Below are 230686 nucleotides of genomic sequence, written 5' to 3'. Positions count from 1 at the left end.
TGGTGGTGTTCAAGGTAGGGGTGAGCCGCGAACAGGCCATCGTCGATCTCAACAACCAGCTCGACTCCAATCGCGACTGGTTGCCGCAGGGACTGGGGGTCGGTCAGCCACTGGTAAAACCCCGGGGGATCGACGATGTCCCCATCGTCAGTCTGACCTTATGGAGCAAAGATTGGAGCAAAGAGGGGAGCAAGCAACTGGGCTCTGCCGAGCTGACCCGGGTTGCCCATGAGCTGGAGACCGAGCTCAAACGACTGCCCGGCACCCGCGATATCTACAGCTTGGGAAGCCAGCGTGCCGTGCTACGGGTGATGCCGGATCCGGCTGCTCTCAGCGCCCATGGCATCAGCTGGAGCGAGCTGAACCAGCGGCTTGCCGCCGCCAATCAGGTAGGAACGACACAGGCCATCGAGCAGGACAACAGTGAGATTAAGGTGCAGGTGGGGCAGTTCCTGCAAAGTGAGCAGGAGGCCCGCGAGCTGGTGGTGGGGTTGCAGGGCGGCAAGCCGGTTTACCTCGGTGATGTGGCTAGCGTGTCGCTCGGGGAGGAGACCCCGGTGCAGCGCAGCTGGATGGGGCAAGGGGATCGCAGCTATCCGGCGGTGACGCTGGCCATCGGCAAGCAGCCGGGCCAGAACGCGGTCGAGGTGGCCAAGCGGGTGGAAGCGCGGGTCGAGAGCCTCAAGAATCGACTCATCCCGGCCGGCGTCGAGGTGACGGTGACCCGTGACTACGGCGTCACCGCCGAGACCAAATCCAATACCCTCATCGGCAAGCTGATTTTTGCCACCACGGCGGTGGTGCTGCTGGTGCTGGTGAGCATGGGCTGGCGCGAGGCGCTGGTGGTGGGTGTGGCCATCGTCATCACCCTGGCGCTGACCCTGTTTGCCAGCTGGGCCTGGGGCTTTACCCTCAACCGGGTGTCGCTGTTTGCGCTGATCTTCTCCATCGGCATTCTGGTGGATGACGCCATCGTGGTGGTGGAGAACATCCACCGCCATCGCGGTTTGGGCAAGGGGGTGCTAAAGGATCTCATTCCGGGGGCGGTGGACGAGGTGGGGGGGCCGACCATACTGGCGACCCTGACCGTGATCGCGGCCCTGCTGCCGATGGCCTTTGTCAGCGGTCTGATGGGCCCCTACATGAGCCCCATCCCCATCAATGCCAGCATGGGGATGCTGATCTCCCTGCTGGTGGCCTTTATCTTCTCACCCTGGCTGGCGAGCCATTTGCTCAAGGATGAGGTGCACGGTACCCACGGTGAGGCCAAGGCCGGCCTCTTCCAGCGGCTGATGACCCCTTTTCTGATTGGCGCTGGCGCTAGGAGGGCCAGGAGCAAGCTCTGGCTGGCCATCCTGCTGCTGGTAGCGGGTGCCGCCGCCATGCCTATGGTGCAGTGGGTAGTGCTCAAAATGCTCCCCTTCGACAACAAGTCGGAATTCCAGCTGGTGCTCGACATGCCGGAGGGGGCGACGCTGGAACAGACCGAGCGCACCCTGCTGGCGGTCGGGCGGGAGCTTGCCAAGGTGCCCGAGGTGAAGGATTACCAGATCTACGCCGGCATCGCCGCCCCCATCAACTTCAACGGGCTGGTGCGCCACTACTTCATTCGCAGCGGTGCCAACGTGGGGGATATTCAGGTCAATCTGGTGGACAAGCATGAACGGGATCGCAGTAGTCACCAGATTGCCCAGTCGGTGCGGGCACCGCTGCAGGCCATTGCCAGTGCGGTGGGTGGCAACCTGAAAGTTGTTGAGGTGCCGCCCGGCCCACCGGTCTGGTCACCCATCGTCGCTGAAATCTATGGCCCGACTCAGGCCACCCGCGAAGCGGCCGCGCGCGCCGTACAGGCCCGCTTTGTGGCCACGGCGGATCTGGTGGATGTCGACATCTATCTGACCGACCCGCAGCCCAAGTGGCGGCTGGTGGTGGATCGCAGCAAGGCGGCCCTGCTCGGGGTCGATCTCGACGATCTGGTGAACACCCTCAATGGCGGGGTGGGTTATCAGGATGCCAGCTGGCTGCAGGGGCATGGCGCCAAGTATCCGGTGCCGATCCGCATCGAACTGGCTCCCGGTGACAAACGGGATCTGGCGGGCGTACTGGCCCTCAAGGTGCGCAGCCAGAGCGGCCAGCTGGTGCGGGTCTCCGAGCTGGTGAGTCGCCGTGATGAGGTGGCCCCCAGCTATATCATGCACAAGAACATGCAACCCATGGTGATGGTGGTGGCCGATATGGGTGGCCATACCGACAGCCCGCTCTACGGCATGTTTGCCGCCGGTGCCGACATCGAGCTGCCCCAGTATTACGTACAGCAGCCCGACAAGCTGGGAGAGGTGGCGCTGTTGTGGGACGGGGAGTGGAAGATTACCTACGAGACCTTCCGCGACATGGGGCTAGCCTACGGGGTGGGGATGATCCTCATCTATCTGCTGGTGGTGGCCCAGTTTCGCTCCTATCTGGTGCCGCTCATCATCATGGCGCCCATTCCGCTCACCCTTATCGGGGTGATGCCGGGCCACGCCCTGCTGGGGGCCCAGTTTACCGCCACCTCGATGATCGGGATGATCGCGCTGGCCGGGATCATAGTGCGCAACAGCATCCTGCTGGTGGACTTTATCGAACAGCAGCGCAGCGCCGGGATGGCGTTCGAGCAGGCGGTGATCGAAGCGGCGCAGGTACGGGCCAAACCCATCCTGCTGACGGCGCTGGCGGCGATGATCGGGGCCCTGTTCATCCTCGATGATCCCATCTTCAACGGGCTGGCCATCAGCCTGATTTTCGGGATCCTGGTCTCCACCCTGCTCACCCTGGTGGTGATCCCGCTGCTCTACTACAGCCTGATGTCGCGCCCTGGGGGCGCGATTGCGGCAGACCAGTCGGGCGCACAATGACAGAAGGGCCACTTCGGTGGCCCTTCTCGCTTCACACGTTCAGGTGGCTGGGGCGCTGGGTCAGCGTCCTTTCATCAGCGGGAAGTAGCGCCGGTCGGCCTGGCTCATGTGGCCGACGACCAGCTCCTGAATGATGAAGTTGAGCAACTCGTCGTTGCCCAGGGTGCCCGCCCTGGCGGCGGTCATCAGCTGGCTGGCTTTTTGCAGCAACAGCTGGTGGTCTTGCTGGTGGCCGGCCAGCTCCGGATAGCCGAGTTCGGCCAGCATCTGCTCTTCAAAGGCGAAGTGGTGGCGGGCCACGTCGAACAGGCTCTCCATGCACTCCAGGAACAGGGCCGGGTGCTCCTGGTGATCCTTCATGTGTTCCAGCAGCCGGTTGGTCAGTACGAACAGCTGACGATGCTCGGCATCGATGCGGGGATGGCCGCATTCGTGGCTGCTCTGCCACACCAGCGAGCCCTGCTCCGGATCCAGCCCGGCGGTGAACAGACAGACTCGGCCCCGCCCTCTGCCCTTGGCCTGGTACATGGCCTGATCGGCGTGGTGCATCAGGGTCTTGGGGTCGGTGCCGTGCTCCGGATAGAGCGCCACCCCTATGCTGCTGGAGATGCGCAGCTCCTGCTCCTCGTCGATGCGAAACGGATGGCGCAGGCTCTGGTGCAGATGGTCGGCCACCGCCAGCGCCTCGTCCCCGGTGTCGGGCAGCAGGATCACGAATTCGTCCCCTCCCAGCCGTGCCACCAGATCCCGCTCCCGCACGCAGTGGCGCATCCGTTCCGCCACCATGTTGAGCAGTACGTCGCCGGTCTCGTGGCCGAAGGTGTCGTTGATCGGCTTGAAGTGATCGAGATCGATGAACAGCAGGGCCAGCTGCGCTTCGCTCTCCATGGCCTCCTTCAACCGTTGCTGCAGCAGTCGGCGGTTGGGCAGGTTGGTGAGGGGATCGTAGAAGGCGAGCCGGCGCATCATCTCCTCGCGGGCGGCCCGCTCCGTGATGTCACGGGTCACCCCCAGAATCGCCTCCGGCTCCCCCTGCTCGTTGCCGTGCAGGGTAGTGATGGTTTCGGTGGCCACCAGATGTCCCTCTTTGTGACGCAGCTGGGTACGAATGACGCAGCGGGTCTGCTCGTGGTCGCCGCGTTGCCAGGCGGCGAGGGAACCGCTCAGCTCGGCGCGCAGCTGCTTTCTGGATGTCTCCGGAATAAGCTGCCTGATGGGGAGGGTCAGCACGTCGATCGCCTCGTAACCGCTGAGGGGCAGGATGGCCGGGCTGACGTAGCGAAAGCGCAGGGTGGCGGTGTCCATGGTCCAGATAACGTCGGCGCTGTTCTCCGCCACGAAGCGGTAGTGCTGCTCGCTCTGGGCCAGCTCGCGGGTGAGTCGCTGGCGGTAGCGCGCCTCCTGGCGCAGGCGCAGGTAGAGGTAGCAGAAGATGCCGAGCAGGGTCAGCAGGGAGAAGGTCACCAGCATGGCCACCGCCACGCTCTTGTCGAGCAGTTGGCGCTGCTGGCGGATCCGCTCCCGATCCGGGTTGTAGAGGAAGTGCTCGAGGTCTGGCAGGGCCGAGAGCAGGCCGGCCTCGAGGTAGCTTCTGGCGATCTGCTGCCAGCGCTCCGGCTGCATGTAGCCGGGCTCGACCAGATCTGGCTGCATCAGCTCCCGGGTGGCACTGGCTTCGAACTCCAGTTGCTCGCGGCCATAACCGCTCGGGTACTGCTCCATGATCCAGTTGATCATCTCGGCCGGGTTTTCCATGGCATAGCGCCACCCCTTGAGGCTCGCCTGCTGGAAGGCGTAGACCCGCTCCGGCCGGTTGTTCAGCTCGCGCTCCGAGGTGAACAGGTTGTCACCGTAGAAATCGAAGTCGATGCTGCGGGGGGAGAACACCCGATAGGGGATCCCCATCCGGGCCAGATAGAAGGGCTCGGTGGTGCTGTAGGCACTGATGGCGTCTACCTGGCCGGCGAGCAGCGCCTTCAGCCCCTGTTCATAAGGCAGCTTGCTCCAGCTGCCCGGCGGGGCATGACGATTGAGGTAGATCTGCAGCTCCTGGGAGCCGGGCTCCAGCATCAGCCGTTTGCCCGCCAGATCCGCCGGTTGACGAATGTCGGGCCGCTCCAGGGTGAGCAGCACCAGCGGGGAATGCTGCAGCATGGAGGCCAGCACCACGACCTGCTGGCCATTGGCACGCGCCAGCAGCAGATCGCTGCCGCTGACCCCGTACTGGGCATTGCCCGACATCACCTCGTTGACCACATTGGTGCCGGTGACGGCGGGTCGCAAGGTGACATCCAGCCCGGCATCTCGATAGAAGCCTCTGGCCTGGGCCGCGTAATAACCGGCAAACTGGAACTGATGTTGCCAGGGCAGTTGCACCACTATCTTGTCCACCGCCTTGGATGGCAGGGAGAAAAGGGTGCAAAACATCGCTGAACCAAGCATGGGCAGATACCGGAGCAGGCGATGAAGGGAGGAATTTACGACACTCATACTCATTCCTCTCGGGAGACGGGGGTCAGTCCTAGAGTCAAACAATTCCTTGTTGCCCGCAAGGGGGCGAAAGGGCGCTGGAATGGGGGATGCGTAACAGAAAAAAAGATTTCTGTGTCACTCATCACATTTGGCTTTCATGCTCGGTATTTTTGGCAATTATGCGAATAATTACGGAGCCATATGACCAATAAAAACGGTCGCATTTTAATCGTATTTGCCAGCCATTTACCTCAATATCAGTGAGTGATTACTTAATTTTCAGCGCAATGCGTCAGCCTGTGTCGCCGTATCAACGGATACATTTATGTTGCTGTCAGATTGTGTCGATCTTTCATTTGTTGCGTTATCAGTCAGTAACGAGCCGAAACAGGCAGAAGGGGGCCGGATCCTGTCGACCCCGGTGTTATGATAGCGACTCTTCCATCCCGATGAGGCCTTCTCATGTCCCGATTGCGTCTGTTGCTGTCCGACTCTCACGACCCCCTGTTCAACCTGGCGGTGGAGGAGTGCATCTTCCGTCAGATGGATCCGAACCAGCGGGTGCTGTTCCTGTGGCGCAACGCCAATACCGTGGTGATCGGCCGGGCCCAGAATCCCTGGAAGGAGTGCAATACCCGCCGCATGGAGGAGGACGGGGTGACGCTGGCCAGGCGCAGCAGCGGCGGCGGCGCCGTGTTTCACGACCTTGGCAACAGCTGCTTCACCTTCATGGCGGGCAAGCCGGAGTATGACAAGAGCGTCTCCACCGCCATCGTGCTGGACGCGCTCACGCGGCTCGGGGTCGAGGCCTTCGCCTCCGGACGCAACGATCTGCTGGTGGCGACCCCGGACGGGGAGCGCAAGGTGTCGGGCTCGGCCTATCGGGAGACCCATGATCGCGGCTTTCACCACGGCACCCTGCTGCTGGACGCCGACCTCGGCCGGCTCGCCAACTACCTCAATCCCGACCCCAAGAAGCTGGCGGCCAAGGGCATCAGCTCGGTGCGCAGCCGGGTGGCCAATCTCTGCGAGCTGCTGCCGGGCATCGATCACCCACAGGTGAGCGAGGCGCTGCAGGAGGCCTTCTTCAGCCACTACGGCGAGCGGGTGCAGCCCGAGCATATCTCCCCTGAGCAGATGCCCGACTTGCCCGGCTTTGCCGAGACCTTCGCCCGCCAGCGCAGCTGGGAGTGGAACTTCGGCCATGCGCCTGCCTTCAGCCATCAGCTGGACGAGCGCTTCGGCTGGGGCGGGGTGGAGCTGCACTTCGACGTGGAGAAGGGGGTGATCGGGCGGGCGCAGATCTTCAGCGACAGCCTGGATCCGGCGCCGCTCGATGCGCTGGCCGCGCGGCTGCCCGGCACGGCCTACCGCGCCGATGCCCTCTACGACCTGCTGCGCCAGTGGCGCAGCGAGTTTGCGGCCCGCGAGGCTGAGCTGGAGGAGCTCTCTCGCTGGTTGCTGGCGGCGCTGCGCTGACGTTTTTCTCGCCGATGGGGCGGGTGGATCACAAAATCAAAAGAGGCGCCCGAAAGGCGCCTTTTTGCCAGCCGCCGTCCGCCCTCATGCATGACAAAAAGTAGGGGAGGCCATTAGATATTGTCGCTGTTTCAAACGGCGACCCGGGGGTATAAGGACTGCACATTTGCTGTACTAATGGTATAAAAATGAGTGACTTGGTCTATTTGAAAGATGAAGGCGTCAACGCCATCCACCCCGAATTCGAACGTCGTTTTGCCACAGTCAAAGCCAACTTCTTCTCGCGCAACCCCGATCTCTGGCCGGTCTTTCGTGAACCCGGTTTTGCCACCCTCAACGAGTTCCGCGCCCGTGGCCTGGCCCCGGCGGCGCGGCTCAATGCCTGGCCCGATGGTCGCGCCCGCCTCGCCGACTTGTGCGAGACCATGCCGGTGCCGGCCACCATGCGCACCCCGGGCGAGCCCATGGCCGAGCTGCTGTTTGCCGGCGCCCTGTCCAAAGACTGGGAGAACCCCTCCAGCGTCGAGAACGTCATCACCATGTCGGCGGATCCCGCCATCTACGGCGCCCAGATGGGGATCCTCGCCAACCCCAACCTGGTCTACTCCGAGTATGCCGGGGTGGCCGAGGAGCTGGAGAAGAAGGTGGTGCGCCAGATAGCGCTGCTGGCGGGTTACGACCCGGCTCGCGCCACCGGCATCTTCACCCAGGGGGGGACGTTTTGTAACCTCTATGGCTACCTGCTCGGCATCCGCAAGAGCCTGCCGGAGGCCAAGCACAAGGGGCTCGGTCACTATCAGGACTACCGCATCATCAACTCCCAGGGCGGCCACTACTCCAACATCACCAACCTCTCCCTGCTCGGGGTCGACATCGAGAACAAGACCATCCGCATCCAGGTCGGCGAGAACAACGACATCGATCTCGACCACCTGGAGCGTACCCTGACCGCCTGTTTCGCTCTGAAACACGTGGTACCCACCATCATGCTCACCATGGGCACCACCGATACCTTCGGGGTGGACCAGGTGAAACCCGTGGTCGAGCTGCGGGATCGGCTCTGCGAGCGGTTCGAGGTGGCAGTCAAGCCGCACATCCACGTGGATGCCGCCATCGGCTGGTCGATGATCTTCTTCCTGGATTACGACTTTGCCGCCAACCCGCTCGCCATCAACAGCGCTACCCTGGCGGGGATCGAGCGCAACGTGAGTCGCTTCGCCGAGCTCAAATACGCCGACTCCTTCACCGTCGACTTCCAGAAGTGGGGCTATGTGCCCTACACCTCCAGCTTGGTGATGATCAAGGAGCAGGATGACCTCAAGGCGATGGAGAACGACCCAGAGAACTTCTCCTACTTTGAGCGGGACATTCAGGGTCAGACCCACCTGCAGTCCACCATCGAGTGCTCTCGCGGGGCGAGCGGCCTGTTCGGTGCCTATGCGGCGCTCAACTACCTGGGGGTGGAGGGTTATCGCACCGTGCTGGCCCACTGCCTGCAAAACGCCAACTACTTTCGCTTCCGGTTAAGCCAGCTCGGCAACGTCAAGCTGGTGGCCCAAGAGAACCAGGGGCCGAGCGTGGGCTTCAAGATCTACAACCCCGAGTGGGTGCAGGACCCCGACGCCGAGTTCGCCTTCGAGCTGGCGCGCAGCCCGGATGCGGCCTACAAGGCGCGCTTGCAGCGCAACACCGACTACCACCGCAGCCTGTTTACCGGGCGCGGCAAGGTGGGGCTCTACACCAACTGGGTGGAGGCCATCGCTCACTCCGACTATGACGCCCGCGGCAAGTACTCCTACATCGCCGGGGAGAAGGCGGTCTTCATGAACCCGGCCTGCGGCCGTGAACAGATCGACGCCTTTATCGACCATATCCGCGGCTGATGGTGCGGCAGTGACAGGGCGCAGGCGGGTTTCCTCCTGCGCCCTGCTCTTTTATACGCCAAGCAATTGAATCAAAAGGGCTTGCTTGCGAATTGCCCGGGAAGTGTGAGGCGCTGCACGTTCCTCCCCTCTGCCTCCCTTTCTGACTTTTATCCCCCTGTTTTTTCCGTACGGTATGGACTCCAACGGGTTGATTTTCAGCCGTGGACATCAACAAAGGAGTCGTAATGGACAAGCACAGACGCAGAGTCACCCTGGGGCTGTTGAGTACCCCCCTGGTCGCCACCCTCGCCGGCTGCAACAGCAGCAATGACAGCCAGGGGAGTGCGGCGGATTTTCGCACCACCCTGACCGACCGGCTGAGCGCCGAGCTGCACGACGAGCAGACGGCCCGCCAGCTGGCCCCCTTCATCGAGGAGGCCTGCTTCAACATGACCCCGTCCCGGGTCGCCATCGACCAGGCCCACTGCGTCATCGCCTTTGCCTTCGGCAATCGTCCCAATGCCTCTGGCAACCCGGATGAACTGGCCGAGCCCGGCCCCATGAACGAGGCGCTGGCCGCCTGCTGCGCGGCCGTCTATCGGCAAAAGCCGGTGCCCATGTACGTGCAGTGGGAGATCGCCCGCTTCCTCGACTCGGCCCGCTATCCCGATATCCCGGCCCGTGATGTCATCTCCATCGAGCCTTACTGGGATGATGAGGGCAAGCTGGTCTACCTCAGCACGGACGGGGTGGTGGAGGCCATCGTCAGGGATTATGCCGGTGGAGAGGCCGCCTCCCTCGGCACGGCGGCCGTCATCGGTCACCGCGACCACGTCAAACGCTGCATCATCACCTGCCGTGCCCGCAAGGTGACGAGCCATGCCCCGGAGGGGATCGAACTGCCCGTCTGGTATGACGAGCAATCCGATCAACCCTGGACCCGTCGCCGCGACCTCTATGTATTGCAGGACATGTCTGTTCAGTTGCTCGGGATAGCTCAGGCGAATATCGCTCAGGCTTATCCGAACGGCTGAGGAGGCCGCTCGGCGGATGGTGCAGCAGTAGCGGATGGTGCAGTAGATAGCGCAGTAAAAGAAAACGGCGGGATGATCCCGCCGTCTTTTATTGAAATGACTCCGCTTACTGTTTCTGGATGGCGGTCACGGTGAGCTTGCCGGCCGGGTTCTCGGCGTGAAAGCGCACCGCATCTCCCACTTTCAGATCTTTGAGCAGGGCCGGGTCGGCCACCCGAAAGACCATGGTCATGGCGGGCATCTTGAGGTTGTCGATCGCCTCGTGCTTGATGCCGACCTTGCCGTTGGCCGCGTCGATGCGGCTGATGACCCCCTGGGTCATCGCCATCTCGCCCATCTCGTTCATGCCTTCCATCTGGCTCATCTGGCCCATGTCGTGGCCGGCATGGTTCATCATCTCCTCGGCCTGCAGGCCGGTGTGGGTGGCAAGGCCAAGCAGCAGGGTCAGGGTCAGCGTCTTGTAGTTCATGGTGTTTCCTCGTCGTTGATTCAGATTCTTGGTTGTCAAAAAGGGCGCTGCCACCGGGTTAGCCGGCGGGCTGGTGCTCGGTCGCGCCCAGGTGCCGGCTGCGCCACAGGTAGTAGGCGGCGGGCAGCACCAGCAGGGTCAGCACCAGCGCGCTCACCATGCCGCCAATCATGGGGGCGGCGATGCGCTGCATCACCTCGGAGCCGGTGCCGTGGCTCCACATGATGGGCAAGAGACCCGCGATGATGGTCACCACCGTCATCATCTTGGGGCGCAGGCGCAGGGCGGCGCCGTGGATCACCGCCCGGTGCAGGCCCGCCTTGTCCGGCTTGCCGCTGGCCACGAGGTCATCCCAGGCGTGGTTGAGGTAGACCAGCATCAAGACGCCGGTCTCCACCGCCACCCCGGCCAGGGCGATAAAGCCCACCCCGACCGCCACCGAGAGGTTGAAGTCGAGCAGCCAGAGGGTCCAAATCCCGCCCACCACCGCCAGCGGCAAGGTGGTGAGAATGAGCAGCACCTCCTGGAAGCGGCGAAACGCCAGATAGAGCAGCAGCACTATGATGGCGACCGTGAGCGGCACCACGTAGGCGAGGCGCGCCTTGGCCCGCTCCATGTATTCGAACTGACCGGACCAGGTGAGGGCGTAGCCCGCCGGCAGCACCAGTTGCTTGTCTACCTCGGCCTTGGCCTGTGCCACGAAAGAGCCGATGTCACGGCCACGAATGTCGACGTAGACCCAGCCGTTGAGGCGCGCGTTTTCACTGCGCAGCATGGGCGCCTCGTCGCTGATGTAGACCCGCGCCACATCCGCCAGCGCGATGCGGGCACCGCTCGGGGTCACCAGCGGCAGCAGCTCGAGGCTCGCCACCGAATCGCGATAGCTCTGGGGATAGCGCAGGTTGATGGGGTAACGCTCGCGCCCCTCGATGGTCTGGCCCACCTCCATGCCGCCCACCGCGGTGGCGAGCACCGCCTGCACGTCGGCGATGTTGAGGCCGTAACGGGCCGCTTTCAGCCGGTCGATATCCACCTTGACGTAACGGCCACCGGCCACCCGCTCGGCGTAGACCGATGACGCGCCCTCCACCTTGCCGACAATCTGTTCCAGCTGTTGGCCGAGCTGCTGGATCACCTTGAGATCGGGTCCCGCAATCTTGATGCCGACCGGGGTCTTGATGCCGGTGGCCAGCATGTCGATGCGGGTCTTGATGGGGGGCACCCAGGCGTTGGTGAGACCGGGGAAGCGGATGAGGGAGTCGAGCTCCTCCTTGAGCTTCTCCGGGGTCATGCCGGGGCGCCATTGATCCCGGGGCTTGAGCTGGATGCTGGTCTCCATCATCACCAGATCCGCAGGGTCGGTGGCCGATTCGGCGCGCCCCGCCTTGCCGAACACGTTCTGCACCTCGGGCACGGTACGAATCAGCTTGTCGGTCTGCTGCAAAATCTCCCGCGCCTTGCCCACCGAGATATTGGCCGCAGTGGTGGGCATGTACATGATGTCCCCCTCATCCAGCGGCGGAATAAACTCGGAGCCCAGGTACTTGAGCGGCCAGAAGCCCGCCACCGTCACCACGGCGGCGATGGCCAGGGTGGTGTTCGGACGGGCCAGCACGGCCTTGAGCAGCGGCACATAGCCCTGGCTCAGCCAGCGGTTGAGCGGGTTGGCCTGCTCCGCCAGCACCTTGCCACGGATGAAGTAACCCATGATCACCGGCACCAGCGTGATGGCGAGCCCGGCTGCCGCCGCCATGGCGTAGGTCTTGGTGTAGGCGAGGGGGTGGAACATCCGCCCCTCCTGCGCCTCCAGCGCGAACACCGGCAGGAAGCTGATGGTGATGATCAGCAGGGAGAAGAAGATGGCGGGGCCCACTTCTATGCTCGCCTCGGTGATGATGCGCCAGCGGTTCTTGTCGGTGAGCGCCTCCCGCTCCATGTGCTTGTGGACGTTCTCGATCATCACGATGGCGCCGTCCACCATTGCGCCGATGGCGATGGCGATGCCGCCCAGCGACATGATGTTGGCGTTGATCCCCTGCAGGTGCATCACGATAAAGGCGGTCAAAATCGCAATAGGGAGGGAGATGACCACCACCAGGGATGAGCGCAGGTGGAACAGGAAGGCGAGGCAGACCAGCACCACCACCGCGAACTCCTCCACCAGCTTGCCGGAGAGGTTGTCGATGGCGCGCTGGATAAGGTCGGAACGATCGTAGACGGTGACGACCTGGACCCCCTCCGGCAGGCTGCTTTTCAGCTGGGCGAGCCGCGCCTTGACCCCGTCGATGGTGTGCTGGGCATTCTCGCCATAGCGCATGACGATGATGCCGCCCACCACTTCTCCCTCGCCGTTGAGCTCGGCCAGGCCGCGCCGGCTCTGGGGCCCGGTGACGACATCCGCCACGTCACCCAGCAGTAGCGGGGCGCCGCGCACAGTGGTACCGAGCGGGATCTGCTTAAGATCCTCGACGCTTTTCAGATAGCCGTTGGAGCGCACCATGTACTCCGCTTCCGCCATCTCGATGACGGAGGCGCCGGTCTCCTGATTGCCCTGCTTGATGGCGGTTTCGATAAGCGAAAGCGGGATGCCGTAGGCGCGCAGCTTGTCCGGGTCGACCCGCACCTGATACTGGCGCACCATGCCGCCGACGGTGGCGACTTCGGAGACCCCCTCCACCGTCTGCAACTCGTACTTGAGGAACCAGTTCTGCAGCGAGGTGAGTTCGCTCAGGTCATGCTTGCCAGTTCTGTCCACCAGCGCGTACTGGTAGACCCAGCCCACCCCGGTAGCATCGGGGCCGAGCTGGGGGCGGGCGGAGGCAGGCAGGTTGGGTGCGACCTGGCTTAGGTACTCCAGCACCCGGGCGCGGGCCCAGTAGAGGTCGGTGTTGTCGTCAAACAGCACATAGACGAAGGAGTCGCCGAAGAAGGAGTAGCCGCGCACCGTGGTGGCCCCCGGCACTGCCAGCATGGCGGTGGTGAGCGGGTAGGTGACCTGATCCTCCACCACCTGCGGTGCCTGGCCCGGATAGGCCGTCTTGATGATCACCTGCACGTCGGAGAGATCCGGCAGGGCGTCCACCGGGGTCTGTTTGACCGACCAGAGCCCCCAGGCGGTGAGCATGACAGTGAGCAGCAGCACCAAAAAGCGGTTGCCCACTGACCAGCGAATAATCGACGGGATCATGATTGGGCTCCTTGCTCATTGGGTGCAGAGAGCTGAGCCTGTTTGTCGACAAGGTAGCGAATGATGGAAGGGATCATGATTTGGCTCCCATATCGTGCTGGCTATGGTCCATGCCTTCCATCTTGCCCATCTCATCCGTTGCGGGCTTGGTGGTATCGCCGTTTGCCGGCGCTTGCTCCTGATGGATGGTGGTGATGCGGTACTCATCCCCCTCCTGCATCACCTGCAGATGAAGGGTCTGTCCTGCGGCCAGCTTGCTGATGTCGACCCCGTCCGCCACGGTGAACTCCATCTCCATGGCGGGCCACTGCCACTCGGGGATGGGCTGGTGGGAGACCATCAGGGTGCGGTTGGCCAGATCGACGCTTTCAACCTCGCCCTGGGTCCACACCTGGGCGGGGCGCACTGCCGTCATGCGCTGGAAGTCCGAATCGATGGCCGATTCGGAGTCGAGCAGAAACTGGGCCGAGCTGACGATGCTGTCCCCTGCTTCGACCCCTGCCTTGATGGCGACCTTGTCGCCAAACTGGGGGCCCAGGGTGACGGCGACCGACTTGAAGCTGCCATCCCCCAGTGCCAGCACCAGCCTGTCCTGGCTGCCGGTGCGGATCACCGCTCCGCTCGGTACCACCAGCCGGGGTTCGCCCTGTCCGGTGCGAATGCTCACCTTGGCGAACATGTTGGGTTTCAGGAACTCGTCCGGGTTGGCGAAGCGCAGCCGCACCTTGAGGGTGCGGGTGGCGGCATCCAGGGTCGGGTAGAGGTAATCGACCCTGCCCTGCCAGCTGCGGCCGGGGGCGTAATCCAGGGTCATGGTGACCGGGTCGCCCACCTTCAGCTGGGCGGCCTGGCGCTCGAACACCTCGGCGCTCACCCACACCTGCTTGAGGGTGCTGATGTTAAAGAGCGCCGCGGCGGGCTCCACATACTGGCCCTCGCGCACCTTCAGCTCGGAGACATAACCGCTGCTGGGGGCATAGATGCGCACCGTCTCCTGTACCTGACGGCTGCGCTTGAGGGCCGCAATCTGATCTGCCGGTACCTGCAGGGACTTGAGCTTGCCCTCGGCGGCGCGCAGCAGCAGGGGGTTGGCGGTGTTGAGAGCGAGCAGATACTCGTGCTGGGCGTTGACCAGATCCGGGGCGTAGAGCTCGTAGATAAGGCTCCCCTTGCTCACCTGCTGCCCCTCGCTCTTGATGGCAAGGGTGCGGATCCAGCCTGCCATGCGGGCGTTGACCGCCTCCAGCCGGTCCTCGTCATAGCCGACGTAGCCCACCGTCTCGATCTGCTGGTGGATGGGCAGCTTCTCCACCTTGGCGAGCCGCACCCCCAGGTTCTGCTGGATCTCGGGGTTGATGGTGACTGTGCCGGGTGAGCCGCCCTGTTTTTCCTCATAGACAGGGATGAAGTCCATCCCCATGTTGTCCTTGGCGGGGGCATCGCGCTTGTCGCGCGGATCCATGGGGTTGACCCAGTAGAGGGGCGTCTTCTCCTTGGCAGTGGGGCCTGCACTGGTCTGTTTGGCAGCCCAGTAGCCGCCACCGGCGCCGAGGGCCAGCAGCAGGGCGGACATCAACAGTGTCTTGTTCATGACAAGCCTCCGGTGCGCGGGAGGCGAAGGGACGGCTGGCGCGGCCGCGCGCAGGCAGACCGGGTAACGGGGGTGGATGACATGGTATCTCTTCTCTTCTGTCAGGCCGCCGGTGTGGTGGTGTGCGCGGGCAGGGCATCACCACGAGGCGGCAAACGGGGCGCAGCTGTGTCAGCGCGCACGGCTCCCTGCGAGCGGGCCGGTTTGGCCAGGGCGCAGGGTCAGGCAAGGCGGCAGAAAACGGGCAAGCCGAGGCTTGCTGTTGCCGCGAGAGAAGATCTTTCTAGTGGCGCAGCACCGACAACATCAGGTGTCGGCGCGGCCAGGAGGGAGGGTGGGTGCCGCGGGATCGCAGGAAGGGATCCCGCAACCAGTTGTCCAGCACGCTGTTCGCCGTCCCGAGGGGCAGCAGCAACAGCGGCAGCGCGAGCAAGGTCAGCAGGGCGGCCAGCAGCGGCAGGCCGGGAGTGCCGGTCGAGGTGAGCCCGCCGTGCATCTGGCACTCCTGGCTGGCGGCATCTTGCGCTCCCACATCCGGGCTTGCCCCGTGGCAGGAGAGCCCCTGCATGGCGCTGTCGCTCATGGCCTGATTGCCGTGAGTCATGGCGGCATTGAGGGCATCCACCCCGTGCCAGCCGATGCAGAGGGTGAGATTGCAGACGAGCATCAGCCCCAGCAACAGCCGGGCAATGCGTTCGATGGGCAATCTCGCTACGAGCATGGGGAAAATCCTGACAATGACTGGGGGCACTGTAAACCTTACCTTGAGAGCAAGGTCAAGGTATGTGGGCAACGGGATGGCGGCCGCGTGATCCCGCTCGCGGCTCGGGCCCGGCTGCGGGGTATTGTCTCTCCTGGCGGATAAAAAAAGCCCCCGCATGGCGGGGGCTGTGACTTACGACTTGGGTTGCGCCGTCTTGCCGCCAGCGCGTTCCGAGCGCCGCATGATGAGGCGGAAGAACAGCGGGATGAAGAAGATGGCGATGAAGGTCGCCGCCAGCATGCCGCCGATGACCGGCCAGCCGAGGGCGTGACGGCTCGCCGCACCGGCGCCGCTGGAGGTGACCAGCGGCACACAGCCGAGGATGAAGGCGAGCGAGGTCATGACGATGGGGCGAAAACGCAGCCGTGCCGCCTCCAGCGCCGACTCGATGAGGCTCATGCCCTCTTCGTGCTTCATCACCGCGAACTCCACGATCAGGATGGCGTTCTTGGCCGCCAGACCCACCAGGGTCACCAACCCTATCTGGAAGTAGACGTTGTTGGTCAGACCCACCAGCCAGGTGGCAAGCAGGGCGCCGAACAGGGCGAACGGGACGGCGGTGATCACCGCAAACGGCAGGCTCCAGCGTTCGTACTGGGCCGCCAGGATGAGGAAGATCATCACTATGCCGAAGCCGAACGCGGTGCCCGCACTGCCGGCGGCCGCTTTCTCCTGATAGGCGGAGCCGGTCCACTCCAGCTTGGCGTCGTTGCCGAGGGACTCGTCGGCCACGGCTTCCAGCGCGGCGATGGCCTGGCCGGAGCTGTAGCCGGGTGCTGGCTGGGCCATGATCTTGGCCGCCTGGAAGATGTTGAAGCGCTCCACCAGTTCGGGGCCGGTGGCATCACGCACCGTCACCAGGCTGCTGAGCGGGATCATCTCCCCCTTGTCGGAGCGCACATAGACGTTGCGGATGTCGCTCTTCTTGGCGCGGTAGTCCGCCTCGGACTGCAACTGCACCCGGTAGGTACGGCCGAACTGGTTGAAGTCGTTGACATAGACCTGGCCGAAGGTGGCCTGCATGGTGTCGAACACGGCGTTGATGGGCAGCCCCAGCGCCTTGGCCTTCTCGCGATCCAGATCGAGATAGACCTGGGGCACGTTGGCGCGGTAGGTGCTGGTCACGCTGGCGAACTCGGGGCGCTGCTTGGCCGCCTCGAGGAAGCGCTGCACCTCGGCCGAGAAGGCCTGGGCATTGCCGGTGCTGCGGTTCTGCAGGTAGGCCTCCAGCCCGCCGGTGGTGGACATGCCGGTGATGGGAGGCGGGTTGAAGGAGGCGACGAAGCCGTCCGCCAGCCCCATCAGGCTCATGCCCTGGAAGGTCTTGGCCAGGGAGAAGGAGTCCTGCCCGGCACCTTGCCGCTCGCTCCAGTCCTTGAGGGTGATGAAGCTGATGCCGCTGTTGCTGATGATGGCGTTGGAGAGGATGTCAAAGCCCGAGAAGGTGATGACGTCCTTCACGTTGGGGTTGGCCATCGCCATCTGGTCGAAGTCGTTCGCCACCGCCTGGGTGCGGGTGAGGGAGGCCGCATCCGGCAGCATGACGGCGGAGAGCAGGTAGCCCTGATCTTCGTTCGGTACCAGCTCGCCTGGCACCTTCATCAGCAGGCCGTAGATGGAGACCAGGATGAAGGCGATGATGGTGAACGCCACCCCGACCCGGCGGTTGAGGAAGGCCACCCCGCGCACGTAACGGCGGGTGAGGCCGTCGAAGGCGTTGTTGAACCAGACAAAGAAGCGGGCCGGCTTGTGGTGGCCCTCTTTGAGCAACACGGCACAGAGGGCCGGCGACAGGGTCAGCGCCACCAGACCTGAGATGGCCACCGACACCGCCACCGTGATGGCGAACTGCTTGTACATCACCCCGGTCATGCCGCCCATGAAGGCGACCGGCAGGAACACGGCGCACAGCACCAGCACGATGGCGACCACCGGGCCGGAGACCTCCTGCATGGCGAGGATGGCCGCCTCTTTGGGCGAGCACTTCTTCTCCTGCATGATCCGCTCGACGTTCTCCAGCACCACGATGGCGTCATCCACCACGATACCGATGGCGAGCACCATGCCGAACAGGGTCAGCAGGTTGATGGAGAAGCCCAGCACCAGCATGCCGGCGAAGGTGCCGATGAGCGACACCGGCACCGCGATACAGGGGATCAGGGTGGCGCGGAAGTTCTGCAGGAACAGGTAGACCACCACGAACACCAGCACGATCGCCTCGAACAGGGTGTGTACCACCTCCTCGATGGAGATCTTCACGAACTCGGTGGTGTCGTAGGGGATCTGGTACTCGATGTCCTGCGGGAAGCGCTCCTTGAGGCGCAGCATGGTGGCGTGCACCTGATCGGCTACCGCCACGGCGTTGGCGCCCGGTTGCAGATAGGTGGCGATACCGATGGCCGGCTTGCCGTTGGCCTTGGCCAGCAGGTCGTAGTCCTTGCCGCCGAGCTCGACCCTGGCCACGTCCTTGACCCGGATCTTCGAGCCGTCCGGCATGGAGCGGATGATGATGTTCTGGAACTCGCGCACATCCTCCAGCCGTCCCTTGGTCTGCACCGTGTAGGTGAAGTCGATGGGGGCCGTGGTAGGCTGGGCGCCGATCTTGCCGGCCGCAAACTGGGTGTTCTGCTCGCGGATGGCACCGATCACGTCGCTCGGGGTGAGTTCGAGCTGGGCCAGTCGATCCGGCCTGAGCCAGATGCGCATGGCGTAGTCGGTGCCGCCGAACAGGGTGGTGTCACCGACCCCGGGAATCCGCTTGAGCTCGTCGATGATGTTGAGCAAGGCGTAGTTCGACAGGTAGGTGGTATCGAAGGTGCCGTCAGGCGATTGCAGGGTGACCACCTGCAGGATCGAGGTCGATTTCTTCTTGACCGTCACCCCCTGCTTCTTCACCTCTTCCGGCAGCTGGGCCATGGCGGCCGAGACCCGGTTGTTGACGTTGATGGTGGCCTGATCCGGATCGGTGCCGATCTCGAAGTAGACGTTGAGGTTCATCTGGCCGTTGGAGGCCGAACCCGACTGCATGTAGAGCATCCGCTCCACGCCGTTGATCTGCTGTTCGAGCGGTGCAGCCACCGTCTGGGAGATCACCTCGGGGGTGGCGCCCGGATAGAAGGCGGTGACCGACACCACCGGCGGGGTGATCTGCGGGTACTGCTCGATGGGCAGCGATCGCATCGCCGCCAACCCGCCCAGCACTATGATGATCGAAATCACGCTGGCGAAGATGGGGCGTTCGATGAAGAACTTGGAAAACATACGAACTCCTTACTTGGCCGCGTTCTGGCCGACCATCTTGGTGGTGATCGCCTTCATCTCTTCGGCAGAGACGGGCTTGACCACGGCGCCGGGACGGGCCTTCATCAGCCCCTCGACGATATAGCGCTCACCGGGCTCGAGGCCGCTGTCGATCAGCACGCCGCTGTCGACCACGGAACCCAGCTTGACCGGGCGGGGCACCACCTTGTTCTCTTTGTCCACCACCATCACCATGCGGTCGGCCTGGGACTGGACGATGGCGCGCGGCGGCACCAGGATGGCATTTTTGCGGGTGCCCAGATCGATGGTCATGCGCACGAACTGGCCTGGCAGCAGCACGCCGTCCTTGTTGTCGAAGATGGCGCGGGCCCGGATGGTGCCGGTCTGCGGGTCGACCCGGCTGTCGGAGAAGTTGAGCTTGCCTGCCTCGGGGTAGACGGAGCCGTCCGCCAGCCGGATGTGGGTGCGCCAGTTGGTGGCATCTTTGGCCTCAATCAATCCCTTTTTCACCGAGTTCTCGAAGTTGAGGCGATCCTGCTCCGAGTAGGAGAAGTTGACGTAGAGGGGATCGAACTGGGTGATGGTGGTGAGCAGGCCGTTTTCGCCGCTGGTGGAGATGAGGCTGCCCTCGGACTGGGAGCTCTTGCTCGCCATGCCGTTGATGGGGGCGGTGACCTGGGTGTAGCTGAGGTTGAGTTCGGCCTCTTTCACCTTGGCCTGGGCGGCCTGATGGCTGGCGATGGCCGCCTCGTAGTTGGCGATGGTGTCGTCATAGTCCTTGCGGCTCACCACCTGGCGCTTGAACAGCGGGATGATGCGATCCCGGTCGGCGCGGGCCTTGTTGAGGCGGGCCTGCTCCTGGGCCAGGGTGCCCTTGGCCTGCTCCAGCGCCACCTTGTAGGGCTCGGGATCGATCAGGAACAGCGCCTGACCGGCGGTGACCGGCTGCCCCTCGATGTAGGTGCGCTTGAGCAGGATGCCGCTCACCCGGGAACGCACGTCAATTTCGCGAAAACCGGCGGTCTCGCCCACCATTTCGGTGGTCATCGGCACGTCGGTCAGCTTGACCTCGGCCACCACCACGGGGACCGGCGGCAGAGCCTGGGCCCCGGTGGCCGGTTCATCACCACAGGCGGTCAGTGCGCTGGCCAGTGCCAGGGCGATACAGCCGCGCTTGAACATCTCTTCCCTGACGTATTGCACCTTCATCATCACACTCCTGTGGGATGGTGCGCGATTGCCGCGCCCAGCCTTTTTCTTCATGAACATGGTTAACTGCATGGTTACAAATTTAACTCATTGGATTACTGACAGTTTTCTAATGATAGAGCACGAATATTGAACCCAGGCTGCTCGACACTGAAAGTTGTCGGTGTCGATCGCGCCGTGGCGGAGGGGGCTGCGACAATTTGTGTCAGTCTGGCAGACCCTGCATCGTGACCTTGCTGGGGAGCAGGAGACCCGGAGGGAATTATAAGAAGGAAAAAGCGGGGGAAGTGGGGGCTTGGTCACAGAGGGGGCTTCAAATGCCCCCTCTGTTGTCGTTATCAGGCGAAGCAGGCCCAGATGGGGGCGTGATCCGAAGGCTTGTCGATGCCGCGCAGCTCGTAGTCGATGCCGGTCTCGGTCACGGTGTCCTTGAGGGCGTCGGAGGCCATGATGAGGTCGATGCGCAGGCCCCGGTTCTCGTCAAAGCCCCTGGAGCGGTAGTCAAACCAGGAGAAGCGCTCGCACTCGGTGGGGTTGGCGGCGCGGAAGGTGTCGGTCAGGCCGAACCCTTTCAGCCGCTCCATCCATTCGCGCTCGATGGGCAGGAAGGAGCACTTGCCATCCCGCAGCCAGCGCTTGCGGTTCGCTTCGCCGATGCCGATGTCGAGATCGGTGGGGGAAATATTCATATCCCCGATCAGCACTAGCTGATCGCTCGGGGTGTGGTGGGTCTCCAGATAGCGCTGCAGATCCTCGTAGAACTTCTGCTTGGCCGGGAACTTGGTCTCGTGATCCTGGCTTTCACCCTGCGGGAAGTAGCCGTTCATCACCTTGATGAGGGAGCCGTCTTCGCGCTCGAAGGTGGCCATGATCATCCGGCGCTGGGCCTCTTCATCGTCGGTGGGGAAGCCTTTCTCCACCTTGACCGGCTTCTGCTTGCTCATGATGGCCACCCCGTAGTGGGCCTTCTGGCCGTGAAACTCTACGTGATAGCCCATGGCCTCCACGTCGGCCAGCGGGAAGGCCTCGTCGTGTACCTTGATCTCCTGCAGGCCGATCACATCCGGCTGATGCTTGTCGATGATGGCTTTCAGCTGGTGCAGGCGGGCGCGCAGGCCATTGATATTGAAAGAGATGATCTTCATGTCCGGGATGCTCATGTCATTTTTATAAGTGGCTATTGGACTAGGAATCCGCCGTGGATGCAAGTGAAGGCGAGGGGCCACATCCGGGACGGGCCGCCCGCCATAGCGGGCTCAACGGGTCATCTTCTTGACGAACACCACCACAAACAGCGCCAGCGTGAAGCTGCCGGTGAAGGCCTCGAAGGCGGCGAAGAGGCGCGAGAGGCCGATGGGGGTGAAGTCGCCATAACCCAGGGTGGTGAAGGTCACCACGCTGTAGTAGAGGCACTCCAGCAGGAAGATGGCGTTCTGCTCAACAGGAGCGCCGGGCCGGTAGATGAGGTGGTTGCCGTTGAAGCTCAGGCCAAAGAAGAAGTAGAAGATGCTGCAGATGAAGATGAGCAGCAGGGAGAAGAGCACCACCCGCATGGGGGCCTCGCCGTAACCGCAGAACAGATCGACGATCCAGGAGGTGAAGCGCTGGGTCGACCAGAACGGCAGCTGCAGCCGGCGCATGGTCAGCTCCTGCTGGATGTAGCGGCCGGACATGGTGAAGATACCTTGCGCCTCCGAGGCCTTGCGCAGATCGCGATAGGTCTCTTCGGCCTCTTTGAGCCAGATGCGGGCCTGCACCGGGTCGCGCTCCTTGCGGCCGCGTCGCTCCTGCATCAGCCGTTTGCCGGTATCCAGGTTGTCGAGACGGGTATTGTGCCAGCGAATGCCGAGCAGGTTGACGTCGTCGAGGGTGGCGCAGTGCAGGTTGGCTTCGCTGAGATCCGCCTTCATCAGGCTGCCACCCTTGATGCGAATGCCGTAGAGATGAGCCCCCTGCAGGTTGGCGCGGTAGAGGTTGCACTGTTCCAGCAGGAACCCCTGCGGGGCCCCCTTTTTCACCAGGTTGAGGCCCGACAGATTGGCGCGGGCCAGTTGCAGGCCGTGGCACAGCCCGCCCTGCTGGATGTAGTGCTCCAGCTCGCGGGCGGTGTGGGGATCCTGATGATTGGCGTGGGGATCGTGCCAGCGGCACAGATCATGGTCTCCCGCCTCTTCGCTGCAGTGGCGACCGTCCGCCACCAGATATCGACACATGGCCATCGCCACTCTCCTCCCTTTGCCGAGTCAGTATCAGCATAGGCGAGCGGGCCCTGGTCAGCTGAGCTGGGTAAACTCCTGACGCAGCTTGCGAAAACGATCCTGCTGGGCCGGATTGAGGGGGATGCCGTCCAGCACCTCCAGGGTCTCCTTGCACTCGGCGCCAAACTCCGGGCTCTTGCGGTTTTTCTGCATCAGCTGCAGCAGCACCTGGATCTTGTTGAGGGCGGCGCCGGTATTGGCCGGGGCCCGGCGCAGCGCTTCGCGAAAGTGGCCGAGCGCCTGCTCCAGCTCGCCGCTCTGATAAGCTTTGATGCCCAGCTCGTTGAGCTGCTGGTAGCGCTGGCGACGCTCGAGCACTGTCTTGTCGTCGCGGGTGGCCTGGATGCAGGTGGTGAGCAGCCGATCCTCGTCTTCGGCCAGCAGCGCCTGCAGGCTCTCGGCATATTCGAACTCGCCGAGCTGATAGAGGGCGAGGATGGTCTCGCCCAGCAGGCTGGGGGGCATGGTGGCAGGCTGATCGAGCCAGTTCTGGTTGGCGCGGTAGAGCATCTTCTTGCCCTTGAGCAGCTCGCCGAGGGCGATCTGCACCCGGGCCTGGCAGATCTGCTCGAACACCGGGTAGTTGAACTCCGACATCATCAGCGAATCGCGGATGCGCGACAGGGCCGAGTTGACCTGCTTTTGCAGGTTGGCGATGTGGTAGATGTCGTTGCTGTTGAGGGCGTAGAGGGTCAGCGACTGGATATAGGCCCCCAGGTAGTGGGGGGTGCGATGAATGGAGTTGCGCGACAGGTCGATCAGCGACAGCAACACGTCCTTGGCCTGGGCGTAGTCGTGGCGCAGCAGGCACACCTCCGCCAGCCGGCGGGAGAGCTGCACCGACTGAGGCGAGATGTCGACCGCCCGCTTGAGCTCCTGCTGGGCCTGTTCGTCGTTGCCGAGCGCGAGCTGGGACTCTGCCAGCCAGAGGTGGGCCTCCACCATCAGCGGGGTGTTCTTGAGGGTGGCCTGCAGGTGGCTCACCGCCTCTTCGTTCAGCCCCAGGGTGTGGCACGCCTTGCCTAGCGTCAGGCGGGCCCAGCTGTTCTCCTGGCCGGCCAGCAGCTGGCGCATCAGGCTGCGGGCCTCCTTGGCCTGGCCCAGCTTGAGCTGGGTGTCGGCCTGCAGGCAGCGGCAGAAGTTGGCAAAGCGAGGCACCGCATCGGCCCGCTCGGCGCAGGCGGCGAGCAGGGTGGGCAGATCCTCTTTGGCAAGGGCGCTGAACACGCTCTCCAGCGCCTGACGGCGGGCGAGGGCGCGTTTGAGACGAAACGAAAACTGCTCCTGGGAGAAGGGCTTCATCAGGTATTCGTCGGGCTCGGCTTCCAGCGCGCTCAGCACCATGGCGCGGGAGCTGTCGCCGCTCACCATGATCACCACGCTCTGGGGCGGAATGAGCTTCTGATCCCGCAGGCTCTCCAGCAGCTGGCGGCCGTTCTCGCCGACCCCCAGCTCGTAATCGAGCAGATAGATGTCAAAGGTCTCTTTCTGGCAGCGTCGTCTCGCCTCTTCGGCCGAGTTGGCATAGGTGATGCGGCTGATGCCGATGTTGATCAGCATCGCCTTCATCATCACCTGAAAGGAGCGCTGTTCATTGACCAGCAGGATGCGCTTCGGTTTGGGTGGGGCTTTTTTCTCTGGCTCGGATTCCGGTATCTGCATCTGTCTGGTCAGGGCGCTACGGGCGGATAACAGAAGTGTGCCACCAAAGCGCGCAGACAGGCAATTGAACATGGGGCGCAGCCATGGTTTTTCCGCCAAGCCCCGCCATTCATGGCTTCTGCCGGACCAAATAAGGGGGGGAACTGGGGGAGGGTAGGTGGCGAACGCCTGCCTGACCTGAACGATGAAGCCGCCCACCGACCGGTGCTGAGTTCGCCCCCTCGGGCGGTTTTTTTCGGGCTGGGGATTGTGCGCTCAGGTGTCTTTTGATACCACTGAACGCTTTCCCCTGCGGATCAGCTGCCATTGCGCGACAAGGAGTTCCCATGCGCCTGCCCCCCTTTCCTCCGCTGGTCTGGATCGTGATCCTGGGTACCTTCATGGTGCGCACCAGTTTCTTCATGGTCTGGCCCTTTCTCTCGATCCTGCTCTACCGGGAGTATGATCTCTCGGCGTCCGGCATCGGGATGCTGCTGGGCGGCGCGGCCGTGCTCTCCTGCCTCATCGGCTTCTACGTTGGCTGGCTCTCCGACCGGCTCGGCCGGCGCACCATACTGCTGCTCGGTTGCGCCCTGTCGTGCGGTGCCTACCTGCTGCTCGGGTTCGGCCACTCCCTCTGGCTCATCGCCCTCGGGGTGTTTGGCTCGGGTCTCTCCTACGCCTTCATCGACACGCCGGGCAAGGCGCTGATGGGGGATCTGCTGCCCGAGAAGGCGCAGCGGGAGCTGGCTCAGCACCTGCGCTACTTCCTGCTCAACGTGGGGGCGGGGGTGGGGCCCCTCATCGGCGTCATGGTGGGGCTCGGTGCACGCCAGGAGACCTTCGTGGTGACGGCCGCCAGCTATGGCCTGCTCGGCATCGCCTTCCTGCTCGGTTTTCGCCGCGAGTGCGCTGGCCGGCCGGATGTGGGTCTCACCCTGGGGGCCATGCTCAGGGTGGTGGGGCGGGATCGGGCCTTCATGCTGTTCATCCTCGCCAACTTGCTGATGATGCTGGTCTACGCCCAGGTGGAGTCGCCGCTGATCCAGTACCTGACCCGCGCCGGCGCCCCCGAGGTGGAAACCCTGGTGGCCCTGCTGGTGGCCACCAATGCGCTGACCATCATCACCCTGCAGTTTCCGCTGCTGCACCTGACCCGGCGCTGGCGGGTGAGCCTGCGGCTGCAGTTCTCCATCCTGCTGATGGCGTCCGCCCAGGTGCTGTTCGCCCTGTCGAGTCCGGCCCTGCTGTGGCCCTGGCTGGTGGCGGTGTTCTTGCTGAGCGTGGGGGAAGCGGTGCTGTTCCCGCTCTTCAATGTGCTGATCGACGAGATGGCGCCGGCCCACCTCAAGGGGAGCTACTTCGGGGCCAGCGCGCTGGCCGGGCTTGGCTGGGCGCTCTCGCCCCTGGTGGGGGGCTGGCTGTTGCAGGTGTGGGGCGGCCCGGCCCTGTTCGCCGTGATGACCGCGATTTGCGTGCTGGTGTTTCTCCTCTACGGGGCGGGCAACCGGGTGGCGCGTCCGTCAGCCGACTCGGCCGGCTGCGGGGAGTAGCCTGAACGCAGCCGATCGGTGGTCACTGACCTGATGCCAAGCTGCCGGTGGCTCCGGCGCCTTGGCGTACTCCCATCGACTAGTACAGACGTGAAGACAAGGAGGCTGATTTATGGCTGTTTGGTCACCAGATAGGGGGCGAACTGGGGGGTATGGCTGGCGGCGAAGCCCTGCTCGGTCTTGACGATGAGATAGACCGCGAGACCGTGCGCCTTGGCAAAGGCCATCGCCTGCTCCGGCCCCATCACCATGAGGGCGGTGTCGAGGGCGTCGGCCTCGAGCGCGGTCGGGGTGATGACGCTGGCGGAGACCAGCTTGTGGGTAATGGGCTGGCCGGTGGCGGGGTCGATGATGTGGGAGTAGCGCTTGCCGTCGAGCTCATAGTAGTTGCGATAGCTGCCGGCGGTGCTGAGGGCCATGCCGTTGGGGATCACCACGTCAGAGAAGGCGCCGGGCTGGTCGGACGGCTCGACGATGGCCACCCGCCAGGGCTTGCCCTTGGCGTTGTTGCCCTTGCTGCGCACGGCGCCGGCCACCTCGATGAGGTAGTTGTGCACCCCTTTTTGCTCCAGCAGGCCGGCAATCTCGTCAGAGGCCGCTCCTTCGCCCAGGGTGGAGAGATCGAGGTAGAGGTCAGGGATGCGCTTGCCGAGCAGGAAGTGATCCCCCTCGGGTGCCAATGTCAGCCGGTCGATGCCCACCTTGTGGCGGGCGCTGGCAATTTGCTCGGCGCTGGGCCGTTTGACGGGCCGCTTGTCCGGCCCGAATCCCCACAGGTTGACCAGCGGGCCCACGGTGACGTCGAGCTTGCCTGCGGTGAGATGGCCGGCGTCGATTCCCTGCTGCACGATGTTGGCCATGGTGGCGGGAATGGCCATGGGGGGCTGGCCGCTGCCCTGATTGAAGCGGGAGATGAGGGAGTTCGGGTCGTAGGTGGAGATCTCGTGATTCATGCGCACCAGCAGGGCATCGACCTCTTGCTGCAGCGCCGGCTCGCCGCCCGGGAAGGGGTCGCTCAGGGTCACCGCGTAAAAGGTACCCATGGTCTTGCCCTGAATGCGGGTCGGGGCCGGCTGACAGGCGGTCAGCATCAGCAGCAGGGTCAACAACAGGCCACGGTGGGCCGGGTGAGCAAGAAGCGACATGCGGGATCTCTTTGGCTGAAACGGATGGCACGGAAGACAAGCGTGCCGGGGTCGCCAGCTTAGCCAAGGGGGCGGCGGCGGGCGAGTCGCGGCTGGACAAAAGTGCGGGGGATAATTAAACAAAGAGTGGTTAGTGGGTGGCGCGGCCGGTGCGTCCAGACAAAAAATGGGGGCAATCTGGTGACCTGACCCGCAGCTTTGCGCTAAAGACATAGCCGAATGACGACAGTTGAGTAGAATAAGGTCGATTTTGACAGCATGTTTGCCAGCCATGGTGCGAGCCCGCAGGCAATTGTGTTGCCATCTATTGCCAATCAAAGGAGAGGATGATGAAAAAGGCGATTACCCTGCTGTTTCTGAGCACCCTGGCGGCCCCGGCTCTGGCCGATGAGTGCGCGTTGGTCATCGAAGGCAATGATGCCATGCAGTACAACCTCAAGGAGATGAGCGTCCCGGCCACCTGCAAAGAGGTAACCGTGACCCTGAACCATACCGGCAAGATGCCGGTGACCGCCATGGGCCACAACTGGGCGCTGGCCACCACCGCCGACTATCAGGCAGTGGCCACTGCTGGCATGAGCGCCGGTGCCGACAACAACTACCTGCCCAAGGATGACCCGCGCGTGCTGGCCCACACCAAACTGGTGGGCGGCGGCGAGAGCACCAGCGTCACCTTCAAGACTGACGGCCTGGCCGGCAAAGATCTCACCTTCTTCTGCTCCTTCCCCGGCCACTTCGCCATGATGAAGGGCACCTTCAAGGTCGGTTAAACAGAGCTTGTCGACCCAGAAGCCGGGCACTGCCCGGCTTTTTTGTGCCTGCTTGCGGCGTGAGTTGGATTCCTGTGATGGTGCTATCGCACGCCGTTTTATGATCCGGCGCCAGGTGAGCGGGGGAGTGAGAGGGTAAAATAGGCGCCTTTCGGGCCTGCTGGGCCCGCTCGAGAGGAACCAAGGTCGTCATGAAAGCCATGAAATGGGTGATCAGCGGTTGCCTGCTGCTGGTGTGCGCCATCGCGCTGGCAGCGGAGCCGCCGGTCAAGAAGAGCAGAAACGGCATCTGCCATCCCCAGGGCGGCACCTATTACAGCCGCACCAAGCACTACACTCCCTACGACTCCATGCAGGCCTGCCTAGATAGCGGCGGACGGGCGCCCAAACGCTGACCGGTGTCAGGCCTGCTCCTGCCGCCTACTTGGGCTGCAGGGTAAAGAAGGCGATGGCGCTCTTCTTCTGGCAGTCGAAGTGGATGCTCTGCTCGCCGCTGATCAGCAGAGTTTCGTTGACCGCCATGGGGTGGCCCGCCGCCGTGAGCTGGCCGCTCAACAGGTAACAGAGATAGGTCTTGTCCGCTTCCAGGGTGAGGGTGAGCGGGAAGGGCAGGTTGAGCACCCGGATGTTGGCGCTGAGGCGGGCCGGATCATAGATGAGCCCCAGATCCGTCACCTCTTTTTTCAGCAGTTCGCAGTGGGTGTCGTCATCTCCGCTGAAGTGGGCCGCCTCGAAGGTGGCGTAGGGGTGGCCGTTGAGCACGAAGCCGGCCCCGCTGATGGGCAGCAGGATGCGCTGATAGCCGGGGAATTTCGAGAAGGGGCCGGCCCCCTTGATGGGCGCCGAGCTCAGCCGGTAGGCAAAATCGAGCCTGTCGAGGCTGGTGCCGGCAGGGGAGATGAGGATCTGGGCTGTGGTGCCCTGCTTGTTCTTCCAGGGCATCTTCAGCTGGTCGGACTCTTTTATCAGGGTGATCAATGGCGCCTCGGCAGGTGGTGAGCGGGGTGAATCGTGTGGCCCAGTGATACCACCCCGCCCGCCGCTCCACAAGGCTGCGGCACTCACCGGCCATTCGCTTGCCCACTATTTCGCCGGTGCCACCCGCTTCGCCCCTCTTTGCCTCCTGCCGCGTCGCCATCCCTGTATGAAATGCCGCCACTTGGACAAGGCGGGCAAGGGCAAAGCCTCAGGCTGTGATCCCGGCGCTGTTAAAGCGGCGGCGGCTCGCTACACTGGCTGCTCTGTTGCCCAAGGAGGCCCCATGACTCACAAGATCATTCTGGATACCGATCCCGGTATCGATGACGCCATGGCAATTCTGTTTGCCGAAGCCCACCCCGCCATCGAGCTGCTCGCCATCACCACCGTATTTGGCAACGCCACCATCGAGAACGGTACCCACAACGCCCTCTGGCTCAAGCAGCAATACGGCATGAAGGCGGACGTGGCACAAGGGGCAGCCGCCCCGCTGCGGCGCGAGCCGGTGGGCCCGACCACCGTGGTGCACGGGCCGAGCGGGTTTGGAGACGTGACGGCGGGGGAAGTGACCCTGGCGCTGGATCCCAGGCCGGCCTGGCAGTATATCGTCGAGGCGGTGAAGGCCGCGCCCGGCGAGATCACCCTGGTCACCATAGGTCCGCTCACCAACCTGGCGCTGGCGCTGCAAGAGGCCCCCGAGATCACCGGCCTGGTGAAGCAGGTGGTGGTGATGGGGGGCGCCTTTGGCGTCAACGGTCATCGCGGCAACGTGACTCCCTATGCCGAGGCCAACATCCACGACGATCCGGATGCCGCCGACCGGGTGTTCACCGCCGACTGGCCGGTGGTGATCATCGGGCTGGACGTGACCCAGCAGAGCTTCTTCAGCAGCGCCTATCTGGATGCGCTGCGTGACGACGCGGGTGAGCCGGGGCGCTTCCTGTGGGATGTCAGCCGCTTCTATCTGCGCTTCTACTCGGAGCGGATCGGGCTCGACGGCTGCCACGTGCACGACCCGTCCGCCATTGCCTACGTGATCGATCCGACCCTGTTCACCCTGCGCGAGGGGCCGGTGCGGGTCATCAACGAGGGGCCCGCCATCGGTCACACCCTGCAGAAATTTGACGGCATGTCCCACCCCCACGACGGCTGGGCCGATTATCGCGCCCAGCAGGTCGGGGTGGCGGTGCGGGATCAGGCGCTGCTGGCGCTCTATCGGGAGACGCTGGTGGCCTGGGGCCGCAGCCGCTAGGGGGCTCGGCGAGCAGGGTGGCCTGCGGCCGGGCTTGAGGCGCGGCTGTGATCCGCGCCAAACAATCGGGGGCCAGTTGCGGCTTATACTGTCCGCAACCGTGTGAAGAAGGAGAAACAGGATGGCCTGGTTGTCGTTGCTGGTGGCGATCGCCCTCATCTGGTGGTTGATGAAGCTGGGGCGTGGCGCCCTGTTCGAGATCCGGCTTGCGCCCGGCAAGGTGCAGGTCAAGCGGGGCAAGGTGTCGCCGGCGTTCATCGAACAGGCCAGGCAGATCCTGCGTCACGAGACGGTGCGTGGGCGCATCCTGGGTCAGCGCGATGGCGATGGGGTCAAGCTGGTCTTCTCCCGCTCCATTCCCGAGCCGGTGGCTCAGCGCTTTCGCAATATCTTCCCCTATGGTGACTACCGGTTGGGGGCGGTGCCGCTCTCCGGCTCCAAACCGCGCAAGGGGTGAGTCGTCACTCACATAGCAAACGGGCCTCCACTGGAGGCCCGTTTCGTTATGGTCGGCGCGAGTTATTGGTGCAGGGCGCGCTGGGCCTTGACCGTCTCCGGTTTGATGGCCACCCCTTCATTGCCCCAGGAGGCGCGCAAGGTGTTGACCAGCTCGGCGATCTGCTGATCGTTGAGGGTCCAGCCATAGCCCGGCATGTGGTAGCCGATGTTGCCTTGGGTGACCGGGGTCTCGGCACCGTGCAGCAGCACGTTGAGCAGGCTGCTCGGATCCTCGGCCAGCACGGTCTGGTTGCCCACCAGCGAGGGGATGACGTGGTCATTGCCCTGGCCATTGACCCCGTGGCAGGTGGAACAGTACATGGCGTAGTCCGCCTTGCCACCGGCGCTGGCGTAGGCCCGGTTGCCCTTGCTGGCCGCCGCGTCGTCGCCGAGTTCGGTCAGGTAGGTGGCGATGCTGGCCAGATCGGCGTCACTGAAGTACTGGCTGCTGTGCGTGATCACTTCCGCCATGGGGCCGCTGACGGCCTGATGCTGGCTGCGGCCGGTTTTCAGCAGGTCGATCAGCGCCTGCTTGTCGTAGCGGGTGCCGCGAATGTTGGGGGCATACCAGCCATCCAGGGTGGCGCCGCTCAGATAGAGGGGCTCTGCCTCGGTCAGGGCCTTTTCCTGCATGCCGAGCCCGCGCGGGGTGTGGCAGCTGCCGCAGTGGCCCGCCCCCTGCACCAGATAGGCGCCGCGATTCCACTCCTCGCTCTTGCCGGCCACCGGGGTAAAGCGACTGTCATCGTGATAGACCCAGTTCCAGCCGTTGAGCGGCCAGCGCATGTTGAGCGGCCAGGGGATGTCGCTCTCCTTGTTGGCAACAGCCTGCGGCTGCACATCCTGCATCAGGTAGTGGTAGAGGGCGGTGAGATCCTCGTCGCTCATCTTGGCGTAGGCGGTGTAGGGCATGGCTGGGTAGAGGGGATCGCCGCTGCGGGTGACCCCTTCGCGCATCACCTTGATGAACTCGGGCAGGCTGTAGTTGCCGATGCCGTGGGTCTTGTCGGGGGTGATGTTGGTGGCATAGACGGTGCCGATGGGGGTGGGGAAGCCCTTGCCGCCGGCCAGCGGCTTGCTCGCCTCGCTGGTATGGCAGGCGGCGCAGTCCCCCAGCTTGGCCACGTATTCGCCGGCCGACATGGCAGGCGCAGCTTGCAGGGTGAAGGCGGGCAGGGCCAGCAGCACGGCGCTGGCTGTCAGGGTCAGGGAACGGATCATTTGGCACCTCCCTTGTGCATGGCAACCAGCTCGTTGACGGCGCGCCAGGCCTGATCGATGGCGGAGTGGGCGTAGGGGCTCCAGTCCGAGTCGGAGTTGGCGATGGTGATGTTGCCGACCGGCTGGCGGCCCAGCTCGATCCACTTGTCGCACTGCGCCTCGTCATCGAACAGGGTGTTGGTGATGTAGGAGTAGCCGTGGGACCAGCGGTTGACCGTGATGGCGAGGATATCCTGCTCGTGGTTGAAACCTGCGCCGCCCAGCATCCCCTGCAACTGTTCGCGGATCATCTGCTCGTGCTGCTCGAACGGCATGCCGAGGATCATGGCGCGCCCCTTGCGGGACTGCTCGCGGGCCGAGAGGCCGCTGCCAGGCAAGGTCGGCACGTAGACCATGTGCAGGCACATGGGCTGATCCGGGTTCTTGGGATGCTCGTAGCCGCCGAGGTTGACCGGGTAGTCGAGCTTGACCCGGCTGTAGGGGGCGGCGGGGGAGTAGACCTCGTGCACCCCCAGCTTGACGAAGGATTGCCAGTTCTTGATCACCACCTTGGTGTAGACCAGCGGTGCCTTGACGTTCTGGCGCAGCGCCTCCTTCTGGGGCTCTGCCATCTCGGGCACCATGTAGGGGATCATCATGTTGTAGCCGGCCATGATGGACTGCTTGGCCCGCACCCGGTGCAGTTTCCCCTCCTTGATGTAGGTGACGTCCACTCCCTGTTTGCCGTCTTTGAGCGGCACGTTTTTGGCCTGCAGCGCCGTGCTGCCAAGGCGCAGCTGTACCTTGTGCTCGGGCAGGTCGAGCTTGCTGTAGTCAAACTTGGCCAGCACCACGTCCTGCATGGTATGACCGGGCGCCACCTGCGGGATGAGCTTGCGCACCATCAAGCGGGTCAGGCCGGCGTTGCCGTCCGGGAAGTGGAAGATATAGGGATCGTCCAGCTCCGCCTGCTCTTCGGCATCGAGCGGGGTCAGGTTCATGCCGCCGAAACCGGGCAGGGCGCACAGGCGTGCATCGGCGCAGGCTGTGGCGTCGATGCCGACCGCCTGGAAGTCGTTGGTACGTTGCTGGAAGTAGGTGATGGCCCGCTCGCTCAGGCCCACCTTGTCGCGCAGGAAGGTGGTGTAGCTGTTGCGGGTCATCCAGAGGTCTTTTTCCGCCTGGGTCATGCCGCTCAGGTAGTCGGTCTTCTCCTCGTGCAGCGCCAGCAGGGCAGCCTTGTCGGCATCATCGAGCGGGAAGTCACCGATAAACTCTGCCAGCGGCCGGCCGTTCAGGCGATCGCGCGGGATGTCGTCGGCCACGTTGTGGCCCGGGTCACCGCTCACCACCTTGTTGACGCCAAAGTGCTTCTCGTCGAAGTAGACGCCGCGGCTCAGGCCCAGATCCGGGTAGAAGGTCTGCTGGAAGCCTTTGGCCAGCTCGTCGATGTTGACCTCGAGCGCCTTGAGCAGCCCCAGCGCCACCGGGCTGTAGACAGAGCGCGGCGATTGCAGGGATTCGCTGCCGCCGTAACCCAGCCGCAGGCCGTCCGGGGTGGTGAACTCGTTGCGCTTGGCATGGCCGCCGAAGTCGTCGTGGTTGTCGAGCAGCAGGATCTTTTTGTCCGCGCCAAGCAGTTGCTGATAGAAGCAGGCCGCCGCCAGACCGCTGATGCCGGCGCCGACGATCACCAGATCGTATTCGCCCTCGAGGGGAATGTTGGCGAAGTCATACTGTTTGCCGTCGCGGGCGATGCTGTGGGCCGGTTCGAAGGAGCCCGGGTGGTTGCCGCGCAGCCCGGTGAGGGCGGGCGGGTAGACCAGCGTTTTTTCAGCCAGCGCCGTGCCGCCTTCGGCCGCTTGCAGCAGCTTGATGGGGGCAACCCCGGCCGCAATGGTAATGGCGACGCCGTTGAGAAAGTCTCTGCGTGTGATGCTCATGGCAATCCCTGTGTATGAAGAGTCGAGTGAGAAATGGGATAAGGTTGAATTCGTGACTGGCGAGTAACGAAGGGGCGCAACCTACCGCCATATCCGGATGGAGTCCATGGGTTTGATAATAACTTATTAAACAAAATGATGGACCCTGTGATCGGCGAGACCTCATGAGATGCATGTGGCGTGCATGTTTGCGGGTAAAGCCGCACCAACCTCATGGAATTAATTGAAATTTAATTTGATTAATTATGGTTAATTTCGAGTCCTGTTATTGTTCAGCCCTGAGCGGCCAAATGTGCACGGATTTCAGCCCGTAATTTCGCCGGCTAGCCACAAAGGGGTGTTATTTGCCCTTGTTAAGTAAAGGGTTAAATCGCGGGGTGTCTGTTTAATAAACAGATACAGGGTGAAATGGCACCAGCTGGCGATGAAAGGGGGTCGAGGTGGTTTTGATAATTTTCATGACGTCAAGGCATTAACATGCAACACACAGAAATCGCAATCCACACACAAGTGAAAGATTAATTTTTCATGTTGTTCACATCCCCCCCGGGTGAAATAGAATGCTGCGTTTTTCTTACAACTTTAGCCCTGCGAAGATGAGGACATTGCATGAGACCTTTTGATGTAAAGAGGGGCTTGGGCGCTTTGCTGTTGCTCGCGACTGCCGGCTTGCTGAGCGGCTGCGACATGGCTCTGATGAGCCCCAAGGGACAAGTTGGTCTGGAGCAGAAGTCACTGATACTGACCGCACTCGGCTTGATGCTGATTGTGGTGGTGCCGGTGATTGTGATGGCGGTGGCGTTCGCTTACAAATACCGAGCGTCCAACACCAAGGCCACCTATGCACCGGACTGGGCCCACTCCAACAAGATTGAAGCGGTCGTCTGGACCGTGCCCGTCATCATTATCGCCATCCTGGCGGTGATCACCTGGAAAACCTCCCATTCTCTGGATCCCTACAAACCGTTGGAATCCGAGGTGAAACCGATCCAGGTCGATGTCATCTCCCTTGACTGGAAATGGTTGTTTGTCTATCCGGAACTGGGCATTGCCTCGGTCAACGAGCTGGCATTCCCGGTCAACACCCCGGTCAATTTCCGGGTGACGTCTGACACCGTGATGAACTCCTTCTTCATTCCCCAGCTGGGTGGCCAGATCTACGCCATGGCGGGCATGCAGACCAAGCTGCACCTGATCGCCAACGAGGCAGGCCAGTACAAGGGCATCTCGGGCGGCTACAGCGGCGCCGGGTTCTCAGGCATGAAGTTCAACGCCATCGCGACCCAGGATCAAGCCGGTTTCGACGCCTGGGTTGCCAAGGTGAAGGCCTCCTCCAAGGCGCTCAACACCATGGATGAGTTCAATGCCCTGGCCAAGAAGAGCGAAAACCACCCGGTGGAGTATTTCGCCAGCGCCGATCCCAAGCTGTTCGTCAACATCATCAACAAGTTCATGGGTGACATGAAGCACGGCGAGCACGCCGCCATGCAACACGGCGAAAAGCAGGCCGCGATGTCCCATGACGAGTCCATGAGCCACGAGGGGATGGAGCATGATGCTTCCATGAACCACGCAGACATGGAGCACGGCGACGCCATGCACCATGAGGCCCAGGGCGAGCAGATGGACCACGCCGGCCACATGCCGGCCGACAAGACTGTGAAAGCGGGTACTAACTGATGTTTGGAAAATTAACACTCGACGCTATTCCGTACCATGAACCCATCATCATGGTCACGATAGCCGGTATCATTCTGGGGGGCCTGGCCGTCGCCGGGCTCATCACCTATTTCGGCAAGTGGCAATATCTGTGGAAAGAGTGGCTCACCTCGGTGGACCACAAGCGCCTCGGTATCATGTATCTCATCCTCGGCATGGTGATGCTGCTGCGCGGCTTTGCCGATGCGGTCATGATGCGTGGTCAGCAGGTCATGGCCTCGGCTGGTAGCGAAGGCTACCTGAACGCGCACCACTACGACCAGATCTTCACCGCCCACGGCGTCATCATGATCTTCTTCGTGGCCATGCCGCTGGTGATCGGTCTGATGAACATAGTAGTGCCGCTGCAGATCGGTGCCCGTGACGTCGCCTTCCCCTTCTTGAACAACCTGAGCTTCTGGTTTACCGCCGCGGCCGTGGTGCTGATCAACGTCTCCCTCGGGGTCGGTGAATTCGCCCAGACCGGCTGGCTGGCCTATCCGCCCTTGTCGGGGCTGGAGTTCAGTCCCGGGGTCGGGGTCGATTACTGGATCTGGAGTCTGCAGATCTCGGGTCTGGGAACCCTGCTGACCGGCGTGAACTTCTTCGCCACCATCATCAAGATGCGCGCGCCTGGCATGACCATGATGCGCCTGCCGGTGTTCACCTGGACCGCCCTGTGCGCCAACGTGCTGATCATCGCCTCCTTCCCGATCCTGACCGTCACCATCGCCCTGCTCACCGCAGACCGCTACCTGGGTACCCATTTCTTTACCAATGACATGGGTGGCAACATGATGATGTACATCAACCTGATCTGGGCCTGGGGTCACCCCGAGGTGTACATCCTGGTACTGCCGGTCTTCGGGATCTTCTCCGAAGTGGTGGCGACCTTCTGCAAGAAGAAGCTGTTCGGTTACACCTCGCTGGTGTGGGCGACCATCGCCATTACCGTGCTCTCCTTCATTGTCTGGCTGCACCACTTCTTCACCATGGGGTCGGGCGCCAACGTGAATGCCTTCTTCGGCATCACCACCATGATCATCTCCATCCCGACCGGGGTGAAGATCTTCAACTGGCTGTTCACCATGTACCGCGGTCGCATCGAGTTCACCTCACCCATGCTGTGGACCGTCGGTTTCATCATCACCTTCACCGTGGGTGGTATGACCGGGGTACTGCTCTCCGTGCCGGCCGCCAACTTCGTGCTGCACAACAGCCTGTTCCTGATCGCCCACTTCCACAACGTCATCATCGGCGGCGTGGTGTTCGGTTGCTTCGCCGGTATCACCTACTGGTTCCCGAAAGCGTTCGGCTTCAAGCTGGATGACACCTGGGGCAAGCGTGCCTTCTGGTGCTGGATCACCGGCTTCTTCGTGGCCTTCATGCCGCTCTACGTACTGGGCTTCATGGGCATGACCCGTCGCGTCAGCCAGAACATCGATCCCGAGTTCCACGGCTGGCTGGTGGTGGCTGCCTGCGGCGCCGGGCTGATTGCGCTGGGCGTACTGTGCCAGGTGATCCAGATCGTGGTCAGCATCCGCGACCGCGAGAAGAACCGCGACCTGACCGGCGATCCCTGGGGCGGGCGTACCCTGGAGTGGTCCACTTCCTCGCCGCCCCCCTTCTACAACTTCGCCATCGAGCCGAAGATCAAGGGGCTGGATGCGTTCTGGGAAGCCAAGCAGGACGGTTCCGCTTATCAGCAGCCCAAGCACTATGACCCGATCCACATGCCGAAAAACTCCGGTGCCGGCGTCATCATCGCCGCCTTCAGCGTGGTGTTCGGCTTTGCCATGATCTGGCACATCTGGTGGATGGCCATCGCCGGCTTCGTCGGCATGATCGCCACCTGGATCATCCACAGCTTCAATGACGACGTGGACTACTACGTGCAGGTTGACGAGATCGAGCGGATCGAGCGCCAGCATTTTGAAAATATCAACAAGGTGGCTTAATTCCATGGCGACTGACGTTCTACATCACACCCAGGGTGCCCATGAGGATGGGCACCACGATGCCGGTGCCAACAAGGTATTCGGCTTCTGGATCTACCTGATGAGTGACTGCATCCTGTTCGCGACCCTGTTCGCGACCTATGCGGTCCTGGTCAACGGCACTGCCGGCGGCCCGAGCGGCAAGGACATCTTCGAACTGCCGTTCGTGTTTGCCGAAACCATGCTGCTGCTGCTGAGTTCCATCACCTTCGGCTTCGGCATGCTGGCCATGAACAAGAACAAGGTCGCGGCGGTCAACACCTGGCTGTTCATCACCTTCCTGTTCGGCGCCGGCTTCATCGCGATGGAGATCTATGAATTCCATCACCTGATTGCCGAGGGCTACGGTCCGGATCGCAGTGGCTTCCTCTCTGCCTTCTTCACCCTGGTGGGCACCCACGGTATCCACGTGACCAGCGGCCTTATCTGGATCATCGTGATGATGGTGCTGGTCGCCAAGAAGGGGCTGACCGATCGCAACCGTACCCGTCTGATGTGCCTGAGCCTGTTCTGGCACTTCCTCGACGTGGTGTGGATCTGCGTCTTCACCGTGGTCTATCTGATGGGGGTCATGTAAATGAGCAATCATACCGTTGACAATCACGGCGCCAGCCATGGCAGCGCCAAGAGCTACCTGATCGGCTTCGTGCTGTCCCTGATCCTGACCGCGGTGCCGTTCTGGATGGTGATGGACGGCTCCGCCTCCCACACCACCGTGCTGGCCACCGTGGTCGGCATGGCGGTGGTGCAGATCTTCGTGCATCTGGTCTACTTCCTGCACATGAACACCTCGTCCGAGGAGCGCTGGAACCTGGTGGCACTGATCTTTACCGTGCTCATCATCGCCATCGTGGTCGTGGGTTCCCTGTGGATCATGTACAACCTCAACATCAACATGATGGTTCACTGAGCAGGTTGGCAATGATGATGAAGCAATACCTGCAAGTGACCAAGCCGGGCATCATCTTCGGTAACCTCATCTCGGTTATCGGAGGGTTCCTGCTGGCCTCCAAGGGGAGCCTGGATGTGCCCCTGTTCATTCTGACCATGGCTGGTGTATCACTGGTGGTCGCCTCCGGTTGCGTGTTCAACAACTACATCGACCGGGACATCGACTGCATCATGGAGCGCACCAAGAACCGTGCTCTGGTGAAGGGTCTGATCGCCCCCGGCGTATCGCTCTGGTACGCCACCGCGCTCGGCATTGCGGGCATTGCACTGCTCTACTTTGCGGCCAATCCGTTGGCCGCCTTGCTGGCGGTGCTGGGCTTCATTGTCTATGTGGGGGTCTACAGCCTCTACATGAAGCGTCATTCGGTCTACGGCACTCTGGTCGGCAGCCTCTCCGGCGCCGCGCCGCCGGTCATCGGCTACTGCGCGGTGAGCGGTCAGTTCGACTCTGGCGCCTTGATCCTGCTGGCGATCTTCAGCCTGTGGCAGATGCCGCACTCCTATGCGATCGCCATTTTCCGCTTCAAGGATTACCAGGCGGCCAACATCCCGGTACTGCCGGTGGTGAAGGGGATCCCGGTGGCCAAGCTGCACATCACCCTCTACATCCTGGCCTTCATGGTGCCGACCCTGATGCTGTTCCTCGGCGGTTATGCCGGTTACAAGTATCTGGTGGTGGCCACCGCGGTCAGCGTCTGGTGGCTGGGGATGGCGCTGTCTGGCTACAAGGCGGCGGTGGATGACTCCCTCTGGGCGCGCAAGCTGTTCATGTTCTCCATCGTCACCATCACTTGTCTCAGCGTGATGATGTCGGTGGACTTCCAGCCGGAGGCCGAGCCTGCGGTGCTGGTGAGCATGCTGCCCTAAGGTGCATACCTGTCATGCTCCGTGTTGTGATGCGACGCGGGAAAATCAATAGAATCCAGAGCCGGGAACCTTCCCGGCTCTGTTATTATGGGGCCGCCCCTTCGGGCACTTTTCCCCTCTGTCGGGTGTGGCATGGCGCGTGTCGGCCACCCCTTGAGTCTTCCTTTTCCCTGACCTATCGAGGCCATCATGAATGATTTCACCATGACGAGGGGCGAGCGCCGTGCCACCTGGGCGCTCGGCTCCGTTTTCTCGCTGCGCATGCTCGGCATGTTTATGGTGCTGCCGGTGCTGACCACCTACGGCATGTCTCTCGCGGGGGCCTCCGAGGCGCTGATTGGCCTGGCCATCGGCATCTACGGCATGACCCAGGCGCTGTTCCAGATCCCGTTCGGCCTGCTCTCCGACAAGGTGGGCCGCAAGCCCCTCATCGTCGGCGGTCTGCTGATGTTTGCCCTCGGCAGCGTGATCGCGGCACTGACCCACTCCATCTGGGGCGTGATCCTCGGTCGCGCTCTGCAGGGCAGCGGCGCCATCTCGGCCGCCGTGATGGCGCTCTTGTCGGATCTCACCCGCGAGCAGAACCGCACCAAGGCGATGGCCTTCATCGGGGTGAGCTTTGGCATCACCTTCGCCATCGCCATGGTGACCGGCCCCCTCATCACCCATGCGCTGGGGCTCTCCGGCCTGTTCTGGCTGATCGCCCTGCTGGCGCTGGGGGGCATCGCCGTCACCCTCTGGCTGGTGCCGACCCCGAGCGGCCACCTGCTCAATCGCGAGTCCGGCATGGTGAAGGGGGGGATGCGCACCGTGCTGACCAACCCGCGCCTGCTCAAGCTCAACTTCGGCATCCTCTGCGTGCACACCCTGCTGATGTCGAGCTTCGTGGCGCTGCCACTGCTGCTGGAGAGCGCGGGCTTGCCCCGCGACAGCCAGTGGCAGGCTTATCTGGTCACCATGCTGATCGCCTTCGTCAGCGTGGTGCCGTTCATCATCTATGCCGAGAAGCGCAGAAAGATGAAGCGGGTGTTCCAGATCTGCGTGCTGGTGATGCTCGTTGCCGAGCTGGTGCTCTGGCAAAGCGGCCTGCAGCTGTGGGGCCTGCTCGCCGGCCTGCAGATCTTCTTCATCGGTTTCAACGTGATGGAGGCGCTGCTGCCCTCTCTTATCAGCAAGGAGTCGCCCCCCGGCTACAAGGGCACCGCCATGGGGATCTACTCCACCAGCCAGTTCATCGGGGTGGCCATCGGCGGCAGCCTCGGCGGCCTGCTCTACAGCCTGGGCGGTGGCACTTTGGTGTTTGGCGGCTGCGCCGCGCTGGCGCTGGTCTGGCTCGGGGTCAGCCTGACCATGGCCGAGCCCCCCTATGTGAGCAGCCTGCGCATCGTGTTGCCGAAAGGGGTGGCGGCCGACGCGGCGCTCGAGCAGAAGATCCGTGCCTGCGAGGGGGTGAGCGACGTGCTGCTGGCCGCTGCGGAGCGCTCCGTCTATGTGAAGGTGGACAGCAAGCGCCTGAGCCGGCGCGATCTGGAGTCGCTGGTCGCCGCCTGAAGACGCCTGCCTGCATGAGAAAGCCCGCCAATTCGGCGGGCTTTTTGTTGGGCAGTATTCAGCCGGACTGTGCTCAGTAGGACTGGGCTCAGTCGGCCAGGCAACGCTGCTCGGCGGGCAGGCTCGCGGCATCCCCCAACAGCAGGGTGCTGAGGGCCGCCTGGGCGCAGCGGGAGCTGTTCAACTGGCCATGCTGGTTACTCTGTTCTACCTGCACCAGGCGGGCGGCGCTGCCAAAGGCGGCCTGCATCTGGCGGGCACCGGCGAAGGGGGTATTGGGATCGTACTCGGCGCCGAGCACCAGGGCCCTGGCATCATCCGGCAGCTTTATCTCGCCGGCGCCATAGCTGGCGATGGGCTGGCGCGGATAAGGCCAGTCGGCGCAGGTGTTGAAGCTCTTGGCCAGCAGCAGGGCGCCGGCCCCCTGGAAGGCGGCATCTTCCGGGTCCAGCGTTTGCCAGCCATAGGGCTCGCTGTTGTCGGTGCAGTGGATGGCGCTGAAGAAGGGCATCTCCTGCAGCGTTGAATAGGGGTTTTCGTCGGCCTGCTCCTTGGCTAGGCGGGTCAGCAAGGGGCCGGCATCGTCCTGCTGCCAGAAAGCGAGCTGATCGTCGCGCTGGCTGCCACTGATGGCATCGCTCATCACCGCTTCCCAGCGGTCGCGGTCGAGCACATTGCCCTGGTTGTCCACATAGCGGCCGTCATCGCGAACCTGGCGGGTCACCGCCATGCTGCGCTGCAGCGCCTGATCCCCGAAGCGCCAGGCCAGGATGCGATTGGCATTCTCGGCGTCGCCGCGGAAGATGGCCGGATAGCGGCTCTCGGCGGGGGACATCGGCGAGTCGACCACCAGATTGGCCACGTGGCTCGGGTAGCGGGCGGCATAGAGGGCGGCCAGGCGAGTGCCGTAGGAGAAGGTGATGGGGGTGATCCGCTCGCGCCTCAGGTGCTGGCGCAGGCGCTCCATGTCCTCGACCACGGCCCACGAGCCCAGGTGTGGCGCATGCAGCCGCAGCGGCTCGTCACAGCGCTCCAGCAGGGCCGTGCTGAAGGCCTTGCCCTGATCCGCCCCGCTCTGGAGCGCCGGCAGGGCGCCCTTGTCCCGGCTGGCGAACAGTTGGGCGAGCTGCGCCGGGCTCATGTCCGGCCGAACGCCTTGCTTGTCGGTCAGCAGGCAGCTGCGCAGTTCGTGGCCGAGGGCGCTGTAACCGGCCCCGCGGGGATCCAGGGTGACGATGTCGTAGTGCTCAAGGATGGCGGGGTTGGCGCTGCGCAGCATGTCGAGCAGGAGGCCAAGATCCGGGGTGGCCGAGGTGGGGCCGCCCGGGTTGTAGAACAGGGTGCCGCGATAGTCGCCAGTGGCGCGATAGTGCAGATAGAAGATATCCAGGGTGTCGCCCTTGACCGTGCGGGTCTCCTGTTTGACATGGGGGCGGACGGGTTTGTCCGACCAGGAGGAGAAGCGGGGGCTGTTGTCGGCGAAGAGGGAGCTGTCGGCGCGTGCAGCGGAGTGCTTTTCCCACTTGGTCTCCTTGATCTGGACCCACTCCTTGTCGTAATCGAGCGGCACCGTCAGGTAGTGGCAACTGACCTGACTGGCGGGAATGGCGATGCCGTCCTCCTGCCAGCCCTGGCGCAGCTGTTGGCAGACCTGGCCGGCGTCATAGCCGGTGCGAATATGGCGAGCCTGGAAGGGCTCTTCTTTCTTTTCCAGATTGCAGCCTGCCAGCAATGCCGGTGCCAGCAGGGTCATGAGCAGCGTGTATTTCATTGTCTATTTCCATTTATCTAGCCTGAACCCCGAAATAGTACGGGGAGGGGCCGACCGGATGGCAGCCGGAAGTTGTATGGAAATATTGCAAGGTGTGTCGATTTACATATTTCTGGTGATATTTGGTGGCCTCGTTGATCTATTTGAAAATAATGACCGGCAACGCGCACCGTTATTTTATGCGGGATCAATAACGGCGGCGCAACCGGTAGGTGCAAGGGCTGGTCCTGGCGTTACGCGGGCGCGCGCCAGAACGGCTTGTCCCCCAGCACGGTGGCCCTGTGCATCACTCGCCGGGCCGGCAGATAGTCAGCGTTGGCATAATGCTGGGTGACCCGGTTGTCCCAGATGGCGATGTCGTGCTCCCGCCAGCGCCAGCGCACCTGATACTCGGGCTTGGTGACATGGCGAAACAGGAAGGTGAGCAGCGCCTCGCTCTCTTGCGCCGGCAAATCGGGCAGGCGGGTGGTGAAGCCTTCATTGACGAACAGCGCCTGCCGGCCGCTCAAGGGGTGGGTACGGATGACAGGGTGGCGCAGCGGCGGGTGACGGGCCGCGGCCTCCTGCCAGCGCTGGTATTCGGCCGGGCTGGCATTGTGGCGATGGGCCGGGAACGATTTGGTGAAGTCGTGCTCGGCTTCCAGCCCCGTCAGCAACTGCTGCAGACGGGGGGAGAGTCCCTCGAAGGCGGCGATGCCGCTGGCCCACAGGGTATCGCCCCCCACCGGCGGCAGCTGCTTGGCGGCCAGAATGGCCAGCGCTGGCGGCGTCTCGATGAAGGTGACGTCGGTGTGCCAGTTGTCGTTGTCCGGCGGGTTGTCGTCGTGGGTATCGAGCACGATGATCTCCTCGGCCTCCGGCGCGTGGGGATAGACAGGGTGAATGTGCAGATCGCCGAAGCGGTTGGCCAGCGCCCGCTGCTGGCGGGGGGTGATGGGCTGATCCCGAAAGAACAGCACCTGATGGGTCAGCAGGGCCTGCTGCAACTGCGCGAACTGGCCCTCATCGAGTGGCCCGGCCAGGCTGATGCCGCTGATCTCGGCGCCGATGTGGGGGCCGAGGGGGGTGATATGCAGGGAATTGCTCATAGTCCTTCTCCATGCCACGGCGTCAGGCGACGCTGCAGCGCACGTAAACCAAGTTCCAGAGTGAAGGCGATCAGGGCGATCACCAGAATGCCCGCCAGCACCACGTCGGTGGCGAGAAACTCGCCGGCGGCTTGTACCATGAAGCCCACGCCGCGGGTGGCGGCGATGAGCTCGGCCGCCACCAGGGTGGACCAGCCGACCCCGAGCCCGATGCGCAGCCCGGTGAGCATGTCCGGCAGGGCGCCGGGCACGATGACGTACCACAGCACCTGCCAGCGGTTGGCGCCGAGCGCCCGGGCGGCTCGCAGCCGCACCTGCTTGGCGCCCTGCACCCCGGCCAGGGTGGCCATGGCGACCGGCGCGAAGATGGCCAGATAGATGAGCAGCACCTTCGATGTCTCGCCGATGCCAAACCAGATCACCATGAGCGGCAGGTAGGCAAGGGGCGGCACCGGCCGGTACAGCTCGATCAGCGGGTCGAGCATGCCGCGCAGGGTGGGGCTGAGCCCCATGGCGAGGCCCACCGTCACGCCGCACAGGGTGGCGGCCGCGAGGGCGATGAGGATGCGCTGCAAACTGGCGGCGAGGTGCTGCCAGAGGGTGGCATCCATGAAGCCCTGCGGCCCGGCGAGGGTGGCAAACTGCTGCAGCACCTGGGCAGGGGGCGGCAGGAACAGCGGGCTTATCAGCCCGAGCCTGGCCACCAGCCACCAAAGTGCGAGGAGGGCACCCAGGGTCAGCAGGCTCACCCCAAGCCGGCGTGGCAGCGGCCAGCGCAGGCGTATCCGGCGGGCAGGGTCGAGCGGGCGGGAGAGGGTGAGGCTCATGCAAACACCTCCCGCTCGGCAAAGACCCGCTCCAGCACGTACTCGCGCCGCGCGATGAAGGCGGGATCCGACTTGATGCTGCGGCAGGGCTCGCCGGCGGCGAAGCGGCGGCCGAAGTCCAGGGTCAGCCGCTCCATGACTCGCCCCGGCGCCGGGGAGATCAGCACCAGCTCGGTGGCCATGAACACCGCCTCCTCGATGTCGTGGGTGATGAGCAGAACCTGCCGGCGCTGCTCGTGCCACAGACGCAGCAGCAGGGTCTGCATCTGCTCGCGGGTAAAGGCGTCGAGGGCGCCGAAGGGCTCGTCGAGCAGCAGCAGTTGCGGCTGGGTGGCCAGCGCCCGGGCGATGCCGACCCGCTGGCGTTGACCGCCGGAGAGCTGCCAGACCGGCTTGGCGTGGGCCTCCTCCAGCCCCACCTTGCGCAGCATGGCCAGCGCGCTGGCCTCGCGTTCGCGGCGCGGCACGCCGGCCAGTTGCAGCCCGAAGGCAACGTTGTCCAGCACGTTGCGCCAGGGCAGCAGGCCATCGTGCTGAAAAACCACCCCCCGCTCGGCGCCTGGGTCGCTTACCGGCCGCCCCTGCAGAGTGATGGTGCCCTGCTGGGCGGTCTGAAAACCGGCGATGAGGTTGAGCAAGGTGGTCTTGCCGCAGCCGGAGGGGCCGAGCACCACCATCAGCTCGCCTGCATCCAGGGTCAGGTTGATGTTGTCGAGGACTCTGCGCCCGGCGTAATCGGCACAAAGGTGAGTGAGCTGCAGCATGCATGCCTCCTTGTGATGCAGGGTCAGCGGGCGTGAGCCTTGACGAAGCGGTCGGTCACGTAGTCGCGATAATCGCTGCCGGCGCTCTGCACCTTGCCTTGCTCCTTGAGAAAGCGGCTGGTGTCCACCAGGGTCTGGTTCACCAGCTCCCCCAGCTCGGCGCCCTGCTGGCTGGCGCTCAGGTAGGTGTTGCCCCTGACCAGCGCGGGCACGTCGCTGGCCGGCACGCCGCTCAGTTTGGCCAGCTTGGCGAGGTTGTCCGGCTTGGTCAGCCAGCCGTCGGGGTTGGCCAGGTAGTCGCGCTGGGCCGCCAGGGTGCTGTCGACGAAGGCCTGCACCAGCTCGGGATGGGCCTTGGCGAACTCCTTGCGCACCACCCAGACATCCAGGGTGGGGGCTCCCCACTCGCCCACCTGGGCCGAGTCGGTCAGTACCTTGCCACCCTTGGTCAGCTCGTTGAGGGCCGGCGCCCAGACATAGGCGCCATCGATGTCACCCCGCTGCCAGGCGGCGATGATGGCTGGCGGTTGCAGGTTGACGATCTGCAGGCTGGCCGGATCCACTCCCCAGTGCCGCAGCGCGGCCAGCAGGCTGTAGTGGGTGGTGGAGGTAAAGGGCACGGCGATGCGCTTGCCGCTGAGCGCTGTGGCGGAGGTGAGTTCGGGCTTGACCACCAGCGCTTCCGAGTTGCCGAGCTTGGAGGCGAGCAGGAACACCTCGATGGGCACTTGCTGGTTGGCGGCCACCGCCAGCGGGCTGGAACCGATGTTGCCGATCTGCACGTCGCCGGAGGCGAGCGCCCGCACCACGCTGGCACCGCTGTCGAACTTGAGCCACTTCACCGTGGCGCCGCTGGTGCGGGCAAAGGTGTCGTCGGCCTGGGCCACTTTGGCCGGTTCGGCAGAGGTCTGGTAGGCCACCGTGACTTCCACGGCCTTGGCTTGCAGGCTGAGCAGGGCGAGCGCCGCCAGCCAGAGGGAATGTCCTTTTCCTGTCATGATATTGCTCCATCGGGGGAATGAAGCGGCAGTTTTCCCATTTATCGGGGCACAGAGGAAAGACCGAAAATATATGGCTGATGATATATGGTTCTTAGAAAAAGAACGGCAACCCAATCCGTTTATTCATATATCTCAATATGGCAAGTCGATATTTTAAAGTTGGCAATAGGTGCCGAAAAACGGCTTGAAATATCGGCAAGCCTGTTCGGATATGGCAATGCTTGCCCAGTTATTGAATATCGAATCGGTTTGGCTTATTGGGCGGATAAAATAAAACCCGCCGGTTGGGCGGGTTGGTTAGGGGCTGGTGACGCCAGTGCTGCAAGGAGCGCGCTGGCAACGGGCCGGGTGAGAGTTGCTGACCCGGAATCAGCGCTCCAGCAGGGGGGCGGAGCGGTAGCTCCAGAGCCCATAGGTGCGCAGGGCGTCGCGGTAGATGCCGAGAAGCTCGCTGTCGCTCACCTTGGCAAGCTCGGAGAGCGGCTTGTCGGGATAGCTGACGCTGTCTATCCGGATCCCGGCCGGCCCGCTCTGCCAGCTGGCGATCTCCAGCAGGGTCTGGCCCCGGCGCACATGGCTGGCGGAGCTCACCAGGGTGGCGTACTCGATCTGGTGGCGGGCGAGGGCATAGCCGCTGTAGAGGGCGTTCTCCACCGTGCTGGTGGCGTAGTTCTCCTCGATGATGCGGGAGCGGTCGATCCCCTTTTTCACCAGCCAGTCGGCCATCAGCTTGCCCTCGGTCTGACGGTTCTGGGGCACGCCGCCGGTCAGGATGATGAGGGCCGCCGGGTTGGCCTTGGCCAGCGCCCGGGTGGTTTCCAGCCGGCCCAGCAGGATGTCGTGCATGGAGCCGTCGGGATTGAGGGCATAGCCCAGGGTGACGATGGCCCGGTTGCCCGGCTTGGGTGAGCGCTCCCCCTGCTCCTTGAGCGGGGTGGCGATGACGCGCTCGACCGTGTCGAAGATGCGCTGCAGATCGGCAGCCCTGCCGGGATTGAGGGTCGCCAGCTTGCTCTGATACCCCTTGGCGGCGGCCTCGTTGTGCTTGAAGGTCTGCCAGGTGGCGAGGTAGCTCAGCAGGTCGATGTCATCGGGCGCGGTGCTGAGGGCCTGCTCGAACAGGCCGATGGCCTTGTCCACGTTGCCGTTGTAGATCTGGGCGTTGGCCGCCGAGATGAGCAGGTCGGTGCGATAGGGCTCGAGCTGGTAGGCCTGCAGCAGCAGCTCGGTTACCTGCTCCATGTTGCTCGGCATCTTGGCGGTGAAGCCGGCGGTGGAGATGCGGGCGGGGGATTTGAAGATCTGCCAGGCGTCCGCCAGCAGCTGATCCACCACCTGGCGCTTGCTGATGTACTGGTCGTAATTCTGCTCCTTTTGCAGGGAGCGTACCGGGGCAGCCCAGGCATTGCTGGAGACACACACTGGCAGCGCCAACAGGCTGGCCAGCGTCAGGGCAATCGCGGTTCTTTTCATCATGATGGCGTTCCACCGAAGGTTGATGGCACCAGGCCATTCCGGGACCATGGGGCTTTTTCAATAAAAACATAAACTTGGTGATTGGTCAGTGTACCGCGTCGCGGCGTGAAAAAACGTGAACCGCTTCGGTTATCCGGGGAAGGGGGTAGTGCCTGCCCTATTCGGGGGGAGTGAGACCTGGTTTCCCTGTGGGTTTGCTCAGTTGTGGCGCAATCCTGCCGCGTTTTGGGTAACGCTCAGCGCTGCCGTGAAAAAGTTGGCGGGGCCAATCGTTTTACCGCTTTTTCTGTGACGGCGATCACTGTACCATCGCCGCCCGACCTGCCACCCGGCCGCAGCTCCCCCTGCGACGGCGCTGGCGTCACCCGATACTCGCCGTCACCCGGAACGTGAATGACCCCAGGATGGGACCCGCCACTAACCTGTAGGTTTGTGGTCTGCGTGTCGCGGGGTCGGCACCTCTCCCGCCCGCTCCCTGCGATGCCTGTCTGCAGACTTGCCGTATGAAACTTCTCTCTTCATAGGTGCAAGATGACGCTGTTATTGAGTCTGGTCGGTATGCTGGCCCTGATGTTTATCGCCTGGCTGGCCAGTGAAAACCGCCGTGCCATCCGCTGGCGGACCGTGCTGGGGGCCCTCGCCCTGCAAACCGGCTTTGCCGCCCTGGTGCTCTACTTCCCTCCCGGTCAAATCATGCTCGGTGCCATGAGCAACGGCGTCTCCGCCCTGCTCGGCTTTGCCGACAGCGGCATCCGCTTCGTGTTTGGCGATCTGGCCAGCAACGGCTTCATCTTCGCCGTGCGGGTACTGCCGCTGGTGATCTTCATCAGCGCGCTGATCGCCGTGCTCTATCACTTCGGCATCATGCAGTGGGTGATCCGGGTGCTGGGAGGCGGCATTCACCGCCTGCTCGGCACCAGCCGCGCCGAATCCCTGGTGGCCACCGGCAACATTTTCCTCTCTCAAGGGGAGTCGCCGCTGCTGATCCGCCCCTTCCTGGCGGGCATGACCCGCTCCGAGCTCTTTGCGGTGATGACTTGCGGCATGGCCTCGGTGGCAGGCTCCGTGCTGGGTGGTTACGCCGGGCTGGGTGTGGATCTGAAATACCTGATCGCCGCCTCCTTTATGGCGGCGCCGGGGGGCCTCTTGATGGCCAAACTCTTGGTGCCGGAGCAGCAGCAGGTGTGTGAACAGGCCGAGATCACCCTCGACAAGAGCGACTACAGCAACGCCATCGACGCCCTGGCGGGCGGCGCCATGAGCGGCATGAAGATCGCGGTGGCCATCGGCACTATCCTGCTGGCCTTTGTCAGCGTGATCACCATGATCAATGCCGGTCTCACCACGGTGGGCGAGTGGTTCGGCTGGGCCGATCTCTCCCTGCAGCAGCTGCTGGGTTACCTGTTTGCCCCGGTGGCCTGGCTCATCGGCGTGCCGGCCAGCGAGATGATGGCGGCAGGATCCTTGATCGGCCAGAAGGTGATCATGAACGAGTTCGTCGCCTACCTGGATTTTGCCAACATCAAGCAGGATCTCAGCGCCCATACCCAGATCATTATCACCTTCGCCCTCTGTGGTTTTGCCAACCTGGGCTCCATTGCGGTGCAGCTTGGTTCCATCGGCACCATGGCGCCGGAGCGCCGCCACGACGTGGCGAGCCTCGGCTTCAAGGCGGTGCTGGCGGCAACCCTGGCCAACCTGATGAGCGCCACCCTGGCGGGGCTGTTCGCCTCCCTCGGCTAAGCGACCCTTGCCCCCATGTACACCCCGTCTCGCCACTGGCGCGGCGGGGTGTCGTCCATCTGGCGCCAGCCATTGACGCCTCGGCACGGCGTGGGCTCGACAGGGGCGGGCACAGGCGGTAGCGTGATGGCGCGCGGCCAGCCCGCGCCCGTTCAGGCATTCATATAACAAGGAATCACACCATGACCCGTCTCTCTCGCGCATTGGCGCTCTCCCTGCTGCTGGTCGGCGCCGCGCCGGCGTTTGCCGCCGCCACTTATACCTCGGATCTGCTGCTGTCGGCGGACTTCAAGGCCCCCTGGGCCAAGGCGACTCAGGGCATCAAGAACCTGCCCAAGTGGGTGCGCAGCGGCAACGGCACCAGCTCCCCGCTCGAAGCCGTGGCCGGCACCCCCTATCAGAGCGGCTCGGTCTGCAAACCTCACGACTGCGCCAGCCACTACATGCAGCTGCTGGAGGATGGCAAGGCCAAGCGGGTATGGGGCGTGCTCATCGATCTGCCGGATAGCGACGCCGCTCGCGAAACCCCGTCCAAATTCGCCCGCTACACCTGGCTCGGCCAGCCGGACAAGGGGATGCAGGCCGCCCTGATGAAGCAGGTTGAGGCCGACCCCAACTGGCAGTAAGCATCGAAAAGCAAAAACCTCTGCCTGGGCAGAGGTTTTTTTATGGCGAAGAGGTGATGTGGCAGGGCGCTAGCGGCTGAGGATCCGCACCGAGCGGATGCGATTGTTGAAGTCGGTCGCTTCCTGCTCGCCACCCTTGCGGGTGTAGTAGCCACCGCGAAAGTCGGTCTCCTCAAAAAAGCGCACCACCCAGCCAGCCGGCACGGTGAAGGAGGAGATGCGGTTGGCAAAGCCGTAGCGGCCGAGATCCGCAATATCCCGGTCGATGCGCAGGGACTCACCGTTCTGGTGGGCGCCGTCGAACACCAGCAGGGTGCTGGCGTCGTCCCCTTCGTCCAATCGGGTTGTCAGGCAGCTCGCCTTGGCCGGTTCGCAAAACAGGCTGTTGCTGCCCTGGCCCTGCTGGCAGCGGCGGCTCACCTTCTGGCGCGCCAGCCACTCGCTGCGCCCCGCATCGGCATAGACGCTGTTGAAGGGGGTCAGGGTACAGATGTGGATGCGCCCGCCACCCTGGCTCTGGCCGTTCACCACGATCTGGGGATTGATAAGGATATCGGCGCGGACCGCTGTGCTCAGGGTCAACAGCGCCAGCAGGACAAACAGCTTGTTCATGGATGAGATCTTGCCAGTTCAAGGGGCGGCAAGGATTGCCGAGACGCAGGCCCGATGCAAGTGGGGGCTGTGCCCGCTGCGACATTCCTTGCCCGCCACAGGCGTCAAGATGAAAGGCCCAAAGCAGAACACCGGCGCAAGGCCGGTGGTCTGAACAGCATGGCGGCGGGCCCGGCGGGGCGCGCGGTCAGGGCGGCTTAGGCGTAGAAGGCCTCGACGGTGCCCTTGACGGTGATCAGCATGGGGTTGCCGTAGCGATCCTTGGCCTTGGGGGAGGGGATCTTCACCCAACCTTCGCTGATGCAGTACTCCTCGACATTGGTGCGCTCCTTGCCGTTCACGCGAATGCCGATCTCGTGCTGGAAGCACTCCGCCACATGGTGCGGGCTGCGCGGGTTGGCCGCCAGACGGTCGGGCAGGGCAGGTTTGTTGTCGCTCATTTTATTTACCTGAGTGTGATAAAAAGTGGGTAATTGTAGGCAATGCCCGTCATGGGCTCAAGGCTGGTGGCACGCAACTTCACCTTCACTTCACCGAGCGGGGATAAGGTAGGCTCACGTTTTCAGTTGGAGCTTCACCCTATGCCCACCATAATCACTCACGCCGCCGTGCCCCTCTGCCTTGGGCTCGGGCTTGGCAGCCGGATCATCCCGCCGCGCCTGCTGTTGGCGGGGGTCGCCATCGCCATGCTGCCCGATGCCGATGTGCTCGCCTTTAAACTGGGGGTTGCCTACGGCCATGTCTTTGGCCACCGCGGCGTTACCCATTCCCTGCTGTTCGCCTTTGCCCTGCCCACGCTGGCCATGCTGTTTCACCGCCAATTTCGGGCCAGCACCGCCACCGTCTGGTCATTTTTGCTGATCTCGCTGCTCTCCCACAGTTTGCTTGACTCGCTCACCAGCGGTGGCAAGGGGGTTGGCTGGCTATGGCCGTGGCGTGACGAGCGTTTCTTCGCCCCCTGGCAGGTGAAGCGCGTAGCGGAGGGGGCTACACGCACTTGCTGGGTCGCATACTTATCTGTTTACGCCAAATGTAGTTACATCCAAAGGTGCAACAGTGAATACCTCCACGCTGTAAACCCTGTCAATATATGTTTGGAAAAACCAGAAACTCATTGCCAGAATTGCAAGCCCTATTACAGAGCTATTGATTTCAAAGCTGCCAGCGCCAATTTTAAAACTGAATGAAGATTTTCCACCTTGTTTTACGTCTTGTCTAAATTGCAGGAAGCTTAGGAAGAGGCCCATTGAAACCATAATAAATACCATTATAGCAATAGCATTCGTCTGCCACTGTTGCTGCTTTAGTTTGTGTTCCATATCACGCATTACTTCGGCTTGGTGTTGCGTAATTCGTTGCAAGTATTCTTGCTGAATATCATAAGTTTTCGTACGGTATTCAGCATACGGGTTTGGTTCTTCAGAACGTGCTGAATTTGCAGCAACTATGCTGAACAAAACAATGGTAATAACAAGCTTGGTAAGTTTCATTGCTGCCCCCCGCTTTCGGTAATTATACTGTCATACAGTGCGGCCTTCTTTATGAGTCCATCGTATTCAATTTTGGTGATTGTAACTGTAGGAATAAGTCCACCTTTGTTTCCTCCCCTAATTGGAAACAGTGGAGTGTCAGTTCCACCAGTGTTCCCACCGACAATAGTTCCACTGCCAATTGTTACTCCTGTAGAACATGTTGGACATGTCTGCTTGAGCTCGGATAATAATGACAAAATTTTTGTTCGGTCGTCCTCGGTGTATTGGCTAGGCACTTTTAGGTCCAGGTTTGAAATATCCGCCTGAAAATTCTGCAGCTTAAATATTTGGTTTGTTCCACCAAGATCTAATTGTTTAAACTCCTGCATTCGTATCTGAGGTGGTTGATTTTCGAGATTTTTAGCACTAGCTAAAGTTGTTAATGCAAGCGCCGCAATCATTAGCTTGTATTTCGACATCGAATTTACCTATAAGGTTTGATTAGATGCTAAAAATTGGGGCTCACCGGAGAGCTTTAGCCTATCCGGTTGAGCACCTTGCTATATTTTTGATGTTATTTTGCCATGCTGATCAATAGGTCAGCAATTTCGTCTAATTGCTTGTCAAACACTTCTGAATTTCTTATTCCGGCATCCCTCAATTTCTCAAGGTTCTCTCTTGTTGCATTATCAAGCGCCGGATCAGCTCCATACAGTTCTGGTTGAATTCTAAAATATTTAGAATTTGGCACAGTTGATGCAATTTGCTTCAAATAATATTCTGTCATTTGTGGGCCGCCCTCAAGTGTAATGTCAATTACTGGCTTTGCCCAACCAAGCGGCCCCCAGTCTTTTACATCTGAATATGAATAGTTTTTTAATTTCTTCCCTGTGCCAATAGACACAATAATCATATCTTTAATCCCGCTGACGCCCATGCTGACGGCTTCTGAATAGGCGCATAGAGCTGGGTCGTTTGCTACCACGCCACCATCGACTAAAACAAATTTTTGTTTTAACGGAGATGTGGAATATATGCGCGCCGCCTCGAAGTATGTTGGCGCAGCAGTGCTGCCTCGTAATAACTCTCTTACTAAGAAATCTTTTTGGTTTTTTATGGCGGTGTGTTGTTTGAAAATTCTAGGTTCTCGTCTGTCAACGTCATAGGAAACAAAACAAGTTGGTTTTAATAACTCACTAAGCTTTGTTTCTCCAAATGCCTCCATCAACACTCTCTCAAGCTCTTTTGCAGAGTATTTCTCGTCGCTTGTACCTCCTAATGTACCAATGGAACGCCAGAATTTAACATCGAATATTTCGTCGCCATCTTCAAGGTAAAAATTTACTGCCTCTTTGGCAGAATACTTTGGTCGTCCTTCTTCATTGGGACAAACATATGCTGCACTCAGAATTGCACCTGTGCTTGTCCCTGCAACCAAATCAAAATAGTCTGCAATTCGTGCACTTGTGTTATGTGATTTGCTTTTTAATTTTTCCTCAAGCGATACCAGTATTTGACCTGGTAGTATCCCTCTGATTCCCCCCCCATCAATAGACAGTATTCTGAATGCCATTTTCTAGTCTCCTTTGTGATGTAAAAAACATAACGTTTGGTTAAGACCTTGAACCAGTAGGTATGTTTCACTTGTACTGTGCTTTTTTGAAAAAAACATGATAACAAGATAGATAATAGGCCAGATAAATACAAAGATGGCAGTGATTATGATGTAGGGAGCCACGGCACTAACTGGCTTGTTGTGCGACTGCACCGCAGACTGCTGGATGAACAATTCCACATCAAAGGGAGAACGACCTGGTATGAGTCGGTAGAGCAGATGCAGACAGATCTGGACAGCTACCTAGAGCACTACAACAACCAGCGACCACATCAGGGCAGGATGATGGAGGGACAGACCCCTACAGCATGTTCAAGAAGGGTCTGAAATTGATACCGAAGGAAGTGAATGCGTAGATGCCTTCACCCCAGCCCTCTCCCAGGGGGAGAGGGAGCATATCTGCTGTTAAACGGGGCCGTGGGTTGGCACGGTATTGATCCCCCTCTTATTCGCTGAGGCGAGTCCTCTTGTTCAGGCCGTGAGGCAGGACGCCGAGCGAGCGGCGCTGGGCCATGGGCAAAATCGGGAAAGGGCGAGCACAGCTCGACCCAATTTGGCGCGAGAACACGGATGTTCGAAGCGGGCTTTGGGCGAAGCCATGGATGGCGGAGACCAAAGGCCCATCGGCGCGTGCCGTTGGACAAGAGGGTGAGCCGAAGGTACCCGACGTCAGTCGGGCGAATAAGCGGGGGTGGCCTTTCTTTTGGTGACTTTTCTTTGGCCGCGCAAAGAAAAGTCACTCGCCCCGGCCCGAAGGGCGGGCGAAACCCTGTCGAGGGCGGAGCCCTCGTGTTCCATGCGGCGAAGCCGCATCAAACGCCTCACCGCTGGCTCTGGAGCTCGGAGTAACTCCGCCCGGATCGCGAACGTCCGAATACGCTGCGCTATTCGAACCTACGATTCGATAACGCCGGGGGATTATGGGTTCCCTCACCCTGACCCTCTCCCAAGGGGAGAGGGGACAAAGACGCTGGGAGCGGCAACAAGCAAAAAATAGAAAGGGAGCCTATCAGGCTCCCTTTTTGCAGACATGGTCAATGGCATGTGACCCATGCCGCCCCTTATCGATTGGTCGCCGCCTTCATCCCTTCCACAAACTCTTTCAGACGGTTCAGCATATGCTCCGGATTCTGGTGGTGGGTCTCGATGATCTTCACCACGGCGGAGCCGGAGATGGCACCGGCGGCGCCAGCGGCAATCGCTTCACGTACCTGAGTCGGCTCGCTGATACCAAAGCCGAGCAGGGCGGGGGGGGCATTGAACTCGCGCAGGGTATTGATGAGGCCCTCCACCGGCATGCCGGCCTTGGTCTCGGCACCGGTCACACCGGCGCGGCTCACCAGATAGGTGTAACCATTGCCGAGCTCCGCCACCTGTTTCAGGGTTTCGGCATCGCCATTGGGCGGGGCGATAAAGATGCTGTCGATACCGAACTTGTCGGCGGCCGCCTTGTAGGGGGCGCACATCTGCACCGGCACGTCGGCCACCAGCACCGAATCCACGCCGGCCTGCTGGCACTTCTCGTAAAAGCCGTCAATTTTGCGCACATAGACCAGGTTGGCGTAGACCAAGAGGCCAATGGGCAGCTGCGGGTACTTGGCGCGGATGCGGCCAAGCAGCTCGAAGCAGTCGTCCGGGGTGGTGTGGCTCTCAAAGGCGCGCAGGGCGGCGCCCTGAATGGTGGGGCCGTCCGCCACTGGATCCGAGAAGGGAATGCCGAGCTCGAGGGCATCGGCGCCCCCTGCGACCAGCGCATCGACGATGGCCAGCGACAATTCGGGGGTGGGGTCACCCAGCATCACGAACGGCACAAAGGCGCCCTGATTGGCTTCGTCCAGACGGGAGAAGAGTTGTGCGTAACGGTTCATGACAAGGTTCCTTCTTTCTCAAAAATGTCAGCCACGGTGAAGATATCTTTGTCGCCACGGCCGGAGAGGTTGACGATGAGCACCTGCTCTTTTTCCGGTTCACTGCGGGCCATCTTGAGGGCGTGGGCCAGCGCGTGGGAGGACTCCAGCGCCGGTATGATGCCTTCGGATTTGGCCAGCTCCTGGAAGGCGTCCAGCGCCTCCTTGTCGGTCACCGAGGGATACTCGGCGCGGCCGATGGCGGCCAAGTGGGCGTGCTGCGGGCCGACGGAGGGGAAGTCCAGCCCCGCCGAGACGGAGTAGGACTCCTGAATTTGACCCTGAGTGTCCTGCATCAGGTAGGAGTGCATGCCAAAGAAGACCCCCTTGCTGCCGTGACCGAGCGGCGCGCCGTGCTCGCCACTCTCGATACCGTGACCACCCGGCTCGACACCGATGAGGCGCACCGACGGCTCATCGATAAAGTCGGCAAACATGCCGATGGCGTTCGACCCGCCGCCGACGCAGGCGATCACCGCATCGGGCAGCCGCTCTTCCTTCTCGAAGCACTGGGCCTTGGCCTCTTCGCCGATCATCTTCTGGAACTCCCGCACAATAGTGGGGAAGGGGTGCGGGCCGGCGGCGGTCCCGAGCAGATAGTGGGCCGACTCGTAGTTGGCAGCCCAGTCGCGCAGCGCCTCGTTGCAGGCATCTTTCAGGGTGCTGGAGCCGGAGTGCACCGGGATGACGGTGGCGCCCATCAGCTTCATGCGAAAGACGTTCGGTTTCTGGCGTTCGCAATCCTTGGCGCCCATGTAGACCCGGCACTTGAGGCCGAGCAGGGCGCAAGCCAGCGCAGTGGCCACGCCGTGTTGACCGGCGCCGGTCTCGGCGATGATCTCGCTCTTGCCCATCCGCTTGGCCAGCAGCGCCTGACCCAGTACCTGGTTGGTCTTGTGGGCGCCGCCGTGCAGCAGATCTTCACGCTTCAGATAGAGGCGGGTCTTGGTGCCCTTGGTCAGGTTGCGGGTCAGGGTGAGCGGGGTCGGGCGACCGGCATACTCGGTCAGCAGGGTCTGAAATTCGGCGATAAAGGCCGGATCATCCTTGGCATCGACAAAGGCCTTCTCCAGCTGGAGCAGGGCGGGGATGAGGATCTGGGGCACGTACATGCCGCCAAATTCACCAAAAAACGGGTTGAGCAGGGTCATGGTTTCTTCCTTATACCTTGAGTCGAAAACGGAACATCAATTACGAAACGGTGATTCAGTGGCGGCCTCACAGGGCGTGCTTACAGTTGGCGCAGGGCGGCAAACGCGGCCGCCAGCTTGTGGGCATCCTTTTGGCCCGGGGCACTCTCCACCCCGGAGTTGAAATCAAGGCCGAGGCAGCCCACTTGCGCGGCTTGCAGGGCGTTGTCGGGATTAAGGCCGCCCGCCAGCATCAGCTTGGCTTTATCGAGCGTGGCCAGCAGGGCCCAGTCGAATGCCTGACCGGTGCCGCCGCTCTGGCTGCCTACTTTGGTATCCAGCAGCAGGCGATCGGCCGGGTAGTCGAGGGCGGGCAGCGGCTCGCCGCTTGTGACGCCAACTGCCTTCCAGATCTGGCAGCCAGTCGGCAGCAGTGCTCGCAGTCCCTCGATATAGGCGGCGTCTTCATCCCCGTGCAGTTGCACCGCGGCGAGCCCGAGCGCCTCCACCGTCTTGACGAGGGTGGCGGGCTGGGCGTTGCGAAATACCCCGACGTAAGAGAGCGGCGCGCCCGCCATCACGGCGCGGGCGGCGGGAATGTCCACATAGCGCGGGCTTTTGGCCACAAAGATAAGACCCCCGAATACCGCGCCTGCCTGATGGGCCGCAGCGGCGTCTTCGGCGCGGGTCAGGCCGCACACCTTGTTCTGGCCCAGAGTGAGCTTGCGCACCGCCGCCTCCAGATCCGGCTCGGCCATCAGGGACGAGCCCACTAGGAAGCCCTTGGCATGGTGGCGCAGATCCGCCACCTGGGCGCGGTGGTTGATGCCGGATTCGCTGATCACCACCCGATCGCTCGGAATATCTTTAGCCAGCTGTTTGGTGCGGTTGAGGTCGACGCTCAAGTCGCGCAGGTCCCGGTTGTTGATACCGATCACCGGCGCCCCCAGCGCGATGGCGCGGGTCAGCTCCTCCTCGTTGCTCACCTCGGTGAGCACGCCAAGGCCCAGCTCCTTGGCCACCGCGAACAGGGCGCGATAGCCCTCGTCGGTGAGCACCGAGAGCATCAGGAGGATGGCGTCCGCCTGATAGTGGCGGGCCAGATAGACCTGATAGGGGTCAATCATGAAATCCTTGCAGAGCACCGGCTGCTGAACACGGCTGCGCACCCGCGGCAGGAAGGCGAAATCCCCCTGAAAGAACTTCTCGTCGGTCAGCACCGAGATGGCGGTGGCGTATTTGCCATAGATGTCGGCGATCGCCTCCGGGCTGAAGTCGTCGCGGATCAAGCCCTTGGAGGGAGAGGCCTTCTTGCACTCCAGAATAAAGCGGGTGGAACCGGCCTTGAGCACCCCGACGAAATCCCGATCGCTGGGGATCAGCGCGCTCTGGAAGCTCGCCAGCGGCTGGGCCAGCTTGCGGGCGGCAACCCACTCCTGCTTGGCCGCCACGATCTTGCCGAGGATGGTCTGGCTGATGGAGGCCATGTTCAGAAAAGCATGGGGGGCAATAAGGTCTGACATCTCGTTATCCTTGCGAAGCTGGTTATTGCCGGTTGGGCGTTCTGAATGACTGCTGTGCAGAGTCGTGGCTGACATCATGCCTCCTGATGGCTCGCTTCCTGATGGCTCAAAGTGGCGAGGCGAGCGGCGAGCTCCGCCGTCTTGCCGCTGGCCAGCACCGCCAGCACCTCGGCCGCCGCGCTCTTGAGATCCTTCGCCTTGCCCGCCATCAGCAGCAGGGGGGCCACGTTGGCGGCGATGGCTGCGTTGTGGGCCGGGGTGCCACGCCCTTCCAGAATGGCGGCGGTGATGGCGCGGTTCTCTTCCGGCTCCCCCCCCTGAATGGCGCTGACCGGGTAGGTCTCCAGGCCAAAGTCAGCCGGGGTTAACAGAAACTCGCGGATCTCGCCGTCACGGATCTGGGCTACCTGGGTCGGGCCGTGGATGGCAATCTCGTCAAGGCCGGCGCCGTGCACCACCATACCGGTTTTCAGCCCCAGTGCCAGCAGGGTTTCGGCGATGGGGCGCACCAGCTCGGGGGCATAGACCCCCATCAGCTGGTAGGTGGGGCGAGCCGGGTTGATGAGCGGCCCCAGCACATTGAACAGGGTGCGGGTCTTGAGGGCCTGACGCACTGGCATGGCATGACGCACGCCAGCGTGGTACTGGGGGGCGAACAGGAAGCAGATGCCGAGCTCATCCAGGCAGCGGCGCGCCTGCGCCGGGCTCATGTCGAGCTTGATGCCCATTTTGTCGAGCAGATCGCTTGAACCCGACTTGCTCGAGACCGAGCGGTTGCCGTGCTTGGCTACTTTCAGGCCGCAGGCGGCGGCGACCAGTGCCGAGGTGGTGGAGACGTTGATGGTGTTGAGGCCATCGCCCCCGGTGCCGACGATGTCGCAAAATTCATAGTCCGGACGCGGGAAGTCGCGCGCTTCTGCCAGCAGGGCCTCGGCGGCGCCGGCGATCTCCTCCGGGGTCTCCCCCTTGATCTTGAGGGCGGTCAGCAGGCTTGCGAGCACGATGGGATCCACTTCGCCACGTACCACCTGGCCGAAGGCGTCGCGGGTACTTTCACGGCTCAGAGACTGACCCTGATAGAGGGTGTTGAGATGATGATGCATGTTGGTCTCCTTACCGCACACTGCTTTCTGGACGGGTGATGTGAGCGAGCGCCTGGGTCAGCAGGCGGGCCCCTTCCGAGGTCATGATGGATTCCGGGTGGAACTGGAAGCCCAGCACCCGCTCATCCTGCTGCTCGATGGCCATGGGCATGCCCTGATAGTGGGCAATCACCGTCAGCTCTTCCGGTACATAGGTGGCCACCAGGGAGTGGTAGCGGGCCACCGGCAACGGGCTTGGCAGACCGGCGAAGGCGCCGTGGCCGTTGTGCTCAATCAGGGAGCGCTTGCCATGGACGATCTCGCCCGCCGCGCCGACGGTGCCACCGTAGGCTTCGCACAGGGCCTGATGGCCGAGACAGATACCGAGGATGGGCACCTGACCACGGGCCAGCTTGATAAGGTCGATGAGGCAACCCGCCTCATGGGGGGCGCCCGGCCCCGGCGAGAGCACCAGCACGGCATCCCCTTCGCAGGCGGCAATCTCGCTTATGATGCGGCTCGCCGGCAGGCTGTTGCGGTAGATCCGTACCGGATAGCCGAGGGAGCGGAACTGATCGACGAGGTTGTAGGTAAAGGAGTCGAAGTTGTCGAGCAGGAAGATGTTAGTCATGGCTCACGTCCTTATGTTGCTCCTGCTGGGCGCTCAGGGCTTGCAGGGAGGTGCCATGGCTGGCTGCGATGGCGGCCAGTACGGCCGCCGCCTTGGCGCGGGTTTCGTCCGCTTCGGCCTGGGGTTTGGAGTCATAGACCACCCCGGCGCCGGCCTGCACATGGGCCACGCCCGCTTTGACGAACGCGGAGCGAATGACGATGCAGGTATCCATCTCGCCAGCGCCGTTGATATAGCCGACCGCACCGCCGTAGCTGCCGCGGCGCTTGCCTTCCACCATGCGAATCAGCTCGCTGGCGCGGATCTTGGGCGCGCCGGTGAGAGTGCCCATGTTCATGCAGGCCTGATAGGCGTGCAGGGCGTCAAGATCGGCGCGCAAGGTGCCGACCACCTTGGAGACCAGGTGCATCACGTGGCTGTAGCGATCCACTTTCAGCAGCTCCTTGACGTAGCGGGTACCCGGCTCGGAGATGCGGGCGATGTCGTTGCGGCCCAGATCCACCAGCATCAGGTGCTCGGCCACCTCTTTCTCGTCCTGACGCAGTTCCAGCTCGATGCGGCCGTCGAGATCCCGGTTGATGCTGCCATCCGGGTTGAAGCCGCGGCGGCGGGTACCGGCGATGGGGTACATCTCCACGTCGCGGCTGGTGGCGCAGAATTTCACCGCGCTCTCGGGGGAGGCGCCAAACAGGGTGAAGCCCTCATCCTGCACATAGAACATGTAGGGGCTGGGGTTGGTCTGCTTGAGGCGGCGATAGGCGGCGACGGGGCTGGGGCAGGGCAGGGAGAAGCAGCGTGACGGCACCACCTGGAAGATGTCACCGCGGCGAATGAAGCCCTTGAGCTTCTCCACCTCGGCGCAGAACTGCTTGTCGCTCTTGTCCACGCTCATGCCGCCGGCGAGGGCCGGGGTGGCCGGGGCCTGCGCAGGGGCTTGCTGGCAGGCGTGCTTGAACTGGGCGAGGCGCTCGCTCAGGCGGTGGTATCTGTCTTCCACCCGGCTTTCGTCACTGTCACCGCCGAAGATGCAGGCGAGCAGCGCAGTGGAGCGCGCGATGTGGTCGATGGTGATCAGGGTCTCGGCCACGTAGAAGCAGTAGTCGGGGCAGTCGTTGCTCCCCTGTGGCACGTCGGGCAGATCTTCAAAGGAGGCGATGAGGTCGTAGGCGAAGCTGCCGGCCATAAACAGCGCCTCTTTGCCGAGCTGGCAATCGAGCTCTCGCTGCAGGGTGCGCAGCACGTCCAGCACGCTGATCCCCTTGAGGCGGCTGTCTTCGTCCTGTTCCCGATCGGGGGCCGGGAAGTCGAGCTGCAACTCGCCGGCCACCAGGCTCTGGGCAACGGCGGCAGGCAGGCGCTCGGCCAGCAGGCTCTGCAGCTGGGCGCCGTTGTCGTTCAGGCTGCGCACCCGCACGGTGCGGCCACGGCACTCGATGCGCAGGCAGGCGTCCACCAGCAGCAGGCTCTGTTTGCCGGCCTTGGAGTCGATCTCGACCGATTCCAGCAGCAGGTTGTTGGGGCGACCCTGGCAGAGCTCGCTGTAGAGTGCCAGCGGATCGGCCACATAGGGGGCGTTGAGGGTGAGGGTATCGAATTCACCCAGAGGAAGGCGATGGCTGGCTGTCATAGTGCGTTCCCTTGCGTGTGATGCTGTTTACCGATGTTCATGACGTTGAATTCCTTGAAAATTTAATGGGTCTGAGGTGGCTGGTTCAGGGGCGCCATCGCCAGGTCAGGTTGCTTGTCTGAATTCTCGGTTTCATCACAGGTCCATTTGCCGGATAATAAAAAAGCCCGCTGGGGTCAGCGGGCTTTTTCTTTGGGTTCTTTATTTGCTGTCAGATTTACAGGTACAGCAACGACCACACGCCCGCATGTCAGGGAGTGTGCCACCACCAGATGGTCAGGATGGAAGTCGTTTGCATGATAAAGTCCTGTAAAAAGATGTTTGCAATGAAGTGCCTACAGAAAACGATAAAGCCGCGGCCAAGTCAAGTCGCTTTTTAGCCTTCTTTCACCGAATGTGTACCCATGGTGACCTGACCACGAGAGCGGAATAATCTGATGAGATTCGATCTACACTGCCATACCACGGCCTCGGATGGCGTGCTGAGCCCCGCCGAACTGGTGCGCCGCGCCGCCGCACAAGGGGTCGAGGTGTTAGCAGTCACTGACCACGATACCCTTGCCGGGCTTGATGAGGTGCGCCGTACCATCGATGCCGAGCAACTGCCGCTGCGGCTGGTGAGCGGGGTCGAGATCTCCACCGGCTGGGAGCATCACGAAATTCATATCGTGGCGCTGGGGGTGGATGAAAAAAATCCGCAGCTGGTGGCGTTTCTGGCCGGCCAGCTGGCCCGTCGTGAGGCGCGCGCCCAGGAAATAGGGCGTCGTCTGGAGAAGTGCCAGCTCCCCGGCACCTATGAAGAGGCCAAGCAGCTGGCTGGCGACGCCGCCGTGACCCGGGCCCACTTTGCCCGGGTACTGATGGCGCGCGGGGTGGCCGATACCATGCAGAAGGTCTTCAAAAAGTACCTGAGCCGGGGCAACAAGGGCTATGCTCCGGCCGAGTGGCCGGAGATGGGCGAGGCGATCAGCGCCATTCACGCCGCTGGCGGTCTGGCGGTGCTGGCCCACCCGAGCCGTTACGATCTCACCGCCAAGTGGATCAAGCGGCTGCTGGTGGCCTTCAAGGCGGCCGGTGGCGATGCCATGGAGGTCTCGCTGCCCCAGCAGAGCCCGCAGGAGCGGGCGAATCTCGGCCAGTGGGCCAAGGAGCACGACCTCTACATCTCGGTGGGATCGGATTTTCACTTCCCCTCCAACTGGACCGAGCTGGGGCGCCACCTCTGGTTGCCCAAGGAGGGCACGCCGCTCTGGCTGGCCTATCCCGGCCACTTCGGCCTGAGCGCCGAGCAGCATGTCGCCCTGCTGGCCAGCCGTTGAGAGGCGCCGGCGGGCGTCAAACAGATTAAGGTAGTGTCGTGGAGCCTGGCTCCACGGCCATCAAGCGGGCAGGCATTGCCGCCCCCATTGCGAGAACGAGTCATGAGTCAGCACTTTTACGTACATCCGGAAAATCCCCAGGCCCGTCTGATCAGCCAGGCGGTACAGATCATTCAGAACGGCGGCGTCATCGTCTATCCCACCGACTCGGGCTATGCGCTGGGTTGCCAGATGGGCGACAAGGGCGCGCTGGAGCGTATCTGCCGCATCCGCCGCATCGATCCCAACCACGACTTCACCTTGGTGTGCCGCGATCTCTCCGAGATCTCCACCTATGCCAAGGTGGACAACACGGCGTTTCGCCTGATCAAGAACAACACCCCCGGCCCCTACACCTTCATCTTCAAGGCCACCAAGGAGGTGCCGCGCCGCCTGATGAACGAGAAGAAGAAGACCATCGGCATCCGGGTACCGGACAACAAGATTGCCCAGGCGCTGCTGGAAGCGCTCGGCGAGCCGCTGCTCTCCACCACCCTGATCCTGCCGGAATCTGACATGGCGGAGTTCGACCCGGAGGAGATCTTCGACAAGCTGGGCAAGCAGCTGGATCTGGTGGTCAACGGCGGTTACTTGGGCGAGCAGCCCACTACCGTGGTGGACTTCTCCGACGATGAGCCTGTGCTGCGCCGGCGTGGTGCCGGGGACCCGACTCCGTTTGAGTGATACTGCCGATCCTGTGCCGGTGACGACCACGCCCACTGAGGGCGAGAGGGTGGCGAGCCCGGCGGGGGAGGCCATTCCCCCCCAGGCCGTCCCGTCTCCCATCGCCCGGGTGCTGGGGCAGCCCTATCACGAGCTGCCCCAGGATTTGTTCATCCCGCCCGATGCGCTGGAGGTGTTTCTCGATACCTTCGAGGGGCCGCTCGATCTTCTGCTCTATCTCATCCGGCGCCAGCAACTCGAGATCCTCAACCTGCCGATCCTGCAGATCACCGCCCAGTACATGGAGTACGTGGAGCTGATGCAGGGCCTCAATCTGGAGCTGGCGGCTGAATACCTGCTGATGGCGGCCTGGCTGGCGGAGATAAAATCCCGTCTGCTACTGCCCAAGGCGCCGGAGCTGGAAGATGAAGAGGAAGGGGAAGACCCCCGCGTTACCCTCATTCGCCGGCTGCAGGAGTACGAGCGCTACAAGGTGGGGGCGGAGCGGGTCAACGAGCTGCCGCGGCTGGAGCGGGAGATCTTCATCGCCACCGTGCAGCCGCCGGATTTTGGCGATCTCAAACCATTGACGCCCGATGTTTCGCTGGTTGAGCTCGCCCTTTACATGCAAAGTGTGGTAAAACGCGCGACTCATTTTGAACATCACCAGATCCGCCGTGAGCAGATCCCGACCCGGGTGCGCATGGCGGAGATCCTTGCCATGCTCTCGCTGGGCCAGACCCTGCGCCTGGATCGGGTGCTGCGTGCCGAAGAGGGGCGCATGGGGGTGTTGGTGACGTTTCTGGCACTACTGGAGCTCTGCAAGGAGCAGCTGATCTGGATCCTGCAGGCGGAACCGTTGGGACCGATCCACTTTGCCCTGGCCGGCCAGCACGAGGAGAGCGAGCGTGGCGCTGCCCACTGAACGGTTGAAGAGGCCGATGTTGCGAGGAGCGGACCATGGCGCTGCCGGCTGAACGACTCAAGACGCTGATCGAGGCGGCACTGTTCGTCGCCGGACGCCCGCTCAACGTCAGCGAGCTCAAGAGCAGCGTACTGGCGGACTACCCGGTCACCAGCCGCTACGTCCAGCTGTTGCTGGCGGAGCTCAGACAGGATTACAGCGAACGGGGGGTGGAGCTCAAGGAGGTGGCCTCCGGCTGGCGCTTTCAAGCCCGCCAGGAGTACGCCGAGGAGCTCTCCAGGCTCTGGAGCGAGCGGGCCCCCCGTTATTCGCGCGCCGTGATGGAGACGCTGACGCTGATCGCCTATCGTCAGCCCATCACCCGGGCCGAGATCGAAGCCATCCGCGGGGTGGCGGTCTCGAGCCAGATAGTGAATACCCTGAAAGAACGTGGCTGGGTGCGCAGCATCGGTCACAAGGAGGTGGTGGGTCGCCCGGAGCTGCTCGCCACCACCCGAGAATTTCTGGATTATTTTAATCTGCAGAGTCTGGAGCAGCTCCCTGAGCTTGATCCCGAACTGCAACCCTCGTTGTCCACGCTGACATTGGCAGCTGCGGGCAGCGATCAACAATCAGGTAACCCCGATGAGTGAAAAACTGCAAAAAGTGTTGGCCCGCGCGGGTCACGGCTCCCGTCGTGAGATGGAGGCCCTGATCACCGCAGGTCGGGTCAGTGTGGATGGCAAGGTCGCCACACTGGGGGATCGCGTCGAAGTGAACGCCGTGATCCGGGTGGATGGTCACCAGATCAAGACCCGTGCCGCAGAGGAAGTGATCTGCCGCGTGCTGGCTTACCACAAGCCGGAAGGGGAGATGTGTACCCGTCACGATCCGGAAGGTCGTCCCACCGTGTTTGATCGTCTGCCCAAGATGGAAGGGGCCCGCTGGATTGCGGTCGGCCGCCTCGACGTGAACACCTCAGGTTTGCTGCTGTTCACCACCGACGGTGAACTGGCCAACCGGCTGATGCACCCGAGCCACGAAGTGGAGCGGGAATACGCGGTGCGGGTCTTTGGCGAGATCACCGAAGCCATGCTGCAGCGCCTGCGCAAGGGTGTTCAGCTGGAAGACGGCATGGCCAAGTTCAACAAGATCAAGCCGGCCGGTGGGGAGGGTCTGAACCAGTGGTTCAACGTCACCCTGACCGAAGGGCGTAACCGTGAAGTGCGCCGCCTGTGGGAATCTCAGGAAGTGCAGGTGAGCCGCCTGATGCGCATCCGCTACGGCGACGTGCAGCTGGATCGCGGCATTCCGCGCGGTGGCTGGCAGGAGCTGAAACTGCCCGAGGTGAACTACCTGCGTGGCCTGGTCAACCTGCCCAACGAGACCGAGTCCAAGGTCGATCTGCAGCAGGATGGCAAAACCAGTCGTCACAAGCAGGCCGCCCAGATCCGTCGCGCCGTCAAACGCCACAAGGAGATGCAGGGCAAGGAGCCGCGCGCCCGTGCCACCACGGCCCGTCGCAAGCCGACCTCCTCCACCCGCAACTCGGGTACCGGCAGCAAGTAAGCGCTGCGTGGCCGCAAGGTCGCCCTGCAACAGGCCCGCCTCTTCGGCGGGCCTTTTTGTTGGCGCCTTTTGAGTTCGTTATTGTTCAAATTCACGTAAGGCTGAATTAATGGGGCCGGGCAGGCGACTGGCAGGGGCGGGGGTGGTTGCTCGGCACGGGCGGGCTTGTTAGCCTTCCCGCACTGACACAGGAGATAATAATGAGCAAGGTACTTGATGAGCTGCTGGCGTTGCTGGCGCTCGAAAAAATCGAGGAGGGCCTGTTTCGGGGCCAGAGCCAGGATCTCGGTCTGCGGGCCGTGTTTGGCGGACAGGTAATGGGGCAGGCCTTGTCAGCCGCCAAACAGACGGTGGCAAGCGATCGCCAGGTGCACAGCTTCCACTCCTACTTCCTGCGCCCCGGCGATGCCAACCGTCCCATCGTCTACGACGTGGAGAACATCCGCGACGGTCAGACCGTCTCCACCCGTCGGGTCAAGGCCATTCAGGGCGGCAAGCCCATCTTCTATCTCAACGCCTCCTTCCAGGTCGAGGCGGACGGCTTTGAACACCAGATTGCCATGCCGGCGGGGATCACGCCCCCCGAGCAGCTCAAGAGCGAGCTGGAGCTGGTGCGTCCCTACGAGCAGCAGATCCCGCCCGCCCTGCGCGACAAGATCATGTGCGAGAAGCCCATCGAAATTCGCCCGGTGACCCTGGTCGACCCGATCCGTCCCGACGTGCATGAGCCGCTGCGCCACGTCTGGTTCAAGGCCAATGGCCAGATGCCGGACGATCAGCGGGTGCACAAGTACCTGCTGGCCTATGCCTCCGACTTCCATTTCCTGTTCACTGCCCTGCAGCCCCACGGCGTGTCGTACTGGGAGCCGGACATGCAGGTGGCCACCATCGATCACTCCATGTGGTTCCACCGGGACTTCCGGCTGGACGACTGGCTGCTCTACGTGGTGGACAGCCCGAGCGCCAGCGCCGGTCGTGGCCTGGTGCGCGGCCAGTTCTTCACCCGCGACGGTGTGCTGGTGGCGAGCACGGCGCAGGAAGGGGTGATCCGCCGTCGTGGCAGTAACCCATGAGCAGGGAAAATAGCCGCAGAGGGACGCCATGATAGTGTCTGACCTGCGCAGTTTTGCGCAGGTCAGACTTTGGGGCTTTACCCCGACTACCCAAACGGCAGAGGAGAGACATCATGATCATACCCATCCTGCGCAGCTTCGATGAAGGCAAGTTGCGCGCTTTCTACCTCGATTACCTGGGATTTATCATCGACTGGGAGCACAGGTTTGGCCCGGATATGCCGCTCTACTTGCAGGTCTCTCGAGGGGACTGGGTCATCCACCTCTCCGAGCATCACGGGGATGCCTGCCCGGGAGCGGCTCTGCGGCTCTCGACCGACAAGCTTGATGCCCTGTTTGCTGAGTGGCAGGCCAAGGGGTATCCCAACGCCAGACCCGCCATCGAGACCATGCCCTGGGGCTGCCGCGAGCTGCAGGTCCGGGATCCCTTCGGTAACCGGCTGATCTTTACCGAGTCGCTGCCGCCGGAAGAAAACACCTAATAAAAAAACGGGAGCCGATGGCTCCCGTTTTTTTATCTGCTTGCTCTATCAGGCGGCGTCTTGCTCGGCGCTGAGCGCTGGCTCGCCGCTCTGGGCGAAACGGTCGGCCCACAGGGCGATGACGCCGTCGCCGGTGACGTTGCAGGCAGTGCCGAAGCTGTCCTGGGCCAGGTAGAGGGCGATCATCAGGGCGATGGAGGCCTCACCGAACCCCAGCATGGAGGTGAGCAGACCCAGCGCGGACATGACGCCGCCACCCGGGGCACCCGGCGCGGCGATCATGATGACACCCAGCATCATGATGAAGGGCAGCATGGTGTCTATGCCTGGAATGGCCAGATGCTCGGAGAGGAACATTACCGCGGTGGCACAGGTCACTAGCGTGATGGTGGAGCCACACAGGTGAATGGTGGCGCACAGCGGCACGGTGAAGTTGGCGATGCCATCGCTCACGCCGTTGTTCTTGCTGGCCTGCAGGGCGACCGGGATGGTGGCGGCGCTGGACATGGTACCGAGGGCAGTGAAGTAGGCCGGCAGCATGTTCTTGATGAGCTGGGCCGGGGAGCGTCCCAGGGCCAGACCGGTGCCGACGAACAGCACGGAGAGCCAGAGCCAGTGCATGACGATGGCCATCACCAGCACCACGCCGAAGGTTTTCAGGGTGGCGAATACGGTGCCTTCCACCGTCATCTCGACGAAGACGCCTGCGATGTAGAACGGCAACAGCGGGATGATCACCTTGGCCAGCAGGCGGTCGATGATGTCGCGGCCCTGATCGGCGACCCGGCGCAGATCGGTGGCCTGGGTGGCGCTGATGCCGATGCCGAACACGAAGGCGGCGGCCAGCGCCGACATCACCCCGAACAGCGGCGGGATCTCCAGGTTGATGTAGGAGGCGAGCTTGATGGCGCTCTCGGCGGTGGGCTCGGCGGCGGTGGTCAGGCGCGGGATCAGGTTGCTGGCCACGGTAAAGGCGAACAGGCCCGCCAGTATGGTGGAGCAGTAGGAGAGGGCGACCGTCTTGCCCAGCAGCTTGCCGGAGTTCTTCGGCAGGCTGGCGATGCCGCTCATGATGAAGAACAGGATGATGAGCGGAATGGTGAAGGTGATCAGCTGACCTATAACTGTCTTGGCCGTAAACAGCACGCGTGCGACCCATTCCGGGGCGTAGAGACCGAGCAAGAGACCGGCGAGGATGCCGGCAACCAGTTTGAGGACAAGTTTCATAAGTAAATCCAGGTGTTAGTGTCTGATTTGTTATTTAATTTTGATTTTAATGCCGCTTTTTAACACAAAATCCGCATCATGTCTGTCGTTCGTGCGTTAATGTCGAGTTAAATATTGTTAAATGTGATCGTGGTGGTGATAGCCACTGGCGAGGTGAGTGCGAGGTGCGGTGGGTGATTAATTTGGCACGCCCTTTCAGGCGCGGATCAGCAGGGCGTGCAGCCAGCGGCCATCCGTCTGCTCGCTCTCCCAACACTGCTGCAGTTGCAGCGGCAGCGGGGCGATGAGCCGGCGCAGGCCGCCCTCATCGAGCCGGGTCAGGGATAGGTGCGCTTGGGCTGCGGGATCAGCAGGTGTGCTGCCGGTGGTAACGAGCTGGCCACTGGGGTGGGGAAAGGCGCAATAGAGCGCTCCGGCGGGCTTGAGCAGGCCGGCCAGATGGGCCAGCGCGTCGCTGAGCTCGTCTGGCGCGATCGCCGGCAAGGCTCCACGCGCCCAGATGCCGTCATAGGGCACCACGCTATGCAACTGCTCGATGCGGCAGACCCGCACCGGCTGGCCGCTGTGCCGCGAGGCTACCCTGGCCTGTGCCAGGCGGGCATCGAAGGCCGTCACCACCAGCCCCTGCTGGCGAAAGAAGCAGAGATCGTCGCCTTCGCCGCAGCCCGCCTCCAGCAGGTGGGCGCCGGGGGGGAGCAGCGCCAGAAACGATTGGCGCGCCGCTGACCATGGGTCGGCTGAGGGCATGGCAATGGAGGCCAGAGGGCAAGAGGAGGATGAACGGGACATGGCGGGCACCTTGGTTGGGGGGCGCAACTCAATTTCGGGGGCGTGACTATAGCAAACTTGAGCCAATTTGGCGCCTGGGCGCCAAAGTGATGGAAGGAGATGGAAGGAAGTGAGGGGTTGTCTGCGATGGATAAGGGCCGCCAGTGTTCTGCCTTGCTGGCTCAGAGGCGACGGGCGGCCGGTCCGGTTGGCAGGGCGATCAGGGCGAACAGGCTGTCCAGCAGGAAGTCGGCCTCTTGGCGCAGATCGATGCGCTCCGGAAAGTGCAGCCAGTTGATTATGTAGCCATCCAGGGTGCAGTGCAGCAGGGTGGCGGCCCGCTGCAGATCCAGCCCCTGCGGCAGCTGGCCGAGGCGCACTGCATTGCCCAGGGTGGTTTCCAGATCCCGGAAGAAGTTGCTGGACTGGCTGCGCATGTGTTCGCGCAAGGAGATGGCTTCCCCCTCCAGCGACTCCAGGTTGAACATGATGGTGAACATCTGCTGATGGGCCGGGTTGGTGCAGATTTTGACCAGCACCTCCTTGAGGAAGGTACGCAGCTTGCCGAGGGGGTCGGGCTCCAGTTCGGAGACGCAAGCATCGAGCTGGTGGGAGAGGGGTTGGCACAGCTCCTCCCAGAGGGAGACGAACAGCTCTTCCTTGTTCTTGAAATGCCAGTAAATGGCGCCACGGGTCAGCTCGGCTGCCCTGGCGATGTCGGTCAGGCTGGTCTTGGCCAGGCCGTGTGAGCAGAACAGATCCAGGGCCGTACTCATGATGTGGCAGCGGGTCTGCTGCGCCTCTTCTTTGGTTCTTCTGGCCATCTCTGCGCGCACCTTGTAAAAGTAAAAAAGTCACTTACATACATTTATGAATGTATGTATATTGCCTCATCTTTCCGATTTTACCAACCGGGTCCTATAAACCCTGTGGTTATTCATTGATAGACAGAGGCTCAGGTTCTCCATGCATAAACATATTCTCGCACGTTCAGTCGGCCTTGCGCTGCTGGCGAGCGGTCTGCTGACCGCTTGCGGCGAACAGGGCAGTACCCAGCAGGGGCCCGGTGCGATGCCACCGGCTGCGGTGGATGTCGTCACCCTGCACACGGCGCCACTGCAGCTCACCACCGAGCTGACCGGTCGCAGCGCCCCGCTGCGGGTCGCCGAAGTACGCCCCCAGGTGAGCGGCATCATTCTCAAGCGTCTCTTTACCGAGGGCAGCGACGTCAAGGCCGGCCAGCTGCTGTACCAGATCGACCCCGCCGTCTATCAGGCCGCGGTGGCCAGTGCCAAAGCCAACCTGGCCAAGGCGCAGGCCAACGAGCAGAGCGCCCGCCTCAAGGCCAAGCGCTATGCCGAGCTGGTGAAGGTGAAGGCCATCAGCAGCCAGGAGTATGACGACGCCGACGCGGCCTGGAAGCAGCAGCTGGCCGAAATCGGTGCCGCCAAGGCGGCGCTGCAGACCGCCAACATCAACCTGGCCTACACCCGCATCACGGCCCCCATCAGCGGCCGCATCGGCAAGTCCGCGGTGACCGAGGGGGCACTGGTGACGGCCCAGCAGGCCGACAGCCTCACTTCCATCCAGCAGCTCGATCCCATGTATGTGGACGTGCGCCAGTCCACCGCCGATCTGCTGCGCCTCAAGCGCCAGGTGGCGGCCGGCAAGCTGACCCAGGACGAGCAGAAAGGCGCCCGGGTGAGCTTCCAGCTGGAAGATGGCTCCACCTACGGCGAAGAGGGCTCGCTGCAGTTCTCCGACGTGACCGTGGATGAGACCACCGGCATGGTGACCCTGCGGGTGATCGTCCCCAACCCTCATCAGCTGCTGCTGCCAGGCATGTTCATGCGTGCCACCCTGCAGGAGGGTGAGCGCGCCGAAGGGCTGTTGGTGCCGCAGACCGCGGTGACCCGTACCCCGAAAGGCGGCGCCACCGTGATGGTGGTGACGGCGGACAACAAGGTGGAGCTGCGTGAAGTGCAGCTGGGCCGCATCGTCGGCAGTGACTGGGTGGTGGAATCCGGTCTCAAGGCGGGCGAACGGGTGATCGTCGCCGGCCTGCAAAAGGTAAAACCCGGGGTCGTCGTGGCACCTGCTGAACAGAGTGCCGCTGCGCAGTCTGCCCAGGCGCCGGCCAATGCCCCGGCCAACAAGTAGGATGGAGTAGTCGCCTCATGGCACGATTTTTCATAGACAGACCCATTTTCGCCTGGGTGATCGCCCTGGTGATCATGCTGGCGGGGAGCCTGGCCATCATCAAGCTGCCGGTCGCCCAGTACCCGAGCATTGCGCCGCCGGCGGTGGGTATTTCCGCCAGCTACCCGGGGGCTTCCGCCAAGACGGTGGAAGACTCGGTGACCCAGATCATCGAGCAGAACATGACCGGACTGGATCACCTGCTCTACATGTCCTCCCAGTCGGACTCCTCCGGCCGGGTATCGGTCACCCTCACCTTCCAGCCGGGGACCGACCCCGACATCGCCCAGGTGCAGGTGCAGAACAAGCTGCAGCAAGCCATGTCGCTGTTGCCGCAAGAGGTGCAGCAGCAGGGGATCCGGGTCCAGAAGACCTCCAGCAGCTTCCTGATGGTGGCCGCCTTCATCTCCAAAGATGGCGCCATGACCAACGATGACCTGGCCGACTACGTGGTGGCCAACATCAAGGAACCGCTCAGTCGTCTGGACGGGGTAGGGGACATCACCCTGTTCGGCAGCCAGTACTCCATGCGGGTCTGGCTCGATCCCAACAAGCTCAACCGGGTGCAGATGACCCCGGGTGACGTACAGGCCGCCATCAAGGCGCAGAATACCCAGGTGGCCTTTGGCAAGCTGGGGGGCACCCCGGCGGTGAGCGATCAGCGGTTTACCGCCACCATCATGGGGCAGACCCGGCTCTCCACCGTGGAGGAGTTCAACGACATCCTGCTGCGGGTGAACCAGGACGGCTCCAAGGTGCGGCTCAAAGACGTGGCCCGGGTCGAACTGGCCGGTGAAAGCTACGATGCCGAGGCGCTCTACAACGGTCAGTCCACCGCGGCGGTCGCCATCAAGCTGGCGACCGGTGCCAACGCGCTGGATACCGCCGAGAAGGTGCGTGGCAAGCTGAATGAGCTCTCCACCTACTTCCCGGCCAACATGGAGATTGTCTACCCGTACGACACCACACCGTTCGTGAAGATCTCCATCGAGGAGGTGGTACAGACCCTGGTGGAGGCGATCTTCCTGGTGTTCTGCGTGATGTATCTGTTCCTGCAGAACTTCCGCGCCACCCTGATCCCGACCATCGCGGTGCCCGTGGTGCTGCTGGGAACCTTCGGTGTCATGTCGGCGTTCGGCTTCTCCATCAACACCCTGACCATGTTCGGTCTGGTGCTGGCCATCGGCCTGTTGGTGGATGACGCCATCGTGGTGGTGGAGAACGTGGAGCGCCTGATGAGCGAGGAGGATCTCTCTCCGCTCGAGGCGACCCGCAAGTCCATGACCCAGATCACCGGTGCCCTGGTGGGGATCGCCCTGGTGCTCTCGGCGGTGTTCGTGCCGATGGCCTTCTTCGGCGGTTCGACCGGTGCCATCTATCGCCAGTTCTCGCTCACCATCGTCTCGGCCATGGTGCTGTCGGTGCTGGTAGCGCTGATCCTGACCCCAGCCCTGTGCGCCACCCTGCTCAAGCCCATCAAGCATGGCGAGTTCGGTGCCAAGCGCGGGTTCTTCGGCTGGTTCAACCGGGCCTTCGACGCCAGCGCCAACCGCTACCAGAGCGGCGTGCGCAAGGTGGTCAAGCAAGGGGTGCGCTACGGCATCATCTACGCCGCCATGCTGGCGGTACTGGCCATCCTGTTCATGCGCATGCCCACCTCCTTCCTGCCGGAAGAGGATCAGGGGGTCATCATGTCCATGGTGCAACTGCCGGTCGGAGCGACCAAGCAGCGCACCGAGGTGGTGCTGGCCGACATGCGCGACTACTTCATGAAAAACGAGAAGGACAATGTCGACTCCGTGCTGACGGTGGCGGGCTTCAGCTTCGCCGGTAGCGGTCAGAACAGCGGCATGGCGTTCATCAAGCTGAAAGACTGGAAGGAGCGCAACACGCCCGATCGCAGCGCCAATGCCATCATCGGCCGTGCCATGGGCTACCTGTTCAGCATCAAGGAAGCCCAGGTGTTCGCCTTCAACCTGCCTCCGATCCCGGAACTGGGAACGGCGACCGGTTTTGACTTCTTCCTGCAGGATCGGGCCGGCGTGGGCCACGACAAGCTGATGGCGGCGCGCAACCAGCTGCTCGGCATGGCGGCGCAGGATCCCAACCTGGTACGAGTGCGCCCGAACGGGATGGAAGACACCCCCCAGCTCGACATCAAGATCGACTACGAGAAGGCGTTGGCGCAGGGGCTCTCCATCAGCGACATCAACAGCACGCTCTCCAGTGCCTGGGGCTCTGCCTATGTGAACGACTTCGTCGACAGAGGCCGGGTCAAGAAGGTCTATCTGCAGGCGGATGCCCCCTTTCGGATGAACCCGGAGGATCTCAAGCTTTGGTACGTGCGCAACAGCGCCGGTCAGATGGTGCCCTTCTCCGCCTTTGCCAGCACCGACTGGAGCTTCGGCTCGCCACGGCTGGAGCGTTACAACGGCGTGCCGGCGATGGAGATCGTCGGGGAAGCAGCGCCGGGCAAGAGTACCGGTGACGCCATGGCCGCCATCGAGCAGATGGTGAAGCAACTGCCGGAAGGCATCGGCATCGAGTGGACCGGTCTCTCCTATCAGGAGCGGCAGGCGGGCTCTCAGGCGCCGGCCCTGTACGCCATCTCCCTGCTGGTGGTGTTCCTCTGTCTGGCCGCCCTCTACGAGAGCTGGAGCATTCCGTTCTCGGTGATGCTGGTGGTGCCGCTCGGGGTGCTGGGGGCCATTGTGGCCGCCACCCTGCGCGGGCTGGAGAACGACGTCTACTTCCAGGTTGGTCTGCTTACCACCATAGGCCTGTCGGCCAAGAACGCGATCCTCATCGTCGAGTTCGCCAAGGAACTCTATGACAGGGGCATGGGGCTGAGCGAAGCCGTGGTGGAGGCGGCGCGCCTGCGTCTGCGTCCGATCCTGATGACCTCGCTCGCCTTCATCCTCGGCGTATTGCCGCTGGTGATCAGTACCGGGGCCGGCGCCAGCAGCCGCAACGCCATCGGTACCGGCGTGATGGGGGGGATGATCAGTGCCACCGTGCTGGCCATCTTCTTCGTGCCGCTGTTCTTCGTGCTGGTGATGCGCTATTTCACCAAGCACAGCACCAAGCAGGCGCGTCTGGCCCATGCCGAGGAGATCAAACATGACTAAGACCCTGATCGCCCTGAGCGTGACGCTGCTGCTGGGGGGCTGTTCCATGGCCCCCGATTACCAGCGACCCGAGCTGCCGCAAGGCGCCGCTTGGCAGAGCAACCAGGCAGGGGAGGCGGCCGTTTCCCCCTGGCGCCAGCAGTTCCTCGATCCCGCCCTGCAGCAGTTGATCGCCACGGCTCTTGAGAACAACCGGGATCTGCGCATCGCGGCCCTCAACGTGGAGGCCTACGAGGCCAGATACCGGATCCAGCGGGCGGCCCAGCTGCCGACCCTGGCGGCCAATGGCTCGGGTACCCGCCAGCAGGGATCGGACGATCTCAGCAGCACGGGGCAGGGCACCATCAGCAGCCAGTACGGCGCCAACATCGGCATCACCTCCTACGAGCTGGACCTGTTCGGCCGGATCCAGAGCCTCAAAGATCAGGCGCTGGAAAACTATCTGGCGCAGGTGGAGACCCAGCGCAGCACCCAGATCGCGCTGATCGCCTCGGTGGCCAACGCCTATCTCAACCTGCTGGCGGATCAGGAGTTGCTCGCGCTGAGCGAGGCGACCCTGGCCACCGAGCAGGAGAGCTATGGCCTGACCGAGCACAAGTACCGGCTGGGGGCCGCCTCCGAAATGGAGCTGGCCCAGGGCCGTACCGCGCTGGAAAGTGCCAAAGTGAGCCTGGCCCAGTATCAGCGGCAGGTGAAGCAGGATCGCAACGGCCTGGCGCTGCTGCTCGGGACCGGCGTCCCCGCGCTGATGACCGAGCCGGCGACCCTGGCCGAGGTGCAACTGGCGGCCATCCCGGTGGGCGCCCCATCCAGCCTGCTGCAACAGCGCCCGGACATCCTGGCGGCCGAGCACAGCCTGAAGGCGGCCAATGCCAATATCGGCGCCGCCCGTGCGGCCTTCTTCCCGACCATCTCGCTGACCGCGACGGCGGGCTCCGCCAGCAACCAGCTGAGCGGGCTGTTTGACGGCGGCACCGGTACCTGGACCTTCATGCCGCAGATCAATCTGCCGATTTTTGACGGCGGCAAGCGCATCGCGGATCTGGACGTGGCCGAGGTGAGCACCAGGCAGGCGGTGGCGAGCTACGAGAAGAGCATCCAGACCGCGTTCAAGGAAGTGGCAGATACGCTCGGCGCCCAGGTTGACTACCAGAAGCAACTGCAGGCGCAGCAGGCACTGGTGGAGGCGAACCAGACCTACTTCAAGCTGGCGGAGGTGCGCTACGAGAAAGGGGTGGACAGTTATCTCACCCGACTCGATGCCCAGCGCTCGCTGTTCAGTGCCAAACAGGGGCTGATCAGTACCCGTCTGGCGCAGCTCAGCAACCAGGTCGCGCTCTACAAGGCCGTCGGCGGCGGCTGGCAAGCCACCGATACCGAGGGTGGCAAGGGCGAGCGTCAGCAGTAGGCACACTCATACCTTCCATCAGCAGGTCAATACGGGGCGAACCATCGGGTTCGCCCCGTTTCTTTTGAGCAAAAACATATACATATGAAGCCCAAATGACATAATACGTCGTGCAGACAGTCTATCGGCAGGCTGCAGAGATGGGTGAAAAGTCCTGGATCCTGAGCATTCAGTGAATGGCAATTGTAAGAAAGTGTTACTCATCTTCTGCAAGGGTTATAGCAAAATGGTGTTCTTGTGAGCTAGCTCCACTCCGATACGCTATGTATCACTATTTTTACTTGGGATATCAGCAGTGGAAGATGATGATAAGGTGTCGATAGGGGCTTTTTGAATGATGACCGAACATTTCCGGCCGCCAATTAGAGTGTTGAGCAACAGCAAAATGGGTTGTAGATGACTTGTTTTGAGCAAGGTTGTTTTGACTATTCAAGCTGCCGGGAAAGGCGCTAGAATCCAGACTTTGCCTTTGGGGCATGGCAATTTATATGCCTTCAGCTTGTGCAATGACCAAGCTGAAGGCAAAGCAGATAGCAATCTTGTCATCAGGGACGATGGCAGAACAATCCCAAGCTGGAGGGCATCATGACCAACAGCACACACATTCTGGTTAAAAGCAGCAAACTGGGGGCTGTAACTCAGGGGCGGTAGCTATTGCGTTTGATTTGCACAGCATCAGACATTCTCTGCGAAGACGAGGGGCATCGTCGATTCAGTGCGTCTAAAAACTAGGTTTTCTATTAATTTTCAAGAGCATAACTATGAAAATTCTTGTCACTGGTGGCGCAGGCTTTATCGGCTCGGCGGTTGTTCGTCATATCATTCAAAATACCAACGACTCAGTCCTCAACCTCGACAAACTCACCTATGCGGGCAATCTGGAATCCTTGGCCAGTGTCGCCAGCAGTGAACGTTATGCCTTTGAACAGGTGGATATCTGCAATCGTGCCGAGCTGGAGCGGGTGTTTGCCCAGCACCAGCCGGATGCCGTGATGCACCTGGCCGCCGAGAGCCATGTTGATCGTTCCATCACCGGCCCCGCCGACTTCATCGAGACCAACATCGTCGGCACCTACATGCTGCTGGAAGTGGCTCGCGCCTACTGGAACGGCCTGGACGAGGTACGCAAGGCGGCTTTCCGCTTCCACCATATCTCCACCGACGAGGTGTATGGCGACCTGCCCCATCCGGATGAAGTGGCCCTCGGTGTGGCACTGCCGCTTTTCACCGAAACTACCCCTTATGCTCCCAGCAGCCCCTATTCTGCCTCCAAGGCTTCCAGTGACCATCTGGTGCGCGCCTGGCGCCGTACTTACGGCCTGCCGACCGTCGTCACCAACTGCTCCAACAACTACGGCCCGTACCACTTCCCCGAGAAGCTGATCCCGCTGGTGATCCTCAACTCCCTGGATGGCAAACCGCTGCCGGTGTACGGCAAGGGTGACCAGATCCGTGACTGGCTCTATGTGGAAGATCACGCCCGCGCGCTTTATACCGTGGTTACCACAGGTGTCATCGGCGAGACCTACAACATTGGCGGCCACAACGAGAAACAGAATCTGGAGGTTGTTCATACCATCTGTGACTTGCTGGATGAAATGGTGCCCAAGACCGGCTCCTACCACGATCAAATCACTTATGTGGCCGACCGCCCTGGCCATGACCGCCGATATGCCATTGACGCCAGCAAGATGAGCGTCGAGCTCGCCTGGCAACCGCAAGAAACCTTTGAATCCGGTATCCGCAAAACCGTACAGTGGTATCTGGATAACCAGCAGTGGGTCAACAACGTGAAGAGTGGCTCCTATCAGTCCTGGATCGAACAGAACTACGGGGAGCGTGTCTGATGCATATTCTGCTGTTTGGCAAGAATGGTCAGGTTGGCTGGGAGCTGCAACGTGCACTGGCACCGCTGGGCCGTATCACAGCCGTCGATTTTGATTCCACCGACTACTGCGGTGACTTCAGCAAGCCGGCCGGTGTGGCGGAGACGGTGCGCCAGGTGAAGCCGGATGTCATCGTGAACGCGGCGGCCCACACTGCGGTAGACAAAGCCGAGAGCGAGCGGGAGTTTGCCGAGCTGCTCAACATCACCAGTGTGGCTGCGATTGCCAGAGAAGCTGAAGCATTGGGAGCCTGGTTGGTCCACTACTCCACCGACTATGTGTTCGATGGCAGTGGTGAGCGCCCTTGGCTTGAAACCGATGTGACCGCCCCGCTCAACGTCTACGGCGAGACCAAGCTGGCGGGTGAGCAGGCTGCAGCCCTGTGCTCGCGCCACCTGATCTTCCGCACCAGCTGGGTCTACGCTGCCCGTGGTGCCAACTTTGCCAAGACCATGCTGCGTTTTGGCAAGGAGCGTAGCGAGATGTCGGTCATCAATGACCAGTTTGGTGCCCCGACCGGTGCCGAATTGCTGGCAGATTGCACCGCTCATGTACTTCGCGTGGCGCAGAGCAGACCCGAGGTTGCCGGGCTATACCATCTGATTGCCTCCGGTACCACCACCTGGTTTGATTACGCCCAGCTGGTGTTTGCCAAAGCCAGAGAGGCCGGGGTCGAACTGGCAGTCACACAGCTCAATGCGGTGCCGACCAGTGCCTTCCCGACCCCGGCCAAGCGCCCTCATAACTCCCGCTTGGATACCAGCAAGTTCCAGCGCACCTTCGATCTGGTACTGCCGGACTGGACGGTCGGTGTGGAGCGGATGTTGACCGAGATCCTCGGCAAGTAAATCACAGGCCAGGGATGTACGGAATGCATCTCTGGTTGACAGGGATAAAACAGAAGAGTGTGGTATCAAACCACTTTTTTCTTTTGTAGCTTAAGAATAAAAAACAAGCATCATGACCAAACGTAAAGGCATTATTCTGGCCGGTGGCTCTGGGACCCGTCTCTATCCAGTCACCATGGCGGTGAGCAAGCAGCTGCTGCCCATCTATGACAAGCCGATGATCTACTATCCGCTGAGCACCCTGATGCTGGCGGGCATTCGCGATATTTTGATCATCAGCACCCCGCAAGATACCCCCCGTTTCGAACAGTTGTTAGGCGATGGCAGCCAGTGGGGTTTGAATCTGCAATACAAGGTGCAGCCAAGCCCGGATGGCCTAGCGCAGGCCTTTATTTTGGGGGAAGAGTTTATTGGTTCAGATCCCTGTGCACTGGTGCTGGGCGACAACATCTTCTACGGCCATGATCTGCAGAAACAACTGGAAGCGGCAGCAAGTAAAGACAGTGGTGCTACCATTTTTGCCTATCATGTGCATGACCCAGAGCGTTATGGGGTGGTGGAGTTTGATAAGCAAGGTACCGTTATTTCACTGGAAGAGAAGCCACAGAATCCCAAGAGCAACTATGCGGTCACTGGCCTCTATTTCTACGACAACCGCGTGGTGGATATCGCCAAGAGTTTGAAACCGTCGCCCCGTGGCGAGCTTGAAATAACTGATGTGAACCGTATCTACTTGGAGCAAGGTAGTTTATCGGTGGTGATGATGGGCCGCGGTTATGCCTGGCTTGATACCGGAACCTATGAAAGCCTGATTGAAGCGAGCAACTTTATTCAGATTATCGAAACTCGTCAGGGGTTGAAAGTCGCTTGCCCAGAAGAGATCGCTTATCGCAAAAAATTCATTGATGTAGAGCAGGTACGTGCGCTCGCGCTACCATTAGAAAAAAATACCTATGGACAATATTTGCTAAAAATGGTTGAACAAAGTCTGATGTGATATCTGGGTGGTGTTGCCACTCTTTACCACGAATAAATTTAGTTGGCATATCTGAGATGAATGTAATCAAGACTGAGCTCCCTGACATACTTCTATTTGAGCCTAGGGTATTTAGTGATGAGCGTGGCTTTTTCTTTGAAAGTTTCAATCATAAGCTATTTGAAGACGCGGTGGGATACCCTGTCACCTTTGTACAAGATAATCACTCAAAATCATCTAAAGGTGTATTGCGTGGTTTGCACTATCAACTTCCCCCCCATGCGCAAGGAAAGTTAGTGCGCTGTATCATTGGTGAAATATTTGATGTGGCAGTTGATATTCGTAAAAGCTCGCCGACTTTTGGGCGATGGGTTGGAGCCCATTTGTCAGATACAAACAAACGTCAATTATGGATTCCTGAAGGATTTGCTCATGGATTCATCACAAGAACAGAGACCGCAGAAGTTTTATATAAAGCAACTAATTATTACCAACCAGATTTTGAAAATTCAATATGCTGGAATGATCAGCAGCTATCAATAAAATGGGATAATGATATGCTCCCTGTATTGTCTAGGAAAGATGCAAGTGCAAAATCATTTATGATGGCTAAAAAATTTAACTATAATTTCATGGTGTAGCTATGACAGTTTTAATTCCTGCAATTATGTGTGGTGGCAGCGGCTCTAGATTATGGCCCATTTCGCGTGAACAGCATCCCAAACCGTTCATCAAACTATCTGATAATCAAAGTTTTTTGCAAAAAGCATTTCTACGTGGAGCAAAGCTAGCTGATATCAGAGAAGTTTTGACGATCACTAACAGAGATCTTTATTTCAAAACACTAGATTCATTTAAAGAGGTGAATAGTAATGAAGTTCAGACTTCATTTATTCTGGAACCCTATGGTCGTAACACCGCAGCAGCAGTAGCATCAGCTGCAGTTTATGTTCGTGATACATATGGTGATGATGCGATCTTGCTAGTATTAGCTGCCGATCACTTAATCACAGATCAGGTTGCATTCGATGATGCTGTTTCCTGTGCAGTGGAATTAGCAAAAACAGGACAATTAGTCACATTTGGCATTAAGCCAACAATTCCTGAAACCGGTTATGGTTATATCGAGGCCACTGGTACAAGTGTATTGCGTTTTGTTGAAAAGCCAACCTTGGATAAGGCGAGTGAGTACGTCGCAAGTGGTCGTTTCTTCTGGAACTCAGGCATGTTTTGCTTTAAAGCAAGTACCATGATTACAGAGATGGATTTGCATTGCCCAGAAGTATTGTCAGCAACCAAAACATGCCTAGACAGGTCAGAACTGGTTCAAAGTAAAAAGGTAAAACATATTGACCTTGATCCTGACACGTTTAGTCATGTACCGGACATATCGATAGACTATGCTGTGATGGAGAAATCAGGCAATGTTTCGGTGGTTCCCTGTGACATAGGTTGGAGTGATATTGGCTCTTGGGCTGCAATGAGTGACCTCCATCGAGCCGATGAACATGGAAACACAGTTCAAGGGCATGCAATTTTACATGCTACCTCAAACTGTTATATATCGAGTGAAGATCGAGTTATTGGTGCAGTTGGTATAGAAAATCTAGTTATTGTTGATACAGCAGATGCATTATTGGTTGCACATAAAGAGAACAGTCAAGATGTCAAGTTGATTTATAATAATCTTAAGGCGATAAATAATGATGCATTTAAAATGCATCGTACTGTTTATTGCCCCTGGGGTCTATATACATTACTTGAGGCGGGTGAACGCTTTAAAATTAAAAGACTTGAAGTTAAACCTGGTGCTAGTTTAACGATGCAAATGCATCATCATAGAAATGAGCATTGGGTTGTACTATCTGGTGTTGCAGAGGTCTTTTATGAAGATCAAGTTGCATTACTAACAGCTAACCAATCTACATATATTCCTGCCGGACATCGTCATCAATTAAAAAATCCTGGTCTCATCGACTTAGTTATGTTAGAAGTTCAAACTGGTGAGTATTTGGGTGAAGATGATATTATTGATTATTAAAAAGGAATCATAATTAAAGGAGGGAATTAGATGAATCTTACTTGTTTTAAAGCTTACGACATTCGTGGAAAGTTGGGTGATGAATTAAACATTGAGATTGCCTATCGTATTGGTCGTGCAACAGCACAATATTTAAAGGCAACGAGAATTGCTGTTGGAGGTGATGTTCGACTAACTAGTGAAGGCTTAAAACAAGCGCTTGCAAACGGTATCCTAGATGCAGGTTGTGATGTTATTGATTTGGGCGTAACGGGTACTGAAGAAACTTATTTTGCAGCCTTCACATTGGATATTGATGGTGCGATAGAAGTTACTGCTAGCCATAATCCTATGGATTATAATGGCATGAAGCTGGTTGGTCGTGATGCTTGTCCAATTAGTGGCGATAGTGGTTTGAATGATATTCGAGCATTGGCTGAAAAGGGGGACTTCAGTGTATCATTTCGGCGAGGTACATTGAGTAAAAAATCGATACTAGATGCTTATGTCGATCATTTACTGACGTATATAAAGCCACATCAATTACGTCCGCTCAAGCTTGTTGTGAATGCAGGTAATGGTGCCGCAGGCCATGTAATTGATGTTATTGAACAACGTTTTAATATCCTTAATATCCCAGTCGAATTTATAAAAATTCATCATGAAGAAAATGGTAATTTTCCCAATGGCATTCCTAATCCATTACTTCCTGAAAATAGAGATGTGACATCAGAAGCTGTAAAATTGCATCATGCTGACATGGGCATTGCGTGGGATGGTGATTTTGATCGCTGCTTTCTGTTCGATGAAAATGGTATTTTCATCGAAGGATATTATATCGTTGGATTATTGGCAGAGGCATTTTTAGTAGAGAATCCTCATGAGAGAATAATTCATGATCCACGCTTGACATGGAATACTATCGATATCGTTGAGAAGTCTGGCGGTATACCTGTACAAAGCAAAACTGGTCATGCTTTTATTAAAGAACGAATGCGCAGTGAAAATGCAATTTATGGTGGTGAAATGAGTGCCCATCACTATTTTCGTGATTTTGGCTACTGTGATAGTGGTATGATTCCATGGTTACTAGTAATTAACTTGTTGTCACTAAAAAATTCCACATTGTCAAGTTTAGTGGCTGAGCGAGTTAAAGCATATCCATGTAGTGGAGAGATAAACTATAGAGTCGATAATGCTCTTGAAATAATAAAGAAGCTTGAAGAGGTTTATGTACCACTCGCTGTCAAGGTAGAATATGTAGATGGTCTTAGTATCGAAATGAACGATTGGCGATTTAATGTTCGCATTTCAAATACGGAGCCACTACTAAGGCTTAATGTTGAAAGTAAAAATAATATAAGCAAGTTAACGTCTGGTTTGAATTCATTACATAAAATGATCAACAACATATAGGGAGAGTGCTGAAAATGTCCAAGAAAGTAGCATTGATTACTGGGGTGACTGGTCAGGATGGTTCATATCTGGCTGAATTTCTATTAGAGAAGGGTTATGAAGTGCATGGTATTAAGCGCCGTGCATCTCAGTTTAATACACAACGTGTAGACCACATTTATAAAGATCCCCATGAGGAAAATGTTGATTTTAAACTGCATTACGGCGACTTAACTGATTCATCAAATCTAACGAGAATTATAGCCGAAGTTCAACCCGATGAAGTTTACAATCTTGGTGCTCAATCTCATGTCGCTGTTAGTTTTGATTCTCCAGAATATACTGCGGATGTTGATGCGATCGGCACTTTGCGCTTATTGGAAGCTATTCGTTTCTTGGGGCTGACCAAAAAAACTCGATTTTATCAGGCATCGACATCCGAACTATACGGCCTAGTGCAAGAAATTCCGCAGCGAGAGACAACGCCTTTTTATCCGCGCAGCCCTTATGCCGTTGCTAAAATGTATGCGTATTGGATCACGGTGAATTATCGTGAGGCATACGGTATGTATGCTTGTAATGGTATTTTGTTTAATCATGAGTCCCCCCGTCGTGGTGAAACATTTGTTACTAGAAAAATAACTCGAGGTTTGGCAAATATTGCTCAAGGTCTCGAAAAGTGCCTGTATATGGGGAATATGGACTCATTACGCGATTGGGGACATGCAAGAGACTATGTCAAGATGCAATGGATGATGTTGCAACAAGAGCAACCAGAGGATTTTGTGATTGCAACTGGAGTGCAATATAGTGTCCGTGAATTTATAAAAATCGCTGCTGCCGAGTTAGGTATTGAATTAAGCTTCATTGGGAGTGGTGTCGATGAGAAAGCCGTTGTTTCGGCTATTTCTGGAGATAAAGCACCGGCATTAAAGGTTGGTGATATTATCGTATGTGTTGATCCGCGTTATTTCAGACCGGCAGAAGTAGAGACACTGCTTGGTGATCCATCTAATGCAAAAAATAAGCTGGGTTGGGAGCCGGAAACGACGCTTGCAGAAATGGTACAAGAGATGGTTGCATATGATTTGCAGCAAGCTCGTCAGCATGCCTTGCTGAAATCACATGGTTTTGATGTTAATGTTAGTGTGGAGTGATTATGATTCCAGTATATCAACCAAGATTGTCTGGTAATGAAAAAAAATACGTTAATGAATGCCTTGATTCAACGTGGATCTCTTCAAAAGGTGAATTTATTAACAGATTTGAATCTGCATTTTCAAAGTATATTGGTGCAGAATATTGTACAACGGTTAGTAATGGTACCGTGGCACTGCATTTGGCGATGGCTGCTTTAGGTATTGGTCCTGGTGATGAGGTCATTGTTCCTTCATTCACATATATTGCTTCAGTAAATACCATCATTCAGACCGGTGCCAAAGTTGTCTATGTAGACTCGTTACCAGATACATGGAACATCGATGTCAATGACGTGATAACAAAAATCACAGCAAAGACTAAGGCTGTCATGGCTGTGCATCTTTATGGTTTACCATGTGACATGGATGCATTAGTAGATGTTTGTAAAAAACATAACTTGTTTTTGATAGAAGACTGTGCGGAAGCTTTTGGCACTCTTTATAAAAATAAGCATGTTGGTACATTTGGTGACGTGGCGACATTCAGTTTCTTTGGCAATAAGACAATAACAACCGGTGAAGGTGGTATGGTTGTTTCAAAGGATAAAATTGTCCATGAATTGGCATGTCATTTGAAGAGCCAGGGGGTCTCGAAGCTTAAAGAGTATTGGCATGACGCGTTGGCATTTAACTATCGCATGACCAATATATGTGCTGCGATTGGTTTGGCACAATTAGAACAAGCAGATGAGATCATTGCCAAAAAGAGAGAGATTGCCTGCTGTTACCAGCGTCGATTGAACCATTTACCGATTACGTTCCACAAAGAGATTGAGAATGCCAGACATTCATACTGGATGTGCTCGATCCTTGTAGAAAATGCACAAGATAGAGATTTGCTCAGAAATGTTCTAAAAAATAATGGTGTCGAGACAAGGCCATTGTTTCCTTTATCTAACACAATGCCACATGTATTTACAGAACAGAAGTTTCCTGTTGCTGAAGATATCAGTTCAAGAGGCATGAATTTACCAAGTTACCCTGAGTTATCTGAAAGTGATATTGATTTTATCTGCAAAGTAATCGTTGATTTTTACTTAAATAAATAGTGTTCAGATAGGTAACCCTTCATATTTTATGAATGAAGGGTTATTTTAAATAAATGGAAACCTTATGAGCTTTTATTACATTCGAGGTATCTGGGATGCTAGATATTTTTGGCAGCATCTCGCTTTATCGGATCTACGCTCTCGTTGGCGGCGTTCTTTTTTCGGTGTTTTGTGGTCGTTTATTCAACCTTTAGGTATGACGTTATTAATATCGATAGTTTTTAGTAAGATGTTTAATACAGACATAGTGACATATGCACCCTATATTTTGTCGGGGATCATAGTCTGGGATTTTGTCGTAGCCAATACCATTGGTGGTTCACTTGCGTTTGTGCAAGCCGATGCCTACATTAAACAATGTAAGCATCCACTAGCAATATACACATTACGTACTGTATTTAGCAGCATCATAGTGCTTGCCCTCGCCAGTTTGTCACTATTTGCTTGGTCAATTGTTGTCTTGCCACAAAATATAAATATAACTTGGCTAGCCACCTTAACTGTTTTCCCAATATTGGCACTTATTGCTTGGCCATTATCAACGTTGCTAGCTTATATCGGTGTTAGATTCAGAGATGTGCCGCATGCTATGGGATTAGTCATGCAAGCAATATGGTTTATCTCTCCGGTATATTTCGAGGAACGTATGTTCCGTTCTGGCGGGTTGGATTGGTTAGTCGATTACAATCCTGTGTATCATGTATTGCAAATTATAAGAGCACCACTACTAAAAGGTGAGTGGCCCAGTCTGGAAAACTATACATTTAGTCTAATAACTGCTGCTCTCCTATTTTTACTTGCGTGGCTTATTGGTCGAAATGTAGAGAAAAAAGTGATCTTCTACCTATGAAAAAAAATAGAATTAAACTTGAGAATGTTAACCTTCATTATGCATCGGTAGCTTATAAAGAGCGATCGCTAAAGTCCCTTTTGTCTGGAGCTTTAAAAAAAGGAAAAGCTGAACACTCAATCTCTGATATTCATGCATTAAAGAATATTACTTTGGAAATAAATAATGGAGAGCGGGTTGGACTCTTGGGGCACAATGGCGCCGGAAAAAGCACATTTCTTAAAACAGTGGCTGGTCTTTATCCTATATCTAGTGGTAAATTAATTGTTGAAGGGCAAGTGCGTTCTCTTTTTGATTTGAGTCTAGGTTTTGAACCAGATGCAACAGGCCGAGAAAATATTCTCTATCGCGGTCTTCTGCTTGGTCTCTCTCCTACCTTTATGAAAGAGAAAGAAAATGAGATCGTTGAGTTCGCAGGTCTGGGAGAGTTTATTGATTATCCAATTAAAACTTACTCTGCAGGGATGCAAGTCAGACTAGCATTTGCCATATCCACGGCTGTTGGTGGCGATATATTACTGCTCGATGAGGTGATTGGTGCCGGTGATGCCCAGTTTATGGCAAAGGCTAAAAACAGAATAATGAGCCTGATTGAGAATGCTGAAATACTGGTTTTAGCATCACATGATTTCAGTGCCTTGAAAAATATTTGCTCAAGAGGGATTGTGTTCCATCATGGTGAATACATTTTTGATGGCCCCATTGATGATGCTATCATAGCTTATAAACGAGTCAATAATCTGGATTTAACATGAAAAATCGAGTTTTGTGGCTGCTTAACCATTCAACATTAAGAAGCTTTGAAATACCTCAACTAATAGAGTCTGGTATTGAAGAGATATATCTTCCAAAAAAGTTTCCATATGATGAAGGAAATTTATCGGCAAGTATAACATTCGATTTTGACGATGAATTGACTATTCCTAGACATGAGCTTGATGTTTTAAATGAACAGAATTGGTATGAGTCACCAAGTAAAGATGCTTGGGATATTGTAAATAAGTATTTTGATTATGCGATAATTGGTTTCTTCCCAAAGCAGATTAAGTCAACTATCAAAAATTTTAATGGTGCCGTCATTCTTCGTGTATTCGGCTTGTCTAAGGGATACAATTATTCTTCTTTATTAAGAAGTGAATGTGGAGATAATGTAGTTTCAACAATTAAATCGATGGGGAAGAGATTCTGGTTTGGTTGTGGCTATGAGCATATTTCTGATGTAGAAATGCCATTTTTAGCAAAACGGTCATGTTATTTACCTGTTGGTTTAAAAGGAAAATACCAACCTGAAAATTGGAGTGGAAAGAGAAAGACGATACTTTTTGTCTGTCCAAGAATTGGAACATCTCCATATTTTAAAAATATTTATGACTCCTTTGTTCGTGACTTTAAAGAGTTTGATTACATCATTGGTGGCGCGCAACCAATAGCTGTTAATGATAAAAAAGTGCTCGGCTTTGTATCTAAAGAAGAGCACTCAGATAACATGCAAGAATGTAGCGTGATGTTTTATCATTCCACTGAACCAAATCACATACATTATCATCCATTTGAAGCAATACAAGCTGGTATGCCACTGGTATATATGGCCGGGGGAATGTTGGATTTAATGGGGGGAGTCAATTTACCTGGCAGATGTGAAACAATTGCAGAGGCTAAGGCTAAGATTGGCAAAATCTTAAATGGTGATGAAAAGTTAATCAGAGATATTAGAAAAACACAGCATGTTCTTCTTGAACAAATGATGCCTGAGCATTGTGCTTCAATATGGAAAAGCAACTTTAGTCTTGTCATCGATGGATTGAAAGAGCATCGCTTGCAGCAGAAAGCTCGGCCTGCATATGTCACCAGGAAGAAGCGAATTGCAGTAATTGTTCCAATTGAGTATCGTGGTGGTAGTCTGCGAGGCGCTAAGCTTTTAGCTGATGCCATATTGCTTGGCAGTCAGCAGGCTAATGAAGATTGTGAAGTCGTTTTTGCCCATCCAGCTATTGACGAGTTAGATCGTGCTAATGAGCTGCAGGATTTAAATCCGACAATTCAAAGGAGAGGCTTCTATTGGCAAAATCTTTCCAAAGATGATGCTGCTCGTGCTATGCAATATGCAGGTCATGATGGCTGGTGTACTACAGCTGAATCATATATGGTTCCCAATGATGGCATCAGTAATTTCTATGATTGTGATATGTGGGTTTTCGTTTCCGACAGGCTAGCCAAAATACTTCTCCCTGTAAGACCAATAGTACTGATGGTATATGATTATTTGCAGCGCTATGTTTCAATTTTGCAAGGTGGTGCTGACCATCTCTACTTAAAAGCTGCAACACAAGCTGAGCGAGTTTTGGTGACTACTGACTTCACTTGCCGCGATGCGCAACAATATGCTGGTATTGAGCCAGACAGAATTGCTAGGTTACCTATGTTGGCGCCGGATTTTTCATTTGAAAAGGATCAGCATAAAGATTTATGCGATTATTTCATTTGGACTACCAACCTAAGTCCCCATAAGAATCATCTCAATGCTGTGAAAGCATTGGATATCTATTATAACCAGCTAGCGGGCTCTCTCAAATGCTTTATTACTGGCGTCAACACTCAGAATATAATGGAAAGTAAGCTGTCACATTTGAGCGAGTTTGTGAGGGTTGTTGAGAATAGTAAGCCGCTAAAGCGTAAGATAAAGTTGTGTGGTGAGTTATCCGATATAGAATATAGAAAGGCACTAAAGCTAGCATCATTTATATGGCATCCTGCGTGCATAGATAATGGCACTTTCTCGGTTATCGAGGCCGCCTACCTTAAGGTTCCTGCGCTATCCTCTGATTATCCGGCAATGCGGGAAATAGATAGCCAGTTCTCGCTGAATTTGACATGGTCTGCTGCAGAGTCACCACAAGAAATGGCTCAACAACTTAAATATATGGAAGAGCAGGCTGTGTATCTTCGAGAAAAGTTGCCTAGCAAAGATGTATTAGAAAAACAGCAAGTACACCATCTGGCTAAGCATTATTGGGGGGTAATACGCGAATGTCTGTGAGAAAATTTGGAATTTATCTTTGCTATGCCCCATCTGTTGATTTAAGAAAGGAAGGGCTTGGCCGCTACTTAGCAGCCTTTCTTAAAGGTGCTGCAGCACGCAATGATGTAAAGTTCACCTTAGTCTGTCCCAGTTGGTCTAAGCAAGATCTCTATGATCTGTTTGATAGCGAAAATGTGCCACATGACAGCTTTTCAATTCGTGCGCCAGAGAAAAGACCGCTTTTATTGGATTTTTACCATTGGTATCTTAATCGTAAAACGAAAAGAAAAAAAAGAAAAACACTCAAATCATTTTTTCTGGAGTTGATTGGTAGACTGAAGGAAAACACTTTTCATTATGTGGAGAAGCGTTTACTGAATACGTACACGACATCGGACCTGATCCTGCTGGGGATTGAGGGTGGCCTGTTGTTGCTGTTGACCTTAATGATATTCCCATTATTTTTTATCGTGTTTTTTCCTTTGTTATTGGCGTTCTTTTTTGTTCATAAATTGAAGTCAGTCGTGCTTGGTAGGTCTTCCAAGTACATAGGTCGTTTCATGAAAATGGTTCACTCGCCTAAAGATGACGGATTGGTGTTGCGTCTCTACCGCAATATGGAGTTGATGGAGGGGAAGCGTATAAACGCATTAATCGATAGTATGCATGATATATCTGCATGGTATTGTCCTACAGCTTATTGGCCTGAGTTTAACAAAATTGATGCCCCTCGATTAATGTGTGTGCCAGATGTTGTTTTACGAGATTTTCCTGTCGCCTTTTCTCAAATTGGTGGCGATAGGACTCTATCGACCTTTAAATTGCTAGAAGAGGCTATCAGAACAGGGGATCACTTTGTCACTTATAGTGAAGTGGTAAAATGGAATACACTAATCGATGGCTATCAAATATCAGTGGATAAGGTGTCAGTGGTACACCATGCCGCTAATAAAGTTGATAGCTTCATTAATATTGGTGGCCTACCAGATAATGAAGAAGCGACCTCTCATTATGCCAAATCGTTACTCATGTCTGCGATTCGTAAATCGAATGAGCAGGACTATGTTTCAATATTTAAAAATAAAAATGTAGATTTTATTTTTTATGCTAGCCAGATCAGGCCGAATAAAAATATAATAAGTTTATTCAAAGCATATGAGTATCTTTTGCGGAAAAGATTCGTTCAGCACAAGCTGGTCGTTACCGGCAATGTTAGTGTTATGCCAGAAGTAAAAGAATTTATTGTTAGCCACAACCTACAACACGAAATTTTGTTTTTGCATGGACTGACGATGCAAGAACTTGCTGCTTGTTATAAACTGGCGGGTTTGGCTGTTAATCCAAGTCTAAGTGAAGGGGGATGTCCATTTACATTTACTGAGGCATTATCAGTTAATACGCCAGTTGTTATGGCTCGCATTCCTGTTACAGAAGAAATTCTTACTGACCCTGAATTACAGGAAATGACATTTTTCGATCCGTATGATTGGCGAGATATGGCTAAGAAAATAGAATGGGCACTTCACAATCAGGATATCTTACTAAGAAAACAGTTGCAGATATATGATGAGTTATCAGTGCGCACATGGTCCGATGTTGTAAATGAGCATATCGATATACTCGAGCGTATTAGTGGCTTGGAGACATGATGTGATGGACTCTAAGAAGCTAGTCATTTTAGGTTGTGGTGGACATGCAAGAAGTGTGGCTGATGTAGCATTGTCGTTAGGGTTCTTAACGTTATGTTTTATTGATGATAATGCCAGACCTGGCGAAAGCATCTTTGGTTATCCAGTTCTTTCGTCATGGGAATTAATATCACCCGATGAGTGGTTTTTTTTTCCTGCAGTAGGTGATAACAAAAAAAGAAAGTTACAGCTAGAGGTGCTGGAGAAAATGGGGTGGCAAGTTGCCACCTTGATCTCTGCTACTGCTACTATTGGTGTTAACTCTATTATAGGTAAAGGAACGTTCATTGGTCATCATGGACACATAGGTCCTTCAGTTAAAATTGGTGAAGGATGTATTATCAACTCAGGTGCAATAATTGAACATGATGTCAGTGTTGATGAATTTACGCACGTATCGGTCAATAGTACAGTGGCAGGTTCTGTTAATATCGGGAAGTTATGTTTTATAGGTGCTGGTGCTACTATTATAAACAATGTTTCTGTTCGCGACGAGATTACAGTTGGTGCAGGGGCGTGTGTTGTAAATAATATAGAGCAGTCTGGAGTTTATGTAGGTGTGCCAGCAAAGAAATATAAATGATGTATGGGGGTGATATGCATCTTACTGATGATGATTTTTTTAAAACAATAAAAAGCACACCCTTAATATCGATTGATCTGGTGATTTCTGATAGTTCAGAACGGTACCTTCTCGGTCTAAGAAAAAATAGACCAGCAGCTGATCATTGGTTTGTCTTGGGCGGCAGGATAAAAAAGGGGGAATCTATATCAAATGCTTTTAAAAGAGTGGCTGAAAATGAACTTGGTGTGACGTTACAGTGTTCGGAAGCTAAGTTTATCGGAGTCTATGAGCATTTTTATAAAGATTCATTTTATGACGTTATGACTCCTACCCACTATGTTGTCTTAGCTTATTCGATAGAATTAGTTGGCGATGTAAATTCTTTTTCTGTTGCTCAACATTCAAAATATAAATGGTTTGATATAGTAGAACTTCTTGCATCACCAGATGTTCATCAATACACAAAGAATTATTTTTTAGATAAAGGTTTGGAAGTCAATGAGAATTCTTCATTTTTTTAAAACATATTACCCAGATGCTTACGGTGGTGTACAACAAGTCATATATCAGCTTGCTGAAGGTGCAGTAAAAAGAGGACATGAGGTTGATGTATTATGCTTAAGTGCTGAAAATGCAGGCAGACACTTTAATATTGCAAATCATAGTGTGCATGCCGCAAAGGAAGATTTCTATATAGCCTCGACGGGGTTTTCATGGTCCGCTATTGTCGAGTTCAGGCGGCTGGCAGAGAGCGCTGATATTATTCATTATCATTTTCCTTTGCCTTATATGGATATAGTGCATTTTTGGGTTAATCCTAAAAAGCCAACGGTGGTCAGTTACCACTCTGACATTGTCAAACAAAAGTATTTGCTACAACTTTATAAGCCATTGATGATGTCTTTTTTAAATAAAGTTGATGCTATTGTCGCTTCTTCACCCAACTACGTCAAGACTAGCCCTATTCTCTCTAGCCTAAAAAAAAATGTTGAGGTAATACCATTCGGTCTGGAAAAAGTATCTGCATGTCATGCAAATTTATCGCTGTTGAATAAATGGAACGATAAAATAAAAGGGCGGTTCTTTCTTTTTATCGGTTTTTTACGATATTATAAGGGGCTGTCATTTGTCCTTGATGCTATGCGTGAGCTTGATTATCCTTTGATAATAATTGGTGAAGGTCCATGTGAAAAGGATTTAAAGTCTCAGGCGGATAAATTAGGATTGAGAAATACGTTTTTTATTGGTCCTGTAAGTGATGATGAAAAAAACATTTTACTGGAGTTATGTTACGCCGTAGTATTCCCATCGCATTTGCGTTCCGAAGCGTTTGGTATGACGTTGTTAGAGGCGTCAATGTATGGCAAGCCGATGATTACTTGCGAGATTGGCACAGGCACTACATATATAAATCTACATGGTGAAACCGGATTGGCCATTGAGCCAGCAAACAGCGATGCTTTATCATCCGCGATGAAAAAGTTATGGGAGGATCAAGACGAAACTGAGCGTATGGGAAAAAATGCAAAGGTTAGATTTGAACAAAACTTTACAGCTGACATCATGATTGATAAATATATAACGCTATATGAAAAGGCTATCTCAAATTATTATTCATCTTGAAAGGCCTACTTCAAACTGTATGTCTATACCTAGGATTCTAGTCACTGGTGCCAACGGATTTGTAGGCAAGGCGGTCTGTGAACACTTGCTTAGGTGTGGGGCGAATGTGAAAGGTGCGGTGCGCAGTCGCCCGTTTGCTTCGTACCAAGTTCAGGCTCCCTCTTTGACTGCCGATGCAAACTGGACGGCCCTTTTGCAACAAGTGGATGTGGTTGTTCACTGTGCAGCCAGGGTGCATGTGATGGCAGATACCGCGACAGATCCCCTAGCGGCTTTTCGAGCGGTGAATACAGAGGGCTCCCTCGCTCTTGCCCGGCAGGCTGCTGAGGCAGGGGTAAAGCGCTTCATCTTTATCAGCTCTATCAAAGTGAATGGCGAGCGCACCGAGCCAGGCAAGCCATTTGATGAGAATGTGCAGAGTCCGCCAGAAGATCCCTATGGACGCTCGAAGTATGAGGCGGAGCAGGGGCTGATGGCGCTCGCGAAAGAGTGTGATATGGCTGTTACCATCATTCGTCCTCCTCTTATCTATGGGGAAGGAGTGAAGGCTAACTTCGCCAGCATGATGACATGGGTGCGCAAAGGGATCCCGCTCCCTTTTGCCCGTTTGAACAATGCGCGCAGTTTGTTGGCGTTGCCTAATCTGTGTGACTTCATTGCCCATGCGATGGTGCATCCTGCCGCAGTGAACCAGGTCTTTCTGGTTGCCGATCCGGTTGCGGTGTCGACGTCTCAGTTGTTGGCGGCAATTGCTGATGCTGAAGGGGTTTCCTGTCGGCTGTTTTATCTCCCTCCGGGAGTGATAAGAGGGCTGGGGCGCTGTTTGGGGATTGATGCCAAGCTACAACGGATTTATGGCTCTCTGGAAATGGATACCGGTAAGGTTCAGAGCCGATTACAATGGTCGGCACCCTATTCGCTCTCTCAGACCCTATCTCTGATGGCATCTTCTCATAGTGAGTCGTCTTGATGCTGGCATTTGTTTTGTTGTTGATGTTTTGTCTGTTTCTTTCAATCACCATGACCGGCCTGTTCAGGCGTTACGCCCAGACCCGCTTGCTTGACCAACCCAACCATCGCAGTTCGCATCAGGTGCCCACCCCGAGAGGCGGTGGCATGGCTATCGTGGCTACCTTTCTGTTGGCGACGCCTTTGTTTGTCGCCCTGATCCCACTGCCCTATGGCATATCCCAGAGCAGTATCGCACTGATATGGGTTGCTGCTCTTGGCATTGCACTGGTTGGTTTTATCGATGACCACATCTCTCTCAAGCCCCGAACCCGCCTGATTGTGCAGAGCATGGCGGCAGCCTTGGTGGTATCTGCTGTTGATGGGTTGCCAGAGCTGACTTTCTTTGGCTGGCAGCTGGATCTTGCCTGGCTCGGTTATCTACTGGCCTGGCTGGGGGTGATCTGGTTTATCAATCTATACAACTTTATGGATGGTATTGATGGCTTGGCGGCAGGAGAGGCCGTTGTCATCTGCTTGTTCATGGCGTTTTTTCATTATCTGGTGGGGGGGGAGTGGTCGTCTGCAGGTTTGGCGCTACTACTGGGGGCATCTGCCGCGGGCTTCTTGTGCTGGAATTTTCCGCCGGCCAAGATCTTTATGGGAGATGGTGGCAGTGGTTTTCTTGGCTTGATGCTGGCTTCCTTGATGCTGCTGGATGCCGCTTCTGCACCTCAATTCCTGTGGGCATGGCTAGTCATGCTAGGGGTATTTGTGGTTGATGCTACTTGGACATTGCTGAATCGCTATCGTCGGAAGTGTCGCCTGAGCGAGGCTCACCGGACCCATGCATTCCAGTATGCGGCGAGGCGTTGGCAGAGTCACCGAAACGTGACATTGACTGTGCTTCTTATAAATAGCCTCTGGCTTGCGCCGATCGCTGTCATGATTGTATTGGGCCAGCTCGATGGTGCTTTCGGTCTGGTCATTGCCTACTTGCCGTTAGCTTTTCTTGCGTATCACCTGAATGCAGGAGTGCCAGAATGAGAAATGAGCTTTTACCCGGTGGTAGCTGGCTACTGACCTGCCTGGGTTCCCTGTCACGAGCCAGCAAGCGTGCTGTATCTGTCACCGTTGATATGATCCTGATCACCATGACCTATTGGGGGGCGTACTGGATCCGGCTTGAACATAGCTGGCCAATCGATAGCCCCCATCACTGGGCACTGCTTGGCGCAGTTATCATCGTCAGCATCAGTGTGTTTGTGCGGCTGGGGCTGTATCGTGCAGTGTTGCGATATGTCAGCTTCCGGGTTTTATGGACAATCTTGTTGGGAGCATTTCTTTCAACTGCCTTCTTTGTTATCTCTGCGTTTTACTTTGATATCTTCCTGCCTAGAACGGTATCGGTTATCTATCTCTCCTTTCTGGTGCTGTTGGTCGGTGGTGTGCGGTTGTTTTTCCGGGCACTGCTCAATACGACCCGTCTGGCACGCATTCAGGTCTTGATCTATGGCGCAGGCTCTTCCGGTCGTCAGTTGCAGATGGCCTTGTTGCAAGGTAATGAGTTTTATCCCGTCGCCTTTATTGATGACGATCCCACCAAGCAGGGGTGTGTGATCCAGGGATGTACCGTTTATCACAGCGCTCAGTTGCCAACCCTGATTGCTCACCATGGGGTACAGAAGATCTTGCTGGCCATGCCGAGCAGCACCAGGGCTCGTCGCCAGGAAGTGATCAATGCACTTGAGCCCCTCTCTTGCGAAGTGCTTTCTATCCCGGGAATGGCCGATCTGGTCAATGGTTCGGCCCGCATTGATCAGCTCAATGAGGTCTCCATTGATGATCTGTTGGGCAGAGATCCGGTAGAGCCGGTGACCACATTGATGGAAGCCAATATCACAGGCAAAGCGGTCATGGTGACCGGTGCCGGTGGTTCCATTGGTTCTGAGCTGTGTCGCCAGATCTTGCGGTGCCGGCCATCCACCCTAGTACTGTTCGAACTATCTGAATACGCCCTCTATGTCTTGCACAAGAACCTGCGGGAGCAGTGTCAGCGTGAAGGAATCGAAACGGATCTGGTGCCGTTACTGGGGTCAGTGCAGCGTCAGCATCGTCTAAAGACGGTGATGCAGAGCTTCAAGATCCAGACCGTTTACCATACTGCGGCTTACAAACATGTTCCGCTGGTTGAGTTCAACATCATTGAAGGGGTGCGTAACAATGTATTTGGTACGCTTTATGCGGCACAAGCTGCCATTGAGGCAGGGGTGGAAACATTCGTGCTCATCTCCACCGATAAAGCCGTGCGGCCGACCAACACCATGGGGGCCAGCAAGCGCCTGGCGGAGTTGATATTGCAAGCTTTGACCCGTGAGAAGCACAACACCCGCTTTTGCATGGTGCGCTTTGGCAATGTCCTTGGATCTTCGGGTTCCGTGGTGCCGTTATTCAGACAGCAGATAGATAAAGGGGGGCCCATCACCCTGACTCACCCCGATATCATCCGTTACTTCATGACGATACCTGAGGCTGCCCAGCTGGTGATCCAGGCAGGCGCCATGGGGGAGGGGGGCGACGTTTTTGTGCTCGATATGGGTCAACCGGTAAGGATCATGGAGCTGGCCAAACGTATGATACGCCTGAGCGGTCTTACTCTGCGCGATGAGCAACGGCCCGATGGTGATATTGCCATTGAGGTAACCGGGTTGCGACCAGGTGAAAAGCTCTACGAAGAGTTACTGATTGGTGATGATGCCAGAGGAACCGAACATCCTAGGATCATGGTGGCACAAGAGAGCTGGTTGCCCTGGTCGCGACTACGCCCCTTGTTAGCCTCGTTGGATGATGCCTGTCACCGTTTTGATCAACAGCAAGTGCGCGACATCCTGATGCATGCACCGGCAGCCTTCGAACCAACAGATGGTATTTGTGATCTGGTGTGGCTGGCCAAACAGCAGCTACCAGCAAGTGATAATGTGGTCAAATTGCCCTCACATAGCATAGATTTCTTGCTTGCCAATCACTGAGTTTGTAAATGAGCGCCCATCATTGGGCGCTTTTTTTTGGCTCTGTCCCAGTTATGTGTTGAAAGGCTAACCTTGAAGTAGGTCATCACCTTGAGGGCCGCCATCATGGATACCCAAGCCTTTCAACATCTACTGTCCCTCTTCCCATTGCTCACTTTGCGTCAGCGTCGTCTCGCGCAACAGGAACTCACCACCCCTCACCCCATCACCTCGTTGGCCACTCAACTTCCCGCATGCCAATGCTGCCCTCACTGCCAGGCCGCGGCCACACTGTTGGCCCCCTGGGGCTGGTCTCGAGGGCTGCGCCGTTATCGCTGCAAGCAGTGTCTGCGCACCAGTTCAGTTCTCACCAACACGCCTCTCGCTCGACTTCGCAAGCCACAATGCTGGGAAGACTATGCACAGGCCCTTATCGACGGTCTGGCCGTCCGGCAGGCGGCGCTCCGCTGTGGGGTCGGTAAAAACACCGCCTTTTTATGGCGCCACCGCTTTCTGAAGGCCATGGCTAGCCACCAGGCAGTACGGGAAGAGGGTATCGTCGAGGTCGATGAGACCTTCTTCTTAGCGTCGTTCAAAGGACTGCGCGGATTGTCCCGCCCGGCCCGCCATCGTGGAGGTAAAGGCCGTACCCGAGGCACAGGACCGGATTACATCCCGGTGATGGTGGTGCAAGACCGGGCAGGCCACCTGGCTGATTTCCAGTTGGAACTGCTGAATGCCAGGGCGGTGAAGGCAGTGCTTCAGCCGTTTATCGCCCCGGATGCCGTCCTGTGCAGCGATGGTGCCGGGGTGTATGCGAGTTTCAGCGAGGGACTGGGGATAACACACCAAGTGGTGCGCAATCGAGCGGGAGAGCGGGTGGTGGGTGCATATCACATCCAACATGTGAACGGGTACCACAGGCGATTGAAGGAGTGGATGGAGCGGTTCCATGGGGTCGCGACCCACTATCTGAGGAATTATCTGGGTTGGAGGAGGATGTTGGAGCGCTATGGGCAGGAAGTGAATATCTCACGTTGCTTGCATGAGGCGCTGGGGCGCCCCATGCAACACGTAATTGGGACATAGCTTTTTTTTTGCTTGAATTGTCTGTGTTGCTTGTTTTTTAATCGATCGAGCCTGTCGTGGACTAGATTGGCTACTCATTTCGACGAACCGCAGGTAGAATTCCCCCTCCATCGATTTCGGAATAATCCTACATTTTTTGCGTAAGATAATGTTGCAAAATAAGCGGAGTTATGGCGAATGGTTGGAATGGCGGCTTGCTTTGTTGTCATGCTCGTCAGCAGTAAAGTATCGGAAATTGCATATCGATTTACTGATGCTTTCAATAATACGAGAGGCTGTATGCACACTGGGAGCTGTAACTCAGGGGCGGTAGCTATTAAATTTTTCAATAATTCGGTTGTTTATTGAGCGGCTGTTGGCTGTTTTGTCATCTATTGGGTGTTGGCGGTCATCAGGCAAATAAAAAACAGGTCGCCATCAGAAGCGAACCTGAAATTATCAAGGGATAAAACAATAATGGAAACGTCTGGTCTGGTTGCATTTGTTGGAACCGCGCTGGCTATCGCCTGTTTGCGTCCACTATCTGCCAAGCTACAACTCGTTGACTTACCGAATCAACGTAAACAACATGTCGGTGCGATCCCCCTGATTGGCGGAATTGCAGTTTGTCTGGGGGTGTACCTCAGTGTCTTCTTCACTCTTCCATTGCAGAATGCGATCATTACCATGTTGGCGTGTGCGGGTTGCATGATGGTGATCGGTGCCATCGATGATGCCAAGGACATTTCTCCTTGGATCAGACTTACCCTGCAAGCATTACTCATCCTCATCCTCTGCCTCTCGACCAATATCAGTCTCCATCAGTTTGGTGATGTATTGGGCATAGGAAACATCACGATTCCATTTATTGACTTGTTGATTGCCGTCGTTGCAGTCTGCGCGGCTATCAATGCCTATAATATGATGGACGGTATTGATGGGCTGGCTGGCTGCATGGCTGGTATTTCATTAGTGGGGCTTTCCATTCTGTTTGCCAGCTCAATGCCTGATATGACCCAAATCTGTCTAATCATTACGATTGCCTTGGTCCCCTATCTGATCGTTAATCTCAATATTCCTCCTTTCAAGCGCAAGATTTTCCTGGGGGATGCTGGCTCCATGTTCCTCGGTTTTATCATCGGTTATCTGGTGTTGTTTGGCTCACAACATCACGAGCTGGAACCAGCGTTTCGCCCTGTGACGGCTCTCTGGTTGATCGGTTTGCCACTGATGGATATGGTGGGCATCATGATCCGTCGTATTCGAAAAGGGCAGTCTCCTCTGCGCCCGGATCGCAATCATCTGCATCATATTCTTCTACACGCCGGTTTTACCCCTCGTGAATCCTTGTTGCTGATTGTCGTAGCCAACCTAGGTGTTGTGTTCTTCGGTATTCTGGCCGAACAGGCCAAGTTGCCCGAGTGGCTTATGATGACGCTCTATCTTTTGCTGTTTGCAGCATATTCACTTTGTTTGGCGTATGCCTGGAAACTGGGGAGATGGTTGAAAGGAATTAAAACGCCATTGACTGATGCCAATAGAGCTAAGAGGAATTAGCAATTTTTATCACCTTAGTCTTTATTAAATAAAATCATTGATATAAAAAGAAAATTAAATGAAATCTGAAAACATTAATAAAATTAAGCTCGGGATTATTTGCTACCCTGGAATGGAGCTAGATAAAATAAAGTCAGCATGTGTTGATAATAATGTAGACTTTATAGAAATTAATATCATGTCTCCAGACTGGATGAATGAGTGTAAGGATGACATCGATGGATATCTTGTTCGTCCTCCTTGCACATACCAAGAGCATAAGAGCATTTTTGATGAAAGAGTATTTTTCTTGAATGAAGTATTGGGGAAACCAATCTATCCTTCATTCAAAGAACTGTATACTTATGAAAACAAGAGGAATATGCATCTCTTTCTATCGGGACACAGTATTCCTCATGCAAAAACGAAAGTTTATATGAGAAAAGTGGATGTTCTTGCAAATTTAAATGAGCAGGAATACCCAATTGTGTCAAAAAGTAATATTGGTGCCAGTGGCAGCGCTGTTCAAATTATTAAAAATAAACGCCAGTATGTACGTTTGATAAATAAGGTCTTTGGCCGATTTAGCCCTGAGTTTTCAGTTGGATGGTATCCTGTAACCAAAAAACATGGGATTCCTTTACCTCGGTTTGGACGGGCTCAAAAACATTATCTATTGACCCAAGAATTCCTAAATATCAAATGGGAATGGCGAATGATCCGGATCGGTGATAGTTATATTGGTCACCAAAAGCTGTTGGGCGATAATGGATTTGCTAGTGGTTCAGAATTAGTTGGATGGGAACGCCCCTCTGATAAATTACTTTGGTTATTACACAACGCAACCGAAAAAATGGGGATGCGCTGTATGACATTGGATGTTTTTGAAACGATTGATGGCGAGTTTTATGTAAATGAAATGCAGGCTATCATTGGTGCTTATAGACCATATCAAATGAAGGTTGATGGGAAGCCAGGCCGTTTCATACTTGACGATGGAGAATTCCACTTCGAGGAGGGTATTCATTGCCAGAATGCATGTTGGAATCCCCGTGTGGAGGACTTTATTAAGATGCTGAATGGAGAGAAGTACAATGCATAAGATAAGTGTTTTTGGGTCCTCCTGTAAAAAAAATGAAAAAAGAATTCCTATTCACCCGGCTTTGTTTGAACAAATACCTGAAAACATTCGTCATCAATTGATTTTTGAAGAAGGGTATGCCGCGTCTTTGGGGGTGAAAGATAGCTATTTACGTGAGAATTTTGGTGGGGTAGTTTCTCGTGAAGAGCTATTTTCTCTAGGTGATGTATGGTTACTGCCGAAACCAGAGAAAGAAGATTTCAAATTTTTCAGTGAAGGAAAAATTCTCTGGGGATGGCCGCACTGTGTGCAAGGACATGATATTGCACAAGCTGCAATTGACGCAAAAATGACGTTGGTTGCTTGGGAAGCTATGTATGGTGGCTCTGATCGAACTCACGTTTTTTACCGAAACAATGAACTTGCCGGTTATGCTGCAGTGCAGCATATGATGATGTTGACAGGGAAAACTGGGTATTTTGGACGCCGATTAAAGGCTGCGGTACTTGGATTCGGCGCTACAGCTCGTGGAGCTATTAACTGTTTAAAATCTCTTGGTATTGTCGACGTAAGTGTCTATAGTCAAAGACCCAATCATCTGTTGAATGCCCCGATTGAAAGTATCACCTATAAGCAGATGCTGCGTCGTGATGGGAAAACCTTTCTCGAAGGGAACCAGTATCAAGATTTTGTCACTCCTGTAGATGTGCTACGTGAATATGATGTAGTGGTGAACTGTATCCTTCAAGACCCTGTAAATCCAATCATGTTTATTGAAGAGCAAGATATGGCCTGCATTGATAAACAGATGGATATTATTGATATCAGTTGTGATCGAGGTATGGGGTTCTATTTTGCAAAGCCGACTACATTTGATGAACCATCATTTAATGTTGGTGCGCACATAAACTATTATTGTGTTGATCATACACCAACGCTTTACTGGGATTCTGCATCGTATGAAATTACTCGTTCTATCATGTCTTATCTGCCTGAATTTATTAACGGGACTTGGAAGCAAAACCCTGTTCTCACTGCTGCGGTTGAGATTGAAAATGGTTTGATTATAAACAATAAGATCATTAAGTTTCAGAAGCGAAACCCAGAATATCCGTATATAAGAAAATAAAATGTCCCATAAAAAAGAACTCATCAAAAATTTTTTAAGTTTTGGTGCGGTTGATATTCTAGGGTTGCTTATACCTATTGTTACTATGCCTATATTGACTCGGGCCTTAGGGCCCAGTCAATATGGCGTGTACATGTTGTTGCTTACAATCCTATATTTTGGTCATACCATTATCGACTATGGTACTCAATATACGTCTGTCAGAGTATTAGCTAATCAGCGTAATAATCCTGAAGAAGTGAGCCTCATTTATCAAGAGACGCAAGGATTAAGAATTTTTCTATGTCTGTTGTATACTATTGGTGCCATATCATATTCACTATTTCTGTCATTCGATAATGCAGTTCTATATACAGTTCTTGCTTCATCGACCTATCTATTTGGGTATGCACTAACCCCACTTTGGTTCTATCAAGGTATTGGGGCTGTAGATCGAGCAATGAAAGTATCGTTGGCGATCAAAGTTCTCAATTTGCTGGTTATCGTCTTTGCAGTCAGTTCGCCAGATGATTTTGATATCGTTATGGCATCACTCTGTATACCAATGTTATTTGGGGGGATTTATCTTAGTTATCTTGCCTCTATAAAATATCATGTTGCCCCCCCAACGTTTAACCAACTTGGAAAGTCATTCAATGAGGGCCGTGATGTATTTATAGGATTATTAGCCCCCAACTTCTATAATGCTATCCCAACAATAGCACTTGGTTCGATATATCCTCCTGCTGAATTTGCTAAATTTGCTATTGCAACACGTTTGGCATCAGTTATTGTTACACTGCAGAACGTAATGGCAAAGGCAATATATCCAGTTCTTGCCATGTTAAAAGATAGTCAAGTCAACAAGCTGCTATTGCTGAATTTCATTATTTCAATAATCCCTGCGATTTTTATTTATATTGGGGGGGAGTGGGCCCTCGGTATTTTTTTGGGCAAGGATTTTTCTGGAGTTAACACATATCTCCTAATCCTTTGCGTGGGTATTGTTTTTATTGGGTTGTCAAATGCGATAAGCCAGGGATACCTTTTGCCAAATGGCCATGATCGTGCTTATCGTAACATCTCACTGAGAGTGTCACTTATCGCGGGAATCATGTCGTTCGGCTTTATTTATTTTTATGGGTTACTTGGTGGCGCAATAGCAATTACAATTGCAAGAGCAATTTTTTTCTTAGATTACACGGCTGTATATATAACAATTATACGCCGAAATTAGCGCTGTGCTTGAAGCCTAGCATTGCTCGAGTATTATTAATATAATTATAAAATGGATTATATATGAAAACGGTACTAATTTATTTACCGAATTTGAACTGTGGCGGGGCTGAGTCAGTTACTGTTCGTTTAGCTAATTATCTTGCCGGCAGTGGTTATTCAGTAAAGTTGATAACTTCAATTGGTGGTGGGCCGCTCGAAGAGATTCTTGACTCTAGAATAGAGTATCTTTGCCTGGACTTAAAGAATCAATGGCAGACTATATTGAAAATGCCATCAGTTATAAAGCGAATTGAACCAGATGTAATTTTTACCACGATGAAAGAAAGTTGCTTCATCATGATTGTAGCAAAATATATTGCATGTTCGAATGCTAGAATGGTTATTCGAGAAGCAAACACCGTATCGTTGCAGTTAAAAGAAGAGAACAAGATTACACAGCGGGTAAAAAATTATCTAATTGCAATGTCATACCGCTTTGCTGATAAAATAATTGCACTTTCAGATGAGATTAAAGTTGATCTGGTAAGCTCTTTTCATTTATCAAAGGAAATTGATGTTATTCCTAATCCAATTGGTTTTGATAAAATGGAAAAGGCGATAATGTCCCCTCTTGGGCATGATGCATTACGTGACAACAGTACATTGAAACTTGTTACTGTTGCTCGATTTTATCCACAAAAAAATCATATTTTTATGGTCAATGCCCTTGCATCTTATATCAAGAAGAATCCAAACGTGAAGTGGTTTTTGGTGGGTGATGGGCCACTTAAAAATGAAATTCAAGAGCGAATTGAATTCTTAGGAATATCTAAAAATATTGTTTTTTTAGGTTTTCAAAAAAATCCATTGGCGATTGTGAATGCTTGTGATGTATTTGTTTTGCCATCTCTATACGAAGGTTTTTCTAATGCGTTGCTAGAGGCTGCTGCATTAAATAAAAAAATATTGGTTTCTGATGCACAGACAACTTCGGTTGCATTTCTGAAGAAATTAAATATAGGCTCTTGTTACGTTAATGATGATATTGATGATTTTTGTATAAAATTAGAGTCTGAAGCCTGTTCTATTGGCGACCCTGGTGTTTCTTCGCGCATGAGAAGAGAATACAGTGAAGAAGCTGTGTTTGGTTCTTATTCAAAAGCCATGTTTGAGTGAATTATGCTTATTATCGCAATTTCAACACTATTTAATCGGCTTGATGGTATACAGAAAGAACAATTTCCATCAAATGAAAAAATAAAGTATGTGATCTCTTGTCAGGGAAAGAAGGAACATGACGACGCATATTATGAATCCTATCTGAGAGCGATATTTGGTGATGATGTTTTATGGGGTGAAGCACCAACATCTGGGCTATCGAACAACCGAAATAATGCTATTAAACTAGCCCTAGAGAGCAAATCTGAAACAGATCGCTATCTTTACATATGTGATGATGATATTACTTTATCTGTTGATGGTTTATTAGATGCGATTGCTGTCATGCAGGAAAGGACGCTATCATGTTTAACTGGTATTATTGCTACTGACGGTGGATTTTTTAGAAATTACAGTAATCAAACTTATTCACATTCCAGATTGAGCGCTGCCAGAGTATGCAGTGTCGAGATTGTCGTGGATCTTGAGTTTGTTTTTTCAAAGAGTATTTTATTTGATAGCCGATTTGGGTTAGGAAGTATCTATCCATCAGGAGAGGAGTTTATATTTCTCAATGATCTTATTTCTGCTGGCGGAAAAGTGGATTTTAGCCCAATAATATTATGTAAGCATCCACCATTGTCGAGTGGTGATGATTTCTACAGTTCACAGTATAAAATAATGGCGAAAGGGGCAATGTTAAAACGAGTTTTCCCTTCTTATATATGTTATCCAATGATAATTATGTTTGCCATTAAAAAATATAGAGCTTATCGCGATTCAGTTTCATTTTTAAATTTTTGTAATAATATGATTAAAGGTGCTATGGGGATGAATAAGTAATATGGAAAAAGTCAGTGTTATCATGCCTCTATATAATAGCGCTCGTTTTCTTGCAGCTTCAATTGATTCGGTATTAAAACAACAATACACCAACTGGGAACTGATTTTAATTGATGACTGCTCTGTCGATGACTGCGTAGTTATTGCTCAGGCATATTGCGATAGAGATAGCCGTATTAAATTAGTTAGACTTGCTGAGAATTCTGGTGCAGCTGTTGCGCGTAATCGAGGTATTGAGATTGCAGAGGGAAGGTTTATTGCATTTCTAGATAGTGATGATCTCTGGTTACCTGAAAAGCTGAACACTCAGATCGACTTTATGCTGAAAAATAAAGTAGCCTTTTCTTATACTGCGTATAAAAAAATCGATGAGTATGGTAATGATCTTTTCGAGCTTGGTGTTCCCAGTTCATTATCATATAGAGCTTTATTGAAGGCATGTGTTATTGGTTGCTTGACCGTTATTTATGATGCATCTCAAATTGGCAAGGTCTATATGCCGCTTGGCACTAAGCGAGAAGATTATGCTTTGTGGCTAAAAATATTGCGTGAGAGAAATGTAGTCGCTTATGGTATCAATAAGGTACTGGCCAGTTATCGTATTTATCCACATCAATCATCGTCTAAGAAACTCAATATGGCAAAAGAAAATTGGAAGCTACTAAGGAATCAAGAAGAGTTGTGCCTAATTATATCGCTTCATTATTTTACTCAGTATGCACTGCGTGGTGTTTTAAGAGATAAATATCCTCTTATAGCAAAAAAAATAGGCTTCTTGGCTTCTCCTGAAAATGGTATTACAAAATGATTACTTTTTTTTGGGGATGATAATGTATGGTATACCTGTCACTATGTTTTTTCTGCTCGCTTTATATGTATAGCGTCCAGAATTACAAAGCTAGTCTTATAGTATTGCTTCCTCCTTTTATTATTTATTTTTTAATATCTGCACTTCAATATAATGTTGGTTCGGATTATTTTTCTTATCTTTATATATACGAGAACCAATGGGTTCTAGGGCGTTATTTTGAGTCGGGAGAATATTTTTTCTATTATTTAAATATTTTCCTTAAAGAGTTTGGTTTTCCTGGGCAATCAATTTTTTTCATTTTTTCATTTTTTCAATCTATATTCATATTCGTTTATTTTAATGAGTTAAAGAAAAAAGGTTTTATTGTTTGGATGTTGTTTTTGATTTTTTTTGTTGTGACCAATATATATAACAACCAAATGAATGGAATTAGACAGTATGCAGCATTAACATTACTGCCATTACTTACAATATTCATATATAACAGGAACTATATTTACTTTGGGATATTCATGGCCATCGCAATGAGTTTCCATTCCTCTTCGCTTATATTTTTTTCTTTGATGATTTTTGTTGTTTTTCATAGGCCTTTTCATAGATATAACATTGTCATTTTTATACTATCTATTCCATTCTATTTGTTAGTGGCAAAGTATACGCCAACTCTCTTAGAAAATTTAGGTTTAAGGTTTTCCTCATATATTGAAAGTGATTATTTTGATGCGGGTAATTACATCACGATTATAACAAAAATGTATTATTTGCCGGCATTGTTATTTTTTTATTATTTGTATGGAAAGGCTAGGGAAAGCAGTGAAAAAAATCATTTTGATGGATATTTTTCTTTTTTAATATTTATGTTTTCTTGTACATACTGGTCTTTTTTGATGTCACTAGATATTGCTATATTATCAAGGGTGTCAAGTTACTTTTGGTTCTTCATAATATTTCCTTTGTATTATGTAGGTGTTTTTTTACATAAAAAAGGAATTGTAAAGCTGGGATTGTATATAATTTACTTGGTGGCTCCCTATGCAGCCAAGGTGACGTTTTTGGCAAAGAATGAATTTTTATATAATAGTATAATCTTCAATTGACGTTAATTTTAAGGAGTTAGGTTTTGCATTACTTAGTTACGGGCGCAGCAGGATTTATTGGTAGTGCAGTTAGCCAACGTCTCTGTCAGCAAGGTCATACCGTTATTGGTATCGATAATCTGAATGATTATTATGAGGTCTCATTGAAAGAGAGCCGTCTGGCCAGGCTGGCGAGTGAAAGCAATTTTGTGTTTCGTAAAATTGATCTGGCTGATCGTGAAGGGATGGCTAAACTGTTCACTCATGAACGTTTCGATCGGGTTATTCATCTGGCGGCGCAAGCCGGGGTACGTTATTCCCTCGAGAACCCGTTTGCCTATGCAGACAGCAACCTGATAGGGCACCTTGCCATTCTTGAAGGGTGTCGTCATACCGGTGTCAAGCATCTGGTCTATGCCTCTTCCAGCTCCGTTTATGGCATGAATGGCAAAATGCCGTTTGCCACGACCGATGCGGTTGACCATCCAATATCTCTCTATGCTGCCTCGAAAAAGGCCAATGAGCTGATGGCACATACCTATTCTCATCTGTATGGTATTCCGACCACTGGCCTGCGCTTTTTTACCGTCTACGGTCCCTGGGGGCGTCCGGATATGGCCTTGTTCAAATTTACCAAGGCGATGCTGGCCGGCCAGCCAATCGATGTTTATAACAATGGCCAACTGAGCCGAGATTTTACCTATATCGACGATATCGTTGAGGGGATTTTGCGTATTTCCGATGTAGTACCGGTGGCTAATCCTGACTGGCAGTCAGAGAAAGGTTCACCCGCTGACAGCAGCGCTCCTTATCGTATCTTCAATATCGGTAATGGCAGCCCGGTTAAACTGATGAGCTTTATTGATGCCCTTGAAAAGGCGCTGGGTATCGAAGCGATAAAAAATATGATGCCGATGCAGGCGGGTGATGTATATGCAACTTGGGCGGATACCGATGATCTGTTCAAGGCGACTGGCTATCGACCGGCCATGTCGGTTGAACAAGGCGTGCAGGCATTTGTAGACTGGTATAAGAATTATTATAAAGAACAGCAGTAAGCGAGGTTAGCTGTGAAAATTGCAATTTGTGGTACGGGATATGTAGGTCTTTCCAATGCGGTCTTGCTGGCACAACACCATGAGGTGGTTGCCGTCGATGTGATTGCCAGCAAGGTCGAGATGATCAATGAATGGAAATCCCCCATCGTTGATAAAGAAATTGAACGTTATCTGGCCAGTCGCGACTTAAATCTGCGGGCGACTCTGAATAAAGAAGAGGCCTATCAAGGGGCTGATTTCGTTATCATTGCCACGCCTACAGATTATGATCCAGAGACCAACTACTTTAATACCAGTACGGTGGAGTCGGTGATCAAGGATGTCATGGCGATAAATCCAGATGCCACAATGGTGATTAAATCCACCATTCCGGTCGGGTTTACCGCCAGATTGCGTGAAGAACTGGGCTGTGACAATCTGATTTTTTCGCCGGAGTTCTTGCGTGAAGGACGTGCTCTTTATGACAACCTGCACCCGTCTCGTATCGTGGTGGGTGAGCGTTCCGACCGTGCGCAGGTTTTTGCCAACCTGCTACAAGAAGGTGCTATCAAGCAGAATATTCCAACCTTGCTGACTGATAGTACGGAAGCTGAGGCTATTAAACTATTTGCCAATACTTATTTGGCAATGAGAGTTGCCTTTTTTAACGAACTCGATACTTATGCCCAGAGTCATGGCTTGGACTCACGCCAAATCATCGATGGTGTCGGGTTGGATCCACGTATTGGTGAACACTATAACAACCCGTCCTTTGGCTATGGTGGTTATTGTTTGCCGAAAGATACCAAACAGCTGTTGGCAAATTACAATAATGTTCCAAATAACCTGATCCGAGCGATTGTTGACTCTAATACCACGCGTAAAGATTTTGTTGCTGATTCGGTGATCCGTAAAAATCCACGACGTGTTGGTGTGTACCGTCTGGTTATGAAGGCGGGGTCTGATAATTTCCGTGCTTCTGCCATTCAAGGGGTAATGAAACGTATCAAGGCGAAAGGCATTGAAGTTGTTATTTATGAGCCGACCTTGAGCGAGCCAGAGTTTTTCCGCTCCCGCGTGCTTTCAGACATTGTCGAGTTCAAAGAGAGTTGTGATGTGATTTTAGCCAACCGCATGGTTGAAGAGCTGTTTGATGTGATGGACAAGGTATATACCCGCGATCTGTTTGGTAGTGACTAATATGTCGATAGCGGTTCCCCCTTGTAGGGGAACCGCATGTTACAATAATGAACCATAAAATATGAAGTCACATAACATTATAAATTACATAAGTGGTAGAACCGCACCCTTGCAGGTCTCTTGGTAAGTGAATGAAAGGTATAATTAACCGCTGAAATATGATGATCTTAAAGATGGGCATATGTTCATCTAACGGTACCTGTCAGCACACTTGTTCATCTCCATAGTTACTGTGATTTTATCCGCAAATTTATCTCAGAATTCTCCATGTTTTCCGCTATCATACGGCGATTTTCCCGTTCAGTTCTTGATGGCAAGCTTAATAAGGTGTGGTAGTGAAAAGGATTCAGCTCATTCCTCTGTTGTCGGCCGTGGCTCTGCTCAGTGCATGTACTGTGGTGCCCGGTACCAATCTTTCCACCAGTGGCAAAATCGAGGTAGCTACAGGTTCCGTTGATGTTGATCAGCTGGCAGACATCTATCCGGTTACACCCGCGCTGATCAGCCAGCTGCGTAAGGCGCCAGTGGTGGGCAAGGCCAACCCCGATCTCAATAGCCAGATCAGCAGCTATGAGTACCGGATTGGTGTGGGCGACATCCTCAATGTTACCGTGTGGGACCACCCCGAGTTGACCATCCCGGCCGGTTCTTACCGCAGTGCCAGCGAAGCGGGCAACTGGGTGCACGCCGATGGCACCATCTTCTACCCCTATATCGGCAAGGTGACCGTAGTGGGTAAAACCGTCTCGGAGATCCGCACCGACATTGCCAAGCGCCTGGCCCAGTATATCGAGAGCCCGCAGGTGGATGTGAGCATTGCTGCTTTCCGCTCCCAGAAGGTTTATATCTCAGGTGAGGTGACCAAGCCGGGTGCTCAACCGATCACCAATGTGCCGATGACCCTGCTCGATGCCTTCAATCTTGCTGGCGGGCTGACGCCGACCGCCGATTGGCATCATGTGGTGTTGACCCGCCAAGGCAAGGAGTTCCCACTCTCCATGCAGGATCTGCTGCAGTATGGGGATCTCTCTCACAATCAGCTGATGCGCGACGGCGACATGCTCTATGTGCCGCGTAACGATGCCCAGAAGGTTTTTGTGATGGGGGAGGTCAACAAGGCATCCACCCTGACCATTGGTCGTGAGGGGATGAGCCTGACCGAGGCACTGAGCAGTGCCGAGGGCCTCAACCAGAATGCCGCCAATGCGACCGGCATCTTCGTATTGCGCCCAGCGGCGAAAGCCCAACAGAAAGCCGCCATTTATCAGCTTGACCTGAGTGATGCCACCGCGCTGGTGATGGGTACCGAGTTTGCCTTGCAACCTTACGACGTGGTTTATGTCACCACGGCGCCGGTGACGCGCTGGAACCGTGTGCTCAGCCAACTGGTGCCTTCTATTACTGGCTTTAACGAGTTGACCGAAGGCATGTTGCGGGTACGCAACTGGTAAGGTGTGAGCCTGCTTAACCTCTCCCGGTTACTTGACGCTCAGTCGCTTTCCAAGCATAGAGATGGAATTTAGGGGGGGGGCCTTGTGCCTCCCTTGTTCCTGCTTTTTTGTTACCTTGATACGGTAATGAATGGGGAAGGGAGGCTGGGGTGATGTTCTCTACCTGCCTCCCTTCGGAAAGAAGCAGGTATTGGGTGCCGGTGGCTGCAGATTTTATTTAGAAGAGTGACAGCGATATGTTTGGAAAAATTCTTGTGGTGTGTGTGGGCAATATTTGTCGCTCCCCAACCGGTGAACGATTGCTTCGTGAGCGTTTACCCGGCCGTCAGGTGAGTTCTGCCGGGGTCAGTGCCTTGGTGGACAAGCCGGCCGACAAGGTCGCGAGCGAGGTGGCACAGCTGCATGGGCTCTCTCTTGAGGGGCACTCGGCGCGCCAACTGACACGTGCACTTTGCCAGGATGCTGATCTGATCCTGGTGATGGAGAAAGGGCATATCTCTGCCGTGACGGCCATCGACCCTGGGGCTCGTGGCAAAACCATGTTGTTTGGCCACTGGCAGGGGGAGAGCGAAGTGCCCGATCCCTATCGTCTGAGCCGGGAAGCTTATGAACATGTTTACCAGCTATTGGTGCGTAGCGCCGATGGTTGGGTAAAAAAACTGTAACGACCCCCATCATCACTGATTGTGTGCGTGTGGTATCTGACAATAAAAATGGATTGTGTTGAATGACGACTTCTTCTGTTTCGTCCCGGCAGAGCAGTGCCGCGGTGGAGAATGACGAGATCGATCTGGGGCGCCTGTTGGGCTATCTGATCGATGGACGTTGGTGGATTGTAACGATCACTGCGCTGTTTATGGTGCTTGGCGTTGCATATGCCTTGCTGGCTACTCCTGTTTTCAAGGCAAACGCCTTGCTGCAGGTGGAGAAAAAAGCCAGCGGTGCTGCACTGCTTGGGGACATGGCCGATGTATTGGGTGGTGAGCAACCCGATGCTGCCGCTGAGATTGAGTTGCTGACTTCTCGTATGGTGCTAGGCCGTACGGTGCAAGAGCTTCATCTCGATACCGTGGTGAGCCCTGATTTCTTCCCGCTGATTGGCCGTGGTATGTCACGACTGATGGGCCATCCCTACCCCAAGATGGCAGTGAGCCGCTTTGAGGTGGCACCTGAATTGTTGGGGACGCCGCTGACGCTGACTATGAACGAAGAGAAGCGCTTTACCCTCGAGGTTGAGGGGCGGGTGCTGGAAGGGCGGGTTGGCGAGCTGCTTGAGAAAGATGATGTCACCTTGCTGTTGTCCGATGTGGCCGCCGATGAGGGACAGGTCTTCACGCTGGTCAAACAGCCGGTACTGGATGTGATCGCTGAGTTGCAGAGTGGCCTTCAGGTCAGTGAGAAGGGCAAAAATACCGGGATCATCTCGCTGACGCTGGAAGGGGAAGACAAGGGCCGCATTCGTGCCGTACTTGACAACATCAGCCAGAACTATCTGCAACAGAATGTGGTGCGCAAGACCGAAGAGGCCCAGAAGAGCCTGGATTTTTTGCAAACGCATCTGCCTCAGGTCAAAGAGGATCTGAATCGTTCTGAAGAGCAATTGAATCTGTATCGTCAGCAGAATGAGTCGGTCGATTTGTCGCTGGAAGCAAAGGCCGCACTAGATACCATGGTAGGCCTCGAGAAGCAGCTCAATGAGTTGACTTTCCGTGAGGCCGAGTTGCAGCAGCTCTATACTCGCCAGCACCCCGCTTACATCGCTCTGATGGAAAAGCGCCAGACTTTGATGAATACCAAAAATGCGATCAACAAGTCGATCAAGCGTCTGCCAAAAACCCAGCAGGAGATTTTACGTCTGACCCGTGATGTGCAGGTCGGTCAGGAGATCTTCGTCCAGCTGCTCAACAAGCAGCAGGAGCTTAATATCATGAAGGCGGGTACCATAGGTAACGTCCGTATCATCGATGATGCCGCCGTTGAGACGAAAGCGGTCAAGCCGAAGAAACCGTTGATCGTGGTGCTGGCAACCCTGCTGGGTGGCATGTTGTCAGTGGGGTTGATCCTGGTGCGCGCCGCCTTCCACCGAGGCGTGGAGAGTCCGGAGCAGCTGGAAGAGATGGGGCTTTCTGTTTATGCCACTATTCCCTATTCCAGCGAGCAGGCCACGATCGAGCAGCAGCAGAAAAAACGTCGTCATGCCATGCAGCTGAATGAAGCGCTATTGGCTGCACGTAACCCTGCTGACTTGGCTATGGAGTCGCTACGTAGCCTGCGTACCAGCCTGCACTTCGCCATGATGGAGGCGAAAAACAATATTGTCATGATTTCCGGCCCTGGTCCTGGCCTGGGAAAAACCTTCGTGTCGACCAACTTTGCTGCCACTCTGGCACTGGGCGGCAAGAAGGTGCTGGTTATCGATGCCGACTTGCGCAAAGGCTATATGCAGAAGGTCATGGGGCAGGAGATGGGGGCTGGCTTGAGCTCCTATCTGGCCGGTCAGACCGATTTGACGCAAGTGGTGAGTCAGACCGGGTTTGACGGCCTTGATTTTGTCTGTCGTGGCGCTGTACCGCCCAATCCGTCAGAACTGCTGATGCATCCGCGTTTCAAGGCACTGCTTGATTGGGCCAGTGAACGCTATGACTTTGTCATTGTTGACTCCCCTCCCATCCTGGCTGTTACCGATGCTGCCATCGTTGGTCAGCATGTGGGCGCATCCTTGCTGGTTGCCCGCTTTGCCAAGACAGCGGTGAAAGAGGTGGAAGTCGCTATTCGTCGTTTTGAGCAAAATGGTGTCTCGATCAAGGGCATATTGCTCAATGCCGTCGAGAAGAAAGCGAGCAGTTACTATGGGAATTATGGGTATTATCAATACAGTTATGGCGACAAGACGAAAGCCTGACCTTTCTTGGAGCACACAGGGCTCTTAAGAGACATCACACTGTAATCGTGGTTTAATTGATGTTTCGTTTGGGTAATACTACGGGTGTCTGAGAAAATTGATGTCTCAGTGATAAGGTTTAGATGTATCAACAAAAAGGAAGATAGTATGAAGAAGACTGCATTTGCTCTGGCTGCTTTGCTGGCTGTTTCCGCTAATGTGATGGCTGCAGAGGAAGCTGTAGTTGTAGAAGGTGCTGCTGGTGGTGCTGCCGGTACTGGTGCAGCCGCAGCCGCTGCAGGTGTGACCACTACTGCTGTTGCTGTCGGTGCGGCTGCCGCTCTGGTAACCGCAGTGGCTGTATCTGAATCCAACAGCCGCAACAACAACACCAGCACAACCACTTCGACCAAATAAGTCCAATAAGGCTGCTCGAACCGAGCAGCCTTATCTTTTATTCTCTTTTCATGGATGGTTCTTCGCGCGTGATATCGTACCGTTCTTTTCTGCCCCAACGAGTACTAGCCTGGGCGGGCATGTTGTTGCTGACTGGTTGTAGTACCTCAACGAATCAGACGATAGAAACCCTGGGTTATGTCTTTCATAAAGAAAATGAGATTGTGCTGACGTCTACGCAACTCAGACAGCTTCCTTATGCAAGCGCCTACATCAAAGTCGGCGATCTGCCACAAGCTTTGGTTGTATTGGCTTATGTCAATGGCGATCGCTTGTCATGGATGAGTGCTGATGGGGTGATGTTCATCACAGAACATGGCCGCTTGGTCAAAACAATTGGCTTGCCGAATGATTTACGTTATCTCGGATATATGGACCAAGATCCCTTAAGGATTGCACGTCTGGATAAACTATCATCCATGGTGTGGTACAGCGTGGCCGAATGGTCACATAAATATACCAGTGGTTATCCTTTGAGTATGCATTACCGCCGCGTTGGTAATGAAGTGTTAGAAGTGATGGATAAACCATACACAACAACTATTATTGAAGAGTCTGTGACTGCGTCTCCCAGTGAGGTGCAATGGAACAATTATTTTTGGATTGATGAGCATTCCGGCCAAGTTCGCAAACTCAAGCAACAATTAGGCCCTTCCCTTCCTGTCATTGAAATGACTTTTCTCAAGCCCTACTCATCATGAAAATTATAAATATATTTCTCATCTCTATTTTAGTAACTAACCCTGCTTGGGCTGATGCGACTATATCCATATGGTGGAAAGGTAAGCCAGTAAAAGATCTTTATTATGCCAAGCAGATAACGCTAAGCAGTGCGCTGAGTGATCCTGCTATCTTGTCATATGACTCTTATTGGCCGGTCGGACAAATATCAACACCGGCACGTCAGCAAGAACTCGAGCATCAGCGCCAAGTATTATTGGCAGACTTGACCGTATTATCAAAAATGTGGTCTGACATGGGGGAGCCATCGCTGGCATCTGCTACTCTGCAATTGTTGCAGCAATTACAGCAGCTTGAGTTAACCGGCCGTTTTGATGTGTCTGTAGACCCTGATGTAAATCAAGCGCGTGCTGGTGTTGATGCTCCTATATTGAAAGGCCATTATCAGTTGTATCTTGCCCCTCGCCATCCTGAGGTACAGATTGCCGGTTTGGTAAAACAGATCGGTGGCGCGCCTCTCCTGCCTGGAGCTGGATTACGTGAGTATTGGAAAAGAAAAGATATATTGGAAGGGGGAGATCCTGCCGGAGTATATCTTGTATCCCCCAGTGGAAAATATGATTGGTTTCCTGTTGCAATTTGGAATGAACGACATGTTGAAGCTATGCCGGGGGCAACACTTTTTGTGGGATTCTCGCCTGACGTACTTCCCAAGCAGTATCAAAACTTGAATGAACGAATTCTGACATTGTTTGCTAACCGGATGCCAAAATGATGTACCCAAGAGTTTCCTTGATTGCCCTGTTGGTATGTCATGCAGCCAACGCCAATGCGGATATCTTTGAGCCACTGGGCCCCTCACAAAGTGGTTTTGGGGGAGTTGGCCTGCTGCAAATGCCTACTGCCAGAATGGCAAAAGAGGGTGAGTTCAGCGCCAACTATTTTGACAATGAACAATATCGTCGTTGGTCTGTTTCTGTACAGCCTTTTGAATGGTTTGAAGCAACCCTGCGTTATACTGATGTAAGAACTCAACTATATAGTTCTTCTCCTGGTTTTAGTGGTGATCAAACTTACAAAGACAAAGGCATCGATTTCAAGTTCCGTTTGATGCAAGAATCTACCTGGCTACCCACAGTATCACTCGGATTTCGAGACTTGATGGGGACCGGGCTATTTGACAGTGAGTATGTTGTTGCCAGCAAACGTTACGGTTCTTTCGACTTCACTCTAGGAATGGGGTGGGGCAATATGGGCGAAAGTGGAAATATAACCAATCCATTCTGCCGTTGGAAAGATGACTGGTGTGGACGTGATGGTTCTTATTCCAGTGGTGGCGGTAAATTTGAAACAGGGAATATGTTTCATGGAAACTCGGCTCTGTTTGGTGGGGTGGAATACCAAACACCATGGCAGCCACTGAGACTGAAACTTGAATATGATGGTAACGACTATAGTAATGAGTTTGCGGGAAAGGTAACGCAGTCATCTCCTATCAATGTTGGTGTGGTCTATCGTATATTCGATTATATGGATACTCATCTTAGCTATCAGAGAGGAAATACTCTGATGTGGGGTGTGACACTGCGGACCAACTTCAATGACTTACGGCAGAACCATTTGGATGAACCTCGTCCTGTCTATATGGAAAGCCGGGTGCCAGCTGAGGATACTGCCGTCAACTGGACTGCAATGGCGGATCAATTTGACCGAAATGCGGGCTGGCAAGAGTCTACTATCACTCAGCATCAAAATTCTGTGTCTCTGTCAGGCCAACAATATAAATACAGAGATCCTCAGGAGACGCTTGAACGTACGGCTGTGATTGCGGCCAATCAATTACCTGCTTCAGTGACGGAGTTGAAAGTAATTGAACGCCAGCGCAATCTTGCACTGCAAGAGACAGTAATTGACCTCGACTCCGTGCGAGAGGCCAATATGCCTGCTATTTTGGGGGATGAGAAGTCGGTCAAAAGCCATAAGCAAGCACCGGAACCACTGATGGGAGATGTACGCTATCGGTCTGATGTTGAGCGTTTTTCTTACTCATTTGACCCCAGCCTGACCCAGTCTTTTGGTGGGCCTGAGTCATTTTACATGTATCAAGTCGGCGTCAATGCCAACAGTGAGCTACGTCTTTCCGATAAGAACTGGCTGCAAGGCACACTTTTTTTCAACGTGGCCAATAACTTTGATGAGTTTAACTACAAGACTCCGCCGGCAGATGCGGACAAGTTGCCCCGTGTCAGAACGTGGATCCGAGAGTATGTCGATTCATCCAATATCTTGTTGAATAACCTGCAGCTGACTCATCTGGATCAATTCGGCCAGGATTGGTATGGCCAGGTCTATGGCGGATACCTTGAGATGATGTATGCCGGTGCTGGCGGTGAGCTATTGTATCGGCCTTTCGGGAAGTCATGGGCATTAGGGGTAGACGGCAACTGGGTGAAACAGCGGGACTGGAATAATACCCTCAAGATGGCCGACTACGATGTGGTTACCGGTCATGTAACTGGCTATTGGCAATTGCCTTTCTTGGAAGGTGTCACCGCGAAGGTTGCTGTTGGTCGCTACCTGGCTGGAGATGTCGGCGCGACATTCGATTTTTCGAAGCGATTCGACTCAGGCATTGTCATGGGGGCCTATGCAACGCTGACAGATGTGTCGGCAGATGAATATGGTGAGGGCAGCTTTACCAAAGGTATTTATGTGACCATACCTTTCGATCTGATGCTGATTCGTCCGACTACATCCAAGGGCACCATTGGTTGGGTTCCGCTGACAAGGGATGGTGGCCAGATGCTCAATCGTAGTCAATCGCTCTATGATCTGACGGAGCGTTTGCCGCTGTAACAAAGGCTATCGCCCTCATTCGTAAAGACAACAAGCCGTGATAGTGTTCTGCTATCGCGGCTTTTTTTGTTTTGGTGCATGGAAGAGGTTTCATGGTGCGTTTTCCCGATCTGATCCAGAGAACATGTTTTGGGTTATTCGTCTTGTACTGGTTGCTGGGCATGCATTTTTTCATGCACAACCCCGGTGGAGCCGGGCTCTATCTGCCGTTCAACGCCTGGGGCTGGATCTTCGCCAGCCTGGTTATCGGTCTGGGGCTGTGGCAGGTGACGCTGCAGCAGCGGTTGGTGTTTTCCTCTTTGCAGGGCTGGCTCTGGCTGGGGGCGCTGCTGCTGCTGCTGCCCATGGCCTATCCCGGCTTTGACCTGAAAGACTATGCCATTCCCCGTTTGCTGGGGCTGTTTGCCGGTCTGCTGTTTCTGTTCTGTCTCTACCAGTGGCAGCTGGTGCGGGCGTCTCGTGACCAGCTGTTCTATCTGCTGCTGGGCGCGGTGGCCATCGAGGCGCTGCTCGGCCTGGTGCAGTACTACCTGCTGATCCCGGGTAACTGGCTGGGGTATGACACCCGCGCCAACCGCCCCTACGGCATCTTTCAACAACCCAATGTGATGGCGACCTTCATGGCGACCGGGCTTGCCCTGGCCAGCTGGTTGGAGCTGCGCGGTAATGCCAACCCCTTGCTCAAGGGGCTGCGCTATGGGGTGATCCTGGCGGCCAGCCTGCTGCTGGTGGCGCTGCAATCCCGGGTGGGGCAGTTGGGGGGCCTGCTGGCGCTGCTCCTGCTCGTGCCCGCATTGCATCGTCAGCAGCGGCTGGGGCTGGTACTTAGTTTGGTTGCTCTCGGTATCGGGCTGGGGATCGCCTCCCAGTACGGGATCAGCGGTGTCAAACGCGGGCTGGAGGCTTATCAGTCCGGCGGCATGCGTTCCATCTACTGGCCCTACGCCGCCAAGCTGATTGCCCAGTCACCCTGGGTTGGCTGGGGTTACGGCAGCTTTGAAACCACCTTTTTGCACCACTACATGGCCGACAAGGCGCTGAACCCGGCCATGGTACAGATTGAATACAACCTCGATCACCCCCACAACGAGTTCCTCTACTGGGCGGTGGAAGGGGGGCTGGCTCCCATGATCGGCATGGTGCTGATGGGCGGCGCTCTGTTGTGGCGCGTGAGCAAGGCCGGTTGGATCAAGGGGGCGGCGCTGCTGGCCCTGGTGACCCCCATCCTGCTGCACACCCAGACCGAGTATCCGCTTTATCACGCCATCGCCCTGTGGTGGGCCCTGCTGCTGCTGGTGTATGTGCTGGATGCAGAAGTGGAGGAGGGGCTGCAAGCCTCGGGCCGTGCCAGCTGGCGCGAGTATGTCTATCGCCCCTGGTTGTTGCTGCGCTTCGTGGCCATCATCATTCCCCTGCTGGTGGTGCCCTTCATGCTGACCGCCATTCATACCGCCTGGGTGGTGACCAAGTACGAGCGCGGCGGTTACAAGGAGCCGACCCTGCTGCTCGACGTGGTCAATCCCATGGCCTGGTTGACCCGGGTCGAGTTTGACGTCAACTCGGTGCGGCTGATGGTGGGCTTGCAGGCCAACAATCACGCAGAGCTGGAGGCGTATTTAGAGTGGGGTCAGGCGTTTGTGCGCCACACGCCGAGAGCCAACATCTACGCCAACATGGTGATCGCGCTGGATGCGCTGGGACGAAAAGAGGAGGCCCGGGTACTGCGCCGCGAGGCGCTGGCGCTCTACCCGGGTGATCCCTTGCTGACCGGCTCGGCCGCCACTTCCGTGGCCACGGCGCTGGAGCGCAAACCCTCGGCCTGATAGCCGCTGTCGAGGCCATGTGGGGTCGGCAGGCTGCGCGATGTTTCATCAACTGCCCCATCGCCTCGCAAAAATGGCGGCCGCTGCTGGACGGCAGAGGCGCCATGGCTAAGATAGTGGCCTCAACGTCTTGTTCAGTAGGGAGTATGAAATGGAGTTAGTGCTTGGCCCGTTGGAGGCCCGCGTGATCGGCTGTCTGATCGAAAAAGAGATCTGCACCCCGGATCAATACCCCCTCTCTCTCAATGCGCTGGTCAATGCCTGCAACCAGAAGAGCAACCGCGAGCCGGTGCTGGAGTTGTCAGAGCTCGATATCCGGGCCGTGGTGGATGAGCTGATCCGCAAGCGGCTGGTGGTCAATACCGCCGGCTTCAATGCCCGGGTTCCCCGTTATCAGCATCGCTTCTGCAACACCGAGTTCGGCGAGCTGAAGTTCACCGCCCAGGAGCTCGGCATTATCTGCGAACTCTTGTTGCGCGGCCCGCAGACGCCGGGAGAGCTGCGCTCACGTACCAACCGCCTGTGCAGCTTCGACGACGTGACCCAGGTGGATGCCGTGTTGGCCAAGCTCGCCGAACAGGGGCCCTACGTGGTCAAGCTGCCGCGCGAGCCGGGCAAGCGGGAGTCCCGTTACGCCCACCTGTTCAGTGGCGAGGTGGATCTGCAGGCGCTGGCCGAGGCGGCCCCCGCCAGCAGTTATGCCTCGCCCGCGGCGGATCGACTGACGGCGCTGGAGGAGGAGGTCGAGAGCCTCAAGGCGCAGTTGCAGCTGCTGGCCGAGCGCCTGGCGCAGCTGGAAGGCTGACGCGCTGGCAATATGTCCATCAAGAGGCGCCCAGGCGCCTTTTTTTGTGCGCCTTTTCTGTCATCTCCATCCGGTGAACCCCATGGCCTCACCTTGCCCCAAGCCCGCCCCTGACGGGGATGCCGCAGCTTTTTTGCGTTATTTCGTCGTTAAGGGTCGAGCCGCCGTCGCTTTCCCGTTAAAATTCCGCTTTTGCACCTGCCCGTGAGTCTCGATGTCTGCGTCCACTCTCTCTTCAGATTGTTATGCCCTGCTCGGTGAGCTGCAGTTGCAGCGCACCGCCAGTACCCGCTATTTGCAAGAACAGCTGCCGCTTGGGCAGGCCCTGCTCGACAAGTTGAGTCAGTTGCAACTGCTGGGGCTGGTGCGGCTGCGTGGGGAACAACAGTGGAGTCTGACGGCAGAAGGGACCCTGGCGTTGATCCTGGCGGTGCGTCGCGGCGATTGTCCCATGCCTAACTGGGCGCGGGTGCCGTCGGTGACCGGCCAGGAGATGGTGCAGGCGCTGGTGCGTGAGCTCTGTCTGGGGGAGGCCGGGCAAGTGCCCGCTTACTATCTGGCGGCCGATCTGCTGAGCCTGCTCGATCTGCCCGATGCCCATCGGTTGCTGGCAGGCTCGAGTCCCCAGTGGCAACGGCTGCTGCTGCAGCACTTCGCCCTGCAGACCTTGCTGGATGCCGAGCCCCATGAGCAGTGGCCGCTGGCCCAGGCGGCCGGCGAGTGTGCCGCCGAGCTGGCCAAGCTCAGCGACGGCTTTGCTGCCGAGTGGCAGTGGCTCTGTGGCGAGCTGAGCGGGAAAGCAAACACTCACTGGCCCGCCCTGCAACAACTGGCGGAGCAGGGGGGAGAGCAGCCCCTGGCCGAGTGCCTGCTGGCAGCCCTTGGGGCTTGGCAGGCGCAGGAGGGGCAAGAGGATCGGCAGGGTAAGTGGCCACTGACCTTCAGTGCCTTGCTCTGGCTAGGCTGGTTGCAGCAGGCCGATCCCGTGCTCGCCAGCGAGCAGCGCAAGAAGTGGCAGCGCAGCCTGGCCAACCAGTTTCCGCTGCTGGCAGATCTGCTGGGGCAGTGGGCGGGTGATCGCCACGGTCAGGCGGTCGGGCTGTTCGATACCCTGCAATTGCCGCCGGAAGAGCTGCACTGGGGCTACCTCTGGCTCGATCTCTGCGCCCTTGCCCGGCACGGGGAGCAGAGCCCCCAGGTGGCCATCCTGCACAAATGGGATCTCTCCCACGTACTGGATGCCACGCCCCGCCACCGATTGATGGCCTTCTGTCAGGATCTGCTGCGGCTGTTGCTGGGGCAGGGGGCGCAGCAGCCGCCGCTGCAGCAACTGCGCGCCGCCAGCGGCGAACAGGAGGCCGACGAGCAGGACGGGGAGGACAAGACGCCGGCCTCCGCCAGCTGGCTCAACTGGCTGCAGGGGCTGGGGCGCGCCAGCGGCGTGCGCAAGCCGCAGGAGCGGCTGGTCTGGCTGCTGCATGCGGAAGGGCCCGAGCTCGAGTGCAAGATCCAGAAACAGAGCACCAAGGGGGAGTGGACTGCCGGTCGCCGGGTCGATCCCACCCTGCTCTCCACCCAGTACGCCAATCTGCTCGACGAGGAGGACTGGGCGCTGGTCCGCACGCTGCCGCGCACGCTGGGGCGATTGCCGCGCGAGGTGTGGGCCCCGCTTGCCAACCATTCCCGCCTGTTCAATGCCAGAGGGCAGAAGCTGCAGCTGGCCATCACGGCGCCCTTGCTGCAGATAGTGGCCACCGAGCAGGGCATGAGTGCCGTGCTGAGCCCGGCTGCCGCGGCGCGAGGGGCTCATATACTGCCGCTGGCGCAGGACCTGTGGCAGCTCATCCTCACCCCGCAGCCGCTGCTCGACCGGCTGCCTGCGCTAGAGGCCATTCCGCTGCTGCCGGCCGAGGGGCTGGCGGAGCTGCAGCATACCCTGGACGCCATTGCGGGGCTGCCCTGGCACAGTCAGGTGGCGGGCCTGCACGGCAATGCCGAGCTGGCTCCCTGGCCCGGCGTGGCCTCGGTTCAGCTTGACTGGCAGGATGGCCAGCTGGCGGTCCGGCTGGTGACCCGGTTCGACGACTTGCCGCCGCAGCCCCTTGGCAAGGGCGAGGCCATCGTGCGTCAGGGGATCAAGGATTATCACTACTGGCAGCGGGACTTGGCGGCCGAGAAAGGCGAGGCCCAGCGGCTGCGCAACCAGTTGCCCATCGAGTTGCCCGGCAGCGAGTGGCGACTTGAAGGAGAGCAGGCACTGGCGCTGGTCAACGCCCTGCCGGAGCTGGTGGATGCCGGCGTGGTCATTCACTGGCATCAGGACAGCGCACGTCTGAAGAGCCTCGATGAAGCCGCCCTGAGCCTGCGGATCGAGCGGCGCCAGGATTGGTTCCAGGTGGAAGGGGCGCTCTCGCTTGATGAGCACCAGATCCTCGACTTGCGCCTCATCCTGCGCCAGCTGACCCCGGGCCAACGCACCGTTCAGCTGGACGAGAAGACCAGCCTGATGTTGAGCGACAAGCTGGTGGAGCGGCTCACCATGCTGGGCGCCATGCTCGACGAAGAGCAGCGCATCAATCACAAGCTGGCCTACCCGCTGACCCGCCTGCTCTCCGTCATCACCACCGAGGGAGATGCCGCCTGGCACTCCCTGCAACAGGAGTGGCAGCAGGAGGTGGAGTGCCCGGCCGCGCTGATGGGGCCGCTGCGGGATTATCAGAAGGAGGGGGTACGCTGGCTGGCGACCCTGGCCCACCACGGCTTTGGCGCCTGTCTGGCCGACGACATGGGCCTTGGCAAGACGCTGCAGGCGCTCATCGTGCTGCGCATGCGCCAGCATCTGGGTCCGGCGCTGGTGGTGGTACCCAAGTCAGTGGTCACCAACTGGCAGGAGGAGGTCGCGCGCTTTGCTCCCGAGCTGGAGGTGGTGGTGTTCGACAACCCGTCCGAGCGGGAAGGGATGATCCGCGAAGCCAAGGCGGGCCAGATCATCCTGCTCAACTACGGCATGCTCGGCAGTCTGGCGGAGGCGCTCAAGGCCCGCCGCTGGTCTTCCATGGTGCTGGATGAGGCGCAGCAGATCAAAAATGCCGGTACCCAGCGGGCCAAGCTGCTGTTCCAGCTGGACGGCGATTTTCGGCTCGCCCTCTCCGGCACGCCCATCGAGAACCACCTGGGGGAGCTGTGGAGCCTGTTCACCTTCATCAACCCCGGCCTGCTCGGCAGCCTCGGCGAGTTCAAGCGCCGCTTCGGCAAGGCGGTGAAGGATCCCCAGCACATGGCGCTGCTGCGGGCGGTGATCAGCCCCTTCATCCTGCGCCGGCTCAAGCAGCAGGTGCTGACCGAACTGCCGGACAAGACCGAGATCATTCATCACATCAGCCTCTCCCCCGAAGAGCGTCAGCTCTACGAGGCAACCCGGCGCGAAGTGGTGCAGCAGGTACAAAGTGCCGACGGCCGCGCCCTGATGCACGTGCTGAGCGGGCTGACCCGGTTGCGCCGGCTCTGCTGCTCGCCCCAGCTGGTGATGCCCGAGTGGTCCCAGGCCAGCAGCAAGCTGGACGAGGCGATGGCGCTGCTGGAGGAGGCCATCGGCAATGGTCATCGGGTGCTGGTGTTCAGCCAGTTCGTCGATCTGCTGAGCCTGTTGCGAGCCCGCATCGAGCAGCAGCAGTGGGACTACTGCTATCTGGATGGCGGCTGCTCGGCCAAGTCACGGCAGGAGTCCATCCTGCGTTTTCGCCACGAGGCGGTGCCGTTGTTCCTCATCAGCCTCAAGGCGGGGGGCACGGGTCTCAACCTCACCCAGGCCGATACCGTGCTGCACCTCGATCCCTGGTGGAACCCGGCGGTGGAAGATCAGGCGAGTGATCGGGCCCACCGCATGGGGCAGACCCAGCCGGTGACCGTCTATCGCCTGGTGTGCGAGCAGACGGTGGAGGAGAAGATCGTCGCCCTGCACGATGAGAAGCGGGCGCTGGCCGACGGCCTGCTGAGCGGCCAGTCGGAGGTGCGCGGGCTGGATGTGGAGAGCCTGCGTGCCCTGCTGATGAGCTGACCGCGATCAGCTGACTCGGGCTACAGACAAGGGGAGCATCCAATGATGCTCCCCTTGTTATTTGGCTCGTGCCGCTGGGCGCGCGTGACGCCTGGATGGGGTCGCACTGCCGCTCGGGCCGGTTATCCCTGATAGAGGTAGAGATGCAGCCGCTCTATGATGGGCTCGCCGCCAATTTTGCGATCCCGCCGGGCCTGGCGCAGCTTGGGCGGGTAGTGGCCAAGGTGGGTGACGGCGGGCTGGGTGTCCGAGCAGAGCAGCAGGGGCAGGCTCGCCTTGAGCTGCTGCTTGCGAGGCTCCCGGTCCTGCCAGAGCAGGTTGATCATCGGGTGGGTCTTGACCGGCCGGCGGATCCTGAGCTCTGCATCCGCAGGCAGGCGGCGGATGTCGTATACCTCCTGATCCACCATCTTGCTCCACTCCTCATTGTTCGACAGCGCCGGGATATAGCGACGGCTGCGCTCCAGCATCTCCAGCACCTGTTCCCGGCTGAGCCGGCTGATGCTCTGCTTGTCAGCCCAGGTGAAGCCGAGCGAATGCAGCTCTCCCTGAAGCCAAGTCAGCTTGCGATAGACCTGCAGGGTGATGACTCCTGGCAGCGCCCTGTGTACCAGCTCGAACTTCTCATCCCGTCCGCCCGCCTGCTGCACCAGTGCCTTGAAGGCGAGCTTGTATCCGTTGACTTCGTCGATCAGCGGTCGCAGCAGGGGCGCACAGGCGGCAGGAAAGCGCAGCCAGCCCGGCAGGCGGTGGGTGGCCTTGGTGGAGCAGCCGGCGCGGGCGCTGTGATCCCGATAGGCGCTGAGGGTCGCGGTCAGTGCGGCCTCCTCGCCCAGATAGCCCACCTCGATCTGCTCGATGGGCTCATGCTCCTGCCCTTGCGGTACGGCGGGCAGGGGATAGACGTGGGCCTCCAGCAACTCAAGCTGTTCCAACTGCGCGGCCAGGCTGTCCAGCGCCTGTTCAAGCCGCTCCATCTGCTGGCGCAAGGCGGCTGTGGGGGTAAATGTCTCCATCGGCATGTCCTGTGTTTGCCTCTGTCAGTCCTGGTGAACGGGCTGAACGTAGGGCAGTGAAAGCACTGTATAAATAACCATATCAGCCTGCGACATGAGTGCCAAGTGTCTGCGTTCCAGGGGGTTGGAGAGGGACAAAAGATCGGAGTCATTTGAAGGTGATAGTTTTGTATATGACTGTTAATAAAGGATTAATAAAAGATCACTTGGTTAACAACTGAATGTAAAAGTCAGGTTGCCCGTCTTGCTTGTGCCCACAGTGAATGCATAGCCAGTAGAGGAAACTGCATAGTTAGAAGGGATCCATGCAGGAGAATATGCTGCAGGGTATCCCGCACGGACGGAAATATGATTAAGTTGTTATTAATCAATGCGTTATATTTATGCCTATGACGACATCAACCATTAGTTTTAATAATGTCTGTTATCAAAATTCGTCAATTGAGTCGGCTACCCCCCTTGACTAAGCTTTGCGCAACAAATTCGCACCCCGCGCAGACATCGTTAAAGAGGAGCCACATCATGGCCAACATGACTTATACCGAAGCCGGTTACCAGCATTCCAGCCAACTGAATCTGGCTGCTCGCGTCAAAATGACCGTACTGACCTGGCTGGAACGCAGCCGCAGCCGTCGCCAGCTCTCCGAGCTGCCCGAGTACCTGCTCAAAGACATCGGTCTGAACGAAGCCGATCGTTATCAAGAGACCACCAAGCCGTTCTGGCGTGGTTGATCTGCCGGGCAAGGATGCCTCGTTTTACTGCTGACTCACTGTTGCCAGCCAGCGCCGCCATGGCGTGACATACAGCCCCGTTTGCCTGGGCCCGTTCTCTTCGTTGTACCCGTTTCCCTCTCTCACGGCCTGTTGCCGACCCCTTTTGTTCCCTCGTGATGTTCCTCCCTCCCACACTTGTAACATTACTGTTTGAATTTGTTTAAAAATTGATTTTAAGCCCGAGGGCCTTGCGTATAATCCGGCCAAGCGTTCCTGACAAAAGGGTGAGATGGATGATTCCCCAGCATGACTTTTTGGCCCTGACTCGCCGCCACGAGTGGCAGCTTGAGCCGTTCTCATTTGATCTGCCGGATGGTGCTCGCGCGAGTGTGTGGGATACCGGGGTGCTCTGCCTGGAGCCTGCCAGCGGCGCCGGCGATCTGCCGGGCGGGCGCAAGGATATCGTGCTCTCCTGCGGCATCCACGGCAACGAGACGGCCCCCATCGAGATCTGCAACCAGCTGCTGAGCCGCCTGCTCAGTGGCGAGCTTAGGGCCCGTCACCGGGTGCTGTTCCTGTTCGGCAACCCGGCGGCCATGAACCTGGGCGTGCGCGAAGTGGAGGAGAACATGAACCGGCTCTTTTCCGGCGCCCACAGCAAGGGGGAGGGGCTGTGCAACCAGGAGCGGATCCGCGCCATGCGCCTCGAGCAGTATGTGAGCCGCTTCTTCGCCGATCCGGCCAGACCGCGCTACCACTACGACCTGCACACCGCCATTCGCGGTTCGCGTCACGAGAAGTTTGCCGTCTATCCCTTCCCCCACGAGCGGCCCCATTGCAAGGAGCAGGTGCAGTTTCTCGGTGCCTGCGGCGTGCGCACCATTCTGCTCTCCAGCGGCCCCACCACCACCTTCAGCTATTACAGCTCCCACCGCCACGGTGCTCACGCCTTCACGGTGGAGCTGGGCAAGGTGCGCCCGTTTGGCGAGAACGACATGACCCGTTTCATCGAAACCCGGCAGGCGCTGCAGGATCTGGTGACCCGGGACGAGGTGGTGCTGGAGCCCTGGCGGGCGGATGACTTCACCATCTTTGCCATCGACCGGGTGATCAACAAGCGCTCGGAGCAGTTTCGTTTCCTGTTTGCCAGCGATGTGGACAATTTCACCGAATTTCCCCAGGGTTTCGTGCTGGCCGAGGATGGCGAGCTGCGCTACACGGTAGAGAAACCGCGGGAGGCAGTGGTGTTCCCCAACGCCAACGTGGCCATCGGCCAGCGTACCGTGCTGCTGGTGGTGCCGACCCGGCTGTGGGAGTAACCCGGCGCCACTTCTTATGGCAATGGCAGGCTGCCACCGGTATTGCAGGGCGTGCAGCCCTTTTCGGGAGCCTTGAGCGATCCCGTCCTCATCCTGACAGGGAGCCCGATGCGGCTCCCTGTTTCGTTTTCTCTCAGCCGAAAAGTCCAGCTTCTTTCTGAAATTAAAGAAGTTTCTACTGGTCTTACCTGGCTAAATCTCATTGCCCTTTGGTTAACAATCTATTTACATTCAAAGGGTCACCTCATGGTGGTGACGTTGACAACGGCAAGGAGCCAGTTATGACCCATGTCGACATCCCTTTCCTTCGTTACCTCGATGAGGAAGGGCGCCCGGTCGCCACACTACCGACCTGGCTGGACAAGGCGATACTGCACACTTTCTACCGCAACATGGTGATGGTGCGCAGCTATGACAAGAAAGCGATCGCGCTGCAGCGAACCGGCAAACTTGGTACGTTTCCCTCCCACCTGGGCGCCGAGGCGGTCGGGATAGGGGTCGGGCTCGCCATGCAGCCGCAGGATGTCTATGTGCCCTACTACCGGGACATGCCCACCCTCTATGTACGGGGCGTGCCCATGGAGAAAAACCTGCAGTACTGGGGCGGGGACGAGCGTGGCAGCGTCTTTTACAAGGCGGATGGCGAACTCTCCGAGGATCTGCCCATCTGCGTGCCCATCGCCACCCAGATCACCCATGCTGCCGGCATCGCTGCGGCCTTCAAACTGCGCAATCAGCCCAGGGTCGCCGTGGTGACCATAGGCGATGGCGGCACCTCCAAGGGGGATTTCCTGGAGGGGCTCAACTGTGCCGGCGTCTGGCACCTGCCCATGGTGATGATCATCAACAACAACCAGTGGGCCATCTCGGTACCGCGCAAGCTGCAGTCGAGCGCCCCCACATTGGCCCAGAAAGGGATAGGGGCCGGCGTGCGCAGCATTCAGGTGGACGGCAACGACGTGGTCGCCGTCTATGAGGCCACCCGCAGCGCCGTCGAGCGCGCCCGCAGCGGCAAGGGACCGACCCTGATCGAGGCGGTCAGCTATCGGCTGGGGGATCACACCACGGCCGATGATGCGACCCGTTATCGGGAAGCGGCCGAGGTGGAAGCCGCCTGGGCCAAGGAGCCGGTCAAGCGGCTGCGCCAGTTCATGTTTGAACAGGGCTGGTGGGATGAGCAGCAGGAGCAGGCATTGCTGGCCGAGGCGGCCCGCGAGGTCGAGCGCGCCGTGGCCGTGTATGAAAACACGGCGGTGCAGGCCCCTGAAACCCTGCTCGACTACCAGTTTGCCGAGTTGCCGAAGGATTACCGCACGCAGCGCCAGCGCATCATCGCCAAGGGCATGCAGCAGCACAGCGGGGAGGAAGCATGAGTGATATGACGTTGCTCGAGGCCGTCAATCTGGCGTTGCATCACGAGATGGAGCGGGACCCGGACGTGGTGGTGCTCGGCGAGGATGTGGGGGTCAACGGCGGGGTGTTTCGCGCCACCGTGGGCCTGCGCGACAAGTTCGGCTTCAAGCGGGTGATCGATACCCCGCTGGCCGAGGGGCTGATCGCCGGGGTGGCGGTCGGGATGGCCACCCAGGGGCTCAAGCCCGTGGCTGAATTCCAGTTCCAGGGCTTCATCTTCCCGGGCATGGAGCAGATCATCTGCCAGGCGGCGCGGATGCGCAATCGCACCCGGGGCCGCATCACCTGCCCCATCGTCTACCGCTCCCCCTATGGCGCCGGCATTCACTCCCCCGAACACCACAGCGAGAGCGTGGAAGCCCTGTTCGCCCATATTCCCGGGCTGCGGGTGGTGATCCCCTCCAGTCCGAAACGGGCCTATGGCCTGCTGTTGTCGGCCATTCGCGACCCGGATCCCGTGATGTTCTTCGAGCCAGACCGCATCTATCGCTCGATGAAATCCGATGTGGTGGATGACGGCATCGGTCTGCCGCTGGATGTCTGCTTTACCCTGCGTCCCGGCCGCGACATCACGGTCGTCGCCTGGGGAGCCTGCATCCAGGAGGTGATGAGGGCAGCGAACCTGCTGGCGGAGCAGGACATTCAATGCGAAGTGCTGGATCTCGCCACCATCAAGCCGCTGGACATGGAGAGCATTCTGGCGTCGGTTCGCAAGACCGGTCGCCTGTTGGTGGTGCACGAAGCGTGCGGCAGCTTCGGGGTCGGCGCCGAGATCGTGGCGCGGGTCACCGAGGAGGCGCTGACCTCTCTCAAGGCACCGCCCAGACGGCTCACCGGGGTGGACGCCGCCGTCCCCTATTACCGCAACGAAGAGTATTACCTCATCACCGAGCAGGACATTGCCGATGCGGCTCATCAGCTGATGGAGAACCAGTGGCTATGAAATTTTTCAAATTACCGGATCTGGGTGAAGGCTTGGCCGAAGCCGAGATCGTCGAATGGAAGGTCAGCGCCGGCGATACCGTGAGCGTTGATCAGGTGTTGTTGTCAGTAGAGACGGCCAAGGCGCTGGTGGATGTACCTTCGCCGGTGGCGGGGGTCATCGCCAGGCTGTGTGGTGCAGAGGGGGACATCCTTCACATCGGTGCACCGCTGGTGGAGTTCGAAGGCGGTGAGGATGACGGCACCGTCGTCGGCAAGGTCAATGCCCATCAGCAGCATATCGAGGATCACTTCGTGGTGGGGGCCATCGCTCCCGGTGGTGCCCTGGTGCAGGCCATGCCGTCCGTGCGCCTGCTTGCCCAGAAACTGGGGCTGGATATCGAGCGGCTCAAGGGGAGCGGCAGTGCCGGCATGGTGACCGAGCAGGACGTGCAGCAGGCATTCGAGGCCCAGCAGAGCAGTGGCAACGAGTTCCTCAAGGGCTCGCGCCGGGCCATGGCCAAAGCGATGGAGCTGTCCCATAAAACGGTAGTGCCGGTCAGCATCACCGACGAGGTGGACTTGCGTCACTGGCGCCCCGATGAAGACGTCACGGTGCGCCTCATCAAGGCCATCGGCGTGGCTTGTCGGGCCGAACCCTCCATGAACGCCTGGTTTGACGGCGACACCTTGTCAAGGCGGCTGTTCAGAGAGGTCAACGTGGCCATTGCGGTGGATTCCAAGCATGGGCTCTATGTGCCGGTAATGGAAAACGTGGCCGAACGGGAAGGGGCCGATCTGCGCCAAGGGCTGGATCGCATGATTGCCGACGTGAAGGCGCGCGCGGTGCCGCGCGAGATGTTGCAGGGGGCGACCATCACCCTCACCAACTTCGGCGCCATCGCGGGGCGCTATGCCAGCCCGATCGTGACGCCGCCTCAGGTGGCCATCATAGGGGCGGGCAAATTGTTCGAGAAAGTCGTGTTCATTCATGGTGAGGCACGCCCGGTCAGAGCACTGCCGTTGTCGATGACATTCGACCACAGAGCCTGCACCGGCGGTGAGGCGGCACGCTTCCTCAAGGCCCTGGTACAGGCGCTGGAAGCCCCCGTATTGTGACATGTGTGCCCTGCCGTGGCAGGGCACAAATTGTTTGCGTAATCCCCAAAGCCACGTATAATCTAAACCAGCTTGAAAGGGCGATAGTTATGTCAATGAATATGATGTTTTACATCTTTTCCTGTTGTTCATAAGTTAATCCCGTTTTTTGAGCTTTATCCGCTGAAAAGCATAAGTAATTATTTTGAATACAGGTTTAAAGATATGTCTAACATGATCACCGGTACCGTTAAGTTTTTCAACGAAACCAAAGGTTTTGGCTTCATCCAGCAAGAAAACGGCCCGGACGTTTTCGTTCACTTCAGCGCTATCAGCGGTAACGGTTTCCGTACCCTGGCTGAAGGTCAGCGCGTACAGTTCTCTGTGACCCAAGGTCAGAAAGGCCCGCAGGCTGAGAACGTAACTGCTCTGTAATTCTTACAGAATTTAAGAAAGCCGTGGTACCTCTGGTTCCACGGCTTTTTGTTTATGGACGCTTCACTTTCATCTGCAGAGAGTGAACGGTGCTACTTTTCCGACTCTCTCGTTGCCTCCACTATGCTGCCATCTCTTCTGCTTGCCGCCACGCTGATCACTTCTGCCGATGTGCAGAGACAGGATACTGTCGAGGCCGAGGCAAAAGCCGTATGCCAGCAGTTTGTCGAGGTACGCGTGGGCGGCGGCTCCCTGCCCGAGGAGATCAAGGCTCAACCATTGCCAAAACGGGTGGGGGAGTGGATGGTCGATGGCAAAGTAAAAGGACCCGAAGGTCCTTTGCTGTTTGCCTGTCTGCTACGTCAGGGGAAACGCTGGGAGCTACTCAACTTTTCGCTGTGGGCTCCCAAAGCGATCAAAGCGGTTTGAGTGCGACCAGCAGGTGCTGCAGGTGCTCGACCATGGTCATGCCGAATGGCGTCAGATAGCCACCATCTTCCGCGCTGATGAGCCCCTGTTGATGCAGACGTGACGCTGCCTGGCAGAGTTCGTCGGACATGTCGCTGCGCAACTTGATCCCCAGGCTCATGTTGGCCGGATCAAAACATGCCAGTATTTTCAAATCGTTTACAAACTCGTTAGAAACCTGGTCGATCCCGATCATGAATGCACTCCTTACGCTAAAGATGTATGCAAACTAGCATTCCCGGATCCACTTTAGTGGGCGCTGGCTCAAACTATTGGGCTTTCTCCTTGCCATGCGTGCTCAAACGCTGCTTTTTTGGTCGTCCTGCCAGTGCTTGCAGGAGGCGTAGTTGAGTCCGCCCCTGCCATGCCAAACATGATAGGATAGGAGCCTCCTTTGTCTTTCTGGCCGAACGCTGCGTATCGGCCTCCGGTTCAAGGCGTATTCCATGGTCAAGATCACACTGGTATCACTGCTGCACACACTGGGGACGCGTTTCCCCGTCTATTCCGCCTCCCTGTTGTTGCCCCTGCTCGAGCAGCATCAGGGCGATGTCTGGCTGCCGGCCTGTAAGGGAGCGGATGTCGCCGCCCTGCGTCAGCATGGCAAGGGGGCTGCCGCCCAGACCCTGGCCCCGCTGACGGCGGCCTGGTGTGATTTTGCCACTGGTGAAGAGGGTGCGACGCCTGAGCTGGATGCATTGGCCAATTACGACAGCGAGATGATGGACAATTTGCTGATGTACTGGCACAGCCCGGCCAAGATCAACAGCCCTATCACCGATAACCTGTTCGAGTTGCGCCGCGAGGTGGTGGATGAGGCCCATGGCGGCAAGCTGGCCGCCGCCTGGCAAGCGCAACAACAGGCCCGTTTCGAGCAGGTTATGGCCGCTGCCCTGGCCGGACGGGAGCAGCTCTGCTTCGTCGAAGTGGAGTCCGCCTACTGGCTGCGCCAGCGTTTCAGCGAGATGGCGGAGATCACCCTGCTGACCCCCGAGCTGGGATGAGATCGCGAAAAATCGGTGACCGATCTCTCATACTGGACAAGGCGCCGGCAAGATGTGAACATGGCGCCCTTTATTGCACAAGAGACTTGACCGATGAGCTATGAACTGAGCGACACCGAGCGCAATGCAGCGCTGCAACTGAACGCGGACTACCGCTTTGATCACTTCATCAGCAAGCTGGTCGAGCACGAAGAGCTGTTCGTTCTGACCGACGAGCACGGCGTCATGATGCTGACCACCGACGATGAAGACTGCATCCCGGTATGGCCGCACCCGGAATACGCCAAGGCGTGGGCCGAAGGGGAGTGGGCCGACTGCAAGCCGCAGTCCATCACCCTCAAGGTGTGGCTGGATCGCTGGATCGACGGCATGGAGCAGGACGAACTGTGCGTCGCCGTGTTCCCGACTCCGGATCAGGAAGGCATCGTGCTGGAGCCGGCCGACGTGGCCGACGCCATCGCCCAGAAGCAGGCCAAGCGCGGCTAATCGCCCCCAGCTTGACGCCAGCAACTCAGGTTCCAAAAAACGGTTGCAAAAAAAGACCCCGCCAGTGTGCGGGGTCTTTTTCTATCTGCCGCTGGCTCAGGGCTGCTTGAAGCGGGTATCGACCTGAGTAACGGGAGGGAAGCTCTGGCCGCTCTTGATGGCCTCCAGCGTTTCATTTTTTACCTGTTCGTCGATCCAGAACAGACCGCCATAGCTGTAACCACTGTTGCCGCCGTCCAGCGGCCAGTAGAGCACCTCGCTCTTGGGCGTCGCCGGCAGTTTGGGCAGTTTTATCCAGCGCCAGGCCCCTTCCCGGGTGTAGGGCACCTGGTAGGCGGGCACGAAGCTGGCCAGCTCATAGAGCCGTTGCTGGATCTGGCGCGACAGAGCCGCCTTTTTGGCGAAGTCGAACTCCTTGTCGTACTGCTCCACCAGGGCCGTGATGGCGTCGTCATCGATGTTCATGATGTTGTTGGTCTGCGGCTTGTTGGCATTGATCTTGTGGAAGAACTCCCAATAGGCGGGATAACGGCTGCCTGACCAGGCCATCCAGGCGCTCTGGTGTTTTTTCTCCAGCATCGACTTGAAGCCGGCCGAGGCGTCCATCAGGTTGAGCTCGAGGTTGAGCCCCGCCTTCTTGGCCTCTTCGCGCAGCAGGGTGAGGCGCTGGGCGTGCTCCGCCGTGGTGTAGGTGATGGCCAGGGTCAGCGGCTGGCCCTGGCTGTTTTGCAGGGTGCCGTCGGGGCCGGGTTTGGTGAAACCGGCCTTGGCGAAGTACTGGCGCGCCAGCTCGGGATCAAACGGGCGGGCCTTGAGATCCGTGTTGGTGAACTCCCCCTGGCCGGAGCCATAGCTGTTGAGGCGCTGGTAATCCCCCCGCAGCAGGGTGGTGAGCATCTTGTCGAGATTGAGGGCGTGCTGGATGCCGAGCCGCACATTGAGATCGCGCAGCAGCGGATCGGCGGTATTGAGATAGAGCCCCGTTGGGGGTTGAGGGGTCTGGTTGTAGAACCAGAGTCGCTCGATATAGCCCTTGGCGAACTCCGGCGTTTTGCTCTTGTCGTGCCACCAGTTGGGCATCACCAGCGGGAAGGTATCGAGCTCGCCGCGCAGGAAGTGCTGCCAGGCGATGTTCTGATCCCTGAGCACCTTGAGCTCGATCCTGTCCGGGTTGAAACGGTGCTGGAAGTAGCGCTCGTCATTGCCCCACCAATCCTTGACCCGCTCGAAGGTGACCGATTTGCCCTTCTTCACCTCGCCAAGCTGATAGGGGCCGGTCACCGGCAGCAGCTTCCAGTTGTATGCCTTGACCCAGTCGGCGCTGATCTTGATGACGTGACTGGGGGCCGGGCTGAAGGGCAGGGATTCCAGCAGATCCTGGCGACTCTTGGCCGTGCCGCTGGAGATGGCCAGGGTGTGGTCATCAAACTTGGTCACCTCGCTTATCTGGGTGCTGTAGTAGTTGTTGTACCAGGGGTCATTGATCTCCTTGCTGCGCAGCAGCTTGAGGGTGAACAGCCAGTCATCGGCGGTGACCGGTTGGCCGTCCGACCAGCGCGCCTTGGGATTGATGCGCAGATAGAGGGTCTTGTGGTCAGGTCCGAAGGCCCATTCGTTGGCCAGCATCGGCATGGGATTGCCGGTGACGGGATGGGTGCTCAAGAGCGGCAGGTTGGTCTCCCGCATATAGCCGGCGAAGCCGCCGTTGGAGTCCGGGCCGTACACCCGCAGGGTCAGCGGAAAACTGGTCATGAAGCCGCGAAAGGTGCCGCCCCGCTTGGCGGCCGGATCCGCGAAAGCGGGATCCGCGTTGTTGCTCTCCCACGTCAGACCGGCCGGCAGGGTGGCGCTCCAGCCGTAGTGGCTCAGGCAGAGGGTCAGGGCAATGGCGCTGGTGCGCAGAAGGCGCGGGATGATGCGGGGGCTGGCGGTGAAGGTCGATGGCATGTCCTTGCTCTCCTGATGGCTGCGTCCTGCAGGCCACTCGCTGGTGGCTCCAGCCCCGATGGGGGCTGGCTCATCATGGAAAGTTTCCCCGCCCTGGTCAATGGCGGCGGGCAAATAAGAGTCAGGCTGCAGTCTGCGGCTTGAACCAGCGCAGCCGGCCGCCCAGCAGATGCACCACGAATCCCAGCAGCACCAGGGCCGAGCCCAGCCACTGCAAGGGGGTGGGGTGCTCGTCCAGCAGCAGGGCCGCGGCCACCATGCCGACGCAGGGCACCAGCAGGGAGAGGGGGGCCACCTGCGCCACCGGGTAGCGCATCAGCAGCCGTCCCCACAGGCCGTAGCCAAGCCAGGTGGCGACAAAGGAGAGATAGAGCACGCACAGGAACCCCTGCCAGCTGATGTTGAGCAGGCTGCTGGCCATCAGCTCGGGCCCCTCGAACAACCAGGAGAGGGCGAGGAAGGGAAGGATGGGCACCAGTCCGCCCCAGGCGATAAGGCTGGGCAGCGTGGTCTGGTAGCGCAGCCCGATCTGGCGATTGATGACGTTGCCAAGGCCCCAGCAGGCGGCCGCGCAGAGGGTCAGCACGAAGCCGAGCAGGGTCAGGTTGCCTTCGCCATGGGTGGCGATGAGATAGAGACCGGCCCCCGCCAGCGGCAGGGCCACCCAGTGGTGGGGTTGCCAGCGCTCACCCAGCCAGATCATGGCGAACAGCAGGGTGAACACCACCTGGGATTGCAGCACCAGCGAGGCCATGCCCGCCGGCATGCCGAACTTCATGGCGCAGAACAGAAAGGAGAACTGGCCGAGACTGATGGCTCCGCCATAGGCCAGCAACCAGCGCCACGGCATGGCGGGTCTGGGGACCAGCAAGATGGCGGGAAAGACCACCCCGACGAAGCGCAGCGCCCCCAGCAGCAGCGGGGGAATCCCCTCCAGCCCCCACTTGATGGCGACAAAGTTGAGCCCCCAGCAGAGGATGACCAGAGCGGCCAGAAATTTGTCCTTGGTGTGCATGCGGCGTCCTTCGGTCTGTGGCCTCTGGCAGGAGAGGCCAAAAGAGGACGAGCATACCCCAGCCTCGGTGGGCGCCGTCAAGCCGCCAGGCGGGGGAGCAACCGGGCAACGGGGGGCAAGGTGCGATTCAGGCGGCGACGCAGTGCACTGTGATGCCGCGTGCGGCCAGGGTGGCCCGCATGGGGGCGGGCAGGGCATCGTCGGTGACCAGCACGCCGATCTGGCCCGGCGTACCGAGCGGGCTCGGGTGGATGGCGCCGAACTTGCTGCTGTCGGTGATGACCACATTGGTCACCCCCTTGGCCAGCACGCTGTTGACCACGTCGGCCCGCATCATGTCGCGGCCGGTGAAACCCATCTCGGGATGAAAACCGTCTACCCCGATGAAGGCCTTGGAGAAGTGCACCTGCTCGATGCACAGCCGGGTCAGCGGCCCCACCACGCTCTCGCTCTGATGCTGGAACAGGCCGCCGAGCAGCACTACCTGGGCCTGGGTGTCGCGCAGCAGGTGGGCGATGTAGCTGCTGATGGTGATGATGGTGACCCGCTTGTGCAGGGCCAGATGACGGGCCAGCAGGGCGTTGGCGCTGCCCCCTTCGATAAAGACCGTCTCGCCATCCTCTACCAGCTGGGCGGCTCGCTCGGCGAGGCGCTCCTTGAGCAGGTAGTTGATGTTCATCCGGGCGTCGGGATCGTCGCTCTCCAGCGCCATGGCCGAGCCGTGCACCCGCTTGAGCAGCCCCTGCTTTTCGAGCGCGGTCAGGTCGTTGCGCACCGTCACCTCCGAGACCCCGGTACGTTGGGAGAGCTCGCTCACGCTCATCTTGCGGGCCTGATGGACCAGGGTGAGGATCAGTTGGTGGCGTGGGTTCATGGGGCCTCGCTGGCTGGCAGTGGATAGCGGCAAGCCACCGCGCGGGTGGCTTGCCGGTCATAAAGGGGCACAGCTGCCCCTGGTGGGGCCCGTCAGAGACTGTGCTCGGTGCGGGCGATGATATCATCTTGCGCATCGGGGGATAAGGCGGTGAAGAAGGCCGAATAGCCCGCCACCCGCACCACCAGATCCCGATACTGGTCGGGATGGGCCTTGGCCGCCAGCAGGGTTTCCCGCGAGACGATGTTGTACTGCACGTGCCACCCCTTGTGCACCTCGAAGAAGGTGCGCAGCAGGCTCATCAGCTTGGTCTTGTCCCGCTCGTTTTCAAGGCTGGCCGGGCTCAGTTTCTGGTTGAGCAGCACGCCGCCGAGGATGGCCGCCGTGGGCAGCTTGCCGAGCGAATTGAACACCGCCGTGGGGCCGAGGCGATCCGAGCCCGATGCTGGGCTGGCCCCTTCCGCCAGCGGGGTGCGGGCGTGGCGGCCATCCGGGGTAGCCATGGTGGCCGCCCCAAACGGCACGTTGGCCGAGATGGAGGAGGTGCCCGCATAGTAGGTGCCACCGATGGGGCCACGGCCGAAGCGGGTGTTGTGCAGCCCCTTGAGCTCGTCGATGTAGCTCTGGTAGGCCTGCACCAGCAGCAGGTCGACCTCGTCCAGATCGTTGCCATATTTGGGGGCTGCGTGGGTGAGGCGCTGGCGCAGCTGTTCGCCCTCGAGCCCGGCAAAATCCTGCTCGAGCGCTTCGGCCAGCTCGCGCTGATCCACCACGCCCTGCTCGAACACCAGTTTCTTCAGCGCCGCCAGGCTGTTGCCCAGGTTGGCGATCCCCACCTGCAATCCGGAGACCCAGTCATAGACGGCGCCCCCCTGCTTGATGGTCTTGCCGCGCTCGATGCAGTCATCCACCAGGGCGCTGCAGAGGATGTCGTGGGCCTGGGCCTCCAGCACGCTGTCGACCACGCAGTCAATCTCGATGGATTTGCGGGTGAAGTAGCGCACCTGCTCGTCCCAGCGGGCCATCACCTCGTCGAAGTGGCCGAACGTGCCTTGCCGCAGTGACTGGGGCTGGGGCAGGAAGACCTTGCCGGTGGTGGCATCGCGGCCGCCATCGAGTGCCGCCAGCAGAATGCGGGCGAAGTTGATGAAGCTCATGCCGGTGCAGCGATAGCCCCACTTGCCGGGTACTGCAGTCTCGATGCAGCCGATGGCGGCGTAGTGGTGGGCATCCTCCTCGCTCACCCCGAGCTTGATGAACTCGGGGATCACCACCTCGTCGTTGTTGAAGGCGGGCATGCCGAAGCCGCAGCGGATCACCTGGATGCAGGCGTCGAGGAAATCCTCGCTCATGCCGGCGTGGTAGCGCACCGAGAGGTTGGGCTGGGTGGAGCGCAGCTGGCCGCAGGACTCCAGAATCGCGTAGGAGAGGCCGTTGACCGCGTCATGGGCTTTGCCATCCCGCCAGTTCTGGCCGCCGATGGTGACGTTTTGATAGAGCGGGCTGCCGGCGGAGGCTTTGGAGTGGGTGCCGGAGCGGATCTTGTTCACCTCCAGCAACTTGAGCCAGCACCCTTGCAGCAGCTCGATGGCGCGTGTGCGCGGCAGGGATTCCGACAGCTCTACTTCGCGGCGATACCAGGGGTAGAGGTACTGGTCCATCCGGCCAAACGACACCGAGTGGCCGTTGGACTCGATCTGCAGGATGAGCTGGATGAAGTAGCAGAGCTGCAGCGCCTGCCAGAAGGTCTCGGGGGGCCGGTGGGCGATGTGAGCGCAGTTGAGGGCGATGGTCTCAAGCTCGCAGCGGCGCTCGGGGCGCGGCTCCTGCTGTGCCAGTTCGCGAGCCAGTGCGGCGTAACGCTCGATGTGCTGGCTGACGGCATCGAAGGTGATGGCGACGGCCTGCAGGAACTGCTCGCGCTGCAGATCGGCCCAGTCCGCCAGATCGAGCCGGCCGCACCGCTCGGCCACCTTGGCCTTGAGGCCGTCGAGACCGAGGGCAAGCAGCTGCTCGTAGTTGACCGCGAGGTGCGCATCCCCCGAGGTCATGTTGCCCTCGGCCTTGATGATGCCGCTCTCCAGCAGCCCCTTCTGCTCGTCGGTAAAGAGGCCGTAGCAGCGATCCTGCACCGTCTGGCCGTTCCAGAAGGGGGTGAGGGCGTGGATGGCCAGCTTGTCCGCCTCGCTCACCGCAAAGCCGGCGCCGGGGCGGTCGGCCAGCTCGTCGATCTCCTTCTCGATCCAGCCCACCGTGTATTCGGGAAAGAGCGGCGCCGCCCGCACCTGACTGGCCTGGTTGCCGACGATGAGCTCGTCGTGCTTGATCCAGATGGTGCGCTCCTTGAGGTGGAGGGCCAGCGCCAGGGCGCGGCGCACCGGCAGCGGCCGGGCCAGATGGGCCTGATAGGCTTGCGTGTAGTGACGGGCACGCTCGGTGCAGACCGGCGGCTGGACGATGTGGATCAGGCTCTCCTTGTGGGCACGGATCCGCGGGGGCAGGGTAGTGAGGTCGAGCTGGGTCATGGTCTTATCCTCTGGTCATTGGGCTGTGAGTGGCTGATGTCATGGGGTGTTGCTAGCCCCGGGTGAGCGGGGTCAGCCCCTGCGCACGGGCACACTCATGGGCAAAGGCGAGTAGTGCCGGGTCATCGAGTGGCTGCAGGGGGGCCTGATAGGGTTGGTCGAGCAGGGCGTACTTGCCCGCGCCCAGGGTGTGGTAGGGGAGAAAGTGGATCTCCTGCACAGTGCCGAGGCGGGCGGCAGCTTGGGTGATGGCCTCGATGGAGGCGCGGTCGGCATTGAAACCGGGGATGAGCGGCACCCGGATCTGCATGGCCACGCCGCGCTCGGCCAGACGCTTGAGGTTGGCCAGGGGCAGGGCGACCTTGCCGCGGGTCCAGTCGAAGAAGCGTTCCTCATCCACATGCTTGAGATCCGCCAGCAGCAGGTCGAGATGGGGGAGGCTAGGTTCAATCTGGTGCCAGGGCACGTGCAGACAACTTTCCACCGCGGTATGCAGCCCCTCGGCCTTGCAGCGGGCCAGCAGGTTGGCGGCAAATTCGGGCTGCATGAAGGGCTCGCCGCCGGAGAGGGTAACCCCGCCGCCGCTGCGCTCGAAGAAGGGGCGATCCCGCAGGATGGTGGCCATCAGGGTGTCCAGACTCTCCTCCCGGCCGCACACCTGCAGCGCTTCGCTGGGGCAGAGGCCGCGCAGCCGTTCCACATCTTGATTGCGCAGGGCTGAGCGGGTGAGCTGGACACCCTGGCTGTCACGCAAGATTGCCGGGCAGGCGTCGCTGCAGAGCCGGCATCCCTCGATGCATTGGCGCCGGTCGAGTAGTATGTCCGGCTTGGGAGAGCGGCTTTCCGGGTTTTGACACCAGCGACAGGCCAGCGAGCACCCCTTGAGAAACACCAGGGTGCGAATGCCGGGGCCATCGTGAGTTGAATAGCGTTGCAGGTCGAAAATCATACCGCCTCCTTTTGTTTTTGCATTCTATTTTCTTTCGTTCGAAAGCTGATTTGATTTTGATCAAACAATGTGCGGATGTTATCTCGCTAGAATGGCGACAGATTGAACATCCCATTAAGGAGTCAGAGATGGAGCTTTATCTCGATACTGCCGATGTGGCTGCGGTGCGCCGCTGGTCACGGATCCTGCCGCTGGCCGGCGTCACCACCAACCCGTCCATTACCGCGGCAGGCGGCATGCCGCTGACCGAGCTGCTGCCCGCCCTGCGGGAGGTGCTGGGTCCCAAGGCCCGGCTGTTTGCCCAGGTGATGGCCAAAACCGAAACCGAGATGGTGCGCGAGGCATTTGCCCTGCGTGAGCTGGACCGGGACCTGGTGATCAAGATCCCAGTATGTGAAGAGGGGCTGGCGGCCATCAAAACCCTGACGGCCAACGGGGTGCCGACTCTGGGCACGGCGGTCTATACCCCGCTGCAGGGCTGGCTGGCGGCGGTGGCGGGGGCGGAATACGTGGCGCCCTACGTCAACCGGCTGGATGCCCAGGGTGGCGATGGCATCGCCACCGTACAGGAGCTGCAACAGCTGCTGGCGCTGCATGCGCCGCACAGCAAGGTGCTGGCGGCATCGTTCCGCACTCCGCGCCAGGCGCTTGACTGCCTGCTGGCAGGTTGCCAGTCCATCACATTGCCGCTCGATGTGGCCGAACAGCTGCTGAGAGTACCGGCGGTAGACGCGGCGCTGGCGAAGTTTGATCAGGATTGGCAGCGGGCGTTTGCCTGAGCCTGCTTGAAGGCAGGATGAAGGGGCGGCAGGCGGGCTAAGCTAGAAGAGAGGGCCCGCTGTGACGGGCCACTATCGATAGCTGATCGGAGGTGCCCCATGAGCGACCATACCCTGCTGCCCCATGGTGAAGATCTGCGCCGCGCCGTGCGCTGGCTCAGCGAGCACCATCAACACAACATCCGGGCCATCGAAGAGGCCTGCATCCGCTTTGATTTGTCACCGCTGGATGAGGAGTTCCTCATCCAGCACTGCACCGAGCGGTTGCGGGAGGGGGATGCCGACTAGACGAAGTTGGCGAGGTTGATGCCGAACTCCTTGGGATCGACCGTGCTCTCGATGGTTTCCTGCACCCCGTTCTTGGCCAGATCCAGCCACTGCACCTCGAGGTAGTGGCGCTGGGTCCCGTGATAGATCACCTTCACCACCGGTTTGAGCGGCTCATGGGGATTGCGCTGCATGACGATGGCCAGCCGCTGGTTGGAGAGCTGCACCAGCGTCCCCACCGGATAGACCCCCATGCACTTGATGAACTTGGTGACCAGTTCGGCATCGAAGTGGTGGTTGATCCCCTTGAGCAGAATGCGAAAGGCCTGGGTCGGCTGCATGCCCTGCTTGTAGACCCGATCCGCGGTGACGGCGTCATAGACATCGACGATGCCGCTCATGCGGGTATAGAGCGAGAGCTGTTCGCCTTTGAGCCGCTGCGGGTAACCGGTGCCGTCGAGCCGTTCGTGATGGTTGGCGGCCACCTCCAGCATGGTGGCGGTGATGCCGGGGGTGTTGCTCAGGATCTCGTAGCTGTGCACCACGTGCTGGCGCATGACGGCGAACTCCTCGTCGGTGAGCTTGCCCGGCTTGTTGAGCACCTCGTCCGGGGTCATGATCTTGCCCACGTCGTGCAGCAAGCCGCCCAGGGTCAGCTCCTTGAGCACGCTGCGATCCAGGTCCAGATAGCGGCCGAAGTTCGCCAGCAGGATGGCGACGTTCATCGAGTGCTCCATCAGGTAGGCATCCTTGGCGCGAATGCGGGCCAGACAGAGCATGGCGTCACCGTGGGTGAACATGGTGTCCACCATCTCCTCGGCGACCGCCGCCAGCGGCGTGATGTCGATGGGCTCCCCCGCCTTGAGATGGCGGATGAACTTGCCTTGCAGCTCGCGGGCCTCCTGATAAAGCCGGCGGATCTTGAGCTCGCGCCCCTCGCCGTTACCACTGCCGGAGGGTCGCTGGGTGCTGGCCGGGGAGATGGCCGGGTCGGGGGAGATGACCTGCTCGATGCCGGGCAGTTTGCTGCGGGCGAGATCGACTCGCACCGTGAGTACGCCGCGCTTGACCAGATCGTTGATCTGCTGGCGGGTGGTCACCAGCCCCATCTGGGCAATCTCCATGCCGCCGGTCTGGCTGATGATGGCGATCACGTACATGCCGGGTTGCAGCTGGTTGACGGGAATAACGGGATGAGGTGTTTGCGACTTCATACGGCTTCCTGAACTTTATTATTATGCGTAACGTTAGGCCCTCTGTTGGCAGTCTAACACCGGCGCCCCGGTTCGTCATGGCGACATGCGTGGCGGCCGCGGCGCTTAGTGCTGGAGTTGTCGGCCCCGGCCGATATAATGACGCCCCTTTCTTGATGGACTCTGAGGTTGTGCATGCGGCTCGATAAATTTCTTTGCGATTGTTCCGACTTGACCCGCTCGCTGGCGGGCAAACTGATCCGGCAGGGAGAGGTGATGGTGGACGGTATCGTGGTCAAGCAGCCCGCCTTCCACATCAACGAGCAGAGCCAGGTGGAATTTGACGGTGTCACCTTGACCCTGGATCAGCGCAACCGCTACTTCATGCTGCACAAGCCGGAAGGGTATGTCTGCTCCAACGAAGACCCGGATCACCCCACCGTGTTCTTCCTGATGGATGAGCCGGCCATGGGCAAGCTGCACGTGGTGGGTCGGCTCGATCTCGACACCACCGGTCTGGTGCTGGTGACCGACGACGGTCAGTGGTCCCATCGCATCACTTCCCCCCGTCACGAGTGTGCCAAGACTTACCATGTCTGGCTGGCAGACCCGGTCAGCCCGGATGCCATCGCGCTGTTTGCCGAAGGGGTGTTGCTGCGCAGCGAGACCGAGAAGACCCGGCCGGCCCAGCTGGAGATCCTGGGTGAGTGCGAGGCGCGTCTGACCATCCACGAGGGCAAGTACCATCAGGTGAAGCGGATGTTTGCCGCCATCGGCAACAAGGTGGTGGGACTGCACCGGGAGCGGGTGGGCGGCCTGACGCTGGATGAAGAGCTGGCACCGGGCGAATATCGCGAGCTGACCGCCGACGAGATCGCCCGGTTCTGACCCTTCAGGAGTCAGTGTCCGCTGGCTCCCAGTACCAGCGTGGTGCCCAGGGTCGCCAGCAGGGCGCCGGCCCAGGCCGCCAGGGAAGGGCGCTGCCCCGAGTGCCACCACAGCAGTGGCAGCAGAATGACCGGCGTGGTGGAGGAGAGGATCGCCACCATGCCGACGTCCCCCTGGCGCAAGGCGACCAGGATCAGCGTCATGCCCATGGCCATCGCCAGAAAGCCGTTGATGCCGATCATCCCCAATACCTGGCGGTTGATGGGGTTGTGCGGCAATGACAGCGGCACTCTCAGCGCCCGCAGGGTGCAGTGGGCCAGCAGGGCGCTGCCCATGCGGATGCCGGAGGCGCTGATCGCATCCACGGTGCCACTCATCATCACCGGTTTGGCGATGATGGCACCCAGGCTCTGGCAGAAGGCGGCGGTCAGGCCCAGACCGATGCCGATGACGAGATGGCCGCGCACCTGTTCCCATTCATTCTGCTGAGCATTGCCACGGCGACCGAACAGGATGGCCAGCATGACACCGGCAAAGACCAGCATGGCCCCCACCAGTCGCCAGCCACCGAGCTGCTCGCCAAACAGCCAGAGGCCGAGCAGGGCGGAGAAGAGGGCATGGCAGGAGAACAGCAGGCCGCTGCGTCTTGGCCCCAGCCGGTTCATGCAGGCAAACAGGGCAGTGTCACCAACGAAGATGCCGATCAAGCCCGACAGTGCCAGCAGGGGCAGGGCACTCTGGGTCAAGGTCTGCCAGCCGCCGGTAGCCAGACTGGCCGACCCCAGCATCAGGCTGACCAGCAACATGCGCCAGCGGCTATAGGCAAAAGCCCCCAGGTGGCGCGCCGGTTTGACGGAGATGAGGGCAGCGACCGCCCATAAACTGGCTGCTGCCAGTGCCAGCCACTCGTACCCCATAAAAACTCCTGAAAATGTAGCCAGATGAAGGACGCAGGCGACAACCGCTCGCACCTCATAAAAAACTACGGAAAAAAATAGCCCGAGAGACTCCATCTCTTGGGCAAGCCCGATACAATACGGGGCGTCTTCGGGGATAACAAGCGCGGCATCATGCATTCGTATTCAGGCGCGCCGCCGGCCTTCCCCCTTCTTGAAATAAGTGTTTTGAACGAGGTTTATGTCATGGTTTTGTGCCCCGCTTCCCGGCCAGCCCGTCGCTGGCTCTCTCCCTTGCTGCTGGGTCTGCTGCTGGCGCCGCCGCTGCAGGCGACCACGGTATCCCAGGAGCCTGCGCTGTCTGATCGCCAGACCCTGGTCAAGGGCAATGGCGCCGAACCCGAGTCCCTCGATCCGGCCCAGATCCGCTCCGGTTTCCCCGGTGAAGTGGTGCTGGTGGACTTGTTCGAGGGGCTGGTGAGCGAAGATGGGCAGGGGCGGATCGTGCCGGCCCAGGCCCAGCGCTGGGAGACCAGCGAGGACGGGCTGGTCTGGCGTTTCTTCCTGCGCCCCCAGCTCAAGTGGTCCAATGGTGACGCGCTCACCGCCGCCGATTTCGTCTATGCCTGGCGCCGTCTGCTGGATCCGGCCCAGGCCTCGCCCTCAGCCGGCCTGCTGCTGGCGACCGGCATCAACAATGCCCAGTCCATCTACGCCGGCGCGCTGGATCTCAACACCCTGGGGGTGGAGGCGGAAAGTGACCAGATCCTCAAAGTGACGCTGGAGCGGCCTGTGCCCTACTTCCTGCAACTGATAAGCCAGCGCCCCTTCGTGCCGGTCAATCAGAAGGCCATCAGCCAGTTCGGCAAGCAGTGGACCCAGCCTGGCAAGCTTGTCAGCAACGGTGCCTACAAGCTGGTGAACTGGGTGCCCAATGAGCGCATCGAGGCCGAGCGCAACGTCCAGTACTGGGATGATGCCCACACCCGGATCCAGCGGGTGACCTACCTGCCGCTTGCCTCCCAGCATGCCGAGCGGCTGCGCTACGAGGCGGGGGAGATCCAGCTCACCAACAAGGTGGCGCTGGAGTATTACCAGAAGACCAAGGAGGCGACCCCCGAGCGGATCTGGGGATTGCCGTTATTGGGCACCTACCTCTACACCTTCAACCTGCGTCGCCCCGAGCTGCAGGATGTGCGAGTGCGCCAGGCGCTGGCCATGACCATCGATCGGCACTTGTTGACCGAGAAGGTCAGCGGGCAGGGAGAGCAGGCCGCTTGGTCGCTGCTGCCCGGCATGCCGGGCTACGAGGCGCTGAGCTCCCCCCTGGCCCTGCAGGATCAGCCGACCCGGTTGGCCAAGGCGGCGGCGCTGCTGGCACAGGCGGGCTATGACAGTCAGCACCCTCTCAAGCTGACGCTCACCTACAACACCTCGGAGAATCACAAGAAGCTGGCGCTGGCGGTCGCATCCATGTGGAAGCCGCTGGGGGTCGAAGTGACGCTCAGCAACATGGAGTGGAATGCCTATCAGGTGGCCAAAGACAGCGGTGATTTCATGCTGGCCCGCTCCTTCCTGTTCGGGGATTACGTGGAGCCCTCCGCCATGCTCAACAGTTTCCGTTGCCAGGATCCCCAGAACGAGAGTGGTTACTGCAACCCGACTTTCGACGGCTTGCTGCAGCAGGCGGCTGATACCCTGGATGGCAATGCCCGGACCGGGCTCTACCACCAGGCCGAACAACTGCTGATGGACGAGATGCCGGCCATTCCCGTCTATCACTACAACCAGATGCGGCTGGTGGATCCCACCTTGCGCGGCCTGCCGGTGCAGAACCTCAAGGGAGCGATCGCCACCAAGGATCTCTACTTCAGCCAGCAGTAAGGAGCTTGCCATGAAAATTGCCATTCTTTCCGACCTGCACGGCAGCCTGAGTGCGCTGGAGCGGGTGCTGGACCAGCTTGCCCCCTGGCAGCCGGATCACTATCTGCTGCTCGGCGATCTGCTCAATCACGGCCCGCGCAACCCGGTGCCGCCGGGCTATGCCCCTGCGGCCGTGGCCGAGCGACTCAATACGCTGGCTTCCCGCGTCATGGCGGTACGGGGCAACTGTGATTCGGAAGTGGATCAGATGCTGCTGGATTTCCCCATCACCGCCCCTTACAACCAGATGCTGGTGGATGGTCGGCGCTGGTTCGTCAGCCACGGCCATCTCTATCGGCCTGCAGAGGTGCCGCTCCCTGCCGGCAGCCTGTTCATCAGCGGTCACACCCATTTGCCCGTGCTGCAGCGCGAAGGGGAGCTGGTGCTGATGAACCCGGGATCCATCTGTTTTCCACGCGGCAATCTGGCGGCAAGTTATGGCCGCTACAAGGATGGGGTGCTCGGGATCCACGCCTGTGCGGACAGCGAAGTGCTGATGCGGCTGGAACTGTAAAAGAGAGGGGGTGGGGATGGTCGTGCTGCGGAGCAGCCAGCCGTCATAACGGGGAGATCAGGCCTTGATGCCGATGGAGCGGGTACCGGAGCGGGTATTGCCCTTGGCGTCATAGGTCAGGGAGTTGCGATCCCGCAGCTTGCTCAGGTAGCTGGCCAGCCGGCGGTTGGAGACGATGCTGAGCTCGAGCAGGCGCCCGTTCAGATCGTTCTGTTCCTGGCAGGCATCGAGTTTCTCACGTAGGGTGCGCATCTGCTCGGGGTAGGCGTTCAGTTGCTGTTTCAGGTCTGGCAGCAGCGCCATGGCCTTGTCCAGCTCTTCAATATCGGCAAGCAGCTTCTGCTTGCGCTCTGCCAGCTCGGGCAGCGCCAGCGCCTGGTGCTGCTTGAGCAGGTTGAACTCCTCCTCCAGCAAGCCTTGCATCTGGGAGAGGTAGTCGTCTTGAGTGTGCAGCAGCGAAGGTAAATCCATTATCCCAGCAACTTGTCGAGGTTGGATTCGAAGCTGAACATCTTCTTGGCCACAGCTTCGCTGTTGACCTGATATTCACCATTGGCCACGGCTTTCTTCAGGCTCTCGACCCGGCTTTCATTGCCGGTGGAGGCTGAGTTGAGGTTTTTCTGCATCTGTTGCAATTGCTGCGCCTCGCTGGTCAAGGAGACGGAGTCGGTCTTGACGGTCGCCGCACGGTTATCGGGGGACGAGGTCGCTGGTTTGGTATTGGCACCCTGGCTGCTCCCGGTATTTTGCAACCGGTTGTTCGCCAAGTTGTTGATATTGTTAATAGCCATAGTGTTTACCTTCGTCTGCTTTGCTGTTCGCTTACCTGTTTATCGGTGGTCATCGCCATAACTTTAGAAAAAAAGTGATCTGAAAAACACTCAGAAGGTGACCACCACGGAGCCAACAGCGTTGACTTTACCCTGCACCGTTTTGCCTGAGCGGATATTGACGAGCCTGATCATGTCTCCGAAGCTGCCATCTTGCAAGGCTCGGGCCATGGTTTTGATTTGCATGCTGCTATTTTCTGCGCTGAGGGTCACCTGATCGCCCTTGCAGACCACGCAGACCTGACTGAGCCGGATAGGCTGGCCTGGCTTGAGCTCGCGTTTGCTGCGCACGCCAATGAGCGCCGTGGTATCGCTGAGATAGTCGCCGCGCATCAGCGTCTGATCCTGATAGGCTTGTGTCAGCACGCCTTCGCTCAGAATATCGCCCTTGGCCACCGGGGTGGAGACGGTCACATAAGGCTTCTGTATGCTGACCCGCACCGGCAGGTAGAGATCCCAGGGCTTCTCTTCCTCGCATTTGAGGTAGACGGTGGTATTGCGGCGGATCTCCATCTTGGCGGGCAGCGTGATGGCAAGATGTTCGTCGCAGCGACTCAAAGGCAGGCGCTCATCGATGGAGGCTGCCTGCACCTGTACTTGGGCATCGAGCGGGACATCGAGCTGGCCGAGCACAAAATCCTGCGCCTTTTCTTGCAAGTAACTGGTCACCTCGGATGCCGTGGCGTGAGAAATGCCGCAAAACAGCAGTAAGGTGAGGAAAAGTCTACTAATCATTTTCGCTCGCTGGCCGATAAGTTGTTCACGTATATCACCATATTTAACTATGCTTGCTTCAGAATTCGTTCGCAGTGACATCGATAGTCTGACGCAAGCCAACACGCATGCATGATTAATGCCAAGCGTTTTTAGGGAGTGTTTATGGCCAGTATCCTGGACTCGGTCAACCAACGTACCCAGCTAGTTGGGCAAAACCGGCTGGAGTTATTGTTGTTTCGTCTCAACGGACGTCAAAGATTTGGCATCAACGTATTCAAGGTACGTGAAGTGTTGCAGTGTCCTCCCTTGACTGTCATGCCCAAGCTGAACTCCTGTATTCGCGGGGTGGCCCATATCCGCGGCCAGACCATCTCGGTGATCGACCTCAGCATGGCGATGGGCAAGCGTCCGATCGAAGATCTGACCAAATGCTTCATCATCATCTCCGAATACAACCGCTCCATTCAGGGCTTCCTGGTGCACTCGGTCGAGCGCATCATCAACATGAACTGGGAATCCATCCTGCCGCCGCCGAAAGGGGCGGGGCGCATCAACTACATGACGGCAGTGACCGAGGTCGATGGTGAGTTGGTCGAGATCCTGGACGTGGAACGCATTCTCAACGAAATCTCGCCGGTATCGACCGAGGTCAGCAAAGAGCTGGTGGAGGCCAGCGTGGAGCATCCGACTCTGGGACGTCCGGTGTTGGTGGCTGATGACTCCTCCGTGGCTCGCAAGCAGGTACAGCGTGCGCTCGAAGCCATCGGGGTGCAGTGCGTACTGGCGAAGGATGGGCGTGAAGCGCTCAACATGTTGCTGGAGATGTCCAAAAACGGTCCCATCAAGGATCAGATCGCCTTGGTGATTTCGGACATCGAGATGCCGGAAATGGATGGTTATACTTTTACCGCCGAGATCCGCAACAATCCCAATCTCAAGGACTTACATGTTATTCTGCACACATCCCTCAGTGGGGTGTTCAATCAGGCCATGGTGCAGAAAGTTGGTGCGAACAATTTCATTGCCAAATTCCAGCCGGATGAATTGGCCAAGGCCGTACAAGGCGCACTCTAATCAAGAAGAACAAACTGCATGAAGACACTTTCGGACGACTTATACAAACAATTCAGCAATTTTCTGGCGGTACAGAGCGGAATCGTGCTGGGTGACAACAAACAGTATCTGGTCAAGAGTCGGCTTTCACCCTTGATGACTCAGTTTGGTATTGAGAGTCTGTCTGATCTGGTTACTCGAGCGATGAGTGTGCGTGAGCGTGACCTGAAAATGGCAGTGGTTGATGCCATGACTACCAACGAAACCCTGTGGTTTCGCGATACCTACCCCTTCCAGCTGCTGACGGACAAGATATTCCCCGAGCTCGGCAAGAGTGGCAGACCGATCAAGATCTGGTCTGCTGCATCCTCTTCTGGGCAGGAGCCGTATTCCATTGCCATGACGGCACTGGAACAGCAGGTCAAAAAACCGGGCACCTTGCCAGGTGGGGTGCAGATCGTCGGGACTGATATTTCCAGCACCATGCTCAATCAGTGCAAGGAAGGGGTGTACGACAGTCTGGCGCTGGCTCGCGGTCTGTCGCCCGAGCGCAAGAAGCTGTTCTTCGAACCTTATGGTGACAACAAGATGCGGGTGGTGGAGCGTGTCAGAAAATTGACCACCTTCCGGCCATTGAACCTGCTGGAAAGCTACAGCCTGCTTGGCAAGTTCGACATCATCTTCTGTCGCAACGTGCTCATCTATTTTGCACCGGAAGTGAAGTCCAAGATCCTCAACCAGTTTGCTGCCAGCCTCAATCCCGGCGGCTATCTGATGCTGGGGGCTTCCGAGTCGCTGGCCGGGTTGACCGACAGGTTCGAGATGATCCGGTGCAACCCCGGCATCGTCTACAAGGTTAAATGATCCCCGCTTAAATCCCTCTTTGGCACACCTCTTGCTAATAATTTCTCAAGCAGGAGGTGTGCTATGGCAATTTCATTCGACAAGGCATTTGGTATTCATCAATACACGCTGAGCGTTCGCTCCAAGCGTGCAGAGGTGTTGTCCAGCAACATTGCCAATGCGGACACGCCAGGCTTCAAGGCTCGGGATATCAACTTCTCGCAAGCATTGGAAGAGGCCCAGCAACAACAGGGCTTTGGCCTTGCCACGACCAGTGAGAAGCATTTCGCCCTGCAGATGGATGCACCAGGCGTTACGCAATATCGCAATCCCCTGCAGCCCGATACCGGTGATGGCAACACGGTCGACGTGCAGCAGGAGCGCAGCGAGTTTTTGCGCAACAGCCTTGAATACCAGACCTCCCTTGAATTTATGAACAGCAAGATCAGCGGCCTGCTGAAGGCCTTGAAAGGAGAACAGTGATGAGTTTGTTCAAGGTCTTTGACATTGCAGGCTCGGCCATGAGTGCACAGTCTGTTCGCCTCAACACGGTAGCCAGCAACATGGCCAACGCCGACAGCGTCAGCTCCAGCGTGGAAAAAACTTACCATGCCAGGCGGCCAATTTTTGCCGCCCAGCTGGATCAGGCCATGTCGGACAAGCAGGCGTCGGCCGGGGTTGAAGTAAAGGGGATTGTCGAGAGCGAGGCACCCTTGCTCAAGGAGTACAACCCCAACCACCCCATGGCGGATAAAGATGGCTTCATCTTCAAACCCAACGTCAACATGGTGGAAGAGATGGCGGACATGATCAACGCCTCGCGCAGCTATCAAACCAATGTGCAGGTTGCAGACTCTGCCAAGAAGATGCTGCAGCAGACGCTCAACCTCGGCAAGTCCTGACAGGGGGACGCATAGATGGCAGATACAACCAGTGGCGTGAACGGCATCGGCCGCACGACCACCCAGACCACGGGCACGACGTCGACGCCCAAGAAGGAGCTGGATCAGGAGTCGTTCCTAAAGCTGCTGACCATGCAGCTCTCCTATCAGGATCCGTTCAAGCCGGTGGACAACGCCCAGATGCTTTCCCAGATGACCTCCATGTCGACGTCACAGGGGATCAGCAGTCTCTCCAACCAGATTGGCAGCCTCAATAGCCTGATGACCTCCAGCCAGGCGCTGCAAGCCTCGGCACTGGTGGGACAAAACGTCTTGCTGCAGAGCAATGTGGGTTACCTGGAAAAAGACGGCTCTTTGCCAGGCGTGGTCGCCGTGGGCACAGAAAACAAGTATTCGAACGTGAAGATCACCATCGAAGACGAGAGCGGGCAGGTCATCAAGGAGTTTCCGCTGGAAGGTGACCAGAAGGGCAACGTCGAAATCGTCTGGGATGGCAAGGACAAGGACGGAAACCCGGCCAAAGAGGGCAAATACACCCTCAAGGCAAACGGTACCGTGGACGGGAAGTCGGAGAGTGTCCCGATCTTTGCCTATGGCAAGGTCGACAGCGTGATCCTGGGTACGGCAAGCAATCCGACTCAGCTCAATTTGAAAGGCCTCGGTACAACAAGCCTGAACAGTATCTTGCAGATTGCAGGTACGGTGAAAACACCATCAACCCCCACGCCAACAGCATCGATCTAAGGAGCTGGATATGTCATTTAACAATGCCTTGAGCGGTGTCAACGCGGCACAAAAAGATCTGAACGTTACCGCCAACAACATTGCCAACGTCAATACCACGGGCTTTAAAGAGTCTCGTGCCGAGTTTGCGGACGTATACGCCAACTCCATCTTCGTCAATGCCAAGACCCAGGTCGGCAATGGTGTGGCAACGGGGGCGGTGGCACAGCAGTTTCACCAGGGGGCGCTGCAGTTCACCAACAACGCCCTTGATTTGTCCATTCAGGGCAATGGCTTCTTCGTGACGTCGGACGGTCTGACCAACCTGGATCGTACCTTTACCCGGGCCGGTGCCTTCAAGCTGAATGAAAACAGCTATATGGTCAACAATCAGGGCAACTATCTGCAAGGCTATGAAATCAACACGGATGGGACGCCCAAGGCGGTCAGCATCAACGCCACCAAACCGATTCAAATACCGGATCGGGCGGGTGAGCCCAAAATGACCGAGCTGGTGGAAGCCAGCTTCAACCTGAGTATCGAGTCGAAAACCAAACCAACGTCACCAACTGCGTTCGATCCGACCAATTCGGCCACCTTTGCCCACTCAACCTCGGTGACGATATATGATTCGCTTGGTGCTCCCCATGTGATCACCAAATATTTTGTCCGCCATGAGGATCCGGCTGCCCCGGGAACGCCGCTGACGCCGGGTACCTGGAGCATGTACATGTATGAAGGGAACAAGCCCATTGATATCGCCGGTGGTTCACCCAGCCCAGCGACAGGCGTCCCCACAGGCGTAAAGATGGAGTTTACTTCCGGCGGCAAATTGGATCCAACTAAAACCGTTCCAGCTGATCCGATCAAAACCGTCGCCCTTGGCACGACGGCCGGGATTATTACCAACGGTGCCGATCCCGCTCAGACATTGGAGATCCGTCTCGGTGATGTGACGCAATACAGCTCACCTTTCAACGTCACCAAACTGACCCAGGATGGTGCCACTGTTGGTAATCTGACCAAGGTCGAGATTACGCCGGACGGTATTGTGTCGGCGACCTACAGCAATGCGACGACGTTGAAGGTTGCCATGGTGGCACTTGCCAAATTCGCCAACTCGCAAGGATTGACCCAGGTCGGGGATACCTCCTGGCGCCAGTCTCTGCTCTCTGGTGATGCGCTGCCCGGCACCCCCAACTCGGGCACCTTGGGTAGCATCAAGTCCTCTGCGCTGGAGCAATCCAACGTGGATTTGACCTCCCAGCTGGTCAACCTCATCACCGCGCAGCGCAACTTCCAGGCCAACTCCCGTTCGCTGGAAGTGAACAGCTCCCTGCAGCAGACCATACTGCAGATCCGCTAATCATTCTCTTGTTAACAAAGGGCGCTTCGGCGCCCTTTTTCATGGGTATTTGCCGCCTTGGTGACCCGAGGTAATGGGGATTGGCATTCAAATTGCAGTTCCTCTGTCAGAGTCATCAGTTTGACGGAGGATCCCATGGATCACCTGCTATACATCGCCATGTCGGGCGCCAAGGAGAGCATGAACAGCCTGGCTGTTCGAAGCAACAACCTGGCCAACGCCAATACCACCGGCTTCAAGTCCGACTTCGAGCAGGCGCGCAGCATGCAGGCGTTTGGCGAGGGGTTGCCCACCCGGGTGTTCGCCATGGCCGAGCGGCCAGGCCAGAACCTGCAGCATGGCATGCTGATGACCACGGGTCGGGATCTTGACGTTGCCGTCGACGGCCAGGGCTGGATTGCGGTGCAGGATCCCAAGGGCGGCGAAGCCTATACCCGCATGGGCAATCTGCAGTTGAGCGCGACCGGCAACCTGCAAACCTCCACCGGGTTGAACGTGGTGGACGACGGCGGTCAGCCCATCGTGCTGCCGCTGCCGATGGAGAAAATTGAAATCAACCGGGACGGCACCATCAGTGGCCGTCCGGAAGGGGCGGCCGCCAACCTGCCGGAGAATTTCCAGCGCATCAAGCTGGTCAATCCGGCGGTGGATGCGGTGGAGAAGGGGCAGGACGGCCTGTTCCGTCGCAAGGATGGCCAGAATGAAGCGGCGTCGGCCACTGTCGGCCTGATCGCCGGCTCCCTCGAGGGGAGCAACGTCAACGTGGTCGATGAAATGACCAACCTTATTCGGTTGCAACGTCAGTTTGAAACCCAGGTCAAAATAATGAAGACCGCGGAAGAGAATGACGAGGCTCAAACCCAGCTGCTGCGTATCAGCTAACCAAGGAGTTTTACATGAACCCTGCACTCTGGATCAGCAAGACCGGCTTGGATGCACAGCAGACCAACATCTCGGTTACCTCGAACAACCTGGCGAACGCCAGCACCGTGGGTTACAAAAAATCCCGGGCCATCTTCGAGGATCTGCTCTATCAAAACATCAACCAGCCCGGTGGCCGTTCATCGGCCGACACCGAGCGCCCTTCCGGCCTGATGCTGGGGGCGGGGGCCAAGGTAGTGGCCACCCAGAAGAACCACAGCCAGGGCAACGTGCAAACCACAGACAACTCACTGGATCTGATGATAAGCGGCCGTGGCTACTTCGAGATCCAGCTGCCCGATGGCAGCGCGGCCTATACCCGCAACGGCCAGTTCACCCTCAACAGTGAAGGGACAATCGTCACGCCGGGCAACGGTTACCCGCTGCAGCCGGAGATCCAGATCCCGGAGAACGCCCAGAGCGTGACGATTGGCGAGGATGGCCAGGTGTCGGTACAGCTCAAAGGGGATGGCGCCTCCCAGGTGGTAGGCCAGATCAACACCACCGACTTCGTCAACGCTTCTGGTCTGCAGCCCATGGGCGAGAACATGTTCGTCGAGACCCAGTCCAGCGGTGCGCCGGTGCAGGGTGTCGCCGGGACGGACGGACTGGGGGTGATCAAGCAGGGCATGCTGGAGACCTCCAACGTCAACGTGACCGAAGAGCTGGTGAACCTGATCCAGGCCCAGCGGGTGTACGAGATGAACTCCAAGGTTCTCTCGGCGGTGGATGGCATGATGTCCTTCCTGATCCAGCGCACATAAGTAGGAGGCGCATGATGAAAGCCATATGGATGCTGGGGCTGCTGGCGTTGGGAGGCTGCAGCAGCACGCCCAATACCGCCAAGCCCGATGATCCCGAGTTTGCCCCCGTCTACGGGGAGTCGGAGCCGGTCTCGGTCAGGCCGACCGGTGCCATCTTCCAGCCCGATCAGGTCAACGGCATCTATTCGGACATCAAGGCGCACAAGGTGGGCGACATCATCACCATCGAGCTGGCCGAGTCCACTTCCGCCTCCAAGAAGGCCAATACCCAGAGCGGCAAGGATAATAAATTCACCATGAATCCGGCTGTGTTGGGCGGTGTGCCGGTGACGGCCGGTCCCTATGATCTGTCGGCCTCCCTCAGCCAGAACGGCGCCTTCAAGGGGCAGGCCAAGGCGGATCAGAGCAACAGCCTGCAGGGCAACATCTCCGTCAGCGTGGCCAAGGTACTGCCCAACGGCAACCTGCTGGTGCGCGGCGAGAAGTGGATCATGCTCAACAACGGCAACGAATATATCCGGATCACCGGCATGATCCGCCCCGAGGATGTGACCACCGACAACAGTGTCTCATCCCAGAAGGTGGCCAATGCGCGCATCCATTACGGTGGCACCGGCGATCTGGCCAATACCCAGGAACAGGGGTGGCTTACCAGCTTTTTCAATGGTCCCTGGTGGCCGCTCTAGGAGGTGTTATGAAGTCGCTCCGTCTTGTTGCCCTGTTCTGCTGCCTGTTGCCCCTGGGGATGGCCCATGCCTCCCGGATCAAGGACATCAGCTCGGTGGAAGGGGTACGTAGCAACCAGCTGATCGGCTACGGTCTGGTGGTCGGTCTGCCGGGCACGGGTGAGAAGAGCAACGCCTTCACCGAGCAGACCTTTCGCACCATGCTGAACAATTTCGGCATCAAGGTGCCGGACAACATCAAGCCCAAGATCAAGGACGTGGCGCCGGTGGCCATTCATGCGGATCTGCCGCCGTTTGCCAAGCCGGGCCAGACCATAGACGTGACGGTGTCGGCCATTGGCGAGGCCAAGAGCCTGCGTGGCGGCACCCTGCTGCAAAGCTTCCTTAAGGGGCTGGATGGCCGGGTCTATGCGGTGGCGCAGGGCAGTCTGGTGGTTGGCGGGCTGGGTGCCGAGGGCGCTGACGGCTCCAAGGTGGTGATCAATACCCCGACCGTGGGCCGTATCGCCAATGGGGCTACCGTAGAGCGGGAAGTCCCGAACTCCTTCAGCCAGGGGGATACCATCACCTTCAACCTGAACCGCCCCGATTTCACCACGGCACGCCGGCTGGCTGACGTGGTCAACGATCTGGTCGGCCCCAATACGGCGCAGGCGCTCGATGCCACCTCGGTCAAGGTCTACGCACCGCGGGACCCGGGCCAGCGGGTCTCCTACCTCGCCACCATCGAGAATCTGGAGGTGGATCCGGCCAGCGAGGCGGCCAAGATCATCGTCAACTCCCGGACTGGCACCATTGTCATCGGCAGCCAGGTGCGGCTCAAGCCGGCGGCCATCAGTCACGGCGGCTTGACGGTCACCATCGCGGAAAATCAGCAGGTGTCCCAGCCCAATCCGCTCTCCGGCGGGCAGACGGCGGTCACCAACAACTCCACCATCAACGTGCAGCAGGAGCAGGGACGCATGTTCAAGCTGGATACCGGGGCCACCCTGGATGATCTGGTGCGGGCAGTGAATCAGGTCGGGGTGGCTCCCGGCGATCTGATGGCGATCCTGGAGGCGCTGCAACAGGCCGGCGCCATCGAAGGCCAGCTGGTCATACTGTAATAAAGCGGCAAGGGGTTGCCACGGGCGGCAATGAGGTAAGCAAAATGGCAGAGTTAGATACCAACAGCGGCGTGAATCTGGGCATGGTGCAGGATATCCAGAACCTGGATCGCCTGCGCCAGCTGAGCCAGAGCAAGGAGGGCAAGGCGGATGCGCTCATGGCGGCTTCTCGTCAGTTTGAGTCCATTTTTACCCAGACCCTGTTTCAAAGCATGCGCCAGGCCAACCAGGTATTGACCCAGGACAGCCCCTTCAACAGCAGCTACACCCAGTTCTACGAGGGGATGCTGGACGAACAGCGGGTCGCCGACATGTCGAGCAAGGGTGGCATCGGCCTGGCTGCCATGGTGGCCAAGCAGCTCTCGCCAGAGACTTTTACCCATCACGATGGGCGGGTGCTCAAGATGCCGCAGCGTACTGAGCGGGTCTATAAACCCTATCAACCGCCCACCTCGGCCGCCAACGATCTCATCTCAGCCTCAAAAGTTGGCAAAGATTTTGCTGACAAGGAGATGAGTGGCGATGTGCAGTCTTTGGCAACGGCTCATCGTAGTCGCCGCACCATACCGCCGATGGGGCCTGCGCAAGTGGGACACGGCATTCGCGGCGCCAAGGCGCTCGATGAAACGACCCAGGTGTTTGACACCCCTGAAGAGTTTGTCAACCGGCTGATGCCGCTGGCCAAGAAGGCGGCCGACAAGCTGGGATTGAGCCCGGCAGTGCTGGTAGCCCAGGCGGCGCTGGAAAGTGGCTGGGGCAAGCGGGTGATCAAGAACGGGGAGGGGCAGGTGACCCACAACCTGTTCGGCATCAAGGCCGATCCGCGCTGGGAAGGGCCCAAGACGGTGGTCAGCACCCTGGAATACGAGAAAGGAGTGGCATCGCGCCAGAAGGCGGCGTTTCGCTCCTACGAGTCGTTCGAGGAGAGCTTCAACGACTATGTTGATTTCCTGACCTCGGGTTCCCGCTACAAGGGGGCTCTGGCCAAGGTGGACAGTCCGGACCGTTATTTCGAAGCCTTGCAACAGGCTGGATACGCCACCGACCCGCACTACGCCAGGAAACTGAAACAGGTATTGCGCAGTGATGCCATTGCCGGCTACTCCGCGACCAACAATACAGAAATGGAGCTGTAAGTCATGGCAAGCGACCTGCTTGGAATTGGTACCTCGGGTGTGATGGCCCAGCAGCGACTGCTGCAGACCACCAGTAACAACATCGTCAACGTCAATAGCCAGGGCTATGTGCGTGAACGGACCCTGATCTATACCAATGCCAACGGACTTGGTACCGGCGACATGCTGACCGAGCGGGTCATCAACGCCTATGCCCAGGGAGAGGTCAGGCGCGACACGTCCGCCTTCTATGCCTCCTCCACCCGTTATCAGCAGCTCGCCAACACCGACAGCCTGCTGGGAGACACCAGCAACAGCGTCGGTGCCGCCATCAGCTCCTATTTCGAGGGCTTCCATACCGCCAACGAAGCCCCCGCCGATATCTCCGGCCGCAAGACCACCCTGAGCCAGCTCAGTGGCATGGTAAACCGCTTTCACACCCTGTCGGCCCAGCTGGACAAGCAGACCGACACCATCAACACCACCATCGGCGATGAGGCCAAGCGGGTGAACAGCCTGATCAACAGCATCAACGATCTGAATCAGGCCATCATTCGCACCCAGGGCACGCCGGAAGAGAACCTGATGCTGTTCGACCAGCGGGACGAGGCCATTCGCCAGCTTTCCGAGAAGATGGAGATCCGCACCGTGCCGCAGGACAACGGCAGCATGCTGGTCAACATGAGCACCGGCCACTCCCTGGTACTCAATGGCAGCGTTGCCCAGCTCAGCGTGGTGCCGGGCAATCCCGATGCCCGTGAGCCCGAGTTGCAGCTGAACATGGACCCCAACAAGATCACCCTGAACAACAAGGACATTGGTGGCGGTCTCGGCGGTCTCTTCTCCGCCCGCAACGATCTGGAACCGTCCAAGCGCGAGCTGGGCCAGCTGGCCGCCGCCATGGCCGATGCCATGAACCAGCAAAACCGGTTGGGGATGGATCTGGACAACGAGCTGGGGGGGGATCTCTTCTCCCTCGGCTCGAGCGATGGTCTGGCCTACAGCCAGAACACCGGTAGTGGCGCCGCCAAGGTGAGCTTCGTGCCCGGCAAGGGCACGGAAGTGACCACCTTTGATTACGAAGTGCAGTTCAGCAGCGCCACCGGTTACGAGGTGTTTTCGGTGGACAAGGATGGCAACCGCACTTCGCTGACCACCGGCACCACGCCACCCGCCACGGTGCAGGTGGCGGGTCACGGCATCCAGATCGATCTCTCCGGCACCCCGGCGGCGGGGGATAAGATCCTGTTGCAACCGACCAAGCGGGCGGCAGCCGGCCTGGGTCAGCTGGCAACCCGGGCCGAAGATCTGGCGCTGGCATCGCCGCTCAAGGCCGACAAGAACAAGAACAATTTCGGCTCGGCCGAGATCAAGCTCAATGGCATCACCAATACCGGTGCCGGCTCTGGCTTTGGCACCAACAGCCTGAATCCGGCCTCACCCCAGGTGGTGAAGATAGACGGCAGCGGCAACTACCAGGTCTATGCGGCGGACGGTACCACGCTGATTGGGGTTGCCCCCGCTTCCAGCAAGGGGCAGAACCTGATGGCCGCCCTCGAGAGTCCGCTGGGTGGGCCCAAGGTCTACGCCACCCCGGCCCAGACTCCGGGTTACGAGTTCAGCATCACCGGCAAGGTGGAGGCCAAGGACAGCTTTACCCTCAGCTACAACACCGACGGTTTTGCCGACAACGCCAACGGGCTGGCACTGGCGGATCTGCAGAACAAGGATCTGGTGCGCAAGAGCAGCAACGCCGGCACCAGCAACGACAAGATGACCTTCAACGAGGCTTACTCCAGCCTGGTGACCGGGGTGGGCAACACCGCCAGCCAGGCCAAGAGCCAGCTCAAGGCAGACGAAACGAAATTGACCCAGAGCAGGGGGATTTTCGAGAGTGTCTCCGGCGTCAGCCTGGAAGAGGAAGCGGCCAACCTGATCCGTTATCAGCAGTCCTATGCCGCCTCCGCCCAGATCGTCAGCACCGCCAAGACCATTTTCGATACCCTGTTGTCATCAGTGAGGTAAATCGATGCGTATTACCACCAACATGGTCTATGACCGCAATATCTCCTCGCTGAATGGCGCCAACGAGCGGCTGAGCACGGCGTATGAGCAGCTGATGACCGGCAACAAGTTCAAGACGGCGGGGGAAGATCCCTCCGGCATGAGCCAGAAGCTGGCGCTGACCAAGGAGATCGATCTCTTCAAGCAGTACGGGGTCAACGGCAGCCTGCTGGAAAACAGCCTGGGCCACGAGGAGACGGTGCTGACCGCCCTCAACACCGCCATGACCAGTGCCCAGACCCTGATCCAGAAGGCGAACGACTCGGCGGTGGGGTACGAGGATCGTCAGGCCATTGCCAGCGAGCTGGAGGGGCTGCAAAAGCAGATGTTCGACCTGATGAACAGCAAGAACTCCCAGGGCGAATATATCTTCGGCGGCAACCAGAGCAAGACCCAGCCCTTCATTCAGGATGCCAGCGGCAATTATGTGTTTCAGGGGGATACCGGCCAGCGCAACATTCAGGTGTCGCCGACGGTGCAGATTGCCGCCAATGATTCCGGCTTCAACCTGTTCGAGATAGTACCGACACGCAGAACCAGCAGCGCGGGGAGCGCCAATATTCAGGTCGGGGTGGCCGATCAGGGCCACTTCGACAGCTTCTATCGCAACAACTACGACCCTTCGCTTGCCAGCAACCAGTATACGGTGAATACCATCGCCGGCACGCCGGATACCTATGAGATCAGGGATGGCGGCGGTGCCTTGCTGCAAAGCGGCGACTATGTGGCGGGCAACAAGATCCCCTTCAACGGGCTGGAGCTGACCCTGTCGCTGCCAGCAGGGGGGGCGGCGCAAAACTTCGTGCTGGATCCGCCCCAGAACAACAACATCCTCGATGGCATGTCCGATTTCATCACGGCGCTGCGGGATCCCAACATCACGCCGGATACCTTCCAGCTGAAGGTGGCGGATGCCACCGCCCACATGAAAAATGCCCGGCTGAACGTGGATCAGGGGCTGGGGGAGATTGGCGGCAGAATGAACGGGCTGGAGCAGGTGATGGGCTCGAACGAAGGGCTGAGCACCTTGAATCAGCAGGCGAGGGCCAAGGTCTCCGAAGCAGATCTCTATGAGGTGATTGCCACCCTGTCAAAAGAGGATGCGGCACTGAGCGCCACCCAGCTCTCCTTCAGCAAGATCAGCAAGCTGACCCTGTTCGACTACATTCGTTGACGGGTCACCCATCGCTCGCGGCCCTGATGGCTGCGAGCGATGGTTACCCGCTTGGCCCCTGTTTTTCCCGCTCGTTTATCCTCATTCAACTCCCCATGCCGGCCAATTGTAACAAGCTGTTGCCACAGGCTATTTAGCGCATGGCGACGGGTTGACTCCTATTGAGCATTCGATAATCATGCAGCCCGCACAACAGAGGGTTGTGCGCATATTTGCAGCATCTCGTTAGGCGAGGCTCCTGTATAAACACAGGCCACTGATCTCACGACGTCCAGAGACGCCCAAGATCAGGACAGTTTTCATCGGATTAAGGTGTAAACCCAAGTGGCTTCCGGCATGCCGGATACGTTATGCAGTGCTAAAGCTGGTACGTGGGGATGATGACACGCCGGACGGCGTCATTTCCTGCCTATTACTCGTCAATCAAATTGCTGTTTTCTTTCAGACGGCGACGGATCACCGTTCGCGCTCAGGCTTGCCTGAAATCACATGAGGTCATTTGTGATGAAGAAAACACAGACTCTACTCAATCGTCATCAACTGCTCGATCTGGCTGCCCTGCAGGGCTGGCTGGAGCACAACCTGGATCCGGTTCAGCGTGCCGATCAGCTGCTGACCCTGCGTCCGGAAGAGCTCAACTGCATCTTCGATACCCTGCCCACTGCCGATGGGGCGGCGCTGCTCAGTTCGCTGTCGGCAGACTGTGCCGGGCGCCTGCTGATGCGGCTGCATGCCAGCATCGTCAGCGTGTTGCAGGGGGCCATGCCCCGTCGCGACATGCTGGCCATTCTGCGCCGGCTGGGCAGCAGTGATCGCACCATGCTGCTTGCCCGCTTCCCGGAGCAGGTGCAGTCCACCTTCTACTCCCTGCTCGACTGGCCGACCGAATCGGTGGGCGCCAACATGCGCCACGAATTCCTGGCCATCGGCGATCAGGAGACGGTGGGCAGCGCCAAGCAGCTGATCCACGATGCTTGGGACAACGCCCAGCTGTTCCAGAACCTCTATGTGGTCAACAACGACCACCGCCTGCTTGGCAGCATCTCGCTCAAATCCCTGCTGATTGCTGACCCGCAACTGCCGGTGAGCGAGTTGATGGACCGGGAGACGGTGCGCATCAATGCCCGGGCGGATCAGGAACTGGCCGCCCGCCTGCTGATCGACCGCGACATCTCGACCCTGCCGGTCGAGGATCAGGGCAAACTGGTGGGGATCTTCCATGTGGACGATGCCGCCGACATCCTGGAGCTCGAATCCACCGAGGATGCGGAGATGCAGGGTGGTTCCTCGCCGCTCGACACTCCCTATCTGCAGGCAACCCCCTGGCAACTGTGGCGCAAGCGGGTGGGCTGGCTGCTGATCCTGTTCGTGGCCGAAGCCTATACCGGTACCGTGCTGCGGGCGTTTGAGGAGCAGCTGGAAGCGGCCATCGCGCTGGCCTTCTTCATTCCGCTCCTGATCGGCACCGGCGGCAACAGTGGTACCCAGATCACCACCACCATAGTGCGAGCCATGGCGGTCGGGGAGGTGAGCCTGCGCAACCTCGGCACCGTGCTGAAAAAGGAGATCTCCACCGGTCTGCTCATCTCGGCCGCCATCGCGCTGGCCGCCTGGGTACGGGCCTGGAGCCTGGGGGTTGGCCCCCAGATCGGCATGGTCGTCACCCTGACCATCATCGCCATCGTGCTGTGGAGCGCCACCGTTGCTTCGGTGATCCCCATGGTGCTGCGTCGCTTCCGCATCGACCCGGCCGTGGTATCCGCCCCCTTCATCGCCACCCTGGTGGATGGTACCGGTCTTATCATCTACTTCGAAATCGCCAAGCTGCTGCTACCTGAGCTGCAGTAAGTCGCCATCCCGAAAATGTAAAAGGCAGCCCGTGGGCTGCCTTTTTTGTCTCGCCGAGCCGGCGTCAGCCGAGCTGGAACAGCAGTGGCCAGCCCTGTTCCTGACAGTAGCGATGCTCCTTCTCCAGATTCTGCATCAGCAATTTGTTCTCGTCGCACCAGTCCAGTGGCAGGGTGACCACCAGCTGATCGCCGGCGGCCTGCACGTGCCAATCGGGCAGCAGGTTGTCCTGGCGCCTATGGTGGGCGGCAACCGCGAGGCGCAGAATGCGGATGCAACGCAGCACCGTCTGTTCGTCGTGGTTGGGCAGGGAAGGGAGCTCGGAGAGCTTGAGCCCCTTGCGGTGAAAGCGTACCAGCGCGGCCAGCAGGGCCTGATCGTCCTGGTTGAAACCGGGCAGGTCGGTATGCTGCAGGATATAGGCGGAGTGACGGTGAATGCCGCTGTAGTTGATGGCAAGGCCGATTTCGTGCAGCCGCGCCGCCCAACCGAGGATGGCGCGATAGGGCTCCTCCGGCATCTCCCAGGGGCCGCTGAGCAGATCGAACAGGGTCAGCACGCTCTGTTCGACCCGGCCAGCCTGACGCTTGTCGATGCGATAGTGGGTGGAGAGCGCCAGAGCGGTGCGTTCGCGAATGTCGTGGTGCTGCAGGCGCTCCTCGAACTCGTACAGCAACCCCTCACGCAGGGCACCATCGGAATAGTCCATCCGCTCGATGGGCAGCGAGGTGAAGAGCCCGAGCAGGATGGCCACCGCGGCAGCAAACACCTCCTGACGCTCCTCGGTGAGGCCGGCCAGCTTGAGATCGCCGACCCGCTTGTGCCTGATCATCTCCTGCTTGAGCCGCTCCAGCCCGGCCAGGGTGATGGCACCATCGGTCCACTCTTCTCCCTGCAACACATCGCGCACGGTGCGGATCGAGCCCGAGCTGCCGAGGCAGCTCTGCCAGCCCAGCTTGCGGTACTGGTTGATGATGGGAGCGAGCTGGTGTTGGGCTTCCAGCACGGCATTGTTGAAGGCCTTCTCGCTCAGCTTGCCGTTGGCAAAGAAGCTCTGGGTGAAGCTGACGCAGCCCATCTTGCGGCTGGTGAGCGCCTTGTGATCGAACCCCTCGCCGATGATGAGCTCGGTGCTGCCACCGCCAATGTCTACCACCAGTACCTGGCCTTCGATGTGCTGGGTATGGGCGACCCCCTGATAGATGAGGCGCGCCTCTTCCTGGCCGCTGATGATCTCGATGGGGTGGTTGAGCACCTTGGCCGCCTCGCTCACGAACTCGCGGGCGTTGCTGGCACGGCGCAGGGTATAGGTGCCGGCGATGCGGATCTGATCCGGCTTGATGTTGGTCAGCCGCTCGGCAAACAGGGCGAGGCAGTCGAGGCCCCGGGTCATGGCTTCGGCAGACATGCGGCGCTGGCTGTCCATCCCCTCTGCCAGTCGGACCCGTTCTTTTATCCGATCGACGATCTGCAGCCGTCCTTCGGTGAGACGGGCGATGACCATGTGAAAGCTGTTCGAGCCCAGATCGACGGCGGCGTACAGGCTATTGTCCATTGTTTGACTCTATGCGTTTGAGGTAGTCGTAAATCGCGACCTGGGAACGGATCTTGCGACGGTTGCCCCGCTTCACGTATTCGTTCTGCTGGTCGGCATCGATGACCCGCGCCTTGCAGGTGTCACTCAGTTGTAGCTCGAGAATGTCGAGGATGCGCTGCTTGAGCCGCTCGTCATAGATGGGGGTGCCCACCTCGATGCGGCCGTCGATGTTGCGGCTCATCCAGTCGGCGCTGGAGATATAGAGCTGGGGATTGCCCTTGTTGTGGAACACCATCACCCGCGGATGCTCGAGGAAGCGGTCGATGATGCTGATCACCCTGATGTTTTCGCTCAAGCCCGGTACGCCCGGACGCAGGGCACACATGCCGCGGATGATCATCTGGATGGGCACCCCGGCCTGACCGGCGGCATAGAGCCGGTTGATGAGGTCTCTGTCCACCAGGTTGTTGATCTTGAGGGTGATGCCGCTCGGCTGGCCCGCCTTGGCGTTGGCCAGTTCGTTGTCGATGAGCCGGTAGAGCTGGCGGCGGCTGTTGATGGGGGAGACCAGCAGGTGGTTGAACTTGTAGCGCCGATAAGGGTATTCGATGTACTCGAACACCCCCTCCACCTCGGCGGTGATGTCCGGGTGGCGGGTCAGCAGAGAGAAGTCGGTATAGATCTTCGCCGTCTTCTCGTTGAAGTTGCCGGTGCCGATGTGGGCGTAGCGCACCGCCTCACCCTGCTCGTGGCGGGTGATGAGGCAGAGCTTGGAGTGGATCTTGAGGCTCGGCACCCCGAACACCACCTTGACGCCGGCATCGGTCAGGATGTTGGCCCAGTCGATGTTGGCCGCTTCGTCGAAGCGGGCGCGCAGCTCCACCACCACGGTCACCTTCTTGCCGTTGTTGGCGGCGTCGATGAGGGAGTGGATGATGCGCGACTTCTTGGCCACCCGGTAGATGTTGATGCGAATGGCACTGACCGCCGGATCAAATGCCGCCTGGCGCACCAGCTCGGTGAAGTGATGGAACTTGTGGTACGGGTAGTAGAGCAGTATGTCCTGCTTGGTGATGGCATCGAAGGCGTTGACGAAGCCGTCAAAATCGCGGCAATCCAGCGCCGGCAGCTTGGGGTTTTCCAGATAATCCCGGCCCACGTTGGGGAAGCCGATGAAATCCTTGAAGTTGTGATAGCGACCGCCCGGCATGATGGCGTCGTAGGAGCTGATCTGCAGCTTGAGCTTCAGGAAGCTGATCATTGCCGCCGGCATCTCCCGCTCGTAGACGAAGCGCACCGGCATGGCGGTGAGGCGCTGCTTCAAGCCGTCACTCATCTTGTCCACCAGGCTCAGATCCAGCTGGTCGGAGAGATCGTATTCGGCATCCCGGGTCAGCTTGACCGCGTAGGCGGCTATCTCGTCGTAGTCGAAGAAGCCCTTGAAGATCTCGTCAAGACAGAAGCGGATGACGTTGTCGAGGATGATGATCTGCTTCTTGCGGCGGGTGCCTTCCGGCGGCAGCTGGAAGAAGCGGGGCAGATCGTCGGTCGGCACCTCCACCAGCGCGTACTGGATCACCTGACCGTTCTTCTTCATTTCGATGGCCAGATAGGTGTACTCGTCTTTCAGGAACTTGACCGGGTTGACCTCTTTGTTGAGCAGGATCGGGATGATGTGGCGCAGCACCTTCTCCTTGAAGAAGACCCGCAGCCACTGCTGGATCGACTCGGAGAGTTGGTACTCGTTGACCAGGAAGATGTTGTGGCGGGCGAGCGCTATCAACAGCTCCTTGTAGGTGTTGTCGAACGCCTCGCCGAGCGCCATCACCTTCTGCTGGATGGCGCGCAGCAGCACCTTGGCCTCGTCGTCGCCGCCGTGCACTTCGTTGATCAGGATGCGGCGCTTGACGTCCGACACCCGCACCTTGAAGAACTCATCCTGATTGGAGGAGAAGATCCCCAGGAAACGGACCCGCTCGATGAGCGGAACCGTCTTGTCCATTGCCTCTTGCAACACCCGTTCATTGAATGAGAGCCAACTCAGCTCCTTCTCTTCATACTGCTTGTCGGTGCTCATGTGATGCCTCTGTGGTCAGGTCGCGTCTGCGCGGCAGTTATGGCGTGGAAATATGACAGATTGATGACCCTTCGCTCAGTCGATGATGGCCTGATCGATGTCGACCACCAGATCGTCCGACAGCGACTCCAGCGCGCTGATGAGATCCCCCAGTTCGAGTCGGGGTGGCAGCGCCACCAGAGCGTGGGCGTAGAAGAGCGGGGCGCCGGAGTGGGGAGCCGGTTCGCAGCCGGTGGTGAGGTCGGCCACGTTGATGTTGAGCTGACGCAGGATGCTGGCTACTTCGTGGACGATGCCGGCCCGGTCGTTGCCGGTGACACTTACCATCACCTGCCGTTCCGGCTCCTGGCTGAGCTGGCCTTCGGCGAAGCTGACGGTGAGGCCGGGCAGCATCACCAGCGCCTCGCACAGGCTACGGTAGTGCTCGTCAGGCACGCTCACGTGCAGGATGCCGGCAAATTGTCCCGCCAGCTCGCTCATGGAACTGGCCAGCCAGTTGCCCTGCTGGTGGGTGATGACGTCCGCCAGACTCTCGACGATACCGGGCTTGTCAGCGCCTATCACGGTCACGACCAATTGCTTTTGCATCCTGCTCTCCTTGGAAAATGGGTACTCCGTAGCATTGTGCCTGCTGTCACAGGCCATATGAAGCCCCGCCCACCGCAAATATGGCGAAAAAGCACCGCCGGGAGGGGGTTGGCGCCATTTCTGCACTGCCTGCGCCCGCTGCACCGTGGTAGAGTGATGCCCCTGTTTTGTATTGTGAACCGGATAGCTCTTGTGAACGGGATGTGCGCGTATGAATAGCCTTGTCGTATCGGGATTGGTGTTGTTGGTGTTGCTGCTGCTGGCGATCTTCTGGAGCAGGGGCAAGAAGGGCAAGGCGCTGCCCTATGATCTGCAGGAGACCCTGTTCAGCCCCGCCGAGCGCTCCTTCCTCGGCGTACTGGATCTGGCGGTCGGCGACCAGGCCCGGGTCTTTGCCAAGGTGCGGGTGGCCGATGTGCTGACGCCGGAGACGGGCATGGGCAAGAGCAAGTGGCAGCAGGCGTTCAACAAGATCAGCGCCAAGCACGTGGACTATCTGCTCTGCCACCCCTCCGATCTCTCCTTCATCTGCGCCATCGAGCTCGATGACAGCTCCCATCGCCACCAGAAGCGCAAGGTGCGCGACAGTTTCCTCAAGGCCGCCTTTGACAGCGCCGGTCTGCCGCTGCTGCAGATCCCGGCAAGTAGCCATTATCAGGTCGAGGAGTTGCGCGAACAGATCCTGCCGCTGCTAAGCGGCCCCCGCCGAGCTCCGGATGAGGATCTGCTGCCAGGGGATCGCCGCGAGCCCACCTTCAGCCCCCTGCAACTGGATCGGGTCGAGGTGGAAGAGCCTCGCCATGGCGGTCGTGCCCCGGCCGTGGCCCCCATCAAGGCGATCGTATCGCCACGCAGCGCGCCGCTGCCGGCGGCTGACGCCGAGCTGGTGGAGAATCTGTTTGCTGAGGTAGAGGATGAGGAAGAAGAGTATCCCCATCAGGTGCCGCACTGTCCGCGCTGTGATGCGCCGCTGGTGGAACGGGAAGCCAAGAAGGGCCCCCATGCCGGCCGGCTGTTCCTGGCCTGCAGCCGCTTCCCTGAATGTCGCTACGCCGCACCCCATACTCACGCCCGCCATTGATCCCCACCGCCAGTTTGCGGCCTGCTGCCGGCCGCAAACTGGCGCACCAGCTCGTGTTCCTGCCTCTCTTGTTTGCCTGCTGCCTGCCCACCGTACCCAAAAAAAGAGGCGACAAAATTTATCTTGTTGCGCCGTTGGGTCGATAAACTTAGGTGAAATGCGACAAATTTTGACAATGCGTCGGAATTTTGGCACTTTGTGCATCCTGCATAAAGTGCGTGGCTTGACCACATAAGCACAATAAAACAATAAGTTACGTCGAGAATAGAGGGATGGATATGATGGCAATGGGAGTGTTGATTGTTGACGCCGATGCGCAGCGGCGCCAACAGTTGGGGACAGTTCTCTCGTTCATGGGGATCCCCTGGCAGGACGTTGCCGAGGGCGATCTGGATGTGGCCATCGAGTCATCCGGCCCGCTGCAGGGGGTGCTGACCGGTTCCCTCAACGGCCGCCCGCTGGGCGAGCTGCTGACCGGATTCCCCCGGGTGCCTTTCCTGTCGCTGGTGGAGGCCGACTTCCCCAACAGCAACTTCATCGGGGTGGCCGAGGCGCCTTTCACCTACGAATCCCTGACCCGCCATCTGCACTTTTGCCAGGCCTTCGTCTCCCTCCATCCTCGTCAACAGACCCACGACAAGGGGCAGGCGCTGCTGCGCCTGCTGGTGGGCAAGGGCAAGGGGATCCAGGAGGTGCGTCGGCTCATCAGCCAGGTGGCCGAGACCGATGCCAACGTGCTGATCCTCGGCGAATCGGGTACCGGCAAGGAGGTGGTGGCCCGCGCCATCCATGAGCTGTCCGGCCGAAGCCAGGGCCCCTTCGTGCCCATCAACTGCGGTGCCATTCCGGCTGAGCTGCTGGAAAGCGAACTGTTCGGCCACGAGAAGGGGGCCTTCACCGGCGCAATCGCCGCCCGGCGCGGCCGCTTCGAGCTGGCACAGGGGGGCACCCTGTTTCTCGACGAGATCGGCGACATGCCGCTGCCGATGCAGGTCAAACTGCTGCGGGTGCTGCAGGAGCGGTTGTTTGATCGGGTTGGCGGCGGCAAGCCCATCCAGGCGGATGTGCGCATCATCGCAGCCACCCACCGGGATCTGGAAGCCATGATCCGTACCCAGGGTTTCCGCGAAGATCTCTACTATCGCCTCAACGTCTTCCCCATCGAGACCCCGCCGCTGCGGGATCGGGCCGATGACATCCCGCTGCTGCTGCAGGAGTTGCTCAATCGCCATGCCGAGCTGCATCAGGGGATGATCCGTCTGACCCAGCGCGCCATGGAATCCCTGATGCAGTACCCCTGGCCCGGCAACGTGCGCGAGCTCTCCAACCTGCTGGAGCGGCTGCTCATCCTCTACCCGCAGCAGATCGTCGACGTGGCTGACTTGCCGAGCCGCTATCGGTTGCTGCCGTGCGAGCCGCGGGACGAGCGGTTGACCGAGATGGACGAGCGCGATGCACTGGCCGCGGTGTTCCAGGATCCGCCCGAGCTGGATCTGCCCGCCAGCCATGCCCGCGCCATGCAGCTGCCGGAGGAGGGGGTCAACCTCAAGGAGATGCTGGCCGACCTGGAGGTGGAGCTGATCCGCCAGGCGCTGGAGTCCCAGGACGGGGTGGTGGCCCGCGCCGCCGACCTGCTTGGCATGCGCCGCACCACCCTGGTGGAGAAGATGAAAAAATACGGGATGAGCAAGGAAGCATAAGGGTCAAAGCCTTGACGCCTAGCTTCAAGGCTTTGATTTTATATGTAAATTTTAGTGGCATGGAAATTGAATAAGCTGACTCAGTCGCCAGTTTGAGGTCAGCTTTATGACAGCCCAGCCGCAGGATACCCCGCTCCAGTCTCACGAGGTGAGCCAGCTTTACGCCATCTTCACGGCGCTGCCCACCGGTGTCTTGCTGCTTGACGGCGAGGGCCGGATCACCCGCGCCAACCCGGCCGCCAAGGCACTGCTGGGGGAGCCGCTGGAAGGCCAGGCCTGGCGCCAGATCATCGACCGCTGTTTCCAGCCCCGCGAGGATGACGGCCACGAAATTTCCCTGCGCGATGGTCGCCGGGTCCAGCTGTCGACCCAGCCGCTGCCGGATCAGCCGGGCCAGCTGGTGTTCATCAACGATCTGACCGAAACCCGCCAGCTGCAAGACCGCATCAACCACATGAAGCGGTTGTCCGCCCTTGGCAATATGGCCGCGTCACTGGCCCACCAGATCCGCACGCCGCTCTCCGCCGCCATGCTCTATGCCGCCAACCTGGCCAACCGCACCCTCAAACCGGAATCCCGCAGCCAGTTCCAGCAAAAGCTGATGGCGCGCCTGCAGGATCTCGAGAAACAGATCAGCGACATCCTGTTGTTTGCCCGCAACGGCGACAACCAGGTGGTGACCCCGACGTCGGTGCAGGGGCTGCTGGCCGAGGTGCAGGCCGGCGCCGAGGCATTTTGCAGCCAGCAGGGCTGTGAGCTGCACATGGAGGCGCCGGAGCCCGATCTCTGTCTGTTGGCCAACAGCAGCGCGCTGGCGGGGGCGGTCAACAACCTCATCGCCAATGCCCAGCAGGCCGGCGCCACGTCGCTTCTGGTGAGCGCGGTGCGCAGCGGCGCCCGGGTGGAGCTGCGCATTCTCGACAACGGCAAGGGGATGCCCGCTCACCTGCTCAGCCAGATTTTCGAACCCTTCTTCACCACCCGCTCCCAGGGCACAGGCCTTGGGCTGGCGGTGGTGCAATCAGTGGTCCGTGCCCATCAGGGCGAGGTCAGCGTGGCCTCGGTACCCGGCGAGGGGACCTGTTTTACCCTGTCGTTCCCCCTGCACCAGCAAGCGGTGCAGCTGGGGGGTGTAGCATGAGCGTCAGGCTCGTGGAAATGAATATTGCAGCGGCCAGGTTGGCTGTGGTGGGAGGTGTAGCATGACTCAGGCCCGGATCCTGGTAGTGGAAGATGACAATGGCCTGCGCGAGGCGCTGGTGGATACCCTGTTGCTCGGCGGCTATGAGTGCCGCGAGGTGGACAGTGGCGAGCGGGCTTTGCTGGCCCTGTCGCGCCAGAGTTTCGACATGGTGATCTCGGATATCCAGATGGGAGGCATGGATGGCCTGACCCTGCTGGCCAACATTCGTCAGCAATATCCCCAGGTGCCGGTGCTGTTGATGACCGCCTACGCCAACATCGACGGGGCGGTGCGCGCCATGCGCGAAGGCGCCATCGATTATCTGGCCAAGCCCTTCTCGCCCGAGGTTCTGCTCAACCAGGTCAGCCGTTATGTGCCGGCCCAGAAGGTGGAGAAGCGGGCCGTGGTCTACGGCGATCCCAAGACCGCCGAGCTGTTCCAGCTGGCGACCCGGGTGGCCAGAAGCGAGGCCACCGTGATGGTGACCGGTCCGAGCGGGACGGGCAAAGAGGTGCTGGCTCGCTACATCCACGACAACTCCAGCCGCGCCGAACAGACCTTCGTCGCCATCAACTGCGCCGCCATTCCGGAAAACATGCTGGAGGCGACGCTGTTCGGCTACGAGAAGGGGGCCTTTACCGGCGCGGTACAGGGCTGCCCAGGCAAGTTCGAACAGGCGCAGGGGGGGACCCTGCTGCTCGACGAGATCACCGAGATGGATCTGGGGCTGCAGGCCAAGCTGCTGCGGGTGTTGCAGGAGAAAGAAGTGGAGCGGCTCGGCAGTCGCAAGATGATCCCGCTCGACGTGCGGGTCATCGCCACCAGCAACCGGGATCTGAAAAAAGCGGTGCAGGATGGCCTGTTTCGCGAGGATCTCTACTACCGCCTCAATGTCTTCCCGCTGCGCTGGACGGCGCTGTGGGAGCGCCCAGGCGATATACTGCCGCTGGCGGAGCACCTGCTGGCGCTGCATGCCGGTCAGCAGGGACTGCCGACGCCGCAGCTGACCGAGCCCGCTCGCGAGCGGCTGCTGGCTCACCCCTGGCCCGGCAACGTGCGCGAGCTCGACAACGTGGTACAGCGGGCCCTTATTCTGAGCCCGGATGGCCTCATCGGCTGCGAGCACCTGATCCTGGAAGAGGTGGAAGAAGAAGAGATTCGCCTTGTCGGCAGTGAGCGCAGCAGCGGCAGCGAACACCTGGGCAGCGAGCTCAAGCAGCAGGAGCATCAGATCATTCTCGACACCCTGCAGGATTGCAACGGCAGCCGCAAGGCGGTGGCCGACCGGCTCGGCATCAGCCCGCGCACCCTGCGCTACAAGCTGGCCCAGATGCGTGAGGCGGGGATCGATCTGCCGGCCTGAAGCCATTCCGAGCTCTGCTATGGGCCGCAGTGTGGGAGGCATCATGGTCTTGGCGGCCGGCCTCGATTATCATGGGGCCTCGGCGTTATGAGCCCGATTCCTGTCTGCATCGCAGCACAGGGGTCGGCGCCTTTATAAGGGACCCCTATGATCTCTCATCGAAAACTCGAAACCCTACTCAACCATCTGCTCGAACCGCACGCCATCAAGGATTACTGCCCCAATGGCCTGCAGGTGGAGGGGCGTGAGCGCATTCTTAAGGTGGTGACCGGCGTCACCGCCAGCCAGGCCCTGATCGATGCGGCCGTGGCCGCCAACGCTGACGCCATCCTGGTTCATCACGGCTACTTCTGGAGCGGTGAGCCGGCCCAGATCACCGGCATGAAACAGCGCCGCATCAAGACCCTCTTGACCCACGACATCAACCTGTTTGCCTACCACCTGCCGCTGGACGTGCACCCCGAGGTGGGCAACAACGCCCAGCTCGCCAAGCTGCTCGACATCAAGGTGCGCCGCGGCCTCGAGCCCTGGAACAGCAAGAGCGTCGCCATGGTGGGCAAGCTGGAAGAGCCCATGAGCGGCAGCGATTTTGCCAAGCTGATTGCCGAACGGCTCGGCCGTGAGCCGCTTCATTGTGGCGACAGCGGTCCCGAGCTTATCCGCTCCGTGGCCTGGTGCACCGGCGGCGGTCAGAGCTACATCAATCTGGCGGCGGAGCAGGGCATCGATGCCTTCATCTCCGGCGAAGCCTCCGAGCAGACCATCCACACCGCCCGCGAGATGGGCATGCACTTCTACGCCGCCGGTCACCACGCCACCGAGCGTTACGGCGTCAAGGCGCTGGGGGAGTGGTTGGCGACCGTGCACGGGTTGGATGTCACCTTTATCGATATCGACAATCCGGTGTAGGGCCGGTTAGCCGCGCAGCGGCGTAATCGGACGTGATGACAGCAAGTGCGCTGGTAGATAGAAATGACAAGGGAGGCCTGGGCCTCCCTTGTTCTATTTTGCATGCTGTTGTTAACGATTATTCGCTGGCATAGCCTGCCGGGCCAAGCTGCTTGCCATCGAGCAAGGCAGACCCGGCTCGCATCTGCAAGCGCCCTTCACAGAACCACTGTACCACCAGCGGGTAGATGCTGTGCTCCTGCACCTGTACCCGGGCCGCCACCTCGTCGGCATCATCCCCTTCGAAGATGGGGACGCGGGCTTGCAGGATCACCGGGCCGCCGTCGAGCTCTTCGGTGACGAAGTGGACGCTGGCGCCATGCTCGTCGTCACCTGCGTCGATGGCGCGCTGGTGGGTGTGCAACCCCTGATACTTGGGCAGCAGGGAGGGGTGGATGTTGATCATCCGCCCGGCAAAATGCCGCACCAGGTCGGCACTCAGGATCCGCATAAACCCGGCCAGTACCACCAGATCGGGCTGATAGTCCGCCATCAGCGCCAACAGGGCTGCGTCGTACTCCTCCCGGCTGGCAAACTGCTGCTGGGCGAGGATGGCGGTGGCCACCCCCGCCTCTTTGGCACGCACCAGACCATAGGCATCGGCCTTGTTGCTGATGACGCCGACCACCTGACCGGCAATCTTGCCGTCGGCACAACTGTCGAGGATGGTCTGCAGGTTGCTGCCGTTGCCGGAGATCAGCACCAGGATGCGTTTCATGGGGGAGGTCATTTGGCTGTTGATCCGGTCATTCATTGAATGATGACCTGCTCCTCACCATCGGCCGCCTTGGTGATATAGCCGATATGCCAGGCGTTCTCGCCTTCGGTCTTGAGCAGGGTCAGCGCTTTTTCCAGCTGATCTGCCGGCAGGGCGATGATCATGCCGACGCCGCAGTTGAAGGTACGGTACATCTCGTGGCGGGTGACGTTGCCGGCCTGCTGCAGCCAGCTGAACACCGCCGGCCACTGCCAGCTCTGCTCGTCGATCACCGCCTGGGTGTTGGCGGGCAGCACGCGCGGGATGTTCTCCCAGAAGCCGCCACCTGTGATGTGGGACAGGGCGTGGATCTCGCACTCCTTGATGAGCTTGAGCACGGGTTTCACGTAGATGCGGGTCGGCTCCAGCAGGGCATTGGCCAGGGTGGTGTCACCCAGCGGCTGCTGCACGTCGGCCTTGGAGACTTCCAGGATCTTGCGCACCAGAGAGAAGCCGTTGGAGTGGGGGCCGCTGGCGGCCAGGGCGATCAGGGCATCCCCTTCGCCGACCTTGCTGCCGTCGATGATCTCGCTCTTCTCCACTACACCGACGCAGAAACCGGCGATGTCGTAGTCTTCCCCCTCATACATGCCCGGCATCTCGGCGGTTTCGCCGCCCACCAGGGCGCAACCGGACTGCTCGCAGCCGGCACCGATGCCGGTGACCACGGCGGCGGCGGTGTCGACGTCCAGCTTGCCGGTGGCATAGTAGTCGAGGAAGAAGAGGGGCTCGGCGCCCTGCACGATCAGGTCATTGACGCACATGGCCACCAGATCGATGCCGACGGTGTCGTGCTTCTTCAGGTCGATGGCGAGGCGCAGCTTGGTGCCCACCCCGTCGGTGCCGGAGACCAGCACCGGCTCCTTGTAGCCCGCAGGGATTTGACACAAGGCCCCAAAGCCGCCAAGACCACCAAGGACTTCAGGACGACGAGTGCGCTTTGACACGCCCTTGATACGTTCAACCAGTGCATTGCCGGCATCGATATCCACGCCAGCATCCTTGTAGCTCAGTGAGGTTTTGTCAGTCACGCGTATTCCCCGTCATATAAAGAAGTGGAGGGTAAAATTCGGGGCGTATTCTAACAGTGGCGGTGAAAAACCAGAAAGGAAATCGTTTGCGCGTTTTTGCGCGGAAATGCTCTACAAGCGGCGGCTTTTGTTGTATGATTCCGCGATTTTTTTGCGGCAGTTAGAGGAGATAATAATGAAAGTCGTTGAAGTCAAACACCCCCTGGTCAAGCACAAGATCGGTCTGATGCGTGAAGGCGATATCAGCACCAAGCGTTTCCGTGAACTGGCCAAGGAAGTGGGCAGTTTGTTGACCTACGAAGCGACCTCTGACTTCGAAACCGAGAAGGTTACCATCGATGGCTGGAATGGGCCAGTGGAAGTTGACCAGATCAAGGGCAAGAAGGTCACCGTGGTGCCCATCCTGCGCGCCGGTCTGGGCATGATGGATGGCGTGCTGGAGCACATGCCGAGCGCCCGCGTCAGCGTGGTCGGTATCTACCGCGACGAAGAGACCCTGCAACCGGTTCCCTACTTCGAGAAGATCGTCAGCAACATCGAAGAGCGTCTGGCGCTGGTCATCGACCCCATGCTGGCCACCGGCGGCTCCATGATCGCCACCATCGACCTGCTCAAGAAGAAGGGCTGCCAGTCCATCAAGGTGCTGGTGCTGGTTGCCGCGCCGGAAGGCATCAAGGCGCTGGAAGCCGCTCACCCGGACGTGGAGCTGTTCTGTGCCTCCATCGACCAGGGCCTGAACGAGAAGGGCTACATTGTCCCGGGTCTGGGCGACGCCGGCGACAAGATCTTCGGCACCAAGTAAGCCTCGATCGCCTCATCGCGTGCCAGCAGGCGCGCAAACGGAGCCGGCATCCCGCCGGCTCCGCTGTTTCTCCCGCCCCGGCTTGCTGCCATGCGCGCCTTGCCGCTACCATAAGCACCATCTCCCATTTCGAGACTCCTCTCATGCTCAAACGTGTTGTGACCGCCCTCTGCTGCGGCTTGTCATTCATGGTGTCGGCCGCCCAGGTGACCGATCTCTATCAGGGCAAGGCGCCCACCAGCGGCGACATGGCGGCGGCCCAGTCCCAGGCCCTGGGCGAGGTGCTGATCAAGGTGACCGGCAAGCGCGACATCCTGACCCAGCCGGCGGTGGTCAAGGCGCTGGCGGCCCCCGGCGAATTCGTGCAGCACTACGGTTATCAGGACGTGGGGCCGGTGAAGTTTCTCAAGGCCGATTTCGATGTGGCCAAGGTCAATGCCCTGGTGGCCGAGAGCAAGTTCGCCCTGCTGGGTCCGGCTCGGCCGCAGGTCGCCATCTGGCTGGTGATCAATGAAGGGGAGCGGCGCATTCTGCCGGATCAGTCCAGCGATGGCTGGGCTGCCGCCCTGCGTACCCAGAGCCAGGCGATGGGGCTGCCGGTCAGCATTCCGCTGATGGACTTGGACGACAACATGGCGGTCAACGCCACCGACGTCTGGGGCCGCTTCGCCGACCCCATCCTCAAGGCGAGCCAGCGTTATGGCGCCGAGATGGTGGTGTTGGGCAAGCTGACGCCCGATGGCAAGGAGGAAGGAAAGTGGAGCATCGACTGGGGACTCTACGGCCCCAAAGCGGGCGGTGAGCTGAGCGAACTGACCAAGGGCGAGGGCGCCGGCACCCAGGCCGAGGTGGCGCAGACGTTCGCCGATGCCCTGGCAGGCTGGCTGGTGCAGAACTACGGGGCGCGCATCTCGGGGGTTGCCTCCAGCCAGACACTGGTGGTGGAGGGGTTGTCCGGCATCGACGGCATGATCACGGTGCAGAAGATGCTGCAGGGGATGGCCAGCGTCACCAAGGTGGAGATTGGCAAACTGGAGGGGGACAAGGTGACCTTCAACCTGAGCCTGCAAGGGGACAAGGCCGAGCTCATCCGCGGGCTGCAGCTGGAGAGCCGACTGCGCCAGCTGGCGGATACCCCCGAGGGGCTGAGCTATCAATGGTCGCAGCCCTGATCCTGGCGAAGATCCTGACCGGCTGTCCGCGCACAACCAGCTTGGGTCCAGAGTGCGGTTTTTCGCGCCGGCCAAGGAGTAGCCGCTTGCGTTAGCAATGGTCGCAGCCTGGATCCTTTATGAGGATCCACACCGCCCGGCATCGTCCGGGCGGTTCTCTATCCGCCTTCGCGATGATACACTTGCCCGCAAATGTCACAGTCAAAGCCCAACGAGTGAAGCAACCGGCCCAACTGTCTTTAGCCGTACAACTACCGGATGATGAAACCTTCGTCAGTTTTTATCCCGGCAACAATGCTCATCTGATCACCGCCCTCAAAAATGCGGCCATTGGTCAGGGCTCACCTTTCCTCTATTTCTGGGGGGCCAAGGGATCGGGCCGCTCCCATCTGCTGCATGCTACCTGCGCCGAGGTCAATGCCCGCGACGCCGCAGCCGCTTATCTCTCCCTCGATCAGTTCGAACAGCTCGACCCCAGCATGCTCGACGCCCTCGAAAGCCTGCCGCTGGTCTGCCTCGACAGCCTGGAGGCGATCGCCGGCAATGCGCTGTGGGAGCGGGCCCTGTTCGATTTTTACAACCGCTGGCAGGAGAAGGGCGAGGGTACCCTGGTGGTGACCGGTTGCAGCGCACCGCGCAAACTGGGGCTGCAACTGCCGGATCTCGCCTCGCGCCTCGACTGGGGAGTGAGTTTCCATCTCGACGAGCTGGACGATGAAGGCAAGCTCAGTGCCCTGCAGCTGCGTGCCGAGCTGCGGGGCTTCAAACTGCCCATCGACGTGGGCCGCTTCCTGCTCAACCGCCTCTCGCGCGACATGCGCACCCTGCTCACCACTCTCAATCAGCTCGACAATGCTTCCTTCCGTGCCAAGCGCAAGCTGACCATTCCCTTTGTCAAAGAGATCCTCGAGCTCTGAGAACCTGGTCACGTTCTTACTGTGAGGCCGTGAGCAAGGCTCATGTGCTGCTCGGAATCCTCATGTATCCATATACACTCCGGTTCCTGCGCTGCTCTTCACCTTGCTGACGACCTCTCGTCACAGACCGTGAACAGGTTCTATCGCTTTGTTCCTTCTCCCTTCGGGAGAAGGGCCTTTCAAAAAAGAAACCCCGGCCAGTGGCCGGGGTTTTGCTATCTCAAGGACTCTCTCAAAGAGTTCTGCCTATCAGTGGAACTGATCTTCTTCGGTCGAGCCGGTCAGGGCGGTCACCGAGGATTGGCCGCCCTGAATGACGGTGGTGACCTTGTCGAAGTAACCGGTACCCACTTCCTGCTGGTGTGCCACGAAGGTGTAACCGCGCTCGGCAGCGGCGAATTCCGGCTGCTGCACCATTTCGACATAGTGCTTCATCCCCTCGCCACGGGCGTACTGGTAGGCCAGCTCGTACATGTGGAACCACATGTTGTGGATGCCCGCCAGGGTGATGAACTGGTACTTGTAGCCCATGTCGGACAGCTCCTGCTGGAAGCGGGCGATGGTGGCATCGTCCAGGTTTTTCTTCCAGTTGAAACTCGGCGAGCAGTTGTAGGCCAGGATCTTGTCCGGGTACTGGGCCTTGATGGCTTCGGCAAACTTGCGCGCCTCGTCCAGATCCGGCTTGGCGGTTTCGCACCACACCATGTCGGCGTAAGGGGCATACGCCAGACCGCGGGAGATGGCCTGTTCGATACCGGCCTGCACCTTGTAGAAGCCTTCTGAGGTGCGCTCACCGGTCAGGAAGCCAGCATCGTACGGATCGGCATCCGTGGTCAGCAGGTCGGCGGCGTTGGCGTCGGTACGGGCGATCACCAGGGTGGTGGTGCCGCAGACGTCGGCTGCCAGACGGGCCGCGATCAACTTCTGCACCGCTTCCTGGCTCGGCACCAGCACCTTGCCGCCCATGTGGCCGCACTTCTTGACGGAGGCGAGCTGATCTTCGAAGTGCACGCCGGCGGCGCCCGCTTCAATCATCCCCTTCATCAGCTCAAAGGCGTTCAGCACGCCGCCGAAACCGGCTTCGGCATCCGCCACGATAGGCAGGAAGTAGTCGATGAAGCCCTTGTCCTGCGGGCCCACCTTGTTGGCCCACTGGATCTGGTCGGCACGGGCGAAGGAGTTGTTGATGCGCTCCACCACCGACGGCACCGAGTTGGCCGGGTAGAGGGACTGATCCGGGTACATGGTGGAGGAGAGGTTGTTGTCCGCCGCCACCTGCCAGCCGGAGAGGTAAATTGCCTCGATGCCCGCCTTGGCCTGTTGCACCGCCTGACCGCCAGTCAGCGCGCCGAGGCAGTTTACATAGCCTTTCTTGGCGCCGCCGTGGATCAGTTCCCACAGCTTGTCGGCACCGCGCTGGGCCAGGGTGTGCACCGGTTGCAGGCTGCCACGCAGGTTTACCACGTCTTCGGCGCTGTAGCCGCGCTTGATCCCTTTCCAGCGGGGGTTTTCCGCCCAGTCTTTCTCGATAGCCTGGATCTGTTGCTCACGGGTCAGTGCCATATCAGTTCCCTCTTTCATTGATTTCACGTTTCCATTGACTTGTTATTGGCGAGCCCCGCTGGGGAGGCCCGTAGTTCAGAGCCGCTCGTAACCGGGCAGCGTCAGAAAATCGATCAGAGTATCGGCGCAGGTGATCTGTTCCATCAGCTCGCTCGCCTCGGCGAAGCGGCCTGCCTGCCAGCGCTCGGCCCCCACTTCGGCTTTGACCACCTCCTGCTCCTCGGCCAGCATCTGGCGGAACAGATCCTTGGTCACCACCTTGCCGTTCGACAGGCTCTTGCCGTGGCGGATCCACTGCCAGATGGAGGTGCGGGAGATCTCGGCGGTGGCGGCGTCTTCCATCAGACCGTAGATGGGCACGCAGCCGTTGCCGTTGATCCAGGCTTCCAGGTATTGCAGCGCCACCCGGATGTTGGTGCGCATGCCTGCCTCGGTGCGCTCGCCCTCGCAGGGGGCCAGCAGCTCGGCGGCCGTGATGGGAGCATCCTGCTCGCGCAGCACGCCGATCTGGTTGCTGGCACCAGCCGGGATGGCGGCGTTGAACACCGCCATGGCGGTATCGGCGAGACCGGGGTGGGCCACCCAGGTACCGTCGTGGCCGTTGTTGGCTTCACGCTCTTTATCAGCCTTCACCTTGGCAAATACCTGTTCATTCACGGCAGGATCTTTCGCCGGGATAAAGGCCGCCATGCCACCCATCGCCAGCGCGCCGCGCTTGTGGCAGGTCTTGATCAGCAGCCGCGAATAGGCGGACAGGAACGGTTTGTCCATGGTCACGACCTGGCGGTCCGGCAGGACGCGATCAGGGTGGTTCTTCAAAGTTTTGATGTAGCTGAAGATGTAATCCCAGCGGCCGCAGTTGAGGGCGACGATGTGATCCTTCATCTGATAGAGCAGCTCGTCCATCTCGAACACCGCTGGCAGGGTTTCGATGAGCACGGTGGCCTTGATGGTGCCGCGGGGCAGGCCGAATTTGTCCTCGGTCCAGGCGAACACTTCGCTCCACCAGCGCCCTTCCAGATGGCTCTGCAGCTTGGGTACGTAGAAGTAGGGGCCAGAGCCCTTGGCCAGCAGTGCCTGATAGTTGTGCAGGAAGTAGAGAGCGAAGTCGAACAGGCCGCCGGGAATGGGGGCGCCATCGAAGGTGACATGTTTTTCCGGCAGATGCAGACCGCGCACCCGGCAGATAAGCACGGCCGGATCGGCGTTCAGGGTATAAGCCTTCCCTTCCGGGCTGGTGTAGGAGACGGTGCCGTTGACCGCATCGCGCAGGTTGATCTGACCCTCGATCACCTTGTTCCAGGCCGGTGCCAGCGAATCCTCGAAGTCCGCCATGAACACCTTGACGTTGGCGTTGAGGGCGTTGATCACCATCTTGCGCTCGACCGGGCCGGTGATCTCCACGCGGCGATCTTGCAGGTCGGCGGGAATGCCGCGCACCGTCCAGTCTCCGGCGCGGATGTGGGCGGTTTCAGGCAGAAAATCGGGCAGCTCGCCGCCGTCGATGCGGGCCTGGCGCGCCACACGTTGTTTCAACAATTCGTCCCGTTGGGGAGCAAAGCGTTCCACCAGTTCGGATACCAGGGCCACCGCATCCGGCGTCAGAATTTGCGCGTAATCGGGATGCGTCTCGCCCTGGATGCGCAGACGAGCGCTGCAGTGGGTCTGGGCCGGTGCCGACATAGGGTTCACTCCTTTGAGAATTACATTTTGAACTAATTAACTACGACTAAAGTCGATCCCTGTTTTTTCAAACTTCCCGTAACAACGGGGCAACACGATTCATAAGGTGCGAAATATTGCTCTATTCGTCAACAGGTTTTTTAAAACGCACGTTTTGGCCATGATGTTAAGTTGATGTTTATAAAGAACTTATGTGATTAGCGTAAAAACTCTATGCAGATGGTTATGCTCTTGTTTTTCATCCCCTGCCGGTGGCGGATGGTGAGGGGGAGCATGGACGCAGTCATGTAAGTTATTACGTAATAAAATTACAAATGCAAAAACAAATCCCGACCTAACTCCAAGCTTCTAAAAAACACACGTATGAAATGAAAGATGTAAACCCAGCAGGCATATAACTCCTGCTGACATTAAGGAGAGAACGTTTGTTTAAAACAATCCAGGCTAAAAGGGGTCGAATGGGATCTGGTCGGCAGAGGATGAGAAAGTGAGGCGCAATAACGTAGGTTTGTATCACTTGGGTGGATGAGGCACCTGGGGGCGGGGAGGGGATGTGGTAGTTGATATGACTACTATTGTTTAGTTATGCAGCATTTTGTTGTTATTTGTGTCAGCGGGCCATCCTGGCCCTCAAAGGAGGTAAAACGGGGCGCCATTTCCAGTGCCACTGCCATTTTCTCCCGGTAGTTCAAAAGCGACATGTCTGCGCCGTCGGCTCAGTAATCATCGTCCGGGGCCGCCAGATCGACGACATCGAGCCGCACCACCGGGCCGTGTTCGGTGGCATACTGATTGGTTGCCGACTCGGTAGCCGGTTGGGGCTGGGGGGCGTACTCGGGCTGTATGTCAACTGCTTTGGTCATGGGTGCTTGCCTCATTGATTGCAAGCCGGTCGGTGACTCCATCACCCGCGCTCCCACCTCCCTGTTTGAACTGCCGGCGGAAAAGTTGCGTATCCTAGCGGGACTCTTGAAAGGTTTCAAGCGGTTCTGAATGAAATTTGTACCACAACTGTGTGGTGACTCTGCGACAGGTTCACCCTGGAAGAGCATTTAGACGGTCTGCTGATGTGCTACGACAGTTGCGGCAGGAATATTAAAGCAGGCAAAAAAATAGCCCAGTCGCGAGACTGGGCTATTTTCGGGGAAATTGGTCGGTGTGAGAGGATTCGAACCTCCGACCCTCTACACCCCATGCAGATGCGCTACCTGGCTGCGCTACACACCGACGAGGTCAGTTCGAGCTGACGGAGGGAAGTCTAATGATCTGAGCAAATGGGTGCAACTCCTTTTTTATCAGAGAGATGCTGACTGCTTCTTTATTGTGCAGGCAAGATGCGACTTGGGGCTGTGGCGCAGATTTGGCATAATCGCCGCCCCGTATTGCCGGGGATCCCGCCATCATGCTGCTTGGTGGCATTACCCGGTTGCGGCCAATGGTCGGCAGGCAATCAAGCTGCAAGTGCATCGCCGGCAACCCGTCACAGAGAGGAACCAGGGTGTGAAACCATCAGACGTCACAGAATCAGTGAGCCAGCGCGAGCAGGATGAACGCTGGATGCGCCACGCCATGGCGCTGGCTGCCAGGGCCGAGGGGATAGGCGAGATCCCGGTCGGTGCCGTGCTGGTGCTGGGGGGCGAGGTGGTCGGTGAGGGGTGGAACCGCTCCATCAGCGAGCACGATGCCTGTGCCCATGCCGAAGTGATGGCGATCCGGGCCGCCGGCGTTCGGCTGCAAAACTACCGTCTGCTTGATACCACCCTCTATGTGACGCTGGAGCCTTGCTGCATGTGCGCCGGTGCCCTCATCCACAGCCGGGTCAAACGAGTGGTCTATGGCGCCCGTGATCTCAAGACCGGCGCGGCGGGCTCGGTGTTCGAGATCCTGCAGGACCCGCGTCACAACCACGGGGTTGAACTGACCGGCGGTGTGCTGGCCGATGCGTGCTCGGCCCAGCTGTCGGATTTCTTTCGGCGGCGGCGCGCCGAGAAAAAGGCCGCCAGATTGGCACTGCAACAAAGCGGCGGCCCCACTGACTGAGAACGGCGAAGTCGGCGAGGCCGCCTTCGCGCGTTATACTTTCCTATATCTTCTTATAAAACAGATGGTTGACAATGCTGTTTGCCAGCGAACTCTGGTCTGAACGCCCCTTCAAAATAACCTCTTCACAGAGGGCCTTGATGTAACAAAACTGTCATGCAACCGCCATATAATGCCGCCAAGCCTAGCTCACATTGAGGTTTTGCATGTCATCGGAATCGATAAACTTAGGTATGGCGGGCAGCAGAAAGCGCCGTATCAAGGATAAGTTGGCCAAGTACGGGGTCACCACGGGTGGTGCTCTGGTGCTGGTTGCCCTGTTGCTCATTTTCTTCTATCTGCTCTATGTGGTGAAACCCATCTTCAATGGCGCCACGATGGAGCCGACCGCGTCATTTACCTTGCCTGTGGCGGGCAAGACCGCCTGGCTCGGGGTGGAAGAGCAGAACGAGATTGGCTATCGCTTCAGCGACAAAGGCCAGGTCAACTTCTTCGCCGTCCAGGGGGATGGCAAGGTCAAGGTGGGCCAGGTGCTGGGTCAGGCGCAGGTGAAGGGTGACATCACCGCCGTCGCCCCTCCCGCGCCAGGGCAGAAGCTCATCGCCTATGGTTTTGCCGATGGCAAGGCCCAGGTGGTGCAGCCCTATTTCAAGGTCTCCTATCCCAACGACGTGCGGGTCATCGAGCCCAGCCTGCAGTCCCCCTTCGGCGAAGAGCCGGTGGTGGTGGACCCCCAGGGCAAGGCGCTGACGCTGATGGTGTTTGAAGCCACCAAGGACAAGATGGCCACCGCCGCCGTGACCGCCGATGGTCGTGGCGTGATGGCGGTGATGAGCGGCGAGGAGAACTTCCTCTCCGGTGACATCGAGTGGAGCGCCCAGAACTACAGCATCCCGTCCCTGCCGCGTCATGTGGATCAGATGCTGCTGACCCCCAACCTGCGCATTCTGTTCGTGCGCGAAGGCAACCGCCTCTCCGTCTACGACATTCACAACCTCAATGACATCTCCCTGCGCGATGTCATGGAGATCAATGCCCCCAATGCCAACGTGACCCGGGTCGAGCTGCTCTCCGGCGCCTCCTCCCTGCTGGTGGGCAACGACAACGGCGTCATCTCCCAGTGGTTCGAAGTGGCCCGGGATGGCAAGCGCCAGTTTACCCAGATCCGTGACTTCAAGGGCGATGGTGCCGTGGCGCAGCTGACCCCGGAGCACTTTCGCAAGGGCTTCATCAGTGCCGACAAAGAGGGCACTGTCAGCTTCTTCCACGCCACCGGCGAGACCAAGCTGCTGAGCGAGAAGGTGGAGGGCGGCGCCTTGTCGGCCCTGGCCATCTCCCCCCGTCACAACGTGCTGCTGATGCAGCAGGGCGATGCCTTCAAGCTGTTCGCAGTGGAGAACGAGCACCCCGAGGTGACCTGGTCGGCCCTCTGGCAACAGGTGTGGTATGAAGGCTATCCCGAGCCTCAGTACGTGTGGCAGTCCACCTCCGCCAGCAACGACTTCGAAGCCAAGCTGAGCCTGGTGCCGCTGGTGTTCGGTACCTTGAAAGCCTCCTTCTATGCCATGGTGTTTGCGGTGCCGCTCGGCGTCGCCGGTGCCATCTACACCGCCTACTTCATGTCGGCGGGGTTGCGTAAATACGTCAAGCCGACGGTGGAGATCATGGCGGCGCTGCCGACCGTTATCCTGGGCTTCCTGGCCGGTCTGTGGCTGGCGCCCATCATCGAGGGGGCGCTGCCCGGGGTGGTGCTGCTGCTGATCCTGCTGCCGATGGGGATGCTGCTGACCGCCTTGATCTGGAACTACCTGCCGGAGCGCGGCAAATCCTGGTTGCCGGAAGGGTGGCACGCTATCTTGCTGATCCCGGTGCTGCTGCTGATTGGCTGGGGCGCCTTCGCGGTGAGCCCGCTCATCGAGAACGCCTTCATGCACGGGGATTCGCGCATCTGGCTGACTCACGAGATGGGCATCAAGTTCGACCAGCGCAACTCGCTGGTGGTGGGCATCGCCATGGGCTTTGCGGTTATTCCGACCATCTTCTCCATCGCCGAAGACGCGGTCTTCTCGGTGCCCAAGCATCTCACCCAGGGCTCGCTGGCTCTGGGGGCCACCCCGTGGCAGACCCTGAGCCGGGTGGTGATCCTCACCGCGAGCCCGGGCATCTTCTCGGCGGTGATGATGGGCCTTGGCCGCGCGGTGGGCGAGACCATGATAGTGCTGATGGCCACCGGCAACACGCCCATCATGGACTTCTCCATGTTCCAGGGGCTGCGTACCCTGGCCGCCAACATCGCGGTGGAGATGCCGGAATCGGAAGTGGGCAGCTCGCACTATCGAGTGCTGTTCCTCGCTGCCTTCGTGCTGTTCGTGTTCACCTTCTTGTTCAATACCCTGGCCGAGTTCATCCGTCAGCGGTTGCGTGAAAAATACAGCTCTCTGTAATGGGCTGCTCTGAAAGGACCGAGGAATCGACAATGGGTAAGTGGTTTAAATCGGGGGCCCCCTGGATCTGGATGACCGGCGGCGCCGTCAGCCTGAGTCTGGTAGCGGTACTGGGGCTGCTGCTGCTGATCGGCTGGCGTGGTCTGGTCTACTTCTGGCCCCATCCCATCTATGAGTGGCAACTGGAAGACGCCCAGGGCAACAAGAGCGTGCTGATCGGCGAAATCAACGACCGCGAGCTGGTGCCGGTAGAGCGGCTGCGGGCCGCCGGCCTGCCGCTGGAGGGGGAAGAGCGCGAGCTGCTGACCCGCTATCTGGTCAAGACCGGCAACCGCGAGTTCGTCGACCTGGATTTTCGCTGGGTACTGGAGACCGACATCAAGTCCCAGAGCCTGCCGACCGAGCTGGCCATGGTGGAGCGTGCCACCAACGGCAACTTCTACGGCTACATCGTCGGGGTGAAAGAGGATGGCAAGGCGCTGACCGAGAACCTGCATCCTGCCCTGCAGCGAGTGCTGGCTCGGGCCAACGGCCTCTCCGAGCAGGCCGACGATCTGCAAAAAGGGGACATCGGCAGCATCAACTATCAACTGGAGCGGCTGCGCCTCAAAGAGCGCAAGGCCGAGCTGGACGACAAGCTGACCGATCAGCTTAAAGCCGAGCTGGCGAGCGAGCGTCAGGCCCTCAACGACCGTTATCAGGTGCTGGAAAAAGAGCTGTTCTCCCTGCGTGCCCAGGCGGACAGAGACAGCATCACGGTCAAGGACATGCGCGGCGAGCTGGTGACCATGCCCATGTCCAAGGTGCTGGACGTGGTGTGGCCCAACGACATGAGTCTGCCGGCCAAGGTGGGCTACTGGTTCCACCAGATCGGCAAGTTCGTCTCCGACGATCCGCGCGAGGCCAACACCGAGGGCGGGGTGTTCCCGGCCATTTTCGGCACCGTCTTCATGGTGTTCCTGATGGCGATCATCGTGACCCCGCTCGGCGTGGTGGCGGCGGTCTACCTGCACGAATACGCGGGCAAGAACAGCCTGACCAAGATCATCCGCATCGCGGTGATCAACCTGGCGGGTGTGCCCTCCATCGTGTACGGCGTGTTCGGTCTGGGCTTCTTCGTCTACACCCTCGGGGGTTCGCTGGACCAGCTGTTCTATCCGGAAGCGCTGCCGAGCCCGACCTTTGGCTCCCCTGGCGTCATCTGGTCGGCGCTGACCCTGGCCATCCTGACTCTGCCGGTGGTGATCGTCTCCACCGAAGAGGGGCTGGCCCGGATCCCGAGCACCATCCGCCAGGGCTCGCTGGCACTGGGAGCCACCCAGGCCGAGACCCTGTGGCGCATCGTGCTGCCGATGGCAAGCCCGGCCATCATGACCGGCCTCATCCTGGCCATCGCCCGGGCAGCCGGTGAAGTGGCGCCGCTGATGCTGGTGGGGGTGGTGAAACTGGCGCCGACCCTGCCGATGGACGGCAACTTCCCGTACCTGCACGTGGAGCGCAAGTTCATGCACCTGGGCTTCCACATCTATGACGTCGGCTTCCAGAGCCCCAACGTCGAGGCGGCGCGCCCCCTGGTCTATGCCACCTCCTTCCTGCTGGTGACGGTGATCGTCGGCCTCAACCTGACGGCCATCGGTATCCGCAACCACTTGCGTGAAAAATTCCGGTCGCTGGAACATTGATAGACCAGCACCACAGAGACGGGCAGGGAACGGGGTTCCCTGCTAGCCAAGCGTTCCGGCCGTGGGCAATGAGAGTGCCCGCCGCCACCGACAGATTTTGAGGTAACAGATGATCAACGTAACGACCGCATCCAGCCAGCACACCGCGACTGACCTGCTCAACCTGAGCCCGGAGCAGACCGCGCTGGAAGTGAAGGATCTCAACCTGTATTACGGCAACAAGCAGGCGCTGTTCAACGTCAATATGAAGATCCCCAAGGGCCAGGTCACCGCCTTTATCGGCCCCTCCGGCTGCGGCAAGTCCACTCTGCTGCGTTGCATCAACCGGATGAACGACCTGGTGGAGATCTGCCGCATCGAGGGCGAAATCCAGCTGCACGGTCACAACATCTATGACAAGAGCGTGGATGTCTCTGCCCTGCGCCGTCAGGTGGGCATGGTGTTCCAGCGCCCCAACCCCTTCCCCAAGTCCATCTACGAGAACGTGGTCTATGGCCTGCGCCTGCAGGGCATCAACGACCGCCGCACCCTGGACGAGGCGGCCGAGCGCTCACTGCGCGGCGCAGCCCTGTGGGACGAGGTGAAGGATCGTCTGCACGACAACGCCTTCGGCCTCTCCGGCGGTCAGCAGCAGCGACTGGTGATTGCCCGTGCCATCGCCATCGAGCCGGAAGTGCTGCTGCTCGATGAACCGACCTCGGCGCTCGACCCCATCTCCACCCTCACCATCGAGGAGCTGATCAACGAGCTCAAGAGCCAGTTCACCGTGGTGATCGTGACCCACAACATGCAACAGGCTGCGCGGGTCTCTGATCAGACTGCCTTCATGTACATGGGTGAGCTCATCGAGTACTCGGACACCAACACCATCTTCACGACCCCGGCCAAGAAGAAGACTGAAGACTACATCACCGGTCGTTACGGCTAAGGGATGCTGGTGCAACAAGGGTTATTGAGATGAGCAAGATGGGCATCAACAAACAGATTACCGGTCAGTTCAACGACTAAGGCATACTCGGAGCATCAAGGATTATTTGTATGGACAATATGAACCTCAACAAACACATCTCCGGTCAGTTCAATGCCGAGCTCGAGAGCGTGCGCAACCAGGTGCTGGTGATGGGCGGGCTGGTAGAGCAGCAGCTGACCGACGCCATCGCGGCGATCCACGATCAGGATCTGGACGCGGCGCGCAAGATCGTCGCCAACGACCACAAGGTCAATGCCATGGAAGTGGCGATCGACGAGGAGTGCACCCGCATCATCGCCAAGCGCCAGCCTACCGCCTCCGACCTGCGGCTGGTGATGGCCATCATCAAGACCATCACCGATCTCGAGCGCATCGGCGATGTGGCGGACAAGATCGCCCGCATGCTGACCGACAACGCCAACAAGCCGCAGCCGCCGCTGGTGTCGCTGGAGAACATGGGGCGCCGCACCATCAAGATGCTGCACGACGTGCTGGACGCTTTCGCCCGCATGGATCTGGACGCGGCGCTGGCGGTCTACAAGGAAGATGACAAGGTGGACCGGGAGTACGAGTCCATCATTCGCGAGCTGATGACCTACATGATGGAAGATCCGCGCACCATCCCCCAGGTGCTCAACGTGCTGTGGGCGGCGCGGGCCATCGAGCGGGTGGGGGATCGCTGCCAGCACATCTGCGAGTACATCGTCTACTACGTCAAGGGTAAGGACGTGCGCCACACCAAGGCGGACGATCTGGGCACCCTGCTGGGGAAAGGGTGAGTCTGAAATGAATAAAAAGGCGCTTTGAGCGCCTTTTTTGTTGCCTTTTCAGTCAGTGCAAGATATCGCCACCCGCTTGGCGCTTTTCTGCTAGAATATGCCCCCTGTGTGAGTCCCGGATTGACTCACGGTCCGGTCCCCCGGACCCAGTTTGCCGTCTTGTGCTAAGGCGGCTGTTGCAATAGGTTAATCATGAGTTTTGCCGATAGTTTATTTTTCCTGATGCTGCTGGTCGCCGGCAGCGTGTTCTTCTCTCTCTCCGAGATCTCCCTCGCCGCCTCCCGCAAGATCAAGTTGCAGGTGATGGCCGACGAGGGCAACCGCCATGCCGAAAAGGTACTGGCACTGCAGGCCCAGCCGGGCAACTTCTTTACCGTGGTGCAGATCGGGCTCAACACCGTCGCCATCCTGGGCGGTATCCTGGGCGAGTCTGCCCTGAACCCGGCCATCAAGGAGTTCATCTCCGAGTTCTATCAGGGGCCCTGGCTGGGCGAGATCAGCTCGGCAGCCTCCTTCGTGTTCGTCACCGGCATGTTCATCCTGATCGCCGATCTGATGCCCAAGCGCCTCGCCATGACCATGCCGGAGCGGATCGCCGTGGTGGTGGTGCGCCCCATGCTGCTGTGCGTCACCCTGCTGATGCCGCTGGTGTGGCTGTTCAACGGCATGGCCAACGGCCTGTTTCGCCTGCTGCGCATCTCCATGGTGCGCAACGACGAGATCACCTCCGACGACATCTATGCGGTGATGGATGCGGGCGCCGAAGCGGGCGTCATCCAGCGCGAGGAGCACCAGCTCATCGAGAACGTGTTCGAGCTGCAGTCCCTCGGCGTCACCTCCGCCATGACCGCGCGCGAGAGCCTCATCTACTTCACCCTGCAAGAGGGCGAGGAGAGCATCAAGGCCAAGATTGCCGAACACCCCCACAACAAGTTCCTGGTGTGTGACCACAACCTCGACAGCATCAAGGGCTTCGTCGACTCCAAGGAACTGCTGATCCGGGTCATCAGCGGCCAGAGCATCGATCTCAATAGCGGCTCGTTGGTGCAGAACGTCATCATCATCCCCGACACCCTCAACCTCTACGAGGCGATGGAGTACTTCAAGAACCACAGGGGCGATTTTGCCGTGGTGATGAACGAGTACGCCCTGGTGGTGGGGATCGTCACCATGAACGATCTGATGAGCACCGTCATGGGCGAGTGGGCTACCCACGTGGTGGAAGAGCAGATCGTGCAGCGCGACGAGAACTCCTGGCTGGTGGACGGGGTGACCCCCATCTCCGACGTGATGCGCGCCTTCGACATCGAGGAGTTCCCGGAAAACCAGAATTATGAAACCATCGCCGGCTTCATCATGTACATGCTGCGCAAGATCCCCAAGCGAACCGACTCGGTCAAATACGCCGGTTACAAGTTCGAAGTGGTGGACATCGACAGCTACAAGATTGACCAGCTGCTGGTCACCCGGGTCGAGCCCACGCCGGCCGAGAAACCCGCTCAGGAATCGTAAAAGGAGCTAGTTAGCAATCATGAAGATGCAGTCTCATTCCCGTGCGCTGGCCTGTGTGGCGCTCGCCCTGGCACTCGGTGCCTGCAGCCAGAGCGCGCCGCGCAAGGCCACCACAGTTGCCAAACCGGCAGCCCCCAAGGCGGCCGTGGTCGTGCCGCAGCAGGACCCGGATGCGGTGGTGCAAAGCGCCGTGGCGGAGCCGAGCCCGGTGTTCGACGAGGAGTATCACGGCCCGGATCAAGGATCGCTCGAGTCGGTGACCGCCCTGTTTGCCCGTGGCTACATCGAATCGGCCATGCGCGAGACCATGCTGGCGGCGGTGCACAGCGACTACCCGCTGCTCGGCATGCGGGACGTGCGCCTGACCGATCCGGTGGCCAAGTTCCTCACCTCGGCCCAGGCACGCACCACGGCTCACGACTACCTCTATGCCGGGGTGCAGCGCCGGCTGGGCCGCCCGCTCAGCCCCACCCAGTGGGAGCAGATCTGGCAGGGGTATCCCCAGCAGGGTCGGGTGTCCGACTGGGTCAAACAGACCAAGCGGGTACTGGCCGGGCGTTGAGCCGCCAGTGCACTTGTCGCCACAAGAGGCCACCTTCGGGTGGCCTCTTGTCGTTTCTCATCCTGGTGTTGAGCCTTCAACAGCCATACCTCCCTTCCTTTGCCGTTATCTCCCTGAGCTTGTTCAGATTTGTTCGTAGCACCCGATTGCCTCTTGTTCTACTTTGGGTCATGATGAAAAGGCATTCTAGCCGTCTAGATGTTTTGATGGCTTATTTTGACTCAACACAATAAATACCCGTCACGACGGGGACACGCAGAGAGACAGAGATGGATACAAAGGATTTGTGGGTACTGGATGGCGGCATGGGACGCGAGCTGGCACGGCGGGGCGCGCCGTTTCGCCAGCCGGAGTGGTCGGCGCTGGCCCTGATGGAGGCCCCCGAGACGGTGCGCGAGGTGCATCAGGCCTATGTGGCGAGCGGGGCCCGGGTCATCACCACCAACAGCTATGCGCTGGTGCCGTTTCATATCGGTGACGCGCGCTTTGTGGCAGAGGGGGAGGGGTTGGCGGCGCTGGCCGGTCAGCTGGCCCGCGAGGTGGCCGAGGAGCAGCCGGGTCGCGTGCAGGTGGCCGGCTCCTTGCCGCCGCTGTTTGGTTCCTACCGCGCCGACTTGTTCGACGCAGGCAGGGTGAGCGAGCTGGCGACCCCACTTATTCGGGCGCTCTCCCCCCACGTGGATCTCTGGCTGGCGGAGACCATGAGCCTCATCGCCGAGCCGCTGGCCATCCGGGCCCTGCTGCCCGAGGATGGCAAACCGTTCTGGGTCTCCTTCACCCTGGAGGACGAGGCGCCGGGCGGCGAGCCAACCCTGCGCTCCGGCGAGCGAGTGGCCGATGCGGTTACCGCGCTGGCATCGGCCGGGGTGGACGCCATCCTGTTCAACTGCTGTCAGCCCGAGGTGATCGAAGGGGCGCTCAAGGTGGCCGGCGCCGCGTTGCAGACGCTGGACCGCAGCGACATCCGGCTCGGCGCCTATGCCAACGCCTTCCCGCCCCAGCCCAAGGAAGCGACCGCCAACGACGGGCTGGACGAGATCCGCACCGATCTGGGGCCGCTGGATTACCTTGGCTGGGCCGAGCGCTGGCGCGGGGTCGGAGCAAACCTCATCGGCGGCTGCTGCGGCATCGGGCCGGAACATATTCAGGCACTGAGCAGTCGGTTGCGCTAAGGAGAGCCCATGAAAGAGAGCAAGATCGGCCTCTGGTCCCTCACCGCGCTGGTGTTCAGCTCCATGGTGGGGGCGGGGATCTTCAGCCTGCCACAGAACATGGCCGAGGTGGCTGGCGCCCGCGCCGTACTGATCGGCTGGGGCGTCACCGGGGTGGGCATCCTGGCGCTCGCCATGAGTTTTCTGTATCTGTCGCGGTTAAGGCCGGATCTTGACGGTGGCATCTACAGCTATGCCCGCGCCGGTTTTGGCGATCTGGTGGGCTTCTTCTCCGCCTGGGGCTATTGGCTCTGCGCCACCATCGGCGTGGTGGGCTATCTGGTGATCGCCTTCGCGGCGCTGGGCAGTTTCGTCGACACCCCGGAGCGGGTCTGGTTTGGCGAGGGCAACACCCTGGCGGCCTTCATCGGCGAGTCCTGCATCCTCTGGGCGGTGCACCTGCTGGTGGCCCGCGGCGTGCAACAGGCGGCCCTGTTCAACCTGGTGGCAACCCTGGCCAAGAGCCTGCCGCTGCTGCTGTTCATCCTGTTCGCCTGCTACTGGTTCGACCCGGTCACCTTTGCGGCGGATCAGCAGGGCAGTACCCTGGCGACACCGGTCTCCGAGCAGGTGCGCAACACCATGCTCATCACCCTCTGGGTCTTCACCGGCATCGAGGGGGCGGCGGTGCTGTCAGCCCGGGCCAGAAACAAGCGGGACGTGGGCACGGCCACCGTGCTCGGGGTGGTGCTGGCACTGCTGCTCTATGTGCTCATCTCGGTACTGGCGCTCGGGATCCTGAGCCGCCCCGAGCTCGCGGCCCTGCCCAACCCCTCCATGGCGGGGTTGATGGCCCAGATGACCGGCTCCTGGGGCAAGCTGCTCATCAGCGTCGGCCTCATCGTCTCGGTGCTGGCCTCCTACGTGAGCTGGACCCTGTTCTCGGCCGAGGTGCCGTTCAGCGCGACGCGCCACGGCGCCTTCCCGGCCATCTTCCGGCGCCAGAACCGCAACGGCACCCCCATCGCATCGCTGTGGCTCACCAGCCTGACGGTGCAGGGCTGTCTGCTGCTGGTGTGGCTGCTCGGCAAGGGTTACACCAACCTGCTGCTCATCTCTACCTCGATGATCCTGGTGCCATACCTGTTGATCGGTCTGTTCCTGCTCAAGCTCTCCTTGCGTGGGGAGGGCAATGGCCTGATGCGGGCGGTAGCGCTGGTATCGAGCGGTTACGGCCTCTGGCTGCTCTACGCCGCCGGGGTGGAGTACCTGCTGCTCTCCTTGCTGCTCTACGGGCCGGGTCTGCTGCTGTTTCTCTACAGCCGCCGCCAGCTGGGGGCCGAGCTGCGACTCAGCGGGCGCGAACGGCTGCTGGCCGGGGTGACGTTGCTGAGCCTGATCCCCGCCATCTGGTCTTTTGCCCACGTCTGAGTGAGGTGGTGATCCAATGCAAGAGAGCGCCCAAGGGGGCGCTCTCATTTTGTCTGCGACGTGCACTTTTTAGCGGCGGCAAGGACTTAGCGGCTGGCGGGGCCGGCCGGTTTGCCAAACAGCACCGCGAGCTTTTGCCGCCAGGGGAGGCCGCGGGCCTCTTGCAGCATGTCGCGCCACTCGTGGAAGGTGAGGGTGAGGGGGTTGAAGCTGTGGATGGGCTTGGTGATGCCGAAGCGACACGGCTCGGCTAGATCTTCTTCCACGAAGGTGCCAAACAGCCGGTCCCAGATAATGAGCACGCCGGCGAAGTTGCGGTCTATGTATTTGGCGTTGCTGGCGTGGTGCACCCTGTGGTGGGAGGGAGTGTTGAAAACCCACTCGAGCCTGCCGAGCTTGCCCACCACCTGGGTGTGGACGAAGAACTGAAAACCCAGGCTGAGCAGCACGGTGGCCACCACCGCCTCGGGCGGGAAGCCGATGAGGATCATCGGGATCCAGAACAGCCACATGCCGGAGACCGGATACATCAGGCTCTGGCGAAAGGCGGTGGAGAGGTTGAGCCGCTCCGAGCTGTGGTGCACCACGTGAGAGGCCCACAACCAGCGCACATGGTGGCTGGCGAAGTGGAACAGCCAGTAGCAGAGATCCTGCAACAAAAAGAGCAGCAACAGGCTCCAGAGGTTGAGATCGATATCCAGCAGCCGCCAGCCCCAGAGGGCGTCGTAGAGGTAGGCGATGGCGATGGCCGTCAGCGCGTCCCCCCCTTGATGCATCAGTGCCAGGGTGGCGTTGGCGAAGAGATCCTTCCACTGGTAGCCGGCGGTGGGATAGGCGGCGCCATGCTTGCGCAGGTAGAGCATCTCCCAGCCGATGAAGGCCAGAAAGAGCGGCGAGAGGTAGAGCAGGATCAGTTGCACATCCATGTCGGGTATCCAGTCAGAGCAATTGCTCTCCAGCATAAAGGATGAATTTAATCTTTCATTAACAATTTTCACCCGATGGCCATCGCCATCTGACGCTGGCGGCGGGAGTCCGCAAACGCATTGCCATGAAAGGGCGTGATGGCCCTCTGAGCCATGGCGCAGTGACTATGCTTGATGAGGTTTTCTACCTCTGGAGTGGCAGATGATGCGGCTGTGGTGTTGTTTGTTGATGGGAGTCTGCCTGCTGGCGCAGGCCAAGACCCGGGTCGAGATCCTGGCCGATGCCAACTATCCGCCTTACTCCTGGCAGGAGGGGGAGGAGGTGAAGGGGATCTATGCCGACATAGTGCGCAGCGTGACGGCCTCCATGGATGAGTACGAGGTGGTGCTCAAGGCCATGCCCTGGCGGCGGGGTCTCAGCATGGTGGAACAGGGCAGCGCTTTTGCCATCTTCCCACCCTACTATCAGCCTGACAGTCGCCCCTGGATGTGGCCCTACTCCCAACCCCTGCTCGACGAGGAGCTGGTGGTGATGTGCGGTGCCGGGGTGGCGGTCAATACCCCGCAGGCGCAGTTCCCGGCCGACTACTACGGGCTGCGCTTTGGCATGAATGCCGGTTTCACCATAGGTGGTGCCCCCTTCTGGCAGGCGGTCCAGCAGCAGAAGATCGGGTTGGAGGAGGTGAAGAGCAACCGGGAGAACCTGCTCAAGATAGTGCGCGGCCGGGTGGACTGTACCGTCAACGACCGCCTCTCCCTGCTCTATGAGCTGCTCAACATGATCAAGGGCAACCAGCTGGCGGTGGCCGACATGTCCCAGCTCAAGCAGGGGCCGGTGCTCAGCAAGGAGCAGGGGTTTCTCGGCTACAGCCGCAAGGGAGAATTCGACTTCAAGGAGGACTTTGCCGAGCAGTTCGACAAGCGGCTCTACGAGCTCAAGAAGCGGGACGGGATCCGAACCATAGTGGAGCGTTATCTGGGAAAGTCCCCGCGCTGAACTGATAAGGGAGCCAGTCAGATTCAGCCGATAAAGACAGGGTTTCGGCCAATAGCAGAGGGACTGAGAGTCCCTCTGCTGTTTTTGGTGGGTCACCGGTGACGGCGGCGGGAAAGACAGCACCACAGGGAGTCCCCGGCACAGATCCGGGTGACCATCACAGACCTTGCGCGCATCCCCACCATCTGGCGACTGGTCTGTTTGATAAATCAATGTAACCTGTTGTTTTTATATGATTAGTGAGGTGGTTATGCAGTGGGTGAAAAGAGGGGTTGTCATCGCTCTGGTGTGGAGTGGCAGTGTGTGGGCCGATCCCGCTCAGGAACTGGTCAACCTGCTCAACAGTGAACAGCAGGCGGAGCAGCTGCAGGCCCAGATGATCCCGCTGATCATCCGGGGCGCCGGTGAACATGCACAGGAGTTGGCCCAGCACTGCGATGTACTGGAGGCCTGGGTGAGCCGTTACCTCTCTTGGGGGGCCATGAGTACCGAAGTGGCCGCTATCTACCGCAAGCATTTCACCGAGGCTGAGCTCAAGCAACTGATCGCCTTTTATCAGAGCCCGGTCGGGAAGAAATCTCTGGATACCATGCCGGCCATCTTTCAGGAGAGTTCGCTGGTGGGCCAATCTCTGGCCGAGCGCAACATGCCGGCACTGCAAGCCATGCTGGATGAAGCAAAACGCAAAGCGACAAAATAGATATGGTCGCCAGAGGTATAAACAGAAGAGGGAGCCATGGGCTCCCTCTTCTGTTTATACCTCTGGCGCTATTACAGCACCTGGCTCAGGAACTGGCGCAGGCGCGGGGAGGGGGGATTGTCGAAAAAGTCCGTCGGCTTCTCGTCTACCAGCAGCTCGCCGCTCTCCATGAAGAGCACGCGATCTGCCACCTCACGGGCAAAGCCCATCTCGTGGGTAACCACCACCATGGTCATCCCCTCGCGGGCCAGTCCCTTCATCACGTCCAGCACCTCGCCCACCATCTCGGGGTCGAGCGCACTGGTGGGCTCGTCAAACAGCATGATGCGCGGCTGCATGGCGAGCGCCCGGGCGATGGCCACCCGCTGCTGCTGGCCGCCGGAGAGCTGGGAGGGGTAGCTCTCGGCCTTGGCCGACAGACCGACTTTGAGCAGCAGGGCTTTGGCTCTGTCCTCGGCATCGCGACGCGACAGCCCGCGTACCTTCTGCGGGGCGAGGCAGATGTTGTCCAGCACGTTCAGATGGGGGAAGAGGTTGAAAGACTGGAACACCATGCCTACCTCTTCCCGCAATTTGTTGACGTCACCGGGTTCGGTCAGGCTGATGCCATCTACCACGATATTGCCGTCGTTGATGGTCTCCAGCTGGTTGAGGGTGCGCAGGAAGGTGGACTTGCCGGAACCGCTGGGGCCGACGATCACCACCACTTCCCCCTCGGCGACCTGGGTACTGACGTTCTTGAGGGCGTGCACCTCGGTGCCGTAGAACTTCTCCACGCCGCTGGCCTTGATAATGGGATCAGTTGCTGCGCGCATATTTCACCTCCAGACGACGCACCAGGAAGGAGAGAGTGCCAGTCAGCACCAGATAGAGCAGGGCCACGGTGAACCACACCTCGAACGGACTGAAGGTGGAGCTCACCACCTCGCGCCCCGCCTTGGTGAGATCGGTGATGGAGATGACAGAGACCAGCGAGGAGTCCTTGATAAGGTTGATGAACTGGCCTGCCAGCGGCGGCAGCACCCGCTTGAAGGCCTGCGGCAGGATGACGTAGCGCATGGTCTGGGCCGAGGTCATGCCGAGGCTTCTGCCCGCTTCCATCTGCCCCTTGTGGATGGAGCTGATACCGGCACGGACGATTTCCGCCACGTAGGCGCCGGTAAAGACCGCCAGTGCCGCCACCCCGGCAGTGAATCGGTCGAGGTTCAGCACGGTGCCGATGAAGAAGTAGACGATGAAGATCTGCACCAGCAGCGGGGTGCCACGGATGAGCTCCACGTAGGTAACCGCCAGGTTGCGCAAGGCGGGGTTGGGGGAGAGTCTGGCCAGACCGGCCAGGGTGCCGAGCAGGATGGCGAAGATGCCCGCCACCAGCGAGAGTTTGACCGTGACCCAGACGCCCCAGGCGATGGGGCCGGCAGTCCAGCTCAGCTGGGTGTCGAGGGTGTCGCCGCGAAAGACGGTGTCCCCTTCCGCTACCTGGCCGCCGCTGGTTGCGATGGCTTGGCGTTGGTTGGGATCGAGGTCGTTTTGCAAAAACAGCTTGCCCTTGTCGGTCTCGGTGGTGCCGGCGACCACGGTACCGTCAAATTCGGCGTAGTTTTTCTGTTCCGCCTGATAGGCGATGTACTGGGGGATCCGCTCCCAGCGCCAGGTGTAATCCACCGATTGCACGGCCTTGTAGATGCCAAAGATGGCGGCCAGCACGATCAGCAGGAAGATCCCGTGCCAGAGCAGTTGATTGGGTTGTTTTTCCATCTGTCTTGTTGGGTTGTGCACTGTCGCAACCTCGTTGTAGTTATTGTGTGGGGGTCTGCGTGAAGGGGCGGCGGGCCGCCCCTTGCGAGGTTACTTGAGCTGGTTCAGCCAGGCGGTGGACTCGAACCACTTCTGGTAGAGGCGGTCGTAGCTGCCGTCGCCCTTGATTTGGCGCAGGTAGTTGTTGAACCAGTTGAGGGTGTCCTGGTCGCCCTTGCGGATGGCCCAGGCCAGCGGTTCGAAGGTGAACGGCTTGTCGAGGTGTACCACGGCGCCCTTGTTCTGGGTGGCGAAGATGGCGTTGTAGGGCAGGTCGTAGACGAAGGCGTCGACCTTGCCGTTGATCACTTCCAGCTTGGCGTCATCCTGGGTTTCAAACTGCAGCAGGGTGGCTTTCGGGATCAGACGCTTGACAGCCTGCTCGCCGGTGGTGCCGAGCTTGACCGCGATCTTGTACTTGGGGTCGTTGAGGTCGGTGAAGGATTTGATCTCGCCGGCCTTGTCCTTGCGCAGGACAATGGTCTGCCCGACCACGATATAGGGGTCGGCAAAGTTGACGCGCAGGTTGCGCTGGGGGGTGACGGTCATGCCGCCCATGATGACGTCGAACTTGTCGGTCAAAAGGGCCGGAATGATGCCATCCCAGGCGGTGTTGACGAACTCGACCTTCACGCCCATCTCCTTGGCGACCATCTTGGCCAGATCCACGTCAAAGCCGATGTATTGGCCCTGCTTGTTGGTCATTTCGAAGGGTTGATAGCCGGCGTCGAAACCGACCCGCAGCACACCGCGCTCCAGCACGGCATCCAGGGTGGAAGTGGGCGCCGCGTTGGCCAGCCCGCACAGCAGCAGGGTAGAAAGAATGAGTTTTTTGATCATAAGTGACGTCTCTGTCAAAAGTGTGTTCGGCCTTGAACCTGATCCCGTGCGACTCCGTGGCACAAGAGACTGCTGCATCCGGCAACAGGGCAAGACAGGATTATTGTCTTGATTGAGGCAAAAGCCCCATATGAGATTCTATTTGCCGCGAGCTGAGTGAAAAATGTACCAAATTCCGATTGTGCCAGATGACTCAATAGGTTAGTGGTGCTTTTTCCCCGTGGCGACACTCATAAAATCACACGAAAACAACATATCTATCTAATGAGGCGGGTTCAAGCCAAAAATGTATTCAGCACATTTTGTTACAGGCCAGCCCGCCATCAGCAGTGTCAATTGTTGCTCACCTGGCCGCCAAGTGCCAAAAAACAGATTCGAATGAATTTAGTGAGTGCGATTGCTGCCCACCAAATGGTTTTTAATTGAGGATTTAGTCAGACACCGCTGGGTCTTGTTTTGCGCTTCCAATATACTCAGTTACCTTCGTTTAGTGGCACTGGTATGGACGCCTCAATACTGCTCAAGCTGGATGTATTCACCCTGATGATCATGGCGCTGGGTGGCTACAGCCTCGGCTTCATCACCCTCTCCATCATCTGGTCGACCCACAGGGAGATCCCCGGACTCGGATACTGGTGGTGGTCCAGTCTGTTCGCACTGGCGGCCCAGAGCCTTTTTACCCTGCAGGCCTTCATGCCGAGTCTGGCGGGGATCTGGCTGGCCAATCTGCTCATCACCGTCTGCATCGCCCTGATGCCGCTGGCGCTGCAGCGTTTCTTCGGCCAGCCCCTCAGCTGGTCTGCCAGCGGCTGGTTCATGCTGATCTATGTGCTGATCCTGAGCTGGAGCATTGCCTTCAACGATCAGATGGCTCCCCGGGTGCTGCTGGCCTGCCTGAGCTACATGGTGCTGGGGGCGGTGATCGTCTTTCTCATCTGGCGGCACGGCTATCCCGCCTATCTGCCCGCCGTACTGGTGTTCACCGTGGTCAACATCCTGCTCTATGGCTTCAATCTGCTGCGCATGGCATTTCTGCTGCAGGGGGATGCCAGAGTCTTGATGGATCAGAGCGGTGTCAACGTGCTGCCCTTCCTCTCCATGCTGATGGGCAGCTACCTCTCCACCTTCGGGGTGTTGCTGCTCTGTACCCAGTACCGGGCACTGGCCCTGCGCCAGCAGGCGAGCCACGATCCGCTCACCGGCCTGCTCAATCGACGCGGCTTCATGGAGCTGATGGCCCGGCGCCGGATGACCGAGTTCGGCGCCCTGGCGGTGCTGGATCTCGATGACTTCAAGCAGATCAACGATCGCCATGGTCATGAGATGGGGGATAGGGTGCTGGCCGCGGTGGGGGCCTATCTCGGCGCTCAGCAAGAGCTGGTGGCCAGTCGCTTTGGCGGCGAGGAGTTCGTGTTGCTGTTGCCGCAGGAAGATGAAGCGGCGCAGCAGCAGCGCTGCGAGCAGATCATCCGCTCTCTGGCGGCGCAGGACATGCAAGGGATCGGCATCACCGTCAGCATGGGGCTGGTGCGCTGCCAGCACAGCTGGCATTTCGACACCCTGTTCAGCCAGGCGGATCGCGCCCTCTATCAGGCCAAGCGGGAGGGCAAAAACCGGGTCTGCCGGCTGGCGCAAGCCTAGCCGGTCAACCGGCGTCGCGGGGGCGCGGTGCCTGCGCCTTGAGGAAGGGGAGCAGCAGCAGGGCGGAGACGCCGGCGGCCACCGAGATCACCACGAAGAAGCCCTGCCAGTGCCAGATCTCCAGCACCCTGGCCAGCGGATAACCAGAGAGCGCCGCCCCCATGTAGGCAAACAGGCCGACGAAGCCGGTGGCGGCCCCCGCCGAATTCTTGTGGGAGCACTCGGCCGCCGCCATGCCGATCAGCATCTGGGGGCCGAACACGAAGAAACCGATGGTGAAGAAACAGGCTGCCTGCATCACATAGCTGAAGAAGGGCATCAGCCAGAGCGATCCCACCGCCAGCAATATGCCCACCGCGAAGATGAGGTTCATCGGCCCGCGGTTGCCGTTGAACAGCTTGTCCGATCCCCAGCCCGCCACCAGGGCACCGATAAACCCCCCCACCTCGAACATGGAGATGGCTGAGTTGGCGCTCATCAGGTTGAAGCCGCGCTGCTCGGTCATGTAGAGATTGCCCCAGTCATTGATGGCGGTGCGCACCACGTAGACCAGCACGTAGCAGCAGGCCAGCAGCCAGATATAGGGGTTGCCGAGCACGTATTTGCGCAGGATCTGGCGATGGGAGAGGCCGGCATCCTGAGTCTGCTGGGCCAGCTCCATGGCATCGTTGCGCCACTCGCCCACCGTGGGCAGTCCCATGGCGGCCGGGGTATCGCGTAGCCGCCAGCAGAGGAACAACCCCGCCAGGATGGCGATAAGGCCGGGCACTATCATGCCGTAGCGCCAGCCGTGCTGCAGGGCGAGGGTGCTGACGATGAGGGGAATGAGCGCGCCGCCCACGTTGTGGGCCGTGTTCCAGGCCGACCACCAGAAGCCGCGCTCGCTGCGCGAGTACCAGCTGGTGAGCAGCTTGGAGCAGGGAGGCCAGCCCCAGCCCTGGAAGAAGGCGTTGGCCACCCAGAGGGCGGCGAACAGCCACAGCGACGACGAGAGCCCGAACAGTATGTTGATGACTCCGGTCGCCATCAGCCCGAGGCCCATGAAGTAGCGCGGGTTGGCGCGGTCGCTGATGATGCCTGAGAAAAACTTGGAGCAGCCGTAGGTGATGTAGAACAGGGTCCACAGCATGCCGATGTCGGCCTTGTTCAGCATGCCGCTGGCCAGCATGTCCGGCATGGCGAAGTTGAAGCTCTTGCGGGTGAAGTAGAACACCGCGTAACCCAGATACATGGTCAGCAAGATGTGCAGCCGCCAGTGGCGATAACAGGCGTCGATCTCGGCCTGATCGCGGATGAGGGGCTGGGGCGGTGCGCTTCTCATGAAGCTGAGCATCAGGCGGTTCTCCCCTGCGACTGGGTGTTACTCATGACTCTCCTCTCGTTTGCGGCCGGGCAGGGTCACGGTCAGCTGGGTACCGTGCACGCAAGAAAGCTGCAATGCGCCTCCCAGCGCCTGCACCCGCTCGCGAATGCCGAGCAGGCCATAGCCTTGGGGCGTGCGGTGTTCGGGCAGGCCGCAGCCGTCGTCTTCCAGCAGCAGAGTCAGTCGCTCACCCTGGCGGTGGGCCCGGATGGTGACCGAGCTGGCATTGGCGTGTTTCACCACGTTGTTGAGCCCCTCCTGACAGACCCGAAACAGGGTGACCCGCTGGGCATCGGAGAGGCCGGCATCCGCCAGCTGCCATTCAAGCCGGGTGACGATGCCGCGGCGCTCCAGCTCCAGCTCCCGCAGCAGGCCGCGTACTGCCTGCTCCAGGCTCATGTCGTCGAGCTGGCGGGGGCGCAGCCGGCCGAGCAGGCCGCGCACCGCGTCGTAGATGCCCAGCGACAGCGTCTCGATGAGGGCGCTGCTCTGGCCGACCCCGGCATTGTCCGGGGCGAGGCGGCGCACTATGCCGGCCTGGGTGCGGATGGCGGTGATGGTCTGGCCGATGTCGTCGTGCAGCTCGCGCGCCACCTCCTTGCGGATGCTCTCTTCGGTCTCCAGCAACCGCTCGGTGAGTTGGCGATTGTGGGCGAGCTGGCGGGTCAGCGCCTGGTTGAGCTCGCGCTGGCGCTGGATGCCGGCGCCGAGCAGCAGGCCGGTGAGGCTCTGGGCCAACAGGGAGAGCAGCAGGTCGAGCGGATGATCGTGCCAGGCCTGGCCGGCCATCAGCGCCACCGTGTTCATCAGGGTGGCGAGCAGGGCCCCCTGCCAGCCGTAGCGCCAGGCCATGGCCATGATGGGGATGGCCAGGCAAAACGGGGTGAAGCGCACCAGCGAGTCCGGCAGGCCGAGTTGCAGCCAGAGGCTCAGCACGAACAGCAGCAGATACCAGACCAGATGGCGAAAACGCCAGTCCACCGGCTGATCCACCAGGGTCGGCCCGAGCGGCACCCAGGTGGCGCGGGTGAGGTAGTGCCAGATCAGCATGCAGGTGGAGGTCAGCGTCAGCCCGCCGGTGAGGGTGAGCAGCAGCGCGGTGAGGCCATCCTCGCCGGCCAGATGCCAGAGCAGGGATTGCAGTCCCGCCGCCACCGTGACGGTGGCCAGCAGCACCAGCAGTTGCTGCCAGTCGTTGCGCACCGGCTGGCGGCGGGCGATCAGCAGCGGCAGCAGGGTGAGCAGGCTGCCCGCCTGAATGAGCGGCCACAGCGGCAGCCCCACCTCCTGGTTGAGCCAGTAGAGCAGCAGGGATTCGCACAGCAGCAGCGGCGGCCAGTAGGAGATCGGGCTTTGCAGCAGCAGCCCCAGACGCAGGCCGAAGGGGAACAGCAGAGCCGCCAGCATGGGTGAGCCCGCCAGGTGCAGGCCGATGCTCCACAGGCAGAACCAGCCGGCGGCAAAGATGAAGCAGGCCGCCAGCGAGATGGCGACATAGCTGGCAAGACGGGGGATCACCAGCTGTCCAGCATGCGGTGGGCCAGCTCCACGTTGTTGCTGACCTTGAGTTTGTCCATCAGGTTGGCGCGGTGCACGTGCACCGTCTTGGGGGAGAGGCCGAGCTGCTCGGCGATGGCCTTCACCTCCAGTCCTCGCGCCAGCAGCTGGGCCACCTCCCGCTCCCGGTTGGTGAGCGGATCCTGGCTGTTGCAGGCCAGCTTGTGGGCGATGTCCGGGGTGAGGTAGCAGCCACCGTGGGCGGCGGTGCGCACCGCGGCGATCAGCTCATCCGGGCTGCAGCGTTTGGAGAGAAACCCCTTGGCGCCGGCCTGCAGCGCCTGCTCGATCAACGCCGGGCTGTCGTGCACCGACAGCATCACCACGGCGAGGCCGGAAGGGAGGCGCTTGAGCAGATCCAGCCCGGACTGGTCCGGCATGGAGATGTCGCACACGCACAGCTGCACGCCGCTGCCGGGCAGTCCCGCCAGCGCCTCGGCGGCGGAGCCGAATTCGGCCACCACCCGCAGGTCGGGTTCGAGATTGAGCAGTTGGGCAAAGCCGGAGCGGACGATCTGGTGATCGTCTATGAGGGCAATCTTTATCATGATGTCAGCCTGAAATCTGCGGCCAGGGTGCTGGCGCGGCCAACAAGATACCTGCCGCCTCGTCCGGGCTCAAGAGAAAGCAGGGCATGTGAGCGGGATCGGCGGCGCTTCTGTGGCAAAGCTTGATCGGGATCAGGGGCGGGCACGTGCGCAGGCCTGCGCCAGCGGCTTGGCACGTACCCGGGAGGATTAGCGGTGCAGCTCGCCGGCACGCTCCGGCTGATAGACCACTTCCAGGATCTCTACCTCGATGGTGCGACCGGCCGGGCCGGGCCAGGCGATGCTGTCGCCTACCTTCAGGCCGAGCAGGGCGCTGCCGACCGGAGCCAGCACGGAGATTTTCGACTCGTCACCCTGCACGTCCTTGGGGTAGACCAGGGTCAGGCAGAACTCGTTGCCGCTGCTCGGCATCTTGAAGCGCACCGTGCTGTTCATGGTGACCACGTCCGGCGGCATGTCGGCCGGCTCGCGCATCTCGGCGCGATCCAGCTCCTCCTGCAGGGCAAGGTGCTGGGGATGGTTGCCGAGCAGCTGCTCGATGCGGTCGAGATCCAGGCTGGAGATCACGAGATGAGGTTGTTTCATAAGATATTCCTTATCAATGGGTTAAAGGACCAGGATGACGGGCAAGCTGGTCGAAAAAGAGTGTGCGATACGAAAAAAACAGATCGGGAATGCGATGCCCCCGAACGACTCGCTGTCGGAGGCGAGGGCGGGGGCTCAACGGGGTGTGAGCTGGCTTGATAAAATAATGAGCGCTTTCATGGGGATACCATAACCATTCTGGACTGCTTTGGCAATTATCCTGACAAGCTTGTCAGGGGGCCTGGTAATCGTACTGCTTGATGATGCGCGCCAGGCTGCCATCGTCGCGCATGGCGGTGATGATCTTGCGCCAGCGGGTCGCCTCGGCGGCCGGGAAACGAGGGCTGGCGGCCAGATAGAGCGAAGCCCGCTGTAGGGTGTCGCCACGCACCAGATCCGCCAGCGGCAGGCCGGCCTGCTGCTGGTTGTAGCGGGCGCTGTTCCAGGCCACCGCCCAGCCCTGGATGCGGCCCAGCGCCAGCTTGCTGGCGTTGTGGATCTCCTCGGCCACCAGCGCCTGTTTCACTTGCGGGTAGGGCTGCAGCAGGCTTTGGCCATAGGAGCCGCGCATCACGCCGATGGTGAGGCCGGGCAGCTCTTTGCTGGTGATGGGGGCCGGGTGGTAGTGGCGATGGCTGACCAGCACGAAGGCCTCGTCCAGCAGCGGTGCAATCCACAGGAACTGCGGCTCGCGTTGGGGGCTGCGCACCGGCGGCACCAGCAGCACGTCCTGGCGATGGCGGGTCTGGCTGAGGGCGCGGGCCAGTGGCATCAGCTCGATGGTCAGCGGCTCCTTGAGGCGGCGGGCCGCCTCCTCCAGCACCTCGATGGCCATGCCGCTCGGGGCGCCCTGATAGGAGCGAATGACATAGGGGGGGATTTCGGCGGCGATCACCACCACGGCCTTAGCCTGGGCGGCGGGGAAGAGCAGGGCGCAAAGCAGCAAGAGCGGGGAAGTACGCATGGCAGGCCGGATCCGGGATGAGTACACAGAGTGTAACATCCCGTCAGCACAAATCAGCTCACCCCATTCGGGGCGTCCCGTCAGTCGAAGAAATCCCGCAGATCCAGGGTCTGGTAGCCTTCCAGCTGCTGCCAGGGCAGGCTCTTTGGCAGGGGCTTGAGGGTCACCTCCATCCGGTAGCTGCGATAACCGTCGAGGCTCGCCGACTCCACCACCAGCGGCAGCTGCCAGCGGTTGGACCAGAGGATGCGGGTGCGCTGCCTGCCCTCGCGTTTTTCATACCAGCGCGCCTGTTCGGGGGCCGCCTCGTCGAGGGGGGTCATCTCTTGCAACAGGGCCGGGTTGATGAGGTGGTGGATCCGCTCCCAATCCGGCTTGAAGGCCACCTGGCCGTACTCCTCTTCCGGCACCTCCACCAGCTGGTTGTGCCAGCTGTCGGCGTAGCGCAGTTGCAGCATACCCTGCTGGTCGCGGGTCACCCAGCGCGCCGCCATCTGGTGGGTAAAGTGCTTGTGACCCGGGGTGGCATCATGGGTGGCGTGATAGGCGCGGGCAAGGGGCAGCGGGATGAGCCGCTGGCTCCACACCTGATCGCCAACCCGCAGCCACTTCTCCTGCCACTGGCTCTCCTTGCTGATGCCGTCGCTGCTGGTGACCCTGTCCTGATAGCGGATGCGGGCGGCCAGATCGGGGACTTCATCGGCCAGGAGGGGAAAAGCGAGGCTGCTGGCGAGCAGCCACAATGGAAGTAACAGTCGCATCATAGGGGATCGCTCGAATGAGCAGGGCCCGGCACCCTGCCGGGCCCTGCCGTTTACAGGCCGAGCGCCTCCTTCAGCTTGCCGAACACCTTGGTGTTATCCAGCGTGCCCTTGAAGCGGCTGCTGCCGGCGCCGTCCGCGAACAGCATCACATCGCCGCCGCCGTGGGTCTCGGAGCCGAGCTTGACCCCGGTCTCCTGCAGGTAGTCGTCCGCCATCACCTGATCGCTGGTGAGGGTGGGGCGCACGTCGGGGCGGTTGGGGCCGTTGCCGAACACCAGGGTGGTAAACGGCTTGCCATCCACGTCGTTCTGGGTCGAGCCATCGCCATTTTTCACCAGATCCAGCACCTTGTTGCCCTTGGCGGAGTAGCCGTTGATGGTCATGGTGTGGTCATGGTCGGCGGTGACCACGATCAGGGTATCTTCCAAGTCCACCTTGCCGAGCGCCGTCTTGACCGCGTCGTCCAGCGCCACCGCGTCGGTGAGCGAGCGCTTGGCATTGGTGCCGTGCAGGGCGTGGTCGATCCGGCCCCCTTCCACCATCAGGAAGTAACCCTGGCTGTTCTGGCTGAGCAGATCGATCGCCTTGGCGGTCATCTCGGAGAGCGACGGCTGGGTATTGGCCGGCCCCTTGGCGACGCGATCCAGCTCGTAGTCGAGGTGGGACTTGGCACTGAACAGGCCAAGCACCTTGCCCGAGTTGACGCCAGCCAGATCATCTTTGGTAGTGACGTAGCGATAGCCCTGGGCGGTCAGCTCGGCGGTGAGATCCCGCCCGTCGGCGCGGCCGCCCTTGTTGCTGGTGCTGTTGTAGGGTGTCCAGTGGTTGGCGCCCCCCCCCATCAGCACGTCGACCCCGTCCCCCAGCGCCTGGTTGAAGCCGGCACCGCCCGGTACCGCCTGCGCGGCGATGGCGTAGGCGGCATCGCGGTGGCAGATGTGGGAGTAGGTGGCGGCCGGGGTGGCATGGGTCAGCTCGGTGGTGGTGACGGCCCCCACCGACTTGCCCGCCGCCTTGGCCAGCTCGAGAAGGGTGGGTACCGGCTTGCCGTTGTCGCTGGCGCAGTTGTTGACGCCCTTGTTGCCGTTGGCGTCCTTGCCGGGGGCGACGGCTTTGGTGTCGCTGCTCATGGCGATCACCTCGTTGTTCATCTTGACCCCGGTGGTGTAGGCCGCCATGGAGGGGGCCGAGTCGGTGGTCTGGGCATCGTTGGAGAAGGTCTTGATGCGGGCGCTGCGGGCCAGTTTCATCATCTCCAGATTGCCCTCTTCTCCCACCTTGTAGAGGCGGGTGGCGGTGAGCACGGTGGGGCCCATGCCGTCGCCGATGAACAGGATGACGTTCTTGGCGTCGGCTGCCTGTGCCTGGGCCGCGCCGCCGAGGGCGGCCAGCAGGGCCGTACTGACCAGGGTTTTATGCAGGTTCTGCTTCATGGATTGGTTGATGGCTCTTTTCATGGGAATGCTCCTTACAGCCCGGCCGCAGCCTTGACCTTGCCGAACACGGCGGTGTTGTCGAGTGAGCCGTGGAAGCTATCCGCTCCCTGGCCGATGGCGCCGAGGAAGACGTCGGTGCCGCCGTGGGTCTCGTTGCCGATTTCGCCCACCTTGACCACCACCTCCTGGTGATAGTCGTTGGCGGAGACGGTGGCGTCGTCCAGCGGCGCCACGCTGCTGCGCGGCCCGTCCACCCGGTTGTAGCCGTTGCCAAAGCCGATGATGGTGTAGGGCATGCCATCGGCATCCTTGCTCGGTTCACCGGTTTCGTAGTTCTTCACCAGCCCGAGCACGCCGGGGTTGTCGGCGGTGGTCTTGCCGGTACGCTTGGCATAACCATTCAGGACTAGCGTGTGGTCATGGTCGGCGGTGACCACGATCAGGGTGTTTTTCAGCTCGGGATCGGTTTTCTTCACCTCGTCGAGAGTTGCCTTGATGGCGTTGTCGAAGGCGAGGGTGTCCTGCAGGGCACGCTTGGCGTTGGTGTCGTGCAGGGCGTGGTCGATGCGGCCCCCTTCCACCATCAGGAAGTAGCCCTGCTTCTGGTCTTTGAGCTGCTTGATGGCAGCCAGGGTCATCTGGGTGAGGGAAGGCTCGCTGGCGGGCCGGTCCAGGTCATATTTCATGTGGCTTGAGCCAAACAGCCCCAGCAGCGGCTTGCCCGCCTCGGCCTTGTTCAACTCGTCCAGATTGCCGGCAAACTGGTAGCCCTTGGCCTTCATTTCATCGATGAGGTTGCGGCCATCCTCGCGCTTGCCTTTGTCTGCCTTCGGCAGGAAGAAGCTGCTGCCGCCGCCGAGCACCACGTCCACCCCCTCTTTGAGGGCGCTGTTGTAACCGGCGCCGCCGGGCACCAGCTGGGCGGCGATGTCGGCTTCCAGATCCCGGTTGCAGAGGTGGGCATAGGTGGCGGCCGGGGTGGCGTGAGTCACCCGGGTGGTGGTGACCACGCCGGTGCCGCGGCCGGCGGCCTTGGCCAGCTCCAGCAAGGTGGTGACCGGCTTGCCGGCGCTCTTGCTGCAGTTGCTCTCCTGGGTGGCGTCGCTGTCCATGCTGATGACGCCGTTGTTGCTCTTGACCCCGGTCATGTAGGCGGACATGGAGGGGGCCGAGTCGGTCACCTGGGCGTCGTGGGAGAAGGTCTTGATGAAGGCCGTCTCCGGCAGGGTATCGATGGTGAGGCTGCCCTCTTCACCGACGCCGTAGATGCGGGCGGCGGTCAGGGTATTGAGACCCATGCCGTCGCCGAGGAAGAAGATCACGTTCTTGGCGCCGGGGGCGGGCGCACTGCTGTCGTTGTTGGAGTTGCAGCCGGCAGCCAGGGCGGCGCCGATCATCAATGCAAGTCCTGCCATCTTTCTCATTGGGGTTCGCTCCTTGTAAAACCTGAGCGCAGCCTAGAGGTCGCAGATGACACTTTTAGTGAAACGGGATGACAATCCGATGAAGGTGTTGCATGAATGTTATGTTGTATCAATAGCTTATATTAATGCAGCCGGAGCACGGGACGCCGGTGGGCGAGGGGGCCGGGTGGGGGAGAATCTGGCCGGATTGCGGGCTGGCGGCTAGAATGGCCTGTCAAATCAGGGCGTGTGCAGGTAAAATGCGCCCCCTTGCGACGCCCTGCGTCCGCCACCGCTCGCCGCTCGCGCCACCGCAAGCCAGCGCCCGCAGTCCCTAGATGAGAGTAACGGATATGTCCATCAACTGGTTCCCCGGCCACATGCACAAGGCCCGCAAAGAGATTGCCGAGGTCATGCCCCAGGTCGATGTCATCATCGAGATGCTCGACGCCCGCATCCCCTTCTCCAGCGAAAACCCGCTGGTGCCCGAGCTGCGCGGCGATACTCCGGTGATCAAGGTGCTCAACAAGGCGGATCTCGCCGATCCCGAGATCACCGAGCTGTGGGTGGCCCACATGGAGCAGGAGAAGGGGATCAAGGCATTGCCCCTGACCCAGCAGGAGCCGGAGAAGATCAAGCAGCTGCTGACTCTCTGCCACGAGATGCTGCCGGAGCGCAATCTGGAGCTGCGCGGCGTGCGTGCCATGATCATGGGCATTCCCAACGTGGGCAAGTCCACCCTGATCAACACCCTGGCCGGGCGCATCATCGCCCGCACCGGCAACGAGGCGGGGGTGACCAAGTCCCAGCAGCGGATCAAGCTGGACAACAACGTCATCCTGACCGATACCCCGGGTTTCTTGTGGCCCAAGCTCAACCCGCCCTCCTGCGGCTACCGCTTGGCGATCACCGCCGCCATCAAGGACACGGTATTTGACTATGCCGACATCGCCATGTTTGCCGCCGATTACTTCATCAAGGCCTACCCGGAGCGGATCCAGACGCGCTATCAGCTGAGCGAGCTGCCGGAAACCGAGATCGAGCTGCTGGAGCTCATCGCCCGCCAGCGCGGCTTCATGCGCAAGGGCGGCCTGGCCGATCTGCACAAGGCGTCCGAGATCCTGGTCAACGAGTTCCGCTCAGGCCTGTTGGGTCGCATCTCGCTGGAGACCCCGGCGATGGTGAGCGTCGAGATTGTGGAAGCCGAGGCCGAGGCCGAACAGAAGGCCAAGGAGAAGGCAGAGCGGGAAGAGGAGCGTCAGGCACGGGCACGTCGCAAGTACGCCAAGAAGCGTCAGCGCTAACCGGCATTGTGTCTGGTACTCATGAAGAGGCGGCCCCTGGGCCGCCTCTTTGTTGTTGGGCAGATTGAGCATCAGTGACGGGGCGGCTTGGCCACTGAGGTGGCGCGCTTTTGTGTGCGTGCTCCGCGGCCCTGTTGATAGCGCCGCGCAAGGTCGATGGGGATGATCGACCGGCCATGCCCCAGCAAGACCGCCAAACTACCCGTTAATCAAGGGGATGAGCCGGGCTGCCGAGCAAGTGCTGAGCGGTGCCAAATGAGGTTTTATTGCCGGCGTGAAAAAAACATCCCCAGCGCCAATTAACGCCGATTGACAATGGCATTGGCGGTGGCATGATTCGCTCGCATTTTGACTCTCCTCACGGTATTACCCATGACCACCTACACCCGGCCAGTGCTGTTGTTGCTCTGCGGCCTACTGCTGCTCACGCTGGCCATCGCGGTGTTGAACACCCTAGTGCCGCTCTGGCTGGCCCATGACAATCTGCCGACCTGGCAGGTGGGGATGGTCAGCTCCGCCTATTTCAGCGGCAACCTGCTGGGCACCCTGCTGGCGGGGGTGCTGATCAAACGCTACGGGTTCAACCGCAGCTACTACTTGGCCTCCGCCCTCTTTGCCATTGGTTGTGTCGGGCTCGGTATCACCCTTGGTTTCTGGAGCTGGCTCGGCTGGCGGTTCCTCGCCGGCATCGGCTGCGCCATGATCTGGGTGGTGGTGGAGAGTGCGTTGATGTGCAGCGGCAACGCGCGCAATCGAGGGCGGCTGCTGGCCGCCTACATGATGGTCTACTACCTGGGGACCGTGCTTGGGCAACTGCTGGTCAGCAAGCTGCCGACCGGCCTGATGGAGGTACTGCCCTGGGCGACCGGGCTGGTATTGGCGGCTATCCTGCCGCTGTTGTTCACCCGCATCGTCAGTGAGCGCAATGAGCAACAAGGGAGCACCCGGGTCTGGCCTATGCTGCGGCTACGACAGGCGCGGCTCGGGGTCGATGGTTGCATCATCTCCGGCATGGTATTGGGGTCGCTGTACGGCCTGATGCCGCTTTATCTGAACCATCGGGGGGTGAGCGATGCCGGCATTGGCTACTGGATGGCGGTGATGGTGAGCGCGGGTATCCTGGGGCAGTGGCCGGTGGGCCGTCTGGCGGATCGGTTCGGCCGCTTACCGGTGCTGCGGGTACAGGTGCTGGTGGTGATCCTGGGGTGCGGGGCCATGCTCGGCGGTGTGGCGATGGGCCCGGCGCTGTTTGTGCTGGGCGCCGCCGGTTTCACCCTCTACCCGGTGGCCATGGCGTGGGCCTGCGAGAAGGTCGAGCACCATCAGCTGGTGGCGATGAATCAGGCGCTGCTGCTGAGCTACACCATCGGCAGCCTGCTGGGCCCGGCCTGTACCGCGCTGTTGATGCAGCATTACTCGGACAATCAGCTGTTCATCGTGATCGCCGGCGTGTCGTGCATTTATCTGCTGATGTTGCTGCGCAAGCTGGGTGAACACCCGACGCCGGTGGCCCACGCCTGAACGGGGGCGGCATGATCCCAGCCCCGCTTCCCGACAAGGGGGCAAGACGGAGCTAGGGTGCCCGGTATCAATAGGGTACCCGGTATAAAGAAGAGGCGGCCCCAGGGCCGCCTCGTTGTTTGCAACGGTTGCCAGTTAGAGATTCATGGAGAGGAGAGATTGACGAAGCGATAAACGGCTAGCCGTAGCGCTTTTTCGCCTCTTCAAACAAGGACATATGCAGCGGGATCAACTGCTGCCAGTCACGCCGATAACCGCCGCCCGGCACGGCGGCGATGGGCAGCCCGTGCCGCAGTGCGCAGTCAAAGACCATGGCATCGCGCTGGCGGATCCCTTCATCGCTCAAGGCGAGATAGCCAAGCTCGTCATCCTTATGCACATCGACCCCAGCCTGATAGAGGATGAGGTCGGGGGCATAGAGCCGCAGCGCCAGGTTGAGCGCCTCTGCCAGCGTGGTGAGATAGGCATCGTCCGCCATGCCGCTTGGCAGGGGAAAATCCATGTGGGAGGCGGGCTTGTAGCGGGGGAAGTTGTGCTCCCCGTGCAGGGAGAGGGTGATGATGTCGCGCCGCCCCTGGCACAGTGCTGCGCTGCCATCCCCTTGATGGACATCGAGATCGACGATCAATACCTGCTCGCAGCGCCCTTCGTCCAGGCACACCTGGGCGGCGATCACCAGATCGTTGAAGAGGCAAAAGCCGCTGCCAACATCCCGGTGGGCGTGGTGATAGCCGCCGGAAATCTGCAGGCCACAACCCTGCTCCAGGGCGTGGCGGCTGGCGGCCAGGGTGGCCCCCACCGAGCGCAGGGTGCGCTCCATCAACAGGGGCGACCAGGGGAAACCGAGCTGGCGAATTGCGTCTGCATCAAGGGTGCCGGCGAGGGCGGCCTCCACATAGGCGGCATCGTGCACCCGTTTGATTTGCTCAGGGGTGGCGGGGGCGGCTTCTGCCAGCGGATAGCCTAGGCTGCCGAGCCGTTCGAACAGCGCCTGGTACTTGGCCAGCGGGAAGCGATGACGCGCGGGCAGGGTCAGGGCGGAGTAGAGGGGGTGATAGAAGATGCGCAGTGACATGACGGCAGGGCCTTGGTAGACAGGCAGATATGAAAAAGGGGAGCCAGGCTCCCCTTGTCGCACGAAACGAGTGCTCGCGCGCCATTACTGCTGCTGGATCACCCAGATCTGGAAGGCTTTGCGAGTTTCCGCATCGGCCTTGTTGTACCAGTTTTGCAGCTGGGTCAGGGCTTCCGGGTTGCTCTGAGCCTTGCTCGGGGCCACTTGCACCGGGGCGCTGTTGGCGGCCATGACGGCGGCGGTGGAGATGGCAACAGTTTTGGGCTGATTGAAGGCTTTGCCCATGTTGATCAGTTCTTGCTGATAGTCACGGGTCAGCTGAAAGCCTTCGACTTTCGGCAGTACGAACTGCTCGCTGGCAACGACCTGGTTGCTGCTCTTGTCTTTCAGTGCGACTTTTTGCTCTTTGACGAACAACTTGGCTTCAGCTTCGTTGCGCGGCTTCTTGTAGTCCAGCACCAGCTTCTGGTTGTCGGCGGCGGTGAAGTTGATCACCAGCGGCTCGGCAGTGACCAGCTTGGTCTCGCTGCGGCTGGAGTAGTTGCCTTCAAAGGCGACAACCAGTTGGTGCTTGCCAGCTTTGATAGGATAGGTACTCGTCTTGTCGAGCAGCTTGGGATTGATGGATTGGCCATCGACCAGCTGTACGACGTAGGGGTTGGTCACTTCCAATTGGGCATCGGCCAGGGCACTACCTGCCCACAACAGACCAGCCAGGGCCGGCACCAGAACAGTCAGTTTCATTTCATCTCCTTGAACAGTCGGCGAGTGCCCACTGAAAAACAGGGGCTCATTTTTACAGGTTTGCCCAAGGGCAGCAATAGGCGTTTATGGCGCCTGGGTTGCCTCTCGGCCCCGCTGCTTAAAGCGGACACGAGCCACGGCACGGGTGCTGACCGAGCCAATGGGCCCCTGTCTTACTCAATCCGACGGCTGAAGGGGGGCAGCGCGTCGAGCAACCCCTTGCCATAACGCTTGGTCAATAGACGTCGGTCGAGGATGGTGACCCGGCCCCTGTCCGCCTCTTTGCGGATGAGACGACCGCAGGCCTGAATGAGCTTGCGGGAGGCCTCAGGTACCGTCAGCTGCAGAAAGGGGTTGCCGCCCCGTTTCTCGACCCACTCGGCGGTGGCCTCTTCCACCGGCGAGTTGGGCACCGCGAACGGCAACTTGGTGATCACCAGGTTGGTGAGGTAGTGGCCGGGCAGATCCAGCCCTTCCGAGAAGCTGCCAGTGCCGAACAGGATGCTGGCCTGGCCGCCATCGCATTTTTGCTTGTGCAGGGTGAGCAGGGCATTGCGGGAGGCTTCGCCCTGCACCAGCAGGGAGAGCCCCTTGGCCCGCAGCCCCACCGCCACCTCGTTCATCTGCCGGTAAGAGGAGAACAGCACCAGGCTCGCCTCCTTGCCTGCCAGCAGGCGGGGCAAGGTGCTGATGAGCTCCTGGGTGAAGGCGGGGGCGCTGGGCTCGTGTTCCATTTTGGGCAGATAGAGCTCGGCCTTCTGGTAATCGAAGGGGGAGCGCAGCCGCAGATAGCGGGTGCCGTCGTGCTCTTTGAGCCCCACCTGATGGCGAAAATAGCTGAACGAGGAGAGGGCGGTCAGGGTCGCTGACACCAGCACGGCCCCCAGACACCTGGACCAGAGCCACTCTTCCAGCAGATAGCCGACCTCGATGGGGGAGGCATGCAGCCAGATGTCGCCGTCATCGCTCTTGACCATCCAGCGGGCCAACGGTGTCTTGCCCTCGGGCACATGGCGCCCCAACATCTCCCACAGGGCACAAAAACCCTCCAGTCGCTGCAGATAGAAGCCGCTCTCCGCCAGCAGGGGTTCGGCCTCCTTGCGGCGGATCTCGCCATCCTTCAACGCCTCGCCAATGGCGCCCTGCATTCTGTCCAGCGCCCGCAGTGCCTTCTTGCTCGCCTCCTTGAGGTTCTCCGCCAGCATCGGCAGCGGGTCGGGCAAGACGCCATCGGCGAAGCGACAGTGTTTTTCCTCATTGAACAGCCGGTCGTTGGCGGCGAGCCACTGCTCCAGCGCCTTCAGATCCGGCTGCAGGGAGGCCAGCGCATCCTGCAGCTTGAGCTGGGGATCGAGCAGGCTCTCCTTGTTGAGGGTTCTGGCCAGCTTGCCGGCACCCTGCGCCAGCTTCTCCAGCCAGCGGCGCGAACCCTTGACGCTGGCCGAGGCGGCGCCGTGATCGCGGGCGATGGTGGGCAGGTGGTGGGCCTCGTCCAGCACATAGATACACTCGTCCGGCGGCGGCAATATGATGCCACCCCCCATGGTGAGGTCGGAGAGCAGCAGAGCGTGGTTGACCACCAGCACATCGGCCGCATCCATGTCATTGCGGGCACGGTGGAAGGGGCAGTGCTGATGATGACTGAGCGCCTTGTTGCAGGTGTGGCGGTCGGCGGCGATGCGATCCCAGCAGAGATCGGTGATGGGTTTGGGCCAGTTGTCCCGATCGCCATCCCATTTGCCGTCGGTGTAGGCCTGCCACAGCGCCTGATAGCAGCTCTTGTCGGATTCTGACGGCTTGTGCTTGCTGAGGCTGCCGAAGTCGAACTCGAAGTTGGCCATCTCGCTGCCGCTTGCGGCCTGTTCCAGCAGGTGCTCGCAGCAGTAGCGCTGGCGCCCCTTGACCAGCATGAAGCGAAACGGCAGCTCGCTGTGGCGGTGGTAGAAGGGGAGGTCCTTGTGGATCAGCTGCTCCTGCAGCGCCACGGTGGCGGTGGAGATCACCAGCTTCTTCTGGGTGAGCCGTGCCACCGGGATGGCCCCCTGGGCATAGGAGAGAGACTTGCCGATGCCGGTGCCGGCTTCGGCCACCAGGATGCGACGCTGTTTGTCATATTCCCCGGTCAGTGTCTTGGCTATCTCGGCTACCAGAAAATTCTGCTCCTTGCGCGGCACAAAACCGGGTAAGCCATCGGCAATTTGTCGATAGGTATTGCGAATGGTGGTTTTGAGACGGGTAGACAGCATGAAAGAAATGACCGTTGCACAGGGTGAAGGGGGACAGGATACCTGCAACTGGCAACCGGGGTCGAGGCATGTGGCAACGCACAGATCCGACCTCCTCTTCTTTATATAGGGCGCGGCACCGCTATTGTGTGATAAATCACCAATCTGACCGAATAATACCAGCGGTTATCACTGTAAACGTTTTCCCATGACGTGCAAACAATGTGGGATTCAGGTCACAATTTTTCCGCTATGACTATGCTTTTCGTAAAAAGTTCCAAGTTTTTTCATTGCGGATTGGAAAACCCGGTGCTAGTCTCGGCGCCATAGTGATGCAAAGTACATCGCTAACACAGGGAATAACAACGACTTAGTGTTTAATTACAGTAGGCATTGGAAACTATGAAAAAGACAATTCTGGCTATTGCTATCCCGGCTCTGTTTGCATCTGCCGCTAACGCTGCAGTGGTTTATGACAAAGACGGTACCACTTTTGACGTATACGGCCGTGTTCAGGCTAACTACTACGGTGACCACAATACCGCTGACTCTACCGCTGCATCTGGCTACAAGGATGTTGACGGTGAGCTGGTTGGTTCCTCCCGTCTGGGCTGGTCCGGCAAGATTGCTCTGAACAACACCTGGTCCGGTATCGCCAAGACCGAGTGGCAAGTTTCTGCTGAAAACTCCGCCAACAAGTTTGACTCCCGTCACATCTACGTTGGTTTCGACGGCACCCAATACGGCAAGATCATCTTCGGTCAGACCGATACCGCGTTCTACGACGTGCTGGAACCGACCGATATCTTCAACGAGTGGGGTGACGCAGGTAACTTCTATGACGGTCGTCAAGAAGGTCAGGTTATCTACTCCAACACCTACGGCGGCTTCAAAGGCAAACTGTCCTATCAGACCAACGACGACAAGGCCGTCAAGGTTACTGACGTAGGTCAGGGTATCAAAGAAACTGCCGTTTACGGTGCCGATGTGAAGCGTAACTACGGTTATGCCGCTGCTGCCGGTTATGACTTCGACTTCGGTCTGGGTCTGAACGCAGGTTACTCCTACTCCGATCTGGAAAACACCAAGACCAACAACACTGGTGACAAGAAAGAGTGGGCACTGGGTGCACACTACGCCATCAACGGTTTCTACTTCGCTGGTGTTTATACTCAGGGTGACCTGAGCTACGACAACACCACCGGTGGTGACAAGGACAAGGGCCGTGGTTACGAGCTGGCAGCTTCCTACAACGTTGATGCCTGGACTTTCCTGGCTGGCTACAACTTCAAAGAAGCAAAAGTCAACTCCAATACTGCTGGTGCAGAGTACAAAGACCTGCTTGACGAAACCCTGCTGGGTGTACAGTACGCTTTCACTTCCAAGCTGAAAGCCTACACCGAGTACAAGATCCAGGGTATCGACAAACTGGACGACGAGTGGACTGTTGCCCTGCAATACAACTTCTAATCCAGCCTCTGCGCTGATTTAGTTGATAAACGGCCAAGCTTGCTTGGCCGTTTTGTTTTATCTGCTTCCCACTTGATTGTTTCTGTTCCCCTCTGTTGATCATTCTCTCCTTCTCCTGTTTGGTTTGCGCCAGTTCACGTTGTCTCTTTTCTGTACTTGGCTCCCGGTCAGCGAATCGCTAGATTATTCGGCTCGTTGCAGTATGTTCGGCAGACAGGGAAGGATGACGCTTGATTGACTTTAGTCACCCGCAGTGGCGGGAGCTGGCCCGCCAGCTGCTGGACAACCCCACCTCGGTGGTCCGCGCCCGTCAGTGGCAACCCCTGCTGGGCCTGCTCAAGGACAACCAGCTGCTGCTGGCGCTGGGCAACCACCACTATGAGCTGACACCTGCCGGCCGCCGCTACCTGACCCGTGAACTGACGCTGGCCGAGATCGCCACGGCACCACCGACCCCGGAGGAGTGGCTTCATGGGCAGGGGTGGCAGCTGGCGGAGCAGGTCAACGAACGGGTGCTCGCCGCGCTCTATCGCAAGAGCGAGGTGAGCTTTTCCCCCAACGAGCAGATCGATTTTGAAGACAAGGGGATCCGGCTCTGTGCCGATCAGCTGCTGCGTCTGCGCGCCCCCCAGCCGTTCAGCCTTTTTTTCAGCGGCGGCACCCTGCTCGATGCCGCCCCCTGGTTGCAGGCGCTCGGCGAGGTGGCGCTGCCCGAGCGCAACCTGGCCGGCCTCGGCAAGATCCTGTGGGGGGAGGGGGAGCTGCTGCGGGTGATCACCACCGACAGCGTCGGTGCCTTTGCCGAGCTGGTGCTGCCAGCGGGGACCCTGCTGGTCTGGGCTCCCGCCCCGGCACAGCAGGCGCTGCAGCAAGTGATCGCCGCTCTGCCGCCCCAGGTGCAGTGGAGCCATCTTACCTCCCTCGACCCGAGCGGGGTGGATCGGGTGCTGACTCTGGCCCAACGGCTGGGCCGTCCGGCCAGCTGGTGGCTGCCTACCTCACTGGCTCCCATCATGGCGGCCTATGCCCTGCCGCTGACCGACTCCCGTCCCTGGGAGCCGAGCCGGATACCCAAGTCATTGTTAGCAGTTTGTAGCGGTTTGGTTGAGTCCAATGGTGGCTTGTCTGCCGAGGTGTGCGCGTTGGCGCCGCAGTGGCATGCCATCGGTTGAGATTGCCGCAGATCCGGCCGAAAAAGCGGTTTGCCCCCACTCTGCACGGTGATATAAAGAGTTGACGAAGCGCTCGCCAGATGGGCGCTTTTGTTTGCCACGTGTTTTGCGTGTCACGGACGGTGTGCCAACACGCTTTGCCAGCCAACGAACTCAACGGAATACAGGGAATACCATGTTTGAAAAGGTTGTTGCCGCCCCAGCGGATCCGATCCTGGGCCTGACCGAAGCCTTCCGTGCTGACTCTCGCAGCCACAAGATCAACCTGGGGGTCGGGATCTACAAGGATGAGACCGGTGCCACCCCCATTCTCCACTGCGTCAAGAAAGCCGAGCAGAAGCTCTTGACCGACGAGAAGACCAAGAATTACCTCGGTATCGAAGGCAATATCGAATATGGCCGCATCGTGCAGCAACTGCTGTTCGGGCAAGATTCTGCGCTGGTCGCCAGCGGCCGGGCCAAGACTGCTCAGGCGCCGGGCGGTACCGGTGCCCTGCGCATCGCCGCCGAGTTCGTGGTGCGTAACGGGCTGGCCAAGACCATCTGGATCTCCGATCCCACCTGGGCCAACCACGTCAGCGTGTTCCAGGCTGCCGGCCTTTCCGTCAAGTGGTACAAGTACTACGATGCGGCCAGCAAGGGCCTCGACTTTGCCGCCATGCAGGCCTCTCTGGCTGAAGTGCAGGCAGACGATCTGGTGCTGCTGCACGGCTGCTGCCACAACCCGACTGGTATCGACCCCACAGCGGATCAGTGGCGCGCACTGGCCAAGCAGAGTGCTGCCGCCGGCTGGCTGCCGCTGTTTGACTTCGCCTATCAGGGCTTTGCCCGCGGTATCGAAGAGGATGCCGAAGGTCTGCGCATCTTCGCCGAGTGCCACGACGAACTGCTGGTGGCGAGCTCCTTCTCCAAGAACTTCGGCCTCTACAACGAGCGGGTCGGCGCCTTCACCCTGGTCAGTGCGACCAAGGAGATCGCCGACGTGGCCTTCACCCAGGTCAAGACCGTCATTCGTGCCAACTACTCCAACCCGCCGTCACACGGCGCCGCCGTCGTCACCGCCGTGGTGAGCGATCCGGCCCTCTATGCCGAGTGGGTGGAAGAGGTTGCGGCCATGCGGGTGCGCATTCGCGAGATGCGGGAGCTGCTGGTGGAGAAACTGGCGGCGCGCGGCGTGAACCAGGACTTCAGCTTTATCCGCGAGCAGAACGGCATGTTCTCCTTCTCCGGTCTCTCCAAGGATCAGGTGGAGCGTCTCAAGAGCGAGTTTGCCATCTACATCGTCGGCTCCGGCCGGATCAGCGTGGCCGGTATCACCCGTGCCAACATAGATCCGCTGTGTGACGCGATCGCCAAGGTGTTGTAAGCACCACCGCCGATATCCGTTCAGTAAAAAGCCCGCCGGGGAGACCCGGCGGGCTTTTTCATTTTCTGAGGCTGGTCTCAGCGACGGCGCTTGCCGTCCCCCAGCAGGGAGCCGAGGACGCCGCGTACCAGCTGGCGACCCACCTCGCTGCCGATGGTGCGGGCCACGCTCTTGGCGGCGGTCTGTACCACACCGTCGTGCTGGCCGCCACGGGGGCCGGTGCGGCCAAACAGGATGCCATTGAGGGCATCGAGCAAGCCACCTTCCCCGTTGGATGGCTGTTCGCTGCCTTGCTCGCCAGTGGTTGTCACCTTGCCGCCGTTGAGCCGCTCGAAAGCCGACTCGCGATCCTCCGGTGTCTCGTAGCGGCCGTGCAGCAGGGAGCGCTGAATGAGCGCCTGCCGCTCGGTGTCGCTCAAGGGGCCGATGCGGCTGGCTGGCGGGGCGATGAAGGCGCGCTCCACCATGCTGGGCCGTCCCTTCTCGTCGAGCAGAGAGACCAGCGCTTCGCCGACACCGAGTTCGGTGATGACGCCGGCGGCATCGAAGGCGGGGTTGGCGCGCAGGGTGTTGGCGGCGATCCGCACCGCCTTCTGATCACTCGGGGTAAAGGCGCGCAGGGCGTGCTGCACCCGGTTGCCAAGCTGCCCCAGCACGCTGTCGGGGATATCGGCCGGGCTCTGGGTCACGAAGTAGACGCCCACCCCTTTCGAGCGGATGAGTCGCACCACCAGTTCGATCTTCTCCAGCAGCGCCTTGGGGGCATCGTTGAACAGCAGGTGCGCCTCGTCGAAGAAGAACACCAGCACCGGCTTGTCCGGATCCCCTACCTCCGGCAGCTGCTCGAACAGCTCGGAGAGCAGCCAGAGCAGGAAGCAGGCATAGAGCCGGCTGGATTGGGTCAGCTTGCTGGCGGCCAGCACATTGATATGACCGTGGCCAGCCTCATCGGTCTGCAGCAGGTCCTGGATGTCCAGCATGGGTTCGCCGAAGAAGTGATCGCCGCCCGCACTCTCCAGGGTGAGCAGGTTGCGCAGGATGGCGCCGATGGAGGCGGTGGAGACATTGCCGTAACGGGTGGTGAGCGATTTGGCGTTATCGCCGGCAAACTGCACCATGGCGCGCAGGTCTTTGAGATCGAGCAGCAGCAGCCCCTCGTCGTCCGCTACCTTGAACACCAGTTCCAACACCCCGCTCTGGGTATCGTTGAGGCCGAGCAGGCGGGCGAGCAACAGGGGTCCCATGTCGGAGACGGTGGCCCGCACCGGGTGGCCCTGTTCGGCAAACAGATCCCAGAACAGGGTGGGGCTGGCGGCAAAGGCGGGGGCCGCAATGCCGAGCTGGGCCAGCCTGGCGTCCAGCTTGGCCGAGCCCGCCCCGGCGGCGCCCAGCCCGCTCAGATCCCCCTTCACGTCGGCCAGAAAGACTGGCACGCCGAGGCGGGAGAACCCCTCCGCCAGCACCTGCAGGGTGACGGTCTTGCCGGTACCGGTGGCGCCGGTGATGAGGCCGTGGCGATTGGCCATGGCTGGCAGCAGGGAGAGGGGATGACCATTGGCATGGGCCAGCGTGAGCGGTTCGGCCATGGTGGGCTCCTTGTGGCAAATGGGGGACGAAAAACAACGGGTTACAAGGAGTGTGGTGGCAGGTGCTGGGGATGGCAAGGGAGTGCCTCGTCAGCGCGCCAGAGGCTGACGAGGTGGGCGGGCTAGCGGCTGCGGACCAGCTTTCCGAGGCGCAACAGCAGCAGGGTGAGGAGGCCGCCGCTGGCGGCGGTCAGCACTGCCAGCAGCAGGCTGCCGAGCAGGAAGGGGGGCACCAGGGTGGCCGCCTCGTGCTCCAGCCAGTGCAGGGTCCAGCTGAGGTGAAACGGCTCCGGCGTCTTGTGCAGCACCAGACAACCGGTGCGATAGGCGTAGAGGTACATGAAGGGCAGGGTGAGCGGGTTGTTGAACCAGACCGCCAGCAGCGCCAGCGGCAGGTTGAGGCTGAACGCCAGCGCCAGCCCGACCGCGATGAGTGAATGCATGGGGATGGGAAACCAGCAGGCGAAAATGCCGGCCGCCACCGCCCCGCTCAGGGCGCGCGGCCCCCCTTGCCAGAGGGCGGGGGCGAGCAGGCGCTCGCCAAACAGGGAGAACCACTTCTGCTGGCGCAGGGTATCGGGGTCAATCTTGAAGCGGGCAAACCAGCGATTCAGCATGCGCGGGCCACCTTGCGTTTCTGCCACTGGCGCACGGTGCTGATGCGCCAGCAGGTACGAATGAGGGCGTAGCCGATGAGGGAGCTGAGCAGGGCGAGCACCAGCGAACCCAGCAGCAGCGGCGGGGCCACGGTCTCGAATACCGACACCAGCCAGGCCCAGGTGAACTCGATCTCGATGTGCTGGGAGGATTGCCCCAGCAGCTGGCAGCCGGTCAGATAGGCGCCGTAGAACAGCGGTGGCATGGTGAAGGGGTTGGAGAGCCAGACCAGGGCCACCGAGAGCGGCAGGTTGACCCGGCAGGCGATGGCGCCGCCGGCCGCCAGCAACATCTGGCAGGGGAGCGGCACCCAGGCCATGAACAGCCCCACCGCGAAGGCACCGGCTGCCGAGCGCCGATTGAGGTGCCACAGGTTGGCATCCAGCAGCAGCTTGCCAAACAGCCGCAAGTGCTTGTGTTCCTTGAGTGTCGCCGGATCAGGCAGCCAGCGTTGTATGAGTCGTTTGGGCATATTGAAACCTTGCTAAATACTTGCACCATGGATCTGCGTCTATTGTCGTTTGCCCTCGGGGCAAGCTCCTCACTGCTTTGGCCATGGTTGCCTTCATGGGAATGGGGTGGCCTGATGCTGCTGCTCGTGTTCCCCCTGGCCGGTTACCGCTGCTGGCGGCTGCTGTTTTTGCTGTGCGGCATCCTCTGGATGCAGGGGAGTTTGCACTACCGGCTTGCCTGGCTGGATCAGCTTGACAAAAAAACGAGCCACATCATAACCGCACAGCTGCAAAGTGCAGAACCCGAGGGCGATAAATTTATCCGGCTGGTGCTGCGGGTGAACAGGCTCGACGAGCAGGCGCTCACTCCGGCGCCGCTGGTGCGCATCAATGCCTACCAGGCGCTGCCCGTCATGACGGCAGGCAGTCACCTCACTCTGGTGGTCTCTCTCAAACCGGCCCACGGCCTGGCCAACGAGGCGGGGATGGATGGGCGGCGCCTGCTGCTCGGCAAGGGGATAACCGCCACTGGCAACCTGCGCCGGGTGATCCAGATTGAGCCGGCGCAGACGGGGCTGCGCGAGCGCTGGCTGGCCCGGGCCGCCGCCAGCTGGCAGGATCTGAGCCAGGGCCCGCTGCTGGCGGCGCTCACCTTCGGCGAACAGGGCGGTATCACGGATGAGCAGTGGAGCTTGTTTCGAGGCAGCGGGCTGACCCACATCATCGCCATCTCGGGGCAGCATATCGCGCTGGTGGCGGTGCTCGGCTGGTGGCTGGGGCGACTGTTCGGGCTGCGGGGAGCGATTCTGGTCGCCCTGCTGTTTGCCGCCCTCTACAGCTGGCTGGCCGGTTTTGCGGTGGCCACCGAACGGGCCCTCATCATGGTGCTGGTGTGGAGTCTGCTGCGCTGGCGACGGCGGGAGTGGCCAGCCCATCGCATCTGGTTGTGGGCCTTCGTGGTGCTCACGCTCTGGGATCCCTTTGCCCTCTATTCGGCCGGATTCTGGCTCTCCTTCCTGGCGGTGGCCCTGCTGCTGGTGGCGAGCCTGCTGGAGGCCAAACCCGGGCTCATCCGTCTGCAGGGCTTGTTGCTGCTGGGGCTGCTGCCACTGCAACTGGCGCTGTTCGAGGGGATTGCCCCGCTGTCGCTGCTGCTCAATCTGCTGGCATTGCCGCTCTTTTGCATCGGCATCATACCGCTGGCGCTCATCGGGGTGCTGCTGGCGCCGCTGTCAGGGGAGCTGGCCCACCTGCTGTTCTGGCTGGCCGATGTCGGCCTGCAGTGGGTGTTGTGGGCGTTGGCCCGGCTGGCCAGCCAGTGGCAGCTCTGGTGGCCGGTGCCGGGCTGGGTACTGCCGTTCACGGCGCTGCTGACCCTGCTCTGGTGCGCCTGGCATGTGCCGGGCGGCCGTCCGCTGCTGTTGCCGGGGGGCGTGGCCCTGCTGCTGGCGGCCTGGCCGGCGCCGACCCACTGGCAATTGAGGGTGCTGGACGTGGGGCAGGGGCTGGCGGTGCTGATCACCCGGGGCGAGCGCGGCATCCTCTTTGACACCGGCGATCGCTACCCGGGCGGCTACAACATGGCGGATGCCGTGATCCTGCCCTTGCTCAACCGGCTCGATGTGCGGGTGCTGGATTATCTGGTCATCAGTCACAAGGACAGGGATCACGCCGGCAATCGGCGCGCCATCCTGCAGGCTCTGCCGGTGCGCCACGAGCTCTCTTCATTCGATTTTGGCCGCTTCACGGCCCTGTGCCGGCGCGGCCAGCAGTGGCGCTGGCAGGGGCTCGAGATGGCGGTGCTCTGGCCGCAGCAACCGGGGCCTGGTCACAACAACGACGGCTGTGTGCTGCAGATCCGCGACGGGGAGCGGCGCATCCTGCTCAGTGCCGACATCGAGCGGCAGGCGGAGCAGCGGCTGCTGGCGCTGGAAGGGGAGGGGCTTGCCAGCACCCTGCTGGTGAGCCCTCACCACGGCAGCCGCACCTCCTCCACGGCACCCTTCGTGGCGGCGGTGGCCCCCCGCTATGTGGTGCACAGCGCCGGCTTCATGAACCAGTGGGGATTTCCCCGCCCCGAGGTGGTGGCTCGCTACCAGGAGGCGCAGCAATGGGTCACCGGGCTGGATGGGGAGATCCTGGTCGAGCCTGCGCCGGGTGGGCTGCGGATCCGGGCCGAGCGGGAGCAGGGCCCCTGGTTTCGCCGCAAGGGCGACTGGTGGCGCCCCAAGCTCTGGCCTGCTCGCTGAACCGGAGCGCAGGGCATCGCGCTGCTTATGCCGGGTGAAAACCCTACTGTGGCTGGGATAACGACCGTCATTTCCCGCCTTGGTGATGGGCACCGCTTGGTGTAATCCTGCGCTTTGGCTGGGATAACGACCGTCATTTCCTGTCTTGGCGAGGGACATGCGCTGGCGATGCTTGGTGTAATCCTGCGCTTTGGCTAGAATAGCCCGTCATTTCCCTTATTAACGGCTATTCATGCAACAAGAAACCTCACAAGACAGCTGGCCTGTCTTCAAGCGTCTGCTCGGCTATGTCCGTGACCGCAAGCTTGGCCTGATCGGCGGCATCATCGGCATGCTGGGCTACGCCGCCGTGGATACCACCTTCGTCTATTCCATCAAGCCGCTGATCGACCAGGGCATCAACGGCAACGATCCGACCGTGCTCAAGTGGATGCCCTTCTTCGTACTGGGTATCGTGGCCCTGCGCGGCGTCGCCAACTTCCTCTCCAACTACTGCATGGCCTGGGTCGGCAACCACGTGGTGATGCGTCTGCAGCAGCAGGTGTTCAATCACATGGTGGCGATGCCGATGAGCTTCTTCGACCGCCAGAACACCGGTCACCTGCTCTCCAAGGTGACCTATGACGCCAGCCAAGTCTCCTCGGCCGCCAGTACCACTCTGGTCACCCTGGTGCGGGAAGGAGCGACCGTGATCGGCCTGCTCGGCCTGATGTTCTGGCACTCCTGGCAGCTGTCGGTGATCTTCCTGGTAGTGGGGCCCGTGGTGGGCATCATCATCGGCCTTATCAGCCGCCGTTTCCGTCAGATCAGCCGCCACATCCAGCAGGCGGTGGGTGACATCACCACCTCCACCGAGCAGATGCTCAAGGGGCACAAAGAGGTGCTGATGTTCGGTGGCCAGAAGGTGGAGGAGAAGCGCTTCTTCAAGGTCAGCAACAACATGCGCCAGCAAACCATGAAGATGGTCGCCGCCGATGCCATCGGCAGCCCGGTGGTGCAGATGGTTGCCTCCATCGCGCTGGCGGCCTTCCTCTATGTGGCCACCATCGACAGCGTGCGCAGCGAGCTGACTGCCGGTACCTTCACCGTCATGATCACTTCCATGATGATGCTGCTCAAGCCGCTGAAAAGCCTGACCGACGTCAACAACCAGTTCCAGCGCGCCATCACCGCCTGCCACAGCCTGTTTGGCCTGCTCGACACCGAGCCGGAGCAGGATACCGGTACCCGTACCCTGGAGCGCGCCCGCGGCGAGATCGAGTTTCGCAACGTCACCTTCACCTACCCGACCAAGGACACCCCGGCGCTGCACAACGTCAGCTTCAAGGTGGAGGCGGGCAAATCGGTGGCGCTGGTGGGTCGTTCCGGTTCCGGCAAGAGCACCATCGCCAGCCTGTTGACCCGCTTCTACGACATCGAACAGGGGGAGATCCTGCTGGACGGCGTCAATATCCGCGATTACCGCTTGAGCGAGCTGCGCAAGCAGTACGCGTTGGTCTCCCAGCATGTCCACCTGTTCAACGACACGGTGGCGAGCAACATCGCCTACGCCGCGGAAGAGAAATACAGCCTCGACGAGATCAAGCAGGCGGCCCGCATCGCCCACGCCGACGAGTTCGTCAGCAAGATGAGCAACGGTTATGACACCGTGGTCGGCGAGAACGGCGCGTCGCTCTCCGGCGGTCAGCGTCAGCGTATCGCCATCGCCCGCGCCCTGCTGCGCGATGCGCCGGTTCTGCTGCTGGATGAGGCCACCTCGGCGCTGGATACCGAGTCCGAGCGCCACATCCAGGCGGCCATCGACGAGCTGTGCAAGGCGCGCACCTCGCTGGTGATCGCTCACCGTCTCTCCACTATCGAGAAGGCGGACGAGATCCTGGTGATCGATGAAGGCCATATCGTCGAGCGCGGCAACCACGCGGCGCTGATGGCCCAGCAGGGCACCTATGCCCAGCTGCGCGCCATCCAGTTCGGCCATGCCACCGCAGGTGGCAACGCCTGATGCTGGAGCGGCTCTGGTATGCAAAGAGTGGCTGGCGCTGGTTGCTGGCCCCCTTTGCCCTGCTGTTTGCCATCATCAGCGGCACCCGCCGCTATGCCTATCGCCACGGCTGGCGCAAGGGGTATCGCTCCTCCTTGCCGGTGATCGTGGTGGGCAATATCTCGGTGGGGGGCAACGGCAAGACCCCGGTAGTGGTCTGGCTGGTGGAGCAGTTGCAGGCCCGCGGCTATCGCCCCGGGGTGGTGAGCCGCGGCTATGGCGGCAAGGCGCCCCATTACCCGTACCGGCTCGATGCTGCCAGCACCACGGCGCAGGCGGGGGATGAACCGGTACTGATTGCCCGGCGCTGCGGCTGCCCGGTAGTGGTGGCGCCCAAGCGGGCCGATGCGGTACGTCTGCTGGAGCAGAGCGGCGAAGTGGACATCATCATCACCGACGACGGCCTGCAGCACTATGCGCTGGCCCGGGACATCGAGCTGGTGGTGGTGGATGGCGCCCGCCGTTTCGGCAACGCCTGCCTGTTGCCCATGGGGCCGCTGCGCGAGCCGGTCACCCGGCTCAAGCGGGTGGACGCCATCATCTGCAACGGCGGCGAGCCGGGGCGGGGAGAGTATCCCATGAGGCTGGTGGCCGACGTCCCCCGCCGGGTGCGCGACGAGGCCCCGCTGGCTGCCCCCTTGTCGGGCCCAGTCGACGCGCTGGCGGGGATTGGTCATCCGCCCCGTTTCTTCGCCACCCTCGAGGGGCTCGGTTACCAGCTGGATCAGCGGGTGGCCTACGGCGATCACCACCCCTTCGATCGGGACGAGCTGGTGGGCCGCTTTGCCGGCAAGCCGCTGCTGATGACCGAGAAGGATGCGGTCAAGTGCCGCTCCTTTGCCCTCGACAACTGGTGGTATCTGCCGGTCAGCGCCGAGCTGCCCGCCTCCCTGCTCGATACCCTGCTGCACAAGCTGGGCGCGGGCGGCAAGGGGCAAGGCGCAACCCAGGCACAAGGTTAATCTCTCTCGCCCGCGTGGGGGAGCAGGGGCTTATCATGCCCCACATGGCATATCTGGTTGTTCGACATCCATCGCCGGCGTGATGAAACCGCCGGTGCGACATCGTTGAAGGAGTATCGTTTTGGCTTTGGACATCAAGTTGCTCGACATCATTGCCTGCCCGGTCTGCAAGGGCAAGCTGCACTACAACAAGGCCGTGCATGAGCTGGTCTGCCGCTTCGACAAGCTGGCCTATCCGCTGGAGGAGGGGATCCCGGTGCTGCTGGAGAACCGCGCCCGTCCGCTCAGCAGCGACGAGCTGTCGTCATGAGCTTCGTCGTCGTCATTCCGGCCCGCTACGCCTCCACCCGGCTGCCGGGCAAGCCGCTGGCCGACATCCACGGCAAGCCCATGGTGCAGCACGTGGTGGAAAAGGCTCTGCAGTCGGGCGCCGATCGGGTGATCGTCGCCACCGATGACGAGCGGGTGCAGCAGGCGCTGGCCGCCTGCGCCGGGCAGGCCGGTTTCGAGGTGTGCATGACCTCGAAGGATCATCAGTCCGGCACCGAGCGGCTGGCCGAGGTGTGCCGTCACTACGGCTTTGCCGCCGACACCATAGTGGTCAACGTGCAGGGGGACGAGCCGCTCATTCCGCCGGTCATCATCCGCCAGGTGGCGGACAACCTGGCCGCCGCCACGGCGCCCATGGCGACCCTGTCGGTGCCGATCCAGGACGCCGAAGAGGTGTTCAACCCGAACGCCGTCAAGGTGGTGACCGACCAGGAGGGCTACGCCCTCTACTTCAGTCGCGCCTCCATTCCCTGGGATCGGGATCGCTTTGCCGCGAGTCGCGAGCAGATTGGCGATCACTACCAGCGCCACATCGGCATCTACGCCTATCGCGCCGGCTTCATCCAGCGTTATGTGGACTGGGCGCCGAGCGCGCTCGAGCAGATCGAGGCGCTGGAACAGCTGCGGGTGCTCTGGTACGGGGAGAAGATCCACGTGGCCCAGGCGCTCGAGGCGCCGCCGGTCGGGGTGGATACCCAGGCCGATCTGGACAAGGTGCGCGCGCTGCTGGCGAACTGATGCCGACAACAGCAAAAATGACTCTGAACGGTGCCTGCGGGCGCCGTTTTTTGTGTTTAATCTTTATATAATTATTTGATTCAAAACACCATTTATGAGCACTTTCAAACTTTTACCGGCCATGGTTTGCCAAATCAGCGAGTTTGGTTATGATGCAAGACGCCGTGTTAACCCTAACTGGCATATAACGAGATAAAAAACGGGGTGTTTGGGTGATTAATGTATTCCTGGTCGATGATCATGAGTTGGTGCGTACAGGGATAAGACGCATTCTGGAAGATGTCCGCGGGATCAAGGTGGTGGGCGAGGCGCAGAGCGGGGAAACCGCAGTCACTTTCTGTCGTCAGCACCATCCCGATGTGATCCTGATGGACATGAACATGCCGGGCATCGGCGGCCTGGAGGCGACCCGCAAGATCCTGCGGATCCGGCCCGATGTGCGCATCATAGTGCTGACCATTCATTCAGAAAATCCGTTCCCGACCAAGGTGATGCAGGCGGGTGCCGCCGGCTATCTCACCAAGGGGGCCGCGCCGGACGAGATGATCCACGCCATTCGCCTGGTCCACTCCGGTCAGCGTTACATCTCCCCGGAGATCGCCCAGCAGATGGCCCTGAGCCAGTTTGCCTCGGCCGACGAGAACCCCTTCAAGTCCCTCTCCGAGCGCGAGCTGCAGATCATGATGATGATCACCAAGGGGCAGAAGGTGACCGATATTTCCGAACAGCTCAACCTGAGCCCGAAGACGGTCAACAGCTACCGCTACCGGCTGTTCAGCAAGCTCAACATCAATGGCGATGTGGAGCTGACCCATCTGGCCATTCGCTATGGCATGCTGGATGCCGACACCCTGTAACGGGCGGCGTGTAGCCATCAAAGGCGGCCTGTGCCGCCTTTTTGCTTTTTGCCGGCCTGGCGCAGTATGCTCTGTGCCGTCTTCTGCTTTCATCCGTTGAGCCGAGTTGCCGATGAGCCTCTCTTTCGATCTTCCGTTTGCCGCGATCCCCCAGATCCAGCACCTCGATCCCCGTTGCCGGAGCCAGCATGACCTCGTCTGAACCTCTCTTCGACAGCAAGGCGTTTCTCAGTGCCGTCACCCACCAGAGCGGCGTCTACCGCATGT

198 protein-coding genes, 1 tRNA gene, 2 pseudogenes and 1 riboswitch (2 of these 202 only partly in view) are annotated in these 230686 nt (G+C 59.1%); of the genes and pseudogenes, 128 read left to right on the top strand and 73 right to left on the bottom strand.

From position 1 onward, the window contains the following. Window positions 1-2894 carry the 3' portion of an efflux RND transporter permease subunit gene (locus tag AHA_RS15015; protein ID WP_011706767.1) on the top strand. Its footprint begins 316 nt before the window's first position, so only the last 2894 of its 3210 coding nucleotides appear in the window; the start codon falls outside the window, past its left edge; the stop codon is at window positions 2892-2894. 60 nt (window positions 2895-2954) lie between these two features. Here the strand turns inward: AHA_RS15015 and AHA_RS15010 are convergent, their stop codons facing one another. Further along, window positions 2955-5384 (bottom strand): diguanylate cyclase domain-containing protein, encoded by a 2430-nt coding sequence (locus AHA_RS15010; RefSeq protein WP_011706766.1) that lies wholly within the window; start codon window positions 5382-5384, stop codon window positions 2955-2957. Between the two features lie 444 nt (window positions 5385-5828). Between AHA_RS15010 and AHA_RS15005 the strand changes: the two genes are divergently transcribed. The 3 genes from AHA_RS15005 to AHA_RS14995 all read left to right on the top strand — a co-directional run bounded on the left by AHA_RS15005 (window position 5829) and on the right by AHA_RS14995 (window position 9744). Next, complete coding sequence (locus AHA_RS15005) at window positions 5829-6845, top strand: lipoate--protein ligase A (RefSeq protein WP_011706765.1); 1017 nt, start codon at window positions 5829-5831, stop codon at window positions 6843-6845. Window positions 6846-7033: 188 nt separating this feature from the next. Then, entirely contained in the window at window positions 7034-8728 is a 1695-nt protein-coding gene (locus AHA_RS15000; protein WP_011706764.1) for a pyridoxal phosphate-dependent decarboxylase family protein, read from the top strand. 227 nt (window positions 8729-8955) lie between these two features. Further along, a complete protein-coding gene (locus tag AHA_RS14995; RefSeq protein WP_011706763.1) occupies window positions 8956-9744 on the top strand; it encodes a hypothetical protein in 789 nt (262 codons plus the stop codon). Window positions 9745-9850: 106 nt separating this feature from the next. Here AHA_RS14995 and AHA_RS14990 read toward each other — a convergent pair whose 3' ends face one another. The 9 genes from AHA_RS14990 to AHA_RS14950 all read right to left on the bottom strand — a co-directional run bounded on the left by AHA_RS14990 (window position 9851) and on the right by AHA_RS14950 (window position 24144). Beyond that, window positions 9851-10213, bottom strand: a complete 363-nt coding sequence (locus AHA_RS14990) for a copper-binding protein (RefSeq protein ID WP_043166953.1) — start codon at window positions 10211-10213, stop codon at window positions 9851-9853. A gap of 58 nt (window positions 10214-10271) precedes the next feature. After that, window positions 10272-13400 (bottom strand): CusA/CzcA family heavy metal efflux RND transporter, encoded by a 3129-nt coding sequence (locus AHA_RS14985; protein WP_011706761.1) that lies wholly within the window; start codon window positions 13398-13400, stop codon window positions 10272-10274. A gap of 73 nt (window positions 13401-13473) precedes the next feature. Further along, window positions 13474-14991 carry an efflux RND transporter periplasmic adaptor subunit gene (locus AHA_RS14980; protein WP_164927703.1) on the bottom strand — a complete coding sequence of 506 codons (1518 nt, stop codon included), beginning with the start codon at window positions 14989-14991 and terminating at the stop codon, window positions 13474-13476. Between the two features lie 283 nt (window positions 14992-15274). Beyond that, the gene (locus AHA_RS14975; RefSeq protein WP_165444135.1) at window positions 15275-15712 is read right to left on the bottom strand and encodes a hypothetical protein; all 438 of its coding nucleotides are present in this window, start codon (window positions 15710-15712) and stop codon (window positions 15275-15277) included. A gap of 174 nt (window positions 15713-15886) precedes the next feature. Next, on the bottom strand, window positions 15887-19015 hold the full coding sequence (locus AHA_RS14970) for an efflux RND transporter permease subunit (RefSeq protein ID WP_011706758.1): 3129 nt from the start codon (window positions 19013-19015) through the stop codon (window positions 15887-15889). A 9-nt stretch (window positions 19016-19024) separates the two neighbouring features. Next, entirely contained in the window at window positions 19025-20224 is a 1200-nt protein-coding gene (locus AHA_RS14965; RefSeq protein WP_011706757.1) for an efflux RND transporter periplasmic adaptor subunit, read from the bottom strand. A gap of 338 nt (window positions 20225-20562) precedes the next feature. Continuing rightward, window positions 20563-21369 carry an exodeoxyribonuclease III gene (gene xthA, locus AHA_RS14960; RefSeq protein ID WP_011706756.1) on the bottom strand — a complete coding sequence of 269 codons (807 nt, stop codon included), beginning with the start codon at window positions 21367-21369 and terminating at the stop codon, window positions 20563-20565. A 111-nt stretch (window positions 21370-21480) separates the two neighbouring features. Beyond that, window positions 21481-22443 (bottom strand): ion channel, encoded by a 963-nt coding sequence (locus tag AHA_RS14955; protein WP_011706755.1) that lies wholly within the window; start codon window positions 22441-22443, stop codon window positions 21481-21483. Between the two features lie 54 nt (window positions 22444-22497). Continuing rightward, complete coding sequence (locus AHA_RS14950) at window positions 22498-24144, bottom strand: tetratricopeptide repeat-containing response regulator (RefSeq protein ID WP_164927701.1); 1647 nt, start codon at window positions 24142-24144, stop codon at window positions 22498-22500. Window positions 24145-24470: 326 nt separating this feature from the next. Between AHA_RS14950 and AHA_RS14945 the strand changes: the two genes are divergently transcribed. Continuing rightward, the gene (locus tag AHA_RS14945; protein ID WP_011706753.1) at window positions 24471-25676 is read left to right on the top strand and encodes an MDR family MFS transporter; all 1206 of its coding nucleotides are present in this window, start codon (window positions 24471-24473) and stop codon (window positions 25674-25676) included. Between the two features lie 110 nt (window positions 25677-25786). Here the strand turns inward: AHA_RS14945 and AHA_RS14940 are convergent, their stop codons facing one another. After that, window positions 25787-26821 (bottom strand): FAD:protein FMN transferase ApbE, encoded by a 1035-nt coding sequence (locus AHA_RS14940; protein WP_011706752.1) that lies wholly within the window; start codon window positions 26819-26821, stop codon window positions 25787-25789. 329 nt (window positions 26822-27150) lie between these two features. Between AHA_RS14940 and azu the strand changes: the two genes are divergently transcribed. Both azu and AHA_RS14930 read left to right on the top strand, forming a co-directional pair. Then, a complete protein-coding gene (gene azu, locus AHA_RS14935; RefSeq protein ID WP_011706751.1) occupies window positions 27151-27591 on the top strand; it encodes an azurin in 441 nt (146 codons plus the stop codon). 191 nt (window positions 27592-27782) lie between these two features. After that, on the top strand, window positions 27783-27986 hold the full coding sequence (locus tag AHA_RS14930; protein ID WP_011706750.1) for a hypothetical protein: 204 nt from the start codon (window positions 27783-27785) through the stop codon (window positions 27984-27986). 25 nt (window positions 27987-28011) lie between these two features. Here AHA_RS14930 and AHA_RS14925 read toward each other — a convergent pair whose 3' ends face one another. Further along, the gene (locus tag AHA_RS14925; protein WP_162901848.1) at window positions 28012-28569 is read right to left on the bottom strand and encodes a HutD family protein; all 558 of its coding nucleotides are present in this window, start codon (window positions 28567-28569) and stop codon (window positions 28012-28014) included. Between the two features lie 283 nt (window positions 28570-28852). On the opposite strand from AHA_RS14925, the gene AHA_RS14920 reads away from it, so the two are divergent. Next, window positions 28853-29821, top strand: coding sequence for a nucleoside hydrolase (locus AHA_RS14920; protein ID WP_011706748.1), 969 nt, complete (start codon window positions 28853-28855; stop codon window positions 29819-29821). A gap of 121 nt (window positions 29822-29942) precedes the next feature. Beyond that, the gene (locus AHA_RS14915) at window positions 29943-30278 is read left to right on the top strand and encodes a DUF3634 family protein (protein ID WP_017410690.1); all 336 of its coding nucleotides are present in this window, start codon (window positions 29943-29945) and stop codon (window positions 30276-30278) included. A gap of 62 nt (window positions 30279-30340) precedes the next feature. On the opposite strand, the gene AHA_RS14910 is transcribed toward AHA_RS14915, so the two are convergent. Together AHA_RS14910 and AHA_RS14905 are read right to left on the bottom strand one after the other, a co-directional pair. Next, window positions 30341-31540 carry a c-type cytochrome gene (locus tag AHA_RS14910; RefSeq protein ID WP_011706746.1) on the bottom strand — a complete coding sequence of 400 codons (1200 nt, stop codon included), beginning with the start codon at window positions 31538-31540 and terminating at the stop codon, window positions 30341-30343. Further along, the gene (locus AHA_RS14905) at window positions 31537-33462 is read right to left on the bottom strand and encodes an NAD(P)-binding protein (protein ID WP_011706745.1); all 1926 of its coding nucleotides are present in this window, start codon (window positions 33460-33462) and stop codon (window positions 31537-31539) included. Before AHA_RS14905 ends, AHA_RS14910 begins: the two co-directional genes overlap by 4 nt. 609 nt (window positions 33463-34071) lie before the next feature. Between AHA_RS14905 and cyoA the strand changes: the two genes are divergently transcribed. The 6 genes from cyoA (at window position 34072) to AHA_RS14875 (ending at window position 40526) form a co-directional block, all read left to right on the top strand. Next, on the top strand, window positions 34072-35142 hold the full coding sequence (gene cyoA, locus AHA_RS14900) for a cytochrome o ubiquinol oxidase subunit II (RefSeq protein ID WP_077392289.1): 1071 nt from the start codon (window positions 34072-34074) through the stop codon (window positions 35140-35142). Continuing rightward, a complete protein-coding gene (cyoB, locus tag AHA_RS14895) occupies window positions 35142-37118 on the top strand; it encodes a cytochrome o ubiquinol oxidase subunit I (RefSeq protein ID WP_011706743.1) in 1977 nt (658 codons plus the stop codon). Before cyoA ends, cyoB begins: the two co-directional genes overlap by 1 nt. A gap of 4 nt (window positions 37119-37122) precedes the next feature. Next, a complete protein-coding gene (locus AHA_RS14890) occupies window positions 37123-37734 on the top strand; it encodes a cytochrome o ubiquinol oxidase subunit III (protein ID WP_011706742.1) in 612 nt (203 codons plus the stop codon). Beyond that, window positions 37735-38067 carry a cytochrome o ubiquinol oxidase subunit IV gene (locus AHA_RS14885; RefSeq protein WP_011706741.1) on the top strand — a complete coding sequence of 111 codons (333 nt, stop codon included), beginning with the start codon at window positions 37735-37737 and terminating at the stop codon, window positions 38065-38067. Between the two features lie 11 nt (window positions 38068-38078). After that, window positions 38079-38975, top strand: a complete 897-nt coding sequence (gene cyoE / locus AHA_RS14880) for a heme o synthase (RefSeq protein ID WP_005302932.1) — start codon at window positions 38079-38081, stop codon at window positions 38973-38975. Between the two features lie 189 nt (window positions 38976-39164). After that, window positions 39165-40526 (top strand): MFS transporter, encoded by a 1362-nt coding sequence (locus AHA_RS14875; protein WP_011706740.1) that lies wholly within the window; start codon window positions 39165-39167, stop codon window positions 40524-40526. An 88-nt stretch (window positions 40527-40614) separates the two neighbouring features. Here the strand turns inward: AHA_RS14875 and AHA_RS14870 are convergent, their stop codons facing one another. The 6 genes from AHA_RS14870 to AHA_RS14845 all read right to left on the bottom strand — a co-directional run bounded on the left by AHA_RS14870 (window position 40615) and on the right by AHA_RS14845 (window position 47501). Continuing rightward, window positions 40615-42297 (bottom strand): alpha/beta hydrolase, encoded by a 1683-nt coding sequence (locus AHA_RS14870; RefSeq protein ID WP_164927700.1) that lies wholly within the window; start codon window positions 42295-42297, stop codon window positions 40615-40617. 233 nt (window positions 42298-42530) lie between these two features. Next, window positions 42531-43385 (bottom strand): taurine dioxygenase, encoded by an 855-nt coding sequence (tauD, locus tag AHA_RS14865; RefSeq protein WP_011706738.1) that lies wholly within the window; start codon window positions 43383-43385, stop codon window positions 42531-42533. After that, entirely contained in the window at window positions 43382-44212 is an 831-nt protein-coding gene (gene tauC / locus AHA_RS14860; protein ID WP_011706737.1) for a taurine ABC transporter permease TauC, read from the bottom strand. The genes tauD and tauC overlap by 4 nt, the downstream gene beginning before the upstream one ends. Beyond that, window positions 44209-44976, bottom strand: coding sequence for a taurine ABC transporter ATP-binding subunit (gene tauB / locus AHA_RS14855; RefSeq protein ID WP_011706736.1), 768 nt, complete (start codon window positions 44974-44976; stop codon window positions 44209-44211). Before tauB ends, tauC begins: the two co-directional genes overlap by 4 nt. A 23-nt stretch (window positions 44977-44999) precedes the next feature. Beyond that, window positions 45000-45974: a taurine ABC transporter substrate-binding protein gene (gene tauA / locus AHA_RS14850; RefSeq protein ID WP_011706735.1), complete on the bottom strand. Its 975-nt coding sequence runs from the start codon at window positions 45972-45974 to the stop codon at window positions 45000-45002. A gap of 372 nt (window positions 45975-46346) precedes the next feature. Continuing rightward, a complete protein-coding gene (locus AHA_RS14845; RefSeq protein WP_172583087.1) occupies window positions 46347-47501 on the bottom strand; it encodes an ElyC/SanA/YdcF family protein in 1155 nt (384 codons plus the stop codon). Window positions 47502-47984: 483 nt separating this feature from the next. Between AHA_RS14845 and AHA_RS14840 the strand changes: the two genes are divergently transcribed. After that, on the top strand, window positions 47985-49196 hold the full coding sequence (locus tag AHA_RS14840; protein ID WP_011706733.1) for a NupC/NupG family nucleoside CNT transporter: 1212 nt from the start codon (window positions 47985-47987) through the stop codon (window positions 49194-49196). A gap of 182 nt (window positions 49197-49378) precedes the next feature. Further along, window positions 49379-49822, top strand: coding sequence for an inhibitor of vertebrate lysozyme family protein (locus AHA_RS14835; protein ID WP_011706732.1), 444 nt, complete (start codon window positions 49379-49381; stop codon window positions 49820-49822). 69 nt (window positions 49823-49891) lie between these two features. Here the strand turns inward: AHA_RS14835 and AHA_RS14830 are convergent, their stop codons facing one another. Both AHA_RS14830 and AHA_RS14825 read right to left on the bottom strand, forming a co-directional pair. Next, window positions 49892-50434, bottom strand: a complete 543-nt coding sequence (locus AHA_RS14830) for a beta/gamma crystallin-related protein (protein WP_011706731.1) — start codon at window positions 50432-50434, stop codon at window positions 49892-49894. Between the two features lie 197 nt (window positions 50435-50631). After that, entirely contained in the window at window positions 50632-50874 is a 243-nt protein-coding gene (locus AHA_RS14825; RefSeq protein ID WP_005302916.1) for a DUF3297 family protein, read from the bottom strand. 141 nt (window positions 50875-51015) lie between these two features. Between AHA_RS14825 and AHA_RS14820 the strand changes: the two are divergent. Next, window positions 51016-51414: pseudogene (locus AHA_RS14820) on the top strand (metal-dependent hydrolase); the annotation flags it as partial. 33 nt (window positions 51415-51447) lie between these two features. Here AHA_RS14820 and AHA_RS22010 read toward each other — a convergent pair. The 3 genes from AHA_RS22010 to AHA_RS14805 all read right to left on the bottom strand — a co-directional run bounded on the left by AHA_RS22010 (window position 51448) and on the right by AHA_RS14805 (window position 53479). Continuing rightward, the gene (locus AHA_RS22010) at window positions 51448-51924 is read right to left on the bottom strand and encodes a hypothetical protein (RefSeq protein WP_164927496.1); all 477 of its coding nucleotides are present in this window, start codon (window positions 51922-51924) and stop codon (window positions 51448-51450) included. Beyond that, window positions 51921-52385, bottom strand: a complete 465-nt coding sequence (locus AHA_RS14810) for a hypothetical protein (protein WP_139348845.1) — start codon at window positions 52383-52385, stop codon at window positions 51921-51923. Before AHA_RS14810 ends, AHA_RS22010 begins: the two co-directional genes overlap by 4 nt. Window positions 52386-52480: 95 nt before the next feature. Further along, a complete protein-coding gene (locus AHA_RS14805) occupies window positions 52481-53479 on the bottom strand; it encodes a patatin-like phospholipase family protein (protein WP_011706729.1) in 999 nt (332 codons plus the stop codon). 180 nt (window positions 53480-53659) lie between these two features. Here AHA_RS14805 and AHA_RS14800 point away from each other — a divergent pair. Further along, window positions 53660-53877 (top strand): annotated as a pseudogene (locus AHA_RS14800) (integrase core domain-containing protein); the annotation flags it as partial. A 705-nt stretch (window positions 53878-54582) separates the two neighbouring features. Here the strand turns inward: AHA_RS14800 and trpA are convergent. From trpA to AHA_RS14770, 6 genes are all read right to left on the bottom strand, one after another. Continuing rightward, window positions 54583-55389, bottom strand: a complete 807-nt coding sequence (gene trpA, locus AHA_RS14795) for a tryptophan synthase subunit alpha (RefSeq protein WP_011706728.1) — start codon at window positions 55387-55389, stop codon at window positions 54583-54585. After that, complete coding sequence (gene trpB, locus AHA_RS14790; protein WP_011706727.1) at window positions 55386-56579, bottom strand: tryptophan synthase subunit beta; 1194 nt, start codon at window positions 56577-56579, stop codon at window positions 55386-55388. Before trpB ends, trpA begins: the two co-directional genes overlap by 4 nt. Before the next feature lie 80 nt (window positions 56580-56659). Then, window positions 56660-58156: a bifunctional indole-3-glycerol-phosphate synthase TrpC/phosphoribosylanthranilate isomerase TrpF gene (gene trpCF / locus AHA_RS14785; protein WP_164927699.1), complete on the bottom strand. Its 1497-nt coding sequence runs from the start codon at window positions 58154-58156 to the stop codon at window positions 56660-56662. After that, the gene (gene trpD, locus AHA_RS14780; RefSeq protein WP_011706725.1) at window positions 58156-59184 is read right to left on the bottom strand and encodes an anthranilate phosphoribosyltransferase; all 1029 of its coding nucleotides are present in this window, start codon (window positions 59182-59184) and stop codon (window positions 58156-58158) included. The genes trpCF and trpD overlap by 1 nt, the downstream gene beginning before the upstream one ends. A 10-nt stretch (window positions 59185-59194) precedes the next feature. Continuing rightward, window positions 59195-59794, bottom strand: a complete 600-nt coding sequence (locus AHA_RS14775) for an aminodeoxychorismate/anthranilate synthase component II (protein WP_011706724.1) — start codon at window positions 59792-59794, stop codon at window positions 59195-59197. Next, a complete protein-coding gene (locus tag AHA_RS14770) occupies window positions 59787-61421 on the bottom strand; it encodes an anthranilate synthase component 1 (protein WP_011706723.1) in 1635 nt (544 codons plus the stop codon). Before AHA_RS14770 ends, AHA_RS14775 begins: the two co-directional genes overlap by 8 nt. A 437-nt stretch (window positions 61422-61858) precedes the next feature. Between AHA_RS14770 and rnm the strand changes: the two genes are divergently transcribed. From rnm to AHA_RS14735, 7 genes are all read left to right on the top strand, one after another. After that, window positions 61859-62740 carry an RNase RNM gene (gene rnm / locus AHA_RS14765; protein WP_011706722.1) on the top strand — a complete coding sequence of 294 codons (882 nt, stop codon included), beginning with the start codon at window positions 61859-61861 and terminating at the stop codon, window positions 62738-62740. 102 nt (window positions 62741-62842) lie between these two features. Beyond that, window positions 62843-63463 carry an L-threonylcarbamoyladenylate synthase gene (locus AHA_RS14760; RefSeq protein WP_016351379.1) on the top strand — a complete coding sequence of 207 codons (621 nt, stop codon included), beginning with the start codon at window positions 62843-62845 and terminating at the stop codon, window positions 63461-63463. Continuing rightward, a complete protein-coding gene (locus tag AHA_RS14755; protein ID WP_011706720.1) occupies window positions 63411-64367 on the top strand; it encodes a segregation and condensation protein A in 957 nt (318 codons plus the stop codon). Before AHA_RS14760 ends, AHA_RS14755 begins: the two co-directional genes overlap by 53 nt. A 35-nt stretch (window positions 64368-64402) precedes the next feature. Beyond that, window positions 64403-64999: an SMC-Scp complex subunit ScpB gene (gene scpB / locus AHA_RS14750; protein WP_011706719.1), complete on the top strand. Its 597-nt coding sequence runs from the start codon at window positions 64403-64405 to the stop codon at window positions 64997-64999. Beyond that, on the top strand, window positions 64992-65915 hold the full coding sequence (rluB, locus tag AHA_RS14745; RefSeq protein WP_011706718.1) for a 23S rRNA pseudouridine(2605) synthase RluB: 924 nt from the start codon (window positions 64992-64994) through the stop codon (window positions 65913-65915). Before scpB ends, rluB begins: the two co-directional genes overlap by 8 nt. Window positions 65916-66115: 200 nt before the next feature. Continuing rightward, window positions 66116-66988 carry an acyl-CoA thioesterase II gene (tesB, locus tag AHA_RS14740; protein WP_011706717.1) on the top strand — a complete coding sequence of 291 codons (873 nt, stop codon included), beginning with the start codon at window positions 66116-66118 and terminating at the stop codon, window positions 66986-66988. A gap of 113 nt (window positions 66989-67101) precedes the next feature. Then, on the top strand, window positions 67102-67470 hold the full coding sequence (locus tag AHA_RS14735) for a glyoxalase superfamily protein (RefSeq protein WP_011706716.1): 369 nt from the start codon (window positions 67102-67104) through the stop codon (window positions 67468-67470). 48 nt (window positions 67471-67518) lie between these two features. Here AHA_RS14735 and AHA_RS14730 read toward each other — a convergent pair whose 3' ends face one another. The 3 genes from AHA_RS14730 to AHA_RS14720 form a co-directional block, all read right to left on the bottom strand. Beyond that, window positions 67519-68697: a dicarboxylate/amino acid:cation symporter gene (locus AHA_RS14730; protein ID WP_011706715.1), complete on the bottom strand. Its 1179-nt coding sequence runs from the start codon at window positions 68695-68697 to the stop codon at window positions 67519-67521. 195 nt (window positions 68698-68892) lie between these two features. After that, window positions 68893-69444: a class I SAM-dependent methyltransferase gene (locus AHA_RS14725; protein WP_115586430.1), complete on the bottom strand. Its 552-nt coding sequence runs from the start codon at window positions 69442-69444 to the stop codon at window positions 68893-68895. Window positions 69445-69647: 203 nt separating this feature from the next. Further along, entirely contained in the window at window positions 69648-70289 is a 642-nt protein-coding gene (locus AHA_RS14720) for a TetR family transcriptional regulator (RefSeq protein WP_011706713.1), read from the bottom strand. A 142-nt stretch (window positions 70290-70431) separates the two neighbouring features. On the opposite strand from AHA_RS14720, the gene AHA_RS14715 reads away from it, so the two are divergent. From AHA_RS14715 to AHA_RS14510, 42 genes are all read left to right on the top strand, one after another. Then, on the top strand, window positions 70432-71625 hold the full coding sequence (locus AHA_RS14715; protein WP_011706712.1) for an efflux RND transporter periplasmic adaptor subunit: 1194 nt from the start codon (window positions 70432-70434) through the stop codon (window positions 71623-71625). Window positions 71626-71642: 17 nt separating this feature from the next. After that, a complete protein-coding gene (locus tag AHA_RS14710; protein ID WP_011706711.1) occupies window positions 71643-74792 on the top strand; it encodes an efflux RND transporter permease subunit in 3150 nt (1049 codons plus the stop codon). Then, window positions 74785-76200, top strand: coding sequence for an efflux transporter outer membrane subunit (locus tag AHA_RS14705; RefSeq protein WP_011706710.1), 1416 nt, complete (start codon window positions 74785-74787; stop codon window positions 76198-76200). The genes AHA_RS14710 and AHA_RS14705 overlap by 8 nt, the downstream gene beginning before the upstream one ends. A gap of 761 nt (window positions 76201-76961) precedes the next feature. Continuing rightward, window positions 76962-78047 carry a dTDP-glucose 4,6-dehydratase gene (rfbB, locus tag AHA_RS14700; protein ID WP_011706709.1) on the top strand — a complete coding sequence of 362 codons (1086 nt, stop codon included), beginning with the start codon at window positions 76962-76964 and terminating at the stop codon, window positions 78045-78047. Further along, complete coding sequence (gene rfbD, locus AHA_RS14695; protein ID WP_011706708.1) at window positions 78047-78934, top strand: dTDP-4-dehydrorhamnose reductase; 888 nt, start codon at window positions 78047-78049, stop codon at window positions 78932-78934. Before rfbB ends, rfbD begins: the two co-directional genes overlap by 1 nt. Before the next feature lie 112 nt (window positions 78935-79046). Further along, entirely contained in the window at window positions 79047-79931 is an 885-nt protein-coding gene (gene rfbA, locus AHA_RS14690) for a glucose-1-phosphate thymidylyltransferase RfbA (protein WP_011706707.1), read from the top strand. 56 nt (window positions 79932-79987) lie between these two features. Beyond that, a complete protein-coding gene (gene rfbC / locus AHA_RS14685; RefSeq protein ID WP_011706706.1) occupies window positions 79988-80551 on the top strand; it encodes a dTDP-4-dehydrorhamnose 3,5-epimerase in 564 nt (187 codons plus the stop codon). A 2-nt stretch (window positions 80552-80553) separates the two neighbouring features. Continuing rightward, on the top strand, window positions 80554-81951 hold the full coding sequence (locus AHA_RS14680; protein WP_011706705.1) for a mannose-1-phosphate guanylyltransferase/mannose-6-phosphate isomerase: 1398 nt from the start codon (window positions 80554-80556) through the stop codon (window positions 81949-81951). Between the two features lie 30 nt (window positions 81952-81981). After that, window positions 81982-83346, top strand: coding sequence for a phosphohexomutase domain-containing protein (locus AHA_RS14675; RefSeq protein WP_011706704.1), 1365 nt, complete (start codon window positions 81982-81984; stop codon window positions 83344-83346). Window positions 83347-83360: 14 nt separating this feature from the next. Beyond that, window positions 83361-84482, top strand: a complete 1122-nt coding sequence (gmd, locus tag AHA_RS14670; protein ID WP_011706703.1) for a GDP-mannose 4,6-dehydratase — start codon at window positions 83361-83363, stop codon at window positions 84480-84482. A gap of 2 nt (window positions 84483-84484) precedes the next feature. Then, window positions 84485-85573, top strand: a complete 1089-nt coding sequence (locus AHA_RS14665) for a DegT/DnrJ/EryC1/StrS family aminotransferase (RefSeq protein ID WP_011706702.1) — start codon at window positions 84485-84487, stop codon at window positions 85571-85573. A 64-nt stretch (window positions 85574-85637) separates the two neighbouring features. Continuing rightward, window positions 85638-86423, top strand: a complete 786-nt coding sequence (locus tag AHA_RS14660) for an ABC transporter permease (RefSeq protein WP_011706701.1) — start codon at window positions 85638-85640, stop codon at window positions 86421-86423. Continuing rightward, entirely contained in the window at window positions 86420-87178 is a 759-nt protein-coding gene (locus tag AHA_RS14655; RefSeq protein WP_011706700.1) for an ABC transporter ATP-binding protein, read from the top strand. The genes AHA_RS14660 and AHA_RS14655 overlap by 4 nt, the downstream gene beginning before the upstream one ends. After that, window positions 87175-89460 (top strand): glycosyltransferase family protein, encoded by a 2286-nt coding sequence (locus tag AHA_RS14650; RefSeq protein WP_011706699.1) that lies wholly within the window; start codon window positions 87175-87177, stop codon window positions 89458-89460. The genes AHA_RS14655 and AHA_RS14650 overlap by 4 nt, the downstream gene beginning before the upstream one ends. After that, window positions 89451-91091 (top strand): glycosyltransferase, encoded by a 1641-nt coding sequence (locus AHA_RS14645; RefSeq protein ID WP_011706698.1) that lies wholly within the window; start codon window positions 89451-89453, stop codon window positions 91089-91091. Before AHA_RS14650 ends, AHA_RS14645 begins: the two co-directional genes overlap by 10 nt. A 4-nt stretch (window positions 91092-91095) precedes the next feature. Beyond that, complete coding sequence (locus tag AHA_RS14640) at window positions 91096-91713, top strand: acetyltransferase (protein ID WP_011706697.1); 618 nt, start codon at window positions 91096-91098, stop codon at window positions 91711-91713. Window positions 91714-91727: 14 nt separating this feature from the next. Next, window positions 91728-92216, top strand: a complete 489-nt coding sequence (locus AHA_RS14635) for a GDP-mannose mannosyl hydrolase (RefSeq protein WP_011706696.1) — start codon at window positions 91728-91730, stop codon at window positions 92214-92216. Further along, entirely contained in the window at window positions 92194-93318 is a 1125-nt protein-coding gene (locus AHA_RS14630) for a glycosyltransferase family 4 protein (RefSeq protein ID WP_011706695.1), read from the top strand. The genes AHA_RS14635 and AHA_RS14630 overlap by 23 nt, the downstream gene beginning before the upstream one ends. A gap of 19 nt (window positions 93319-93337) precedes the next feature. Continuing rightward, window positions 93338-94288 (top strand): UDP-glucose 4-epimerase family protein, encoded by a 951-nt coding sequence (locus tag AHA_RS14625; RefSeq protein ID WP_164927804.1) that lies wholly within the window; start codon window positions 93338-93340, stop codon window positions 94286-94288. Further along, window positions 94288-95313 carry an MraY family glycosyltransferase gene (locus tag AHA_RS14620; RefSeq protein WP_011706693.1) on the top strand — a complete coding sequence of 342 codons (1026 nt, stop codon included), beginning with the start codon at window positions 94288-94290 and terminating at the stop codon, window positions 95311-95313. The genes AHA_RS14625 and AHA_RS14620 overlap by 1 nt, the downstream gene beginning before the upstream one ends. After that, complete coding sequence (locus AHA_RS14615) at window positions 95310-97295, top strand: nucleoside-diphosphate sugar epimerase/dehydratase (RefSeq protein WP_011706692.1); 1986 nt, start codon at window positions 95310-95312, stop codon at window positions 97293-97295. Before AHA_RS14620 ends, AHA_RS14615 begins: the two co-directional genes overlap by 4 nt. Before the next feature lie 105 nt (window positions 97296-97400). After that, window positions 97401-98363 carry an IS1595 family transposase gene (locus AHA_RS14610; protein WP_077392287.1) on the top strand — a complete coding sequence of 321 codons (963 nt, stop codon included), beginning with the start codon at window positions 97401-97403 and terminating at the stop codon, window positions 98361-98363. Between the two features lie 456 nt (window positions 98364-98819). Continuing rightward, window positions 98820-99899 carry a UDP-N-acetylglucosamine--undecaprenyl-phosphate N-acetylglucosaminephosphotransferase gene (gene wecA / locus AHA_RS14605; protein WP_011706690.1) on the top strand — a complete coding sequence of 360 codons (1080 nt, stop codon included), beginning with the start codon at window positions 98820-98822 and terminating at the stop codon, window positions 99897-99899. Between the two features lie 58 nt (window positions 99900-99957). Beyond that, window positions 99958-100980 (top strand): ATP-grasp domain-containing protein, encoded by a 1023-nt coding sequence (locus tag AHA_RS14600; protein WP_011706689.1) that lies wholly within the window; start codon window positions 99958-99960, stop codon window positions 100978-100980. Next, the gene (locus AHA_RS14595) at window positions 100973-102088 is read left to right on the top strand and encodes a N(5)-(carboxyethyl)ornithine synthase (RefSeq protein ID WP_011706688.1); all 1116 of its coding nucleotides are present in this window, start codon (window positions 100973-100975) and stop codon (window positions 102086-102088) included. Before AHA_RS14600 ends, AHA_RS14595 begins: the two co-directional genes overlap by 8 nt. A 1-nt stretch (window position 102089) precedes the next feature. Next, complete coding sequence (locus AHA_RS14590; RefSeq protein ID WP_011706687.1) at window positions 102090-103304, top strand: lipopolysaccharide biosynthesis protein; 1215 nt, start codon at window positions 102090-102092, stop codon at window positions 103302-103304. A 62-nt stretch (window positions 103305-103366) separates the two neighbouring features. Next, entirely contained in the window at window positions 103367-104461 is a 1095-nt protein-coding gene (locus AHA_RS14585) for a glycosyltransferase (protein ID WP_011706686.1), read from the top strand. A gap of 3 nt (window positions 104462-104464) precedes the next feature. Next, window positions 104465-105286, top strand: coding sequence for a glycosyl transferase (locus tag AHA_RS14580; protein WP_011706685.1), 822 nt, complete (start codon window positions 104465-104467; stop codon window positions 105284-105286). 1 nt (window position 105287) lies between these two features. Further along, on the top strand, window positions 105288-106094 hold the full coding sequence (locus tag AHA_RS14575; protein ID WP_011706684.1) for a glycosyltransferase family 2 protein: 807 nt from the start codon (window positions 105288-105290) through the stop codon (window positions 106092-106094). Window positions 106095-106120: 26 nt separating this feature from the next. Then, the gene (locus tag AHA_RS22060) at window positions 106121-107194 is read left to right on the top strand and encodes an EpsG family protein (protein WP_011706683.1); all 1074 of its coding nucleotides are present in this window, start codon (window positions 106121-106123) and stop codon (window positions 107192-107194) included. Between the two features lie 23 nt (window positions 107195-107217). Further along, window positions 107218-108231 (top strand): NAD-dependent epimerase, encoded by a 1014-nt coding sequence (locus tag AHA_RS14565; protein ID WP_011706682.1) that lies wholly within the window; start codon window positions 107218-107220, stop codon window positions 108229-108231. Between the two features lie 12 nt (window positions 108232-108243). Beyond that, on the top strand, window positions 108244-109410 hold the full coding sequence (locus tag AHA_RS14560; protein WP_011706681.1) for a nucleotide sugar dehydrogenase: 1167 nt from the start codon (window positions 108244-108246) through the stop codon (window positions 109408-109410). Between the two features lie 335 nt (window positions 109411-109745). Then, the gene (locus AHA_RS14555) at window positions 109746-110861 is read left to right on the top strand and encodes a polysaccharide export protein (protein WP_011706680.1); all 1116 of its coding nucleotides are present in this window, start codon (window positions 109746-109748) and stop codon (window positions 110859-110861) included. A 236-nt stretch (window positions 110862-111097) separates the two neighbouring features. After that, window positions 111098-111526, top strand: coding sequence for an arsenate reductase/protein-tyrosine-phosphatase family protein (locus tag AHA_RS14550; RefSeq protein ID WP_011706679.1), 429 nt, complete (start codon window positions 111098-111100; stop codon window positions 111524-111526). Window positions 111527-111588: 62 nt separating this feature from the next. Next, window positions 111589-113763, top strand: coding sequence for a polysaccharide biosynthesis tyrosine autokinase (locus tag AHA_RS14545; RefSeq protein ID WP_011706678.1), 2175 nt, complete (start codon window positions 111589-111591; stop codon window positions 113761-113763). A gap of 147 nt (window positions 113764-113910) precedes the next feature. Continuing rightward, complete coding sequence (locus AHA_RS14540) at window positions 113911-114159, top strand: hypothetical protein (RefSeq protein ID WP_076361318.1); 249 nt, start codon at window positions 113911-113913, stop codon at window positions 114157-114159. A gap of 119 nt (window positions 114160-114278) precedes the next feature. Next, complete coding sequence (locus tag AHA_RS14535) at window positions 114279-114899, top strand: YjbF family lipoprotein (protein ID WP_164927697.1); 621 nt, start codon at window positions 114279-114281, stop codon at window positions 114897-114899. After that, the gene (locus AHA_RS14530; RefSeq protein WP_011706676.1) at window positions 114896-115654 is read left to right on the top strand and encodes a capsule biosynthesis GfcC family protein; all 759 of its coding nucleotides are present in this window, start codon (window positions 114896-114898) and stop codon (window positions 115652-115654) included. The genes AHA_RS14535 and AHA_RS14530 overlap by 4 nt, the downstream gene beginning before the upstream one ends. A gap of 17 nt (window positions 115655-115671) precedes the next feature. Further along, window positions 115672-117735 carry a YjbH domain-containing protein gene (locus tag AHA_RS14525; RefSeq protein ID WP_237701904.1) on the top strand — a complete coding sequence of 688 codons (2064 nt, stop codon included), beginning with the start codon at window positions 115672-115674 and terminating at the stop codon, window positions 117733-117735. Between the two features lie 92 nt (window positions 117736-117827). Then, window positions 117828-119558: a PglL family O-oligosaccharyltransferase gene (locus tag AHA_RS14520; protein WP_011706674.1), complete on the top strand. Its 1731-nt coding sequence runs from the start codon at window positions 117828-117830 to the stop codon at window positions 119556-119558. Window positions 119559-119709: 151 nt separating this feature from the next. After that, window positions 119710-120363, top strand: coding sequence for a YceH family protein (locus AHA_RS14515; protein ID WP_011706673.1), 654 nt, complete (start codon window positions 119710-119712; stop codon window positions 120361-120363). A gap of 214 nt (window positions 120364-120577) precedes the next feature. Further along, window positions 120578-124420, top strand: a complete 3843-nt coding sequence (locus tag AHA_RS14510; protein WP_011706672.1) for a DEAD/DEAH box helicase — start codon at window positions 120578-120580, stop codon at window positions 124418-124420. A 122-nt stretch (window positions 124421-124542) separates the two neighbouring features. Here AHA_RS14510 and AHA_RS14505 read toward each other — a convergent pair whose 3' ends face one another. Beyond that, on the bottom strand, window positions 124543-125436 hold the full coding sequence (locus AHA_RS14505; RefSeq protein ID WP_011706671.1) for a DNA replication terminus site-binding protein: 894 nt from the start codon (window positions 125434-125436) through the stop codon (window positions 124543-124545). Window positions 125437-125958: 522 nt separating this feature from the next. On the opposite strand from AHA_RS14505, the gene AHA_RS14500 reads away from it, so the two are divergent. From AHA_RS14500 to AHA_RS14470, 7 genes are all read left to right on the top strand, one after another. Beyond that, window positions 125959-126168, top strand: a complete 210-nt coding sequence (locus AHA_RS14500) for a DUF1127 domain-containing protein (protein WP_011706670.1) — start codon at window positions 125959-125961, stop codon at window positions 126166-126168. Window positions 126169-126443: 275 nt separating this feature from the next. After that, a complete protein-coding gene (astE, locus tag AHA_RS14495; protein WP_011706669.1) occupies window positions 126444-127469 on the top strand; it encodes a succinylglutamate desuccinylase in 1026 nt (341 codons plus the stop codon). A 281-nt stretch (window positions 127470-127750) separates the two neighbouring features. Beyond that, complete coding sequence (gene pdhA, locus AHA_RS14490; RefSeq protein WP_011706668.1) at window positions 127751-128842, top strand: pyruvate dehydrogenase (acetyl-transferring) E1 component subunit alpha; 1092 nt, start codon at window positions 127751-127753, stop codon at window positions 128840-128842. Continuing rightward, window positions 128839-129825: an alpha-ketoacid dehydrogenase subunit beta gene (locus AHA_RS14485; RefSeq protein WP_011706667.1), complete on the top strand. Its 987-nt coding sequence runs from the start codon at window positions 128839-128841 to the stop codon at window positions 129823-129825. The genes pdhA and AHA_RS14485 overlap by 4 nt, the downstream gene beginning before the upstream one ends. Then, window positions 129822-130922, top strand: a complete 1101-nt coding sequence (locus AHA_RS14480; protein WP_011706666.1) for a dihydrolipoamide acetyltransferase family protein — start codon at window positions 129822-129824, stop codon at window positions 130920-130922. The genes AHA_RS14485 and AHA_RS14480 overlap by 4 nt, the downstream gene beginning before the upstream one ends. 204 nt (window positions 130923-131126) lie before the next feature. Next, a complete protein-coding gene (locus tag AHA_RS14475) occupies window positions 131127-131336 on the top strand; it encodes a cold-shock protein (protein WP_005331438.1) in 210 nt (69 codons plus the stop codon). Between the two features lie 123 nt (window positions 131337-131459). Then, a complete protein-coding gene (locus AHA_RS14470; RefSeq protein ID WP_164927803.1) occupies window positions 131460-131765 on the top strand; it encodes a hypothetical protein in 306 nt (101 codons plus the stop codon). Here AHA_RS14470 and AHA_RS14465 read toward each other — a convergent pair. Continuing rightward, a complete protein-coding gene (locus AHA_RS14465; protein ID WP_011706664.1) occupies window positions 131752-132000 on the bottom strand; it encodes a TIGR02647 family protein in 249 nt (82 codons plus the stop codon). The two genes, AHA_RS14470 and AHA_RS14465, sit on opposite strands and share 14 nt — an antisense overlap. Before the next feature lie 250 nt (window positions 132001-132250). Here AHA_RS14465 and AHA_RS14460 point away from each other — a divergent pair, with 250 nt between their 5' ends. Then, window positions 132251-132808 (top strand): hypothetical protein, encoded by a 558-nt coding sequence (locus AHA_RS14460; RefSeq protein ID WP_011706663.1) that lies wholly within the window; start codon window positions 132251-132253, stop codon window positions 132806-132808. Between the two features lie 93 nt (window positions 132809-132901). Next, a complete protein-coding gene (locus tag AHA_RS14455; RefSeq protein ID WP_011706662.1) occupies window positions 132902-133294 on the top strand; it encodes a DUF2750 domain-containing protein in 393 nt (130 codons plus the stop codon). A gap of 96 nt (window positions 133295-133390) precedes the next feature. On the opposite strand, the gene AHA_RS14450 is transcribed toward AHA_RS14455, so the two are convergent. From AHA_RS14450 to AHA_RS14430, 5 genes are all read right to left on the bottom strand, one after another. Beyond that, window positions 133391-135241, bottom strand: coding sequence for an extracellular solute-binding protein (locus AHA_RS14450; protein ID WP_011706661.1), 1851 nt, complete (start codon window positions 135239-135241; stop codon window positions 133391-133393). Window positions 135242-135362: 121 nt separating this feature from the next. After that, window positions 135363-136256 (bottom strand): EamA family transporter, encoded by an 894-nt coding sequence (locus tag AHA_RS14445; protein ID WP_164927695.1) that lies wholly within the window; start codon window positions 136254-136256, stop codon window positions 135363-135365. A gap of 127 nt (window positions 136257-136383) precedes the next feature. Next, complete coding sequence (locus AHA_RS14440) at window positions 136384-137130, bottom strand: DeoR/GlpR family DNA-binding transcription regulator (RefSeq protein ID WP_011706659.1); 747 nt, start codon at window positions 137128-137130, stop codon at window positions 136384-136386. Between the two features lie 92 nt (window positions 137131-137222). Continuing rightward, on the bottom strand, window positions 137223-139655 hold the full coding sequence (locus AHA_RS14435) for a formate C-acetyltransferase/glycerol dehydratase family glycyl radical enzyme (RefSeq protein ID WP_011706658.1): 2433 nt from the start codon (window positions 139653-139655) through the stop codon (window positions 137223-137225). 52 nt (window positions 139656-139707) lie between these two features. Beyond that, window positions 139708-140604: a glycyl-radical enzyme activating protein gene (locus tag AHA_RS14430; protein ID WP_011706657.1), complete on the bottom strand. Its 897-nt coding sequence runs from the start codon at window positions 140602-140604 to the stop codon at window positions 139708-139710. A gap of 128 nt (window positions 140605-140732) precedes the next feature. On the opposite strand from AHA_RS14430, the gene fsa reads away from it, so the two are divergent. Further along, window positions 140733-141383 carry a fructose-6-phosphate aldolase gene (gene fsa, locus AHA_RS14425; RefSeq protein WP_011706656.1) on the top strand — a complete coding sequence of 217 codons (651 nt, stop codon included), beginning with the start codon at window positions 140733-140735 and terminating at the stop codon, window positions 141381-141383. A gap of 99 nt (window positions 141384-141482) precedes the next feature. After that, window positions 141483-141671: a hypothetical protein gene (locus AHA_RS14420; protein ID WP_011706655.1), complete on the top strand. Its 189-nt coding sequence runs from the start codon at window positions 141483-141485 to the stop codon at window positions 141669-141671. Here AHA_RS14420 and AHA_RS14415 read toward each other — a convergent pair. Further along, window positions 141668-142864 carry an HD-GYP domain-containing protein gene (locus tag AHA_RS14415; protein ID WP_011706654.1) on the bottom strand — a complete coding sequence of 399 codons (1197 nt, stop codon included), beginning with the start codon at window positions 142862-142864 and terminating at the stop codon, window positions 141668-141670. The genes AHA_RS14420 and AHA_RS14415 overlap by 4 nt on opposite strands. A 174-nt stretch (window positions 142865-143038) precedes the next feature. Between AHA_RS14415 and rsuA the strand changes: the two genes are divergently transcribed. After that, a complete protein-coding gene (gene rsuA, locus AHA_RS14410) occupies window positions 143039-143731 on the top strand; it encodes a 16S rRNA pseudouridine(516) synthase RsuA (RefSeq protein WP_011706653.1) in 693 nt (230 codons plus the stop codon). An 11-nt stretch (window positions 143732-143742) separates the two neighbouring features. Here the strand turns inward: rsuA and AHA_RS14405 are convergent, their stop codons facing one another. Further along, window positions 143743-144648 carry a DMT family transporter gene (locus AHA_RS14405; RefSeq protein ID WP_011706652.1) on the bottom strand — a complete coding sequence of 302 codons (906 nt, stop codon included), beginning with the start codon at window positions 144646-144648 and terminating at the stop codon, window positions 143743-143745. Window positions 144649-144873: 225 nt separating this feature from the next. Between AHA_RS14405 and AHA_RS14400 the strand changes: the two genes are divergently transcribed. Continuing rightward, window positions 144874-146511, top strand: a complete 1638-nt coding sequence (locus AHA_RS14400; RefSeq protein ID WP_164927694.1) for a peptide ABC transporter substrate-binding protein — start codon at window positions 144874-144876, stop codon at window positions 146509-146511. Window positions 146512-146521: 10 nt separating this feature from the next. After that, window positions 146522-147064 carry a phosphodiesterase gene (gene yfcE / locus AHA_RS14395; protein WP_011706650.1) on the top strand — a complete coding sequence of 181 codons (543 nt, stop codon included), beginning with the start codon at window positions 146522-146524 and terminating at the stop codon, window positions 147062-147064. Between the two features lie 57 nt (window positions 147065-147121). Here yfcE and AHA_RS14390 read toward each other — a convergent pair whose 3' ends face one another. From AHA_RS14390 to flgA, 3 genes are all read right to left on the bottom strand, one after another. Further along, window positions 147122-147535 (bottom strand): flagella synthesis protein FlgN, encoded by a 414-nt coding sequence (locus AHA_RS14390; RefSeq protein ID WP_011706649.1) that lies wholly within the window; start codon window positions 147533-147535, stop codon window positions 147122-147124. Beyond that, a complete protein-coding gene (gene flgM / locus AHA_RS14385; protein ID WP_011706648.1) occupies window positions 147535-147855 on the bottom strand; it encodes a flagellar biosynthesis anti-sigma factor FlgM in 321 nt (106 codons plus the stop codon). Before flgM ends, AHA_RS14390 begins: the two co-directional genes overlap by 1 nt. Window positions 147856-147945: 90 nt before the next feature. After that, window positions 147946-148551: a flagellar basal body P-ring formation chaperone FlgA gene (gene flgA, locus AHA_RS14380; protein WP_065476769.1), complete on the bottom strand. Its 606-nt coding sequence runs from the start codon at window positions 148549-148551 to the stop codon at window positions 147946-147948. 222 nt (window positions 148552-148773) lie between these two features. Here flgA and AHA_RS14375 point away from each other — a divergent pair, with 222 nt between their 5' ends. The 14 genes from AHA_RS14375 (at window position 148774) to mgtE (ending at window position 163176) form a co-directional block, all read left to right on the top strand. Then, complete coding sequence (locus AHA_RS14375) at window positions 148774-149685, top strand: chemotaxis protein CheV (protein ID WP_011706646.1); 912 nt, start codon at window positions 148774-148776, stop codon at window positions 149683-149685. An 18-nt stretch (window positions 149686-149703) separates the two neighbouring features. Next, window positions 149704-150528 (top strand): CheR family methyltransferase, encoded by an 825-nt coding sequence (locus AHA_RS14370; protein ID WP_011706645.1) that lies wholly within the window; start codon window positions 149704-149706, stop codon window positions 150526-150528. Between the two features lie 63 nt (window positions 150529-150591). After that, window positions 150592-150990 (top strand): flagellar basal body rod protein FlgB, encoded by a 399-nt coding sequence (gene flgB / locus AHA_RS14365; protein ID WP_011706644.1) that lies wholly within the window; start codon window positions 150592-150594, stop codon window positions 150988-150990. After that, on the top strand, window positions 150990-151409 hold the full coding sequence (flgC, locus tag AHA_RS14360; protein WP_011706643.1) for a flagellar basal body rod protein FlgC: 420 nt from the start codon (window positions 150990-150992) through the stop codon (window positions 151407-151409). The genes flgB and flgC overlap by 1 nt, the downstream gene beginning before the upstream one ends. Window positions 151410-151424: 15 nt before the next feature. After that, on the top strand, window positions 151425-152153 hold the full coding sequence (locus AHA_RS14355) for a flagellar hook assembly protein FlgD (RefSeq protein ID WP_011706642.1): 729 nt from the start codon (window positions 151425-151427) through the stop codon (window positions 152151-152153). A gap of 10 nt (window positions 152154-152163) precedes the next feature. Next, a complete protein-coding gene (flgE, locus tag AHA_RS14350; protein ID WP_011706641.1) occupies window positions 152164-153498 on the top strand; it encodes a flagellar hook protein FlgE in 1335 nt (444 codons plus the stop codon). Window positions 153499-153633: 135 nt separating this feature from the next. Next, entirely contained in the window at window positions 153634-154380 is a 747-nt protein-coding gene (gene flgF / locus AHA_RS14345; protein WP_011706640.1) for a flagellar basal-body rod protein FlgF, read from the top strand. A 14-nt stretch (window positions 154381-154394) separates the two neighbouring features. After that, entirely contained in the window at window positions 154395-155183 is a 789-nt protein-coding gene (flgG, locus tag AHA_RS14340; protein WP_011706639.1) for a flagellar basal-body rod protein FlgG, read from the top strand. A 14-nt stretch (window positions 155184-155197) separates the two neighbouring features. Continuing rightward, window positions 155198-155869 carry a flagellar basal body L-ring protein FlgH gene (gene flgH, locus AHA_RS14335; RefSeq protein WP_011706638.1) on the top strand — a complete coding sequence of 224 codons (672 nt, stop codon included), beginning with the start codon at window positions 155198-155200 and terminating at the stop codon, window positions 155867-155869. Between the two features lie 8 nt (window positions 155870-155877). Continuing rightward, window positions 155878-156975: a flagellar basal body P-ring protein FlgI gene (locus tag AHA_RS14330; protein ID WP_011706637.1), complete on the top strand. Its 1098-nt coding sequence runs from the start codon at window positions 155878-155880 to the stop codon at window positions 156973-156975. 44 nt (window positions 156976-157019) lie between these two features. Then, the gene (gene flgJ / locus AHA_RS14325) at window positions 157020-158111 is read left to right on the top strand and encodes a flagellar assembly peptidoglycan hydrolase FlgJ (RefSeq protein ID WP_164927693.1); all 1092 of its coding nucleotides are present in this window, start codon (window positions 157020-157022) and stop codon (window positions 158109-158111) included. A 3-nt stretch (window positions 158112-158114) separates the two neighbouring features. Then, complete coding sequence (locus AHA_RS14320; protein ID WP_011706635.1) at window positions 158115-160115, top strand: FlgK family flagellar hook-associated protein; 2001 nt, start codon at window positions 158115-158117, stop codon at window positions 160113-160115. Between the two features lie 4 nt (window positions 160116-160119). Continuing rightward, window positions 160120-161328: a flagellar hook-associated protein FlgL gene (gene flgL, locus AHA_RS14315; RefSeq protein ID WP_011706634.1), complete on the top strand. Its 1209-nt coding sequence runs from the start codon at window positions 160120-160122 to the stop codon at window positions 161326-161328. 214 nt (window positions 161329-161542) lie between these two features. After that, a riboswitch (M-box (ykoK) riboswitch) is annotated at window positions 161543-161712 on the top strand. A 120-nt stretch (window positions 161713-161832) separates the two neighbouring features. Next, window positions 161833-163176: a magnesium transporter gene (gene mgtE, locus AHA_RS14310; protein WP_011706633.1), complete on the top strand. Its 1344-nt coding sequence runs from the start codon at window positions 161833-161835 to the stop codon at window positions 163174-163176. Between the two features lie 64 nt (window positions 163177-163240). On the opposite strand, the gene ppx is transcribed toward mgtE, so the two are convergent. From ppx to AHA_RS14295, 3 genes are all read right to left on the bottom strand, one after another. Next, window positions 163241-164731: an exopolyphosphatase gene (ppx, locus tag AHA_RS14305; protein ID WP_011706632.1), complete on the bottom strand. Its 1491-nt coding sequence runs from the start codon at window positions 164729-164731 to the stop codon at window positions 163241-163243. Next, on the bottom strand, window positions 164721-166790 hold the full coding sequence (gene ppk1 / locus AHA_RS14300) for a polyphosphate kinase 1 (RefSeq protein WP_011706631.1): 2070 nt from the start codon (window positions 166788-166790) through the stop codon (window positions 164721-164723). Before ppk1 ends, ppx begins: the two co-directional genes overlap by 11 nt. Window positions 166791-166865: 75 nt before the next feature. Next, window positions 166866-167378 (bottom strand): glycine cleavage system protein R, encoded by a 513-nt coding sequence (locus AHA_RS14295; protein ID WP_016351315.1) that lies wholly within the window; start codon window positions 167376-167378, stop codon window positions 166866-166868. A gap of 211 nt (window positions 167379-167589) precedes the next feature. On the opposite strand from AHA_RS14295, the gene AHA_RS14290 reads away from it, so the two are divergent. The 5 genes from AHA_RS14290 (at window position 167590) to AHA_RS14270 (ending at window position 173614) form a co-directional block, all read left to right on the top strand. Next, a complete protein-coding gene (locus AHA_RS14290) occupies window positions 167590-168459 on the top strand; it encodes a DUF2726 domain-containing protein (RefSeq protein WP_043162497.1) in 870 nt (289 codons plus the stop codon). A gap of 278 nt (window positions 168460-168737) precedes the next feature. Beyond that, a complete protein-coding gene (locus AHA_RS14285; RefSeq protein ID WP_017409846.1) occupies window positions 168738-170159 on the top strand; it encodes a sigma-54 dependent transcriptional regulator in 1422 nt (473 codons plus the stop codon). A gap of 106 nt (window positions 170160-170265) precedes the next feature. Beyond that, the gene (locus AHA_RS14280; protein ID WP_011706627.1) at window positions 170266-171300 is read left to right on the top strand and encodes a sensor histidine kinase; all 1035 of its coding nucleotides are present in this window, start codon (window positions 170266-170268) and stop codon (window positions 171298-171300) included. A gap of 61 nt (window positions 171301-171361) precedes the next feature. Next, window positions 171362-172705, top strand: a complete 1344-nt coding sequence (locus AHA_RS14275) for a sigma-54-dependent transcriptional regulator (RefSeq protein WP_011706626.1) — start codon at window positions 171362-171364, stop codon at window positions 172703-172705. Between the two features lie 147 nt (window positions 172706-172852). Then, window positions 172853-173614: a Nif3-like dinuclear metal center hexameric protein gene (locus AHA_RS14270; RefSeq protein WP_011706625.1), complete on the top strand. Its 762-nt coding sequence runs from the start codon at window positions 172853-172855 to the stop codon at window positions 173612-173614. Window positions 173615-173732: 118 nt separating this feature from the next. Here AHA_RS14270 and purN read toward each other — a convergent pair whose 3' ends face one another. Together purN and purM are read right to left on the bottom strand one after the other, a co-directional pair. After that, window positions 173733-174371 carry a phosphoribosylglycinamide formyltransferase gene (gene purN / locus AHA_RS14265; protein WP_164927692.1) on the bottom strand — a complete coding sequence of 213 codons (639 nt, stop codon included), beginning with the start codon at window positions 174369-174371 and terminating at the stop codon, window positions 173733-173735. A gap of 32 nt (window positions 174372-174403) precedes the next feature. Next, window positions 174404-175441 carry a phosphoribosylformylglycinamidine cyclo-ligase gene (gene purM / locus AHA_RS14260; protein ID WP_011706623.1) on the bottom strand — a complete coding sequence of 346 codons (1038 nt, stop codon included), beginning with the start codon at window positions 175439-175441 and terminating at the stop codon, window positions 174404-174406. Window positions 175442-175616: 175 nt separating this feature from the next. Here purM and upp point away from each other — a divergent pair, with 175 nt between their 5' ends. The 3 genes from upp to hda all read left to right on the top strand — a co-directional run bounded on the left by upp (window position 175617) and on the right by hda (window position 178332). Continuing rightward, window positions 175617-176243 carry a uracil phosphoribosyltransferase gene (gene upp, locus AHA_RS14255; RefSeq protein WP_005302745.1) on the top strand — a complete coding sequence of 209 codons (627 nt, stop codon included), beginning with the start codon at window positions 175617-175619 and terminating at the stop codon, window positions 176241-176243. 143 nt (window positions 176244-176386) lie between these two features. Beyond that, entirely contained in the window at window positions 176387-177415 is a 1029-nt protein-coding gene (locus AHA_RS14250; protein WP_011706622.1) for a DUF2066 domain-containing protein, read from the top strand. A 215-nt stretch (window positions 177416-177630) separates the two neighbouring features. Continuing rightward, on the top strand, window positions 177631-178332 hold the full coding sequence (hda, locus tag AHA_RS14245; RefSeq protein ID WP_016351307.1) for a DnaA inactivator Hda: 702 nt from the start codon (window positions 177631-177633) through the stop codon (window positions 178330-178332). Between the two features lie 249 nt (window positions 178333-178581). Here hda and aceA read toward each other — a convergent pair whose 3' ends face one another. The 4 genes from aceA to AHA_RS14230 all read right to left on the bottom strand — a co-directional run bounded on the left by aceA (window position 178582) and on the right by AHA_RS14230 (window position 182805). Continuing rightward, window positions 178582-179895, bottom strand: coding sequence for an isocitrate lyase (gene aceA / locus AHA_RS14240; protein WP_011706620.1), 1314 nt, complete (start codon window positions 179893-179895; stop codon window positions 178582-178584). A 75-nt stretch (window positions 179896-179970) separates the two neighbouring features. Then, window positions 179971-181578 carry a malate synthase A gene (gene aceB / locus AHA_RS14235; protein ID WP_011706619.1) on the bottom strand — a complete coding sequence of 536 codons (1608 nt, stop codon included), beginning with the start codon at window positions 181576-181578 and terminating at the stop codon, window positions 179971-179973. Window positions 181579-182294: 716 nt separating this feature from the next. After that, the gene (locus AHA_RS21715; protein WP_165444133.1) at window positions 182295-182441 is read right to left on the bottom strand and encodes a hypothetical protein; all 147 of its coding nucleotides are present in this window, start codon (window positions 182439-182441) and stop codon (window positions 182295-182297) included. A 287-nt stretch (window positions 182442-182728) separates the two neighbouring features. Next, a tRNA-Pro gene (locus AHA_RS14230) sits at window positions 182729-182805 on the bottom strand. A 273-nt stretch (window positions 182806-183078) separates the two neighbouring features. On the opposite strand from AHA_RS14230, the gene tadA reads away from it, so the two are divergent. The 9 genes from tadA (at window position 183079) to AHA_RS14185 (ending at window position 194149) form a co-directional block, all read left to right on the top strand. Next, window positions 183079-183618: a tRNA adenosine(34) deaminase TadA gene (gene tadA, locus AHA_RS14225; RefSeq protein WP_011706618.1), complete on the top strand. Its 540-nt coding sequence runs from the start codon at window positions 183079-183081 to the stop codon at window positions 183616-183618. Between the two features lie 206 nt (window positions 183619-183824). Beyond that, window positions 183825-186062, top strand: coding sequence for an ABC transporter permease subunit (locus AHA_RS14220; protein WP_011706617.1), 2238 nt, complete (start codon window positions 183825-183827; stop codon window positions 186060-186062). A 32-nt stretch (window positions 186063-186094) separates the two neighbouring features. Further along, window positions 186095-187744 carry a phosphate ABC transporter permease PstA gene (gene pstA, locus AHA_RS14215; protein ID WP_011706616.1) on the top strand — a complete coding sequence of 550 codons (1650 nt, stop codon included), beginning with the start codon at window positions 186095-186097 and terminating at the stop codon, window positions 187742-187744. Between the two features lie 109 nt (window positions 187745-187853). Continuing rightward, complete coding sequence (pstB, locus tag AHA_RS14210; RefSeq protein WP_011706615.1) at window positions 187854-188672, top strand: phosphate ABC transporter ATP-binding protein PstB; 819 nt, start codon at window positions 187854-187856, stop codon at window positions 188670-188672. 110 nt (window positions 188673-188782) lie between these two features. Continuing rightward, window positions 188783-189493, top strand: a complete 711-nt coding sequence (phoU, locus tag AHA_RS14205) for a phosphate signaling complex protein PhoU (protein ID WP_005334097.1) — start codon at window positions 188783-188785, stop codon at window positions 189491-189493. A 192-nt stretch (window positions 189494-189685) separates the two neighbouring features. After that, a complete protein-coding gene (locus AHA_RS14200) occupies window positions 189686-191005 on the top strand; it encodes a hemolysin family protein (RefSeq protein ID WP_011706614.1) in 1320 nt (439 codons plus the stop codon). A 19-nt stretch (window positions 191006-191024) separates the two neighbouring features. After that, window positions 191025-191567 (top strand): hypothetical protein, encoded by a 543-nt coding sequence (locus AHA_RS14195; protein WP_164927691.1) that lies wholly within the window; start codon window positions 191025-191027, stop codon window positions 191565-191567. Between the two features lie 269 nt (window positions 191568-191836). Then, entirely contained in the window at window positions 191837-192739 is a 903-nt protein-coding gene (locus AHA_RS14190) for a homocysteine S-methyltransferase family protein (protein WP_011706612.1), read from the top strand. A gap of 9 nt (window positions 192740-192748) precedes the next feature. Beyond that, window positions 192749-194149 carry a basic amino acid/polyamine antiporter gene (locus AHA_RS14185; RefSeq protein WP_011706611.1) on the top strand — a complete coding sequence of 467 codons (1401 nt, stop codon included), beginning with the start codon at window positions 192749-192751 and terminating at the stop codon, window positions 194147-194149. A gap of 86 nt (window positions 194150-194235) precedes the next feature. Here the strand turns inward: AHA_RS14185 and AHA_RS14180 are convergent, their stop codons facing one another. Continuing rightward, entirely contained in the window at window positions 194236-195075 is an 840-nt protein-coding gene (locus AHA_RS14180; protein WP_164927690.1) for a sterol desaturase family protein, read from the bottom strand. Window positions 195076-195304: 229 nt separating this feature from the next. Between AHA_RS14180 and AHA_RS14175 the strand changes: the two genes are divergently transcribed. Both AHA_RS14175 and AHA_RS14170 read left to right on the top strand, forming a co-directional pair. After that, window positions 195305-196072, top strand: a complete 768-nt coding sequence (locus AHA_RS14175) for a substrate-binding periplasmic protein (RefSeq protein ID WP_011706609.1) — start codon at window positions 195305-195307, stop codon at window positions 196070-196072. A 250-nt stretch (window positions 196073-196322) separates the two neighbouring features. After that, window positions 196323-196772, top strand: a complete 450-nt coding sequence (locus AHA_RS14170; RefSeq protein ID WP_011706608.1) for a DUF2059 domain-containing protein — start codon at window positions 196323-196325, stop codon at window positions 196770-196772. Between the two features lie 71 nt (window positions 196773-196843). On the opposite strand, the gene AHA_RS14165 is transcribed toward AHA_RS14170, so the two are convergent. From AHA_RS14165 to AHA_RS14155, 3 genes are all read right to left on the bottom strand, one after another. Next, window positions 196844-197587, bottom strand: coding sequence for an amino acid ABC transporter ATP-binding protein (locus AHA_RS14165; protein ID WP_011706607.1), 744 nt, complete (start codon window positions 197585-197587; stop codon window positions 196844-196846). After that, a complete protein-coding gene (locus tag AHA_RS14160; protein ID WP_042067304.1) occupies window positions 197571-198530 on the bottom strand; it encodes an amino acid ABC transporter permease in 960 nt (319 codons plus the stop codon). The genes AHA_RS14165 and AHA_RS14160 overlap by 17 nt, the downstream gene beginning before the upstream one ends. Window positions 198531-198620: 90 nt before the next feature. After that, window positions 198621-199409, bottom strand: a complete 789-nt coding sequence (locus tag AHA_RS14155; RefSeq protein WP_016351298.1) for a transporter substrate-binding domain-containing protein — start codon at window positions 199407-199409, stop codon at window positions 198621-198623. A gap of 501 nt (window positions 199410-199910) precedes the next feature. Here AHA_RS14155 and AHA_RS14150 point away from each other — a divergent pair. Further along, on the top strand, window positions 199911-201050 hold the full coding sequence (locus tag AHA_RS14150; RefSeq protein ID WP_011706604.1) for a GGDEF domain-containing protein: 1140 nt from the start codon (window positions 199911-199913) through the stop codon (window positions 201048-201050). Between the two features lie 4 nt (window positions 201051-201054). Here the strand turns inward: AHA_RS14150 and uhpC are convergent, their stop codons facing one another. From uhpC to AHA_RS14110, 8 genes are all read right to left on the bottom strand, one after another. Continuing rightward, window positions 201055-202383: an MFS transporter gene (gene uhpC / locus AHA_RS14145; RefSeq protein WP_011706603.1), complete on the bottom strand. Its 1329-nt coding sequence runs from the start codon at window positions 202381-202383 to the stop codon at window positions 201055-201057. Window positions 202384-202410: 27 nt separating this feature from the next. Then, window positions 202411-203931, bottom strand: a complete 1521-nt coding sequence (gene uhpB, locus AHA_RS14140; RefSeq protein WP_011706602.1) for a signal transduction histidine-protein kinase/phosphatase UhpB — start codon at window positions 203929-203931, stop codon at window positions 202411-202413. Then, a complete protein-coding gene (gene uhpA / locus AHA_RS14135; RefSeq protein WP_011706601.1) occupies window positions 203928-204518 on the bottom strand; it encodes a transcriptional regulator UhpA in 591 nt (196 codons plus the stop codon). The genes uhpB and uhpA overlap by 4 nt, the downstream gene beginning before the upstream one ends. 189 nt (window positions 204519-204707) lie before the next feature. After that, complete coding sequence (gene rnk, locus AHA_RS14130) at window positions 204708-205103, bottom strand: nucleoside diphosphate kinase regulator (RefSeq protein ID WP_011706600.1); 396 nt, start codon at window positions 205101-205103, stop codon at window positions 204708-204710. A 232-nt stretch (window positions 205104-205335) separates the two neighbouring features. After that, complete coding sequence (locus AHA_RS14125; RefSeq protein ID WP_237701901.1) at window positions 205336-206067, bottom strand: substrate-binding periplasmic protein; 732 nt, start codon at window positions 206065-206067, stop codon at window positions 205336-205338. Window positions 206068-206147: 80 nt separating this feature from the next. Further along, window positions 206148-206831 (bottom strand): hypothetical protein, encoded by a 684-nt coding sequence (locus AHA_RS14120; RefSeq protein WP_011706598.1) that lies wholly within the window; start codon window positions 206829-206831, stop codon window positions 206148-206150. 50 nt (window positions 206832-206881) lie between these two features. Beyond that, a complete protein-coding gene (locus AHA_RS14115; protein WP_011706597.1) occupies window positions 206882-208288 on the bottom strand; it encodes an alkaline phosphatase in 1407 nt (468 codons plus the stop codon). A gap of 11 nt (window positions 208289-208299) precedes the next feature. Beyond that, entirely contained in the window at window positions 208300-209691 is a 1392-nt protein-coding gene (locus AHA_RS14110) for an alkaline phosphatase (protein ID WP_011706596.1), read from the bottom strand. A gap of 332 nt (window positions 209692-210023) precedes the next feature. Between AHA_RS14110 and ylqF the strand changes: the two genes are divergently transcribed. Continuing rightward, window positions 210024-210974: a ribosome biogenesis GTPase YlqF gene (ylqF, locus tag AHA_RS14105; RefSeq protein WP_011706595.1), complete on the top strand. Its 951-nt coding sequence runs from the start codon at window positions 210024-210026 to the stop codon at window positions 210972-210974. Between the two features lie 372 nt (window positions 210975-211346). Further along, window positions 211347-212495, top strand: a complete 1149-nt coding sequence (locus AHA_RS14100; protein WP_011706594.1) for an MFS transporter — start codon at window positions 211347-211349, stop codon at window positions 212493-212495. A gap of 178 nt (window positions 212496-212673) precedes the next feature. Here the strand turns inward: AHA_RS14100 and AHA_RS14095 are convergent, their stop codons facing one another. The 3 genes from AHA_RS14095 to dinG form a co-directional block, all read right to left on the bottom strand. Beyond that, the gene (locus tag AHA_RS14095; protein WP_164927688.1) at window positions 212674-213570 is read right to left on the bottom strand and encodes a histone deacetylase family protein; all 897 of its coding nucleotides are present in this window, start codon (window positions 213568-213570) and stop codon (window positions 212674-212676) included. Between the two features lie 84 nt (window positions 213571-213654). Next, the gene (locus tag AHA_RS14090) at window positions 213655-214314 is read right to left on the bottom strand and encodes a YccT family protein (RefSeq protein WP_011706592.1); all 660 of its coding nucleotides are present in this window, start codon (window positions 214312-214314) and stop codon (window positions 213655-213657) included. Window positions 214315-214487: 173 nt separating this feature from the next. Continuing rightward, a complete protein-coding gene (gene dinG / locus AHA_RS14085; protein WP_164927687.1) occupies window positions 214488-216560 on the bottom strand; it encodes an ATP-dependent DNA helicase DinG in 2073 nt (690 codons plus the stop codon). A 381-nt stretch (window positions 216561-216941) separates the two neighbouring features. Here dinG and AHA_RS14080 point away from each other — a divergent pair, with 381 nt between their 5' ends. From AHA_RS14080 to AHA_RS14070, 3 genes are all read left to right on the top strand, one after another. Then, window positions 216942-218009: a porin gene (locus AHA_RS14080; RefSeq protein WP_011706590.1), complete on the top strand. Its 1068-nt coding sequence runs from the start codon at window positions 216942-216944 to the stop codon at window positions 218007-218009. Window positions 218010-218239: 230 nt separating this feature from the next. Then, the gene (locus AHA_RS14075; RefSeq protein ID WP_024944865.1) at window positions 218240-219181 is read left to right on the top strand and encodes a hypothetical protein; all 942 of its coding nucleotides are present in this window, start codon (window positions 218240-218242) and stop codon (window positions 219179-219181) included. A gap of 175 nt (window positions 219182-219356) precedes the next feature. Continuing rightward, the gene (locus AHA_RS14070; protein WP_011706588.1) at window positions 219357-220547 is read left to right on the top strand and encodes an amino acid aminotransferase; all 1191 of its coding nucleotides are present in this window, start codon (window positions 219357-219359) and stop codon (window positions 220545-220547) included. A gap of 77 nt (window positions 220548-220624) precedes the next feature. On the opposite strand, the gene AHA_RS14065 is transcribed toward AHA_RS14070, so the two are convergent. From AHA_RS14065 to AHA_RS14055, 3 genes are all read right to left on the bottom strand, one after another. Beyond that, complete coding sequence (locus AHA_RS14065; RefSeq protein ID WP_011706587.1) at window positions 220625-222133, bottom strand: helicase HerA-like domain-containing protein; 1509 nt, start codon at window positions 222131-222133, stop codon at window positions 220625-220627. A gap of 122 nt (window positions 222134-222255) precedes the next feature. Beyond that, on the bottom strand, window positions 222256-222750 hold the full coding sequence (locus AHA_RS14060; protein WP_011706586.1) for a DUF2062 domain-containing protein: 495 nt from the start codon (window positions 222748-222750) through the stop codon (window positions 222256-222258). Then, window positions 222744-223262 carry a DUF2062 domain-containing protein gene (locus AHA_RS14055; RefSeq protein ID WP_011706585.1) on the bottom strand — a complete coding sequence of 173 codons (519 nt, stop codon included), beginning with the start codon at window positions 223260-223262 and terminating at the stop codon, window positions 222744-222746. The genes AHA_RS14060 and AHA_RS14055 overlap by 7 nt, the downstream gene beginning before the upstream one ends. On the opposite strand from AHA_RS14055, the gene AHA_RS14050 reads away from it, so the two are divergent. The 7 genes from AHA_RS14050 to uvrC all read left to right on the top strand — a co-directional run. Then, entirely contained in the window at window positions 223200-225491 is a 2292-nt protein-coding gene (locus tag AHA_RS14050) for a DNA internalization-related competence protein ComEC/Rec2 (protein WP_164927686.1), read from the top strand. The genes AHA_RS14055 and AHA_RS14050 overlap by 63 nt on opposite strands. A 232-nt stretch (window positions 225492-225723) precedes the next feature. After that, a complete protein-coding gene (gene msbA, locus AHA_RS14045; protein WP_011706583.1) occupies window positions 225724-227493 on the top strand; it encodes a lipid A ABC transporter ATP-binding protein/permease MsbA in 1770 nt (589 codons plus the stop codon). After that, window positions 227493-228494, top strand: a complete 1002-nt coding sequence (gene lpxK, locus AHA_RS14040) for a tetraacyldisaccharide 4'-kinase (protein WP_011706582.1) — start codon at window positions 227493-227495, stop codon at window positions 228492-228494. Before msbA ends, lpxK begins: the two co-directional genes overlap by 1 nt. Before the next feature lie 121 nt (window positions 228495-228615). Then, window positions 228616-228804: a Trm112 family protein gene (locus tag AHA_RS14035; RefSeq protein ID WP_011706581.1), complete on the top strand. Its 189-nt coding sequence runs from the start codon at window positions 228616-228618 to the stop codon at window positions 228802-228804. After that, window positions 228801-229562 (top strand): 3-deoxy-manno-octulosonate cytidylyltransferase, encoded by a 762-nt coding sequence (gene kdsB, locus AHA_RS14030; protein ID WP_011706580.1) that lies wholly within the window; start codon window positions 228801-228803, stop codon window positions 229560-229562. Before AHA_RS14035 ends, kdsB begins: the two co-directional genes overlap by 4 nt. A 212-nt stretch (window positions 229563-229774) precedes the next feature. Next, window positions 229775-230419, top strand: a complete 645-nt coding sequence (gene uvrY, locus AHA_RS14025; RefSeq protein WP_011706579.1) for a UvrY/SirA/GacA family response regulator transcription factor — start codon at window positions 229775-229777, stop codon at window positions 230417-230419. A gap of 188 nt (window positions 230420-230607) precedes the next feature. Continuing rightward, window positions 230608-230686 carry the beginning of an excinuclease ABC subunit UvrC gene (uvrC, locus tag AHA_RS14020; protein WP_011706578.1) on the top strand. Its footprint extends 1772 nt past the window's final position, so 79 of the gene's 1851 nt are visible here — the first part of the coding sequence; it begins with the start codon at window positions 230608-230610; its stop codon lies beyond the right edge, outside the window.

It is taken from the genome of Aeromonas hydrophila subsp. hydrophila ATCC 7966 (genome assembly GCF_000014805.1).
Classification (GTDB): domain Bacteria; phylum Pseudomonadota; class Gammaproteobacteria; order Enterobacterales; family Aeromonadaceae; genus Aeromonas; species Aeromonas hydrophila.
This window is presented reverse-complemented; position numbering and strand designations above follow the sequence as displayed.

What these genes read in the sequence shown, in the direction of transcription:
- AHA_RS14110 (WP_011706596.1), bottom strand. Translation starts at nt 209,691, where the DNA reads ATGAGAAAGATGGCAGGACTTGCATTGATGATCGGCGCCGCCCTGGCT.
- kdsB (WP_011706580.1), top strand. Translation starts at nt 228,801, where the DNA reads ATGAGCTTCGTCGTCGTCATTCCGGCCCGCTACGCCTCCACCCGGCTG.
- AHA_RS21715 (WP_165444133.1), bottom strand. Translation starts at nt 182,441, where the DNA reads ATGACCAAAGCAGTTGACATACAGCCCGAGTACGCCCCCCAGCCCCAA.
- AHA_RS14910 (WP_011706746.1), bottom strand. Translation starts at nt 31,540, where the DNA reads ATGATCCGTTCCCTGACCCTGACAGCCAGCGCCGTGCTGCTGGCCCTG.
- AHA_RS14530 (WP_011706676.1), top strand. Translation starts at nt 114,896, where the DNA reads ATGAAAATTATAAATATATTTCTCATCTCTATTTTAGTAACTAACCCT.
- AHA_RS14295 (WP_016351315.1), bottom strand. Translation starts at nt 167,378, where the DNA reads ATGCAAAAGCAATTGGTCGTGACCGTGATAGGCGCTGACAAGCCCGGT.
- AHA_RS14655 (WP_011706700.1), top strand. Translation starts at nt 86,420, where the DNA reads ATGAAAAAAAATAGAATTAAACTTGAGAATGTTAACCTTCATTATGCA.
- rfbD (WP_011706708.1), top strand. Translation starts at nt 78,047, where the DNA reads ATGCATATTCTGCTGTTTGGCAAGAATGGTCAGGTTGGCTGGGAGCTG.
- AHA_RS14885 (WP_011706741.1), top strand. Translation starts at nt 37,735, where the DNA reads ATGAGCAATCATACCGTTGACAATCACGGCGCCAGCCATGGCAGCGCC.
- trpD (WP_011706725.1), bottom strand. Translation starts at nt 59,184, where the DNA reads ATGCATCATCATCTCAACACCCTCTATCAGGGTCAGTCTCTGAGCCGT.
- AHA_RS14160 (WP_042067304.1), bottom strand. Translation starts at nt 198,530, where the DNA reads ATGGAAAAACAACCCAATCAACTGCTCTGGCACGGGATCTTCCTGCTG.
- AHA_RS14630 (WP_011706695.1), top strand. Translation starts at nt 92,194, where the DNA reads ATGAGAATTCTTCATTTTTTTAAAACATATTACCCAGATGCTTACGGT.
- AHA_RS14640 (WP_011706697.1), top strand. Translation starts at nt 91,096, where the DNA reads ATGGACTCTAAGAAGCTAGTCATTTTAGGTTGTGGTGGACATGCAAGA.
- AHA_RS14405 (WP_011706652.1), bottom strand. Translation starts at nt 144,648, where the DNA reads ATGGGGTACGAGTGGCTGGCACTGGCAGCAGCCAGTTTATGGGCGGTC.
- AHA_RS14115 (WP_011706597.1), bottom strand. Translation starts at nt 208,288, where the DNA reads ATGAAAAGAGCCATCAACCAATCCATGAAGCAGAACCTGCATAAAACC.
- AHA_RS14435 (WP_011706658.1), bottom strand. Translation starts at nt 139,655, where the DNA reads ATGACCCAGCTCGACCTCACTACCCTGCCCCCGCGGATCCGTGCCCAC.
- purN (WP_164927692.1), bottom strand. Translation starts at nt 174,371, where the DNA reads ATGAAACGCATCCTGGTGCTGATCTCCGGCAACGGCAGCAACCTGCAG.
- AHA_RS14575 (WP_011706684.1), top strand. Translation starts at nt 105,288, where the DNA reads ATGGAAAAAGTCAGTGTTATCATGCCTCTATATAATAGCGCTCGTTTT.
- AHA_RS14755 (WP_011706720.1), top strand. Translation starts at nt 63,411, where the DNA reads ATGAGCCTGTGCTGCGCCGGCGTGGTGCCGGGGACCCGACTCCGTTTG.
- AHA_RS14625 (WP_164927804.1), top strand. Translation starts at nt 93,338, where the DNA reads ATGTCTATACCTAGGATTCTAGTCACTGGTGCCAACGGATTTGTAGGC.
- AHA_RS14400 (WP_164927694.1), top strand. Translation starts at nt 144,874, where the DNA reads ATGGTTTTGTGCCCCGCTTCCCGGCCAGCCCGTCGCTGGCTCTCTCCC.
- rsuA (WP_011706653.1), top strand. Translation starts at nt 143,039, where the DNA reads ATGCGGCTCGATAAATTTCTTTGCGATTGTTCCGACTTGACCCGCTCG.
- AHA_RS14805 (WP_011706729.1), bottom strand. Translation starts at nt 53,479, where the DNA reads ATGGCATTCAGAATACTGTCTATTGATGGGGGGGGAATCAGAGGGATA.
- AHA_RS14095 (WP_164927688.1), bottom strand. Translation starts at nt 213,570, where the DNA reads ATGTCACTGCGCATCTTCTATCACCCCCTCTACTCCGCCCTGACCCTG.
- trpCF (WP_164927699.1), bottom strand. Translation starts at nt 58,156, where the DNA reads ATGTCAGCCACGACTCTGCACAGCAGTCATTCAGAACGCCCAACCGGC.
- trpA (WP_011706728.1), bottom strand. Translation starts at nt 55,389, where the DNA reads ATGAACCGTTACGCACAACTCTTCTCCCGTCTGGACGAAGCCAATCAG.
- AHA_RS22010 (WP_164927496.1), bottom strand. Translation starts at nt 51,924, where the DNA reads ATGAAACTTACCAAGCTTGTTATTACCATTGTTTTGTTCAGCATAGTT.
- AHA_RS14990 (WP_043166953.1), bottom strand. Translation starts at nt 10,213, where the DNA reads ATGAACTACAAGACGCTGACCCTGACCCTGCTGCTTGGCCTTGCCACC.
- AHA_RS14590 (WP_011706687.1), top strand. Translation starts at nt 102,090, where the DNA reads ATGTCCCATAAAAAAGAACTCATCAAAAATTTTTTAAGTTTTGGTGCG.
- azu (WP_011706751.1), top strand. Translation starts at nt 27,151, where the DNA reads ATGAAAAAGGCGATTACCCTGCTGTTTCTGAGCACCCTGGCGGCCCCG.
- AHA_RS14680 (WP_011706705.1), top strand. Translation starts at nt 80,554, where the DNA reads ATGACAGTTTTAATTCCTGCAATTATGTGTGGTGGCAGCGGCTCTAGA.
- AHA_RS14480 (WP_011706666.1), top strand. Translation starts at nt 129,822, where the DNA reads ATGAAATTTTTCAAATTACCGGATCTGGGTGAAGGCTTGGCCGAAGCC.
- AHA_RS14150 (WP_011706604.1), top strand. Translation starts at nt 199,911, where the DNA reads ATGGACGCCTCAATACTGCTCAAGCTGGATGTATTCACCCTGATGATC.
- flgE (WP_011706641.1), top strand. Translation starts at nt 152,164, where the DNA reads ATGTCATTTAACAATGCCTTGAGCGGTGTCAACGCGGCACAAAAAGAT.
- tauD (WP_011706738.1), bottom strand. Translation starts at nt 43,385, where the DNA reads ATGAGCAATTCCCTGCATATCACCCCCCTCGGCCCCCACATCGGCGCC.
- AHA_RS14995 (WP_011706763.1), top strand. Translation starts at nt 8,956, where the DNA reads ATGGACAAGCACAGACGCAGAGTCACCCTGGGGCTGTTGAGTACCCCC.
- AHA_RS14275 (WP_011706626.1), top strand. Translation starts at nt 171,362, where the DNA reads ATGACTCAGGCCCGGATCCTGGTAGTGGAAGATGACAATGGCCTGCGC.
- AHA_RS14470 (WP_164927803.1), top strand. Translation starts at nt 131,460, where the DNA reads ATGCTGCCATCTCTTCTGCTTGCCGCCACGCTGATCACTTCTGCCGAT.
- AHA_RS14285 (WP_017409846.1), top strand. Translation starts at nt 168,738, where the DNA reads ATGATGGCAATGGGAGTGTTGATTGTTGACGCCGATGCGCAGCGGCGC.
- xthA (WP_011706756.1), bottom strand. Translation starts at nt 21,369, where the DNA reads ATGAAGATCATCTCTTTCAATATCAATGGCCTGCGCGCCCGCCTGCAC.
- ylqF (WP_011706595.1), top strand. Translation starts at nt 210,024, where the DNA reads ATGTCCATCAACTGGTTCCCCGGCCACATGCACAAGGCCCGCAAAGAG.
- AHA_RS14375 (WP_011706646.1), top strand. Translation starts at nt 148,774, where the DNA reads ATGGCCAGTATCCTGGACTCGGTCAACCAACGTACCCAGCTAGTTGGG.
- flgC (WP_011706643.1), top strand. Translation starts at nt 150,990, where the DNA reads ATGAGTTTGTTCAAGGTCTTTGACATTGCAGGCTCGGCCATGAGTGCA.
- AHA_RS14945 (WP_011706753.1), top strand. Translation starts at nt 24,471, where the DNA reads ATGCGCCTGCCCCCCTTTCCTCCGCTGGTCTGGATCGTGATCCTGGGT.
- AHA_RS14460 (WP_011706663.1), top strand. Translation starts at nt 132,251, where the DNA reads ATGGTCAAGATCACACTGGTATCACTGCTGCACACACTGGGGACGCGT.
- astE (WP_011706669.1), top strand. Translation starts at nt 126,444, where the DNA reads ATGATTCCCCAGCATGACTTTTTGGCCCTGACTCGCCGCCACGAGTGG.
- rfbB (WP_011706709.1), top strand. Translation starts at nt 76,962, where the DNA reads ATGAAAATTCTTGTCACTGGTGGCGCAGGCTTTATCGGCTCGGCGGTT.
- AHA_RS14770 (WP_011706723.1), bottom strand. Translation starts at nt 61,421, where the DNA reads ATGACAGCCAGCCATCGCCTTCCTCTGGGTGAATTCGATACCCTCACC.
- AHA_RS14775 (WP_011706724.1), bottom strand. Translation starts at nt 59,794, where the DNA reads ATGACTAACATCTTCCTGCTCGACAACTTCGACTCCTTTACCTACAAC.
- AHA_RS14330 (WP_011706637.1), top strand. Translation starts at nt 155,878, where the DNA reads ATGAAGTCGCTCCGTCTTGTTGCCCTGTTCTGCTGCCTGTTGCCCCTG.
- AHA_RS14830 (WP_011706731.1), bottom strand. Translation starts at nt 50,434, where the DNA reads ATGAACAAGCTGTTTGTCCTGCTGGCGCTGTTGACCCTGAGCACAGCG.
- cyoE (WP_005302932.1), top strand. Translation starts at nt 38,079, where the DNA reads ATGATGATGAAGCAATACCTGCAAGTGACCAAGCCGGGCATCATCTTC.
- AHA_RS14730 (WP_011706715.1), bottom strand. Translation starts at nt 68,697, where the DNA reads ATGAAACTTGTCCTCAAACTGGTTGCCGGCATCCTCGCCGGTCTCTTG.
- tauC (WP_011706737.1), bottom strand. Translation starts at nt 44,212, where the DNA reads ATGAGCCTCACCCTCTCCCGCCCGCTCGACCCTGCCCGCCGGATACGC.
- AHA_RS14420 (WP_011706655.1), top strand. Translation starts at nt 141,483, where the DNA reads ATGAGCGACCATACCCTGCTGCCCCATGGTGAAGATCTGCGCCGCGCC.
- uhpA (WP_011706601.1), bottom strand. Translation starts at nt 204,518, where the DNA reads ATGATAAAGATTGCCCTCATAGACGATCACCAGATCGTCCGCTCCGGC.
- AHA_RS14475 (WP_005331438.1), top strand. Translation starts at nt 131,127, where the DNA reads ATGTCTAACATGATCACCGGTACCGTTAAGTTTTTCAACGAAACCAAA.
- rluB (WP_011706718.1), top strand. Translation starts at nt 64,992, where the DNA reads ATGAGTGAAAAACTGCAAAAAGTGTTGGCCCGCGCGGGTCACGGCTCC.
- AHA_RS14170 (WP_011706608.1), top strand. Translation starts at nt 196,323, where the DNA reads ATGCAGTGGGTGAAAAGAGGGGTTGTCATCGCTCTGGTGTGGAGTGGC.
- AHA_RS14955 (WP_011706755.1), bottom strand. Translation starts at nt 22,443, where the DNA reads ATGGCCATGTGTCGATATCTGGTGGCGGACGGTCGCCACTGCAGCGAA.
- tesB (WP_011706717.1), top strand. Translation starts at nt 66,116, where the DNA reads ATGAGCAAGGTACTTGATGAGCTGCTGGCGTTGCTGGCGCTCGAAAAA.
- AHA_RS14940 (WP_011706752.1), bottom strand. Translation starts at nt 26,821, where the DNA reads ATGTCGCTTCTTGCTCACCCGGCCCACCGTGGCCTGTTGTTGACCCTG.
- flgM (WP_011706648.1), bottom strand. Translation starts at nt 147,855, where the DNA reads ATGGCTATTAACAATATCAACAACTTGGCGAACAACCGGTTGCAAAAT.
- AHA_RS14715 (WP_011706712.1), top strand. Translation starts at nt 70,432, where the DNA reads ATGCATAAACATATTCTCGCACGTTCAGTCGGCCTTGCGCTGCTGGCG.
- AHA_RS14445 (WP_164927695.1), bottom strand. Translation starts at nt 136,256, where the DNA reads ATGCACACCAAGGACAAATTTCTGGCCGCTCTGGTCATCCTCTGCTGG.
- AHA_RS14835 (WP_011706732.1), top strand. Translation starts at nt 49,379, where the DNA reads ATGACCCGTCTCTCTCGCGCATTGGCGCTCTCCCTGCTGCTGGTCGGC.
- AHA_RS14120 (WP_011706598.1), bottom strand. Translation starts at nt 206,831, where the DNA reads ATGATGCGACTGTTACTTCCATTGTGGCTGCTCGCCAGCAGCCTCGCT.
- aceA (WP_011706620.1), bottom strand. Translation starts at nt 179,895, where the DNA reads ATGGCACTGACCCGTGAGCAACAGATCCAGGCTATCGAGAAAGACTGG.
- AHA_RS14065 (WP_011706587.1), bottom strand. Translation starts at nt 222,133, where the DNA reads ATGGCCGAACCGCTCACGCTGGCCCATGCCAATGGTCATCCCCTCTCC.
- AHA_RS14320 (WP_011706635.1), top strand. Translation starts at nt 158,115, where the DNA reads ATGGCAAGCGACCTGCTTGGAATTGGTACCTCGGGTGTGATGGCCCAG.
- phoU (WP_005334097.1), top strand. Translation starts at nt 188,783, where the DNA reads ATGGACAATATGAACCTCAACAAACACATCTCCGGTCAGTTCAATGCC.
- AHA_RS15010 (WP_011706766.1), bottom strand. Translation starts at nt 5,384, where the DNA reads ATGAGTGTCGTAAATTCCTCCCTTCATCGCCTGCTCCGGTATCTGCCC.
- AHA_RS14595 (WP_011706688.1), top strand. Translation starts at nt 100,973, where the DNA reads ATGCATAAGATAAGTGTTTTTGGGTCCTCCTGTAAAAAAAATGAAAAA.
- AHA_RS14195 (WP_164927691.1), top strand. Translation starts at nt 191,025, where the DNA reads ATGAAGATGCAGTCTCATTCCCGTGCGCTGGCCTGTGTGGCGCTCGCC.
- pstB (WP_011706615.1), top strand. Translation starts at nt 187,854, where the DNA reads ATGATCAACGTAACGACCGCATCCAGCCAGCACACCGCGACTGACCTG.
- AHA_RS14905 (WP_011706745.1), bottom strand. Translation starts at nt 33,462, where the DNA reads ATGAGCATCACACGCAGAGACTTTCTCAACGGCGTCGCCATTACCATT.
- AHA_RS14585 (WP_011706686.1), top strand. Translation starts at nt 103,367, where the DNA reads ATGAAAACGGTACTAATTTATTTACCGAATTTGAACTGTGGCGGGGCT.
- AHA_RS14890 (WP_011706742.1), top strand. Translation starts at nt 37,123, where the DNA reads ATGGCGACTGACGTTCTACATCACACCCAGGGTGCCCATGAGGATGGG.
- AHA_RS14370 (WP_011706645.1), top strand. Translation starts at nt 149,704, where the DNA reads ATGAAGACACTTTCGGACGACTTATACAAACAATTCAGCAATTTTCTG.
- AHA_RS14450 (WP_011706661.1), bottom strand. Translation starts at nt 135,241, where the DNA reads ATGCCATCGACCTTCACCGCCAGCCCCCGCATCATCCCGCGCCTTCTG.
- AHA_RS14125 (WP_237701901.1), bottom strand. Translation starts at nt 206,067, where the DNA reads ATGCGTACTTCCCCGCTCTTGCTGCTTTGCGCCCTGCTCTTCCCCGCC.
- AHA_RS14430 (WP_011706657.1), bottom strand. Translation starts at nt 140,604, where the DNA reads ATGATTTTCGACCTGCAACGCTATTCAACTCACGATGGCCCCGGCATT.
- flgB (WP_011706644.1), top strand. Translation starts at nt 150,592, where the DNA reads ATGGCAATTTCATTCGACAAGGCATTTGGTATTCATCAATACACGCTG.
- AHA_RS14250 (WP_011706622.1), top strand. Translation starts at nt 176,387, where the DNA reads ATGCTCAAACGTGTTGTGACCGCCCTCTGCTGCGGCTTGTCATTCATG.
- AHA_RS14100 (WP_011706594.1), top strand. Translation starts at nt 211,347, where the DNA reads ATGACCACCTACACCCGGCCAGTGCTGTTGTTGCTCTGCGGCCTACTG.
- AHA_RS14485 (WP_011706667.1), top strand. Translation starts at nt 128,839, where the DNA reads ATGAGTGATATGACGTTGCTCGAGGCCGTCAATCTGGCGTTGCATCAC.
- yfcE (WP_011706650.1), top strand. Translation starts at nt 146,522, where the DNA reads ATGAAAATTGCCATTCTTTCCGACCTGCACGGCAGCCTGAGTGCGCTG.
- wecA (WP_011706690.1), top strand. Translation starts at nt 98,820, where the DNA reads ATGGAAACGTCTGGTCTGGTTGCATTTGTTGGAACCGCGCTGGCTATC.
- upp (WP_005302745.1), top strand. Translation starts at nt 175,617, where the DNA reads ATGAAAGTCGTTGAAGTCAAACACCCCCTGGTCAAGCACAAGATCGGT.
- AHA_RS22060 (WP_011706683.1), top strand. Translation starts at nt 106,121, where the DNA reads ATGGTATACCTGTCACTATGTTTTTTCTGCTCGCTTTATATGTATAGC.
- AHA_RS14505 (WP_011706671.1), bottom strand. Translation starts at nt 125,436, where the DNA reads ATGGAGACATTTACCCCCACAGCCGCCTTGCGCCAGCAGATGGAGCGG.
- AHA_RS14080 (WP_011706590.1), top strand. Translation starts at nt 216,942, where the DNA reads ATGAAAAAGACAATTCTGGCTATTGCTATCCCGGCTCTGTTTGCATCT.
- AHA_RS14930 (WP_011706750.1), top strand. Translation starts at nt 27,783, where the DNA reads ATGAAAGCCATGAAATGGGTGATCAGCGGTTGCCTGCTGCTGGTGTGC.
- rnk (WP_011706600.1), bottom strand. Translation starts at nt 205,103, where the DNA reads ATGAAACAACCTCATCTCGTGATCTCCAGCCTGGATCTCGACCGCATC.
- tauA (WP_011706735.1), bottom strand. Translation starts at nt 45,974, where the DNA reads ATGACAGGAAAAGGACATTCCCTCTGGCTGGCGGCGCTCGCCCTGCTC.
- AHA_RS14610 (WP_077392287.1), top strand. Translation starts at nt 97,401, where the DNA reads ATGGATACCCAAGCCTTTCAACATCTACTGTCCCTCTTCCCATTGCTC.
- AHA_RS14165 (WP_011706607.1), bottom strand. Translation starts at nt 197,587, where the DNA reads ATGCGCGCAGCAACTGATCCCATTATCAAGGCCAGCGGCGTGGAGAAG.
- AHA_RS14875 (WP_011706740.1), top strand. Translation starts at nt 39,165, where the DNA reads ATGAATGATTTCACCATGACGAGGGGCGAGCGCCGTGCCACCTGGGCG.
- AHA_RS14455 (WP_011706662.1), top strand. Translation starts at nt 132,902, where the DNA reads ATGAGCTATGAACTGAGCGACACCGAGCGCAATGCAGCGCTGCAACTG.
- AHA_RS14355 (WP_011706642.1), top strand. Translation starts at nt 151,425, where the DNA reads ATGGCAGATACAACCAGTGGCGTGAACGGCATCGGCCGCACGACCACC.
- AHA_RS14870 (WP_164927700.1), bottom strand. Translation starts at nt 42,297, where the DNA reads ATGAAATACACGCTGCTCATGACCCTGCTGGCACCGGCATTGCTGGCA.
- AHA_RS14620 (WP_011706693.1), top strand. Translation starts at nt 94,288, where the DNA reads ATGCTGGCATTTGTTTTGTTGTTGATGTTTTGTCTGTTTCTTTCAATC.
- fsa (WP_011706656.1), top strand. Translation starts at nt 140,733, where the DNA reads ATGGAGCTTTATCTCGATACTGCCGATGTGGCTGCGGTGCGCCGCTGG.
- pstA (WP_011706616.1), top strand. Translation starts at nt 186,095, where the DNA reads ATGGGTAAGTGGTTTAAATCGGGGGCCCCCTGGATCTGGATGACCGGC.
- flgL (WP_011706634.1), top strand. Translation starts at nt 160,120, where the DNA reads ATGCGTATTACCACCAACATGGTCTATGACCGCAATATCTCCTCGCTG.
- AHA_RS14980 (WP_164927703.1), bottom strand. Translation starts at nt 14,991, where the DNA reads ATGAACAAGACACTGTTGATGTCCGCCCTGCTGCTGGCCCTCGGCGCC.
- AHA_RS14180 (WP_164927690.1), bottom strand. Translation starts at nt 195,075, where the DNA reads ATGGATGTGCAACTGATCCTGCTCTACCTCTCGCCGCTCTTTCTGGCC.
- gmd (WP_011706703.1), top strand. Translation starts at nt 83,361, where the DNA reads ATGTCCAAGAAAGTAGCATTGATTACTGGGGTGACTGGTCAGGATGGT.
- flgJ (WP_164927693.1), top strand. Translation starts at nt 157,020, where the DNA reads ATGGCAGAGTTAGATACCAACAGCGGCGTGAATCTGGGCATGGTGCAG.
- AHA_RS14710 (WP_011706711.1), top strand. Translation starts at nt 71,643, where the DNA reads ATGGCACGATTTTTCATAGACAGACCCATTTTCGCCTGGGTGATCGCC.
- tauB (WP_011706736.1), bottom strand. Translation starts at nt 44,976, where the DNA reads ATGCTGCAGCTCACTCACCTTTGTGCCGATTACGCCGGGCGCAGAGTC.
- AHA_RS14415 (WP_011706654.1), bottom strand. Translation starts at nt 142,864, where the DNA reads ATGAAGTCGCAAACACCTCATCCCGTTATTCCCGTCAACCAGCTGCAA.
- AHA_RS14540 (WP_076361318.1), top strand. Translation starts at nt 113,911, where the DNA reads ATGAAGAAGACTGCATTTGCTCTGGCTGCTTTGCTGGCTGTTTCCGCT.
- AHA_RS14550 (WP_011706679.1), top strand. Translation starts at nt 111,098, where the DNA reads ATGTTTGGAAAAATTCTTGTGGTGTGTGTGGGCAATATTTGTCGCTCC.
- flgG (WP_011706639.1), top strand. Translation starts at nt 154,395, where the DNA reads ATGAACCCTGCACTCTGGATCAGCAAGACCGGCTTGGATGCACAGCAG.
- AHA_RS14545 (WP_011706678.1), top strand. Translation starts at nt 111,589, where the DNA reads ATGACGACTTCTTCTGTTTCGTCCCGGCAGAGCAGTGCCGCGGTGGAG.
- AHA_RS14465 (WP_011706664.1), bottom strand. Translation starts at nt 132,000, where the DNA reads ATGATCGGGATCGACCAGGTTTCTAACGAGTTTGTAAACGATTTGAAA.
- AHA_RS14660 (WP_011706701.1), top strand. Translation starts at nt 85,638, where the DNA reads ATGAGCTTTTATTACATTCGAGGTATCTGGGATGCTAGATATTTTTGG.
- AHA_RS14975 (WP_165444135.1), bottom strand. Translation starts at nt 15,712, where the DNA reads ATGCTCGTAGCGAGATTGCCCATCGAACGCATTGCCCGGCTGTTGCTG.
- AHA_RS14760 (WP_016351379.1), top strand. Translation starts at nt 62,843, where the DNA reads ATGAGTCAGCACTTTTACGTACATCCGGAAAATCCCCAGGCCCGTCTG.
- AHA_RS14390 (WP_011706649.1), bottom strand. Translation starts at nt 147,535, where the DNA reads ATGGATTTACCTTCGCTGCTGCACACTCAAGACGACTACCTCTCCCAG.
- AHA_RS14500 (WP_011706670.1), top strand. Translation starts at nt 125,959, where the DNA reads ATGGCCAACATGACTTATACCGAAGCCGGTTACCAGCATTCCAGCCAA.
- pdhA (WP_011706668.1), top strand. Translation starts at nt 127,751, where the DNA reads ATGACCCATGTCGACATCCCTTTCCTTCGTTACCTCGATGAGGAAGGG.
- AHA_RS14645 (WP_011706698.1), top strand. Translation starts at nt 89,451, where the DNA reads ATGTCTGTGAGAAAATTTGGAATTTATCTTTGCTATGCCCCATCTGTT.
- AHA_RS14515 (WP_011706673.1), top strand. Translation starts at nt 119,710, where the DNA reads ATGGAGTTAGTGCTTGGCCCGTTGGAGGCCCGCGTGATCGGCTGTCTG.
- msbA (WP_011706583.1), top strand. Translation starts at nt 225,724, where the DNA reads ATGCAACAAGAAACCTCACAAGACAGCTGGCCTGTCTTCAAGCGTCTG.
- flgH (WP_011706638.1), top strand. Translation starts at nt 155,198, where the DNA reads ATGAAAGCCATATGGATGCTGGGGCTGCTGGCGTTGGGAGGCTGCAGC.
- rfbC (WP_011706706.1), top strand. Translation starts at nt 79,988, where the DNA reads ATGAATGTAATCAAGACTGAGCTCCCTGACATACTTCTATTTGAGCCT.
- rnm (WP_011706722.1), top strand. Translation starts at nt 61,859, where the DNA reads ATGAGATTCGATCTACACTGCCATACCACGGCCTCGGATGGCGTGCTG.
- AHA_RS14825 (WP_005302916.1), bottom strand. Translation starts at nt 50,874, where the DNA reads ATGAGCGACAACAAACCTGCCCTGCCCGACCGTCTGGCGGCCAACCCG.
- AHA_RS14735 (WP_011706716.1), top strand. Translation starts at nt 67,102, where the DNA reads ATGATCATACCCATCCTGCGCAGCTTCGATGAAGGCAAGTTGCGCGCT.
- dinG (WP_164927687.1), bottom strand. Translation starts at nt 216,560, where the DNA reads ATGCTGTCTACCCGTCTCAAAACCACCATTCGCAATACCTATCGACAA.
- AHA_RS14440 (WP_011706659.1), bottom strand. Translation starts at nt 137,130, where the DNA reads ATGAACCCACGCCACCAACTGATCCTCACCCTGGTCCATCAGGCCCGC.
- AHA_RS14650 (WP_011706699.1), top strand. Translation starts at nt 87,175, where the DNA reads ATGAAAAATCGAGTTTTGTGGCTGCTTAACCATTCAACATTAAGAAGC.
- cyoB (WP_011706743.1), top strand. Translation starts at nt 35,142, where the DNA reads ATGTTTGGAAAATTAACACTCGACGCTATTCCGTACCATGAACCCATC.
- AHA_RS14965 (WP_011706757.1), bottom strand. Translation starts at nt 20,224, where the DNA reads ATGAAGGTGCAATACGTCAGGGAAGAGATGTTCAAGCGCGGCTGTATC.
- AHA_RS14725 (WP_115586430.1), bottom strand. Translation starts at nt 69,444, where the DNA reads ATGCCCTCAGCCGACCCATGGTCAGCGGCGCGCCAATCGTTTCTGGCG.
- AHA_RS14810 (WP_139348845.1), bottom strand. Translation starts at nt 52,385, where the DNA reads ATGTCGAAATACAAGCTAATGATTGCGGCGCTTGCATTAACAACTTTA.
- AHA_RS14675 (WP_011706704.1), top strand. Translation starts at nt 81,982, where the DNA reads ATGAATCTTACTTGTTTTAAAGCTTACGACATTCGTGGAAAGTTGGGT.
- AHA_RS14720 (WP_011706713.1), bottom strand. Translation starts at nt 70,289, where the DNA reads ATGGCCAGAAGAACCAAAGAAGAGGCGCAGCAGACCCGCTGCCACATC.
- aceB (WP_011706619.1), bottom strand. Translation starts at nt 181,578, where the DNA reads ATGTCGGCACCGGCCCAGACCCACTGCAGCGCTCGTCTGCGCATCCAG.
- AHA_RS14635 (WP_011706696.1), top strand. Translation starts at nt 91,728, where the DNA reads ATGCATCTTACTGATGATGATTTTTTTAAAACAATAAAAAGCACACCC.
- uhpC (WP_011706603.1), bottom strand. Translation starts at nt 202,383, where the DNA reads ATGCTCAGCTTCATGAGAAGCGCACCGCCCCAGCCCCTCATCCGCGAT.
- AHA_RS15005 (WP_011706765.1), top strand. Translation starts at nt 5,829, where the DNA reads ATGTCCCGATTGCGTCTGTTGCTGTCCGACTCTCACGACCCCCTGTTC.
- AHA_RS14600 (WP_011706689.1), top strand. Translation starts at nt 99,958, where the DNA reads ATGAAATCTGAAAACATTAATAAAATTAAGCTCGGGATTATTTGCTAC.
- AHA_RS14985 (WP_011706761.1), bottom strand. Translation starts at nt 13,400, where the DNA reads ATGATCCCGTCGATTATTCGCTGGTCAGTGGGCAACCGCTTTTTGGTG.
- AHA_RS15000 (WP_011706764.1), top strand. Translation starts at nt 7,034, where the DNA reads ATGAGTGACTTGGTCTATTTGAAAGATGAAGGCGTCAACGCCATCCAC.
- AHA_RS14055 (WP_011706585.1), bottom strand. Translation starts at nt 223,262, where the DNA reads ATGCCCAAACGACTCATACAACGCTGGCTGCCTGATCCGGCGACACTC.
- ppx (WP_011706632.1), bottom strand. Translation starts at nt 164,731, where the DNA reads ATGGACAATAGCCTGTACGCCGCCGTCGATCTGGGCTCGAACAGCTTT.
- AHA_RS14665 (WP_011706702.1), top strand. Translation starts at nt 84,485, where the DNA reads ATGATTCCAGTATATCAACCAAGATTGTCTGGTAATGAAAAAAAATAC.
- AHA_RS14845 (WP_172583087.1), bottom strand. Translation starts at nt 47,501, where the DNA reads ATGGTCCCGGAATGGCCTGGTGCCATCAACCTTCGGTGGAACGCCATC.
- AHA_RS14840 (WP_011706733.1), top strand. Translation starts at nt 47,985, where the DNA reads ATGACGCTGTTATTGAGTCTGGTCGGTATGCTGGCCCTGATGTTTATC.
- AHA_RS14200 (WP_011706614.1), top strand. Translation starts at nt 189,686, where the DNA reads ATGAGTTTTGCCGATAGTTTATTTTTCCTGATGCTGCTGGTCGCCGGC.
- AHA_RS14155 (WP_016351298.1), bottom strand. Translation starts at nt 199,409, where the DNA reads ATGATCAAAAAACTCATTCTTTCTACCCTGCTGCTGTGCGGGCTGGCC.
- AHA_RS14920 (WP_011706748.1), top strand. Translation starts at nt 28,853, where the DNA reads ATGACTCACAAGATCATTCTGGATACCGATCCCGGTATCGATGACGCC.
- AHA_RS14510 (WP_011706672.1), top strand. Translation starts at nt 120,578, where the DNA reads ATGTCTGCGTCCACTCTCTCTTCAGATTGTTATGCCCTGCTCGGTGAG.
- AHA_RS14520 (WP_011706674.1), top strand. Translation starts at nt 117,828, where the DNA reads ATGGTGCGTTTTCCCGATCTGATCCAGAGAACATGTTTTGGGTTATTC.
- AHA_RS14580 (WP_011706685.1), top strand. Translation starts at nt 104,465, where the DNA reads ATGCTTATTATCGCAATTTCAACACTATTTAATCGGCTTGATGGTATA.
- AHA_RS14950 (WP_164927701.1), bottom strand. Translation starts at nt 24,144, where the DNA reads ATGCAGATACCGGAATCCGAGCCAGAGAAAAAAGCCCCACCCAAACCG.
- AHA_RS14970 (WP_011706758.1), bottom strand. Translation starts at nt 19,015, where the DNA reads ATGTTTTCCAAGTTCTTCATCGAACGCCCCATCTTCGCCAGCGTGATT.
- lpxK (WP_011706582.1), top strand. Translation starts at nt 227,493, where the DNA reads ATGCTGGAGCGGCTCTGGTATGCAAAGAGTGGCTGGCGCTGGTTGCTG.
- AHA_RS14070 (WP_011706588.1), top strand. Translation starts at nt 219,357, where the DNA reads ATGTTTGAAAAGGTTGTTGCCGCCCCAGCGGATCCGATCCTGGGCCTG.
- scpB (WP_011706719.1), top strand. Translation starts at nt 64,403, where the DNA reads ATGGCGCTGCCGGCTGAACGACTCAAGACGCTGATCGAGGCGGCACTG.
- AHA_RS14280 (WP_011706627.1), top strand. Translation starts at nt 170,266, where the DNA reads ATGACAGCCCAGCCGCAGGATACCCCGCTCCAGTCTCACGAGGTGAGC.
- AHA_RS14175 (WP_011706609.1), top strand. Translation starts at nt 195,305, where the DNA reads ATGGGAGTCTGCCTGCTGGCGCAGGCCAAGACCCGGGTCGAGATCCTG.
- AHA_RS14185 (WP_011706611.1), top strand. Translation starts at nt 192,749, where the DNA reads ATGAAAGAGAGCAAGATCGGCCTCTGGTCCCTCACCGCGCTGGTGTTC.
- AHA_RS14290 (WP_043162497.1), top strand. Translation starts at nt 167,590, where the DNA reads ATGAATAGCCTTGTCGTATCGGGATTGGTGTTGTTGGTGTTGCTGCTG.
- AHA_RS14060 (WP_011706586.1), bottom strand. Translation starts at nt 222,750, where the DNA reads ATGCTGAATCGCTGGTTTGCCCGCTTCAAGATTGACCCCGATACCCTG.
- AHA_RS14615 (WP_011706692.1), top strand. Translation starts at nt 95,310, where the DNA reads ATGAGAAATGAGCTTTTACCCGGTGGTAGCTGGCTACTGACCTGCCTG.
- AHA_RS14090 (WP_011706592.1), bottom strand. Translation starts at nt 214,314, where the DNA reads ATGAAACTGACTGTTCTGGTGCCGGCCCTGGCTGGTCTGTTGTGGGCA.
- rfbA (WP_011706707.1), top strand. Translation starts at nt 79,047, where the DNA reads ATGACCAAACGTAAAGGCATTATTCTGGCCGGTGGCTCTGGGACCCGT.
- trpB (WP_011706727.1), bottom strand. Translation starts at nt 56,579, where the DNA reads ATGACCCTGCTCAACCCGTTTTTTGGTGAATTTGGCGGCATGTACGTG.
- AHA_RS14535 (WP_164927697.1), top strand. Translation starts at nt 114,279, where the DNA reads ATGTTGTTGCTGACTGGTTGTAGTACCTCAACGAATCAGACGATAGAA.
- flgF (WP_011706640.1), top strand. Translation starts at nt 153,634, where the DNA reads ATGGATCACCTGCTATACATCGCCATGTCGGGCGCCAAGGAGAGCATG.
- cyoA (WP_077392289.1), top strand. Translation starts at nt 34,072, where the DNA reads ATGAGACCTTTTGATGTAAAGAGGGGCTTGGGCGCTTTGCTGTTGCTC.
- AHA_RS14270 (WP_011706625.1), top strand. Translation starts at nt 172,853, where the DNA reads ATGATCTCTCATCGAAAACTCGAAACCCTACTCAACCATCTGCTCGAA.
- AHA_RS14915 (WP_017410690.1), top strand. Translation starts at nt 29,943, where the DNA reads ATGGCCTGGTTGTCGTTGCTGGTGGCGATCGCCCTCATCTGGTGGTTG.
- AHA_RS14705 (WP_011706710.1), top strand. Translation starts at nt 74,785, where the DNA reads ATGACTAAGACCCTGATCGCCCTGAGCGTGACGCTGCTGCTGGGGGGC.
- AHA_RS14220 (WP_011706617.1), top strand. Translation starts at nt 183,825, where the DNA reads ATGTCATCGGAATCGATAAACTTAGGTATGGCGGGCAGCAGAAAGCGC.
- AHA_RS14190 (WP_011706612.1), top strand. Translation starts at nt 191,837, where the DNA reads ATGGATACAAAGGATTTGTGGGTACTGGATGGCGGCATGGGACGCGAG.
- mgtE (WP_011706633.1), top strand. Translation starts at nt 161,833, where the DNA reads ATGAAGAAAACACAGACTCTACTCAATCGTCATCAACTGCTCGATCTG.
- ppk1 (WP_011706631.1), bottom strand. Translation starts at nt 166,790, where the DNA reads ATGAGCACCGACAAGCAGTATGAAGAGAAGGAGCTGAGTTGGCTCTCA.